At 32.0% G+C, this 230,686-nt stretch carries 211 protein-coding genes and 4 tRNA genes (1 of these 215 only partly in view); 121 read left to right on the forward strand and 94 right to left on the reverse strand.

The window, feature by feature from the left end:
• Positions 1-68: 68 nt before the first annotated feature.
• Both frr and pyrH read right to left on the reverse strand, forming a co-directional pair.
• A complete protein-coding gene (frr, locus tag Q1A15_RS09940; protein ID WP_299622703.1) occupies positions 69-623 on the reverse strand; it encodes a ribosome recycling factor in 555 nt (184 codons plus the stop codon).
• A gap of 33 nt (positions 624-656) precedes the next feature.
• Positions 657-1,367 carry a UMP kinase gene (gene pyrH, locus Q1A15_RS09945; protein WP_299622706.1) on the reverse strand — a complete coding sequence of 237 codons (711 nt, stop codon included), beginning with the start codon at positions 1,365-1,367 and terminating at the stop codon, positions 657-659.
• A gap of 459 nt (positions 1,368-1,826) precedes the next feature.
• On the opposite strand from pyrH, the gene Q1A15_RS09950 reads away from it, so the two are divergent.
• Positions 1,827-5,105 carry a T9SS type A sorting domain-containing protein gene (locus Q1A15_RS09950; protein WP_299622709.1) on the forward strand — a complete coding sequence of 1,093 codons (3,279 nt, stop codon included), beginning with the start codon at positions 1,827-1,829 and terminating at the stop codon, positions 5,103-5,105.
• Between the two features lie 91 nt (positions 5,106-5,196).
• Here Q1A15_RS09950 and tsf read toward each other — a convergent pair whose 3' ends face one another.
• The 4 genes from tsf to rplM all read right to left on the reverse strand — a co-directional run bounded on the left by tsf (position 5,197) and on the right by rplM (position 7,976).
• Entirely contained in the window at positions 5,197-6,165 is a 969-nt protein-coding gene (gene tsf, locus Q1A15_RS09955) for a translation elongation factor Ts (RefSeq protein ID WP_299622712.1), read from the reverse strand.
• Between the two features lie 83 nt (positions 6,166-6,248).
• On the reverse strand, positions 6,249-7,016 hold the full coding sequence (rpsB, locus tag Q1A15_RS09960; RefSeq protein WP_299622715.1) for a 30S ribosomal protein S2: 768 nt from the start codon (positions 7,014-7,016) through the stop codon (positions 6,249-6,251).
• 118 nt (positions 7,017-7,134) lie between these two features.
• Positions 7,135-7,521, reverse strand: a complete 387-nt coding sequence (rpsI, locus tag Q1A15_RS09965) for a 30S ribosomal protein S9 (RefSeq protein ID WP_299622718.1) — start codon at positions 7,519-7,521, stop codon at positions 7,135-7,137.
• On the reverse strand, positions 7,521-7,976 hold the full coding sequence (gene rplM / locus Q1A15_RS09970; protein WP_299622721.1) for a 50S ribosomal protein L13: 456 nt from the start codon (positions 7,974-7,976) through the stop codon (positions 7,521-7,523). The genes rpsI and rplM overlap by 1 nt, the downstream gene beginning before the upstream one ends.
• 241 nt (positions 7,977-8,217) lie before the next feature.
• Here rplM and Q1A15_RS09975 point away from each other — a divergent pair, with 241 nt between their 5' ends.
• Positions 8,218-10,779 carry a DUF5916 domain-containing protein gene (locus Q1A15_RS09975; RefSeq protein ID WP_299622724.1) on the forward strand — a complete coding sequence of 854 codons (2,562 nt, stop codon included), beginning with the start codon at positions 8,218-8,220 and terminating at the stop codon, positions 10,777-10,779.
• A 239-nt stretch (positions 10,780-11,018) separates the two neighbouring features.
• Here the strand turns inward: Q1A15_RS09975 and Q1A15_RS09980 are convergent, their stop codons facing one another.
• Positions 11,019-11,864, reverse strand: coding sequence for an OmpA family protein (locus Q1A15_RS09980; RefSeq protein ID WP_299622727.1), 846 nt, complete (start codon positions 11,862-11,864; stop codon positions 11,019-11,021).
• Between the two features lie 111 nt (positions 11,865-11,975).
• Here Q1A15_RS09980 and Q1A15_RS09985 point away from each other — a divergent pair, with 111 nt between their 5' ends.
• Both Q1A15_RS09985 and Q1A15_RS09990 read left to right on the forward strand, forming a co-directional pair.
• Complete coding sequence (locus Q1A15_RS09985; RefSeq protein WP_299622729.1) at positions 11,976-12,974, forward strand: FAD:protein FMN transferase; 999 nt, start codon at positions 11,976-11,978, stop codon at positions 12,972-12,974.
• Between the two features lie 92 nt (positions 12,975-13,066).
• Entirely contained in the window at positions 13,067-13,267 is a 201-nt protein-coding gene (locus tag Q1A15_RS09990) for a hypothetical protein (RefSeq protein WP_299622732.1), read from the forward strand.
• Between the two features lie 14 nt (positions 13,268-13,281).
• Here Q1A15_RS09990 and Q1A15_RS09995 read toward each other — a convergent pair whose 3' ends face one another.
• The 7 genes from Q1A15_RS09995 to Q1A15_RS10025 all read right to left on the reverse strand — a co-directional run bounded on the left by Q1A15_RS09995 (position 13,282) and on the right by Q1A15_RS10025 (position 18,601).
• Positions 13,282-14,052, reverse strand: coding sequence for a class I SAM-dependent methyltransferase (locus Q1A15_RS09995; protein ID WP_299622735.1), 771 nt, complete (start codon positions 14,050-14,052; stop codon positions 13,282-13,284).
• A 6-nt stretch (positions 14,053-14,058) separates the two neighbouring features.
• Positions 14,059-14,877 (reverse strand): type I methionyl aminopeptidase, encoded by an 819-nt coding sequence (map, locus tag Q1A15_RS10000; RefSeq protein WP_299622737.1) that lies wholly within the window; start codon positions 14,875-14,877, stop codon positions 14,059-14,061.
• A 95-nt stretch (positions 14,878-14,972) separates the two neighbouring features.
• Entirely contained in the window at positions 14,973-15,503 is a 531-nt protein-coding gene (locus tag Q1A15_RS10005; protein WP_299622740.1) for a DUF4442 domain-containing protein, read from the reverse strand.
• Between the two features lie 6 nt (positions 15,504-15,509).
• The gene (locus tag Q1A15_RS10010) at positions 15,510-15,926 is read right to left on the reverse strand and encodes a helix-turn-helix domain-containing protein (protein ID WP_299622743.1); all 417 of its coding nucleotides are present in this window, start codon (positions 15,924-15,926) and stop codon (positions 15,510-15,512) included.
• Between the two features lie 287 nt (positions 15,927-16,213).
• Positions 16,214-16,756 carry a thioredoxin family protein gene (locus tag Q1A15_RS10015; RefSeq protein ID WP_299622746.1) on the reverse strand — a complete coding sequence of 181 codons (543 nt, stop codon included), beginning with the start codon at positions 16,754-16,756 and terminating at the stop codon, positions 16,214-16,216.
• A gap of 12 nt (positions 16,757-16,768) precedes the next feature.
• Positions 16,769-18,286: a 2,3-bisphosphoglycerate-independent phosphoglycerate mutase gene (gene gpmI / locus Q1A15_RS10020; RefSeq protein WP_299622748.1), complete on the reverse strand. Its 1,518-nt coding sequence runs from the start codon at positions 18,284-18,286 to the stop codon at positions 16,769-16,771.
• 48 nt (positions 18,287-18,334) lie between these two features.
• Positions 18,335-18,601 carry a hypothetical protein gene (locus tag Q1A15_RS10025; protein ID WP_299622751.1) on the reverse strand — a complete coding sequence of 89 codons (267 nt, stop codon included), beginning with the start codon at positions 18,599-18,601 and terminating at the stop codon, positions 18,335-18,337.
• A 204-nt stretch (positions 18,602-18,805) separates the two neighbouring features.
• Between Q1A15_RS10025 and Q1A15_RS10030 the strand changes: the two genes are divergently transcribed.
• Complete coding sequence (locus Q1A15_RS10030; RefSeq protein WP_299622753.1) at positions 18,806-19,657, forward strand: hypothetical protein; 852 nt, start codon at positions 18,806-18,808, stop codon at positions 19,655-19,657.
• Positions 19,658-20,067: 410 nt separating this feature from the next.
• On the opposite strand, the gene Q1A15_RS10035 is transcribed toward Q1A15_RS10030, so the two are convergent.
• Positions 20,068-21,543: a hypothetical protein gene (locus Q1A15_RS10035; RefSeq protein ID WP_299622756.1), complete on the reverse strand. Its 1,476-nt coding sequence runs from the start codon at positions 21,541-21,543 to the stop codon at positions 20,068-20,070.
• A gap of 210 nt (positions 21,544-21,753) precedes the next feature.
• Positions 21,754-21,936 carry a hypothetical protein gene (locus tag Q1A15_RS10040; RefSeq protein WP_299622758.1) on the reverse strand — a complete coding sequence of 61 codons (183 nt, stop codon included), beginning with the start codon at positions 21,934-21,936 and terminating at the stop codon, positions 21,754-21,756.
• A gap of 212 nt (positions 21,937-22,148) precedes the next feature.
• Here Q1A15_RS10040 and Q1A15_RS10045 point away from each other — a divergent pair, with 212 nt between their 5' ends.
• The 4 genes from Q1A15_RS10045 to Q1A15_RS10060 all read left to right on the forward strand — a co-directional run bounded on the left by Q1A15_RS10045 (position 22,149) and on the right by Q1A15_RS10060 (position 25,502).
• Entirely contained in the window at positions 22,149-23,906 is a 1,758-nt protein-coding gene (locus Q1A15_RS10045) for an aromatic amino acid hydroxylase (RefSeq protein ID WP_299622761.1), read from the forward strand.
• A gap of 34 nt (positions 23,907-23,940) precedes the next feature.
• Positions 23,941-24,216, forward strand: a complete 276-nt coding sequence (locus Q1A15_RS10050) for a rhodanese-like domain-containing protein (protein WP_299622764.1) — start codon at positions 23,941-23,943, stop codon at positions 24,214-24,216.
• Positions 24,217-24,285: 69 nt separating this feature from the next.
• Entirely contained in the window at positions 24,286-24,810 is a 525-nt protein-coding gene (locus tag Q1A15_RS10055; protein ID WP_299622766.1) for a cysteine peptidase family C39 domain-containing protein, read from the forward strand.
• A gap of 53 nt (positions 24,811-24,863) precedes the next feature.
• Positions 24,864-25,502: a porin family protein gene (locus Q1A15_RS10060; RefSeq protein ID WP_299622769.1), complete on the forward strand. Its 639-nt coding sequence runs from the start codon at positions 24,864-24,866 to the stop codon at positions 25,500-25,502.
• Positions 25,503-25,506: 4 nt separating this feature from the next.
• Here Q1A15_RS10060 and Q1A15_RS10065 read toward each other — a convergent pair whose 3' ends face one another.
• The 3 genes from Q1A15_RS10065 to alaS form a co-directional block, all read right to left on the reverse strand.
• Positions 25,507-26,457 (reverse strand): GSCFA domain-containing protein, encoded by a 951-nt coding sequence (locus tag Q1A15_RS10065; protein ID WP_299622773.1) that lies wholly within the window; start codon positions 26,455-26,457, stop codon positions 25,507-25,509.
• A gap of 10 nt (positions 26,458-26,467) precedes the next feature.
• The gene (locus tag Q1A15_RS10070; protein ID WP_299622776.1) at positions 26,468-27,103 is read right to left on the reverse strand and encodes a hypothetical protein; all 636 of its coding nucleotides are present in this window, start codon (positions 27,101-27,103) and stop codon (positions 26,468-26,470) included.
• A gap of 114 nt (positions 27,104-27,217) precedes the next feature.
• Complete coding sequence (gene alaS, locus Q1A15_RS10075) at positions 27,218-29,833, reverse strand: alanine--tRNA ligase (RefSeq protein WP_299622780.1); 2,616 nt, start codon at positions 29,831-29,833, stop codon at positions 27,218-27,220.
• A 131-nt stretch (positions 29,834-29,964) separates the two neighbouring features.
• Here alaS and Q1A15_RS10080 point away from each other — a divergent pair, with 131 nt between their 5' ends.
• From Q1A15_RS10080 to Q1A15_RS10120, 9 genes are all read left to right on the forward strand, one after another.
• Positions 29,965-30,933, forward strand: coding sequence for a M23 family metallopeptidase (locus tag Q1A15_RS10080; RefSeq protein ID WP_299622783.1), 969 nt, complete (start codon positions 29,965-29,967; stop codon positions 30,931-30,933).
• Positions 30,934-30,951: 18 nt separating this feature from the next.
• Complete coding sequence (locus Q1A15_RS10085) at positions 30,952-32,019, forward strand: CapA family protein (protein ID WP_299622785.1); 1,068 nt, start codon at positions 30,952-30,954, stop codon at positions 32,017-32,019.
• 1 nt (position 32,020) lies between these two features.
• A complete protein-coding gene (locus Q1A15_RS10090; protein WP_299622789.1) occupies positions 32,021-32,353 on the forward strand; it encodes a MerR family transcriptional regulator in 333 nt (110 codons plus the stop codon).
• Between the two features lie 15 nt (positions 32,354-32,368).
• Positions 32,369-32,971 (forward strand): LemA family protein, encoded by a 603-nt coding sequence (locus Q1A15_RS10095; RefSeq protein WP_299622792.1) that lies wholly within the window; start codon positions 32,369-32,371, stop codon positions 32,969-32,971.
• A gap of 7 nt (positions 32,972-32,978) precedes the next feature.
• Complete coding sequence (locus Q1A15_RS10100; protein WP_299622795.1) at positions 32,979-33,416, forward strand: TPM domain-containing protein; 438 nt, start codon at positions 32,979-32,981, stop codon at positions 33,414-33,416.
• Position 33,417: 1 nt separating this feature from the next.
• The gene (locus Q1A15_RS10105; protein ID WP_299622799.1) at positions 33,418-34,218 is read left to right on the forward strand and encodes a TPM domain-containing protein; all 801 of its coding nucleotides are present in this window, start codon (positions 33,418-33,420) and stop codon (positions 34,216-34,218) included.
• An 80-nt stretch (positions 34,219-34,298) separates the two neighbouring features.
• On the forward strand, positions 34,299-35,957 hold the full coding sequence (locus Q1A15_RS10110) for an alkaline phosphatase D family protein (RefSeq protein WP_299622802.1): 1,659 nt from the start codon (positions 34,299-34,301) through the stop codon (positions 35,955-35,957).
• A 65-nt stretch (positions 35,958-36,022) separates the two neighbouring features.
• The gene (locus Q1A15_RS10115; RefSeq protein ID WP_299622806.1) at positions 36,023-36,880 is read left to right on the forward strand and encodes a hypothetical protein; all 858 of its coding nucleotides are present in this window, start codon (positions 36,023-36,025) and stop codon (positions 36,878-36,880) included.
• Between the two features lie 20 nt (positions 36,881-36,900).
• Complete coding sequence (locus Q1A15_RS10120) at positions 36,901-37,266, forward strand: DUF2237 domain-containing protein (RefSeq protein ID WP_299622809.1); 366 nt, start codon at positions 36,901-36,903, stop codon at positions 37,264-37,266.
• Positions 37,267-37,281: 15 nt separating this feature from the next.
• Here Q1A15_RS10120 and Q1A15_RS10125 read toward each other — a convergent pair whose 3' ends face one another.
• The 11 genes from Q1A15_RS10125 to msrB form a co-directional block, all read right to left on the reverse strand.
• Positions 37,282-37,650 (reverse strand): DUF423 domain-containing protein, encoded by a 369-nt coding sequence (locus tag Q1A15_RS10125; protein WP_299622812.1) that lies wholly within the window; start codon positions 37,648-37,650, stop codon positions 37,282-37,284.
• A 3-nt stretch (positions 37,651-37,653) separates the two neighbouring features.
• Entirely contained in the window at positions 37,654-41,304 is a 3,651-nt protein-coding gene (locus tag Q1A15_RS10130) for a metallophosphoesterase (protein WP_299622814.1), read from the reverse strand.
• A 52-nt stretch (positions 41,305-41,356) separates the two neighbouring features.
• A complete protein-coding gene (locus tag Q1A15_RS10135) occupies positions 41,357-41,545 on the reverse strand; it encodes a hypothetical protein (RefSeq protein ID WP_299622817.1) in 189 nt (62 codons plus the stop codon).
• A gap of 94 nt (positions 41,546-41,639) precedes the next feature.
• Positions 41,640-42,245 carry a MarR family winged helix-turn-helix transcriptional regulator gene (locus Q1A15_RS10140; RefSeq protein WP_299622820.1) on the reverse strand — a complete coding sequence of 202 codons (606 nt, stop codon included), beginning with the start codon at positions 42,243-42,245 and terminating at the stop codon, positions 41,640-41,642.
• Between the two features lie 54 nt (positions 42,246-42,299).
• A complete protein-coding gene (locus Q1A15_RS10145) occupies positions 42,300-42,563 on the reverse strand; it encodes a DUF2024 family protein (protein ID WP_299622823.1) in 264 nt (87 codons plus the stop codon).
• A gap of 1 nt (position 42,564) precedes the next feature.
• Positions 42,565-43,290, reverse strand: coding sequence for a hypothetical protein (locus Q1A15_RS10150; protein ID WP_299622826.1), 726 nt, complete (start codon positions 43,288-43,290; stop codon positions 42,565-42,567).
• A 68-nt stretch (positions 43,291-43,358) separates the two neighbouring features.
• Positions 43,359-43,592: a thioredoxin family protein gene (locus Q1A15_RS10155; protein WP_299622829.1), complete on the reverse strand. Its 234-nt coding sequence runs from the start codon at positions 43,590-43,592 to the stop codon at positions 43,359-43,361.
• A 239-nt stretch (positions 43,593-43,831) separates the two neighbouring features.
• On the reverse strand, positions 43,832-45,394 hold the full coding sequence (locus Q1A15_RS10160; RefSeq protein WP_299622831.1) for a protein adenylyltransferase SelO: 1,563 nt from the start codon (positions 45,392-45,394) through the stop codon (positions 43,832-43,834).
• 35 nt (positions 45,395-45,429) lie between these two features.
• Positions 45,430-46,650 (reverse strand): bifunctional alpha/beta hydrolase/OsmC family protein, encoded by a 1,221-nt coding sequence (locus Q1A15_RS10165; protein ID WP_299622834.1) that lies wholly within the window; start codon positions 46,648-46,650, stop codon positions 45,430-45,432.
• Between the two features lie 71 nt (positions 46,651-46,721).
• Positions 46,722-47,252, reverse strand: coding sequence for a peptide-methionine (S)-S-oxide reductase MsrA (gene msrA / locus Q1A15_RS10170; protein WP_299622837.1), 531 nt, complete (start codon positions 47,250-47,252; stop codon positions 46,722-46,724).
• Entirely contained in the window at positions 47,242-47,691 is a 450-nt protein-coding gene (msrB, locus tag Q1A15_RS10175) for a peptide-methionine (R)-S-oxide reductase MsrB (RefSeq protein WP_299622841.1), read from the reverse strand. The genes msrA and msrB overlap by 11 nt, the downstream gene beginning before the upstream one ends.
• A gap of 86 nt (positions 47,692-47,777) precedes the next feature.
• On the opposite strand from msrB, the gene Q1A15_RS10180 reads away from it, so the two are divergent.
• Together Q1A15_RS10180 and Q1A15_RS10185 are read left to right on the forward strand one after the other, a co-directional pair.
• Positions 47,778-48,995, forward strand: a complete 1,218-nt coding sequence (locus tag Q1A15_RS10180; protein ID WP_299622844.1) for a Pycsar system effector family protein — start codon at positions 47,778-47,780, stop codon at positions 48,993-48,995.
• Between the two features lie 148 nt (positions 48,996-49,143).
• Positions 49,144-49,632 (forward strand): hypothetical protein, encoded by a 489-nt coding sequence (locus Q1A15_RS10185; RefSeq protein ID WP_299622846.1) that lies wholly within the window; start codon positions 49,144-49,146, stop codon positions 49,630-49,632.
• A 69-nt stretch (positions 49,633-49,701) separates the two neighbouring features.
• On the opposite strand, the gene Q1A15_RS10190 is transcribed toward Q1A15_RS10185, so the two are convergent.
• Together Q1A15_RS10190 and Q1A15_RS10195 are read right to left on the reverse strand one after the other, a co-directional pair.
• Positions 49,702-52,086: a GAF domain-containing protein gene (locus tag Q1A15_RS10190; protein ID WP_299622849.1), complete on the reverse strand. Its 2,385-nt coding sequence runs from the start codon at positions 52,084-52,086 to the stop codon at positions 49,702-49,704.
• 123 nt (positions 52,087-52,209) lie between these two features.
• The gene (locus Q1A15_RS10195) at positions 52,210-55,011 is read right to left on the reverse strand and encodes a TonB-dependent receptor (RefSeq protein ID WP_299622853.1); all 2,802 of its coding nucleotides are present in this window, start codon (positions 55,009-55,011) and stop codon (positions 52,210-52,212) included.
• A gap of 419 nt (positions 55,012-55,430) precedes the next feature.
• Between Q1A15_RS10195 and Q1A15_RS10200 the strand changes: the two genes are divergently transcribed.
• The 3 genes from Q1A15_RS10200 to Q1A15_RS10210 all read left to right on the forward strand — a co-directional run bounded on the left by Q1A15_RS10200 (position 55,431) and on the right by Q1A15_RS10210 (position 57,439).
• Entirely contained in the window at positions 55,431-55,790 is a 360-nt protein-coding gene (locus Q1A15_RS10200; RefSeq protein ID WP_299622856.1) for a hypothetical protein, read from the forward strand.
• Between the two features lie 28 nt (positions 55,791-55,818).
• The gene (locus Q1A15_RS10205; protein ID WP_299622859.1) at positions 55,819-56,661 is read left to right on the forward strand and encodes a type IV pili methyl-accepting chemotaxis transducer N-terminal domain-containing protein; all 843 of its coding nucleotides are present in this window, start codon (positions 55,819-55,821) and stop codon (positions 56,659-56,661) included.
• 85 nt (positions 56,662-56,746) lie between these two features.
• On the forward strand, positions 56,747-57,439 hold the full coding sequence (locus Q1A15_RS10210; protein ID WP_299622861.1) for an energy transducer TonB: 693 nt from the start codon (positions 56,747-56,749) through the stop codon (positions 57,437-57,439).
• A gap of 26 nt (positions 57,440-57,465) precedes the next feature.
• On the opposite strand, the gene der is transcribed toward Q1A15_RS10210, so the two are convergent.
• The 3 genes from der to era form a co-directional block, all read right to left on the reverse strand.
• Positions 57,466-58,776 (reverse strand): ribosome biogenesis GTPase Der, encoded by a 1,311-nt coding sequence (der, locus tag Q1A15_RS10215; protein ID WP_299622864.1) that lies wholly within the window; start codon positions 58,774-58,776, stop codon positions 57,466-57,468.
• An 83-nt stretch (positions 58,777-58,859) separates the two neighbouring features.
• The gene (locus Q1A15_RS10220; RefSeq protein WP_299622867.1) at positions 58,860-60,416 is read right to left on the reverse strand and encodes a choice-of-anchor I family protein; all 1,557 of its coding nucleotides are present in this window, start codon (positions 60,414-60,416) and stop codon (positions 58,860-58,862) included.
• 92 nt (positions 60,417-60,508) lie between these two features.
• The gene (gene era / locus Q1A15_RS10225) at positions 60,509-61,390 is read right to left on the reverse strand and encodes a GTPase Era (protein ID WP_299622869.1); all 882 of its coding nucleotides are present in this window, start codon (positions 61,388-61,390) and stop codon (positions 60,509-60,511) included.
• 121 nt (positions 61,391-61,511) lie between these two features.
• Between era and Q1A15_RS10230 the strand changes: the two genes are divergently transcribed.
• A tRNA-Met gene (locus Q1A15_RS10230) sits at positions 61,512-61,584 on the forward strand.
• 112 nt (positions 61,585-61,696) lie between these two features.
• The gene (gene cysC / locus Q1A15_RS10235; protein ID WP_299622872.1) at positions 61,697-62,221 is read left to right on the forward strand and encodes an adenylyl-sulfate kinase; all 525 of its coding nucleotides are present in this window, start codon (positions 61,697-61,699) and stop codon (positions 62,219-62,221) included.
• Between the two features lie 3 nt (positions 62,222-62,224).
• Here cysC and Q1A15_RS10240 read toward each other — a convergent pair whose 3' ends face one another.
• From Q1A15_RS10240 to Q1A15_RS10265, 6 genes are read right to left on the reverse strand one after another with little or no spacing between them, the layout of a single operon-like run.
• A complete protein-coding gene (locus tag Q1A15_RS10240) occupies positions 62,225-63,295 on the reverse strand; it encodes an STM4014 family protein (RefSeq protein ID WP_299622875.1) in 1,071 nt (356 codons plus the stop codon).
• A 12-nt stretch (positions 63,296-63,307) separates the two neighbouring features.
• Positions 63,308-64,420, reverse strand: a complete 1,113-nt coding sequence (locus tag Q1A15_RS10245) for a WGR domain-containing protein (protein ID WP_299622877.1) — start codon at positions 64,418-64,420, stop codon at positions 63,308-63,310.
• A gap of 3 nt (positions 64,421-64,423) precedes the next feature.
• Positions 64,424-65,272, reverse strand: coding sequence for an STM4011 family radical SAM protein (locus Q1A15_RS10250; protein ID WP_299622880.1), 849 nt, complete (start codon positions 65,270-65,272; stop codon positions 64,424-64,426).
• Positions 65,263-66,567: an STM4012 family radical SAM protein gene (locus tag Q1A15_RS10255; RefSeq protein WP_299622883.1), complete on the reverse strand. Its 1,305-nt coding sequence runs from the start codon at positions 66,565-66,567 to the stop codon at positions 65,263-65,265. Before Q1A15_RS10255 ends, Q1A15_RS10250 begins: the two co-directional genes overlap by 10 nt.
• The gene (locus Q1A15_RS10260) at positions 66,561-67,352 is read right to left on the reverse strand and encodes an STM4013/SEN3800 family hydrolase (protein ID WP_299622885.1); all 792 of its coding nucleotides are present in this window, start codon (positions 67,350-67,352) and stop codon (positions 66,561-66,563) included. Before Q1A15_RS10260 ends, Q1A15_RS10255 begins: the two co-directional genes overlap by 7 nt.
• A 15-nt stretch (positions 67,353-67,367) precedes the next feature.
• The gene (locus tag Q1A15_RS10265; protein WP_299622887.1) at positions 67,368-67,988 is read right to left on the reverse strand and encodes an HAD family hydrolase; all 621 of its coding nucleotides are present in this window, start codon (positions 67,986-67,988) and stop codon (positions 67,368-67,370) included.
• A gap of 217 nt (positions 67,989-68,205) precedes the next feature.
• Here Q1A15_RS10265 and Q1A15_RS10270 point away from each other — a divergent pair.
• The 25 genes from Q1A15_RS10270 to Q1A15_RS10385 all read left to right on the forward strand — a co-directional run bounded on the left by Q1A15_RS10270 (position 68,206) and on the right by Q1A15_RS10385 (position 97,173).
• Positions 68,206-68,278 (forward strand) — tRNA-Met (locus Q1A15_RS10270).
• Between the two features lie 280 nt (positions 68,279-68,558).
• A complete protein-coding gene (locus Q1A15_RS10275) occupies positions 68,559-68,972 on the forward strand; it encodes a hypothetical protein (protein ID WP_299622889.1) in 414 nt (137 codons plus the stop codon).
• A 109-nt stretch (positions 68,973-69,081) separates the two neighbouring features.
• A complete protein-coding gene (locus tag Q1A15_RS10280) occupies positions 69,082-72,789 on the forward strand; it encodes an efflux RND transporter permease subunit (protein WP_299622891.1) in 3,708 nt (1,235 codons plus the stop codon).
• Positions 72,786-74,084, forward strand: coding sequence for a TolC family protein (locus Q1A15_RS10285; protein WP_299622893.1), 1,299 nt, complete (start codon positions 72,786-72,788; stop codon positions 74,082-74,084). Before Q1A15_RS10280 ends, Q1A15_RS10285 begins: the two co-directional genes overlap by 4 nt.
• A 3-nt stretch (positions 74,085-74,087) precedes the next feature.
• Entirely contained in the window at positions 74,088-74,813 is a 726-nt protein-coding gene (locus tag Q1A15_RS10290) for an acetolactate decarboxylase (protein WP_299622895.1), read from the forward strand.
• The gene (locus tag Q1A15_RS10295) at positions 74,810-77,311 is read left to right on the forward strand and encodes a heavy metal translocating P-type ATPase (RefSeq protein ID WP_299622897.1); all 2,502 of its coding nucleotides are present in this window, start codon (positions 74,810-74,812) and stop codon (positions 77,309-77,311) included. Before Q1A15_RS10290 ends, Q1A15_RS10295 begins: the two co-directional genes overlap by 4 nt.
• Before the next feature lie 4 nt (positions 77,312-77,315).
• Complete coding sequence (locus Q1A15_RS10300) at positions 77,316-79,088, forward strand: efflux RND transporter periplasmic adaptor subunit (RefSeq protein ID WP_299622899.1); 1,773 nt, start codon at positions 77,316-77,318, stop codon at positions 79,086-79,088.
• A 20-nt stretch (positions 79,089-79,108) separates the two neighbouring features.
• Positions 79,109-79,552 carry a heavy-metal-associated domain-containing protein gene (locus tag Q1A15_RS10305; protein ID WP_299622902.1) on the forward strand — a complete coding sequence of 148 codons (444 nt, stop codon included), beginning with the start codon at positions 79,109-79,111 and terminating at the stop codon, positions 79,550-79,552.
• Positions 79,553-79,656: 104 nt separating this feature from the next.
• Positions 79,657-79,971 carry a DUF6660 family protein gene (locus Q1A15_RS21030; protein ID WP_363322671.1) on the forward strand — a complete coding sequence of 105 codons (315 nt, stop codon included), beginning with the start codon at positions 79,657-79,659 and terminating at the stop codon, positions 79,969-79,971.
• 59 nt (positions 79,972-80,030) lie between these two features.
• Positions 80,031-82,211, forward strand: coding sequence for a TonB-dependent receptor (locus Q1A15_RS10310; protein ID WP_299622905.1), 2,181 nt, complete (start codon positions 80,031-80,033; stop codon positions 82,209-82,211).
• Positions 82,212-82,213: 2 nt separating this feature from the next.
• Positions 82,214-82,627, forward strand: a complete 414-nt coding sequence (locus tag Q1A15_RS10315; protein ID WP_299622906.1) for a transcriptional repressor — start codon at positions 82,214-82,216, stop codon at positions 82,625-82,627.
• A 56-nt stretch (positions 82,628-82,683) separates the two neighbouring features.
• Positions 82,684-83,046 carry a DUF3703 domain-containing protein gene (locus Q1A15_RS10320; RefSeq protein ID WP_299622909.1) on the forward strand — a complete coding sequence of 121 codons (363 nt, stop codon included), beginning with the start codon at positions 82,684-82,686 and terminating at the stop codon, positions 83,044-83,046.
• Entirely contained in the window at positions 83,043-84,992 is a 1,950-nt protein-coding gene (locus Q1A15_RS10325; protein ID WP_299622912.1) for a heavy metal translocating P-type ATPase, read from the forward strand. Before Q1A15_RS10320 ends, Q1A15_RS10325 begins: the two co-directional genes overlap by 4 nt.
• A gap of 154 nt (positions 84,993-85,146) precedes the next feature.
• A complete protein-coding gene (locus tag Q1A15_RS10330) occupies positions 85,147-85,518 on the forward strand; it encodes a metalloregulator ArsR/SmtB family transcription factor (RefSeq protein ID WP_299622915.1) in 372 nt (123 codons plus the stop codon).
• Position 85,519: 1 nt separating this feature from the next.
• Positions 85,520-86,122 carry a mercuric transport protein MerTP gene (merTP, locus tag Q1A15_RS10335; protein WP_299622918.1) on the forward strand — a complete coding sequence of 201 codons (603 nt, stop codon included), beginning with the start codon at positions 85,520-85,522 and terminating at the stop codon, positions 86,120-86,122.
• Positions 86,122-86,331: a GDCCVxC domain-containing (seleno)protein gene (locus tag Q1A15_RS10340; protein ID WP_299622921.1), complete on the forward strand. Its 210-nt coding sequence runs from the start codon at positions 86,122-86,124 to the stop codon at positions 86,329-86,331. The genes merTP and Q1A15_RS10340 overlap by 1 nt, the downstream gene beginning before the upstream one ends.
• On the forward strand, positions 86,331-86,696 hold the full coding sequence (locus Q1A15_RS10345; protein ID WP_299622924.1) for a glyoxalase: 366 nt from the start codon (positions 86,331-86,333) through the stop codon (positions 86,694-86,696). Before Q1A15_RS10340 ends, Q1A15_RS10345 begins: the two co-directional genes overlap by 1 nt.
• Before the next feature lie 745 nt (positions 86,697-87,441).
• The gene (ssb, locus tag Q1A15_RS10350) at positions 87,442-87,786 is read left to right on the forward strand and encodes a single-stranded DNA-binding protein (protein ID WP_299622926.1); all 345 of its coding nucleotides are present in this window, start codon (positions 87,442-87,444) and stop codon (positions 87,784-87,786) included.
• Between the two features lie 76 nt (positions 87,787-87,862).
• Entirely contained in the window at positions 87,863-88,312 is a 450-nt protein-coding gene (locus Q1A15_RS10355) for a JAB domain-containing protein (RefSeq protein WP_299622929.1), read from the forward strand.
• A 10-nt stretch (positions 88,313-88,322) separates the two neighbouring features.
• Positions 88,323-88,520, forward strand: coding sequence for a hypothetical protein (locus Q1A15_RS10360; RefSeq protein WP_299622932.1), 198 nt, complete (start codon positions 88,323-88,325; stop codon positions 88,518-88,520).
• 390 nt (positions 88,521-88,910) lie between these two features.
• Complete coding sequence (locus Q1A15_RS10365; RefSeq protein ID WP_299622934.1) at positions 88,911-89,321, forward strand: BfmA/BtgA family mobilization protein; 411 nt, start codon at positions 88,911-88,913, stop codon at positions 89,319-89,321.
• 11 nt (positions 89,322-89,332) lie between these two features.
• Positions 89,333-90,361: a MobB family relaxase gene (mobB, locus tag Q1A15_RS10370; protein ID WP_299622937.1), complete on the forward strand. Its 1,029-nt coding sequence runs from the start codon at positions 89,333-89,335 to the stop codon at positions 90,359-90,361.
• A 1-nt stretch (position 90,362) separates the two neighbouring features.
• On the forward strand, positions 90,363-91,958 hold the full coding sequence (locus Q1A15_RS10375; protein ID WP_299622940.1) for a type IV secretory system conjugative DNA transfer family protein: 1,596 nt from the start codon (positions 90,363-90,365) through the stop codon (positions 91,956-91,958).
• Between the two features lie 86 nt (positions 91,959-92,044).
• Positions 92,045-95,620 carry a hypothetical protein gene (locus Q1A15_RS10380; protein WP_299622942.1) on the forward strand — a complete coding sequence of 1,192 codons (3,576 nt, stop codon included), beginning with the start codon at positions 92,045-92,047 and terminating at the stop codon, positions 95,618-95,620.
• Between the two features lie 77 nt (positions 95,621-95,697).
• Positions 95,698-97,173, forward strand: a complete 1,476-nt coding sequence (locus Q1A15_RS10385; RefSeq protein ID WP_299622945.1) for a hypothetical protein — start codon at positions 95,698-95,700, stop codon at positions 97,171-97,173.
• On the opposite strand, the gene Q1A15_RS10390 is transcribed toward Q1A15_RS10385, so the two are convergent.
• The 8 genes from Q1A15_RS10390 to Q1A15_RS10430 form a co-directional block, all read right to left on the reverse strand.
• Entirely contained in the window at positions 97,170-97,538 is a 369-nt protein-coding gene (locus Q1A15_RS10390) for a hypothetical protein (RefSeq protein ID WP_299622948.1), read from the reverse strand. The two genes, Q1A15_RS10385 and Q1A15_RS10390, sit on opposite strands and share 4 nt — an antisense overlap.
• A 7-nt stretch (positions 97,539-97,545) precedes the next feature.
• A complete protein-coding gene (locus Q1A15_RS10395; protein ID WP_299622951.1) occupies positions 97,546-98,376 on the reverse strand; it encodes a DUF4138 domain-containing protein in 831 nt (276 codons plus the stop codon).
• The gene (gene traM / locus Q1A15_RS10400; RefSeq protein ID WP_299622953.1) at positions 98,373-99,302 is read right to left on the reverse strand and encodes a conjugative transposon protein TraM; all 930 of its coding nucleotides are present in this window, start codon (positions 99,300-99,302) and stop codon (positions 98,373-98,375) included. The genes Q1A15_RS10395 and traM overlap by 4 nt, the downstream gene beginning before the upstream one ends.
• Positions 99,292-99,906 carry a conjugal transfer protein TraK gene (locus Q1A15_RS10405; protein WP_299622956.1) on the reverse strand — a complete coding sequence of 205 codons (615 nt, stop codon included), beginning with the start codon at positions 99,904-99,906 and terminating at the stop codon, positions 99,292-99,294. The genes traM and Q1A15_RS10405 overlap by 11 nt, the downstream gene beginning before the upstream one ends.
• Positions 99,907-99,919: 13 nt before the next feature.
• Entirely contained in the window at positions 99,920-100,762 is an 843-nt protein-coding gene (locus Q1A15_RS10410; RefSeq protein ID WP_298310222.1) for a hypothetical protein, read from the reverse strand.
• Between the two features lie 2 nt (positions 100,763-100,764).
• Positions 100,765-101,340, reverse strand: a complete 576-nt coding sequence (locus Q1A15_RS10415) for a conjugal transfer protein (RefSeq protein WP_299622959.1) — start codon at positions 101,338-101,340, stop codon at positions 100,765-100,767.
• 25 nt (positions 101,341-101,365) lie between these two features.
• Positions 101,366-103,762, reverse strand: coding sequence for a TraG family conjugative transposon ATPase (locus tag Q1A15_RS10420; RefSeq protein ID WP_299622961.1), 2,397 nt, complete (start codon positions 103,760-103,762; stop codon positions 101,366-101,368).
• Positions 103,763-104,032: 270 nt separating this feature from the next.
• Positions 104,033-104,320, reverse strand: coding sequence for a hypothetical protein (locus tag Q1A15_RS10430; RefSeq protein WP_298310212.1), 288 nt, complete (start codon positions 104,318-104,320; stop codon positions 104,033-104,035).
• Positions 104,321-104,493: 173 nt separating this feature from the next.
• On the opposite strand from Q1A15_RS10430, the gene Q1A15_RS10435 reads away from it, so the two are divergent.
• Positions 104,494-105,147: an N-acetylmuramoyl-L-alanine amidase gene (locus Q1A15_RS10435; RefSeq protein ID WP_299622967.1), complete on the forward strand. Its 654-nt coding sequence runs from the start codon at positions 104,494-104,496 to the stop codon at positions 105,145-105,147.
• An 85-nt stretch (positions 105,148-105,232) separates the two neighbouring features.
• On the opposite strand, the gene Q1A15_RS10440 is transcribed toward Q1A15_RS10435, so the two are convergent.
• The 5 genes from Q1A15_RS10440 to Q1A15_RS10460 form a co-directional block, all read right to left on the reverse strand.
• Positions 105,233-105,694: a Mov34/MPN/PAD-1 family protein gene (locus Q1A15_RS10440; RefSeq protein ID WP_299622970.1), complete on the reverse strand. Its 462-nt coding sequence runs from the start codon at positions 105,692-105,694 to the stop codon at positions 105,233-105,235.
• Positions 105,691-107,487: a ThiF family adenylyltransferase gene (locus Q1A15_RS10445; RefSeq protein WP_299622972.1), complete on the reverse strand. Its 1,797-nt coding sequence runs from the start codon at positions 107,485-107,487 to the stop codon at positions 105,691-105,693. The genes Q1A15_RS10440 and Q1A15_RS10445 overlap by 4 nt, the downstream gene beginning before the upstream one ends.
• Positions 107,487-108,485 (reverse strand): CBASS cGAMP synthase, encoded by a 999-nt coding sequence (locus Q1A15_RS10450; protein ID WP_299622975.1) that lies wholly within the window; start codon positions 108,483-108,485, stop codon positions 107,487-107,489. The genes Q1A15_RS10445 and Q1A15_RS10450 overlap by 1 nt, the downstream gene beginning before the upstream one ends.
• Position 108,486: 1 nt before the next feature.
• Complete coding sequence (locus Q1A15_RS10455) at positions 108,487-109,140, reverse strand: hypothetical protein (RefSeq protein ID WP_299622978.1); 654 nt, start codon at positions 109,138-109,140, stop codon at positions 108,487-108,489.
• A gap of 351 nt (positions 109,141-109,491) precedes the next feature.
• Entirely contained in the window at positions 109,492-109,617 is a 126-nt protein-coding gene (locus Q1A15_RS10460) for a hypothetical protein (protein WP_298310198.1), read from the reverse strand.
• Positions 109,618-109,762: 145 nt separating this feature from the next.
• On the opposite strand from Q1A15_RS10460, the gene Q1A15_RS10465 reads away from it, so the two are divergent.
• Genes Q1A15_RS10465 through Q1A15_RS10475 form a run of 3 tightly spaced genes read left to right on the forward strand, consistent with a single transcriptional unit; the run spans position 109,763 to position 111,552 of the window.
• Positions 109,763-110,446, forward strand: a complete 684-nt coding sequence (locus Q1A15_RS10465) for an RNA polymerase subunit sigma (protein ID WP_299622982.1) — start codon at positions 109,763-109,765, stop codon at positions 110,444-110,446.
• Positions 110,433-110,777 (forward strand): hypothetical protein, encoded by a 345-nt coding sequence (locus Q1A15_RS10470; protein ID WP_299622984.1) that lies wholly within the window; start codon positions 110,433-110,435, stop codon positions 110,775-110,777. Before Q1A15_RS10465 ends, Q1A15_RS10470 begins: the two co-directional genes overlap by 14 nt.
• Positions 110,764-111,552 carry an ImmA/IrrE family metallo-endopeptidase gene (locus Q1A15_RS10475; RefSeq protein ID WP_299622987.1) on the forward strand — a complete coding sequence of 263 codons (789 nt, stop codon included), beginning with the start codon at positions 110,764-110,766 and terminating at the stop codon, positions 111,550-111,552. The genes Q1A15_RS10470 and Q1A15_RS10475 overlap by 14 nt, the downstream gene beginning before the upstream one ends.
• Here the strand turns inward: Q1A15_RS10475 and Q1A15_RS10480 are convergent.
• The 8 genes from Q1A15_RS10480 to Q1A15_RS10515 form a co-directional block, all read right to left on the reverse strand.
• Entirely contained in the window at positions 111,549-112,664 is a 1,116-nt protein-coding gene (locus Q1A15_RS10480; protein WP_299622990.1) for a hypothetical protein, read from the reverse strand. The genes Q1A15_RS10475 and Q1A15_RS10480 overlap by 4 nt on opposite strands.
• A 1-nt stretch (position 112,665) precedes the next feature.
• Positions 112,666-113,322 carry an ATPase gene (locus tag Q1A15_RS10485; protein WP_299622992.1) on the reverse strand — a complete coding sequence of 219 codons (657 nt, stop codon included), beginning with the start codon at positions 113,320-113,322 and terminating at the stop codon, positions 112,666-112,668.
• Entirely contained in the window at positions 113,306-113,968 is a 663-nt protein-coding gene (locus Q1A15_RS10490; protein ID WP_299622995.1) for a hypothetical protein, read from the reverse strand. The genes Q1A15_RS10485 and Q1A15_RS10490 overlap by 17 nt, the downstream gene beginning before the upstream one ends.
• A gap of 3 nt (positions 113,969-113,971) precedes the next feature.
• On the reverse strand, positions 113,972-114,256 hold the full coding sequence (locus Q1A15_RS10495) for a helix-turn-helix domain-containing protein (RefSeq protein WP_299622998.1): 285 nt from the start codon (positions 114,254-114,256) through the stop codon (positions 113,972-113,974).
• Positions 114,257-114,517: 261 nt separating this feature from the next.
• Positions 114,518-115,342: an RteC domain-containing protein gene (locus Q1A15_RS10500; protein ID WP_299623001.1), complete on the reverse strand. Its 825-nt coding sequence runs from the start codon at positions 115,340-115,342 to the stop codon at positions 114,518-114,520.
• A 233-nt stretch (positions 115,343-115,575) separates the two neighbouring features.
• The gene (locus Q1A15_RS10505; protein WP_299623003.1) at positions 115,576-116,379 is read right to left on the reverse strand and encodes a helix-turn-helix transcriptional regulator; all 804 of its coding nucleotides are present in this window, start codon (positions 116,377-116,379) and stop codon (positions 115,576-115,578) included.
• A 111-nt stretch (positions 116,380-116,490) separates the two neighbouring features.
• Positions 116,491-116,979 carry an asparaginase domain-containing protein gene (locus tag Q1A15_RS10510; RefSeq protein ID WP_299623006.1) on the reverse strand — a complete coding sequence of 163 codons (489 nt, stop codon included), beginning with the start codon at positions 116,977-116,979 and terminating at the stop codon, positions 116,491-116,493.
• Positions 116,980-117,017: 38 nt separating this feature from the next.
• On the reverse strand, positions 117,018-118,349 hold the full coding sequence (locus Q1A15_RS10515) for a tyrosine-type recombinase/integrase (RefSeq protein WP_299623009.1): 1,332 nt from the start codon (positions 118,347-118,349) through the stop codon (positions 117,018-117,020).
• 428 nt (positions 118,350-118,777) lie between these two features.
• Here Q1A15_RS10515 and Q1A15_RS10520 point away from each other — a divergent pair, with 428 nt between their 5' ends.
• Positions 118,778-119,878, forward strand: a complete 1,101-nt coding sequence (locus tag Q1A15_RS10520; RefSeq protein ID WP_299623012.1) for a hypothetical protein — start codon at positions 118,778-118,780, stop codon at positions 119,876-119,878.
• 20 nt (positions 119,879-119,898) lie between these two features.
• Complete coding sequence (locus Q1A15_RS10525) at positions 119,899-120,948, forward strand: hypothetical protein (RefSeq protein ID WP_299623014.1); 1,050 nt, start codon at positions 119,899-119,901, stop codon at positions 120,946-120,948.
• A gap of 1 nt (position 120,949) precedes the next feature.
• Here Q1A15_RS10525 and Q1A15_RS10530 read toward each other — a convergent pair whose 3' ends face one another.
• Positions 120,950-121,360: a hypothetical protein gene (locus tag Q1A15_RS10530; protein ID WP_299623017.1), complete on the reverse strand. Its 411-nt coding sequence runs from the start codon at positions 121,358-121,360 to the stop codon at positions 120,950-120,952.
• A 111-nt stretch (positions 121,361-121,471) separates the two neighbouring features.
• On the opposite strand from Q1A15_RS10530, the gene Q1A15_RS10535 reads away from it, so the two are divergent.
• The 19 genes from Q1A15_RS10535 (at position 121,472) to Q1A15_RS10625 (ending at position 146,852) form a co-directional block, all read left to right on the forward strand.
• Complete coding sequence (locus Q1A15_RS10535) at positions 121,472-122,719, forward strand: PAS domain-containing sensor histidine kinase (RefSeq protein WP_299623020.1); 1,248 nt, start codon at positions 121,472-121,474, stop codon at positions 122,717-122,719.
• On the forward strand, positions 122,716-123,765 hold the full coding sequence (locus tag Q1A15_RS10540) for a response regulator (RefSeq protein WP_299623024.1): 1,050 nt from the start codon (positions 122,716-122,718) through the stop codon (positions 123,763-123,765). The genes Q1A15_RS10535 and Q1A15_RS10540 overlap by 4 nt, the downstream gene beginning before the upstream one ends.
• Positions 123,766-123,826: 61 nt before the next feature.
• Positions 123,827-124,690: an RsiV family protein gene (locus Q1A15_RS10545; protein ID WP_299623027.1), complete on the forward strand. Its 864-nt coding sequence runs from the start codon at positions 123,827-123,829 to the stop codon at positions 124,688-124,690.
• Between the two features lie 71 nt (positions 124,691-124,761).
• The gene (locus Q1A15_RS10550; protein WP_299623029.1) at positions 124,762-127,131 is read left to right on the forward strand and encodes a heavy metal translocating P-type ATPase metal-binding domain-containing protein; all 2,370 of its coding nucleotides are present in this window, start codon (positions 124,762-124,764) and stop codon (positions 127,129-127,131) included.
• 1 nt (position 127,132) lies between these two features.
• The gene (gene hemN / locus Q1A15_RS10555) at positions 127,133-128,494 is read left to right on the forward strand and encodes an oxygen-independent coproporphyrinogen III oxidase (protein WP_299623032.1); all 1,362 of its coding nucleotides are present in this window, start codon (positions 127,133-127,135) and stop codon (positions 128,492-128,494) included.
• A gap of 127 nt (positions 128,495-128,621) precedes the next feature.
• Positions 128,622-128,789: a cbb3-type cytochrome oxidase assembly protein CcoS gene (gene ccoS / locus Q1A15_RS10560; RefSeq protein ID WP_095069516.1), complete on the forward strand. Its 168-nt coding sequence runs from the start codon at positions 128,622-128,624 to the stop codon at positions 128,787-128,789.
• Between the two features lie 21 nt (positions 128,790-128,810).
• Positions 128,811-131,009, forward strand: coding sequence for a cytochrome-c oxidase, cbb3-type subunit I (ccoN, locus tag Q1A15_RS10565; RefSeq protein WP_299623036.1), 2,199 nt, complete (start codon positions 128,811-128,813; stop codon positions 131,007-131,009).
• A gap of 4 nt (positions 131,010-131,013) precedes the next feature.
• Positions 131,014-131,181 carry a CcoQ/FixQ family Cbb3-type cytochrome c oxidase assembly chaperone gene (locus tag Q1A15_RS10570; protein ID WP_095069520.1) on the forward strand — a complete coding sequence of 56 codons (168 nt, stop codon included), beginning with the start codon at positions 131,014-131,016 and terminating at the stop codon, positions 131,179-131,181.
• An 11-nt stretch (positions 131,182-131,192) separates the two neighbouring features.
• Positions 131,193-132,062, forward strand: a complete 870-nt coding sequence (locus Q1A15_RS10575) for a cbb3-type cytochrome c oxidase N-terminal domain-containing protein (protein ID WP_299623045.1) — start codon at positions 131,193-131,195, stop codon at positions 132,060-132,062.
• Between the two features lie 26 nt (positions 132,063-132,088).
• Complete coding sequence (gene ccoG / locus Q1A15_RS10580; RefSeq protein WP_299623048.1) at positions 132,089-133,510, forward strand: cytochrome c oxidase accessory protein CcoG; 1,422 nt, start codon at positions 132,089-132,091, stop codon at positions 133,508-133,510.
• Between the two features lie 20 nt (positions 133,511-133,530).
• On the forward strand, positions 133,531-133,977 hold the full coding sequence (locus Q1A15_RS10585; protein ID WP_299623051.1) for a FixH family protein: 447 nt from the start codon (positions 133,531-133,533) through the stop codon (positions 133,975-133,977).
• Positions 133,977-134,678, forward strand: coding sequence for a sulfite exporter TauE/SafE family protein (locus Q1A15_RS10590; RefSeq protein ID WP_299623054.1), 702 nt, complete (start codon positions 133,977-133,979; stop codon positions 134,676-134,678). Before Q1A15_RS10585 ends, Q1A15_RS10590 begins: the two co-directional genes overlap by 1 nt.
• A gap of 113 nt (positions 134,679-134,791) precedes the next feature.
• Entirely contained in the window at positions 134,792-135,625 is an 834-nt protein-coding gene (locus Q1A15_RS10595) for a universal stress protein (protein WP_299623056.1), read from the forward strand.
• A gap of 46 nt (positions 135,626-135,671) precedes the next feature.
• Positions 135,672-136,091: a CBS domain-containing protein gene (locus Q1A15_RS10600; protein ID WP_299623059.1), complete on the forward strand. Its 420-nt coding sequence runs from the start codon at positions 135,672-135,674 to the stop codon at positions 136,089-136,091.
• A 222-nt stretch (positions 136,092-136,313) separates the two neighbouring features.
• The gene (locus tag Q1A15_RS10605; protein WP_299623062.1) at positions 136,314-139,262 is read left to right on the forward strand and encodes a histidine kinase; all 2,949 of its coding nucleotides are present in this window, start codon (positions 136,314-136,316) and stop codon (positions 139,260-139,262) included.
• A gap of 24 nt (positions 139,263-139,286) precedes the next feature.
• Positions 139,287-140,033, forward strand: coding sequence for a LytTR family DNA-binding domain-containing protein (locus Q1A15_RS10610; protein ID WP_299623065.1), 747 nt, complete (start codon positions 139,287-139,289; stop codon positions 140,031-140,033).
• A gap of 193 nt (positions 140,034-140,226) precedes the next feature.
• A complete protein-coding gene (locus tag Q1A15_RS10615) occupies positions 140,227-141,288 on the forward strand; it encodes a hypothetical protein (RefSeq protein WP_299623067.1) in 1,062 nt (353 codons plus the stop codon).
• A gap of 228 nt (positions 141,289-141,516) precedes the next feature.
• Positions 141,517-145,581, forward strand: a complete 4,065-nt coding sequence (locus Q1A15_RS10620) for an InlB B-repeat-containing protein (RefSeq protein WP_299623070.1) — start codon at positions 141,517-141,519, stop codon at positions 145,579-145,581.
• Positions 145,582-145,874: 293 nt separating this feature from the next.
• Entirely contained in the window at positions 145,875-146,852 is a 978-nt protein-coding gene (locus Q1A15_RS10625; RefSeq protein ID WP_299623074.1) for a type IX secretion system membrane protein PorP/SprF, read from the forward strand.
• Here the strand turns inward: Q1A15_RS10625 and murI are convergent.
• From murI to Q1A15_RS10665, 8 genes are all read right to left on the reverse strand, one after another.
• Positions 146,849-147,640, reverse strand: a complete 792-nt coding sequence (murI, locus tag Q1A15_RS10630) for a glutamate racemase (RefSeq protein WP_299623077.1) — start codon at positions 147,638-147,640, stop codon at positions 146,849-146,851. The genes Q1A15_RS10625 and murI overlap by 4 nt on opposite strands.
• Before the next feature lie 69 nt (positions 147,641-147,709).
• A complete protein-coding gene (locus tag Q1A15_RS10635) occupies positions 147,710-148,219 on the reverse strand; it encodes an OmpH family outer membrane protein (protein WP_299623080.1) in 510 nt (169 codons plus the stop codon).
• A gap of 45 nt (positions 148,220-148,264) precedes the next feature.
• Complete coding sequence (locus Q1A15_RS10640) at positions 148,265-149,071, reverse strand: OmpH family outer membrane protein (RefSeq protein ID WP_299623083.1); 807 nt, start codon at positions 149,069-149,071, stop codon at positions 148,265-148,267.
• A 61-nt stretch (positions 149,072-149,132) separates the two neighbouring features.
• Complete coding sequence (bamA, locus tag Q1A15_RS10645) at positions 149,133-151,691, reverse strand: outer membrane protein assembly factor BamA (protein WP_299623085.1); 2,559 nt, start codon at positions 151,689-151,691, stop codon at positions 149,133-149,135.
• Positions 151,684-152,436 (reverse strand): isoprenyl transferase, encoded by a 753-nt coding sequence (locus tag Q1A15_RS10650; RefSeq protein ID WP_299623088.1) that lies wholly within the window; start codon positions 152,434-152,436, stop codon positions 151,684-151,686. The genes bamA and Q1A15_RS10650 overlap by 8 nt, the downstream gene beginning before the upstream one ends.
• Positions 152,437-152,439: 3 nt before the next feature.
• On the reverse strand, positions 152,440-153,114 hold the full coding sequence (locus tag Q1A15_RS10655) for a DUF6089 family protein (RefSeq protein ID WP_299623091.1): 675 nt from the start codon (positions 153,112-153,114) through the stop codon (positions 152,440-152,442).
• Positions 153,115-153,228: 114 nt separating this feature from the next.
• Positions 153,229-154,119 carry an NAD kinase gene (locus tag Q1A15_RS10660; protein WP_299623093.1) on the reverse strand — a complete coding sequence of 297 codons (891 nt, stop codon included), beginning with the start codon at positions 154,117-154,119 and terminating at the stop codon, positions 153,229-153,231.
• A gap of 30 nt (positions 154,120-154,149) precedes the next feature.
• Positions 154,150-154,809, reverse strand: coding sequence for an acetoin utilization protein acuB (locus Q1A15_RS10665; RefSeq protein WP_299623096.1), 660 nt, complete (start codon positions 154,807-154,809; stop codon positions 154,150-154,152).
• Positions 154,810-154,869: 60 nt separating this feature from the next.
• Between Q1A15_RS10665 and Q1A15_RS10670 the strand changes: the two genes are divergently transcribed.
• Both Q1A15_RS10670 and Q1A15_RS10675 read left to right on the forward strand, forming a co-directional pair.
• Entirely contained in the window at positions 154,870-155,583 is a 714-nt protein-coding gene (locus Q1A15_RS10670) for a pyridoxine 5'-phosphate synthase (RefSeq protein WP_299623098.1), read from the forward strand.
• Complete coding sequence (locus Q1A15_RS10675) at positions 155,583-156,356, forward strand: alpha/beta fold hydrolase (protein WP_299623101.1); 774 nt, start codon at positions 155,583-155,585, stop codon at positions 156,354-156,356. Before Q1A15_RS10670 ends, Q1A15_RS10675 begins: the two co-directional genes overlap by 1 nt.
• Before the next feature lie 63 nt (positions 156,357-156,419).
• Here the strand turns inward: Q1A15_RS10675 and Q1A15_RS10680 are convergent, their stop codons facing one another.
• From Q1A15_RS10680 to Q1A15_RS10690, 3 genes are all read right to left on the reverse strand, one after another.
• Entirely contained in the window at positions 156,420-157,124 is a 705-nt protein-coding gene (locus Q1A15_RS10680) for a hypothetical protein (protein WP_299623104.1), read from the reverse strand.
• Positions 157,125-157,188: 64 nt separating this feature from the next.
• The gene (locus Q1A15_RS10685; protein WP_299623107.1) at positions 157,189-157,638 is read right to left on the reverse strand and encodes a hypothetical protein; all 450 of its coding nucleotides are present in this window, start codon (positions 157,636-157,638) and stop codon (positions 157,189-157,191) included.
• A gap of 57 nt (positions 157,639-157,695) precedes the next feature.
• Entirely contained in the window at positions 157,696-158,490 is a 795-nt protein-coding gene (locus Q1A15_RS10690) for a tellurium resistance protein TerC (protein ID WP_299623110.1), read from the reverse strand.
• Positions 158,491-158,756: 266 nt separating this feature from the next.
• Here Q1A15_RS10690 and tig point away from each other — a divergent pair, with 266 nt between their 5' ends.
• On the forward strand, positions 158,757-160,079 hold the full coding sequence (gene tig, locus Q1A15_RS10695) for a trigger factor (RefSeq protein ID WP_299623113.1): 1,323 nt from the start codon (positions 158,757-158,759) through the stop codon (positions 160,077-160,079).
• Positions 160,080-160,145: 66 nt separating this feature from the next.
• On the opposite strand, the gene Q1A15_RS10700 is transcribed toward tig, so the two are convergent.
• The 3 genes from Q1A15_RS10700 to Q1A15_RS10710 form a co-directional block, all read right to left on the reverse strand.
• Positions 160,146-160,808, reverse strand: a complete 663-nt coding sequence (locus Q1A15_RS10700) for a type II CAAX endopeptidase family protein (RefSeq protein WP_299623116.1) — start codon at positions 160,806-160,808, stop codon at positions 160,146-160,148.
• Positions 160,809-160,917: 109 nt separating this feature from the next.
• Positions 160,918-161,733 carry a LytTR family DNA-binding domain-containing protein gene (locus Q1A15_RS10705; protein WP_299623120.1) on the reverse strand — a complete coding sequence of 272 codons (816 nt, stop codon included), beginning with the start codon at positions 161,731-161,733 and terminating at the stop codon, positions 160,918-160,920.
• A gap of 60 nt (positions 161,734-161,793) precedes the next feature.
• Complete coding sequence (locus tag Q1A15_RS10710) at positions 161,794-162,255, reverse strand: Na(+)-translocating NADH-quinone reductase subunit F (protein WP_299623122.1); 462 nt, start codon at positions 162,253-162,255, stop codon at positions 161,794-161,796.
• A gap of 66 nt (positions 162,256-162,321) precedes the next feature.
• Here Q1A15_RS10710 and Q1A15_RS10715 point away from each other — a divergent pair, with 66 nt between their 5' ends.
• From Q1A15_RS10715 to Q1A15_RS10725, 3 genes are all read left to right on the forward strand, one after another.
• Positions 162,322-163,677: a DEAD/DEAH box helicase gene (locus Q1A15_RS10715; protein ID WP_299623126.1), complete on the forward strand. Its 1,356-nt coding sequence runs from the start codon at positions 162,322-162,324 to the stop codon at positions 163,675-163,677.
• The gene (locus Q1A15_RS10720) at positions 163,677-164,036 is read left to right on the forward strand and encodes a Na(+)-translocating NADH-quinone reductase subunit F (protein ID WP_299623129.1); all 360 of its coding nucleotides are present in this window, start codon (positions 163,677-163,679) and stop codon (positions 164,034-164,036) included. Before Q1A15_RS10715 ends, Q1A15_RS10720 begins: the two co-directional genes overlap by 1 nt.
• A gap of 321 nt (positions 164,037-164,357) precedes the next feature.
• Positions 164,358-164,924: a uracil-DNA glycosylase family protein gene (locus Q1A15_RS10725; protein WP_299623132.1), complete on the forward strand. Its 567-nt coding sequence runs from the start codon at positions 164,358-164,360 to the stop codon at positions 164,922-164,924.
• Here Q1A15_RS10725 and Q1A15_RS10730 read toward each other — a convergent pair.
• Together Q1A15_RS10730 and Q1A15_RS10735 are read right to left on the reverse strand one after the other, a co-directional pair.
• A complete protein-coding gene (locus tag Q1A15_RS10730; protein WP_299623135.1) occupies positions 164,892-166,217 on the reverse strand; it encodes a DUF6734 family protein in 1,326 nt (441 codons plus the stop codon). The genes Q1A15_RS10725 and Q1A15_RS10730 overlap by 33 nt on opposite strands.
• A gap of 69 nt (positions 166,218-166,286) precedes the next feature.
• A complete protein-coding gene (locus Q1A15_RS10735; protein ID WP_299623138.1) occupies positions 166,287-166,520 on the reverse strand; it encodes a hypothetical protein in 234 nt (77 codons plus the stop codon).
• Positions 166,521-166,941: 421 nt separating this feature from the next.
• Here Q1A15_RS10735 and Q1A15_RS10740 point away from each other — a divergent pair, with 421 nt between their 5' ends.
• Positions 166,942-168,387 carry a P-loop NTPase fold protein gene (locus Q1A15_RS10740; protein ID WP_299623141.1) on the forward strand — a complete coding sequence of 482 codons (1,446 nt, stop codon included), beginning with the start codon at positions 166,942-166,944 and terminating at the stop codon, positions 168,385-168,387.
• Positions 168,388-168,393: 6 nt separating this feature from the next.
• Here Q1A15_RS10740 and polA read toward each other — a convergent pair whose 3' ends face one another.
• Both polA and Q1A15_RS10750 read right to left on the reverse strand, forming a co-directional pair.
• Complete coding sequence (polA, locus tag Q1A15_RS10745) at positions 168,394-171,207, reverse strand: DNA polymerase I (RefSeq protein WP_299623143.1); 2,814 nt, start codon at positions 171,205-171,207, stop codon at positions 168,394-168,396.
• Between the two features lie 237 nt (positions 171,208-171,444).
• On the reverse strand, positions 171,445-171,810 hold the full coding sequence (locus Q1A15_RS10750; RefSeq protein ID WP_299623146.1) for a DUF983 domain-containing protein: 366 nt from the start codon (positions 171,808-171,810) through the stop codon (positions 171,445-171,447).
• Between the two features lie 89 nt (positions 171,811-171,899).
• On the opposite strand from Q1A15_RS10750, the gene Q1A15_RS10755 reads away from it, so the two are divergent.
• The 3 genes from Q1A15_RS10755 (at position 171,900) to Q1A15_RS10765 (ending at position 174,494) form a co-directional block, all read left to right on the forward strand.
• A complete protein-coding gene (locus Q1A15_RS10755; protein WP_299623149.1) occupies positions 171,900-172,763 on the forward strand; it encodes a helix-turn-helix transcriptional regulator in 864 nt (287 codons plus the stop codon).
• Positions 172,764-172,891: 128 nt separating this feature from the next.
• The gene (locus tag Q1A15_RS10760; RefSeq protein ID WP_299623152.1) at positions 172,892-174,115 is read left to right on the forward strand and encodes a metallophosphoesterase; all 1,224 of its coding nucleotides are present in this window, start codon (positions 172,892-172,894) and stop codon (positions 174,113-174,115) included.
• A gap of 85 nt (positions 174,116-174,200) precedes the next feature.
• Positions 174,201-174,494, forward strand: coding sequence for a thioredoxin family protein (locus tag Q1A15_RS10765; RefSeq protein ID WP_299623155.1), 294 nt, complete (start codon positions 174,201-174,203; stop codon positions 174,492-174,494).
• Between the two features lie 55 nt (positions 174,495-174,549).
• On the opposite strand, the gene Q1A15_RS10770 is transcribed toward Q1A15_RS10765, so the two are convergent.
• The 3 genes from Q1A15_RS10770 to Q1A15_RS10780 form a co-directional block, all read right to left on the reverse strand.
• Entirely contained in the window at positions 174,550-175,593 is a 1,044-nt protein-coding gene (locus Q1A15_RS10770) for an FAD-dependent monooxygenase (RefSeq protein WP_299623157.1), read from the reverse strand.
• Between the two features lie 9 nt (positions 175,594-175,602).
• Positions 175,603-178,029: a LodA/GoxA family CTQ-dependent oxidase gene (locus tag Q1A15_RS10775; protein WP_299623160.1), complete on the reverse strand. Its 2,427-nt coding sequence runs from the start codon at positions 178,027-178,029 to the stop codon at positions 175,603-175,605.
• Positions 178,030-178,214: 185 nt separating this feature from the next.
• The gene (locus Q1A15_RS10780; protein WP_299623163.1) at positions 178,215-181,391 is read right to left on the reverse strand and encodes a DUF2723 domain-containing protein; all 3,177 of its coding nucleotides are present in this window, start codon (positions 181,389-181,391) and stop codon (positions 178,215-178,217) included.
• Between the two features lie 187 nt (positions 181,392-181,578).
• On the opposite strand from Q1A15_RS10780, the gene Q1A15_RS10785 reads away from it, so the two are divergent.
• The 9 genes from Q1A15_RS10785 to infB all read left to right on the forward strand — a co-directional run bounded on the left by Q1A15_RS10785 (position 181,579) and on the right by infB (position 191,188).
• Positions 181,579-181,649: transfer RNA gene (locus Q1A15_RS10785), tRNA-Gln, on the forward strand.
• 172 nt (positions 181,650-181,821) lie between these two features.
• Positions 181,822-184,266 (forward strand): DUF4114 domain-containing protein, encoded by a 2,445-nt coding sequence (locus tag Q1A15_RS10790; protein WP_299623165.1) that lies wholly within the window; start codon positions 181,822-181,824, stop codon positions 184,264-184,266.
• Between the two features lie 85 nt (positions 184,267-184,351).
• Positions 184,352-184,422, forward strand: a tRNA-Gln gene (locus Q1A15_RS10795).
• A gap of 204 nt (positions 184,423-184,626) precedes the next feature.
• Entirely contained in the window at positions 184,627-185,262 is a 636-nt protein-coding gene (locus Q1A15_RS10800) for a response regulator transcription factor (protein WP_299623167.1), read from the forward strand.
• A 69-nt stretch (positions 185,263-185,331) separates the two neighbouring features.
• Positions 185,332-185,517, forward strand: a complete 186-nt coding sequence (locus Q1A15_RS10805; RefSeq protein ID WP_299623169.1) for a hypothetical protein — start codon at positions 185,332-185,334, stop codon at positions 185,515-185,517.
• Positions 185,501-186,178: a hypothetical protein gene (locus tag Q1A15_RS10810; RefSeq protein ID WP_299623172.1), complete on the forward strand. Its 678-nt coding sequence runs from the start codon at positions 185,501-185,503 to the stop codon at positions 186,176-186,178. Before Q1A15_RS10805 ends, Q1A15_RS10810 begins: the two co-directional genes overlap by 17 nt.
• Before the next feature lie 280 nt (positions 186,179-186,458).
• The gene (gene rimP, locus Q1A15_RS10815; protein WP_299623175.1) at positions 186,459-186,920 is read left to right on the forward strand and encodes a ribosome assembly cofactor RimP; all 462 of its coding nucleotides are present in this window, start codon (positions 186,459-186,461) and stop codon (positions 186,918-186,920) included.
• A gap of 10 nt (positions 186,921-186,930) precedes the next feature.
• Positions 186,931-188,187, forward strand: coding sequence for a transcription termination factor NusA (gene nusA, locus Q1A15_RS10820; protein ID WP_299623178.1), 1,257 nt, complete (start codon positions 186,931-186,933; stop codon positions 188,185-188,187).
• A 94-nt stretch (positions 188,188-188,281) separates the two neighbouring features.
• Positions 188,282-191,188, forward strand: coding sequence for a translation initiation factor IF-2 (infB, locus tag Q1A15_RS10825; RefSeq protein ID WP_299623181.1), 2,907 nt, complete (start codon positions 188,282-188,284; stop codon positions 191,186-191,188).
• 57 nt (positions 191,189-191,245) lie between these two features.
• On the opposite strand, the gene Q1A15_RS10830 is transcribed toward infB, so the two are convergent.
• The gene (locus tag Q1A15_RS10830) at positions 191,246-191,656 is read right to left on the reverse strand and encodes a hypothetical protein (RefSeq protein WP_299623184.1); all 411 of its coding nucleotides are present in this window, start codon (positions 191,654-191,656) and stop codon (positions 191,246-191,248) included.
• Between the two features lie 205 nt (positions 191,657-191,861).
• Here Q1A15_RS10830 and Q1A15_RS10835 point away from each other — a divergent pair, with 205 nt between their 5' ends.
• From Q1A15_RS10835 to Q1A15_RS10850, 4 genes are read left to right on the forward strand one after another with little or no spacing between them, the layout of a single operon-like run.
• Entirely contained in the window at positions 191,862-193,691 is a 1,830-nt protein-coding gene (locus tag Q1A15_RS10835; RefSeq protein WP_299623187.1) for a fatty acid desaturase, read from the forward strand.
• 3 nt (positions 193,692-193,694) lie between these two features.
• The gene (locus Q1A15_RS10840) at positions 193,695-195,287 is read left to right on the forward strand and encodes a GMC oxidoreductase (RefSeq protein ID WP_299623190.1); all 1,593 of its coding nucleotides are present in this window, start codon (positions 193,695-193,697) and stop codon (positions 195,285-195,287) included.
• A gap of 6 nt (positions 195,288-195,293) precedes the next feature.
• A complete protein-coding gene (locus Q1A15_RS10845) occupies positions 195,294-196,502 on the forward strand; it encodes an NADH:flavin oxidoreductase/NADH oxidase family protein (protein WP_299623193.1) in 1,209 nt (402 codons plus the stop codon).
• 3 nt (positions 196,503-196,505) lie between these two features.
• Positions 196,506-197,105, forward strand: a complete 600-nt coding sequence (locus Q1A15_RS10850; RefSeq protein WP_299623195.1) for a TetR/AcrR family transcriptional regulator — start codon at positions 196,506-196,508, stop codon at positions 197,103-197,105.
• Between the two features lie 50 nt (positions 197,106-197,155).
• Here Q1A15_RS10850 and Q1A15_RS10855 read toward each other — a convergent pair whose 3' ends face one another.
• Positions 197,156-197,518: an SPOR domain-containing protein gene (locus Q1A15_RS10855; protein WP_299623198.1), complete on the reverse strand. Its 363-nt coding sequence runs from the start codon at positions 197,516-197,518 to the stop codon at positions 197,156-197,158.
• A gap of 216 nt (positions 197,519-197,734) precedes the next feature.
• Here Q1A15_RS10855 and Q1A15_RS10860 point away from each other — a divergent pair, with 216 nt between their 5' ends.
• From Q1A15_RS10860 to Q1A15_RS10915, 12 genes are all read left to right on the forward strand, one after another.
• Entirely contained in the window at positions 197,735-199,033 is a 1,299-nt protein-coding gene (locus Q1A15_RS10860; RefSeq protein ID WP_299623201.1) for a cytochrome c3 family protein, read from the forward strand.
• Between the two features lie 68 nt (positions 199,034-199,101).
• On the forward strand, positions 199,102-202,338 hold the full coding sequence (locus tag Q1A15_RS10865; RefSeq protein WP_299623204.1) for a TAT-variant-translocated molybdopterin oxidoreductase: 3,237 nt from the start codon (positions 199,102-199,104) through the stop codon (positions 202,336-202,338).
• A 23-nt stretch (positions 202,339-202,361) separates the two neighbouring features.
• Positions 202,362-203,762 carry an NrfD/PsrC family molybdoenzyme membrane anchor subunit gene (nrfD, locus tag Q1A15_RS10870; protein ID WP_299623207.1) on the forward strand — a complete coding sequence of 467 codons (1,401 nt, stop codon included), beginning with the start codon at positions 202,362-202,364 and terminating at the stop codon, positions 203,760-203,762.
• Positions 203,752-204,279 carry a DUF3341 domain-containing protein gene (locus Q1A15_RS10875; RefSeq protein ID WP_299623211.1) on the forward strand — a complete coding sequence of 176 codons (528 nt, stop codon included), beginning with the start codon at positions 203,752-203,754 and terminating at the stop codon, positions 204,277-204,279. Before nrfD ends, Q1A15_RS10875 begins: the two co-directional genes overlap by 11 nt.
• Positions 204,280-204,288: 9 nt before the next feature.
• Positions 204,289-204,837, forward strand: coding sequence for a cytochrome c (locus Q1A15_RS10880; RefSeq protein ID WP_299623214.1), 549 nt, complete (start codon positions 204,289-204,291; stop codon positions 204,835-204,837).
• A gap of 22 nt (positions 204,838-204,859) precedes the next feature.
• Positions 204,860-206,515 (forward strand): quinol:cytochrome C oxidoreductase, encoded by a 1,656-nt coding sequence (locus Q1A15_RS10885; RefSeq protein ID WP_299623217.1) that lies wholly within the window; start codon positions 204,860-204,862, stop codon positions 206,513-206,515.
• A 30-nt stretch (positions 206,516-206,545) separates the two neighbouring features.
• Entirely contained in the window at positions 206,546-207,559 is a 1,014-nt protein-coding gene (locus Q1A15_RS10890) for a cytochrome c oxidase subunit II (protein WP_299623220.1), read from the forward strand.
• Between the two features lie 35 nt (positions 207,560-207,594).
• Positions 207,595-209,373, forward strand: a complete 1,779-nt coding sequence (locus Q1A15_RS10895) for a cbb3-type cytochrome c oxidase subunit I (RefSeq protein WP_299623223.1) — start codon at positions 207,595-207,597, stop codon at positions 209,371-209,373.
• Positions 209,374-209,480: 107 nt separating this feature from the next.
• Positions 209,481-210,503 (forward strand): Holliday junction branch migration DNA helicase RuvB, encoded by a 1,023-nt coding sequence (gene ruvB / locus Q1A15_RS10900; protein WP_299623227.1) that lies wholly within the window; start codon positions 209,481-209,483, stop codon positions 210,501-210,503.
• Positions 210,504-212,231, forward strand: a complete 1,728-nt coding sequence (locus Q1A15_RS10905) for a solute carrier family 26 protein (RefSeq protein WP_299623230.1) — start codon at positions 210,504-210,506, stop codon at positions 212,229-212,231.
• A gap of 12 nt (positions 212,232-212,243) precedes the next feature.
• Positions 212,244-213,644 (forward strand): MBL fold metallo-hydrolase, encoded by a 1,401-nt coding sequence (locus tag Q1A15_RS10910; RefSeq protein WP_299623233.1) that lies wholly within the window; start codon positions 212,244-212,246, stop codon positions 213,642-213,644.
• A gap of 6 nt (positions 213,645-213,650) precedes the next feature.
• Positions 213,651-214,043: a rhodanese-like domain-containing protein gene (locus Q1A15_RS10915; RefSeq protein WP_299623236.1), complete on the forward strand. Its 393-nt coding sequence runs from the start codon at positions 213,651-213,653 to the stop codon at positions 214,041-214,043.
• A 33-nt stretch (positions 214,044-214,076) separates the two neighbouring features.
• Here the strand turns inward: Q1A15_RS10915 and Q1A15_RS10920 are convergent, their stop codons facing one another.
• The 6 genes from Q1A15_RS10920 to Q1A15_RS10945 form a co-directional block, all read right to left on the reverse strand.
• The gene (locus Q1A15_RS10920; RefSeq protein ID WP_299623240.1) at positions 214,077-216,518 is read right to left on the reverse strand and encodes a TonB-dependent receptor; all 2,442 of its coding nucleotides are present in this window, start codon (positions 216,516-216,518) and stop codon (positions 214,077-214,079) included.
• Positions 216,519-216,777: 259 nt separating this feature from the next.
• The gene (gene arfB / locus Q1A15_RS10925) at positions 216,778-217,182 is read right to left on the reverse strand and encodes an alternative ribosome rescue aminoacyl-tRNA hydrolase ArfB (RefSeq protein ID WP_299623243.1); all 405 of its coding nucleotides are present in this window, start codon (positions 217,180-217,182) and stop codon (positions 216,778-216,780) included.
• Positions 217,172-217,828, reverse strand: coding sequence for an ATP-binding protein (locus Q1A15_RS10930; RefSeq protein WP_299623246.1), 657 nt, complete (start codon positions 217,826-217,828; stop codon positions 217,172-217,174). Before Q1A15_RS10930 ends, arfB begins: the two co-directional genes overlap by 11 nt.
• Positions 217,792-218,421: a nicotinamide riboside transporter PnuC gene (gene pnuC, locus Q1A15_RS10935; RefSeq protein ID WP_299623248.1), complete on the reverse strand. Its 630-nt coding sequence runs from the start codon at positions 218,419-218,421 to the stop codon at positions 217,792-217,794. The genes Q1A15_RS10930 and pnuC overlap by 37 nt, the downstream gene beginning before the upstream one ends.
• Positions 218,405-218,665: a hypothetical protein gene (locus Q1A15_RS10940; RefSeq protein WP_299623251.1), complete on the reverse strand. Its 261-nt coding sequence runs from the start codon at positions 218,663-218,665 to the stop codon at positions 218,405-218,407. Before Q1A15_RS10940 ends, pnuC begins: the two co-directional genes overlap by 17 nt.
• Before the next feature lie 31 nt (positions 218,666-218,696).
• Complete coding sequence (locus tag Q1A15_RS10945; protein ID WP_299623254.1) at positions 218,697-219,614, reverse strand: hypothetical protein; 918 nt, start codon at positions 219,612-219,614, stop codon at positions 218,697-218,699.
• A gap of 237 nt (positions 219,615-219,851) precedes the next feature.
• Here Q1A15_RS10945 and Q1A15_RS10950 point away from each other — a divergent pair, with 237 nt between their 5' ends.
• Positions 219,852-220,550, forward strand: coding sequence for a hypothetical protein (locus tag Q1A15_RS10950; RefSeq protein ID WP_299623257.1), 699 nt, complete (start codon positions 219,852-219,854; stop codon positions 220,548-220,550).
• Between the two features lie 256 nt (positions 220,551-220,806).
• On the opposite strand, the gene Q1A15_RS10955 is transcribed toward Q1A15_RS10950, so the two are convergent.
• A complete protein-coding gene (locus Q1A15_RS10955; protein ID WP_299623260.1) occupies positions 220,807-221,433 on the reverse strand; it encodes a 4'-phosphopantetheinyl transferase family protein in 627 nt (208 codons plus the stop codon).
• A 62-nt stretch (positions 221,434-221,495) separates the two neighbouring features.
• Here Q1A15_RS10955 and ahcY point away from each other — a divergent pair, with 62 nt between their 5' ends.
• The 9 genes from ahcY to Q1A15_RS11000 all read left to right on the forward strand — a co-directional run bounded on the left by ahcY (position 221,496) and on the right by Q1A15_RS11000 (position 229,244).
• The gene (gene ahcY / locus Q1A15_RS10960; protein WP_299623263.1) at positions 221,496-222,812 is read left to right on the forward strand and encodes an adenosylhomocysteinase; all 1,317 of its coding nucleotides are present in this window, start codon (positions 221,496-221,498) and stop codon (positions 222,810-222,812) included.
• A gap of 116 nt (positions 222,813-222,928) precedes the next feature.
• Entirely contained in the window at positions 222,929-223,351 is a 423-nt protein-coding gene (locus tag Q1A15_RS10965; protein WP_299623266.1) for a hypothetical protein, read from the forward strand.
• A gap of 93 nt (positions 223,352-223,444) precedes the next feature.
• On the forward strand, positions 223,445-224,305 hold the full coding sequence (locus tag Q1A15_RS10970) for a hypothetical protein (RefSeq protein WP_299623268.1): 861 nt from the start codon (positions 223,445-223,447) through the stop codon (positions 224,303-224,305).
• Positions 224,306-224,356: 51 nt separating this feature from the next.
• On the forward strand, positions 224,357-225,478 hold the full coding sequence (locus tag Q1A15_RS10975; protein WP_299623271.1) for a DUF2891 domain-containing protein: 1,122 nt from the start codon (positions 224,357-224,359) through the stop codon (positions 225,476-225,478).
• Positions 225,471-226,697 (forward strand): Nramp family divalent metal transporter, encoded by a 1,227-nt coding sequence (locus tag Q1A15_RS10980; protein WP_299623275.1) that lies wholly within the window; start codon positions 225,471-225,473, stop codon positions 226,695-226,697. The genes Q1A15_RS10975 and Q1A15_RS10980 overlap by 8 nt, the downstream gene beginning before the upstream one ends.
• Entirely contained in the window at positions 226,687-227,418 is a 732-nt protein-coding gene (gene pxpA, locus Q1A15_RS10985; RefSeq protein WP_299623278.1) for a 5-oxoprolinase subunit PxpA, read from the forward strand. The genes Q1A15_RS10980 and pxpA overlap by 11 nt, the downstream gene beginning before the upstream one ends.
• On the forward strand, positions 227,402-228,136 hold the full coding sequence (gene pxpB / locus Q1A15_RS10990; RefSeq protein WP_299623281.1) for a 5-oxoprolinase subunit PxpB: 735 nt from the start codon (positions 227,402-227,404) through the stop codon (positions 228,134-228,136). The genes pxpA and pxpB overlap by 17 nt, the downstream gene beginning before the upstream one ends.
• Positions 228,129-228,971: a biotin-dependent carboxyltransferase family protein gene (locus Q1A15_RS10995; RefSeq protein ID WP_299623284.1), complete on the forward strand. Its 843-nt coding sequence runs from the start codon at positions 228,129-228,131 to the stop codon at positions 228,969-228,971. Before pxpB ends, Q1A15_RS10995 begins: the two co-directional genes overlap by 8 nt.
• Before the next feature lie 33 nt (positions 228,972-229,004).
• Positions 229,005-229,244: a hypothetical protein gene (locus Q1A15_RS11000; RefSeq protein WP_299623286.1), complete on the forward strand. Its 240-nt coding sequence runs from the start codon at positions 229,005-229,007 to the stop codon at positions 229,242-229,244.
• Positions 229,245-229,307: 63 nt separating this feature from the next.
• Here the strand turns inward: Q1A15_RS11000 and Q1A15_RS11005 are convergent, their stop codons facing one another.
• Entirely contained in the window at positions 229,308-230,312 is a 1,005-nt protein-coding gene (locus Q1A15_RS11005; protein ID WP_299623291.1) for a TlpA disulfide reductase family protein, read from the reverse strand.
• 151 nt (positions 230,313-230,463) lie between these two features.
• Between Q1A15_RS11005 and dnaE the strand changes: the two genes are divergently transcribed.
• Positions 230,464-230,686, forward strand: the 5' end (the start) of a protein-coding gene (gene dnaE, locus Q1A15_RS11010) for a DNA polymerase III subunit alpha (protein ID WP_299623294.1). 4,112 nt of this gene lie beyond the right edge of the window; only the first 223 of its 4,335 coding nucleotides appear in the window; the start codon lies at positions 230,464-230,466; its stop codon lies off the right edge, out of view.

Below are 230,686 nucleotides of genomic sequence, written 5' to 3' on the forward strand. Positions count from 1 at the left end.
AAAAGATATAAAAAATAAAAAAGAGCGTTTTTAAAAACGCTCTTTTTGTTAAAATATCTTGAAAAAGATTAAACTGTCATTATTTCTTTCTCCTTAACTACTAATTTTTCGTCAATTTCTTTAACGAATTTGTCTGTTAAGGTTTGAACATCAGCTTCTGCATTTTTCTTCATGTCATCAGAAACGTCAAGTTTTTTGATTTCGTTATTAGCTTCTTTACGAGCATTTCTAACTCCAACTTTAGCACTTTCCGCTTCAGATTTTGCTTGTTTTGCTAGATCTTTACGACGTTCTTCAGTTAATGGTGGTACATTAATGATAATATTTTCACCATTATTCATTGGGTTGAAACCTAAGTTGGCAATCATAATAGCTTTTTCAATCTCTTGTAACATGTTCTTTTCCCATGGTTGGATTGAGATTGTTCGAGCATCTGGAGTATTTACATTTGCTACTTGACCTAATGGAGTTTGAGATCCATAATAATCAACTTGTACGTTAGCTAACATTGCTGGAGAAGCTTTACCTGCTCTAATACTTCTTAATTCTTTCTCTAAGTGAGAAATTGCATCAGTCATAGCTTCTTTCGTACTATCTATAATAAAATCAATTTCTTCAGTCATTTCTTTTATAATTTAATTAATCCAGAAAAGGATTTATTTGTAATCAACTATTGTTCCAATTTGCTCTCCAGAAACTAACTTCAGTAAGTTCCCATTTTTATTCATATCGAAAACAATAATTGGTAATTTGTTTTCTTCACTCAGGGTAAAAGCAGTCATATCCATTACTTTTAATCCCTTTTCTATTACGTCTTTAAATGTAATACTTTCAAATTTAATGGCATCTTTGTCTTTTTCTGGATCAGAAGTATAAATACCATCAACGCGAGTACCTTTTAAAATAGCGTCAGCATCAATTTCAATTGCTCTTAATACAGCTGCAGTATCAGTAGTGAAATATGGGTTTCCAGTTCCAGCTCCAAAAATTACTACACGTCCTTTTTCTAGGTGTCTAATAGCTTTTCGTTTAATGTAAGGTTCTGCAACTTCTTTAATTTCTAAAGCAGTTTGCATTCTAGTATACACACCTTCGTCTTCTAAAGCACTTTGTAAAGCTAAACCATTAATACAAGTAGCTAACATTCCCATGTGATCTCCTTGTACTCTGTCCATTCCGTTAGCAGCACCAGAAACTCCTCTAAAGATGTTGCCTCCTCCAATAACAATAGCAACTTCGATGCCTTTGTCTACTACTGTTTTAATTTCTTGTGCGTATTCTTTTAATCTTTTAGGATCAATTCCATAGTCGCGGTCTCCCATCAAAGCTTCTCCGCTTAATTTTAGAAGTATTCTTTTGTATTGCATAGTTCTGTTGAAAGTTGTGCAAATATACAAAGTATTCATAATAAAAAAAGAGGAGAATGATATGCTATATTTAATTCTTGATTGTAAATACTAGGTTTGATTTGTCTAGTAATTTTAGTATCAAAGAATTTTATAATAGGTTTAAATATAATGTGTTATGTTTTTTAGTTTTGAGGTTATAACCCCTAATTCTAAATAACTTATGAAAGTATTTCCTAAAACTTCTAAAAAACACTACTAACGCTATACAATTACATTTTAATAGCAATTTCAAAATTTTAATCTACATGCTTTCTTTTTTAAAGTAGGCATGAATACAAGTGTATCTATAACTCAAATTAAGGAATTATTACTTAGTGTTATACTATGTTAAGGATTGTCCGTTTTTTGAAGAATATGCAATAATGAGCCTTGTTTGATGTTATAGAATGCAAAATAATTTCCTAAATAAATCAAACGATGAAAAATTTTCAAAAATTTCAAAAACAATGTTTAAAGAGTTTGGTCTTGTCCATGCTTTTTATTGTTCAATTATCTCATGCAAGAGATATCTACGTTTCTAAGAATGGAAACGATGCTAATAATGGAAGTGCTACAGCTCCATTTTTAACGATTCAAAAAGCTTCTTCTATTGCACAACCAGGTGATGTTATCATTATTGGTGGAGGAACGTATGAAGAAACCATTAGACCAGCAAGATCTGGACGAGCAGGTTCTCCGATAGTCTACACAGCTAAGCAAGGTGAAAAAGTTATCGTATCTGCAATGCAAGCTTTACGAGGTTGGCAAAAAGACAATGGTGTAATTTATAAAACTAAAGTAGACTGGGATCTTGGTCAAGAAAATTTTGTAATGAATGGTAATGTTGCTATGGATTTAGCACGTTGGCCAAACAATACAGATGGAAAGCCTTTTACTTTAAATTCTTTGAGAAATGATGGCGGAAGTAACAAAAATGTATCTAATGGTGCGTTCTTAACTTCTTCTAAAATCCCAAATATTAACTGGAAAGGTGGAGCTATTTTCTTTTATGGTGATCGTCCTGGTTCTGGGTGGATTGCTTGGAAAGCTTTTATCACTTCAAGTTCTTCTGGAAGAGTAAATTTCAATTTAGATAAAAATCCAACTTGGATTAGAACTTTTCATGATCCTGCAAGTAAAGGCGATTTCTATTTAGAAGGAGTAAAAGGTGCTTTAGATTATCAAAATGAATGGTGGTTTAATAGTCAAACAAAAGAATTATTTGTACAAATGCCTAGTGGTGGTGCTCCAGTTAATGGAAAAGTACAAATGAGAAGACGTAAAGTTACTATTGATTTAAACCAGAGAAATTTTATTGAAATTAAAAACCTAGCTGTTTTCGGTGGAGCTATTCTAATGAAATCAAACTCTAATAACAATAGATTGTATAAGGTTTCTTCTTTCTATGGAAATCATACGCAAGGAATTTTCAAAGGTTTCAATGCTGGAAAACCAAGTGTAGAAGTTAATGGGAAAAACAATGTAGTAGAAAAATGTGAAATTGCTTTTAGTGCTGCTACTGGTGTTCGCTTAGGAGGAAACTCTAATAGATTAGTGAATAATTATATTCATGATTTTAATTATTTAGGTTCATATGATGCTCCGTTAGTTGCAAGAGGTGGAACCGATAATAAAATTTTACGAAACACAATTTTTAATGCAGGTAGAGATGGAATCAATTTTAATGGAAATCGTTGTGAAATTGGTTACAATGACGTATCAAGAAGTAATTTAATTAACGACGATTGTGCACTTTTTTACACAGTTGGTGGTCCGCAAAATACAGAAATTCATCACAATTGGTTTCACGATGCAGAGAGTAGAGGGAAGTTAAAAAAGGCAGCAGGAATTTATTTAGATAACGATGCTGAAGCTTTTTCTGTACATCATAATGTAGTTTGGAATGTTGAATGGACGAATGTTCAAATCAATTGGGATGGTAAAGATCTTGATATTTTCAATAATACATTAGTAAAAGCTAAAGGTGGAACCATGGGAGCTTGGCATAAAGCCGGGACTAAATTCACGAATGTTAAAGTTTGGAATAATATTACAGATAGAAAAGTAACAGATCAAGCAGGGAATCAAGAAACAGAAGTAACTTGGGAGCCTCAATCTGACAAACAAAATAATTTAATTGATAAGAATTCTTTTGTGAACCATGCTGGTAATAATTTCAAACTTAAAGCCAATGCCAAAGCTGTTGATTATGGTAGAGTAATTAACGGAATAACTAATGGATATAAAGGAAAAGCTCCTGATGTTGGTGCTTATGAACTTGGTGATAATTGGGTTCCTGGAATTAATTGGAATCCAGAATTCGGACCAACAGGTTTAGGTTGTTATGGTTTACCGGGGGAATCTTGTAATAATCCAGATACTGGTGGAGATACTTCTAGACCAGATGCGAACTTAGAGGATGGAATTTACTATATCGAAAACCCTTATGATAATAAGAAATTAAATAGTCCTAGCGGAAGAACAGTAGGTTTAGCAAATACTTCAGCAAATAGTGCAAAATGGGAAATTGTAAAATCAGGAAACTATTATACAATTAAGAACTTAAGAAATAATGAGTATTTCGAAGTGCCATATGCTGCGTGTGAGAAAAATGATACAACTCAAAATCCGAATCTTAATTTCGGAACTTGGACAGGAGCTACAGCAAATCATCAAAAATGGAGTATTACTAAAGTAGGCGAGGATTACTTCCTTGAGCCTTTACACTGTACTAAAGTTGTAGATAGAAACAATGGAAATACAATGCATTTGTGGACTTTTCAAAAAGGAAATAAAAATCAGAATTGGAAAATCGTAAGTGCAGAAGAAAAGTGTAATTTAAATTCTGAGTTAGTTAACTTAAAAATTTCTAATACTACTGAAACTTCTTTAACATTAGCTTTTGATGAAATTAAAAATGTTAGTACGTATGAATTACGTGCTTGGGTCAAAGGACAGTTTAACGGAAATATTAATACTCCAGCAGCTTTAGTTTATAAAGGTGGAAATTCTTCACCATTAACTATTGACGGACTTCAAGCTGGTACTCAATATACATTAGTTTTACGTGCAATTTGTGCTTCTGGAGGAACAACAAAGTTAGTTCAAATTGATGCGAATACATTACGAGGAAAAGAAGCTTGTGATGGACAAGTACTTATTGAAAATCTTAAAGTGAAAAGTAGTACAAATTCATCTATAACTGTATTGTTTAAAGATCTGCTAAATGTAAGAACTTATGAATTAAGAGCGTGGCCAAAAGGACAGTTTACAGGAAATATAAACAGTCCAAAAGCTACATCTTACAAAGGCTCTAGTACTCCAGAAATGACAATTGGAGGTTTACAACAAGGTAAAGAATATACTTTAGTGTTAAGAGCAATATGTAATGCAGGAGTAACTACAAAATTCGTAACACTTAATGCTTCTACAAAATCAGTATTTTCAAGAACTACAATTAGTGAGAAAAACGAGTTAAGAGTATATCCGAACCCTTTAAAGTTTGAAAAAATAACAATTGCTTTCAATAAGAGTAATAATAATAATGAGAGTTCGAAAGTGACGATCTTTGATATTACTGGTAAGTTGATTTTAGAAAGAAAAACTGAAATGAATACTGTAAACTTAAACCGTAGTGATTTTGGTAACACAGGAATTTACTTTATTAAAGTAGAACAGAACAATAAAATCATAACTAAGAAAGTTATTATTCAGTAAAAAATCTTCAAAAAACGGATATTTAAATATATCGAAACAAAAAAGCTGTCTACATTGTAGACAGCTTTTTAATTTTATAATGAAATAAGAATTATCCTAAAGTAACTCTTACGAAGTTTTTAACTTCTACATCACCGTAAGAAGAAACGTATTCTGCAACAGTTTTCTTCTCATCCTTGATGAATTTTTGATCTAATAAACACTGCTCTTGATCTAAAGTTGTGTTATCAGAAATAAATCTTTCCATTTTACCTGGTAAGATTTTGTCCCAGATTTTCTCTGGCTTACCTTCAGCTTTTAACTGCTCTTTAGCAGCTTCTTCAGCGTTAGCTAAAGCTTCGTCTGTTAATTGTAATCTAGATACGAATTGAGGAACGTTCTTTAAAGTTTTACCTAAACGTACTAATTCTTCGTTATCTTTTACGATAGCAGCGATTCTAGCTTCAGTCTCAGCAGCAACGTACTCAGGAGAGAAATCTTTATAAGATAAAGTAGTAGCTCCCATTGAAGCAGCTTGCATAGCTAAATCTTTAGTTAAGTCAGCAGCTTTGTCAACAGTTTGAGTTAAACCAACTAAAGCAGAAATCTTTCCAACGTGAGTATAAGAACCTACGTAAGGAGCTTCAACTCTTTCGAAAGAAGGGATCTCGATTTTTTCACCGATTACACCAGTTTGCTCAATTAATTTTTCAGCAACAGTAACTCCACTTTCGAATTCAGCAGCTAAGAAATCTTCTTTGTTAGAATAGTTGATAGCGATATCAACGAATTGCTGAGCTAATTCTTTATATGTGTCATTTTTAGCAACAAAATCAGTCTCACAAGCTAATACGATAGCAACACCGTAAGTATTGTCGTCACTGATTTTAGCGATAGCTACACCTTCAGAAGAATCACGATCTGCTCTTTTAGCAGCGATCTTTTGACCTTTTTTACGTAAGATTTCGATAGCTTTATCAAAGTTTCCTTCTGCTTCAACTAAAGCGTTCTTACAGTCCATCATTCCTGCACCTGTAGTCTCTCTTAATTTTTTTACGTCTGCAGCGCTAATTTTTGACATTTTGTTTGTTTTTTTAAGGTTGTATATAATTGTACAATGATAAAATAAATTAAAGGTTTCAATGTAATGAAACCTTTAAATATTTATTTTGCCTCTTCAGTTTTTGCTTCCTCTACTTTCTTGTTTCCAGTAGTAGATTCTTTTTCTGTTTTAGCTTTTTCTTTGTCAGCTTTTCTGTCAGCCAAACCTTCAGAAATAGCTTCAGTAACATAAGATAAAACTTTATCGATAGATTTAGAAGCATCATCGTTTGCAGGAATTACAAAATCGATCGGTCTTGGATCAGAGTTTGTATCAACCATTGCAAAGATTGGAATGTTTAATTTTTGAGCTTCTGCAATAGCAATGTGCTCTTTTTTAACGTCAATTACAAATAATGCACCAGGTAAACGAGTCATGTCTGCAATAGAACCTAAGTTCTTTTCTAACTTCTCACGTTGACGGTTAATTTGTAATTTTTCTCTCTTAGATAAAGCGTCGAAAGATCCATCTTGCTTCATTCTATCGATAGCAGTCATTTTCTTTACTGCTTTACGAATAGTAACGAAGTTTGTTAACATACCACCTGGCCATCTTTCAGTGATGTAAGGCATGTTTACTGACTTAGATTTTTCAGCAACGATATCTTTAGCTTGCTTTTTAGTTGCTACGAATAAGATCTTACGACCAGAGTTAGCAATCTTCTTTAAAGCTTCTTTAGCTTCATCAATCTTTGCAGAAGTCTTGTATAAGTCAATAATGTGAACACCATTACGCTCTGTGTAGATATAAGGTGCCATGTTTGGATTCCACTTTCTAGTTAAGTGACCGAAGTGTACTCCGCTTTCTAATAATTCTTGAATGTTTGCCATTTTAATAAATGTGTTTACGTTCTGTTTTCACAATAGTACAGTAGTTTTACGTCTGAACTATTTAGATACTAAACTGTTGATAAAAAAATATTTTTTGAAAAACAGTTCCAATAAACGATTAACGCTTAGAGAACTGGAATTTCTTACGTGCTTTCTTCTGACCGAATTTCTTACGCTCAACCATTCTTGGATCACGAGTTAATAATCCTTCTGGTTTTAATACTGCTTTGTGCTCTTCGTTGATAGCTACTAATGCTCTAGTAATTGCTAAACGGATAGCCTCAGCTTGTCCTGTTACACCACCACCGTAAACGTTTACTTTGATATCGTAAGCCTCTAAGTTTTCAGTTAACATTAAAGGTTGTCTTACTTTATACTGTAAAGTTGGAGTTGTAAAGTAATTAGTTAATTCTCTTTTGTTGATAGTAATGTCTCCTTTACCTTGAGAAACATATACACGAGCAACAGCTGTTTTTCTTCTACCTATTTTGTGAATTGTTTCCATTATTTAAGATCGTTAAGGTTAATAGATTTTGGTTTTTGAGCTTCTTGTCCGTGCTCAGTACCAACATATACATATAAATTTCTAAATAAAGCGCTACCTAATTTGTTTTTTGGTAACATTCCTTTAACTGCTTTCTCTACTAATCTAGCAGGGTCCTTATCGAACATTTCTTGAGCAGTTAACGATCTTTGTCCACCTGGGTAACCAGTGTGACGGATGTAAGTTTTGTTATTCCACTTACTTCCAGTTAAATTAACTTTTTCAGCATTGATAATAACAACATTATCACCACAGTCTACGTGAGGTGTATAATTTGGCTTGTGTTTACCTCTAATAAGTTTTGCAACTTTAGAAGCTAAACGACCTAATGATTGCCCGTCCGCATCAACAACAACCCACTCTTTGTTTACAGTTGCTTTGTTAGCCGATACTGTTTTGTAACTTAATGTGTTCATACACGATTTAGTTTTTGTCTATTAATAAATATTATAACTTTTCCTTAAAAAAGGAGTGCAAATTTACAATTATTTATTTTACTGACAAATAGCAAGTTGATTTAATTTTATTTAAGAACTTCAAAATGCGAATTAACATATTGTTAAGATATTTCTAGTATACTTTTGCGACAACGATTCAAAACTAAAAATGAGGGTAGGAACATTACTGTTTGTTTTTTCTATTTTTTGTTCTCTATGTATGTCTGGACAAAGTTTAGAGAAAAAGATATATACAACTAAAAAAACTGACAAAGAGATAGTTATCGACGGGAGGTTAGATGATGCTGCTTGGGATGCAGTTCCGTGGGGAGGAGATTTTATTCAGAAAAATCCAGAAGAAGGTGTACCTCCTGCTTTTCAAACTAAATTCAAAATAATTTACGATGCAAAGTATCTTTACGTTGCTATTAGAGCATTCGATGAATCTCCAGAAGAAATAGAAGCGCGTTTAACACGTCGTGATGGTTTTGCAGGAGATCGTGTAAATGTAATTATTGATAGTTACCACGATAAAAGAACTGCTTTTGTTTTTACAGTTACAGCTGCTGGCGTAAAGGGAGAAGAGTTTGTGACTCAAAACGGACAAAACTGGGATGAAAGTTGGAATCCTGTTTGGTATACTGATGCTGTTATAGATGATAAAGGTTGGACTGGTGAAATGAAAATTCCATTTAGTCAATTACGTTTCGGAAAGGCTAAAGAGCAAATCTGGGGATTGAATTTTAACCGTACTATTTTTAGAAAAAATGAAAGATCGTTATGGCAACGTATTCCAAACGATATTTCTGGATTTATCAGTGAAGCTGGAGAATTACATGGTTTGATCGATTTAAAATCTCAAAAACAATTAGAAATTCAACCTTTTACAGTGGTTTCTTATGAAACTTTTGAAAAAGAGCCAGGGAATCCATTTAGAGATGGTGATAATTTTAGAGTTAATGGAGGTTTAGATGCTAAGATTGGTGTAACTAACGACTTAACTTTAGATGTAACTATTAATCCTGATTTTGGACAGGTTGAAGCTGATCCAGGAAATATAGTATTAGATGGTTTTGATGATGTTTTCTTTCGTGAACAAAGACCATTCTTCGTAGAAAACAAAAACATTTTTGATTTTAGAGTTGGTGGACAGGACAATGTGTTTTACAGTAGACGTATAGGAAGAACTCCACAAACTTCTGCAGATTCTAACGATGGAGAATTTGTTGATGCTCCTATCAATAGTTCAATAATTGCTGCGGCTAAGTTTTCGGGAAAAACAAGAGATGGTTGGTCTATCGGTGTTTTAGAAACTGTAACAGATAATGAATATGCAGAGATTGATAATAATGGAGATAGAAGAGAGGTTTTGGTAGAACCATTAACAAATTATTTTGTAACAAGAGTTCAAAAAGATTTTAATGATAGAAAATCTTTTATCGGTGGAATTTTTACTGCAACTAACAGAGATTTACAATCAATTAATACACTTCATAAATCAGCGTATTCTGGTGGTTTAGATTTCAGACATGAATGGAAAAATAGAGATTATTTTATTCAAGGTAATTTCTCTATGAGTCATGTTTCAGGAAGTAAAGAAGCAATTCAGAGAACTCAAGAATCTATCCGTCACTTATTTCAACGAGTAGATGCTAGTCATTTAAGTGTTGATCCTAATAGAACTTCTTTAACAGGAACAGGTGGACGAGTTTTCGGTGGGAAAAGAGGAGGAGGAAACTGGCGTTTTTTCTTAGGAGCAAACTGGAAATCACCAGAGTTTGAATTAAATGATGTTGGTTTTTTACGTCAAACAGATCAAATATGGCAATTTGGTAACATAGAGTATTTATGGCAAAACCCAACAAAAATATACAGACGAGCTTCTGCAAGAGTAGTTTTAAGAAGTATGTATGATTTTGCAGGAAACTTCAATAGAATTGAATACGAAACAAGAGGAAATATTAACTGGGATAATAACTGGAATACAGAAGGAAGAATTGGATATCGACCAAGATCAATTATTAATTCTTTTTTGAGAGGTGGACCGCGTTGGAGAAATTCAGAAGAAGTGTATTACAATTTTGCAATTGGTTCTGACTTTAGTAAAAGGTTTAATTTTTCAGTTGGTTTTTCTAATAGCTACGGAACTGATGATAGTTTTGATGTGAAAAATTATGACATCAATTTTAATTATCAGCCTTTAGATGCTTTAAGTCTTTCGTTAAGTACAAGCTTTAGAGAAAATGTAAATAAAACACAATATGTTGCTGAAGAAACTATAAATGGAAATACACCAAGATATGTTTTAGGTGAAATCGATAATAAAAATTTATCGTTTACAATTAGAGCGAATTATAGTATTAATCCGAACTTGTCTATTCAGTATTACGGACAGCCATTTATTGCTAGAGGAAGATATAGTAACTTTAATTTCGTTTCGAATTCTTTAGCAGATAATATTAATAATAGAGTAGTTTTCTTAGATGAAAATCAAGTGAATTATGATGCTGTTGATGATTCATTTCAAATTGATGAAAATTTAGACGGAACTTCAGATTACGATTTTTCAAATCCAGATTTCTCGTTCGCTCAATTTAGGTCGAACTTAGTAATGCGTTGGGAATATATTCCAGGATCGGAGTTTTTCTTTGTGTGGTCTCAAGGAACAACAGGAAGTCAAGATCCAGATAGATCTTTGCTAGGAGGATTAAATAATCAAATTTTTGAAGAAGAATTAGAGAATATCTTCTTAATTAAATTCACTTACAGATTCTTAAAATAATTTATACAATTATAAATTAACAAAAGTCAGAGTATTTTACTCTGGCTTTTTTGTTTCTGAAGTTTAATTTGCTTTGATTTCTAGTTTTTTTTAGAAGAAGTTGTCATGTTGGATTAGAGAAATAAAAAAAGTCTTTAAAACAGGTTATTTCTAAATATACTTACATTGATATTCAGAAAAGGTTGAACAAAAAAACCACCTACATTTAGGTGGTTTCTAGATTTTATAAAGTAAAAAGATTACTCAACTTTTTGATCTAATAAATCAAAGAATTGGTTTAAACGAGGTAAGATAATAATCTTTGTACGTCTGTTTTTAGCTTTATTAGCTGGTGTATCATTAGGAGCTAATGGTAAGAAACTACTTCTACCAGCAGCGATTAATCTAGATGGTGATACGTTATACTTCGATTGTAATTCACGTACAATAGCTGTAGAACGCTTCACACTTAAATCCCAGTTATCTTTTACAGCAGCAGTATTAATTGGAGTGTCATCAGTATGACCTTCAATCATAACATCCATTTCTGGTTGCCCGTTTACAACAGTAGCAACTTTTTGTAACACCTTAGATGCTTTATCTGTAATAGTGTAGCTACCACTCTTAAATAATAACTTGTCAGAAATAGAAATAAATACAACGGTCTTCTCTACATTAACCTCGATATCTTGATCGTCAATTCCGTCTTGTAATTCTTTCTTTAAATGAAAAGCTACAACTAAATTTAAAGAGTCTTTCTTAGAAGCCGCAGCTCTAATTTTATTAATATACTTATCCTTTTTGCTTAACTGAGCTAAAGTCTCTTTGATGTTATCGTTAGCTCCTTTAGTTAATACTGTTAAGTTTTCAACTTGTTGAATAGTATTCTCTTTATCTTGTTTTAACTCAGAAATTCTACTTTCTAAATCTTTAGAGCGATCTTGATATTTTTCTTTTTCTACTAAACACTTCGTTAAATTAGTTTTAACAGTTAACAATTCTTCTTTAGTTTGTTCGTGTTTTTCTTTAAGGGCTTCTAGCTCTTTACTCGAGGCACAAGAAGCTAACAGAAAAGCAGCCGATAGAAATAATACTATTTTTTTCATCTTTTATGTAGTTAATGTAAGTAGCAAATTTAAAAAAATGATGAAACAAAAACTTACATTAACGGTAATTTAGTACAGATTGATTTATTTTTGTTAAAAAAATATAAATTAATGGCGCCGAAATACTACTCTTTACTGCTTTTTTTACTTGTTTTTACTCAGGCTTGTAAAGTTGAAAATAAAAAAGAAGACGAAAATTTAAAGAAAGAAGCATATACAAAACTTCAAGGAAAAGTTTTTGGAACAACATATAATATCATTTATAAGAGTACAGAAGATTTTCAAGCTCCAATAAATGTGATTTTTGAAGATTTCAATAATTCGCTGTCTACTTACATTCCAACATCATTAATTTCAAGAGTAAATCAAAATGATACAACAGTTGTTGTTGATGATTATTTTGAGGAAGCTTTTGATAAAGCAAAACGTTTATATGATGAAACAGATGGGTATTTCGATCCTACTATTGGGAAATTAATCAATGCTTATGGTTTTGGTTCAGGGAAAGAAAAAGATAATCTTACTGCTGAAGAAATTGAAACTTTAATGAAAATTACTGGATTTGATAAAATGGCCTTAGAAAGAAGAAAAGTAATTAAAGCACCAGAAATGGAATTTAATGTAAATGCTTATGCCAAAGGTTTAGGTATTGATGTAGTTGGTCGTTTTTTAGAAAGTAAAAGCATCAATGATTATTTAGTTGAAATTGGTGGAGAGATAAGAGCAAGAGGTAAAAGTCCTCGAAATACTTTATGGAAAGTTGCAATTGATGATCCAAATACCGACGGTTCACGTAGTCAGTCTAGATATATAAATTTAGATAATCAATCGATGGCAACTTCTGGTAATTACCGTAAGTTTAAAATCAACGAAAAAGGAGAGAAGATTGTGCATACTGTAAATCCTAAAACAGGTTTAGCACAAGAAAATAATTTGTTAAGCGCTTCTGTTTTAATGCAAGGAGATTGCGCTGATGTCGATGCTTATGCTACTGCTTTTATGGCTATGGGTTTAGAAAAAACAAAGCTTTTTTTAGAAAAACATCCAAAATTAAAAGTGGTATTAATCTATACAGATGAAAAAGGAACTATAGCTGAATTTGCGAATTAGTTAGCAGAATCACCCAAAAAGGGTGGTTTAAAAACTGAAACTTAAAAATATATTAGCGAAGTAATTTAAATTAAAATCAAATGAAATTAAGAATGGAAAATTTAAAACAGTTCGCAATTACTAAAAAGAAAGCGCAAGAAATTAAAGGAGGCGATCCATTAGATCGATATGCGTGTTCACACTCATCTTCTTCTGAGGTTTCTTTCCATAATGGATATGAAGCGGCTCAGTTAATGAATTTAGGTGTAAGTTGTATTAATCTTACAGTATTATCTAAATTAAGAATTTACTAAACAAATAGTTTTAATTAGATCTTATAACATAAAGGTAAAATTTCACCTTTAGCTAAAGCATATCGCTCCACTAATTCTGGGGCGATTTGTTTTGTGTAATCTACTTCTTTTACTTCAAAACCAATACTTCTTAGTTTATCAAAATAATCACGTCCATAAACTCTAACATGATCGTATTGGCCGAAGATCTTAGCTCTTTCTTTAGGGTCAGTAATTGAGTCATCTTCAAAAGTTGTCGATCTATTTAAATCTTGTGGAATCTGAAAAATACCAAAACCACCAGGTTTTAAAACTCGATACAATTCTTGCATGGCTTTTGTATCGTCAGGAATATGTTCTAACACATGATTACAAAAAATGATGTCAAAAGAAGCATCTTCAAAAGGTAAGTCACAAATATCTGCTTTAACATCAGCGATTGGTGATTCTAAATCCGAAGTTAAATAATCTAAATTATCCTGTTGTCTAAAGCGATCTAAAAAACATTGTTCCGGAGCAATATGTAATAACTTTCTTTTCTCTTTTGAAGAAAAAAAGTCTGTTTCTTGCTGAAGATATAACCAAAGTAATCGATGTCTTTCTAGCGATAGTGTTGAAGGTGATAATACATTTTCTCTTTGTACTTCATATCCATAAGGAAGCATTTTTTTAAATGATTTCCCGTCAATAGGATCTGTGAACCGATCACCCTTTAACCACCACGAAATAAATGGGCGAACTAAATAGCTAGCCTTTATCAAAATTGGTCTTGGAATTGTATTTAAAACTGTCTTAAAAAGCGACACTAGATATTATAAAACTAAAGGTTGTTGTCTAAATTCATCTTCTTCATTACTCTCAATTCCTAAAGCTTCATAGATGTATTGGAATGTCGAAAGTAATTCTGGTTTACCATCAATAAGCGCTACATCATGTTCGAAATGAGCAGATGGTTTGTTATCTAAAGTTGTTACAGTCCAACCATCTTTATGGAATTTAATTTTGTGCGTTCCCATATTTGTCATAGGTTCAATAGCAAGTGCCATTCCTTCAACAAATTTCTTTCCACGTCCTCTTCTTCCGTAGTTTGGCATTTCAGGATCTTCGTGCATTTTTCTACCAATTCCATGTCCAACTAATTCTCTTACTACACCATAACCGTGCTTTTCAGTAAATTGCTGGATAGCATAACCAACATCACCAACTCTATTTCCAGCTTTGAATTCACGAATTCCAACATATAAACTCTCTTTGGTTACATCAAGTAGTTTTTTAGTTTCAGGATCAATCTCACCTACAGCAAAGGTGTAAGCATGATCTCCGTAAAATTCATTTTTTAAAGCACCACAGTCGATAGAAATAATATCTCCTTCAACTAATGGAGTATTGTTAGGAATACCATGTACTACTTGAGTATTCGGACTCATACATAGTGTGTTCGGAAAATCATATAACCCTAAAAAAGCAGGAATTGCACCTTGCTCTCTAATAAATTCTTCAGCAAGCTTATCTAAATATAAAGTAGTAACTCCAGGTTTTACTTCTTTAGCTAACATTCCTAAAGTTCTAGAAACTACTAAAGCACTTTCGCGCATTAACTCTATTTCTTCTCTGTTTTTCGGTATAATCATTTCCTGTGGAATAAATAAAGTGCAAATATACTGGATTCATCGAAACATTTAGTGTTTAAATTCTGTATGATAGATTTACACTGAATTTGTCTGTTTTATTGTTTTTTACGAGCTAACTTTCTTTTTTGTTTGTAGAAGTTTTTATCGGCAACATAAATCTTTTTTATCACCTCACAATAGGTTGTGTCCTCTTTAGCATCGACTAACTTTGTAATCTTTGTGATTTCTATTTCATTTCCTTCAGAAACTCTCTTTTTTATGTTTTCAATTTCTTCTTCAGTATATGAAAAACTAGCGTATAAATTTTGTTTGGCAGGTTTCTTAAAAAATATTTCAGCAGATTTATCCCAAACAACATAATCATCACCAATAATATTAATCAATTGTACCATAGGAATTGGATCAACAGCAGAAAACATGCTACCTCCAAAAATTGAATTTACATAATTTCTATTCTTATAATTTAGAGGTAATTTTATTTTTACGTTCAATAAATCATCTGAAACTGAAACTACTCTACCTGTACTTCTTCGATACATTGGAGAAAGGTTAAAACCATATTTAAATAATGTTTTCTTTGAAAATATTTTACCTCCAATCTTTGCTACTTTTTGATAAACTGACATGATTCTTTATTGTGATTTAAATTGTTTTAAAACTTGTTCTGGATTTTTTTGATAGGCTTCAACGATTTTTTTTGTCTTATCTGAAAGATGTTCGTTGAAATAAGTATAAGACCAACTCATGCATTCTGCTATAATAGGGGCTAAGTCTAAACCTTTTTGAGTAAGTCGGTAAATGAAAACTTTTTTATTTGTTGGATGATTAGATTTTGTAATGATCTTCAAATCTTCCAATTTTGATAATCTATCTGAGAGCCTCGCGGAAGAAATTTTTTCCTTAGCTAACGAGAAATCTTTAAATGTTCGCTCTTTATAATAGAGTAAATCACGAACAATTAGTAAGCTCCATTTGTCTCCAAATAAATCTAAGCCTAAACTTAAAGGACAATTAGATCTAAAATTATGTGCTTCTTTTTTTACTTTCATTTGGAGATTTATTTTGCTTTCGATTTGAAAGTAAAAATAAAAAATATAATTGAAATAAATTGAGGCTAATCAAAGAGTAATTAAATTCTTTAAAGCCCTTAAAGAAATGAAGTACCTAGTTAATTTTTATATTGCAATTTTAGAGGTGTTCTGATTTCTAAATCAAGATTTTGGACGTTGTTATTACCTGGTGTTTTAATTATTTATCAGGAAAAAGAAAGCTATAATTAGATAAATAGAACTCAAAAAAAAATCGATGAATAAAAAAGTTATTCATCGATTATCTGTTATTTTTCGTATGCATGTTTGTATCCTTTTCCAGATACAATTTGCAGTATGTCTTGTTCTAAGAAAGCATCGTTAACGGTGTGTTCTACAAATCTTCCTATTTCTTTTCCGTTTCGATAAAAAATAAAAGTAGGAACTCGAATAATATCATAACCTTTTTCAGCTCCATTCGCTTTTTTATCTCTGTTTACAGTAACAAGATCTAACTTGCTTACATCGAAATTAGTTTCATTTAAAATTTTGTAAAAATTAGGAACTTCACGTCTACTATCATCGCACCAAGTTCCCATAAAAGCTTTAATCGTTATATCTTTTAAATAAGGAGTTAGTTCAGAAATAGTTTTTTTGTCTGTTTCGTAATACTCGTAATAATCATTAAACCATTCGCTTCCGTAAGGCTCTTGTTTTAAATCTTCTTTAGTAGCATATCCTACTAAATTACCATTAGCATTTTTAATAGCTTTATTTTTCTTATCTGACTTCGGGTGAGAAGCACAAGAAGCTACTAAAAAGATAATGGTAATATATAAAAGTTGTTTCATTTAAAAATTAATTTAGACTAATGACTCTTGTGTCATTTCTTTAGGTTTTTCTATACCTAACAAATGTAATATAGTTGGCGCCATATCTCCTAAAATTCCATTTTTAATTGATTTTAATTCGTTGTCTATCAAAATTAATGGAACTGGATTTGTTGTATGTGCTGTGTTTGGAGAACCATCTGGGTTAATCATTGTTTCACAGTTTCCATGATCTGCAATTAGTAAAGTTGTGTAGCCGTTAGCTAATGCGCTAGTTACAACTTCGTTTACACAAGTATCTACAGTTTCACAAGCTTTAACTGCTGCGTCGAAATCTCCAGTATGTCCCACCATGTCTCCATTGGCAAAATTTAAACACACAAAATCTACTTCTCCTTTTTCTAATTCAGGAACAATAGCATCTTTAATTTCAAAAGCACTCATTTCTGGTTTAAGATCATATGTCGCTACTTTTGGAGATGGACATAAAATTCTTTTTTCACCTTCAAATTCTTTCTCCCTTCCTCCAGAAAAGAAAAATGTAACATGAGGATACTTTTCTGTTTCTGCAATTCTGATTTGTTTCTTTCCTGCAGTTTCTAAAACCTCACCTAAAGTGTTTTCAATATTTTTATTGTCGTAAATCACGTGAACACCTTCAAAAGTACTATCGTAATTTGTCATCGTAACAAAATACAATGGTAATTTCTTAAGGTTTTGATCTGCAAAATCTTGCTGATTTAACGCTTGGGTTAATTGTCTTCCTCTATCTGTTCTAAAATTGAAGAAAATAACAACATCATCTTCTTTGATTGTAGCTTTAGGCTGATCGTTATCGTTAGTTAAAATGACTGGCTTAATAAATTCATCAGTAACATCATTACTATAACTTTCAGCAATACTTTCTGTAGCATTTTTAGATAAAGTACCTTCGCCGTTTACAAGAGCGTTATAAGCTAAAGCTACTCTTTCCCAACGATTATCTCGATCCATTGCGTAATAACGACCAGTAATAGAAGCTAAGCTTCCAGTAGTTTCAGACATATAGTTTTCTATGTCGCCAATAAAACCTTTTCCAGATTTAGGATCAGTATCTCTACCATCGGTAAAAGCATGTAAAAAAATGTTTTCAATTTCTTGATCTTTTGCCACTTTTAGTAATCCTTTTAAATGATTTATATGAGAATGAATTCCACCATCTGAAACTAATCCTAATAAGTGGATATTCTTATTGTTCTTTTTCGCATACTCAAAAGCATTCTGTAATTCTTCTTCTTTAGCAAGTGTATCATCTTTTATCGCCTTATTGATTTTGGCAAGATTTTGATAAACAATTCTTCCAGCTCCTAAATTAATATGCCCAACTTCAGAATTTCCCATTTGACCTTCAGGAAGTCCAACATATTCACCGTCTGTTCTTAATTCAGAATGAGGAAATTTTGTGTATAAAGAATCTATAAAAGATGTGTTTGCTTTATCTACTGCAGAAATTTCAGGGTTAGGTGAAATTCCCCAACCATCTAAAATCATTAAAATTACTTTCTTATCCATTTGGTATAATTTGATAAGTAAAAGTAGTAAAGATTTTAGGTTTTTTATTTAAAATTTCACGAAACCGATTGCGATTAAAGCGACAATAGAAATAGCACCAATTGGAATTAAATACATAAGAAGTTTTCTTCTGTTTTCTTTTTTAACCTCTAGTCTTATTTTTTCTAATTGTTCTTCAGTAGCTGTCTTGTTAAATGATAGTTCATTAACATCATCTTTTTGAAAAGACATATGTTTTTTTAATTTTTTAATAGCGCTCTTACGAGGACGTTTATTGTTCTTAATACTCGCTATCATAGCAGAGGTCGATCCCATAACAAATTTTTTAGCATTTCCTATATGTAGCTAAATGTTTGAAAACGTTACATTTTTACCTATGTTAATAGATTTTGTTAAAATGTTTTTTGTGTTCTTTTTATTTGTAAATTTGCACCCCGAAAAAAACGCCGGTTATTAGTGACTTTTTCAAAAAAAGTGTATCCAATATCAGTGTAAGTAAGATGCATAAATAAAATAAAAATGAAATTATTTAAAAGTTTAATCCCTGTATTAGTATTCGTATGTTTTGGTATACAAAATGTATTCTCTCAAGAAATTTCTAGAGAAGATAGAAAAACTATAAAGAGTAAAGAACAAGAGATACGAGTAAACGAAGAGATTTTATTAAGTGGTATCGAAGGTTTAGAAAGAATTAAATCTAGACTACAAAAAGATAAAAGCAGAAATAGAATCACTAAAGAAGAAGCTTTAAGAAAAGAAACAATCATCAGAAACGTTGAAGGTAGATTATCGAAATTAGATAAGAAAATTAAAAACCAGAAAAGTGACTTGGTAGCTTTTAAAAAATCTTTAAATGTAAAAGTTGAAGAAGTTGCTGAAGTTAAAACTACTGAAGTTGCTGAGGTTTCTGCTCCAACTACAGGTGGAAACTCAAATAGCGATCTTCAACAAAGAGAGCAAGAGTTAAAAGCGGCTAGATTAAAATTAGAGCAAGAAATTAAAGCTAGTGAAGAAGCTTATAAAAAGCAGTTAGAAGCTTTACGCCTTAAGAACGAGAAATTAGCAAAATTAGATAATCAATTACAAACTGAGAAGAAGGAGATTGAAGACAAAATATCTAAGGAGAAGAGAATGAAAATTATGGAGGTTGAAGATGATATTAGTGTAAATGAAGAAATGCTAATAAGTGGAAGACAAGGTTTAAAGAAGAAGAAAGATCAGTTAGAAACTGCTAAGAAAAATGGTGGTTTAACTGCAGAAGATATTCAAAGAAAAGAATCTATTATTAATAGAGTAGAAAGCAGACTAAACAAACTTGAGAGCGAAATCAAGGTGAAAAAAGCAGAATTAAGTAAGCTGAAAGCAGCTTAAATCTTAATTGTGAATAATTGAGTTTAACTATAAAAGGGTGAATTTTACAATTCACCCTTTTTTTTGTCGTAGTATTAAAAATAAGGTCTTTGTCAGACTATCCTTATTGTTGTAATAACCACTAAAGTTTTAGATTAATATAATTCCCCTCAATTAATCTATAAAAGTATATTTACAACAGTATTCCCCCGTTGTTCAAATAAATAAACTGAAAACATCAGTTCAATCAAAATCGGGTGCAATTTCTATCAAAAAACAGAATTCAGAAAATGATTTTTAAGAGTTAAGTTTTTGAAAAATTATAGTTAAATCAAAATAATTTTTCATTTAATTTGTTGGCTTTTAATCGTTTGAGTTGTGTTTTAAAAACTATTAAATTACTAGGATTACAGTTGTTAGTTTCCAAGTTTTTAAATCTTCGATTTCAGCCAATCTAAAATCCCTATTTTCTTATCTAAAATTGAATCTTCTGCTTTATTAACTTTTTCAAGAATTTCATTATACAACTCTTTAAAAAGTATCGATTTTTCTGATTCAGAATAATAAGGCTTTATCTTATGTAAACCGTTTAAAATGCTTCGTTCTAAATTAAATAATCGTTCATTATTCTTTAGGAAATATTTGCTAGTATGAACTAAATGAGAAATCAATTGATGATCACCTAAATCATGCTGAATCATAATACGAAGTATATTTCCGCAAGAGATAATTAATGATGCAGGATTAGATTTTTTCTCACTAATAGTAATACAGTATTGATTAGCTTCTTTTAAATCTCCATTCAAGAAATACATTCGAGCAATAGAAAGCAAAATTTCAATACTAAAATTAGGTCCTGTTAATCCGCTATGCAGATTATAGTTTTCTTTGACCTTTGGAACAATTTCTAAAAAGCGTTTCGTATCTTTTTTAATCCATAAATAATTTAAAACCAAACAATCATTAGCAACAGTACAAAAGCTTTTGATAATAGCGCTAAACTTATGTTCGTTGTTATCAATTAGTTTTAAAAGTTCTGGATGAATTTTTTCAAATGGTGTAGTTTCCATCAAATTCATACTAGCATCTAAATAATTGTTTAATGCTTTAAACTTGAATAGAAAGTCGTCTCTGTATTTAGAAGGATTGTTGTTCAGTTGCTCGTAAGCTAAAAAAGAATATCGTTTTCCTTCGTTAAAATCATTGTTTCCGATATGAATTAACGATTTGGCTCTGTAAAAAAAGTAAACAGATAAAACAGATTTTGCTTTGCTTACATCTTGTAATAATTCGTTGTTATTGTAATTTAAAAGTACATTTCTGTTTTTAATTCTTTTATCTAAAAAATGATAATGAAGTTCACAAATTTCTTCAGCAAGTAACTTATATGAATTCAAGTTTTTTGATAATTGAATATATCTGTCCAATTCAGCTACACCTTGTTCAAAGTTATTGTTGCCTTTATCGTAATTGAATAATCTAAACTCAACTGCTTTTTTCTGAATCATACAGCAGATATCAAAATCACATTTTTCAACAGCGATTTTTTTCAGTTTACTTAACTTTCTTTTCGCTTTTGTGTATAGTGCGTTTTTTAAAAGCACCTCTAATTCTATAAGCTCGTTAAAAAGATTAATATCAGAGTATTTTTCTTCGGAGGTTTTTAAATGATCAATTAACTCCTGAAATAAATCAAACTTAATTGTATTGAATTTTAAGGAAGATAATTTTTGTTTTCGTATAAAGTTTTCTTTGTCGAAATCTTTTTTTCTTCGAACAGTTTCTAAAAGTTTCAACTTAACATTTATTCCAGATTTGGTACTAAGATTTCTTTTGAAAGCATTGTAAACTTTCGGACTTAGTGAATCAATTAATAAATTTAAATCTGTTTCTTCAGATTTTGTCATAGGGCGATGCGTGGGTTAAAATATTGAACTCTATTTTATTACATCTTTTTCAACGTTAATATAACTTAAAATAAGAGTCAAATATTGTTTAGTTATAAAAGGAAGATACTGTGACATAGTCCCTTAAATAACTTATTTGATTTTTTATTCTGTTTTAATGAGACTGATTATGTGTTGTAATCAGTAAGCCGGATTTTAATTAGTTTTAGTTTAACTATCTTCTATAGGCTTAATTAAATAATGTGAATAATAACCAGCATCTGGTATTGGTTTTATACTAAATTGATCACTTTTTTTTCGTGATTTTTGTCGATAAGCAATATTTGCTTTGATTGGTATTTGTGGAGGGTTAATAGCAATCCTTTGACCTGTATTTAAACTAGTGGTTTGCATTTTTTTTATGAAAGGGTTTTTGTTTTGGTTAACTAGATTTTCTATAATCAAGCAAAAGTTGATATAGATAACTCAAGTAATTAAATGGAATTTAATTCACTTTCTTCTCGTTTTCTGTGTTGATTGTAAATATACAAAAATCGAAAATTATAAGGCTATTAATTTCGAAATGAGTATTTTTATGGTTACAAACAACACTAAGATTTTAACGTATGAAAACTCACTTTGAGTTAAATGAAGTAACGAGAAAATTACCTAAACACTTACACAAATTTGTAGTTAAACAACCTTATGATGAATATACAGCTCAAAACCAAGCTGTATGGCGATATGTAATGCGTATGAATGTAGATTATTTGAGTAAAGTTGCTCATGAATCTTACATTGAAGGTTTAGAAAAAACAGGAATTTCCGTTGATACAATTCCTAGAATGGAAGGAATGAACAGAATTTTAAAAGAAATTGGTTGGGCAGCCGTTTCTGTAGATGGTTTTATTCCACCAAATGCTTTTATGGAATTTCAAGCATATAACGTATTAGTTATAGCTTCAGATATGCGAACTATAGATCATATCAAATATACTCCTGCGCCAGATATTATTCATGAAGCAGCAGGTCATGCACCAATTATAGCAAACCCAGAATATGCTGAATATTTAAGAAGATTTGGAGAAATAGGAGCTAAAGCAATTTCATCTTCTAGAGATTATGAAATGTATGAAGCTATTCGTTTGCTGTCAATCTTAAAAGAAAATCCAAATTCAACAACCAAAGAGATTCAAGAAGCGCAAGAAAAAGTAGAATGGTTGCAAAATAATATGGGTGCATTATCTGAAATGGCTCAGATTAGAAATTTACATTGGTGGACTGTTGAGTATGGATTAATAGGTACTGTTGAAGATCCAAAAATTTATGGAGCCGGATTACTTTCTTCTATTGGTGAAAGTAAATGGTGTATGCAAGATGCTGTTAAGAAAATACCATACACTTTAGAAGCTTCTAACGTATCTTTTGATATTACAAAACCACAACCACAATTATTCGTAACTCCAGATTTTGCACATTTGAGTCTAGTTTTAGAACAATACGCAAATACCATGGGAATTCGTAAAGGAGGTTTAAGTGGAATTAATAAGTTAATCGATTCTAAAAATTTAGGTACGATTGAATTATCTACAGGAATTCAAGTTTCAGGAGTGTTTTCTAATGTAATTACTGATGAAACTAATAAACCGATTTATATTCAAACTACTGGTGGAACAGCGTTGTCGAATAGAGATAAAGAATTAATTGGTCACGGAACAAATTATCATGCAGAAGGTTTTGGTAGTCCAGTAGGAAAATTAAGAGGAATTAATATTCCTATTGAAAATATGAGTCCGAGAGACTTAGAGGCTTACGGTATTTATGAAGGTAAAACAGTAAGTTTAGAATTTGAAGGTGGTGTAAAAGTAGAAGGAGAAGTAATTACAGGAACTAGAGATTTACGCGGAAGAATTTTATTAATTTCGTTTAAGAATTGTACAGTAACACATTTCGATACGGTATTATTCCATCCAGATTGGGGAATTTACGATATGGCTGTTGGTGTAGAAATTGTTTCAGCATATGCAGGTCCAGCAGATGTGAGCTCTTTTGAAGATATCGGAAAAGTATCAGAAACCAAAACACATAAAATAAACTATTCTTCATCAGATAGAGCGTTGTATGACTTATATACTGAAGTACGACAAATGAGAGAAGAAAATACAGTTACAGAAGATAGAGTATTGGCTATTTTTAATACTGTTGAAGAAAGGTTTAACGAAGATTGGTTGTTAACTTTAGAGTTGTATGAAGTTTCAGTAGAGCATAATTATGAAGTTAAACATGCGATAAAAGAATACTTAAATACTTTAAAAACTAACGAAGAACTTACAAGTTTAATAGAGGACGGACTTTCTCTAGCGGCTAATGAACAAGTAATATAAAATGAATATATTTAATTTATTTAGAAGAAAAAATATGGCAAACGAAATTCAAGAATATTTAGAAAAAGGAGCAGTAGTTTTAGATGTAAGAACTTTAGCGGAATGGAATGACGGGCATAGTGAAGGAGCTAAACACATTGTATTAGATACTATTCCAGAACATGTAGAAGAGATTAAATCTTGGAATAAGCCTGTAATTGCAGTATGTAGAAGTGGAGCAAGAAGTGGAAGAGCTACAGAATTTTTACAAGGTCAAGGATTAGACGTTATTAACGGTGGTCCTTGGGGAGACGTAGATCAATACTTATAAGATAAAAAATATCAAAGTAGTAAAGAGATGTGCAAAAGCACATCTCTTTGCTTTTTTTAAAAATAAGCTATGAAAATTAAATTAATATCAACAATTGCGTTGTTGTGGTTAGTAATTATTGGGTGTAAGGTAAATAGAACAAGCCCTCCAATTCTCGCTAAAGAATTCCCTATTATACTTCAAGAAAATGCAAAAGATTGCGGTCCGATTTGCTTAGCAATGCTTTGTAAATATTATGACTTAAATATTGAGTTGGACAGTTTAAAGAAATTATCGTCATTCGATCCAGTAGAAGGAACAACACTTTTAGGATTAAGTGAAGCTTGTGATAGCATTGGAATCAAAAATTTAGGAATCCGAGTTACTTATGATAAAATATTAGAATACGATAATCCGTCCATTGCACACTGGGATAATAATCATTACGTAGTTGTATATAAAATGACTAAAGATAGTACTTGGGTAGCCGATCCTGCAGTTGGTAAAATCAGATATTCAAGAGAAGAGTTTTGTAAAAGTTGGTCAAAAGGAGAAGGGAATACTAGTCCAGAAGAAGGAGTGATGTTAATTACAGAATTAGATGCTAAAAAATAAAATAACTTGTAGAGAGAGAATATTTTAGTTTTTATCTTTACTGAAAAAATATTATGAAATTAATTAAATTGCTAACAACAGTATTGTTGTGTTTTTCAATTTTGTCAGTTTTTTCACAGAAAAGGTTTAGCCTTGGAATTCAAGCTGGTCCAAATTACTCTAATTTAAGGTTTGAAAATGAAAGTGTTATTGAGCATGATTATGAGTTTGGCTACTTTTTAGGTTTAAGTGCGAATTATCGTTTAAAAAAAAGATTGAGCATTAGAACCGAGTTAAATTATGATCGCAAAGTAGCTAGTGTTTCTTTTCCAGGTGTAGTAATTGGTAATGATGTGTTTCCTGCGGGTAAAATTGAAGATGTATATGAGTTTATAACTTTACCTGTATTATTAAAATATGAGTTTAGTGATAAAAATCCATTTTTTATTAATGGAGGTGTTTTTTTAGGTTATTTTTTAAGAGCTAGAGAAAGTACCAATGGAAGAGAATTGAGTGAAGATCTATCTTATTTTTTTGCGAATTATGATTTTGGATTTTCTATAGGTGTTGGTAAAACTTTTTCGATTAACGACAGTAATAATCTAACAGTAGAATTAAGGAACCATTTAGGAGTAGTAAATATTGAAGCTGATAGTGAGTATACTAAGACAAATTCTTTCAGCCTAATTCTAGGTTGGAATTTTACACTTTAAGAAATTAAAACTTCATAAAAGGAAATGCTTGAATTAGTGTTTCCTTTTTTTGTGTAAGTTTATTTAAGAACTTTTGATGTGCTTCAGAATTTGGATTAAAAGGTTTGTGTGCTAATCCTTTCTGAATTTCCTCAACTTTAGTCAATGTTTGTAGTGTGTTTTCACTAAACCAAGTTTCAGAAAACTTTTTCCAAATGTAATTTATGGCAGTCTCATTTGGGTGAATCATATCAGCTTTATAAAAACGATAATCACGTAATTCATCCATTAGAATTTCATAAGAAGGAAAATAATAGTGTTGTCTTCTTGGTTCAACAACTTCATGAATTCCTGCAAATAAATGCGATTTACTTCTCTGATTTTCTATAAAACCATCTTTTAAATGACGAATAGGAGAAACAGTAAAAATTATAGAAGCTCTAGGATTTACACTTTTAATTAAAGCACAAATATTCTCCAAACTAGCCGTTATCTCATCAACAGGTAATAATTCTTTTAAAAATTGCTTTTGAGGCACTTTATGACAATTTGCAACAATTGTATCCGAAGAAATAAAACGATACACCCAAGCTGTTCCTAAAGTGATTATAATATGACTTGCACCTAACAATTCTTTAGAGGTAATTTGAATCGCAGAATTTATGTTTTGAAGTATCTGTTCTTTATCAACGTCACTCAGGTTAGAATGTACATCAAAACAATGCCAACGTTCATTTAATTCGAAAATATCAGTTTCAGTATATGTTTTCTCATTAATCGCATTGGTGATTAATGTTTCAATAGCTTTTGGATGGAATAAAATTCCAAACGGATTTTGATTGACTTGAAACTTAAAATAGCTGAGTTTATTTCCAATGTTTTCTGAAAAACAAGAACCTAACAATAATAATTTAGAGTTGTAATCAATTAAGTTATGTGATTGTTGTTTTAAAGGTAATTTGGTTTGTAAATCCATACTATTTCACTTACTGAGTTACTGGTTGTGCTAAATTAATTGAAATTTCTGGTACTCTTTTATTAAAGTATGTTTTGATGTTTTGGAAATCTTCTTTTTCTAATTCAAGAAAAGAAATTAATTCCTGTGAATCTTCTTTAAAAAGAATAATCTGATTCGGGAATACTTCTAAATTAGTAATTTCTGAAACATTAAAAGTTCGTTCCTCTTTCCCATTTTTGAAGGTTATTAATCCTTTTTTAATTTGGAATGATGCTGTTTTTCTAAGAAAAATACCACTTATAAATGATACAAAGATCATTATGAAAACTATCATATAGTTAATTTGATAAACATTAACAATATAAGCATAAGCTAAAAATCCAGTTACTAAGAATATAGAAAAGCCTAAGCTAGCGTCTTTATGTGCATAGTCATTCTCACTAGGTATAAATACTGAATCTGGATCTTTTTTCTTTGGGATGAAAGATCTATAGGTAACAAATATTAATAATAGAATTAAAGCCGCTGTTATGTATGGTTTCGGTATTTTTTCATAATAAAAAGCAATTTCATCTCCATAGAAATGTTCTATAATCTTAATGATTACATAGAAGAAAACAGGACTTATTATATGTCTCCAATAATGCAATAGTTTCTCTTTCATGTTGTAAAAATAAAAAAATCTAAAATCATATTATGATTTTAGATTTTTTAAAAGTGTCATTCTAAACTCATCTCAGAATCTTAAACGAATTCAGATTGATGTTAATATTTTGTGTTATACGATGTAATCTTTAGCGCGCTCTAATGCTTTTGGAATTCCACCAGGATTTTTACCTCCAGCCGTAGCAAAGAAATTTTGTCCACCACCACCTCCGTGGATTAATTTTCCTAATTCTCTAACTACTTTACCAGCATCGTAACCTTTTTCGTTAGCTAAATCTTTAGAAATGTAGCAAGTTAACATTGCTTTTTCTTTTGTAGGAGCAGTAGCAAATAAGACAAATAAATTATCAATTTCACCACCTAACTCGAATAGTAGATTTCTGATACTAGTAGGATCTAAATCTACTTTTGTTGCTAAGAAGTTCACACCATTAACTTCAGTGATTTGATTTTTTAAATCACCTTTCATGTTCTTAGCTTTATCTTTTAATAACTGTTCTATTTGCTTCTTTAAAGCAGCATTTTCATTCTGTAAAGAAGTAACAGCTTTAGTTAAATCTTTAGGATTTTTCAACACATCTTTTACAGCATTAAATTTATCTTCAACGTCTTCGAAATATTCTCCAACAGCCATATTTGTAATTGCTTCAATACGACGAATACCAGCAGCTACAGCACCTTCAGATTTAATTTTGAAATACCAAACATCACCAGTTTGCTGAACATGTGTTCCTCCACATAATTCCATCGACTGACCAAATTTAATCGCTCTTACACTATCGCCATATTTTTCTCCAAATAAAGCAATTGCTCCTTCGTCGATTGCTTGTTGCATTGGAATATTACGTTTTTCTTCTAACGGAAGATTTTCACGAATACGTGCATTTACAAATTCTTCAATTTCTCTTAGTTGATCATTATCAACTTTAGAAAAATGAGAAAAATCGAAACGTAAATGTTTAGGACTAACTAAAGATCCTTTTTGTTCAACGTGAGTTCCTAAAATTGTTCGTAAAGCTTGGTGTAATAAATGCGTTGCTGTATGATTACTAGCAGATAATCTTCTATACTCTTCATTTACCACAGCTTTAAACGATTCATTCAAGTGTTTTGGTAAGTTTTTCGTGTAATGAATAATTACATTATTCTCTTTTTTAGTATCTAAAATATGAATCACGTCACCATGAACATCTTCTAAGAAACCTTTATCACCCACTTGTCCTCCTCCTTCAGGATAAAAAGGAGTCATATTAAATACTAATTGATATTGATCACCATCTTTTTTGGTAGTTACTTTTCTGTAGCGAGTTAATTTTACATCTACGCTTAACGTATCGTAACCAACAAATTCTTCAACATCATCTTCTACTAAAGTAACCCAATCACCAGTTTCACTTGCAGAAGCAGCACGAGAACGGTCTTTTTGTTCTTGCATACTTTGCTTAAATTCTTCCTCATTAATCTCGTACCCTTTTTCACGTGCGATTAATTGAGTTAAATCTAATGGGAAACCATAGGTGTCATATAATTCAAAAGCTTTTTTACCTGAAACAGTTTTGTCTTTCGCAGATTCAATCACTTTATCTAATAATAATAAACCTTGATCTAAAGTGCGTAAGAAAGACTGTTCTTCTTCTTTAATTACATTATGAACTAAAGCAGATTGCTTTTTAATTTCAGGAAAAGCTTCACCCATTTGATGTGCTAGGGTTTCTGATAATTTATAAATAAAAGCTTCTTTCTGATTTAAGAATGTAAATCCGTAACGAATAGCACGTCTTAAAATTCTACGAATTACATAACCAGCTCCATTATTACTTGGTAATTGTCCGTCTGCAATAGCAAAAGAAACAGCTCTTACGTGATCTGCAATTACACGAATAGCTACATCTATTTTCTCATCATTTCCATATTTTACACCAGTAATAGTTTCAATTTCTCTAATTAACGGAGTAAATACATCTGTATCGTAGTTCGATTGAACGTTTTGTAAAACCATACACAAACGCTCAAATCCCATACCTGTATCAATATGTTTAGCAGGCAATTCTTCTAAAGACTTATCTGCTTTTCTATTGTACTGCATGAAAACTAAATTCCATATTTCAACAACTTCAGGATGATCTTCATTAACTAAAGATTTTCCGTCTACTTTAGCTTTTTCTCCAGCAGAACGAATATCAACATGAATTTCAGAACAAGGTCCGCATGGTCCTTGATCTCCCATTTCCCAGAAGTTATCTTTTTTATTTCCCATTAAGATACGATCCTCAGAAATGTATTGTTTCCATAAATCGTAAGCTTCTTGATCCATTTTTGTTCCATCACCTTCATCACCTTCAAATACGGTAACATATAAAATGTCTTTAGGAATCTTGTAAACTTCAGTTAACAATTCCCAAGCCCAAGCGATTGCTTCTTTTTTAAAGTAATCACCAAAACTCCAGTTACCTAACATTTCAAACATGGTGTGATGATACGTATCGTAACCTACTTCTTCTAAATCGTTGTGTTTTCCAGAAACACGAAGACATTTTTGAGAATCAGAAATACGTAGATTTTTAGGCGTATTATTTCCCAAGAAAAATTCCTTAAATGGGGCCATCCCAGAGTTAGTAAACATAAGGGTTGGGTCATTTTTTAATACCATTGGGGCAGAAGGCACAATTTCGTGTTGTTTAGATTTAAAAAATTCTAAAAACTTGCTTCTAATTTCTTGAGATTTCATGGGTTATTTCGTTAAAAAAATTCTAATAAAAGAAAGGAAATCGTTGAGTTTTGAAACATTTCATAACTTTGCATGTCTAATCAACTAAATAAGTTCCTTTCAAAGGACACAAAAGTACTACATTTGGTCATATGGCAAAAGTAAAATATTATTACGATCCAGAAACGCTATCGTACCAGCAAATTGAGTTACGAAAGCGGGATAAGTTCAAAAATAGTATCATTATACTATTGGGGGTTGGACTTACCATGTTTCTTGGGTTTATGGTTTTAAGTCAGTTTATTGAATCGCCAAAACAAAAAGCGCAAAAAAGAGAATTAGAAAATTCTAAACTTCATATCGAATTATTAGGAAAGCGTATTGAAGAGGTTACAGAAGTTTTAGGAGATTTACAAGAACGAGACAACTATATCTACAGATCATATTTTGAAGCAAACCCAATTCCTGATGAACAACGAAAAGCAGGTTTTGGTGGGGTAAATCGTTATAAGAATCTAGAAGGTTTTAATAATAGTGAAATGATTATTGATGTGACCAAACGTTTAGATGTATTGTCTAAACAAATAGTGGTACAATCGAAATCATTAGATGAAATTGTAGATTTAGCAAAAGCTAAAGAGAAAATGTTAGCTTCGATACCTGCAATTCAACCTTTAAAAGCTGAAGATTTAACAAGAATGGCTTCGGGTTATGGAATGCGAATGCATCCGATTTTAAAAATTCGTAAAATGCATAAAGGAATGGATTTTACAGCACCTAAAGGAACACCAATTTATGCTTCAGGAAATGGAACAGTTTCTAGAGCAAACAGAAGTGCAACTTTTGGTAAAGTAGTTTATATCGAGCATGGTTATGGTTATAAAACTATTTATGCACACATGAGTAAAATCGGAGTTAAGAAAGGTCAAGTTGTGAAACGTGGAGATATTATAGGTTACGTAGGAAACACAGGAAGATCTGTATCTGCACATTTACATTATGAAGTTCATCGAAATGGTAGAGCTGTAAACCCGATTTACTATTATTATGGAGATTTAACTCCAGAAGAATTCTTAGCGATGCAAAAGGCTTCAGAAGACGAAGGCCAATCGTTTGATTAAAAAAGTGACCCCAAAATTATGAAAAAAGCAATTAGAAAGATATTAGTATCTGCTAGTATTGTAACGTTATCTGGAATCTCATACGCACAGCAAGCAGATTCAATTCAAGTAAAAGCGAAGGAAATTACATTTATGGCTGTCGGAGATATGATGTTAGGAACAACTTTTCCAAATGCATCGTATTTACCACCAAAAGGAACCTATCCTTTTAAAGATGTACAAAGTGTTTTTAAAAATGCAGATGTATTATTTGGGAATTTAGAAGGAACTTTAACAGATACAGGTAGAAATGCGAAACGATGTAAAGATCCATCGAAATGTTACTCTTTTAAAAGTCCAGAATCTTTCGGAAAGCATTTTGAAAAGGCTGGTTTTGATGTTGTAAGTATTGCAAATAATCATATCGGAGATTTTGGTGGAATAGGAATTAAAAACACATTAAAAACTTTAGATAATGCCGGAATTGCAAGTGCAGGGATTTTATCTAAACCGACTACTGTTTTTGAAAAAGATGGTATTAAATATGGATTAATTGCTTTTGCTCCGAACAAAGATTGTTTGAAGTTAAACTTTGTAACTAAAGGAACTCAAATGGTAAAGAACTTAGCTAAAAAAGTTGATATCGTTATTGTTTCTTTCCACGGAGGAGCTGAAGGAACCAAACATAAAAATGTACCTAGAAAAACAGAATATTTCTATGGAGAAAATAGAGGGAATGTGTATTCATTTGCACATAAAATGATCGATGCTGGAGCAGGAATCGTTTTAGGTCATGGTCCACATGTACCAAGAGCTATTGAAGTTTACAAAGGTAAATTTATAGCATACAGTATGGGGAATTTTGCTACTTACAAGCGTTTTAGTATGAGCGGGTCAAAAGCGTATTCTCCAATTTTTGAATTAAAATTAAAAGAGAATGGAGATTTTATTGAAGGAAAAATTCATTCAGCAATTCAAACAAAAATTAGATATCCATTTTTAGATACACAAGAGCGTGCATTTAACGAAATAAAAAAGTTGACTTTACAAGATTTTCCAGAAAATAAGATTAAGTTTGGAGAAGCAGGAAAGATAGAATTAGAATAATATGTATATCGATTTACCCAAAAAAAGATATTATAAAATCGGGGAAGTAGCCAAAGCTTTTGAAGTAAATACTTCTTTAATACGTTTTTGGGAGGGGGAGTTTGATATTATTAAACCAAAAAAGAATGCGAAAGGAAATCGTTTATTCACTCCTGAAGATATCGAAAATTTCAAACTGATTTATAATTTAGTGAAAGAACGTGGTTTTACTTTAGATGGAGCAAAGCAAAAACTAAAGCAAAACCCAGCTAAAATTGTTCAAAATCAGGAAATCATAAATAGATTGGAAGCTGTAAAAGCAGAGCTAATAAAAATCAAAAATCAAATAGAATAACAAAAAATAGAGATTATGAAAAAATGGTTAATACCTTTATTGGTAGTTGGAGCAATAGGATTTTACTTTTATAGTTCAATTGTAAGTTTTAATAATACTGCTGTTGAATATCAAGAAGATGCAAAAACAAAATGGTCTAATGTTGAAAGTTCATATCAAAGAAGAAATGATTTGATAGGTAATTTAGTAAAAACTGTACAAGGTGCTGCAGATTTTGAAAAGAGTACCTTAACAGATGTTATTAGTGCGAGAGCAAAAGCTACTTCTGTAAATATTAATGCAGGGGATTTAACACCTGAAACTATGGCTCAGTTTCAACAAGCTCAATCTGGTTTATCTGGAGCATTATCTAAATTATTAGTTTCTGTAGAACGTTATCCAGAATTAAAAGCAAATCGTAATTTCTTAGAATTACAGAGTCAGATCGAAGGGACAGAAAATAGAATTGAAGTAGCAAGAAAGCGATATAACGAAAATGTAAATGTTTATAATAAGCATATCAAAAAGTTTCCTGGTTCATTACTTGCTGGTAGTTTAGGATTTGATGAAATGACACGTTACAAATCAGACCCAGGTTCAGAAAAAGCACCAGATGTTAATTTCGATTTCGGAAAATAAAAAATAAATGTCGCAAGTAGAAGATTTTCTATTACAAGCAGAAGAACAGGAAATCGTTGAAGCAATTCGACAGGCAGAGCTCAATACTTCTGGTGAAATTCGAGTACATATTGAAGCAAGTACAACACTTGTTCATTACGATCGAGCACTAGAAGTATTTCAAGAGCTTAATATGAATGCTACTAAAGCTGCCAATGCAGTATTAATTTATGTAGCAGTTGAAGACCATAAATTTGTAATTTATGGCGATAAAGGTATAGATGCCGTAGTGCCAGATAACTTTTGGGAGAGCACAAAAAATAGTATCCAACAACATTTTAAGAACGGTAATTTTAAACAAGGTCTTGTAGAAGGAATTCTTACTGCTGGAGAAGAATTAAAAGCGCATTTTCCTTGGGATGAAGATGATGTCGATGAATTACCAAATGAAGTATCTAAAGGTTAAAATGAAAAAGAGTTTTTTCACCATAATTTTCTTTCTTGCAGCATTTCAGTTGAGTTTTGCTCAATTTGATATTCCTAAAAAACCAAAGAAAGAAACAAGTGTTTACGATTATATTAGTTTACTTTCTAAAAATCAAAAAACGGCTTTAGAAAATAAATTAATTCGTTATTCAGATACAACTTCAACACAAATAGTAGTTGCTATTATTGATAGCGCAAAAGGTGAAGAAATAGGTTATTTAGCAACCAATTGGGCCCACGAATGGGGAATTGGTCAGAAAGATAAAGACAATGGGATTTTTGTCTTACTAGCTAAAAACGACCGAAAAATTACTATTCGAACAGGTTACGGAACAGAACATTTACTTACCGATTTTACTTCCCGACAAATTATAGAGCGAGATATTCTTCCTTATTTTAAAAGAGGGCAATATTATATTGGTTTAGATCAAGGTGTAGAAGCTATTTTTAAAGTGATGAAAGGCGAGTACAAAGGAACTCGTAAACGTCGTTCAAAAAAAGGTAGTGATCCCGGTGTATTCATTTTCATATTTTTTGTCATCATTTTTATATTCATTATTTCTAGAGGAAGTCGAGGAGGTAGAGGAAACGGTCGAGGCAGAAATTACAGAAATAGAGATTCTAGAGGTATTTTAGAAACAATTATTTTAAGTAATGCTGGAAGAGGCGGAGGCTTCGGTGGAGGTTTTGGTTCTTCAGGAGGCGGATTTGATAGTGGTGGCTTTGGCGGAGGTTTCGGAGGCGGAGGCTTCGGTGGAGGTGGAGCTACAGGAGATTGGTAATTTTACACTTAAGTTAACTTCATATAACATTTAGGAAAAAGTAGGCATGTAACTATGTAAATACTTAATTCCTAAATATCATGGCAACCAATTTAAAACGTAGAAGTTTTCTAAAAAACTCATTATTAGTAACTAGTGGACTTATTTTTGCTCCTAATTTTATTAGTTGTGATTCTGATCCAGATGTAATTACAGATCCTATACCTTCAGATACTACTGAGAAGAATTTTGATCTTGGAGTAGCAAGTTTCGATCCAACAAATTCTCAAGTTATTATTTGGACACGTTATTCTACTACAAATCCAACAGCAAAATTAATTTGGCAATTGGCTAAAGACAAAGAGTTTACAGAGTTAGTTAGACAAGGTGAAGTAGAAACAGATGCTTCTAGAGATTTTACTGTAGCTATTGAAGTAAAAGATTTAGATGAGAACTTAAAGTTATATTATCGTTTTGTAAATGTAAATGATAAAGCGACTTCTCCAATAGGTGAAACGTTAACTTTTGGAGCTAACACAGCAGAGATAAAATTAGCTGTAGCTTCTTGTTCGAATCATGCATATGGATATTTTAATGTGTATGAAGCAATCAACCAATCTGATGCTGATGTTGTAGTACATTTAGGTGATTATATTTATGAATATGGAGAAGATACCTACGGTTCATTTAGAGATCCAGATCCAATAGGAGAAATTATTTCTTTAGATGATTATAGAAAGCGTTATCGTTTATATAGATCAGATGCGCAATTAAAAGAATTACATCAAAAGAAACCTTTTATTTGTGTTTGGGATGATCATGAAGTTACCAATGATGCTTATATCGATGGTGCAGAAAATCATCAAGATAATGAAGGAGATTATCAAGAGAGAAAAAAAAGTGCTTTACAAGCTTACAGCGAATATTTACCAAACACTACGAATCTAACAGATAATTCAATTATCTATAGAAAGTTACAATTAGGAAACTTGATAGATTTAGTAATGTTAGATACTAGAATTGTAGGTAGAGACAAGCAATTAGAATATGCAAATTATACGAATGCTAGTGGTTTTGATGCAGTAGCATTTCAACAAGCTTGGTTAGATCCGTCAAGAACTTTATTAGGAGCACAGCAAAAAGCTTGGTTTAAAAGTGAAATTGAAGCTTCAAGCAGTGCATGGCAAATTATAGGGCAACAAGTTTTAATGGGAAAGATGTTAATTCCAGCAGAATTAATCACACTTTTTGGTAGTCCACAATTTCAAGTGGCATTGGGTGAATTGGTTCAAATTAAAACAAGGTTATTACAAAATGACACTACTTTAACTGCGGAAGAAATTACCAGAGTAAAAACAGTGATTCCATATAATTTAGATGCTTGGGATGGTTATTATGCAGAAAGAGAAGAAATATTAGAAACGTTTAGAGATAAAAAGGTTGTAGTACTAGCTGGTGATACACACAATGCTTGGCAATCGAATTTAATGACTGCTACTGGAGAAAAAGTAGGAGATGAGTTAGCAACAAGTTCTGTTTCTTCACCAGGGTTTGAATCTTTTGTTGGTCCTCAAGGAGCTGTTCAATTAGGAGGAGCATTACAACTTTTAATTGATGATTTAAATTTTGCGAATTTAGTTGATCGCGGCTTTATGAAGTTAACTGTAACTTCTGGAGCTGTAAAAACAGATTGGACTTATGTAGATACAGTTACAGAAACTACCTTTTCCACTTCAGTAAAAAATACGTTAACATTATAATAAAACTAGTTATAAAACTCAAAAAGCTCCTGATTTCAGGAGCTTTTTTGTTTATCTTTAATTTTATGAAAAAAAGTTGTCTACTGGTAGTACTGTTTTTAAGTTTTGGATGTACAAATTATGGTCAGTTAAGAAAATTGGCTAGACTACCGAAACTATTAAATGAGGTATCTGGAATAGAAAAAATAAAAGGGAAAGATTTATTTTGGATGCATAACGATGGAGGAAATCTCAATGACATTTACTTAGTAGATACTTTAGGGAATATATTAAGAACTGTAACTATTAAAGCTAAAAATAAAGATTGGGAAGATATAACTTCTGATGATGAAGGGAATTTATATCTCGCTGATTTTGGGAATAATCAAAATACAAGACACGATTTAAAAATTCTAAAAATCAACTTTAATGCTATAATGAATAACAATATTGTTGATGTTGAAAAGATAAAGTTTAAATATCCAGAACAACATAAGTTTCCACCAAAAAAGAAAAAAAGATTTTTCGATGCAGAAAGTATTTTCTTCGCCAAAGGAAACCTATATATTTTTACGAAGAGTAGAGTCAAAGATGACTATGGTAAAACAAGCTTGTATAAAATTCCAGCAAAAAAAGGGAAACACGAAGCTCAATTATTAGGAACATTTGATAATTGCTCTAGAATGCGTTGTTGGATTACTTCTGCAAGTATTTCCAACGATGGAAAACAAGTAGCACTTTTAACTTCAGATTCGGTGTTGCTTTTTAGTGATTTTGATAGCGATAATTTTTTTAATGGGAAAAAACTTAAAGAATTTGATTTAGGATATGTATCGCAAAAAGAAGCAATAGATTTTAGCGATGATAATAAAACATTGTTCATTACAGATGAAAGAAATCACGGAAAAGGAGGAAACTTATATTCGTTTAATTTATCAAAATAATTATTAATACGTAAGATTTTATGGAGTTGAATGTTTTAGGAACAGCATTAGAAAGCTGTTGTGGAAATCCAGCGACAGGTTATATTAGAGATGGTTTCTGTAGAACTGCCGATCATGATTATGGAACACATGTCGTTTGTGCAGTAGTAACAGAAGAATTTCTTGAATTCACTAAAAAAAGAGGAAATGATTTATCAACTCCAATACCACATTGGAAATTTCCAGGATTAAAACCAGGATCTAAATGGTGTTTATGTATTTCGAGATGGTTAGAAGCAGAACAATATGGTAAGGCTCCTCATGTTATTTTAGAAGCTACACATCAAAAAGCATTACAATACACAACTTTAGAAAAGCTTAAATCGTATGAGTTTAAAGTAAAGTAATTTTTCGGTTTTATATTATAAAAATGAAATACCTAATAATAGCCATCCGGCAGCTAAACAAAGTCCGCCTAACGGAGTAATCGGACCTAAAAATTTCATTTTTTTTCCAAAAGCTCCAGATAATACTAAACCGTAAATACTAAAAGAAAATAAGAATACACCAACACTAAATAATAGAATTGTGTTGGTGTATTTTTCATTAAACTGTAGTCCTAAAGCCAATAAAGCAATAGCATGATACATTTGATATTTAACGCCAGTTTCAAAACTGTCTAATTGTTCAGATGATAATTTCTTTTTCAATAAATGTGCACCAAAGGCTCCAAAGATAATAGCTAAACAACCGAATAGTGATGCAATAAGTATGGTAATTTCCTGAGTCATTTCTTAAAAGTTAAATCCTAAACTAAATGTAAAACGACTTCCATCATCTCCATTAAATAAAGCTAAGTTGGCAGTAAACATATCTAAACCGCTCAGCCAAAAAGATCCTCCGTAACTTGAATTCCATGTGTTAGAAGTAGGAGCAAAAGGACTCCATACTTTTCCATAATCAAACGCACCAGTTACTCCAACACGCATTGGTATAAAAGTTTTAAAGCTTCCTAAACGTAAACGTAAATCATTAGAATGATAAAAACTCTCTGTACCTGTAAAACGTTGATTATTGTACCCTCTTAAATTTCTATTTCCACCTAAACTAGATGCATGGTAAATTTCAAATCGATTCTTAAAGTTAATATGACTTCCAACTTCTGTAGCATAAACTAAACTTCTGTTAGGAACTAAATTTTGATAAATAGCTAAAGATGTTTTTAAATATCCGAAATGGCGATCGGTATTTTCGGCATTCATCTTAGCTCCCATCGTTACATCGAAATTCATTCCTTTTGTAGGAAAGCTATTATTATCTGTTCTGTTATGGTTAAAACTAACTTCACCACCTACGAAGTAGTTTCTATCAAAAATATTAGTAATTCCATTTGTGAAGTTTGTAATGTTTCTTCCTGGAGTATTATCAACTTTAATTGCTTCAAAAGTTCCAGTTAACTTTACTGTGCTTCCCCAGTTAAAACGTCTTACTAAAGAAGGAAATACTAATAATTCTTCACGCTTTACTCTATAAAAATCTAAGTCATTGTTTTGATCAAATTCAGATTCATTTCCAAAACCAAAGAAGTTAAAAGAATAGTTACTACTTGTAGCTCTAGCTTTTAATTCTAAACTCCAATTACCAATAAACTCAGTAAACTCACCAGTATAATTAATATCAAAACCACTTGTGCTAGAGTAATAGTTTGCAGTTAAGTTATGCTGATTATCAAAAGGTCTTTTTTTGAAACCATAGCGAGTATGAGTAATATCAATTCCGAAGAAGAAACCATCATCAGGGTTAGCTCCTAAACTAGGAAATATTAATGTTGTATTATTTTCAATATCTCTATGATTGTAAGTGTTTTTAAAGTAATTGTCTTCTCTTAAATCTTGAAGTTCTTTTCCGCCTTTAACCGTATTCTTTTTAGAAGCATAATCGTAAACCTTTGTTTTCTTACTCCAACCAGAAACAGAAGAAGTATCTTCATAAACATCGTGATTTTGTCCACCAATCAAACGTAAAAGAATACTATCGTCTACATCACCAGAAATGTAAAATTCATCATCCCCATTTAATCCGTATAACTGAACTTCTTTAGTTTCTTTAGTTAAGAAAGTTCTACTATAAATTTTAGTTTCTTTTCTAAAGATTTCAATACTAGTTTCGTTATCATTTAAACGTTTAATAACAAACTTATCATCTTTATCTGTACCAACAACCTGAACCTTTTTAGCTTGTTTTGCGTAATATTTTTTAGCAAATGAAGCTAGTTTATCTCTTCTTGATTTTATTTTAGCAATCAGCTCTTTTCCGTCTATATCGTAAATACTTTTAGGAAACTGTTGAATTGATTTTTCGATAACCTCATCAGTAAGGTTTTCTTGAATATATTTCACTTCTTTTAACCAATCGTCAAGCGTTAACTGATTTAAGAATTCAGCATCAAAGAAACGCGGATAATTATTATACCATTTCATATCTCTAATGTCATAATCCATTGTTTGCATGTTTTTGATTAACGGCGTGTTTAATTTTAATACCGGAATCAAAATTCCATCGAACTTAGAAAATGGCTGATCTCTATCTCTTGGAATAGGTCTGTAATACTTCTTCCCATCTTTAGTTTCAAATCGAGCAAAACGCCATTGATCTTCATGACGATCCCAATCTCCAATTACCATATCGAACAAACGAGAACGAACCGTAAAGTTTTGATCAATATGATGTTTTCCATTTTTTCTGATCTTCTCTAAAACATCATAAGTACTAATAATTTTCTTTGAGTTCCCGAAAGAAGCAACATCTTCTCTGTTACCAGAAGGCCTTTCCTCCAATAAGTATAAACCTCCACCAAAAACATCGTTATACATACCTAGAGCTGGTTGTTTTGGCATGTAATATAATTTCGGATTTGTATGATAAATTCCTGCAGCTTCAGCCATATCAGGAATTACAAAAGCAGCATACGGATGTGACATGGTAAAAATGTCTTGAACAACATCAACTAAGAAAGTACCTTTTAAAACACCACCCATAATTCTACTTCCGTCTTTATACATAGAACGAAGTACATATTGTTTTCCTTCAGCGTTTTCTAATCGTAACGAATTGGTTTGATTTCCACCACCACGACGAATTGGTTTTAAACCTCCAAAAACGTTATCCAATTCTAAAACCGGAACAGTAATTTCCTTACCGTATTTTTCACGGTTTAAATCTCCCCACATGAATTTATGAAAGCCAGAAACATTTACTGCATCTTTGGTATATAACGAAGTTGTAACTTCTGTTTTATGTTTTTCAAACTCAGAAAAATCAAAGTTTGTTTCTCTTTTGATCGGATCAATAATTTGTTCGCTAAATAATAATTTGTTTTTGTCCTTTTCATTAGCAGCATAGTATTCCACAACAGCAGAACCATCTTCATAAAAGTTTAATCTAGCGTAACCAGAATTTCCATAAGTAAATTTAGCTCCATATCCAGCTAAAGCAGGAGATTGCTTAGAACCTGAACCACTAACGATTTGTTTAAATCCGTTGTTTTCTATGTATTGTAAATTATGTTCATGTCCGCTTACAAAAACAATATTGTTTTTAAAATCATTAGCGATAGTTTCTATTTGACGAACAAAATCACTGTATTGTTTGTGAAAATTATCAGTTTGAATTCCCGCATGTGAACGCAACATGTTTTTGAAAGTCCCTAAAACAGGAACAGGACTCATATGATCTTTAAAAGAAAAACTTCCTCCGTGTGGTCCATTAGAATACATCGGATGATGCATCGCTACAACCACGTTTTTGTATCTATTCTTTTTAAATAAACTCCAAAGTTCTTCAATAAAACGTTCTCTAGTTTTAATATCACAGTTGTCGTTTATTTTTGGTTCTTTATCCCAGTTTGTAATAAACCATTTACTGTCTATTGTGATTAATGTAAGATTATCATTAATGTTTACTTTATCTAAACCGCAACCATTTTCTGGTAAGAAAGTATTTTTGCCTAAAGCTTTCTCTACAAGTTTTTCTTGCCTTTTTAATCCGTCTACACCATTATACCAATCATGATTTCCAGGAATAAAAATTGTCTTTCCTTTATTTTTCTTTGCCGCTTCAGTTTGAACTTCTAAACGATATTTTGAAAGCTTATAATCTTTGTGTTTTTTAGGGTAAATTCCAACAGGATAAACATTATCACCTAAGAATATAGCTGTGCTATTTTTTTCTGCATTAACCAACTCTTTTTCAAAATATGTTAATGAAGGAAGCTTTTCTCCAAAATCTTTTACATTACCTGCATCTCCAATTAAGTAGAAAGAATAAGTAGGTTTTTTATCAGTGATTTTTTTAGGTACGTAGTCTTTAGCATCGTACTTTGCTTTATAGCTGGCACAACCATAGATGCTAAGTGCAGCTATGATAGAAAGAAAAAATTTCTTCATGTTGGTTAAATTGTTCAAAACAAAAATACAAATTAGTTCATAGATCGGTATTTTACTGGTGAAAAACCGGTTTGTTTTTTGAATAATTTGCTAAAATGTTGTGGGGTTCAAAAGCTAAATCGTAAGTAGTTTCATTTTTTACTATGATTTTACCTTTTTTAGAAGTTTGAATTTTCCAGTTTTTTTGTCCTAATATATTTGTAGAATAGATAATAAGTATTAGTGTTATAATTTTATTCATGATGTAATACTTTTAAATACACCACAAAATTACTTTTAAAGTCTTTTTAAAAAGTATACATTTTACTGAATGATATGTACAAATTTCTTATCGACTAGTTTTTTATTTCAAAATCAGAACAGTCAAGTCTGATTTCTGTAGTATGTAGTTGTGTATTTAATAAATTACAAAAATGAGAAGTATCGTTTTTTTGATAGAATTTACAACCGTAACAAGTTCTTTGTACTGAAAGAATTCCGTTTTTATTTAGTTTATGAATCAAAGTACTTAAAGTTTCAAATAAACTTTCTTTTTCTTGTTGTTCGAAATTGTCTACTTGATTTTTTAAAGGATTTGAAAATCCTTGAGTTTCGTTTACAATATCTTTTCCTTTTTCTGATAAAATGATCGTATAACTTCTATTATCTGAAGAAGAATAATCTTTTATAATCAACTCTTTTTTATGTAATACACGAATGGCATCACTTATAGTAGGTTTAGTAACATTAAATTCTTTAGCAAGATGACTTACATTACATAAATCTCGTTTATGAAAAGTAATAAAAATTAGAATTTGAATTTGAATGGGACTTAAACCTATAAGTTTTGCTTTTTCCCAAAGTAGCTTTTTAAAAACTTCAGAAACACGTTCTAAACCAGCAACTATTTTGCTAGAAATATCTTTTTCTTGTTGTTCTGGGTTAAAAGTACTTTCGTTCATAAAAAAAGCCTGTCTGAATTTAGTAGACAGGCAAAGTTAGTAATCCTAATTAAATTAATTACAGTTTTCCATTTCTATAATTGCAAATCCGTTTTTTTGAATCACAGTAACTACTTCTTCAGTAGCTTGTTCTATATGACAAAGGCGACATTCTTTAGCCGTTAATTGTAATGTTTTAAAAGTTTTACTTTGCAGATACGTTTTACCAAAGTCAAATACGGTATTTGAATCTGTAATATGATCTGGCACTAAAATATCGAAATGCATTAATTTACCATCTTCTCTGTTTACATAGGTGTCCCAAACTGATACTTTCATATTATTGAATTTTTACTTTATAGGGTAATGATAAATTTCCACTAGCTACACTAAATACATGATATACACCAAGCATCGGTAAATTACTGTTACTGGTATTAACTTTCATAAAAGCAGTTACACCATCGTAATTAAAATCAGATTTATTATTCATTCTATAATTGGGAACAATAACTTTTATGGTATGTTTTTTTGTAGTTACTGGAAAACCTGGTGAATCCATATACATTGGCATTCCTGGATTTGTAGTTGGCAATACTACTGTTTTATCTGCTTTTTTAAATTGCTTTACTGAAAGCCCACCTGAAACTCTATCATCTTTATGTAATACAACCCAGTGTGGATGCCATATAATTCCATCATTGTCGTATTTCTGATCATTATTTTCATCCCATAACGGCGTGTCATCAAAATCAGGATGAGAAGTTAAAGCTAGTGCAACAATACCTGAGGTTTGATTAAAACCAACATCAGTTGGTTGTAAAGATGTAGGGAACACATAACCTAAAACTGGTGCTCCATCTAATTGCCCCGCTTTTTTAGGAACAGTTTTACCTGCGAAACCTTTTACTTCAATTTCCCAAATTGTTATTCCTAAGTCTGTTTTATTTGTAACCTGTACGTTTTTAATACTAAAGTTATCACCTTCATATTCCTTTTGCTGAGAAAAAGCAACTGTTATTGAAAGTAATAGTAGTATCGTTAATTGTTTAATATTAGTTTTCATATTATTTGTTTTAATAGTTAGGATTCTTTCATGGGTAGGAATCCTAACTATATTGATTTAAAAAAAGATTATCCTTTTACATCTTCCATAGAAGCACCGAAGTTGATATGTAAAGCGTTACCATTTGGTGTTACCAAAGCTGGTACTGATTTTACTCCTGCTGATTCAGCTTCAGTAATTCTGTTGCGATCTTCACCAATGTGAACGATTTCTACATTGTCTGATCCAATTAAATTAACGATATCGTGTTCCGCACTTATACAAACTGGACAACCTGCGTGGTAAAAAATTGATTTACTCATAATAATATGTATTGATTTTAAATTTGTTTCTATTTTAATTACGATACAAATATAGTAAGGAATCCTAACTAAATAAAATTTTGATAGATTTTTTCTAATTTTAACTCTGAATATATCAAGAAACCCATGTATTATAAGGGAAATAGTATGTGTTTATTTTTCTCTTAGAATAAAGAAAAGTCTCTTAAATTATGTTATAAGAGACTTTTTAGTATATTATTTGTATTGAAATTATTCAGTTAGGAACTACATGATAGCATAGAACAACCTATTTTATGTCGAGCCCAATCTGGTCGCTTAGCAAACCATTTTTCATGTTCAGGTTGATCATCGTAAGGTTTCTTTAGCATTTGATATAGTTCGTCAATTAATTCATAATTTCCTTTATCAGCATCATCGATAGCTAATTGTGCCATGTAATTTCTTAGTACATATTTTGGATTTACTGAATTCATTTTAGTTTTTCTCTCATCATCTTCAATAGTTTCATTTTGTAATACTTCAATGTAACTATTCATCCAATCGTTCCACTGCGATAAAACTTCTCCTTGCAAAGCTTCTTCGTTATAAAATGCGTACGTTATTTTTTCGATAGCTTTAGCAGTTGAATCACTTTTTGAAATTGAAGCTAAATTTCTAAAGAAGATAGTATAATCCGTTTCTATAAGTTGTAAAGCTTTTTCCAAAGATGAAATAAGTTCAACATAATCTCCATTGATAGAAAGACCAAGTTTTAGCATCATCATTTTAGAATATTGTTCAATATATAATCCTTCAAAAGTATCTAGAACCTCTTGAAGTGGTTCTACTTCATTAATCAAAGGATACAATGCATTTGCCAATTTGAATAAATTCCACATACAAATGTAGGGTTGATTACCAAATTTATAACGTCGATGTTGTGCATCAGTAGTATTTGGAGTCCACTCATAATCAAAATCTTCTAACCAGCCATACGGACCATAATCAATAGTCAATCCTAAAATAGACATGTTATCAGTATTCATTACACCATGAACAAACCCAACACGCTGCCAATGTACTACCATTTCAATAGTTCGATCTCTAACTGCTGTTAGAAAATCTAGATATTTTTGTTTTCCTTCTGAAGTAATTTCAGGATAGAAATGTTTAATAGTATAATCTGTAAGTAATTGCAGTGTTTCATGATTCTGACGAGCTGCTAAAATCTCAAAATTTCCAAAACGAATAAAACTAGGCGCAACTCTACAGACTACAGCTCCTTTTTCGTAAGCTGGATTTCCATTATACATTACATCACGTAACACTTGATCTCCTGTTAAACTCAACGATAAAGATCGCGTAGTTGGAACGCCTAAATGATGCATAGCTTCGCTACACAAATGTTCACGAATAGAAGAACGAAGTACAGCCAATCCGTCTGCTGTTCTAGAATATGGAGTTTCACCGGCACCTTTTAATTGTAATGCCCAATGTTCATTATTATAATCAATTTCAAAAAGATTAATCGCTCTACCGTCACCTAATTGTCCAGCCCAATTCCCGAATTGATGTCCACCATAACACATGGCATACGGATGTGTGTTTTCTAAAACTTTATTTCCAGTAAAAATAGACAAAAACTCATCTGATGTTGTAGCTTCTTTGGTCAAACCTAAATGTTCGAGTAAAGTTTCCGATACATGCAAAAGTTCTGGTTTTGCTGTTTTTTTAGGTGTAACATAAGAAAAGCAAGCATCAACAACTTGCCTTCTTGTGTTTTCTAAAGTTTTATCTGCTGGAAGCGAATCGCTAAATGTATTGTTAATGTTAAAAATCATAGATTTTTATTGAAATAATACATAAAGATACTTCTTTAATCTATTAAACTAGATTCAAAATACGCTTTGTTTTCTAAAGTTTTATGAACCGGACATTTCGCAGCGATTTCTAATAAACGTGCTCTTTGTTTTTCATCTAAATCACCAACCAGTTTTATCTTTTTTGTAAAATGATCGTGTCTATTGATTCCTTCTGAAGTTATTCCTAATTCTTCACTAGATTTTTTTACACGAGTAACATATACAAATACCTCTTGTAAATCCCACTGCTTTCTATTGGCATACATTTTAAGTGTCATGGTAGTACAAGCAATTAAAGCAGCATTAAGATAATCGAAAGGAGAAGGACCAAAATCGTCTCCACCAACATTAGCAGGTTCATCAGCAATTAAACTGTGGTTGCTAGTTTGAATTTTTGTTGTGAAATTATCTTCAATTAAATTCAAATGCCCAACAGCTTGTTCTTGAGCTGAGTCTAAGTTTACTTTTGCTTTTTTAGGGAAATAACGTTGCACCCAAGCTCCAATAACATTACCCGCATATTTACTATCTTCTGGATTGGTTAATAAATGATCTGCATTATCTAACGTTACAAAACTTTTTGGATGATGTGCGTTATGATATATTTTCTCAGCATTTTTAATACCAACAACTGTGTCTATTGGAGAATGAAGAATCAAAATTGGTTTTCTTAATTCTTTTACAATGCTTGGTAAATCTGTTTTTGTGAAATTATCAACAAACTCTTTATTAATTTTAAAAGGTCTTCCTCCAATATTTACATTAACTTCTCCTTTTTCTTCTACTTCGTGAATTCCGTGAGAGAATAAATGTGTTACATGTTCTACATCTGCTGGTGCACCAATTGTTGCTATAGCTTTTACTGAAGTTAATTCTGCTGCTGCTGTAAGCACAGCCGCACCACCAAGAGAATGTCCAACTAATAAAGAAGGAGCTTCAAAAATAGTATTCATATATTCACTTACCGCAATAAGATCGGCAACATTTGCTGAAAAATGACTTTCATGAAACTCACCTTCACTTTTACCTAAACCTGTAAAATCGAAACGAACAACTCCAAAACCATAATTTGTAAGTGTTCTGCTGATATTTTTTACTGCACTTAAAGAACTAGTACACGTAAAACAATGTGCAAAAATGGCAAAAAAATCAGGTTTTTGATTTGCTGGTAATTCTAAAAAAGCATTTAAAATTTGTCCTTTATTATTAGGTATTTTCAGTTTAGATCTTTTCATGAAGTAATATTTTATTTACAAGTTTTATGTCGAGTTGAATAATGATTACTTACTAAAAAGAAAACTAGCATTTATTTCAACTTATCAGCATATAATTTTCTAAGCTTAGAAAGCTTTGGTGTAATCACAAAATTGCAATATCCTTGTTCCTTGTTGTTTTCGTAATAGTTTTGATGATAATCTTCTGCTGCATAGAAAATTGGTAATTCACTTACTTCAGTAACTATTGGATTATCAAAGTAAGGTTGTACTTGTTTTACCACTTCTTCGGTAATGCTTTTCTCTTCTTCATTCTGATAGTAAATAACAGAACGATATTGAGTACCAACATCTGCTCCTTGACGATTTAGCGTTGTAGGATCGTGAGTGGTCATAAAAATGATTAAAATTTCTTGAAAAGAAATTACATCAGGATTATAAGTAATCTGAATTACTTCAGCATGTCCTGTTAAACCAGAACAAATTTCTCTGTATGTAGGATGTCCAGGAGCGTTTCCGCCTGCGTAACCAGAAACTACTTTTTCAACACCTTTTATTTGATTAAAAATGGCTTCAGTACACCAAAAACATCCACCACCAACTGTTGCTATTTTAGTTTTCATCGTCTAATTGAATTGATAAAGAATTTACACAATAACGTAAACCACTAGGTTCTGGTCCGTCTGGAAAAACATGACCTAAGTGAGAATCGCAAGTATTACAAACAATCTCGACACGAATCATTCCATGTGAAGAATCTTTATGGTATTTAATAGCATTCTCTTGTATTGGCTGAGTAAAACTTGGCCAACCAGAACTAGAATCAAATTTTATTGAAGAATCGAATAATGGTGTGCCACAGCAAGCACAACTATATTTTCCTTCAGTAAAGGAAGTACAATGTTCACCACTAAAAGGTCTTTCAGTTCCTTTTAATCGAGTAATCATAAATTGTTCAGGAGAAAGAATTTCTTTCCATTCTTCATCGGTCTTTTCAACTCTTTTATCTGGAGTTGGATTACCATTTACTGTGTAGTGTATAATATTTTTCCAAGTAAGCATAATTGTATGTCGTAATAATTCAAGAAACCTTGCGTTATAAAAATTGCTAAAGTTTAGTTACTTTTACTAAACTAAATTACGGATTTATGAGCACTCTTCTAGAAAAAGCAGAAAGTTTTGTGATGAATACTTTAAATGAAAAACTAGATAAAAAACTAGTTTATCATAGTTTGTCGCATACACTTCGAGTAGTAGAAAAATCTTCTGAATTAGCAGAAGAAGCAAAGCTATCTGAAACAGATAAAGAGTGTTTGGTTATTGCTGCTTGGTTTCATGATACAGGTTTTACTGTAGATCCTAATAATCATGAAGCAGAAAGTGCAGTTATTGCATCTGAGTTTTTAATAAAAGAAGGAGTAGAAAAGGACAAAATAAAGGTAATTCAAGAAACTATTTTAGCAACCAAAATGGATATTGAGCCTGTTTCTGAGTTAGAAAAACTATTAAAAGATGCCGATTGTTCTCATTTAGGAAGTAAAAAATATAATGAGTTCTCTCAATTACTTCATAAAGAAATGGAGTTGTTATCTGATTCGAAAATTAAAGACACTGATTGGATAAAAAAGAACATTGATTTTTTAACCAACGGACATCGTTTTTATACTGATATTGCTGTTAAGAAATGGGAGAAACAAAAATCTAAGAATTTAGCTCAGCTTTTAAAAACAGAAAAGAAAGTTAAGCAAGAGCAAAAGAAATTATCACAAAAGAAAGAAGAACTTCAATTCAAAAAAGATAAAGTAGAATTACCAGAAAGAGGAATAGAAACAATGTTTCGTGTTGCTTTAAGAAATCATATTACCTTAAGTGATATTGCCGATACTAAAGCCAATATTTTACTTTCGGTAAATGCGATTATTATTTCAATGGCATTGTCTACTTTAATTCCGAAGCTAGATAATCCTTCAAATGGATATTTAATTACACCAACTATCATTTTTGTTGCATTCACAGTAGTGTCAATTATTTTATCAATTTTAGCAACTAGACCAAATGTTACACAAGGAAAATTCACAAAAGAAGATATTGCGAATAAAAAAGTGAATTTAATTTTCTTTGGTAATTTTCATAAAATGAGCTTGCAAGAATTTGAATGGGGAATGAGTGAAATGATGAAAGACCGAGATTATTTATACGGATCATTAACAAAGGATTTATATTTTCTTGGTTTAGTTTTAAATAGAAAGTACAGTTTACTTCGAACTACTTATACTGTATTTATGATTGGTATTATTGTTAGTGTAATAGCTTTTGCAGTTGCTTTTTATAACCAAAGTACTGGAGCTGCGCCAGTAGTAGCGTAGTTAAAAATCATAACTTTTTATTTTAGTGTTAAAATTTCAAGTTTAAATGCTTCGTTTTCTTTTTGTTAAGAAAAACGGGTAAAAAAACTGTAGGGTGAATATCATATAGATTGTATTACATCAGTAATAACATTTTAAAATTAATTTTATGAAATTCATTAAAAATCTACTTGTAATCAACTTAGCATTATTCTTATTCATTTCTTGTAACGATGACGATAATGATGTAGTAAATCCAGATAACGGTTCTGCTACCTGTAATGCTGTAGATTTTACTATTGCTGAGAATGTTGGATTAGATCTTAAATTCGAAGCAGAAAAGAAAGACGATTATACTTATACTTTTGAAGTGACTCAAAAAGATGCAGCCGGAGCTACAAATGTTTCTCAAAATGTAAGTAACGGAACAAATTCTTTTGTTTGGGGAGTTGGAGAAGGAGAATATAATGTATGTCTTAATGTGGCAATTGCAAATAGCTCTTGTACTCCAGAAAAAACATGTAAAACACTTATCGTGACTGCAAAAAATGTTGTAGACTTTAATAAACCTGAGACGGAAAAAACAGAAGTTTTTAAAGATAACGACGGAAAGTATAAATTAAGATTTTTAGATACCAACGGAAATGAGGTAAACTAAATGATAGAGGATTAGAAATAAAAAAAGAACCTCAATGTAGAGGTTCTTTTTATTTATGGTTCTAAGAAATTATAATTTCTTAATAAGTTCGTCGATAGATAATGTAGATTTCGAATTTTCTTCATTATTGTAAATTACTTCTACACGAATTGCTTTTAATCCTGAAACACCTTGTAAGTCTTCTAATTCTAGCAATTCTACTTTCCCAAGATAATTTCTAGATTGTAAATATTTAATATACTTTAAATATTCGTTGGCATCTTTATCTTGTGAATATACAATAGCGATCTTTCCTGGTGTTGTTAAACGCTCTGTAGTTCCTTTAATATGTGCTTTGTCAATTCGTTTTTTGATAATCTCGTAACGAATATTATAAGCTCCATCAACATCAAATTGTTTTTCATCCATTCTAAACTCTATAGCTAACGGATTACTATGGACTAATATTAATGAAGCGACACGTAAATCATGAGGTAACTTTTCTCTTAAGTTATACGCAACATTTTCCATTTCATAGGTAGTTTGTAGTTGCCATAATCTTAAGTTGTACAAGTACAGCGAATCGTATTTCTTTTCGTTTGTTATAGATTGACCAATGTACATGTTGTATTCAACACCATCAGTTTTATAACGTTCAAAATAATGTGGAAATATCTTTTGAGCTTCTTCCTGTTTCTTGTCTATAAACTTTGTAAGCTTATCGTTTAACTTAGTAACACTTAATTCATAATCTTTTCGTTTTTCATAAACTACTTGAAGATCATTGTCAAGCTGACCAAGATACTTATCTACCAATTGAGTTAATTCATCATTAATCTCTTTAATATGACTAAATACAGGATAAATTTCACGTTTTAAGAAATCTAAAATAGCAACTTCATCACCAGCTTTAATTCCTTGTTCTACTTCAATTAAATACTCTTGTACACGATACATTAATTCATCGTAAATAGGAAGTTTTTCCTTTTTACAAGCTTCTTTTAAAACATTAATTGCAGAACTTAATTGCTTTGTTAAATCATCTTTAATTGCTGTATTTCTAGCTAAAGAAGAACCTTTAATGTCTAACTGTCCGTATAACGGATAAACATCCTTAAATGCTATTTTTTCAATTTTAGCATCTTCATCTTTATCTAATAATGCATTTTGATAATTTTCAGCAGCTTCATAAAAACGCCATTTTACAGACGGATGTATAGAAGTATAATATTCTTGAATTGTAGCTTCTAATATATTTAAATATTCTTCTGAGTTTCTTTCAGCAGCAGCTTCAAAAACAGGGATAATATCTCTTAGTTTTTGTTTGTTAACTGAGTTTAACTCATAAGGTCTAGGAGAAGCCATTTCTAACAAAACTAAATCTTTACTCATATCTGTTTTGATAGGAATAAGGATGATACTTCCAATATCTTTATTTTTTAAAATGTTAGAAAATCTATTTCCGCCAGTTGAATCTTTGTATTTACTTACATCAGAAATTACAATGCTTTCAGTTTCTCTAAAAATTTTACTGATTAGATGATCGCAAAAATATTTTTCACAGGTAATTAGTGTTTCCTGTTCTAACATAATACTTTCAGATCGTTTTACTTTAACCTTACCATCAGTAATATTACTAATATCGAATACAGAATATCCAACTTTTAAATCTTTAATTAAGAAAAAGTCTCTAAGATTATCTCGTATTTTTTTAGTTAAACTATCATCTTCTCTTCTAACTAAATTATCTCGAATAGATGTTATGGTTTCATCAGCAGTTACATCAAAAAGATTCATAATTCCGAATCCTTTAAATATGTATGAATTTGGAGGGAATTTCTCTCTCCAGATATCAATGTTATCAAAATTATCTAGCAATAATTTGATGTCTTCTTCAGTAATTTTTGGAGCATTTTCAGTAGGAGTGATATCCATAAAATCTCCATTAAAAGCAACTCTATAATGCTTAACTAAATCAATTGTTTTATCAGGTATATCAAAATAGAAAGGACGTTTTAAATCTACATGATAATTATAAATTGAAGATAAAATTAATGTACAAGCATAAATATACATTGCATCTTGTTCGAAGTTACGAACAACAAATTCATAATCTTCACCAGCATTATTCAGAATGTTTTCAAATCGTTCAGTAAACTTAAAACAAGTAAAAGAAAATGGAACCGTAGCTGCTTTTATTTCATTAGTAGTTAGTATTTCAGGAAATAAAGGATCTAAAACTAAGTTTATAATGTCTTCATACTTCTGAAGTAAAGAGAAATCTGAAAATCCTTCAATTAGCTCAGGAACTTTATCGATTTCTTCAACCATATTTTTAGCAGCTACATGAAAAGGATGTGTTTCGTATTGATTATCAGTGTATTTTTTAAAAAGATCGTATACCTTTTTAAAACTGATATTAATATGTAGAGGTAATTCTAAATCGACATTATCATGGAAACTTCTTATGGTCATCTTCATTCTTTTTTGTAGCTACAAATTTACGAAATGTATTTTTTAGTCGAGTTGATCTAGGACAACTTGCAAAAAAGCATAAAAAAACCATCATTAATCATGATGGTTTTTTGAGTTATTTTCTTAAAAGTGAAATTCTCTGACTTCTCCTTTTTGTCCTAAACTATTAAACTTCCAGCTGAAACCTAGCATAAAATATCGTTGTAATACTGTACTTTCAGAATCTTCAATGTAGTTTCCAACAACATTTCTTCTTGCATTTGTGTTCTGATTTAGTAAATCATAACCTTTTAAAGTTATCGTTCCTTTATCTTTTAGAACTGAATATGCTAATGTTGCGTTCCAGAACCAAGCCGATCTGTTAAATCCAATTACATTCGGATTAAATGTATAGCGAATATCATTTCTCCATTCTAATTTCTTAGGAACGTTAGTTCTTGTTCTAATTCGTAAAGAATGTCTTGTGAAATTTTGATCTTCAATATTATCGATATTAAAAGCAGTATTTGTAAAAGCAACTTCGTAGTTTGGTTCAATTACAATTTTCTTATTCCAGTTATATTCAATACCAAGTCTAGGTGTAATAGAATTTGTGGTTGTCATATTTTCAATATCATTTAAAATATTGATACTTCTAGAACCATTAGCACGTAAACCAGTTCTAAATCTAAGTGTAGATAAAGAGTCTAATTTTATGCTTTTATTATAACTAGCACCTCCAAAATAACTGAAAGCTCCGTCTGCATTTTCGTAAGTAGTTGTTCTTACTAAATCGTCTCCAATGTTTGTTTTGTTTACAATAACATCGTTGTTAACATTTCCTCCAGCCCAAAGGAAAAAACCAGATCTTTTTTGCCAATCGTATTTGTTAAAACTAACATATACTCTGTGATCTTTACTAGGTCTTAAGTTAGGGTTACCGGTAACAATGTTTGAAGGATTAGTAACATCTGAAAAAGGTTGAAGTTGTCTAATACTAGGCGCATTATTTTCTAAATCATAACTAACATAAAGTCTAGCTTTTGAAGGAAATCTATATCGAATACGAGCATCGATAGTAACATTATTAAAATCTTTAACTAAACTTAAATTAGGTCTCAGCTGATCTTCATTTTCTAAAGTTCTCATGGTTTGCCCAATGTCGAAATCTAGATTAAAGCTTTTTGCGTTATAAGTAACACCAACCAAAGGAGTTTTTGTGATATCATTAAACGTAAAGTTTGTACTTAAATCTGTATTGAAATTTGTGAAATCTTGAGTTGTATTATCAAAATCGAAAGTACTCTCTATTCGAGTTCGTTCATCTGTACTGTAGCGATAATTTAAGTTTACAAATAATTTCTTGGCAATAATTGGTTGTCGGTATGATAAACGAGTTCTAAAACCAGTTAAATCACTATCTATATCAGTTCTTTGATCTCTTATTTCTGTACTAGCATTAGTTCCGAAGGTTTCGATAGTAGAGTTGTTGAAATTCTCTCCATCTGTTTGATCGAACTGATTTGTAATCGAAGCTTTAATAAAAGCTCCTTTTTTTCCAAATCGTTTTGTAATATCTATTGTGTTTTGGAAATTTTTTGCATCAGAAGATGAGATTGTAGAACTAGAAAAACTATTGGTAAGTGCTCTGTTTTCGTCAAGAGTTTCATTAGATTGATTGAAGTTACTAGTTCTATTATTTAATGTAAATCTAGGAGAAACATTAATTAAAAAAGTAGAATCAATCTCAATATCTAAATCAGTATCAAAACTATGATTATCGTTTTCAGTAGAACTATTAGAGTTAGAATTTGTAAAGTAAATTAACTCTCTAGTTTCAGTTGGGTTGTTTTCATCTCTAACCTGTACTGTGTATTCACGATTACTTCTATTTACATTTTCTGAACTACTTCCAGAATAAAAATAATTAGCATTTAAATCTACACCTTTACCATATTCATCAGCATATGTAGCACCAGCAGTTCTAGAGGTAATAATTCCATCACCACCACCAAAATTTCTTCCACCAATAGAGAAACTTCCGTTACTAGAAAAGCTTACTCCACCGCCATTACCAAACATTTTATTGATTTCTCCAAAACTAAACCCAGGAGAGTTAATGTTGTTAGTACCAGCAAGTACACTAAAACGAGTGTTATTATCAAATCGGTTAACAATTGTTGCTGCTTCGTATCGTTCATCTGTTCCACCACCAGCGGCAACTCTACCAAACCAACCTTTGTTGTTTTCTTTTTTTATGGTAAGGTTAATTGTTTTGTTATTAGCGTCTCCTTTTTCTCCAGAGAAAGCTTGAGATTTTGACTTTGTATCTGTAATCTGAATTTTTTCAATAATTTCTTTTGAAAGATTCTTAGTTGCTATGGTAGGATCATTTCCAAAGAAAGGTTTTCCGTTCACTAAGATTTTATTTACAGCTTTACCATTTACGGTAATTTGTCCTTCTTCATTAACTTCTACACCAGGTAGTTTTTTTAATAAATCTTCTACGTTAGCATCTTTTTTAGTCTTGAATGACTTTACATTAAATTCTAGAGTATCTTTTTTAATTGTAATTGGAGCTCTAGATTTTACAACAACTTCATTAAGTACATTAGTATCTTCTTTAAGTAGAATAGTTCCAAGATTAATATTCGAATCTTTTTCTAAAAGTATTGTTTTACTATATTCACCCATTCCTACAAATGAAACATAAAGCTTTACTTTATTATTGTATACTTTTCCTTCTAGAGAAAATCCTCCTTTTTCGTCAGAAATAGTGTAAGATAAAACAGTACTGTCTTTTGCTTTTTCTAAATGTATTGTAGCAGCTTCTATTGGTGTTTTCTCTTTTTCAGCTTTAATTGTACCCGTAATTCTAAATTTATAAGATTGAGCTTGTAGCCCAAACGATAGAATTAAAGCAATAATTGCAAATGTTTTTTTCATAAATACTCCCGTTGTTTTTAAAGTCGCCAAAAATATTAAGAGCAACTTACATATGAAAAAGAAATGTATTGAAGTGTTTGTATTAAGTATTGAGATGTTTTGGCTTTAATCTTCTCTCATTTTAACCCTATTAAAAATACTCGCTCACAACAATTTAACTTCCCTTCAAAAAAATCAAGACAAAAGAACAAAAAAAACTAACCAAATAAAGTTAATGTTAGTTAACAATGGTTAAGAAATGTTAATTTTTAAATTAAACGTATGGAAATATATTTATAATTGAATTTTGTGTTAAAAAAAAGGTGTTTTTATGAATTATTAGGGGTTTTTTACTGAATTCTTTGAGAATTTTTTGATTTATTGATAATAGCTCATATATTTGCTGCGTTGACATAAATAAAAATTAGATCCCCCCCAACATGAAAGTTCTACTAAGTTCTATACTAATGTTGTTTTTCTGTTTCACTGTTTTTTCACAATCGGAAGAAGACTACAAAAAAACATTAGAGCTCGTTAAAAAAGCATTTAACGAAAAAAAATCCACACTATTACACGCAAAATTTGACTCAAAACTACAAAATGAGTTAAAGGCTCAAGCGTTTGCAAAAAAGATAGATAGTTTACATGAAGATAAAGGTAAAATATCTACTTATGAGTTGATTATGGAAGAAGACAAAGAGAAAAACTATCTCGTTGAATTTGAAAACGGTTCAATGTTAATTATCCTTTATCTATCGCCAAATGGTGCGATATCGAAATTTCAGATCAAAGACTATTAATACTTAAAGTACATCAAATTATATTATTATGAGAAAAAGACTAAAAAATATAGTTCTTACTCTAATCCTGTTATTAACAATTCATATTGGTTACGGCCAATCTAGCAATAAGTACGGTGCATTAACTTACAATAAAGCTGTAAATATCTCTGGAAAGCAAAGAATGTTAACGCAAAGAATGGGTAAGATTTACTTGTATTTACTTAGTAATCCGAATGATTTTAAGGCAAAAAAAGATTTAAAAATCACTAAGATAATTTTCGAAAAGCAAAATAGTATTCTTGCTAAAAATACTGAAGCAAGTTTAACGAAAGAGCGTATTAAAGAAGTAACTGATACTTGGGAAAAGTATAAAAAGTTCTTAGCATCGCAACCTAATAAAGACGATGCCGTTAAAATTATCAACACCAATTCTACAATTTTAAAATACGCAAACAACGTAGTAAATGCAATTATTTTAGAGTCAAAAGGAAAAACAGATGGAGACGATTCTTTTGTGGAAGAAGAAGATTCTGAATTAAAAGCAATTATTAACAAATCTGGTAGACAACGTATGTTATCGCAACGATTAGCATTATACTATTATGCTAGTAAGCCAGAACTAAAGAATGCTAAAATTGAACGTAATTTAAAAAGTGTTTATACAGAAATTGATAATGCATTAAACGATCTTTTAATATCTAGTTTTAATAATGAAAGAATAGACGAGGCTTTAGGAGATGTTTCTGCCTTATGGGAAACTGTAAAAACAAATGAAGATCGATTATTTAAGCAAGGTTACGAGGATAAAGAAATGTATAACCTAAGTAATCAATTAACAAAGAGTTTTAATAAAATCACCAATTTATACGAAAAAGTAAGAATAGAATAATAGAGAATATTGTTGTGTAAACTTAAAAGAAAAACAAATACATATTATTAATCATAGTTTTAAAAAACATACCCCCCCCAATATTATGAAACTAAAGAACTATTTAACCATTTGTTTTCTGTGTGTCTGTTTTACCGCGATAGCGCAGAATGATGTATGTACTTCACCCAATCATGAAGTAGAAGATTTGAACAGTATTGGAAAATGTGCAATTGAAAATTTTAAGAAATCTAAACAAAAAGAATTTGTAGCAATTTCTACCAGAAGTAGAGTAGTACGAAGAAGAAATACTCGAAATATTCTTAAAATTAAAAAGGATTTAAATGCTATTTCTAAACAAAAAAAAGTAGTAGCTAAAAAGAAACAACTAGACTTTAAGAAAGAAGAGAAAGTTGCTGAAGAAAGGTTGTTAAAGAGCTATTTAAGATTCGATCAAGTAACAGATCAACCAGTTTTTATTACTTGTTCAAATAGTACAATAGCAGATAAAGATAATTGTATTAAAGCTACAATTTCTGAAAATATAGTAGACAATCTAATTTACCCTTTTGATGCTGCTTCTGAAGGAATAGAAGGAAGAGTTTGGGTAAGATTTATTGTTGATAAAGAAGGTTATGTGAAAAATGTTACAACTTCTGGTCCAGATAATGGTGAATTATTGGAGAAAGAAGCGGAAAGATTAATTTCATTATTACCGAAATTTATTCCAGGAAAAAAGAACGACGATTTTGTAAATGTCGAATATTTTATTCCAATAGACTTTGAATTAGATGAATAATCTAATTCAAAGTAACTAATGTTTTCTTATTTCTGTCTGAAATATATACTGATAGGAACACCATTAAAATTATAATGTTCGCGAAGTTTATTCTCAACAAACCTTCGGTACGGATCTCTTATGTACTGCGGAAGATTTGCAAAAAATGCAAATTGAGGTGTATGCGTTGGTAATTGCATACAATATTTGATTTTTATAAACTTACCTTTTGTTGCAGGTGGAGGTGTATGTTGCATAATCTCCAACATTGTTTCGTTAAGTTTACTCGTTTGTATCTTACGTTTTCTATTTTCATGAACTTCTACAGCAGTTTCTATAGCTTTAAATATTCTTTGCTTTGTTAAAGCAGAGATAAATACGATAGGCACATCTGTAAAAGGTTCTATTGTCTTACGTATTTTATTTTCGAAATCACGCATAGTATTGGTCTCCTTGTCAACCAAATCCCATTTGTTTACTAAAATAACAACACCTTTTCTGTTTTTTTCAGCAAGCCAAAATATCTTTTCATCTTGTCCTTCAAAGCCACGAGTTGCATCTACCATAACAATAGCAATGTCACAATATTCAATGGCTCTAACAGCTCTCATTACAGAGTAAAACTCTAAATCTTCTTTAACTTTCGATTTCTTTCGAATCCCTGCAGTATCTACAAGATTAAATTCAAATCCGAAACGATTGTATTTAGTATCAATAGAATCTCTTGTAGTTCCAGCAATATTGGTAACAATATTTCTGTCTTCTCCAATTAAAGCATTGATAAAAGAAGATTTACCTGCATTTGGTCTACCAACTACAGCAAAACGAGGTAGTTCATCGATCGCTTCTTCGTCTTCTGAAGGCGCTGGAATTTCTTCAGCAATCGCATCTAATAAATCACCAGTTCCACTTCCGTTAACAGAAGAAATGGTATGATAATCACCTAAGCCTAAGTTGTAGAATTCAACAGCATCGGCAGCACGCATAGCGTTATCTACTTTGTTTACTGCGATAAATAAAGATTTATCTACCTGACGTAGAATTTTGGCAACAGCATCATCCATTGGAGTAATACCTTGTTCAACATCTACAACAAACAAAATAATATCAGCCTCATCGATAGCTAACTGTACTTGTTTTCTAATCTCTCCTTCAAAAATATCATCTGATCCTACGATGTATCCACCAGTATCAATTACAGAGAATTCTTTTCCATTCCATTCAGATTTTCCATAATGACGATCTCTCGTTACACCGCTTACAGAATCTACAATGGCTTCTCTTCTTTTAATTAATCTGTTGAATAAAGTAGATTTACCTACATTAGGTCTTCCTACAATTGCTACAATACTATTCATGCTGCAAAGGTAGCGTTTCTATAAAATAAAACAACTATTGAAGCATATCAATAGTTGTTTTTTATGAATACGTAAATTAGTTCTTATTTTACATTCTGATAGATACTTACGGTTCCACTATCTTCATTAGAAACAAGTACTAAATCTTTCCCGTTAGGACTATCCTTTGCTGGGATCACTAACAGACCTTCTGGAGCTTCATCTCCATCATGTGATAAAATCGATAAGAAAGTTGGCGCAGTTGGTATTGTAATATCATATACTAATACTTGATCGGTACGTTCTAAACCTACAAAAAGAATATATCTTTCGTCTTCAATATTTAATACTTCTACCGCTTCTGGTTCAGCACCTTTATCATCACTTCTTTTATCTTCATCGTTAAATCTTGCTGGAGTTAATTCTAAAGTTTTACTAGCAATACTGTTACCACTATCGTAAACTAAAGTTCCGTTTTCAGACCAAATACTGAAAGAACGAGCTCCGTAAGAATATAATTTATCATAATCACCATCTCCATCAGTATCACCTAAATCTAATGCGATTTTTAATCTACCTAATTCTTCTTCTTTTTGTAAATCAGCAGCGTTAGGAAAAGCAGTTGGATCTAAATCAATTTTCTTGATTCTTTTTTCGTTTACAAAAATATCTTCGTCGTCATCTTCTGTATCTGTTCCTTTATCATCAATATATTCTCTTGCATCACCTTCATTTGCTGAAATAACATAACCAACTCCATTAATATTTACATAAGTAATAGCATCTGGTTGGTACATTCCATAAACTGGAACGTTTCTTAATTCTGTTTTTCCATCTTCATTACTAGGATCGATTTCATTACCTGCTTGGTTGTAATCTTTAAAACCTAAAGGATAAATAGCTTCAATAGTTTTAGTAGTTAAATTTACTTTAGCCATTCCGTTATTTTCTTGTAAAGACACCCAAGCCGTTTTAGAATCGTCTGAAATAGCGATATATTCTGGTTCTACATCTTGAGCAAGATTTGCATTAGGACCAAATACTCTAAAGCCATCTGCTTCTAAAGCAGCTTCTTGACCATTAAAAGCATTAAAATCTAAAGTCGTTACTTGTCCGTTTTCAATATCAATAATACTTATACTACCTTCAGGATCATTTGTATATAATGCGTTAGGTTCTCCTTCATTAGCACAAACTAATAATTTACCATCTTTAGAAAAAGTTACCATGTCTGGTAAAGCACCTACAGTGTAATTGCTAATTAAACTATTATTTTCTGCATTGTATAAAGCAATTTTCCCGTTATTTTGTTTTACTTCATCTTCTAAAGCGATTGCAATTTTTCCATCGTAAGCAGTAATACTATTAGGAGCGCCACTTGCTACTGGAATTGAAGAAAGTTGTTGAGGCGCAATTACGTTTTCAAGATTGTAAACTGAAATTTCTTTAGCTTCAGAATTTACAACGAATAATTTTTTTGTTTTTTTATCGAAAGCAGATATTTCAGCTGCACCTTCACCACCAACACTAATAGTACTTAAGTACTGAAAGTTAACAGTTGTGTCGACTGGAGTAGGAATTGGATCTGTAGTTGTGTCATTGTCGCAACTCACTAAATTTAAAGCAAGCATTAACAATAAAGTTTTAAATAAATTTGTCATGGTTGATAATTTTGACAAAACTTATTTTAAAACTTTACTTAAAAGTTATGCAAAGTAAAAGTGTTTGTTAGATTAAACTTAATAATGTTAAATTATTCTTTATAACCGAATCTTCTTAATTGCTTATCGTTTGAACGCCAGTTTTTATTAACCTTAACATATAGGTCTAAGAAAATCTTTTTATCGAAGAAATGTTGTAAACTTTTTCGAGCTTCTGTACCAACACGTTTAATTGCTGTTCCTCTATGACCTATAATAATTCCTTTCTGAGTTTCTCTTTCTACCATAATAACAGCTCTAATTTTTATAATATTAGGCTCTTCTACAAAACTTTCAGTTTCTACTTCTACAGCATAAGGAATTTCTTTCTTATAATGTTGTAAGATTTTTTCTCGAATAGTTTCGTTTACGAAAAAACGTTCAGGTTTATCTGTTAATTGATCTTTAGGATAAAAAGGAGGAGAGTCTGGTAATAACTCAATGATTTTATAAAAAACAGTTTCTACATTAAATTTTTCTAAAGCAGAAATTACGTATACAAATGAGTTTGGAACTTTCTTTTTCCAATACTCAATTTTTTCTTGTACTTGTTCCTGACTAGAAATATCAATTTTATTCAATAATAAAATCACTGGAATTTTACTATTTATGATTTTATTAAAGAAGGCTTCGTTTTTTAATTCCTTTTCACCAACTTCAACCATGTAAATTAATACATCGGCATCATCAAAAGCAGCTTTTACAAAATCCATCATAGAATCTTGTAATTCATAAGCAGGTTTAATGATTCCTGGAGTATCAGAAAAAACAATTTGATAATCGTCACCATTAACAATACCTAGAATACGATGTCTGGTAGTCTGAGCTTTAGAAGTTATTATGGAAAGTCTCTCACCAACCAATGCATTCATTAAGGTAGATTTACCAACATTTGGGTTTCCAATAATATTTACGAATCCTGCTTTATGTGTCATAGGGGCAAAGGTAAGTGTTTTTACGAGTGTTGATTATAAAATAATACTATAGTTTTTTGAAAAAAAGTTAAAATAAATTTGGTAAAGTGTTTTAAAAGTCTGTATATTTGCCGTCCAATATCGCGGGATAGAGCAGTAGGCAGCTCGTCGGGCTCATAACCCGAAGGTCACAGGTTCGAGTCCTGTTCCCGCTACTAGATTAAAAGCTTCACATTTTGTGAAGCTTTTTTGTTTTTGATAGTTTTAATAATTGATTGTTGTTATTTTTCCGAAAGCAAAAAGAGAAATGTATTAACTTCGATAACTATGAAATTAAAGAAAGAAACTGTTATTTGGTTTTTTGGATTATCTAGTTCTGGTAAAACAACATTAGCAAACACTCTTAATCAACAGCTTTTAGAAAAAGGTTTTCTAACTAGAAGGTTAGATGGAGATGTATTGCGTAAAGGACTGAATGTTGATTTAGGTTTTGAAGAAGAAGATCGAAAAGAGAATATTAGAAGAGCAGCTGAGGTTGCCAAGTTATTTTCTGAAACAGGAATAGTTACTATAGCTTCATTTATAACTCCTAAAGAAGAATTAAGGACTTTAGTTAAAGCAATAATAGGAAAAGAAAATGTAATAGATATTTATGTTGGTTGTTCTATTGAAACCTGTATTAAAAGAGATGTAAAGGGATTGTATAAAAAAGCTTTGAATAAAGAAATTCTAAACTTTACTGGAATCGATTCTGTTTTTGAATCATCAAAAAATCATTGTTTTACTGTCAATACAGAAGAAGAAACTGTAACACAAAGTGTTAACTCAATAGTTTCGTTTTTAGAAAGTTGAAAATTACCCTAAAAGTAAAGCGCACTGTTCGTGTGTAGTTAAATTTCGATCGTTTGTAATATTTAACAGCATATCTCCAAAAGCATTTATTTCTAAAACATAAACATCTTTCTTTGGTGTTAAAAGTACATCTACTCCGGCATAAAATAGTTTTGGATAACAACGCATAGCCTTTTCAGCGATTGATTTAATTTTTTCAACCGTTTTAGAGTCTAAATTTAATTGTTCTAATTGTAATTTTTCATTACCTAAATGTAAGTTTGTTATGGTGTGTTTACTTCCGCGAGGAACAATAAATTCGGCTTTACCATTTATTACCACAACTCTAAAATCAATATTTAAGTTTTCGTGTTTATATTTTGGTAACCATAATTCTACTTGTAAAGAATCAAATGGGATTTTGGACCAAATATTGTCAATACTGCTTTCAGTGTTGTAATGTTTAAGTTTTAAACTGTTGAATAATACTTCGTCTTTTGTAGTAATTGTAGTGTATAAATGTAGCTTTTTTTCATTTCTATATCTAAAAGCCATTACACCTGAAGCAGAAGAACCAGCTTTAGGTTTTAAAAATACTTGATGAATCTGTTTTTGTAACATCTTTTCTTTTAAATCGGAATAAGAAGTACAGTATAATGATGTTGGAACTGATATTCCTTTATTGTGAAGATGTTTTACGGTTTCTGATTTATTAAATACTGCTAGTATTTCTAGCGGATCATTAATGAAAGAAATTGAATAATCGTTTTCTAAATTCTTTATTTTTTGAAGTAAAATATTCCAGCCTTTATACCATAAATTAAAGTTTGAAACTTGACCAAAGTTGAAAGATGTACTTTTAATTTTATCTTTTTCGGAATCATTTTTACAGCCTAGAAGAAGAATTTCTTTGTAGGTTTCGATATCTTCTCCTGCTGATTCTAAGCGTATCTGATAAGAAATATCTTTAGAAAGTAAGAAATCGTTATGTATAATATCTATATAAGAAATGCAAATCAGCTCTTTTTGTAGAGCTGATTTCCAAAACTGTATTCGCCTTGAGTTTTTAGGCGCTATTATAATGTGTTTTTTCAAAAAAATGAATTATTATTCTCCGACTTCAACAAAATACCAATCGTCTTCAACAGCTTCTTCGTAATAATCTGAATATTCAAAACTTCCTTTAGTACCAAATCGTTTACGAAGCGCTTTTGTTTGTTCTTCACTCATGTAATGAAAATCGCAATTGATTTTTTCTAACTGATCTAAAGCTTCATTTCTTAATAAAGATTTACCACCTTCTTCTCTTAAAACTCCCATAGAAATATCTAAGGTTTTAATTCTGCTTAAGATTTCATGGTTTTCAAGAATAGCAACAATATCGTCTTGAATTTCAGCATTCATAAGTCCTAAATGCTGTAAGTTTGGAAAAGGATTGTCAGCAAGTAATTTCTTTACAGTATCTTTTGTTACTGTTGCTCCGTAATCTGATGTTCCGAACCAAATTTCTAATTTTTCTAAACTCGTTAGTGAGTTTTTAGATTTAGCAATATCTTCAATAAGTTCATCATCTAATCCACCCGATTCAATAGTCAATGTTTTTAAGTTTGGTAAATTAAAAGTTCCGAAAGTTAAGTTATTTCCACCACGAACTTTTAAGCTTTCAATATGATTGTAAGCTTTAAGGAAATTTTCAAAACCAGATTGTTGTATCCAAGAGATTTCATTTTCCTCAGACTCAATATCTCCAATAAAGAAGTGTTTTACATTAGAGAAATGATCTTTGTTTTCTACGAAAAAGTTTAAAATATGACTGCTACTTTTATCATATCCTTCTTCCCACATTCCTATAACAATTTCTTCAACTTTATCGCTATTTTCTTGTGCTTTAAAATTGTTTAAAAACTCTAAAATCTCAGGATCATTATCATATTCATAAGAAATAAATTTATAAGCAAGAGCTGAATCTACTTCACTATTTAGCTTGTAGGTTACAACTTTTCTAGAAGGTGAACTTATTGTTTTATATCCTTTCTTTTCTTTTGAAGCTATAAGTTTATTTGCATCTTTTAAGGCTTCTTCCTCAGAATTAAAAGTTTTATCTTTTTGCACACCTTGTGTACCAATTTTCCCATAAGTTACCGAATGGGTGTTACCTTCAACTAGTATTTTCCAAAATTTTTGAGAACTACCGTCTTTATACTCTAAATATTTTTCCATAGGTTATGATTTTATAATTCGGGTTAATAATTCGTTTCCGTAGATTTCTTTTAAGTTTAATGTATCAAGATTCATGTAACCAATATAACAACCGCATGTGTTATTCGGGCAAGTTTTTTTTTTGGTTAAATCTTTTAAATTGTTTGTGTAAATGTTACCTAATTTCTGTTTTACAAAATGACAAGGATATACATCTCCTTCTCCTGTTATCGAAAAACTAGAATAGCCAGCTTGACATGATTTATGTAATGAATCGTGATATGTATTATTGATGTTAAAGTATGGATCTATTGTTGCTAACCAAGCTTTTTCACTTTCTGAATAATAATCAGTTTCTCGTTTGTAAGCGTTAATCCAAATATATCTTTCTGTAAGTGTCGATTTCAATTTTTCTATAGCTTTATAATGTGCTTTCATTCCCACAATTCCAATACTAAATTGTATATCATTAGCTATTAAATATTGACATTTTTCAATGAATTTTTCAAAACTTACTTCATCTGGATGATATGTAACCCAAAGTCTAAATGTATCTGGATTTACGTCTTTTATCCAATCAAGTTGGCAAGATAAATTGGTTTGAATAGAAATTAATTTTACCTGTTCCATATGACTCAAACGAACCATTGCTTTTTGGTAATACGATCGAATTAAACCTTCTCCCCAAGGAGTTAATAAAATTCGTAGATTTTCTGTTCTTTCTTCAGCCCAATCTACAAACTTATTCAGGCATTTTTTATCGTACGCTAATTCTTCTCGAGTATTTTTCTTTTTTGCAAACGGACAATAATGGCAATCGTAATTACAACTGTCTAAACTTCCTCTGTAAAGTATGTTCCAGTTTACTTCCATTCAAAATCTTGCATTAGTTGTTTACTATTTTCTGAATATAAAGCCGGACCAATAACATCTTCATAACACATTCCTTCTTGATTTAAGCTGTAAAGTTCAGGATGCATTTCAGTTAGCCAATTTCTTTCAACCAATTCATTCAAAAGTTCAAATTCGTAGAATGGATTTACATCAAAAATATCTTTGTAAAGTTTTGTATTTAAATCTCCTCCATCAGTTAAAGATTTTATTAAAAATCGTCTTTTTTGTTCTTCTGTATTTAAAGCGACACCATAATTTATGTTTTTAAAATCTTTAGTGTCCATATAATCATTAATGATTGTTTTTATTTCCTTACGATTTACTGCATAATCAGTACTGTAATGTAAATTTTTGGTATAAGAACGCGCACCAGCTCCAACGCCGATCATATTATCAGTAATTGAAGAATAATTAGCTTTAGGTCGACAATCAAATGCTTCTTTTCTTCGAAAACATCGCATACTTGTCTGAATATAACCATTGCTCAGTAAAAAATCTCGACCAGTAATATAGAGTTGAAATTGATGCTGACTTTGTTTCTGATTTTTGATTCCGAGTCCAGTTAATTTTCTGATATACAAAGGGTATAGGAAAATCTCTGTTGGTTGATATGCAATTGTTTTTTCTAAAGAATATAAAAACGACGATTTAGTTTGATTATGAGCTCCATAAATCAAATCTAAGTTGAACTCTTCTACATTAGATTGAGCAATGTTTTCAACAGCTGTTAATGTTGTAGCTATTGTTTGAGGCCTCCCTAATACTTTCATTTCATCTTGTACCCAAGATTGAATCCCCATACTTAAACGAGCTATTTTATATTCTTTAATAAGCTCTATTTTTTCTGTGTTTATTGTTTTAGGTGAAGCTTCAATAGAACCAAAAAACTGTAGTGGATGTACTCCAAAGTCAACAATACTTTTAAATAAAGATTCAAGTTCATCAACAGTTAAGAACGTTGGAGTTCCACCACCAATAGCATAATTTTTCAGTTGTAAGTTTGGAATTACTTCTGAAATCTGTTGCAATTGTAATTGCACAGTTTCTATATATTTTGAAACTCGTTCTTTTGGATTTGAAATTGTAAAAAGATTACAAAAACCACAACGCATTTCACAAAACGGAATATGAACATAGAAAAAAGCAGCGTTTTGTTCTTGCCATACATCCTTTAAGTCAATCGGAGTTAATTCTCGGTAAGTAGATTTATGCGGATACGAATATGTATATCCTTGATAGGGTTGTGATATGTCTAAACTATTCGAAACTAACATTTGCTAAGGTATTGTAAATACGGAACTGTCATTACAGTTTCGTGTGCGTTTCTATGTCCCCAATGATCATGTTCGCCGTAAGCAGTTCCATGATCACTACAAACTATAATTAATTTATTAGTATTTCTTTCTGTTAAAGCTTGCTGTAATATTGGCAATTGAGAATCTACATATTGTAAAGCCGCAGCGTGAGATTCTATATCATCTTTTTCCTTATCATCTAAATAAAAATGAGTAGGTTGATGTGTTGCAGATATATTTATGAACAAACACAAAGGATCTATATTTTGCAAATATTTTTCAGCTGTCTTAAATTGAAAATATGTAGACTTTTTTTCAGTAACTCCAAGTTGATCTGTCCATTCACTGTGCTGAAACATTCCCGGTAAAACATTTCCAATTGCGTTTTTTTTATTAAAAAAACCTACACCACCGATACAAACAGTTTTATATCCTTTATTTGCTAAAGCTTCAATGAAATTTGATTCTTTAAAAACAAATGTATTTTGATTTGTAGATTCACTTCCTTCAAAACTACTAGCAAAAAGTCTAGGAGTGATTTGCTGACCAATTTTTGTTGGTAAAAAACCTGAAAAAAAAGCTAAATGTGCAGGATAAGTAAAACTAGCAGGAGTATACCTTTTTTCCCAACCAGAATTAGGTAGCCACTTGGAAAAATTAGGAAGTTTGTTTTCCAAAAACAATTCTTGACTAACATCGTATCGCAATGAATCTAACGTAATGAAGATAATATCGTAACCCGGTATTAAATTATTAAGGTTCATGAGCTGAAAAGCAATTTATTTTTCTCGAAGATACGGTATTAAATCTTTTAAAGCACAAATTTTATCATTAAGAATTAAGGTACGATTATGTGATAACCATACGCTCTTCCAACCCAATTTTTTAGGAGCTAAAAAATCTTGTTCATAATGATCACCAATCATGATAATTTCACTTGAAAGGCAATTCAAGTTGTCTTGTATGTGTTTGTAAAAGTTTGAGTCTGGTTTTTTATATCCAATGTTTTCTGAAATGTACACATGATCTACATATGCTAAAATTCCTGCAGCTTTTAGTTTATTAGTTTGATTATGAGTTCCTCCGTTGGTTCCAATAACTATTTTGTACTGTTCTTTTAAACATTTCAGAATAAGTAAGGTTTCTTTATTTTGAGAAATATATTGATACAATTCGTTTGCACATAGCATAATTAACTCATCAGAAGAAATTGATAACTCATATTTTTTAATTAACCAGTTATAAAAATGATGTCGAGATGTATATCCCCAATTATCATAATACAAAATCAAGGATTTGTCTATACTTTTACATTCGTGTAAAACTTTATTCTTTAGCCATAACCAGTAGGCTTCATTTCTATCAATTAATGTATTATCTAAATCAAAAACAAGTATCATAACTTACTTACGAGTATACGGTCATTTTTAGAGATCTAAAAATAGATAAGCTATTTTTCTCAAACTCTTTTTGATGAAATGAAGATTAATGTCATGTTAACAACGATTTAGAGAATTTATTAAGGAAGTATTTTTAGCGATTATTATTTTTTTGAAAATAAAGTTGACTTTTATTTGGATATAACTAAGAAAAAGACCTATTTTTGCCGTCCAATATCGCGGGATAGAGCAGTAGGCAGCTCGTCGGGCTCATAACCCGAAGGTCACTGGTTCGAGTCCAGTTCCCGCTACTAGATTTGACAAGGCTTCACAGAAATGTGGGGCCTTTCTTTTTTGCTATGGGTACAGAATAGGTACAGAATATTGATTATTTCATTCCGAGTCATAGCATTTAGTGTTATTTGAATTAAAACAAACTTAAAAGGCACTTTTGCATTCACTTCCCTCTTTTTATTTACGAAAAGAAGCATCGATTACTTAAGTCTTGGACAGAATAGTAGGTTTGGAGCGATTAAACTTCTGTTAAACAAAATAACGAATTGTTAAATTTTTATACCTTTGCAAATAGTTATGAAGCAATTTTTCCATAAAATAATGTCCTTTGTATTGGCATTTGTAGTGTTATTTTCTACAATGTCATTTACTGTGAATATGCATTATTGTGGAGATACTTTGGTAGAAACTGCCATATTTCATAAAGCCAAAGGTTGCGGAATGGAAATGGAAAAACCTTCAACTGAAGGGTGTTCTATTACTAAGAAAAACTGCTGTAATGATGAGCAATTAGCAATTGAAGGTCAAGACGAACTACAACTGCAAGTTGATAAAATAACGTTTGAGCAACAAGTATTCATAGCTTCATTTGTTTACACTTACATTAACCTTTTTGAAGGTTTAGACAATAACGTATCTACTTACGAAGAATACAAACCGCCGCTCGTCATAAGGCGTATCTACAAGATTGACGAGACATACTTAATTTGATTTTTAAACAATAGACTTTTTTATCCTATGACTGCAATGTCGTAAGGATAATTTGCTGTATTCGGTGTTTTCCAAACACCAATGTCTAATTGTTTAATTATCAAAGCTAATGCTAAATAAAAGCATCAAATTTTTAATAGAAAATAAACTCGTTGCGGTTCTGCTACTCGTTCTTTTTGTGGGTTGGGGAACAGTAAATGCACCTTTTAATTGGGACACAGGTTTATTACCAAGTAATCCTGTCGCTGTAGATGCCATACCAGATATTGGCGAAAATCAACAAATCGTATTTACTAAGTGGGATGGTCGCTCACCGCAAGATATAGAAGACCAAATTACCTACCCACTTACAACGTCGCTACTCGGTATTCCGGGAGTAAAAACCATCCGTAGTTCCTCTATGTTTGGCTTTTCAAGTATCTATATCATTTTTGAAGAAGATATAGAGTTTTACTGGAGTCGTAGTCGTATTCTCGAAAAGCTCAACTCACTACCAAGTGGTTTATTACCCGAAGGTGTTAATCCTGCTTTAGGTCCAGATGCCACAGGATTAGGACAAATATTCTGGTACACACTTGAAGGTCGTGATGAAAACGGAAACGTAACTGGTGGTTGGGATTTACAGGAATTACGTAGTATTCAAGATTACTACGTAAAATATGCCTTATCCTCTGCAAGTGGTGTTTCGGAAGTTGCTTCTATTGGTGGTTATGTTCAGGAATATCAAGTGGATGTAAATCCAGAATTGATGCGTCAATATAATATTGGATTGCATCACGTGGTAAAAGCTGTTAAAGAAAGCAACAAGGATATAGGTGCACAGACTTTGGAAATTAACCAAGCCGAATATTTAGTCCGTGGTTTAGGTTATGTAAAATCCATTTCCGACATCGAGAATGCAGTAGTCACTTCCGAAGATTATACAGCAATAAAAATCAAAGATATTGGAAAAGTCTCTTTAGGTCCTGCATCTCGACGTGGTTTATTGGATAAAGAAGGTGCTGAAGTTGTTGGTGCTGTTGTGGTGGCTCGTTATGGTGCAAACCCAATGGAAGTCATCAATAACGTAAAGGAAAAAATTAATGAATTAAGTGCAGGTTTACCTTCAAAAGTATTAACGGATGGCAGAACTTCCCAAGTTACCATAGTACCCTTTTATGACAGAACAGAACTAATACAAGAAACTTTAGGCACACTCAATGAGGCATTGACTTTAGAAATACTTATAACCATTCTGGTCATAATCATTATGGTGTTTAATCTTCGTGCTTCGGTACTAATTTCTGGACTATTACCTGTTGCGGTTTTAATGGTGTTTATTGCTATGAAACTCTTTGGTGTTGATGCTAATATTGTCGCATTATCTGGTATTGCTATTGCTATTGGAACGATGGTCGATGTTGGTGTCATACTTTCAGAAAATATCATTCGGCATTTAGATGAAGATGATGGAACACAATCTATTAACACGGTAGTTTACAATGCAACAGCTGAAGTATCTGGTGCAATCGTTACCGCAGTAATGACCACAATTATCAGTTTCATTCCAGTATTTACAATGATTGGAGCAGAAGGAAAACTATTTAGACCATTAGCATTCACAAAAACCTTTGCATTAACAGCATCCATTATTGTAGCGTTATTTTTGATTCCACCGTTTGCTGCATTCTTATTCCGAAAGAAAAGCATTAAAAACACTTTTAAATATGTTTTAAATGGTGTTTTAATAGCGTTAGGTATCGCTGCAATTATCTATGGGTATTGGTTAGGGTTGATATTAATAGCTTTTGGAATTACCGCACTTCTCAATCTTCAAAATAAGATAACAGACAAGCAAGCTAACCTTATTAATATTATTATTTCAGCATCAGCAATAGTACTCTTGTTAGCAGAATATTGGAGACCATTAGGTGTTGATAAAAGCATTTTCTGGAATCTCATTTTCGTTAGTGTTATTTGCTTTGGTTTATTAGGTGTTTTCTCATTATTCATCAAATATTACACACGCATTTTAAGGTGGTGTTTAGATAATAAGTTACTCTTTTTGTCTGTCCCAACAGCAATTGTAATTGCAGGTTTTTTCATTATGAAAAAAACAGGTAAAGAGTTTATGCCATCATTAAATGAAGGCTCATTTTTATTAATGCCAACCTCAATGCCTCATTCTGGCGTGGAAGAAAATAAAAGGGTTTTACAGCAATTGGATATGGCAGTAGCCAGTATTCCAGAGATTGAAACCGTAGTTGGTAAAGCAGGTAGAACGGAATCAGCTTTAGACCCAGCACCTTTATCAATGTATGAAAATGTCATTCAGTACAAACCAGAATATATGCTGAATGAAAATGGTCAACGACAACGCTATAAAGTAAATGATGATGGTTTATTTGAGTTGAAAGATGGGCGATTTATTGCAAATCCAAATAATTCTGAAAATGTCACTTTAAGCACAGTCAAAAGGTCTCAATTAATAGAAGATAACAATGGCGAGTTTTACCGTAATTGGCGACCAGAAATAGAATCACCAGACGATATTTGGAATGAAATAGTAAAAGTCACCAAACTACCTGGTGTCACTTCTGCACCAAAATTACAGCCTATTGAAACCCGATTAGTAATGCTGCAAACAGGAATGCGTGCACCAATGGGAATCAAAGTGAAAGGTCAAGATTTAAAACAGATTGAAGCGTTTGGCGTACAATTGGAAGACATTTTAAAACAAGCCGAAGGTGTAAAAGATGAAGCTGTTTTTGCAGATAGAATAGTAGGTAAACCCTATCTGCTCATTGATATTGACAGAGAAAAGATAGCACGTTATGGTATATCCATTGATGATGTGCAAAACGTACTAAAAGTTGCAGTTGGTGGAATGGTCTTAACCCAAACTGTTGAAGGTCGAGAACGCTATGGTGTACGCGTACGTTATCCAAGAGAATTACGAGCAAACCCAACCGATTTAAAACAAATTTACGTTCCAGTTGAAAAAGGAAGCCCTGTGCCTTTAAGCGAATTGGCAACTATAAGATACGAACAAGGTCCACAGGTCATTAAAAGTGAAGATACCTTTTTAGTTGGCTATGTATTGTTCGATAAAATGGATGGATATGCAGAAGTCAATGTGGTTGAAAGCGCACAAGCCTTAATTCAGCAAAAGATAGATAGTGGCGAATTAGTAGTTCCAAAAGGTATTAACTACCAATTTACAGGAACGTACGAAAATCAGTTACGAGCTGAAAAAACCTTATCGGTTGTTGTTCCTTTAGCATTGGCAATCATTTTCTTGATTTTGTATTTCCAGTTTCGTTCTGTTGGAACATCCTTAATGGTATTTACAGGCATTGCTGTAGCATTTGCAGGTGGTTTTGTAATGATATGGCTTTATGGTCAAGGATGGTTTTTAAACTTCAATTTCTTTGGTGAAAATCTACGTGATTTGTTCCAAATGCACCCAATTAATTTAAGTGTTGCAGTTTGGGTTGGGTTTATTGCACTCTTCGGTATTGCAACCGATGATGGTGTTGTAATGGCAACCTATTTAACTCAAACATTCGATAGAAACACACCGGAAAACAAAAAACAGGTGAGAGCATCAGTTGTTGAAGCAGGTGAAAAACGTATCAGACCGTGTTTAATGACTACAGCGACCACAATTTTAGCATTATTACCAATACTTACATCAACAGGACGAGGAAGCGACATTATGATACCTATGGCAATTCCAAGTTTTGGAGGAATGCTCATTGCTTTAATCACTTTGTTTGTTGTACCGGTATTGTACAGCTGGAAAGCAGAAGTTCAACTTAAAAGAACATCAAAATGAAAAATATAATTCTAATAATCAGCATTTTGTTTGTTTCCGCTGAAGTTCATACTGAGCGAAGACGAAGTGCGAAAGCCCGCCTGAACGCATTCGTATTTTTAGTGTTACTTCTGGTTGGAATTGGCGGGCAGGCACAAGAGCTTCAATCCTACATTCAAGAAGCAGAATCAAACAATCCAGAAATTCAAAAGTTTGAGTTGCAATATAAAAGAGTTTCGGAAAAAGTAAACGAGGTCAACACCATTCCTAATACTGAATTTGGTGTAGGATATTTTGTAAGTGAACCGGAAACCAGAACAGGTGCGCAACGCTTTAAAGTGTCGGCGAAGCAAATGTTACCGTGGTTCGGAACCATTACGTCGAGAGAAAATTATGTGAGTTCTTTGGCAGATGCCAAATATGAAGATATTGTTATCGCAAAGCGAAAGTTAAGGGCTTCGGTATCACAATCCTATTACAATTTGTATGCAAACAAGTCTAAACAAGAGGTGATAGCTGGTAATATCAAACTATTGGAGACCTATGAAACATTAGCCCTAACATCGGTAGAAGTAGGTAAAGCATCAGCAGTAGATGTATTACGATTGCAAATGCGTCAAAACGAATTGCAACAACTAAAAGATGTGTTACACCAACAATTTTTAGCGGAACAAACCAAATTCAATAACCTATTGAATCGAGAAAATGATATTACGGTCAATGTGATAGACAGTTTAATGATACCATCAGAAGACTTTGAAATCACTACTGAAAATTTAGCATTACATCCCGAATTGTTGAAATATGATAAACTTTATCAATCCATAGAACAATCAGAATTATTGAATCAAAAAGAAAGTAGTCCGATGATTGGTTTCGGCTTGGATTATATCAATGTTGCCGAAAGGCCAAATATGAATTTTAGTGATAACGGAAAGGATATTGTAATGCCAATGGTTTCGGTATCTATCCCAATTTTCAATAAGAAATATAAATCCCAAACCAAGCAGAATGAGTTGCAACAGCAGGAAATTACTGCTCAAAAACAAGAACGTTTAAACATCTTGGAAACTCTTTTAGACAAAGCGATTAACGAACGCATTTCTGCAAGAATAAGTTATGCTACCCAAACCAAAAACCTAAAGCAAGCCAAAGATGCAGAAGACATTTTAATCAAAAGCTATGAAACAGGAACGATTGATTTTAATGATGTTTTAGACATTCAAGAGTTACAGCTAAAGTTTCAAATGAACCAAATAGAATCTGTGAAGACCTACTATGTGCAGACAACAATAATTAATTATTTAACCAATTAAACAATGAATAAATCAACATATATAACCCTATTGACATTCTTATTAATCGCCTTTACTTCTTGTCGAGATAATAGCGAAAAAAGTGCTTCGATAGAAGTAAAACATTCGGGTGCTTTAAGAACTATAATGTCTGGTAACATTCAACCCGTAATTAGTTTAGATACACTTTCAGAAAAGAAACATCTATACGCTCTTGGTGCTGTAGATAATCTCAAAGGTGAAATACAAATATTTGATAGCAAACCGAGCAACAGCTTTATGGTTGATAGTAGTTTACAGATTAAAAACTCATATAGTCTAAAAGCGTCTTTATTAGTATATGCTGAAGTTGCAGCCTGGGATTCTTTTCAAGTTGAGAATAGTAAAACAAAAAGTGATTTAGAAGAACAAATTTTTGAACTTGCCACAAGTGGCGGAATCAATACTGAAGAACCATTTCCCTTCTTATTAGAGGGTACAATCGCCTCTCTAGATTGGCACGTTATAAATTGGAAAGATGGGGATACCATCCATAACCATAAAAAGCATAAGGAATCTGGTTTAAATGGAACTTTAACGAACAAAAAAGTTCAAATTATAGGTTTCTATTCCACAAAGCATAAAGCAGTTTTCACTCATCATACTACCAATATGCATATGCATTTTAAAACTGATTATAATGCTATGGCTGGCCATATTGATGATTTATCATTAAATCAAACAGTAACACTAAAGCTGCCAAAACAATGACACACACATATCACATACACGGAATGACCTGCAATGGTTGTCGCAGTCACGTTGAGGAAACGCTCACTAAAGTAGATGGTGTTTCAAAAGCAATAGTCAATTTAGATAAGGCGGAAGCTACTATAGAAATGGAATCCCACATTCCTATAGAAACTTTTCAAGAAGCCTTAAAAAAGGATGGTGATAGGTACAGTATTCATAAAAAAAGCGAGCAGCATCAGCATTCCGAACATAAAAAGGAAAAGCAACCTAAAGGTAAAGGTACAGGCACATTTTATTGTCCTATGCATTGCGAAGGCGATAAAATCTATAACAAACCAGGTGATTGTCCTGTTTGCGGAATGGATTTGGTCGAAGAACAAAATCTATCAGCAACTTCAAAGGAACAATGGACGTGCCCTATGCACCCAGAAATCGTGAAAGACGAAGCAGGTTCGTGTCCTATCTGCGGAATGGATTTAGTGCCAATGCAACCCGACCTTTCAGCAGAAGAAAAGACCTATAAAAAGCTATTAAAAAAGTTTTGGATTGCCACAGCATTCACCTTACCAATTTTCTTAATTGCTATGAGCGAAATGTTCAATAACAATCCATTATTCGATATAATGGAACAGAAATATTGGAATTGGATTCAGTTTGCATTGTCAATTCCAGTCGTGTTTTATGCCACTTGGATGTTCTTTGAACGTGCCTATAAAAGTATTAAGACTTGGAATCTCAATATGTTTACGCTCATTGGAATTGGTGCAGGCGTAGCGTGGTTGTTTAGTGTAATTGGAATGTTATTTCCCGATGTGTTTCCAAGTCAATTTAAAACAGAATCAGGTGCAGTCCACGTCTATTTTGAAGCAGCAACGGTAATTCTAACATTGGTGCTTTTAGGTCAATTATTAGAAGCTCGCGCACATAGTAAAACAAATTCAGCAGTAAAAGAACTGTTGAAATTAGCACCTAATAAGGCCATAAAAATTGTGGATGGTGAAGAAGTTGAAGTCAGTATTGACGAGATAGAACTCAACTATATTCTAAAAGTAAAACCGGGCGATAAAATTCCTGTAGATGGTGTCATTACGGAAGGCAATACAAGTATTGACGAATCAATGATTACTGGTGAACCCATTCCAGTAAATAAAGCTTTAGATGATAAAGTAAGTAGCGGAACAATAAATGGCAATCAATCCTTTTTAATGAAAGCTGAAAAGGTAGGTAGTGACACTTTATTATCACAAATCATTCATATGGTGAATGATGCCAGTAGAAGTCGTGCACCTATTCAAAATTTAGCTGATAAAGTTTCGGGTTATTTTGTACCAGTTGTAGTTATCATATCTGTAATCACATTTATTGTGTGGGCAATTTGGGGACCAGAACCTGCTTACGTCTATGCGTTGGTTAATGCAATTGCAGTTCTAATTATAGCCTGTCCGTGTGCATTAGGTCTAGCAACGCCAATGTCTGTGATGGTTGGTGTAGGTAAAGGTGCTCAAAATGGCGTATTGATTAAGAACGCCGAAGCACTTGAAAAAATGGATAAAGTAAATACGCTTATCGTTGACAAAACAGGAACAATTACAGAAGGTAAACCAACAGTTGAAACCGTAGGTGCTTTTAATGATGCCTTAAGTGAAAAAGAAGCGTTACAATACATCGTTTCACTCAACACAAATAGCGAGCATCCGTTAGCAGAAGCTACCGTGAAATACGGAAAAGAGCATAGTGCTGAAATACTAAAGTCCGTAGATTTTAGTGCTGTTACTGGAAAGGGTGTTGAAGCTAAAATTGATGGCAAAAATGTAGCATTGGGGAATCCTAAAATGATGGAATATGCCAAATCAGACATTACATCGACAATGAAAGATGAAGCCAAAACCTATCAAAAACAAGGTAAAACGGTTTCTTATTTAGCGATAGATAAAACCGTTGTAGGCTACGTGGTCATTGGCGATAAGATAAAAGAAACAAGTGCCAAAGCTATTAAAGCACTTCAAGGTAAAGGCATTGATGTAATAATGCTTACAGGCGATAATCACGATACCGCACAAGCAGTAGCATCAGAATTGAATCTGGCAGACTTTAAAGCCAGTATGTTACCAGAGGACAAACTCAAAGAAGTGGAAAAATTACAAGAAAACGGAAAAGTAGTTGCTATGGCAGGTGATGGTATTAACGATGCACCAGCATTGGCAAAAAGTGATGTGGGTATTGCTATGGGAACAGGAACAGACGTAGCTATTGAAAGTGCAATGATAACGCTCGTAAAAGGTGATTTAAACGGCATTGTAAAAGCAAGAAATCTAAGCGATTCAGTAATGAAGAACATCAAGCAAAACCTATTTTTTGCACTTATCTACAACACATTAGGTGTGCCTATTGCAGCAGGTGTTTTGTTCCCGTTTTTCGGAATATTACTCTCACCAATGATAGCCGCTTTAGCAATGAGTTTTAGTTCAGTTTCAGTAATAGTAAATGCATTACGATTAAGAAATATTAAAATATAGTAGTATGAAAAAATATATAGTTTATACGGGAATATTATTAGCGGGACTGCTATTAGGTTGGATACTATTCGGTAGCTCATCAAAACAAGAAGCAGAACACAATCACTCTGAAGTTGAAGAGAGTAATCAAATGTGGACGTGCTCTATGCATCCGCAGATTATGCAACCAGAATCAGGCGATTGTCCTATTTGTGGTATGGATTTAATTCCTGCTGAAAATAGTGCAGATGGCCTGTTAGCAGACCAATTCAAACTCACAGAAAACGCAATGGCTTTAGCAAATATCCAAACAACCGTTGTTGGTAAAGGCAATGCAGAAGGCAATACTATAAAACTATCTGGTAAAATTGCTGAAAACGAAGAAGCCAACGCAGTTCAGGTCAGTTACTTTTCGGGTAGAATTGAACGTTTGAATGTAAGTTTCACTGGTGAAGAAGTTCGTAAAGGTCAGCTTTTGGCAACAATCTATTCGCCAGAACTCTATGCAGCACAACAAGAATTGATTACAGCAGCATCCTTAAAAGAATCGCAACCTGCTTTGTACAAAGCGGTTCGTAATAAACTGAAATTATGGAAGCTCTCTGAAAATCAAATCAATCAGATTGAAGAAACTGGAAAAGTGAAAGAAAACTTTCCTGTGTACGCAACTGTTTCGGGAACAGTCACGGAAAAACTGGTAGAGCAAGGCGATTATATCAAACAAGGTCAACCCTTATTAAAAATCGCCAATCTCAACACGGTTTGGGGAAATTTTGATGTCTATGAAAATCAGATTGACCGCTTTAAAAAAGGGCAAGAAGTGATGGTAACAACCAATGCCTATCCTAATAAGGAATTTAAAGGTAAAGTTGATTTTATAGACCCGGTTTTAAACACGAGAACAAGAACAGTAACCTTGCGTGTGGTTCTAAACAACAAGGAAGATGTATTTAAACCAGGAATGTTTATAACCGCAAATATTGAAAGTAGTAAAGCTAACAATGACGAAGTATTAACAATTCCAGCATCTGCTGTGTTATGGACAGGTGAGCGTTCTGTGGTGTATTTAAAAGCAAATGCAGACCAACCTGTTTTTGAAATGCGTGAAATTAAATTAGGTAATCAAATTGGTAATGAATATGAAGTTTTAGAAGGCTTGTTTGCCGGAAATGAAATAGTAACTAACGGAACATTTACGGTTGATGCAGCAGCACAATTACAGGGTAAGAAATCAATGATGAATAAAGATGGTGGTAAAGTAATGACTGGTCACGAGGGTCATTTAGGTATGGATAACAATTCATCCAACAAAGAAACTGACCACACCAATATGAATGAACGTTTGGAAGTATCAGAGAAATTTCAACAACAGTTAAATAGTGTTTACAATGAGTATATCAATTTAAAAGATGCTTTAGTAAAAGAAGATTCAAAAAGTACTTCAACAAGCGCATCAACTTTACTAAACAATTTAACCAAAGTAGATATGAAATTGTTATCAGATAATAAGGCGCATAACCATTGGATGTCATTAGAAAAGGAAATAAAATCTTCAGCGACCTCAATTTCTGAAACGTCCGATATAAAAGTTCAAAGAGACCATTTCAAGCATTTGTCATCACATCTAATCAATGCTGTTCAACTATTTGGTGTAAATGAAAAAGTCTATTTAGAATTTTGTCCAATGGCAGATAATAACAAGGGTGCGTTTTGGTTGAGCAAAGAAGAAAAAGTAATCAATCCATATTTTGGTGATGCAATGCTAAGCTGTGGAGAAGTAAAACAAATAATAGAATAATAACAATTAAATTTTAAACAATGAAGAGAGTAATTTTAAGTATCGCTGTAATAGCAGCGTTAGGTTTAACAAGTTGTAAAAACGAAACCAAAAAAGAAACAGAAACTACAACAACTACTGAAATGTCTAAAGATATGGCAATGACAGAGCTGTCTTTTGGTGTAAGAGGAAATTGCGGAATGTGTAAAAACACCATCGAGAAAGCAGCAAATGGTGTAGAAGGTGTTGCAAGCGCCAATTGGGACGTTGATAAAAAGAAGATTGATGTCTCTTTTGATGACACAAAAACTGATGCAATGGCAATTCACAAAGCAATTGCAGCTTCAGGTTACGATACCGAAAAAGTGGCTGGTGATGAAGAAGCATATAATGGTTTGCCAGGGTGTTGTAAGTATGACCACGAAATGGCAATGAATCAATCAGGTGAAACAAAAAGCGATGACCATTCAAATCACGACCATTAAGCTAATAATGAAAGAGTCTTTGTAAAGAGGCTCTTTTTTATTAAAAAGGAATGCTATAAGTTCTTTGCACTACAGTTGCATCAAAATCTTTTTATCTTTGCATTGTGAAATTTTTTGCAATCATACTATCATTTTATTTCTTGGCACTTCAAGTAGTGCCCTGTAATGATGATGCAAATATTGTAGATGATTCTCAAACTATATCAGTAGTTGATTTTGACGGTGACCACGACCAAGATTGCGAAATGTGCTCACCTTTTTGTCATTGTCACTGCTGTCACGCCCACGGCATTTCCGCCCTTAATTTCTTCACCGATACGGAACACCAATTAATTGATGGAGAGATTACTTCAAAGGATATGGCTATTGTCCAAGATGTCTCGTTTCGCTTCTTTCAACCACCTCGTAGAATTGGCTAAAATTTTAAGCGATAAAGAATCGCCACTTACATTATTTAGTCAATTTATTAAAAATACATATGAATAAAAGTCTATTAAGCCTTTGGCTTATGCTACTATTTTGTGCTGTTGGTTACGCTCAAAATACGTTAGAAATAAAAATTTTTACAGATAAAGAGAAGGAACCTTTGCTTGGTGCAAGCGTGTATATTGAAACCCTAAATAAAGGTGCAATAACTAATTTTGATGGAGTTGCTTTTTTAGAGGATATCCCAAATGGCGAATATAAATTGCAAATTTCCTTTTTGGGCTTCGAAACTTTGGAAAAACTCATCACAATTCCCTCAAATGAAGAATTGATTTTCTATTTAAAAGAAAGCTCAAATGCTTTGGACGAAGTTGTACTACAATCTACACGAAGCACAAGGACAGTAAGAAAAATACCTACACGTATTGAGTTTATCGGTGCTGAAGAATTAGGAGAAAAGGCAATAATGAACCCAACCAATATTTCTATGGTGCTTCGTGAAAGTACGGGAATACAAATGCAACAAACCTCATTAAGTAGTGCAAATACCAACATTAGAATACAAGGTTTGGATGGGCGCTATACGCAACTATTGCGTGATGGTTTTCCGCTCTACGGCGGTTTTTCAAGTGGATTGAGCATTTTACAGATTCCACCATTGGATTTAAGGCAATTTGAAATCATCAAAGGTAGTTCGTCAACATTATATGGCGGTGGTGCTATTGCAGGATTGGTCAATATGGTTTCAAAAACGCCAAACGAAGAACCAGCTTTGGATATTATGCTAACCCAAACACAGGCCTTAGGTAGTACCGCCAATGTTTTCTATGGCGAACGAAGAGATAAATGGGGCTGGACACTTTACGGTTCAGGTCATTATCAAAAAGCATATGACCCAGAGGATGATGGTTTTAGTAATCTACCACAGACTCAATCTATAAGCTTTAATCCTAAATTGTTTTATTATCCCTCAGATAATACTACTTTCTGGTTTGGAATCAATGGAACTTATGATGATAGAAAAGGTGGTGATATTACAAAAATTGAAGATGGCGAAAATGGAATCCATCAATATACTGAAGAAAACCTATCCAAACGGGTAAGCACACAAGCCGTTTTTGAATCTCAATTTGATTCTGTTCAATCTATTTCCGTAAAGAACAGTATTGCTTTTTTTGATAGGAGTTTGGACATACCAGATTTATCTTTTAAAGGCAGTCAATGGAACACCTTTACAGAAGCTGCTTACCAAAAGCAAGGAGTAAAAGCAGATTGGGTTTTAGGAGCAAACTTATATTCTACAGTATTTAATGAACGGGGAAATCCTTTAGAACGTGACCAAAAGGACGTTACAGTTGGATTGTTTGCAAATAACATCTATGACCTTTCGGAACAATGGATTCTTGAAACAGGACTGCGCACCGATTATGCTATTGATTGGGGATTCTTTGCGCTGCCAAGAATTTCTCTTTTGTATAAATCCAACAACAACTTTTCTAGCAGACTTGGGGGTGGTTTGGGCTATAAAGTTCCAGATATTTTTACTGAGGAAGCGGAATTTATCAATTTTCGAAATGTCTTACAGATTGATAAGGATGCTTTGAAAGCGGAACGTTCTTATGGTCTTAACCTAGATTTTAACTATCAAACAAGATTGACCGATGAAATTGGTTTTTCCGTAAACCAATTATTTTATCTGACAGCTATTAGAAACGGATTACTACTTAATTCTGTTGATGGTGATTTATTTCAGTTTGAAAATGCTTCTGGAGAAATTCTAAGTAAAGGGGCTGAAACCAATATCAAGTTTACTTATAAAGATTTTAGGTGGTTTTTGAATTACGCATTTATAGACACGCGCCTAAATTATCTACCTGGCAATCCACAGAAACCACTTACTGCAAAGCACAATGCAGGGAGTGTTTTGATGTATGAATCTGAAAAATGGCGTATTGGTTATGAAACCTATTACACAGGAAAACAATTACTTTCAAATGGATTTGAAACAACAGATTTCTTTACAATGGGCTTACTTGTAATGCGTAATTTTAAATGGGGAAGCACATTTGTAAATTTTGAGAACTTTACAGACCGAAGACAAAGTAGGTTTTCGCCTTTGGTACTGCCGCCACACGAAAACCCTACCTTTCCAGAAATTTATGCGCCCACAGATGGTTTTATCTTTAGTGTAGGAATCATTTTAAAACCCTTTGGAAACGAAGACGACGATTAATTATGCAGACAATAGAAGAATTATTAGAATCAAAGGGAGTTCGGATAACGGCAATGCGCTTGCTGATATCCAAGTTCCTTGCAGGAAAAAAGGTGGCAGTTACTTTGAGTGATATAGAAAATGCTTTCGCGAAGGCAGATAGAACCACCCTCTATAGAACTCTTAAAACATTTGAGGAAAAAGCAATTGTACATCAAATAGATGATGGCACTGGCATCACCAAATATGCGATGTGTGAAGAAGGTTGCAATTGTGAAATGGAACAAGATTTACACCTTCATTTTCATTGTAACAATTGTGGAGAAACAGTGTGTTTAACGGAACATAAAATCCCACAAATAAAAGTCCCCGATGGTTTTGTTTCAGAAAATGTAAACTTGGTAGTAAAAGGTATTTGCGATAAATGCAGTGCCTAATAAATGCACTTCCGTTGCACAGACTATTAAGCTACTTTTATCCAAAATAGATGGATATGAAGTTTAATGTAAAAATACCGAGACATCTAAAAGAAGCTTATAGTTCAGAGTTAAAATATTATAGAGAATACCTCATAAAAAAGCAATATGCTAATGCTTGGTGTCACTTAGAGCGTAGTCATATTATAGGTCAATCTTACCCAATAGAGCATACTTATTCCCATTGGTTAATGCTAAGGTTTGGTTTAATGCAAAGAAGCACCAAAGAAGTCTTTGGGCAAATAATAAGGCTAGTTGTCGGAGGTTGGAAATCATTTATAAATCACGTTCCACTTGGTAATACAGGTGGTGCAAACGTACCACCATTAAAACGTATGCCTATTCCAAATGATATTGAAAAATTATTAGATATTAAATGAAAAAAAAGAAAGTCAATTTAAGAGATTTAAAATCAAATTCAGAGACGAAACATTCTCACGATGATGGTCACGACCACGGAGATGGAAGTGCATTCAAAACATATATTCCTGCAATCATAAGTTTTACAATGCTAATTGTTGGAATAGGATTAGATTTTTTTGATATTTCTTTTTTTAAGGATTGGGTTCGTATTGCTTGGTACAGTATCGCATATTTACCTGTAGGCTTTCCGGTAGTAAAAGAGGGTTGGAATAGTATTAAAAAAGGTGATGTATTTACCGAGTTCTTTTTAATGTCTATTGCCACAATTGGTGCATTTGTTATCGGTGAATATCCAGAAGGTGTTGCTGTAATGTTGTTCTATGCAGTAGGTGAATTATTTCAAAACGCAGCAGTTAACAGAGCAAAAGGAAATATAAAAGCGTTATTAGATGTTAGACCAAAAGAAGCCAATGTGTATCGTGATGGTGATTATAAAAGTGTGTCGCCAGAAGATGTAAATATTGGAGAGAAAATACAAATTCGCGTAGGCGAAAAAATACCGTTAGATGGTATTTTATTATCCGAAAAAGCATCTCTAAACACCGCAGCTTTAACGGGTGAAAGCAAACCAGATTCCATTCTGAAAGAAGCAAAGGTTTACGCAGGTAGTATTAATTTAGAAAGCGTTATCGAAGTTGAGGTAACCAACAAGTTTGAAGACAGTTCTATTGCGAGAATATTAGACTTGGTTCAAAATGCGACAGCACGTAAATCCAAAACGGAATTATTTATCAGACAGTTTGCACGAATCTATACGCCTATTGTAGTCTTCTTGGCTATTGGGGTTACTTTTCTGCCTTACTTTTTTGTGGAAGATTATGTCTTTAGAGATTGGCTGTACAGAGCCTTAATATTCTTGGTGATTTCTTGTCCTTGTGCGTTGGTGATTTCTATTCCGTTGGGTTATTTTGGTGGATTGGGCGCAGCCTCTAAAAATGGTATTTTGTTTAAAGGCGCTTCCTTTTTAGATGCAATAACCAAGATAAATACATTGGTAATGGACAAAACAGGAACCGTTACTAAAGGTGTTTTTAATATTAAAGACATAAAAACTACTGGTTGGGAAGAATCTGAATTTATGAAATACCTAATGGCTATGGAAGAGCAATCAACACATCCAATAGCAAAAGCCATAATGGAATATCAAGAAAATGAAGAAGATTTTGAAGCTAAAGAAGTTTCAGAAATTGCAGGTAAAGGCTTAAAAGGAATTGTAAACGGTAAAACCGTTTTAGTAGGAAATAAAGCCTTAATGACTGCCAATAATATTGGTGTTCCATCTGAAACGAAATCTATTGTAGAATCCATAGTATTAGTAGCAATCGATAATCAATTTGCAGGTTATGTCGTGATAGCAGACGAGTTAAAAGAGGACGCTAGAGAAACGATTACTACATTGCATAAAGTAGGTGTCAAAAATATTATGATGCTTTCAGGTGATAAAGATTCCATCACCCAACAAGTCGCTAAAGAGCTAAATATTGAAAATGCTAAAGGTGGACTACTACCAGAAGATAAATTAAACGAAGTAGAAGCTTTAAAACAGAATCCTAAAAATAAAGTAGCTTTTATTGGTGATGGTATTAATGATGCACCAGTTTTAGCAGCAAGTAATGTTGGTATTGCAATGGGTGGTCTAGGTAGTGATGTTGCAATAGAAACGGCAGACGTCATCATTCAAACCGACCAACCTTCAAAAGTGGTTAGAGCCATTAAAATAAGTCGTTCCACACGTAAAATTGTTTGGCAGAATATCATATTAGCATTTGGCGTTAAAGTTATCGTTTTGATTTTGGGAGCTGGAGGTTTAGCAACAATGTGGGAGGCGGTATTTGCAGATGTTGGTGTAGCATTATTAGCAATTTTAAATGCGGTTAGGTTACAAAGAATGAAATGGTCTTAGCTTGTAAATTAAGGGTTTTAAAAAGTTATTTTTATCATCAAGCAATCCCTTTTTTATTGTAAAATCTTCGGGTCAAGTTTATTTTAACTCAAATTTGTATTTAAGTATTTGCTTAAATAATTACATATTTATATTTTTGCTCAAAATAAGTTGTATGAAACTTGAAACTAGTTGTATTAGAGCAGAAGCAGACCAAGCTCAAATACTTCGTTGTAAAGAAGATTTAAATGAGGTATCAACTTCCATTGAAGGGATAAGTAAAATTATGGCACTGGCGGGTAATGAGGTTCGTTTTAAAATATTGTTTTTGTTGCAAAGGGAAACCGAATTGTGCCCTTGTGACTTTGCTGATATTTTAGAAATGAGTGTTCCCGCTATTTCCCAACATTTACGTAAGATGAAGGATATAAATGTTATTTCTGCCCGCAGAGATGGGCAAACCATCTTTTATAGTATTTCAAAGGAGAACGAAGCATTTTTGGCAGCTATTTTAAGTAATGTAGCATCTGGAAGAAAAATTGCATAATATGAAAAAAACAATGACATCTAATCGAACTGCTTTTGCTGGATTGTTTTCAGCTATTGTAGCTTCTTTATGTTGTATTACTCCTGTCTTGGCATTGCTTTCTGGTACTACAGGAATTGCTTCTACTTTTTCTTGGGTAGAACCCTACAGACCCATTTTAATAGGTATAACCGTTCTGATTCTTGGTTTTGCCTGGTATCAAAAATTAAAGCCACGTCCAAAGGATATTGATTGTGCCTGTGAAGACGAGAAACCTAAATTTATTCAATCGAAAAAGTTTTTGTTTTTGGTTACAATATTTGCAGGTACAATGTTGGCATTTCCGTATTATTCACATTTATTTTACTCCAATTCTAATGCTGAAAAGCAAGTTGTTTATGTATCTGAAAGTAACGTAAGTGAATTGACTTATTCTATTCAGGGAATGACGTGTGCAGGATGTGAAGCCCATATTAAAAACGAGGTAAATAAGCTAGAGGGCATTTTAGAAGTGGATGCAAATTATGAGACTTCCAAAGCTTTTGTAAAGTTTGATAATAGTAAGGTAACTGCTAGTGAAATTGCAACTGCCATTGGAAAAACAGGATATAAAATCATAGAATAATGGAAGCTATTTTAGAATCTACAATTACGTGTCCCAACTGTGGACATAAGAAAGAAGAAGAAATGCCAACAACAGCTTGTCAATTCTTTTATGATTGTGAAAATTGTAAAGAAGTATTACGCCCTAAAGAGGGCGATTGCTGTGTATTCTGTTCTTATGGCACCGTGGCTTGTCCACCTATTCAACAGGATAAAAGTTGTTGCAGTTAATGAATTATACTGCTAAAAACATTAGGACTTTTATTGGTGCTCGCCGTTTTAATGAGTCTCGCACTTTTTATAGAGAATTAGGTTTTGAAGAAGTAATACTCAATGAAAAGATGTCATTGTTCAAAGTGAATGAGAATCTCGCCTTTTACCTACAACGCTACTATGTGAAAAAATGGATTCATAATTCAATGATATTCTTAGAAGTAGATGATATTGAATCTTGTGAAAAAGACCTTAAATCAAGAGGTCTTCAAGACAAATATAAATATGTTCGTTTTACCGAAATTAAAACTTTTGATTGGGGACGGGAATTATTTATGCACGACCCTTCAGGGGTGCTTTGGCATTTTTGCCAGTTTAGTTGAACTCGTCAACTCGAAATATTAAATGCCAAAATATTGTTCTGGCATTTGGAATAAAAACGATAGTATCTATTCTGGGTACAGGTGGCTTGGTCACGATGTGGGCAACAGTATTCACCGATGTAGGCGTAGCACTATTGGCTATCTTGAATGCCATACGAATACAAAGAATGAGTTAGAAGTAAATCCCACTCAGCACATTCCCTTTCATTCCGTTACTCTCCATTTCAGGAAAAGAGCTTCACTCACAGATATCTTGGACCCAATCCACAATTTTGAGTTTCCATTACGTTAACCCTTTCCGCAGAGGCTGGAAAGGAACACTTCACTCCATCTAAAAATTGCGGATTACGTCCGCTTGATAGGAAAATTGTAGTTGCATTTTGTGCTACTTCCTATGATTTTATATTTCTCTAAAGCGGTTTTAACCCACTTCCCGAACCGCCACTATCGGCTTTTTTGACAGCAAAATAACAACATTCATTCTTGGACGACGGCATAAAGCCAGGCTCCTACGTCGCTCTTTTTTATACGTCTTACCAAGCCTGAATATTGAAAGGCACAAGCAACAAAAAAGGTAACAGCGACGGCTCTATGGGAAGTAAATCAAAACTGAATCTTATGAAATCTTACAAAATCATCAAAAAGGAAGCAGCACAAAAGTTAAAAAAACAACAAAAGGAAAACGCTTCAGATATAATAAGTAAATCAATTTTTAAAACAAATATTAATTCTTAAATCATTTATTATGAGTACTCTAAAAAACAAAGTGCAGTTAATCGGAAACGTGGGAAATGCTCCCGAAATCAAGACCCTAGAAAGTGGTAAAAAAGTTGCCAATTTTTCAATTGCTACCAATGAGTTTTACAAGAACTCTAACGGAGAAAAAGTACAGAACACCCAATGGCATAACATTGTCGCCTGGGGTAAGATTGCCGAAATCGTAGAGAAATACGTTGGCAAAGGAAAAGAAGTTGCCATAGAGGGCAAATTGACATCGAGAAGCTATGAAACCGAAGCAGGTGAAAAACGATATGTTACCGAGGTGGTAGCTAACGAAATTCTATTGCTTGGTGTAAAAGGCGAAGAATAGATAAAACATAAAAGAGGGCGTTCCTGTGGAAAGATGCGCCCTCTTTTTCATTTATAACCTCTTAAAGAAAATTACAATGAAGAACAAAGTTAATGAAATAAAAATAAGCTATATAGGTGGTGTCAAATCTCATCTATGGCGAAAAGTGTCGCATTCTAGCGATGCGGCAGAATTGCTATTTGAAAATTGGGATAAAGGCACGATTGGACTGTTTGAAACCTTTAAAATTCTGCTATTAAATAATAGCAATAAAGTAAAAGGAGAACATATAATTTCACAAGGTGGTATAACGGGAACATTGGTCGATATGCGCATCCTTTTTGCAACGGTATTAAAGTCGCTTTCGGTAGCGATAATTTTAGCCCATAATCATCCAAGTGGTAAGTTAGAACCGAGTGAAGCTGATAAACTTTTGACCGACAAAATAAAGAAAGCAGCTTCCTTTTTTGACATTAAGTTATTGGACCATTTAATCTTTGCACCCGATGGAGACTATTTCAGTTTTAAGGATAGTCATATTCTCTAAATTTTGAATTATGGTTTATCTCAACTACAGTAATCTCGATGCAGAAACGCAACAAAAGTTAATGTCAAATTCCAAAGAAGATGTAGCCCGTAAATTTGGAAATGACTTGAAAAAATACGCCAAAGAAAATCATATTAACTATGAAACCCTTTTGGAAGAAGAAGCAATGCGAAACCTCTATTCGTATGACTATATTTTTAATATCTAAATCACGAATTTTATGTAACCAGACCTTTGAGAAATCGGAGGTCTTTTTTTATACCTCATTTTGTAATTCGCAATGAAAATTCAATTCTCTTAGAAATACTTTTAAAATTGAGTTTTTCAACTCTTAAAAATTCGTGTTTAGTTTTCCAGCAGTATAAAAGCCATTACATTTTTGGATGTAATGGTACTTGTTTTTTGTCCCGCACACGGGACGAAAAGGAATAGCAAGAGGGTAACACGCTGGCGCGATGTTTCGATATTCAGTTTTTTCAAAACCCAAGTAAAATCGATGGTTAACAAGGATTACTTGTTTTGATTTTAAAATTTTAAGTAGTGTTTTTTCAGAAAAAACTCTTGAAGCCCAATAAAACCAACAAATTTTTTCAGAAAAATGGATAAAGGCTATGAAAAAGAACGATTTGAGAAGCTCGGAATTAAAGTATCCGTGGCAGAACGATTTCGTGTTTTCAGCAAGAAAATGAATAAATCTCAATCGATGACTTTGCTTTTAATGATTGAGTTTTTTGAAGAAAATGGTATCTCACCACACGAATCTATCGGACCAAATATGCAAACGTTAGAACATAAAATTTCGCTCCTTATCAAAAAGAGAATCAACGGTGTGATAGCGATTATGAAGGACATTGAAAAGAACCAAACCAAGCCTACAGCAGCTATGATACAATCGCTTTTTGTCGAGGCAGAACCACCAAAAAGAAAACGGATGGTTGAAAAGAATGACCCCTATAAAAAGAACGAAATGCGCTTTCGCGAAAAACTAGAACCGGATAACGAATTGTAAAAGTTGAAGAAATGTATATCACTATAACAGCGCAAAAATTGGGAGGGCAATATTCACAAAGTGTAGCCAATTTTGTGGACTATCTAGAGAAGGAAAATGAAGGTTTGCAGCAAGAGGAAATGGAACACTTTTTCAATCAATATGGTGATGAAATAAGTGCGTCTGAAGTGGTTAAAGATATTGACGGAAACACTGCAAAATTGAAAAAGAAAGAACCTAAATTTTATTCAATTACGGTTAGCCCTAGCAAATATGAATTACGAAAACTACAAAACAACCGAGAGGATTTAAAGACCTACACAAGAGCCATAATGAAAGATTATGCGGCATCTTTTAATCGGGAAATTAATGGTAAACCCATCACGGTAGATGATATAAAATATTATGCTAAAATCGAGCATCAACGCACGTACAAAGGAACGGATAAAAAGGTGCGCGAGAACCAAACTTTTGCTACCAAAATCCTCAAACTTAAAAATGAAGTTCGGAAAATTGAACGTGGTGAAGCCAATGGTAGTGTAAAGAAAATTCAAAGGAAAATAGCAAAACTAGAAGCCGAAGCGCCACACCAACAAAATGGAAAACGCATTGTCCAAGGAATGCTAAAGGAAGGTAACCAAAGTCATATTCATATCATCGTAAGTCGCAAGGATGTATCGAATTCTGTCAGTCTATCTCCAGGAAGTAAGTACAAAGCTTCTGAAGTGATGATGAATGGTAAATTGGTAAAGCGTGGTTTTGATAGGGATTCTTTTTTCGCGAAAGCGGAACAGACCTTTGACACCACTTTTAGGTATAGGCGCAACTATGCAGAATCTTACAAATCGAAGAAGGACTTTATCAAAAACCCGAAGCTCTATTTTTCTACATTACTAGGTTTGCCAGCAAGTGATAAAGCGATAGCCTTTAAAATTTTAGGGAAAGCAGGAGTGCCTATAGCGAGCATTCCAACCAATAAAGTTCAGTTGGCTCTAAAGACCATTCGCTATTTAAAGCGAGGTGTGGATATCGCCATAAAATCAGGCTCAATAGGCGTATGATATGGAACAAGAAACTATATTATTTATCGTCGGATTATTGTTTGGAATGGGATTAGTATTTTCTAGCCTATTCAAGCTCACTCGCTACGCTTATGGCATCAATCTTTTATTGAGTGTTTTCTGTTTAGGAGTGCTTTTTAAAACGAATCGATATCTACTACAATCAATTGAACAGCTTCTTTACATAGGTTGTCCATTATTACTTCTCAATACAGTTTTATACGTTTTTTTACACAAGGAAAACGAAACATATAATGCAGACGATAAGTATTTAGTTCGTTTCAAAGTACAGCGAGGTAGCTTTAAAATTGACAACATCAAGCGCGGAGCTTCTATTATCGGTTCTGCAGGAAGTGGAAAAACCGAGAGTGTTGTTTTTAATTTACTGACTCATTTTAGCCAATATGGATTTTGTGGCGTGATACACGACTACAAACATTTTGAAATTACGGAAATGGCATATCCACTTTTTGAAAAACGTGGTATTGATTTTAGAGTCATTTCCTTTGATGATATCTATGACCGTGTGAATCCAATTGCACCACGATATATGCAAAATGAGGAAAGCGTGAATGAAGTAGCGCGCGTACTTATTGAAAATCTTTTAGAGCAAAAGGAATCTGGAAGCACAGGTGCAAGTAAATTCTTTAACGATGCCGCAGAGGGATTGATTGGTGGTTTGATTTGGAAATTGCGCTGCTCATATCCAAAATACTGCACCTTACCACATCTTATAGCGATTTACCAAATACTGGAAACAGATGACCTAATCGATTTTTTAAGTTCAAATACAACCTCTAGAGCAATGGCAGATGCTTTTATAAGTGGCAAGGATTCTGACCGACAAACGGCTGGAGTTAAAAGCACCCTGGCCAATGCGCTTAAAAAGATTAGTACGCAACGGATTTTTATGGTGCTCTCTGCCGATGATATTTCGTTGGACATTAATAGCCAGGAAGAATCATCCATTATATCTGTGGTGAATAATCCAAAATACGAAACTGCTTACTCGCCGATTATCGCCACCATTATTCACACCATTACAAAACAAATGAGTGTAAGGAACTCAAAACATTCGTTTTTAATGATGGAAGAAGCGCCTACCATTCGATTACTAAATATGCATCGTATTCCGGCAACATTGCGTAGCTATGATATAGCCACCATTTACGTAATGCAGGATAAAATTCAGAATGATATGATGTATGGAGACAAAGCTAGTAAAGCAATATTGAGTAACTTATCTTATCAGTTTTTCGGGAAAGTAAATGACCCTGACACGGCTAAATACTATGAGCGTTTTTTTGAACTCATTAAGCGAGAAACTACGAGCGTAAATCGAGGGCATAATCTCAATTTTGACACTCGCATCACAACAGGCGAACGTGAAATCCCTAAAATTAGAGCAGACGTATTCTTTAGATTAAAGCAAGGTGAGTTTATCACATTTGCTGATGGTGAGGATAAGAAGGTACAGTTTAAGTTGGCTAAGATTGAGAAGCGGTTACCAAATAAAAAACAGGCATTTACTCAAGCTGATTTAGAGGCTAATTTTGAAAGAATTTATCGTGAGGTTAGGGGGATTTTTGACGAATAAACTATTGTTTTCTGAGGATAAAAGGACTCATATATCTATTATTAAAAATGATATGAATATCTTTAGAAAATAATATTTACAATAATTTGAGTTCAAAAAAACAAACTAATGTTGGTCCTAGAGATTATAAGATTTCAGATATCAAAAGGCTCTTTGCACTCTCTGGAAATCAATGTTCAAAACCAGAATGTACAAGAGCATTAATTGCCGAGGATGGATTGACGGTAATAGCTAAGATTTGTCATATTGAAGCGGCGAAAAAAGGTGGAGCTAGATATAGAGAAGATATGGACGATGATGAAAGAAGGTCTTATGAAAACCTTATTCTACTATGTGATGAGCATCATCAAACTATAGATAATAAGGCAAATAAAGATGAATTTACAACGCCTATCTTAAAAGATTGGAAAGAGAAGCATACTTCAAAAAATACCGCAACTTCTTATTCTCCTAGCGAACATATCATAGAGCATTTTATTGAAATCACGAAATTGCATTATGCAAAATTAGATAGTATTGATGGACCATATGCACCTGTAATCTCTTATGAGTATGTTTCAAGAGAAATAGAGACAACTTTCTTACCTATCTTAGAAGAAAAAAGTTGTTTGTTGCTAACAGGTATTTCTTTTTGTGGTAAGTCAGAAATGGCTCGTAATTTAGCGAACTACTATTATCAGAAAGGCTACATCTATAAGCGAGTTTCCAATGTTAGAGATGCAGGTTCATTTTTAGAATCAGTTGGTACGAATAGGGTTTGTTTCCTTGAAGACCCATTTGGTCATATGTTGGGCGATGAGAAGCCAAATGAGCTTAAGCGTTTACAAGACCTTCTTCAAAATATACAAGAGAATCATAAACTGATTATTACTTCCAGAAAAGAAATTGTACAATCCATATTTGGTACTTCTAGTCTTATGGAATGCCAAATAGAAAGCAACAGTTGGTACGATATAACCGTTAGTGATATTTCTTTTTTAAATAAAATATGGAGTAACATTGTCGCTAAGCGTGAACTCAAAGAAGAAAATGTAGTTAATGTAAGAACTCTACTTTCTTCAAATAAATTACTTCAACCTGGACAGTTAGTTTATTTGGCAAAACTTCCTGATTTAAAATCTAAAGTTTATGATACTAATAGGCTGTACCAAATAGCACAAATAGATGCGAGAGAGTTCAGACAAGCTATAATTAATATCGACGATTACACTTGGAAAATCTTTTTGTTGCTTGGTTTGGGATGTGATACTATTAATGGGTGTACTTATGAAGATTTGCGATATGCATTAGATTCTAACAAAAAAGAATGTTCATTAGAGCCTAAAAGAGAGGGATTAAGTTCTTTCTTGGGAAAAGAGCCTACAGATTTTGTATTTCCAGATTACCCCGATACCACAAATGATATAGACGGATATGAACGGGGAATTAACCTCTTGGAAGAACGTGGTTATGTACGTTTAGAGCATAATGAATATGTATTTACACATCCTCAGTATCGAGAAATAGCAAGAGGGTTTATAAGAAATATGAACGCTATTAAACAAAGGAAAATTCTTCCTTTTATTCATAATTTGCTTACTTGTCTTAACTCAGAAGTAGCATACAATACAGCTAAAAATTTAGAGCTCATATTTAAAAACTTTAATGTCACTTTTTCGACAGAGTTAACTAAAACGGTTTTCGATGTAAGTGAAAGTAGCTATTTCCCAAAAGTTTTAGACCAGTGTTACCTTTATTTATTGCAAAATTTCAGGGCGAATAATGTAGAAGAGTATCAACAAGGTTTATTGTTTAAACTGCAATCATCCACGGATAATTCCAATATTGTTTTTATTGAAGGAAAGCCAATAAAATATAGAGCTGTAAGTTCATTGTCACAGTTATTTATTTCCTCTGAATTGCCATATTCGAGAATACTTGAAAATATCAATAATGCAGAACCAGTTTCATCTGAAAATATTTGGAGTACGCTTTTATCAGTGAATAGACTTGAAGAAGAATTGAGCATAGAGTTTTTAGAATATGCTTTTAAGAACAATGAAGTTTTTATAAGAAACTTGGCTGCATACAATTACTTTTTAAATGTCAATAAGTTTCACGACTCTATACTTAAAGACAAAATATTGATTGATGAACAACCTTCAGTTCTTTTTTATGCACTTAAGGGTTTCTTACAAGGAATCCCAAATAATGGTAAGTATCTAAATAAGGAATTGATGGAAAGGTTTCTTTATTTTTTCAATAATGATGAAATATTCTGTATTCGTTCAAGTAATCTAATGACAAACTTTTCAACAGATTATGCATCAGATAGTATTGATTGGAAGGTAATAAATCACAATCGTAAATTTTGGGTTTGGCGCATTTGGGCTGATTTGTTTATTGCTTTTATGAAGACTTTTCCAAAGAATGCAAGGTTTTCACATACTCCTCGCTTTTCTGGAATGATGACCAGAGCTAAAGAGTTTGTTTATCCTGAACAAGCAGTAAAGATTTCTAAAGGTTTACTTGGTTATATAGAAGCAAATTTAAAGACAAGAGTTCCTGATAACTTTGAAATGCATTTAATGGATTTCTTAATAGATGCAACTCAAGAAAAACCACATTTAAGGCTAACTGTTTTTAAGAAACTCATTTCCAATCCATACACTACAACTTTTAATGGTTATAGTTTAAGTTGGGCAGTGAGTAGATGGGAATTATTGGAATTGAAGGAGAGACAGATTATTATGGATTTGATTACTTCATCAAGAGTGGATGTAGATTGGCTAAAGGCTATTTTGATTAATTCTTGTTTAGAAGCACCTCCTGAATTACAGGAAATTATTTTTGGGCAAAGCGATTTATTATCTCAACCAATAGAGAATATTATTGCAAACATCCCAAAACCTTTTTTAGAAAAGTTAATCATTGTTTACTCTGGAAGAGATGGCGCACTTGATGAAATTGGTCTGAGTCATCGTAACATATTATTGAAAAGTATCACACTACATATTGCCAAAAATAGTATTGAAATAGAATATGAAAATTGTGTTTTACTATTCCTTACAGATATTCTAAATGGAATTAGGGAAGAAGAATGGGAAAATGTCAAAAGCGATTGGCTTCAAACAGTGCAGAGCAGTTCAAACATTGATAAGCTCGTTGAATTGGTTATAAATCAAGTGTCGCGTACTAGCTTTATCGTAAAGGAAACAAAGTATGTATTCAAATCAATAATTGATAAGTACACAGAGTCTGGTAGAATTGATTATTTGGCTAATCTCATTGCAAATAATATTGAAAATTTGACATACACTTCTGGTGACCGAGATGTATTCTATGTGTTAGGTTCAAATAAGTTCTTATCAAAATTGGTTTTTCCGTTAATACCTAGAAATAATCTTCTGTTAAATCTATTAATCGGTTTGGAAAAGGATAAAGTTACCAATGACGATTTTAGAAAGTATCTTAAACCTATTATTGATGAGAAAAATGAGCCAATCCATTTTAGGTTGATATTTGATAAACTCAAAAAACTCTACAGCAAAAAACTACTTGAAGAAGATATTTTTGAACAGTTAAATACGATTCCGAATAATATAACTGAAAGGCAAAAAGAATATTTTGAAACTGAAGAAAGGACTGAAAAACTCAAAGACTTTATCTATTTCTTGAATTAGAGATTAGGTCTTTATATTAATTGTCGTTATAGTGTTCATTTCACTAACTAGTTGGTTTTTTACCAACTGAATTCAAAGTGTCTAAAAAGAAATTAATATTGTTAATCGCACTTAATAAAGAAGGAAATAGAATAAAAGCATTTAAAGGCGGGCTTGGCAAATGTCAAGTATGCAAAAATGATGTAAGGGCATACTGTGGTGAAATCAATATACACCATTGGAGGCACATTGATTTGGAAAAATGTGATTTCTGGAAAGAAAACGAAACTGAGTGGCATCGTAAATGGAAAGAAGAATTTCCTGAAAATTGGCAAGAAGTTATTGTAAAAGACGGAGAGCAAATTCATAGAGCAGATATAAAGACCCCTTCTGGTTTAGTGGTAGAATTTCAAAATTCCTCTATTTCATCAGCAGATGTGAAAAAACGAGAGCGATTTTATGGTGATATGATTTGGCTCATTAATGCCGAAGAATTTAAAGAGAATTTTAATTTGTGGAGTGAAGTAAAAGCTCAACTTAGGTATTTAGAACAAACTAACTCTAGTTTTGATTATGACTATTATTACTCAAAAGACAGTCACGAAGTAAGTTCCCTGAAAGAAGATATCTCAGAAACCGACAGTGACATTACATCGAATGAATATGAGGTGTCCAAGACTAAAAGAATTATTCAGGAATTAAAAGAGCTAGAAGGAGATTTAAAACAGACTACTAATAGATTTTTCGAAGAATATTATGGATACTATAATCCAATGAAAAATTTCAAGTCTGATATAAAAGAAAGTTACCCTAAACTCTCTGATTTTCTGAAAGAACTGTCCAATTCATTTAAACACAAAAACGAGCTATTAGAAAAAATTGAATCTTTTGAAAAGTGCAAGATTGGCGAACTTGAAAATTTTTCTATTGTGGAATACAAGTTCATTAACTCAAAGCACTATAAAATCTGTAAAATGATTAAGAAAGAGACTATGAATTCTTTCTTTCCAGACGTAATAAATTTTACTTCTACTCAGGATTTTGAAAGGATGGCTCGAAATGAAAATTATATACTAATCATTGACTTTAGAACTATTAGAGAGAAGCTTGAATTGGAGTCTTTGAAGATAAAAGATGAAATTTCTAAGACTAAGAATGAATTGAAGAATCAAAAAAAAACTTTAAAAAATCAGATTAAGAAATACCTGAAAGCTGAGAAGTCTAATGCCAAAAATAGTTTAAAGAAACTGAAGGAGATGGAATTAGATTTACAAAATAAATTATATCACCAAAAGGAAGAATTAAAAGAAATAAAGCGGCAAGAAAAAGAGGAAGAAATAGCCAGTAACGCTAGAGCAGCAAAAGAGGAGGAACTGCGCAGATATAGTATTATGAAAGATTACAAAGGCCTTTATGGTTATCATTGGAAGTATAAAAGAAAAACTTGGGACTTCTCTGAAAAACCGATTTATTTAGATTTTGGAAACGCTATTTTTCATATTCAAAATAATTCTACACTTAAGAAAATGACACATCAAGAGTTTATTGATGGCGTTAAGTTTGATTTTAATTAAAAAGGACTCTTCTCCTTCAATCCCTTTTCGGTAACCAACCATTTACCATCCTTCATAACTAGCTTAAACGTTTCAGGCTTTTCCGCATATGCCGAAGAAAATTGTACCCAAGCGGTTTCACCATCTGATGTTTCGTTTAGGACTTTGAAATTTGAATTGCTTACTTCTGGGTCTCCAGGTGCCATAACATTCTGTATGGACATAAAAGAGGCGTAGCTATCGTCTGTGGTATGTTTCTTTAGAGTAGTATTTTTCTTTTCATAAAAGCTCTCGACTACAATCTTTGCAGTATCTGTATGTGATACTTGGGTCTGGCTGCAGGCCATTAGGACCAGCAGCATAACAAATAAGGGGATATGTTTCATCTTCATTCTAATTTGGATTATTGATATGTTCATTGGAGATTTTCAATTTTATATTGCGTTCCCCATTGGTTTCATTAAGCTCTAATACTACCGAACGTTCATTGCTTATGGAAAACTTAGGTAGTACATACACTAAGGTTTTGCTTTCGTTTTCTTTAATCTTTTCAGGTAGCTTGTATGTAAAATTTGGCTCTTGATATAGGCTTTGTAACGATTTTTTCTTTCCTTTTTTTCTGGTTTCAATTGAAAAGTTCAAGAAGTTCAAATCATAGTCTAAAGAAGACCTGTTTTCAATCTTGATAACGAAGTACAATTCCTCTTTATCAAAAACGATATTCTCAACGGTTAATATGATACCGCTGTTTCGCTTTTTAAGTCTTCCAATACGCTCTTTTCGCTGTAATAAATACGAACAAAAACGCTCATAATATTTCGACTTATCGAAGCGAGGCTCTTGTTTTTTAGTTGTAGTTAGTTGGTCGTCCATTGGTTTTTCATTGCCAATGGAACTTGTTAAAGGAATAAAATAATTGAGCTTAGACAGCTCTTCCTTATACTTTACAATATACGAAAAAATTGACCCATTATTATTGATTATCAGTAAATTACTTTCGTTTCCCGGCTGCGCCTGAAGCAAGCCAAAGTATTGTTCTTGCTCTCTATTATAGGTGAATACAAAGTTCTCTGAACCCGTAATACCTTGTCGTATCGGATTAGGAAAAAACAGGGCAACATTGTTTTGGTCATTGGCATAAATGGTATCGAGAATTTCTCTTTGTTGCGCTTTCGCGAAAGCGGAAACAAAAACAAACGCTATGAGAATGATATACTTTTTCATAATTGTGGTTTTAAAATAAGTTTGTAATTATTGACGATGGTAACTTTTACGTTCCGGTTACTACGCTGAAAGAGTTGTTTTACACCAGTTACTTGTGGTACTCCCGAGATATTAATATCGTTCACGATGTCTTCAACAACTTCACGTTTAGCATCAGCTCTAAAGCTGTTTTCTACATAGATGCCTTCGCTACCATCTTGTAAATCGAAGGCTTTAAGACTGACAGGCTCGTGTATAATGTTTGTAATTTCAATCATTGCCCGATTGGGTTGAAAACTTAAGAAGCCAAAAACAGGGGTGTTCTTCGGAACGATTTTATTATTAATGAGTGCATCTTTGGCAAGTCGCATACGTAAGCGAAAATCTGCCTTGACCGTTTGGTTACCATCCACAACAACCTGAATGGTTGCATCGGTTTTGGTATTAAGTATTTTCGGATTTTTCTGCGGGTTCGAAGCAAAGAATAATTGATGCTCCAAGCCTAATTCCTTGGCTGCAATTTCTTTTTCAATTGGGGCAATGATTGTATCTATTGGTTTCGACTCTACTACTTTTGGTTGTGCAGTTGATTGATTGCGATAGGTCATTGCTTTATAGTCAATCTTACCAGAACTATAGATGCTATCTACAATGCGTTGCTTCTCTTTAATAAGATTATCTGGGTCGTAGAAGCCGAGGGAATCCAAATACTTTTCATCGTAAATGCTAGGCGCATTCGTTTCTCGTACCTCTTTGAGGTCATCAATAGCTTCTAATTTAGACGTATAATCTTCCTGCTCTTGCTGAAGCTCCGGTACTAATGTCTGTTTGAGATTTTCGGTTTCTGCTTCGTCATTACCTAGCATTAAAATGCTATATGAAACAATGAATAAAACAACAACACCGAGTATAGCCCCAAAGACAATTTTGTTTTTTTTAATCTTCATAACTTATTTTTTTTAAAGTGTTTTCAAAGTAATTTGTGATGAGTAGTCCGTGTGTGTTTTTGGGATAGTTGCGGTCTACTACAATGAGATTTCCAGTAGAGATAAGTTCATACGTATCGACTACAGTTCCTCTATTAATTTCAAAGACGGTTCTTGTTTTAAAGCCATAAATGTCTCCGTCAATATCTAGTTGTGATTCAATGCTCAACACTTTTTGAACCAGGGAAAATTGAAGTAATCTGTTATACACACCATCTGCTTTTTTCTGCCGGTATAGATTATCTATAGAGCTATTTCCTAGCCATAAGGCTTTCTCTAAATTCTTTTCATAATTACTAGCGTCAATGTCGTAGAAATAGCTGTGGAAAAGTTCTAAGTGGGCTAAAGCCTCTACTTGAAAATTCTCTTTCTGCGCTACCCATTTTAGGGGGATTACTGTACCATCGGTATTAATAGCAAAGGCGCTGTTTAATGCTTTGTTATGGATGTCATAAACAATCCATCCACAAAAGGCACTAGAACCGAGGGCGCATAGAATCACAGCCAATACAATAAAGCGATTGATATTGAGTACTGCATAGATATTTTTATATGATGTTTTCATAGTTGTATTTGCTTTAGCCTGTGAAAAGTTTTAGTGTGAATGTTGTGGCTCGCTTGTAGAGCTTGAATTTCAGGAAGACAATAAAGACCACAGAACCCAATTGAACCACGGGAGCGAAAAAACGACTGCCTACATCGGTTCCAAACAGATTGACCCAAAAGTTGGTGTTGATTTCCGTATAAATGGCATTGATAAATACATTAACCAAAAAGAAAGCTGGCACGAGCATATAGACTGCTGCATATAATTTGAAGAAATTGTACGCCATAGACCTAAACTTTTCAAACACCGCAAGGCTTAATACCAGAGGGAAAAAGGCTTGCATTATGCCCAAAAGAAAATAGCGTTCTGCTAGAAATAAAGGGTAAATGAATAAGTCTAATATCCAAAGCCCTAGACTGATGATGAAGGCAATAATTTTCCAACCAAATAGTGGAGTAACGAGCGCATCATATAATAGTGCCATAGCCTTTTTGGCGGCTTCCAATGCGCCCACATCTTCTTCAATAGGAATGTCCTGCATTTGAAGCGGAAGGAGCGCAGGAGCCGTGTTACGGTACTGACCTTCGATGGCGACCAAAATACCGTCAAAAAAACCTAGAATTTGAGTCGAGAAAATGACCAGGAGAACAATTGCAAAATTCTTTGCCAGTTCTCCCGGGCTCAATCCCCACGTATAACCATCTTTGTTGGCAACGCCTTCATTGTACTTTTTTAGGATATTGATTAAAAAGAACAGTACCGCAAGTGTTTTCATCCCAGCAATGGTGTATTGAGAGAAGTCACTAGCCTTTATCGTTTGAAAAACGGCATCGATATACTCTAAACCAATTCCTAAAAAAATCATTGCTGTCATCGCTAATAGTTTGTTTCTCTATTATTGATTTTATCTTGCATTTTTCTGAAAGAAATAATGTCTTTATAGCGTTCTACTTTTGAATTGATTTCGGCAACCATTTCTGCAGATTCTCGCTCTTTTTCCTTTAGGACTTTGGCACGCTCTCCGTCAGTCATTTTTAGGTAGTCACTTGATAGGACTTCATCCACAAAATCAACCGCATTTATGGAGTTTTCGATGATGGCATTAAATGAATTTGTAATAGCATCAATCTCTCCAACTTTGATATAAGGGGAATTGAGGATGTCATTCAAATCATTCTGTAGGACATTGAATAGCGCTTGATTATTGCTGGCAATTTCTTGCACAGCTTTGAGTTGTTGTATTGCGCTATTTACTTTCTCGATGCTTTCTTTGGCATCTTTTAAGAATTGTACCGTCTTTAAAAGTTGTGAGGTCTGTTTTGCAGATTCTATAAGCGATTTTGCAAGGCTTATAAAATTGGTGTTGTCATAAACTGGCATTCCCTGACTCGTAGCACGGGCAGGCAATAAGAGGGTTACGGCTAGCGTAAGTCCAATAAGTATCGTTTTCATTTTTGTCTTCATTGTTTCTGTATTTTTAAGATGAATATTCAGTGATTGCTTTTTCCATATCGTGATGCTTCTCGTAGAGTTGCATTATGGCTTCGTTTTCTGAACCGTCCGTTAAATAGGCAGCAAATACTTTCTTCGGTACTTCCAGACGAAAGATGTTACTCTCCTTGCCAATTTTGATAAACATTTCAGTGTACTTCCGTGGTCCAGTCAAATTGTTTTTGATGGATTTTAGTTGGTTCAGGTCGTGGCTGGAAAGGCTCAATCGTTTTACCAATTCGTCATAACCTTTTTCATTGTTCAAACTGTAAATGACCTGGGTGTTTTCCAAGATGCTTGCCGATGTAGAATTGTTAGGAAGCTGATTGATGGACTGTAAAATGATGCCGATAGCGCCATTCTGTTTTCTAATTGCCTGGTAATAGAATTCGACGCTTTCGAGTACGTTATCGAACTTCAATTGTTTGGCAAACTCATCGAATAAGATGATACCTTTTTCGGCTCTGTTTTTCCAAATGGTTCTTTGAATGGCAGACTTGATGAGTTTGAGCATTACAGACAAAATCTCTTTGTTATCCTTTACTTCATCAAGTTCAAAAACAATTAATCGTTTGTCTTCAATTTTATAGGTTTGGTCTTCGCTCACTTCAAAGAGAAAGCTGTACAAACCATCACCTACATACTCTGACATAATGTGCAAGAAGTTAGTAATGTTGAAGTAATCTGAATGGATTTTAAGGCGTTCCAGTAAGTTATCTGCATTCGTTTCTATAAAAGCATAAAAGCTATTTAAAGAATGTTGAATTGTTACTTCCTTGTAATAATGTCGCAGTATCTTTTTTACGGAAACCGATTGTGCTTTGGTCACTTTCATATCTGAAGCAAACAGCTCAAACAGAAAAACCGATAAGTCTTCTAGTCGCTCTGGAGTAAGGTCATTGGCATCACTTATAAAAAAAGGATTGATACCAAGATTCTTTCCACTCTCATAGCGCAGTACAGTGTATTTTTCGGGATAGAGTTTGGCAAACTTGGTGTATGAGCCACCTAAATCGATAATAACCAGGCGTACACCACTTTCAAAATATTGGCGCAAGATGTTATTGGCCAAAAAGGACTTGCCCTCACCTGTAGGTGCGAAAATGGCAAAGTTTCTAGCCTTAATACGTTTCTTTTGTTCGTCCCAAACATCTTTTAAAACAGGAATGTTATGCTCCCGGTCATTGAAAATAATTCCGGTAGCATCAGACTTGTAATTGCTGTTATTAATAAGTAAACACAAGGCGTGTTTTAAATCGGTGACATATAAATCCTCGTTTGAGAAATTAGAAGAAAAACAGCAGTAGCTATTCAAAATATAGTTCTTACGTTCTTCACCTCTTGGGTAGTACGGAATGATATCGACTTCCTTGAATTCGGTTTTAATCTTCGAGCCAATGCGTTCAAGGTTTTCAGCTTTCTTATCCCAAAATACAATGTTCAGATGCCCACGAATTACACGAGCTTGGTCGTCTGCATTTATTTGGTCAAGAATATGCTGTATTTTCTGTAGAACCACTTTGTTCTGTGAACCAAAATTGGAACTCTTGTTAAGCTCTTCGACTTTCTTATCGAGTTGTTTGCGCCATTTTTGCTTATCATCTAGATAGATAATTTGATTTACGATATGATTCTCATTAAGCGTAAGTCCCAGACCATCAATAAAGCCTTGATGAAAAACAAAATCATCTGATGTAAAGTGTTCATTGGTTTTACTAGTTTGTACGCTTTCGCCAAAGCATAATTCGCTGTTTATGGCAAGTGCGTCAAAGTAATGTTCACCAATATTCGCATTCTTTTTATCCAACAGAATATCTGTATCAAAACCAGAATTAAAGCCATTGAAATAGCTATTGGTCAGGGCGTGTATTTCTTTCGCTTCAAGTGGAACAAATTCTATTTTTCGGCTGTTATTGATAAAAGACACCGAATCACTCACCGAACCTATAAAGCTGTTGAGCGTTTCATCAGCTTCACGTACAATACTCTTTGAGACTTTGCGAAATGGGTTGATGAACTTTTTGTTGTTAAGAGCGTTGTTCTTGGTCAAAATGAAGAACAGATAGCTTTGATGTTCCATAAACTCACGACCTTTAAAGTGCTCGTGTGTGGCTTTTTCTAGGAAGGTATTATTAGGTAGTTGGCTCGATGTATATTTTTGTTTTAAGTAGATATCCTGTTTATGGACGACACATCCTGTAGGTAGCGATTTGATTGCCTGAAACCAGGCACCGTGCATATCTTCAAAGTCCTTTTCTGAAAGAGAATATATTTCAGGAAGCATCCCTTTAAAACACAATACGACATTGCCATTATTGGCAAAAACCACGTTTTCTTGAATATCCACGATGGGATAGTGCGATGCTAGATTAATCTTATTCATAGTTGAGTGATGAGGATTTCTTATTACTAATGTTCTTGGGAAATACCTTGGCGAACTGAAGCAATTGTGGGTTGTGTGCAAACCTTGTCAGTGCTATGTAAAGTGTAGCATTAAACGCTAGTACACCAATGATAACCCCAAAACTGAAGGAGAAAATGATGACCAATAATGAAGCTATAATGGCAATCATCATAAGGGCAAACAACGACACGGGCAATCCAAAAATCATTGCCCGTTTTCGTATGTTTTTATAGACCTCAAATCGTTTCATTAGACTACGATTGAGATTAGGTACGTGAAAATGCCCACGACTGCGCCTGCGATAAGTACAAAGACCAGTACGCGAGTGATTCCTTTTTTAAGGTCGGCATTCTCACCGAAGAAATGTCCTGCGTTAAACAAGAACCCAATTAGGAAGATAACCCCCAAGAGTATGGGAAAGATGGCTCTAATGGTATCTCCCACATCGTTTACGGAGTCTTCAATACCTCCAATTTGTGCAAAACTTGGTGATGTGACCAAGAGCAACGCCAATAGTAATAGAATTGATTTTTTCATTGTAATAGATTTTGCTTTTACTGCGATTCGTAAAAATGTTTTGCGAAATCTATTGTGGTAAGTCCTGTATGCTCGAAATCTTCTAAAATTTAACGTGATGTGCTGTTAAATTTTGGAAGATTCTTATGGAAAGAAGGTAATCGTTGCATTTTGTGTAAACTAAAACTGTAAGTATGAGAGCACCACACAAATTAATTGGAGCGTTATTTTTAATTGGGATGTTAAGCACTTTAAATGCCCAACGAGATGTTGCAAGTGACCAAAACCCAATTGTAATTATTGACCCAGGACACGGTGGTGCAGATGCGGGAGCGATATCAAGAACTGGAAGTAAAGAAAAAGACATTACACTAAGTGTTGCCTATAAAATGCTTGTATTGAATAATAGGCTTAACAAGAAGCCTGTAGAACTATATTTGACGAGATATATTGATACCCTAATTTCTTTGAATGATAGAACACAGCTCGCTAAAAAGCTGAAAGCGGATGTGTTTATCTCCATTCACTGTAATCAAGCTATTAACCAAACTGCTGCAGGAACAGAGGTTTATATCCATCCTAAAAGTGAAGTACAAGCGGAGGAATCTGCCTATTTCGGCTTTATCATTCAAAAAGGGTTGTCTGATATATTAGGTATTAAAAGTCGAGGTATTAAATATGGGAACTTTCAGGTACTGCGGGATAGTGAAGCTGATTGCGCTACTGTCCTGTTAGAGCTTGGTTTTTTATCCCAAAACGATGAAGCGGTCTATCTTACAAAAGAAGAATCACATCGAGCTATTGCGTTTTTGTTATTGCAGTCTATTACTAAATTTTTGGAGTTATGATGGAGTTGTATTTGGAAGTAGTTAAGTGTTTGAAAGAGGTAATGATATGCTTTTTAAAAACTATTGTATCAATTTTAAATGAATATCAATGTTGATTTGCCTTCAATTGAGTTAGTTTTTTTCCATTGAAATATCCGACGTAGAAATCTTTGCGACCAACTATTACCATCAAAAGAAAATTCTCATTAATTAAGTTTTTCTTAAACTGATTCTTTATCATTTTAATATCCGTTGCGGATGGTGTGGGATAATCTTCGGGATGTGTGTGCCATTCACCAATGTAGATGGTTGTGCCAAGACTGTTCAAAAATTCATAATTGATAAATAATTGCGCGGACTTTTTATTTCTATGAAAGCCATATCGCTTGCTTTTATCAAATAATGTGGGTGTAGTCGCCTTGGTAATAACAATTTCATTTTGTTTTAAACATTGCCCTAAAAGTATACCTCCTTTTTCATATTTGTTACCAGTTTGCTTAAAGTGACTAAACACATTCAAAACTCCTTCATTAAAGGATAAATTTATTTTTCCATCAGAATAGGTCATAAAGTGTTTTCAATTAGAGAATACTTCTCATAAGAATCAATTGCTAGGTTCACATTTAGTTTTTTTGCTATTTCTATATCGCCAACCCAAGAATAAAACAAGCTTTGGTTATCCCCATTTTCGATGACTTCTACTATTTTGATATAAGCTGCCGACAAAAAGAGTGATAAATGAGCGGATGAATATGGGGAATAAGTAGTTTGGCAACCACTTTCTTTAAGGGTGAATAAATCTCTTTTTTTCTCAAACTCTTCGGGTGAAATTATTGAGAACTTGTATTTGTAGACATCGGTGAACAAATCATCTAAATTTGCAAGATTATCTGGATGGAAGTATAGCAATTGAGCACCTATCAAGTAAGGTTCTACCCAAAGGATGAAAGTGGGTTTTTTTAGGTTGCCGTTAGATAGCTCTTTGATAAACCACTTTTCCAAATTCAATTTCCCTAAACATAGGAATATATAATCCTGTTCATTAAATTTTTGTTTGTTGTGGTTGTAAAAATCAAACATTGAAGATTCGCTGATTTGAATCTTTTGACTTGGAAGTTTATGTTTTAAATAGGTTTTTACTGCAAGTGCTTTATTCTGATTTAAGTAATGAAATCCTAGTAAATGGCGCTTAATATTTTCCGAACTTAGTTTATCGTTATCAATTAGGGTAAATTCAGGATTATTAAGATTATTTAAAAGACCTACTAGATTTGAACCAACACTTCCAATACCTGCTATGAGAAATTTGTAGTTATTTGGTGCTAGAATTTCTGAAGCTGTTCTTTTAATTAATCTCTGTTCAGTAAGACTATCCGAAGAGAAGCGCTTAACATTCTTCCTATGACCAGGCAAACCTTTTTTGAAAGTAATATTATAAGGCGTAAGCTGACTTGGGCGAAACCCTTTTATCTTAGAATTAATATCTGGATAGCTCCACCCAAAATACTTTTTTTCACCATTTATCGTCTTTCCAAAGACTAAAATTCTAATTGAACTTTTGTTGAAATAATTTCTAAAGTTTTTTTGATTCTCTTCCTTGATAAATTTTAGACTCTCAAAACAACTGATGGAGAACGGCGGTCTAGTTAGCTGTATTTCATTCTTAACCAAAAACACTTCATATTCTTTTGGCGAGTAATCTAGACTCTCAAAATACTGTTTATAGGGTTGAATTAAATCCTCTTCTTTATTATAAAGAATACCAGCCGATATCGTGTCTTTTTCTGATGATTTAATGCTATAAGTAAGTAAAGACAGAGAGTTGTAATTTTCTGGTTCTTTATCTATAACGGAGTAAATAGATTCACTTAGTAATTTATCTTTATAATTTCCTGATGTATTCCAATAGGCAACGAATTCATCTTCAAAATCTTCTAGGTTATCTCCTTTCAAACCTTCGATTAGGGTTTTTTTTGCCTTTCCAAGTTGGTCCAGTAGGATGCCCGTTGGATTTGATTCATCCACAATAACAAATTCATCATACACACATACATCATTTCTTAAAAATGAAGAATGAGGAATATATCCCAATTTCTCAAAATCATTTTTATCGTAATATATTTTGGCGGGCTCTAGGGGAAATACCGAACCAAGAGCTATATACATAGTAAGTTCATCAACAAGCCAAACCGATTTTACGCTATCATATAATCCTGTTTTTACCTCCCAGACTTCAAGATAATCATCGGATTCTAAAAAGTTCGCATCTTTCGGATTAGTAAGTACAGTTATTTCATCGTCGCTGATACTTTTTAGCTCAGTATAAGTATCATTTCTTATTTGCTCAAAGTAGTCTGACATTAAGCACTAGTAGCGTTAACATTAATGACTGCTGGTGCGGCATAAGACTTCGACTCGTTTTTAGATGAATCTTCTACATTCGAGCAAGCAAACCTGTCACCTAGATATTTTTGCCATTTTTTACATCCTTCTTTTGGATTACTATGAGCAATAGCAGCATCACCTGCACTTATAAGCTTGGACAATCTATCCATAAAATGAGTTTCACTATATTTTTGAAATAAATCTTCGCCTTCCTTTGTCGTTGGGCGTTCACATTTAAAATCATCTTCTAGTTCCGACTCGATTGCTTTCAAAGTATCTCTGAAAGAAATATCATCACGGTCATTGGCAACATAGTGATTCGTTGCAAGAATAGTTAATATTAAACCACTTGGCATTTTAGTACTATAAGATTTGTTTTGCTTGTCTCTCCAGGCCTTCAAATAGCGAACCAATCTCTTTAACTGGTCATTTGCCTCTCCATTGAACCATTTGTAAAACTCTCTAGGGTCACTATCCGTATAACCCTCAGATTTATGGGCAAGCTGTGGAATGGTTTTTTCGTCGTCTGATTCTATTTCTTTGAAGTAGATAGGCAGGTCAATATTGTGACCGTCAGAATATAAAACACGAATACAGGTGTTCTTTTTAAGCGCTCCTTTTGAAGTATGGTCTTTGACAGCATTATAAATCCAATTGTGATAGGTTGTCACTGATTTTCTATTGTCCAATTCATCAATAAAGTAAACGCCATCATCTAAGTCATAAGGATATAAAGTCTTTTCATTACCATCGTCATCAGTCTCGTAGTTTGGAAGAGGGTTTACAATTGTGTGCATCATAAAAGACCCTTGTGCTGAATATTTTGGTTTTGTCTCATTCTCCTTATTGTTATTGAAATAGTCTGTTATTTTCTTTCTTAAAGCATCTCTGTTTTTCCTTAGTTCGTTCTTTTTTGAGGAATCCAAGGAAACAGTTGTATTAAATTCTATGAATTGTTCGTGATTGTTTGCCATCTTATATATGTTTTAATTCTTTTGTTTGAAAATCTACGCTAATAGTTCCGCCGTTACCTTTTGAAAGGCTATTCTTGGAGAAATAGCCTCCTTCTAATCTTTTTAGCTTACCATCTTCTTTAAGGGTTAAAGTGTTAAACCCATCTCTTATTGGAATAGAACTGTCATTACTGCCCTTTTGTTGATAGTAAAAAAGTAACTGATATAGACCGTTATCTTTTCGGATTAAATCTTCAACAATACTTTCAGATTTAGTTTGAGTACTAGATATCTTTTTTCCATTCTTGTCTTCATCCCAGAAATAACAATCTACCTTAATATCTGAAGTAGTTTGATAAATTATTAGCTTACAATGCTTATCGCCTTCAACACCTTGGTAGTTGTATTTTACGTTTCCTTTATACGTCCCTCTAATCAGGGGTACTTTAATGAGAAGCTTCCATAAGAAAGGAATTTTATGTAATTTTTTATTTATTAGCCAGAAAATGATACCAAGTAAAATTGTCGCAGGATAAAATCTATGATATTCTATGTTGTATGCCTTTAATAAATTAATTATTAGGTTTATCAATGCTTCAGAGCCTACGTAAAGAAGTATTACGAGTAATATCAGCTTTGATTCGTCGTAATATTTAAAGTTAAAATCCGGTTTCATATATTTTTATTGTAAAGAGTTCATTATCAAAAAGTAATCCATTTTTAGAAAAAATTAACAAGTATTTTGTTATAATCAATATTAAGACATAATGTCATTTAATTATGACGACACCTTTAAGAAGCCGCCATAATTAAGCTTCTAATTAGACTGTTCTAACATTGAAGCAATGCCACTAATAACAACGATGGTTGCAAGACCAAAAACAATTGCTCTAGCAACGTCGCCACGAACACTCACGCAACTATTTTTGTGACATACACTAAGCTCTCCTTTGGAGAATATTATAGTATTCATAAAATGAATTTTTAAGTTATACAATCTCCATTCAGAGCTGTGGAGTTCCGCTCATTACTTTCCTTTACTATCCTTTCTGTTGCTTCTTATATGTTCTTTTACAGTAATTGTTTTGCCACCAATTTTTCTTTTGTGTTCTGGTATTCTATTGAACTTTTTACCTGATGAATCTTTTGCCATAATTTCATTTTTTGTTTTAAGGGAATTTTCTATATTTGGATACTCCCTATAGTTATTAGCACCTAATTTTTATTATTTAATCACAAAGGTTTGTGAGCATCTTTCACTCATATACCATAATAGATATATCCGTTTTGGTATATAGATGAATACAAACACGAAACAGGACATAGAATTCGCAAAAACACCTAGTATTGAACTGCTAGAGTACATATCTTTTAAAGATGAATTCCCTGCCGAAGCACAGAATGCTTTTGTAGAATTCTGTTATCGTTTTGAGAAAGATTTGAAACGTAAATCAGAGATTTATTGTAACAAGTATGGATATAATGAAGTGGTAGCCTTGGAAATTGCAAATTGTACCTTTTCAAGAGTATGGAAGTATCCCACTTTTAAAAAGGAGAAATCCAAATCTAAAAATTTGGATAAAGGCATACTTATTTGGATGTGTCGTATCCTATACACACAGTTAATAAAATACGGCGAGCTCAATACCTGTGCAGAGCCTACTAAAGAAGAGGACTTAAGCCTAGTCAATGATGCTGATGAACTTTTAGAAAGATTTGATGCTCCAGATATTGAGGCAAAGAGAGAGGTTAGAGCTAAGCTTCAAACTATAGAAAAGGCTTTGACGCAATTATCGGAAAAACACAAGATTATTTATTTTACCTATCGTGCTTATCAGAAAGAAGGTAAAAAAGTACCCCGTACTATCACTAAACTGCTAAGAGAAAAACTGGGATTAACACAAAAATCAGTTAACACCTACTATGGTGATGCACATAGACACGTTACTAACTATTTAAACATTATGAATGGCCAAGCCTAAAAAAATAGAACTGATTGAAGTTGGAGTTTTGGACAGTTGGTTAGGTTCAACAGGTTTCCTGTTTCCTAGTAATGAACTTGAACTTGATAGGTTTAATAAGTTATATGAAGATTACGATTATAAGTTAGATGACTTATCAATTGACCCTCTTGCTATTATCAATAATACATTTCATAGAGAGCCTAAAGTTCTTATGATGTTTGAAAACGATATCACTGAAGAAATGGAAGGCTTAAGAATGGTGGCACGAAAGGGCAACAAAGATTTGGCACAACATATTATTGATAAAATGAGGAGAAAGCACAATCAAGGTTCAAGTGAGGAGGAATAGAAATAGTATAAAAAAGTTAGCTGAAGCAATAGCTTTAGAATATGAGGAAAAAATTACTCCTTTAGATAAGATTGTTGGGGATGAGGGTTTATCAGTATTTTACGATAGTTATGGGAGAGATACTTTCGATGGAATGACTATTTATGAGAATGGACAGTTTTATATTCATATAAATACGGACTTAGGTAATAAGAAAGATTCACCAAGAGGGCGATTTACGTTGGCTCACGAGCTTGGCCATTACTATATTGACTCCCATCGTTTAGGACTTAAAAAAGGACTGCTAGAGCCACACCCTTCGAGAACAAACCGAAAGCAATTTAATCAAATAGAAAGAGAAGCAGATTTTTTTGCTTCTTGCCTTTTAATGCCTGAAGCAAGGTTTACCAAAGATTTTCATAGAAAGAGCTTTGATATAACTGTAATTGATTTTTTAAAGGAAGAATATAATGTTAGCAGAACTGCTTGTGCGTTTCGGTTTGCTGATATAGGTAATCATTCAATTATGATTATTTATGCAGAGGGCGGTAAGTTAAAGTGGTATCATTGCAGCGAGCATTTTCCTTATCAATATCTTCTTTACGATAAGGTTGTAGCTCCTAATACAGTAATGGGAGAATTCTTCAAAGGTATATCTGATGATATATTTAAAACTGAAGAAATTTGGGCTGTAGATATGTTTAAATATGTCAAAGATGACGACATTAACAGTAAATTCTTTGAGCATTGTATAACATACCGCGACAAAGCATTAAGTATAATTTGGGGAGATTAAACCTCAATCTTCCCCCAAACCACAGGATGCCTACTAGCAGCATTGTGTTTGCTTGTAACCGATTTGTAAATAGACCATTGTGGACGCTTTTCCGGCCATACCGCCTTACGGTTAATGCCACTATCTATTAATTGTTTGAAGAGGTCTGGTGACAATAGCATATAGTCCTTTTGCTTGATATTTACACCCAATCGGTATGCACCCAATCGGAAATAGGAAGCGTCTTCTCCTTCATCTATATCGACCTCAAAAGAAAGATGCTTGGTTATGTCTTTAACATTAGTTTTTTGAAGTAATGGCGATAGAGAATCGCAATACGAGGGAGCATTGAATGTTCCATTAATAATCACATTTTTCTTTCCTTCAGAAATAAGCTTTTCATAGATTTTTGAAATGTTCCGGACTTGACTTTTACGAATCACATCGGCTGTTTTTTCATCTACATCTTGTTTGGCGAGATAAATGGATAGCAACCATATCTTTTGTGACGATGGTGTCGTAATTTCATATTCTACAAGGTGTTGAAATTGGTCGCTGTAACCCCCAATAAGATGCGTTTTTATCGTATTGAGCCTATACCCATCACGTAATAGAATAGCCGTTTCTAACCCTTTCATTTCGTTGCTCTGGATAACAAAGGAATGTGCATAGGGTTTACAATCAAATTTAGGCAATACTTCTTGGTTAAATTCTTCGACAGAGCCTCGGTCTTCAACTTCGTGTAAGAGCAAAATATCCGCATTTACATCTGCAATGACTAATGCTTTATTATCAGTTGCCGTAGGTCTTATAGGGAGTGTTTGTAATTCTATCCAACCATTCCAGTCGGTAAGATGATTGGCTTTGGTTTCGATAGAATGGTGGATGCCTTTCATATATAAAAAGCCCGCTTTTCTTCGCATTATAGCATACGGCCTAGGGCTTGTTTTTTCGAAACCTATTAAGAATGAAAGTTCTCGTATGCGGTCGTGTTCTGGGATGGACTTAACGGTTTTTCGCATAAGCGAGTCGAGTTCGGTAATCCAATCGGTAATCATCTTACTTATGGATTTCTCAATAAGGCTTTTATCCCGGTGAAACAGGTTCTGGATATTAAATGTTGCTATTTTCATACTATTTGCGTTTGTCACTGGCATTCTTATCGAAGGCAATGAGGTTGAACAATTCACGCATACGACTGCGCACTCGATTGCCATAGAGGTCTTCTAGTTCCTGGGCGTTCAAATTGGTAGTAGCGTGTGTCTTTATTTTGGTTTTTAAGAAGAGTTCGTGCCGAGAGAGTAGTATTTCACCCATTACATTGCAATCCTTTCCGTAATGTCTTCCTATAGGTTCTACACCTAAATCATCAAAGCAGAAGAATTGCCCATTGCCGTAATCTTCAATGGTTTTAAACCCGATATGGTTAAACCCGAACACTATATTTCTCGATGGAGTCATTATGTAGGGTCTTTGATGGGGTACAAGGTTTTTGAGCAAGCGCATTAAACTGGTTTTGCCACAGCCCACAGGACCAGAAAGCAAAATCCCTTTGTTAGGGTCAATTTCATTGCGCTCGCAGTTAGCTTTATCCTTTACGATATAGTTGCAGAGTTTCAAGATGATTTCGTGGTCTTCTTCATAGATTTTGAAGTCTTTCCCGAAGAGTAGTTTTCCTTTAGCATCGAGGTATATCAAGATTTTTGGAAAATCATAGACTACAGATTTCCCATCGAACTTTCCTATTGAATATTCGATACCACCTTCCACTATTTTAGAGGGGTTGACCATAGTCTTTGTGTTTACTAGTTCGCAAGTTGTCCTTGTTTTGAGACAGCTCGTTTTTTGTTTCTATTTCTTCTGCTTTCAACATCCAGTTGCTTGCGGTGGCTTGCCAGTCCACAATTTTTATTTTGCCACCTACTTTCCAACCGATGGACTGATAGTGGTTGTAAAACTTCAAAGCTTCAGTAGCTGGCCATTTTTCATTTTTAAAGAATTCAATGACTTCAATTTCATTTTTTGGTAGCTTACGTTTATTACTGTTTTCTATTTGTTTGTTATTCTTTGTATTAGGTACCAGTGCTTGTTTCACATCTTGTTCACTGCTTGTTCCAGTAGTAGGTGCAGTACTTGTACCAGAGGTTGTATCAAAAATGAGCATCTTGACTTGGCTACCTTTATAAGGGTTATGGGAAGGGAAATAATCGAGATAATTCCAGTCTTCGAGTTGTTTCAGACAGCGATGATAGGTCGCTTTTGAACCTACCTTTCCTAACTTCATTATCTCTTGTCTGTCTAGGTAGAATATTTCTGGAAAACGACTCAAATTCCAAACTTGAAACAAAGCCATATAGAGGCTTATATGTGCGGGGTTTAACCGAGAGTCTTCCCAGAATTTCTGAAACACAGCGTTGAGATGTTTTATATAGTTCATACATCATTTTTCCAGATTATGGTTTACTCGATTTGTGGTCATTAGTTTTTGTATTTCTTCAGCTTCATAGAAGATAATGCCGCCTACTTTGGTGTAAGGAAGTGTGCCGTTTACTCTTAAGTTTTGAAGTGTTCCTGGACTAATCTTTAGCAGCTCCATTAATTCGGAAGATTTGAGATATTTTTTTAGTCCCGTGTTGCTTTGTTGTAGTAACAACTGCTTGATACTATCTAGCAATTCTAGTTTAAAATCTATAAGGTCGTCTGTAGTAACAATACTTGCTGGCATAGTCGAATTATTTAGTAAATAAGCAGCTCATTGTAAATGTTGATGCTTATCTAGGTTTGCTAATCTTTCGACAAAATTGCTATGGATTGTTCGGTTTTAATCACAAGTTCCACCGGAGTACGGTGAAAATTTAACATCTTGAAATTTGATGCTATTTAAGATGATATGGTGGTTATGAGTGCGCTTTCGCGAAAGCGTAACAAGTTCGAATCGATAAGAAAACGGAAAACAGGAGGTCAACCGAGTACGGTGTTTAGTTTTTCAAATTTCTGACTTATCCATTTGAGAGAGTAAGCCGGCAGATAGGTCGTCTAGAAACTTGGTTCGGCTAATTTTACGCGCCTTAATTTCGGAGTAGGTTTTATAGAAGTCTCCGATATCAAAATGAAATAACTCTCCCAAGGCATCGGCAATATCTTTAATATCTGTGTTTCCGTTATTTATGATGCGGTTGGAATGTAGTGCGTAAACCAATTCTGTTAGCGCTGTTTTTGAAGATGTCCATTTTAAATTATACTTGCTTCCATTTAGCGGAACACCTTCCGATGGGGGTGATATCAGTCTGTTTTGCAAGTAATTTATTAAAGAGTCATACGCTTTTACCTTACCTAAGAGCATATCTCTGGGCGTTGAAAAATCGGGGTCTTGAAAGTAGAATTTAGAAGATACTATATGGAAGGAGTCTAGAAAAGCTCTTGTATAATATTGAACGTCAAAATGACTAAAACCGCGTTCTGTATATTGTATAAAGTCTAAGTTATTTGTAAAGAATCGATTTAGTTTTGCAAGCTTTCTTTTTATGAATTTCTTCTGAGAATGAAAATCTCCTTTAGGGAGTTGTAGTTCGAAAGAGCGAATTTCTGAATAGTAAATGAGGGGTTGTAAAGCTATTTGTTTGGTCTTCTTGAAAAAGCTAATTTCATCTTTAGTGCTTACTTCTTTTTCTAGTAGTCGTTTCTTGAATTGATATAGGGTGTTTCTACATATCCTAATCATCTTATCTGAACACTCTAACATATTTGGGGTGTCAGATTTAATGATGTCAAAATCTGATAAAAATTGATTTGATATTTCTTTAAACTCCAAAACCATTCGACTAATAGGTTGTGTCAACTGCCTTGGAAGTCAATTAAAATTCATTAAAGAAAGGGATATTCACTTGGGTCCAAATACAGAGGTTTGGAAAAATTTTCTTTTCCATCATAGCTAACAATATCTACTTTAGATATTGTTACTAAAAGTAGTCGATAAATAAAGAATTGTGCAGAAAATACAACGTATTTATGTACGGATTGAGCTATTACGATGCTTAACGAGTTCTATTTAGAAATAAATCTTTTATAAAACTCGGTTCGATTTTTTACTCCGGTCTTTTTAAAAATATTTGAGGCGTGTTTGGAAACGGTACTTTCTGCAATAAATAAATCTTCCGCAATGCGTTTATAACTCAACTTGGATAAAATAGAAATAGCGATTTCAATTTCACGCCGAGTTAGATTTCCATTGATGACTTGTGATTCATTGATAGTGTCTGTATTGCCCCTGTTGAATAGAAATACTTCGTATAATTTGTTCTTGTTTTCTAGGAAGAATAGATGCCTATCCACCTCAATAATACTTATGGCGTAAAAGGCCATATTCATTACGGTAAAGGTCATCCATTGATAATCGCCTATTACAGTACAGATTGGAAGTAATGCAATAGCGGTAACACTTATTATAGACAACTTATTTCTTCTCAAAATAAAACGATTAGGGTTTCTTGGATGTGAAATCCTCTTATAGAAAATGATAAGAAAGACAAACGCAATTGCCGACATCGGAATGGTGTATAGCAACCGAGCTGTGTTGAGTGAGTTTGTAAATATATACGTCAAAAGATAGAGTAGCACAAAACCGCCTAATGCAACTAAAGCCAGATTTCGTATAGATGAGCGGTATGCCAATACGACAATATCATATTCCTTATACAAGTAGTAGACTATATAAACACAAAGAGCAATTGCTACACTGTAAGTGATAATATATTGAAAGATTAGTGGTCCTGGAAATCTATCTGAAGGTAAAAAACCACCAGAGGCATTGTAGACAATAAAAAGTAACCCTAAATATAAAAACCTCACAAGGCTATTCCTGTTTAGTTTTCGAGATTGATAAAAAGTAAACAATACAATGACTGTATCTATTAAAAGATAGAAGAATGTTGTCCAATGTATTGAGGTGCCAAACACGTGCTATTCATCTTTGTGCTCAAATTTGTTGGTTTCTAAATTTTTGTAAACGTTGTTCCAATCAAAAATTTGACCGTTCATTGCCACATAAACACCTTGTTTTAGAAATTGTAAAGAGCTAATTGCATAACCTAAATTAAATGGGGCATCTGTATTGGCAGATGAACCTAAAAGAAATGACCCAACCAGAACAATCGTTTTATTCAGGTTAAGTTTTCCTATATATCTTGCGGTTTCTTCCATCGTGAAAGTACCGTGTGTAATCAATATTTTTGTCGCAGGAGACGACGTAATCTTACTAACTAATATGTTGCGGTCATTATCATCTATTGCTCTACTGTCTTTTTTAAATGCGGTTTCTATGGAGTAATCTATGGAAACATTGGCAGCTTCAAGAAAGTCTGATATAGAAACATTAGAGTTTGTGATGCCACTTTCATCAACATAATCTAATCCCTCTATTGTACCTCCTGTGGTTAAAATTTTAATCATTGAAAATCGTTTAATGCCTCTTTCTAAAGAGGTAAAATCTAGAAATTGACCACACTGTCAAGCGCTTCATCTGCATCTTTATGGATGAAATTTGCTTGATAATTTAAGGTTGTCTTTAAGTCGCTATGTCTATATAGTTTTTGGAGCATTAAGGGATGGATTTTATCTCCCGCAATATTGCCAAAAGTGTGTCTTGCAATATGATTTGATAAGTTCTTTTCTATATCGCACATTACAGCGATACGCTTTAAATACTTATTAAATAGTTTTGTGGCGTTACGTAGTTTTTTAAAGACCTCTTCATCGTTTCGAGGGTTGGTGTCTTTAAGAAAAGGAAAAACGTAACCATTGTTTTCTTCACGGTGTTTTCTATACTCTTTTAGAATTTTCAATGCCTTATCTGGAATTTTAAGACTAACCGGCTTTTCATTCTTATCCATCGTGTAAAGAAGTCTGTTATCCTTAAAATCTTCCCACCTTAACTTAACACTATCAGAAATTCGAATGCCAGCAAAATAAAAAGCAATGAGCCATACGTTTTTAGTATGCCACATTGATGAGCCTGCATTTGTATTTAGGTTCTCAATTTTTTCAACCTCCTCGATGGTCAACCCTATTTTATGACCAGAACCAATTCGTATCTTTTCTTTCTCACCACCAAACGGGTAATACTTTGAATCTACCATACCTTGCTTTATGGCTTTATTAAATAGAGTGCGAATAAAAATTAACTGGTTAGTAATAGTCCGGGATTTTTGCTGTAGGTATACGGTGCAAAAATCTTTGTACTTACTCAAAAATGCTTCATTAATGTCTTGAAATTTTAGCTTCCTATTCTTTTTAAAATATTGAACAGAATCCATAAAAGTTTGTTCGCCTTTTCGTCCTTTGCTAATCCGTATTTTTCTACGGTTCTTGATTTCTAGAATTACATCTTCCTTATCTTCAGATTTATTAAGATTCAGAAATTCTTCCAAATTGTAAAGAATTGATAATTCAGCTTTAGCTACAGAAAACACGCCTTTCTCATATTTGTTTTTAACTCTGTCCGAAGCTACACCAAAGAAAGATTTAGTGCCACCAGCTCCTTTCAATTTTAGTTTGACTTCTTTTGGAGTAAGGTTCTTCTTGGAGTCAAAGTAAACATCATTTGCTTCGGTCAGTTTTTTGCGAAGATGGTTATTTAATTTCTTCGCATTAGGATGAGACCTTTTAACTTTGCCTGCATCTTTATCCCAATCTTTTTCGAGAACATATTGTCCCAAAAACTTGTAATTTGTTGTGTAATTATGGCTAATTCTTAAGGCGAGTGGAGCAGTACCGTCTTTGCGTTCCTTGTTTTTTCGTCGTACTATTTTAATGCTAGCCATAACAACAATTTGTGTTTTATAAAGATAATTAAAAGAAATTAAAAAGGGTACAGAATAGGTACAGAATAATCTGATATTTGATGAGTTTAAATAACATCAAAGTTTATTTAAGAGGTTGTAAATCATAGGTTTTGAAGGGAATTGCGATATATTTGGCTTTGTTACCTTTAAGCTCATAACCCGAAGGTCACAGGTTCGAGTCCTGTTCCCGCTACTAAAGAAAGCTTCAGAGTTTAATCTGAAGCTTTTTTATTTCCACACATTTTTCCTTCATGAATTTCAAATTGTTTTATAATTAACAAAAAAGTTTGATTGTGTAAATTTTTGTTTTTAAACGATTTATATGTGTTGAAGTACGCAAACGTTAACATTTCTTTCACGATTATCAGCTTTTGTAATGTTTAACTTTGGTAGAAATAAATCAAACAATGAAAAAATTAATACTCACACTAATTATTGGATTGTTATGCATGCCTACCTATGCAGTTGATTCATTAACAGAAGATTTTGTAACTGGAAATCCAGAAATTGGTTCAATTAATGCCATGACTTTTGGTCCAGAAGGAATATTGTTTTTAGGAGATAGTAAGAATTCTCAAGTTGTAGCTGTAGATATGAGTTCAGCAAAAAAGGCAACAAATCAAAAATTATACTTAAAAGATATTGAAGCACTTTTAGATCAGCTTTTAGGATCAGATAGTGATCAATTACAAATTATCGATATGGTTGTAAATCCTGTAAATCAAAATATTTATTTAGGAGCACAACACAGTTCAGGAAAATCGTTTTTATTTTTAGTAAACAACAATACATTAGAAAATGTTCCATTAAAATCAGTGTCATTTTCAAAAGTAAATGTTTCTAATGTAGTGAACGCAGATGCAAAAGATAGAAGAGGCAGACCGTTACGTAGTTTAGCAATTACCGATATTCAATTTGCAAACGGACAAATTATGGTTTCTGGTTTAAGTAATGCTGAATTTGCTTCAACTTTTAGAGCAATTCCTTTTCCTTTCACAAACAAGCAAAGTGATAGTTCTTTAGAAATTTATCATGCAGCCCACGGAAAATATGAAACTCATGCACCAATAAAAACGTTCATGACTACAACTATTAATAATCAGCCACACATTATTGCTAGTTATACATGTACACCATTGGTTGTTTTTCCTATGGAAAGTTTGACTCCAGGTTCTCATACAAAAGGAAGAACTGTTGCTGAATTAGGAAATTGGAACACACCTTTAGATATTATTGAAATGACGAATAATAAAGGAAAACGTTTTATTCTAATGGCGAATTCAAATAGAGCGTTAATGAAATTTAAGGTTTCAGATATCGAATCTTTTGGAAACTCACTAACAACAAAAGTTAAAGAACGTGCAGGAACAGATGGTGTTGATTTTATTAATTTGCCATTTGTAAACGTGCAACAATTAGATAAGCTTAACGAAAAAGAGTTTGTTTTTATACAAAGAGAATCTAATGGGAAATTAGCTTTAAAAACAAGTTCTAATCGTTGGTTATAACCATATAATTAGAATTCAATTTGATACGATTAGGAATTTTCACAATAGTATTATTGATGACTTTGGAGGTGTTTTCTCAATCTCCAAAGTTTTCTTTTTCACAAGAGTTTATTGAAGTAAAAACAAGTGAAAATATACAAGTAATAAAAGTGTATAAAGGTTCATTTACTTCACACGAACAATTAGCAAATAAGGAAGCTATTTTAGGAGATCTTTTTAAAGACGAGTCTAGTTTATCTTTTACTCCGGTGTTACCTTTTCAATTAAACACAACATATACAGCTATTGTAAACGATTCTTTTTTCGAGTTTTTAATTCCGTTAAAAACAGATTATAAAAAATTAAGTATAGCAGCAATTTATCCGAATACATTAAAATTACCTTCCAATTTTTTGAAATGGTATGTTGCCTTTTCAAAACCAGTAAATCCGGCTAATATTTATAATCATATTATGCTGATAAATACTAAAACAAAAGAAAAAGTAGATCGTGCTTTACTGCCTTTAGAAAACGCTTTGTTATCTAACGACGGAAAATTATTAACCTTATGGATTGAACCTGGAAGACAAAAAAGAGATTTAGGTCCAAATAAACATTTAGGAGAAGTTTTAAATGAAGGAGCATCGTACACTTTACTAATTGATGAAAAATTAAAAGATACAGATGGTGTTGCTATGGGAAAAACATTTGAACATAGTTTTCGTGTTGTTGGTTCAGATAGAATTCAGCCAAGTATAAAAAAATGGGAATTTGTTTTACCAAAATCAAATACAAATGAGTCTTTAGTAATTCAATTAAATGACAATTTAGATTTCGGAAGTCTACATAATAGCCTAGAAATTATCAATAAAAAAGGACAAGTAATTTTAGGGAGTTTTAACATTAAAACTAATGAAAGCACAATAGCATTTACTCCAAATACTTCTTGGAAAAAAGGTGATTACATTTTGAAATGTGATAAGATAATCGAAGATGTTTCAGGAAATAATCTAGAACGTTTATTCGATAGAGATATCACAAAAAAGAAAACAAAACCAATTTTAGAACGTAAATTTTCTATATCAAAATAATTTAAGAAACTAATCGAGTTAATTCATGTTCTAGTTTTTCTAAAATCAAAAGTTCAGCTTTATTTTTTCCTTTAAAAGCTTCAGCAATACGATACGAAGTTTCTATAATCAACTGCTTAATTTCTCGAGTAAAGAAATAAGAATAGTTGTTGTAGTATTCTAGAAAGTCGGTAAAACAATCTTCAGTAGTTGCATTTTTACTGTATAACCAATCAAACACAACTTCTATTTGATAAGCCGTATCTGTACCAAACATATCAAAAGTTTCATCAATCATTAGCCATTTGTCTTTTACAACTTGTTTTAATGCTTTTATTTCATGCACATTAATACTGTTGTCAGACTTCGCAACTGCATAAAAAACTTTGGCAATATTCTGATAAAACTTGATGTTCAGCTTTTGTGTTTTCATTATAAAATACTATTCAAAACAAAAATAAGATCGATATGTGAGGCAAGAAATGATAAATATCAGCTATAGTCTTTTTAATAAAATATATCTTTATATCAAATTTCTAATTGAATGTTCGACAAGGAAGAAAGAATAATTTTTGATACTCTTTTTGAAGCTGTTTCAGAAGGGATTATTGTTGTAGATGAGAATCAAAAAATCATGGTTGTAAACTCATCAGCAGAAGCAATGTTTGGTTACAATAAAGGTGAGTTGTTAAATCAACAATTAAAAACATTAATACCTCAAAAATATAAAGGAACTCACGATGCACATTTTAATTCATTTTTAAAAGTGCAACAGAAAAGACAAATGGGCCACGGAAGAGATTTGTATGCCGCACATAAAAACGGAAGTGTATTTCCTATAGAAGTAGGTTTAAATCCGTTTGAAATGCAAGGAAAAATGTATACAATGGCATTAGTTGTAGATATTTCTTTGAGAAAACACCAAGAATTAGAAATCTTAGAATTAAATACCAAACTAGAAAATAAGGTAAGAGAAAGAACAAGAAGTTTAAGTGAAACTGTAGATGAATTAGAAAAAATGAATCAGCAGTTAGATGAAGAAAATAAGAAAAGAATTGTTGCAGAGAAAAAAGCGAAAGTAGCATTAAAGAAAGAGCGAGAATTAAATGAATTAAAAACAAAGTTTTTATCATTAGTATCGCATGAATTTAAAACGCCGTTAAGCGGAATTTTAACGTCTACAATGTTGTTGTCGAAATACAAATTAACCGAACAACAAGAAAAAAGAGAAAAGCATTTATCGATTATAAAGAACAAGGTTCATTATTTAAATAATATCCTAAACGATTTTTTATCTGTTGAAAAACTTGAAAAAGGAGAGATTAAATACAATTTGACTTCTTTTCAGATTAAAAGAACGATAAAAGAAGCGATTAGTGGAGCAAGTTTACTATTAAAAAAAGGTCAGGAAATTGTGTGTAATTCAGATATGGAAGACATTACAATTCACCAAGATGAAAAGATTATGGAACTTACTTTTCTTAATCTTTTAAGTAATGCTGTAAAATATTCTCATGAAAATACAACCATAACAATTTCGGTCCGACAAAACCATTCAGAAACTACAGTACAAGTAGAAGATCAAGGATTTGGAATTCCAGAGAAAGATCAAAAAAATATATTCCAACGTTATTTTAGAGCCGAAAATGTATTGCTTAATGAAGGAACAGGAATTGGTTTAAATATTGTAAAAAGTCATTTAGAAAACTTAGGCGGAACCATTACTTTTACGAGTAAAGAAAATGTAGGTTCAACATTTATAGTCACGATACCAAACAAAGCTGAATTATGAGAAAAATTCTATTAATTGAAGACGATATTACATTAAGAGAAAACACAGCAGAATTACTAGAGTTAACCGATTACTATGAAGTAATTATGGCTGAAAATGGTAAAGTTGGTATAGAAAAAGCGTTAAGCGAATTACCAGATTTAATCGTTTGTGATATTATGATGCCTGAAGTTGATGGCTATGGAGTGTTAGAAATTTTATCTAAAAATCCTAAAACACAGTTTACTCCTTTTATCTTTTTATCAGCAAAAACAGAACGAAGTGATGTGCGAAAAGGAATGAATCTTGGTGCCGACGATTATATCACAAAACCTTTTACTGAAGAAGAATTAATAAGCGCAATTGAAAGTAGATTGGCAAAGTCTTCAATTTTAAAAGAACAGAAAACAGTTGTTGAAGAAATTCCGAATGAAAATGAACTTAGAGATTTAAATGATCTAAAAAATTTCTTTGATGATAACGGAACTGTTTTTTCATTTCAAGGAGAAGAAAAAGTTTATGAAGAAGGCGATAACTCTAATTATATTTATTTGGTAACGAAAGGCGGAGTGAAATGTTCTAAGCTCAATGAACAAGGTAAAGTGTTAACGACTTCGTTATATAAAGAGGACGATTTATTCGGGTATACTTCTTTCTCTCAAAATATTCCGTATCAAGAAACTGCTGTAGCAATGGAAGCAACAGAACTTGTCGGAATTCACAAATCGGAGTTGATTTCAGTTTTACATAAAAATCATAAAGTTGTATTAGATTTAGTTGATCTTTTAGCTGATAATTTAAAAGACGTAAAAGAACAATTATTAGATATGGCCTATAATTCTGTTCATAAAAAAACAGCAGCAACACTACTAAAATTTGCTGAACGCATGAATAGAAATCCAGATGATGTTATTAGAATAGCACGACACGATTTAGCTAGTGTTGCTGGTATTGCTACCGAGACTTTAATCCGAAGTATTTCTAAACTTAAAAAGAGCGGGATTATAGAAATTGAAGGCAGAAATATTAAAATTGTTGATATGGAAGCCTTAAAATTGGTAGAATGATTTTTATCATTTTTTAGGAGTACTACGATACATATTTTTATCATAATTAAACATGTCGATTATGAGAATTGTATCTTTTTTAATAGTGGTATTAGCAATTACTAGTTGCAAGTTAGACAAAGAACCATCTCATAACGCTGCTGAAGTTAGGAGTGAAGATTCATTAATCATTAATGATACTGTTACCATTCAACTTAATACTGAAGAGTTACAGCAAAATGTAAAAATTAATCCTATAAAATCAGATGAAGATGATAGTAACTTCATCAAAGATTATGTGGTGCATAAACAGCTGTATAAAGAAACTGACAATTATATAATTGATTTCTGTTATCCACAGTTAGATGAAAATTACAATCCGAAATTTGAACTTTTTAACGATTTTGTTGAAAACGAATTAATACAACTTTCTAGAATAGAACAAGATGTTTTAGAAAGTCAAGAACTCTTATGTGATACACTACAGAAAAATCCAATTCGAGAACACAGAATAGGAGAATACAAGATTTATCAGCAAAAAGAAACGCACATAAGTGTACTCTTTTATTTAGAGAATCATTACGCACAAACTAAAACAGCTTACTACACTTTTAAAACAGTAAACTTTGATAAGATAAAAGGAAAATTACTTCATTTTGAAGATTACTTTTTACCTGAAAGTTTATCAGAAGTTCATCAAATTTTAAATTCAGAAATTAGAACACAAATCGCTAAAGGAGATTTATTTTACGAATGTTTTGAAGTAAGTTTAGATGATTTTGAAGTGGCTAAAAACGATTTTGTAGTTAACGATAATCATATTATTTTTTACTTCAACGATTGTATTATGTGTCCTTCATTTGTGGGAACATATTCTATCGAAATTCCTTTAGAAAAATTAAAGCCAGTATTACAACAAAACTGGTCAGATCGCTTCATTTTATAAGATAAGAACTGATTAATATCATAGTTTATTTTTCTTTTCATGCAGAAATTTGCTTTACGTAAATCGTGTATATGAAAACAACATGTTATCACTGTGGAGACGAATGTAACGAGCATCAAAAAATAGAATTTGATGATAAATCGTTTTGTTGCAATGGATGTAAAACAGTATACGAGATTTTTTCGCTAAACGATTTAACATGCTATTACGATCTACAAGAAAGTCCGGGAGCAACCCCGCTAGATATTCAAGGAAAATACGATTATTTAGATGATGAAAGTATCATTCAAAAATTACTTTCGTTTAACGATGAAAATGTTCAGATTGTAGATTTATATATTCCGCATATTCATTGTAGTTCATGTATTTGGGTGTTAGAAAATCTTCAGAAACTTCAAAAAGGAATCGTAACTACACAAGTTAATTTTCCTAAAAAGAGTGTACGTATTACATACAAAGTTGATCAAATTAGTCTCAAGGAAATAGTGGTATTGCTGAGTTCCATTGGTTACGAACCTTATATTTCTTTAGAAGATTATGAATCAGGAAGTAAAAATGTTGATCGTAGTTTAATTTATAAATTAGGTTTGGCAGGTTTAGCTTTCGGGAACGTAATGTTACTTTCTTTTCCAGAATACTTTGAAGTAAATGAATTTTGGTTAGAAAAGTATAAACACACATTTCGTTGGTTGATGTTTGCTTTTTCTATTCCTGTAGTTGTGTATGCAGCTAAAGATTATCTGATCTCTGCGTATAAAGGATTACGATCTAAATTATTGAATATCGATGTTCCTATCGCATTAGGAATTTTAGTACTTTTTATCAGAAGTATTGTTGAGGTGTTGTTTGATTTAGGAAGTGGTTTTTTCGATAGCTTAACGGGGTTGGTTTTCTTTTTATTATTAGGGAAGTTTTTTCAGCAAAAAACATACAATTACTTATCGTTTGAGCGTGATTATAAATCTTATTTTCCAATTGCTGTCACGAAAGTGAATAAAAACGGAAATGAAGAAACCATTCAGATTTACAAGATTGAAAAAGGAGATCGTATTTTAATTCGTAATCAAGAATTAATTCCAGTAGATGGAATTCTAATCAATGGAAATGCACAAATCGATTACAGTTTTGTCACTGGTGAAGCAAATCCGGTTCAGAAAAAATCAGGAGATAAATTATTTGCAGGAGGAAAACAATTGTCAGGAGCTATAGAAATTGAGGCAATCAATTCTGTAGAACAAAGTTATTTAACGCAATTGTGGAGTAACGCCGTTTTTGAAAAAGATAAAACCAGCAGATTTACAACCATTACAAATAAAATAAGTAAAAATTTCACCATTGCTATTCTTTCCATCGCTGCTCTAGCAAGTATGTTTTGGTTTCTCACAGATGCAACTAAAGTTTTAAATGTTTTTACAGCTGTACTTATTATCGCTTGTCCATGTGCAATTGCGTTAGCAGCTCCATTTACTTTAGGTAATATGTTACGAATTTTTGGTAAGCAAAAGTTCTATTTAAAAAACGCTACAGTTATAGAACAGTTAGCGAAAGTAGATGCGTTGGTTTTTGATAAAACAGGAACCTTAACAACTAGAACAAATAGTGAAATAAAATATACAGGTTCTGTCTTAAGTTTTAATGAAGAAAAAGCGTTAAAAGCAACATTACGAGCTTCTAATCATCCTTTAAGTAGAACAATTTATGAAACTATGACGAACATTCCTTTGGAGAAAGAGAATCAGGTTTTTGAACATGCAGGAAAAGGATTACAAGCAACTGTAGCTACTGTTGATGTTAAAGTTGGATCTGCTTCTTTTGTGAAAAATGAAAAGGAACAATTTAGTTCAGATACTTCTGTGCATGTAAGCATTCAAAACGATTATAAAGGAAAGTTCACATTAAAAAATACTTATCGTAAACATGTAGATGAAGTATTTCAGACGTTTTCAGCATATGATCTTTCTGTTGTATCAGGAGATAATGAAGGAGAAAAAGCGTATTTGAAAAAAAGATTGCCAGAGAACACGACATTATTATTCAATCAAAAGCCAGAAGACAAATTGACTTATGTTTCTCAACTTCAAAAGAAGCATAAAAATGTCGCCATGATTGGAGACGGATTAAATGATGCCGGAGCTTTAATGCAAAGTGAAGTTGGTATTGCAGTATCTGAAGATATTAATGTGTTTTCACCTGCATGCGATGCAATTTTAGATGCAAATCAGTTTGAAAAACTACCAAAATTTATAAAAGCTACAAAACAAACGATGCGTGTTATCCAATACTGTTTTATCATTTCTCTGATATATAATAGTGTCGGATTGTATTTCGCTGTAACCGGACAATTATCTCCTGTAATTGCTGCGATTCTAATGCCTTTAAGTTCAATAAGTATTGTGGTGTTTACCACTATAGCAACTAATATTTTAGGAAAAAAACTATAATATGAAATCACTAATTCAAAAATATAACATTCCCGGTCCAAGATATACGAGTTATCCAACTGTTCCATATTGGGATGCAACTACGTTTTCAAAAGAAAAATGGCTTAAAAGTTTTAAAAAATCATTTGAAGAAAGTAATCAAGAAGAAGGAATAAGTTTATACATACATCTACCTTTTTGCGAAAGTTTATGCACATTTTGTGCTTGTCATAAACACATTACAAAACGTCATGAAGTTGAAATTCCATATATCAAAACTTTAATTAAAGAATGGGAATTATATAAAGAAAAAATGACTCAAGTTCCTGTGATCAAAGAAATTCATTTAGGTGGAGGAACACCGACTTTTTTTGCTTCGAAACAATTAAAAGAACTGATTGATTCAATTTTAGAAGGAAGTCAAAAACACCCTGATTTTGAGTTTAGTTTTGAAGGTCATCCGAATAATACAACAAAAGAACAATTGGAAACTTTATATAATCTCGGATTTACACGTGTAAGTTTTGGTATTCAAGATTATGATAGTATTGTTCAAAAAGCAATTCATAGAATTCAATCTTTTGAAAACGTAAAAAAAGTCACAAAATGGGCTCGTGAAATTGGATATACATCTGTGAGTCACGATTTAATTTTTGGATTACCATTTCAAACTAAAGAAAGTATTACCGATACAATTTTAAAGACAAAAGAATTGCTTCCAGATCGAATTTCTTTTTACAGTTATGCGCATGTGCCTTGGGTAAAAGGAGTTGGTCAACGTGGTTTTAGTGAAGAACATTTACCTAAGTCAGATGAGAAAAGAGCTTTGTATGAATTAGGAAAAGAAATGCTAACCAACATCGGATATCATGAAATAGGAATGGATCATTTTGCGTTGCCTTCCGACAGTTTGTTTAAAGCGACAACTTCACAAAAACTCCATAGAAATTTTATGGGATACACATCGAGTAAAACCAAACTCATGATCGGTTTAGGAATGTCGGCAATTAGTGATTCTTGGTACGGATTTGCACAAAATGTAAAAACCGTAAAAGAATATCAAATGTTAGTCAATAATGGTGAGATTCCAATATTTAGAGGTCATATTTTAACTGATGAAGATTTAGTGATTCGAAAACATATTCTAAATATCATGTGTCATTTTTCTACGAATTGGAAAGCAAAAGAAATGCATTTTGAAACTTTACCTAAATCAATAGGATTATTAGAAGAAATCGCTTCAGATAATTTAATTGCAATTGATCGTAATTCATTAAATGTAGCTCAAGAAGCTCGACCATTTATTCGAAATATTTGTATGGCTTTCGATGTACGATTACAACAAAAGAAACCTGAAACAAAGTTGTTCTCAATGACGATATAATTCGATAGAAGAAATTACGTCAAATAAATATGATTTTTTCTAAGAATAAACCCCCGAACATGACCAATATCATAGTATAAAAATCTTTCCAAAACTACTTTTGAAATATAATTAATAAACTAACAAGATGGGGGTAATTTATGTATTGCTGGCAGTAAGTGTTTCAGTAGCAATAGTCTTTTTTATTGCATTTATAATTTCCGTTAAAAAGGGACAATATGACGATACCTACACTCCTTCAGTTAGAATGTTATTTGACGACGAGTTAGTAACCAAGAATACAAATAAAGAATAGATTTTTAATTCAATTTAAATTATGGAAATGCAACAATTTTATTACGATAATAAAATCGTAAAAAAATTTATTTACGCTACCTTATTATGGGGAATCGTAGGTTTTTCAGTAGGGCTTCTCTTAGCTTTTATGTTTTTATTCCCAAATATAACTGATGGGATTTCATGGCTTAGTTTTGGTCGTTTAAGACCGTTACATACTAATGCTGTGATTTTTGCTTTCGTAGGAAATGCAATTTATGCAGGTGTATATTATTCTCTTCAACGTTTGTTAAAAACGAGAATGGCAAGTGATCTGTTGAGTAACATTAATTTCTGGGGATGGCAGTTGATTATTGTAGCAGCAGCAATTACACTTCCTTTAGGATATACAACGTCTAAAGAATATGCCGAATTAGAATGGCCAATAGATATTGCAATTGCTGTAGTATGGGTCGTATTTGGTATAAACATGATTTGGACGATCTTAAAACGTCGTCAACGTCACTTGTATGTTGCTATTTGGTTTTACCTAGCAACTTTTGTTACTGTAGCTGTTTTACACATTTTTAATAGTTTAGAATTACCAGTAAGTGGATTGAAAAGTTATTCTGTTTATGCTGGAGTTCAAGATGCTTTAGTACAATGGTGGTACGGGCATAATGCTGTGGCATTTTTCTTAACTACTCCTTTTTTAGGATTGATGTATTACTTTATTCCTAAGGCGGCAAACAGACCGGTGTATTCTTATCGATTATCGATTATTCACTTTTGGTCTTTAATTTTCATTTATATCTGGGCAGGTCCGCATCACTTATTATATTCTGCTTTACCAAACTGGGCTCAGAATTTAGGAGTAGTTTTTTCAATTATGTTAATTGCTCCATCTTGGGGAGGAATGATCAACGGATTATTAACCTTAAGAGGTAGTTGGGATAAAGTTCGTGAAGATCCAGTTTTAAAATTCATGGTCGTTGCAATTACAGGTTATGGTATGGCAACTTTTGAAGGACCAATGTTGTCACTAAAAAATGTAAATGCAATTGCACACTTTACCGACTGGATTATTGCTCACGTTCACGTAGGAGCTTTAGCGTGGAATGGATTTATGACTTTCGGTATGATTTATTGGTTAGTTCCTAAATTATTTAAAACAAAATTATATTCTAGAGCTTTAGCGAATTTCCATTTCTGGATAGGAACTTTAGGAATCATTATCTACACATTACCAATGTATGTTGCTGGTTTTGTTCAAGCTTTTATGTGGAAACAATTTAATCCAGATGGAACATTAACTTATGCAAACTTCTTAGAAACAGTTCAAGAGATTTTACCAATGTATTGGCTACGTGCTATCGGAGGTAGTTTATACATCATCGGAGCAATTGTAATGGTTTACGTTATTGTGCAAACGATTAGACAAGGTGAAAAAGTAACTGATGATTTAGCTGAAGCAGCTCCATTAACTAAAGTTTCAAAATATAGAACAAAAGGAGAAACATGGCATACTTGGTTAGAGCGTAAGCCAGTGAAATTAACATTGTATGCAACCATAGCAATTTTAATTGGTGGAGTAGTACAAATTGTACCAACATTAATGGTTGAGTCTAACATTCCGTATATCGAAGCTGTAAAACCATATTCTCCATTAGAATTAGAAGGTAGAGATATTTATATCTCAAATGGTTGTGTTTCGTGTCACTCACAAATGATTCGTCCATTTAGAAGTGAAGTAGAACGTTATGGAGAATATTCTAAAGCAGGAGAATTTGTGTACGATCATCCTTTCTTATGGGGAAGTAAACGTACTGGTCCAGATTTACATCGTGTAGGAGGAAAGTATAACGACAGTTGGCACTTTAATCATATGTACGATCCACAAAGTACTTCACCAGGATCTATTATGCCAGCTTACCAATGGATTATCAAAAATAAACTGGATAAATCGGAAACAGAGAAGAAAATGCGAGCCATGATCACTTTAGGGGTTCCTTATACAGAAGAAGATGTGAAAAATGCTCAAAAGAGTATGGATGAACAAGGAATGAAAATTCAAGAAAACTTATATGAAGATCCAGATTTTGCTAGTAACTACGATGCAAGTAAAAAGTATGCAAAAGCAAATGATATTCCTTTTGTGGAAATGAAAGACAGAGAAATTGTAGCACTTATTGCGTATTTACAACGATTAGGAGTTGATATTAAAGTAAACGATGTAAAAGACAAATTATCAAAAAAATAGAACCATGTTAAAGTTTGTAAAAAATCATTTAGAGAGTATCACAGGAATAGAAATCTATCCATTGATTTCATTAAGCATATTCTTCACCTTTTTTCTATTGCTTTTTTGGTGGGTCTTTACAGCAAAGAAATCATACATAAAAAAAGTAAGTCATATACCATTAGATAATTAAACAGAAAAATCATGAAAAGAGTTTTTCAATCGATCATATACCTACTATTTGTTTTTGTAAGTTTTTGGGCTTTAATTAAAGCAATTACTTCATATGAAAATCCATTTAGTTTATACGAAAACCCATTAGTTTGGATACTGTTAGTCTTCTTAATATTAGTCATTTTAGTCAAAGAATACTTTAGTTACACTGTGTACAAAATGACTGAGGAATTAAAACTAGAAAAAGAAGGTTTTAATCCAGAAGAAATAGAAGATGAATGGGAAGTATGGTTCAAAAAGATCCTGAAGAAATTTACAAGATCTAAAGCAATAGAAGAGGAAGAAGAAATTGTATTAGATCATAACTACGACGGCATAAAAGAATTAGATAATGTGCTTCCGCCATGGTGGGTGTATTTATTCTATGCAACAATTGTTTTCGGAGTAATTTACTTGATACGTTTTCATATTGCAGGAGGAGATACTCAAGAAATGGAATATGAAAAAGCAATGGCAAAAGCCAAATATGAAATTGAACAGTATAAATCTACGACACCAAATTTATTTGATATTACCAAGGTAGAGTTGTTAACAGAAGATTCAGATTTAGCAAGAGGTAAAGCAGTGTTTAATTTGAATTGTGCATCGTGTCACGCTCCTGATGGAGGTGGAGGGGTAGGACCAAATCTTACAGATGAATATTGGATTTTAGGTGGTGGATTTAAGAATGTTTTCAATACAGTTTATAACGGAGGTAGAGCAGGAAAAGGAATGGTGCCTTGGAAAGGAGTTCTAAAACCTCAAGACATTCAAAAAGTGGCGAGTTATATTATTTCTCTTGAAGGAAATACAACAGCCAAACCAAAGAAACCACAAGGAGAAATCTGGAAAAAAGAATAGTTAGTAATTAGTTTTGATAGTTGACAATGGGAACACCTAAAAACGAAAAGTTTAGAGATAGTATTGGTACCATAGACTCCGAAGGAAAACGTGCTTGGGTGTTTCCTAAACAACCTAAAGGAAAACTATACAATTATCGTAGTTATGTGAGCTACGCATTGTTACTTTTTCTATTGTCTGCACCATTTATAAAAATTAAAGGAAATCAATTTTTATTATTTAATGTTCTAGAACGTAAATTCAATGTGTTCGGATTTCCATTTTGGCCGCAAGATTTTCATTTGGTAGTAATATCAATGATTATCGGGGTTGTGTTTGTAACTCTGTTTACGGTTGTTTTCGGAAGAGTTTTCTGTGGATGGATTTGTCCGCAAACTATTTTCCTAGAAATGGTTTTCAGAAAAATAGAATACTGGATTGAAGGAGATCGAGGAAAACAAATACGCTTGGCTAAACAACCTTGGAATGCTGAAAAGATCAGAAAAAAGGTATTAAAATGGTTTGTATTCTTTTTAATTTCATTTGGTATTGCGAATGTGTTTTTAGCATACATTATCGGAAGTGATGAACTTTTACTATACATAAGTAACGGACCAGCAAATCATGTTTCAACATTTATAGCGCTGTTAATTTTTACTGGTGTTTTTTACTTTGTTTTTGCATGGTTTAGAGAGCAAGTATGCATTATCGCTTGTCCGTACGGACGATTACAAGGTGTTTTATTAGATAATCAATCTGTTGTTGTTGCTTACGATTACAAACGAGGAGAAAAAGAAAAAGGAAGAGCAAAATTTAATAAAAAAGAAGATAGAGTTGCTTCTGGTAAAGGAGATTGTATCGATTGTAAACAATGTGTTCATGTTTGTCCTACAGGAATAGATATTCGTAACGGAACTCAATTAGAATGTGTGAATTGTACGGCTTGTATAGATGAGTGTGACACCATGATGGAAAACATCGGGTATCCAAAAGGATTAATTCGTTTTGCAAGTATTGAAAATATAGAAAAAAAGAGCCCGTTTAAGTTTACTGCTAGAATGAAAGGTTATGTTGCAGTGCTTGTCATCTTATTTGGAGTTTTAACAGGAATGTTGTTCTTAAGAAATGATGTTGAAGCCAAAGTATTTCGATTACCAGGTCAGTTATATGAACGAAAAGCAGACGGAATAATCAGTAACGTGTATTCTTTTAAAATTGTAAATAAAACTACTGAAGAAATTAACAATATACATTACGAATTATTATCTCATAAAGGGAAAATAGAAATTGTAACACATCAAGACTTTACAATTCCTAAACAAGGTATGGCAGAAGGTTCTCTTTTTATTGAGTTACATCAAAGTCAGTTAAAAAAAGATAGAGTGAAACTCAAAATAGGAGTATACAGTAAAGACAAACTTATAGAAACTACCACAACAAATTTTTTAGGACCTAGAAAATTTTGGTAACACTTTAAATTAAAATCAATATGAAACTAAATTGGGGTACAGGTATAGTAATAGCAATCATAGCTTTTATTGGATTTATCATGTTTATGGTTACAACAATGATAACAGACCACAAATACAATCACGATTTGGTAACCGACAGATATTATCAAAAAGAATTAAAATATCAAGATAATATCAATGCAGAACAAAATGTATTAGCAATAAAAGATGCTATAGTTATTCAATCAAATCAAAAAGGTTTAGAGCTTCTATTCTCAGAAGAATTTCAATCAGAATTTATAAAAGGAAAAGTATTCTTATACAGACCTTCAGACAAAACTTTAGATAGTGAGTTCCCTATAGTTTTGAAAAATCGTACGCTTCATATTCCTGAAAAGTTTTTAGTTGGGGGACGTTGGAATATTACAGTTGATTTTACTTACAAGGGAACTCCTTTTTTATATCATAAAGAACTTACACTTTAATGCTATATACTGCTTTCATATTGGGTTTATTGGGAAGTCTACACTGTTTAGGTATGTGCGGACCAATAGCTTTTATGTTGCCATTAAATAGGCAAAATCAAGTAACGCAGTTTTTTCAGCTAATGAGTTATCATTTAGGAAGACTATCAACTTATGCTTTGTTAGGTTTGGTATTCGGATTATTAGGTAGAGGTTTTGAATTATTTACATTTCAACAACATTTATCTATTTTCACAGGAGTTCTAATGATTGTAATCATTTTATTCCCCAAAATTGTTCACCGATTAAAAATTACCAATTCATTAAACAGGTTTGTTATCAAAGTAAAATCTGAATTAGGTAAAGAACTCAAAGAGAAAAAAAGAAATACATTTTTCCTTATTGGTTTTTTAAATGGATTTCTTCCTTGCGGATTGGTTTATATGGCTGTATTGGGAGCTATAGCAACTCACAATGTCGTTTACGGAAGTTTATATATGTTTTTATTCGGTGTAGGAACAATTCCGTTAATGAGTTCAATAGTTTATCTAGGAAAATTTACTCACTTCAGTTTCTATAAATGTTTCCGAAAAATAGTTCCGTTTGCTGTTATCATTATTGGCGTATTATTTATTCTTCGAGGTTTAGCTTTAGATATTCCTTATATCTCACCAGCAAATTCTGTGAGTAATTTAGTTGAACACAAAGCCGTGTGTAGATAATTTGCTGGAACATGATTTTACTCATGTTTTTGAATAAGGTAACTGATTGATATCATAGTTTTTATTTGAGAGTTGAAGTAGTTTTACACTATTAATTATTAAGTCTCTCTATTATGAAAAAAATTATTGTACCAGTAGATTTCTCGTTACATTCTGAGAATGCTTTAAGAACAGCAGCTTCATTAGCAAAACAATTCAAATCAGAAATAGTTGCAGTTCATATGTTAGAATTGTCTAACGCATTAATTTCAGTTTCGTCATCATATATTAACGAGCAGGCAGTGTATCAAATTAAGTTGGCAAGACAAAAGTTTGAAGAGTTTTTAGATAAACCATACTTATCAGACGTTACAGTTTCAACATTAGTTCAGCCGTATAAAGACTTTAGTAGTTTTCACGATCTAAAAGGTCAAGAAGATGCAGATTTAATTATTATGTCTTCACAAGGAACCACAGGTTTTAAAGAAATGTTTTTAGGATCGAATTCAGAAGTAGTAGTAAGAAACTCAACGATTCCGGTATTGGTTATTAAAGGATTACCAATTTCAGAACCATTTAAAAAAGCTGTCTTTGCTTGTGATTTTTCAAAAGTCTTTGTTGAACCGTATAAACAAGCTAAAGAACTTTTAGATGCATTTAAATGCAAAATAGAATTAGTTCATGTAAATACTCCAGGAGCTAAGTTTAAAACTACAAAAGAAAAGAAAGAGCGTATCGATAGTTTCTTATACAGTGTCGGAGCAGATTTCGATAACAAACCAAAAATTGTAGAAGTTTCAGATTATAAAATCGAAGACGGAATTTTAGAATACGCACAATTGAATGAAAGTGATTTAATCATTATGCCAACGCATGGTAAAGTAGGAATAGAACATTTCTTAGATGGCAGTATCGCAGAAGATGTTGTGAATCATGCTACGTTACCCGTATTAACTTTAAAAATATAACAGTAGACTTAGGCTACAATTTTAATATCCAATTAATCTATTTATTATGAAAAAAAGAACACCTGTATCAAAAATAATGAGTACTAATTTAGTAACATTAAGTTCAATAGATGATTTAACAACTGCAGAAGAGTTATTCAAAACTCATGAAATACGACATATACCAGTTGTGCAAGGTGAAGAAATAATAGGAATGTTGAGTCACACCGATTTACTAAGAGTAAGTTATGCCGAGACAGTTCAAGAATATGAAACAGAAGTAGATATTGTACTGAATAGCATTTTTACAATTGAGCAAGTAATGACAAAAAATGTAGTTACAGTGAATGCGAGCGATACGATTAAAGAAGTAGCAGAAGTATTGTCGACTCGAGAATTTCATGCACTACCAGTTATAGAAAATAATGTGTTAGTTGGAATCGTAACTACTACCGATTTAATTAAATATTTATTAGAGCAATACTAGAAATACTTTTATAAAGTTTTCTAGAACTTTCCCCCGATGAATAAGGTTGTAAATCTATACAGATTTTCAACCTTTTTTAATTTTTATATAGGAACATGATCGCAGTTTAGAAGTTCAAAAGTTCATTTTGGAAACTTATTTATGTAATTTAAGTCAACTTCGTTGTATTTTTATACATAAAAGCGAATTATAAGCTTAATTTTAGAAGTGATCCCGAAGTACATGAGAATTTTAATAACTCTTTTCTGTTTTTTATTAGTTGAGGTAGTTGTTGCACAGCAACCTATGGCAATAAATTTAACTGAAAAAGAAGGGTTGCCAGATAAAGAATTTTATAGATTATTAGAAGATGATAAAGGTTTTGTTTGGTTAGCTGCAGATAAAGGATTGTACAGGTATGATGGATTCAAATTCAAACAATATATACATCCAGATCAAGTAGGATTATCTGTGTTTTCAGTAGTAAAAGATAGAGATAATATAATTTGGTACACAAATTTATCAAATCAAATATTCTACATTAAAAACGGAAAAGTTCATTTGTTTAAAGAATTAAAAGAATTCTTTAGAGGTAATGTAGTTCAAATTTTCACACACAATAACGCTGTAATATTTCTAGGATCATCAAGGCTAATGATTTTTGATAAGAACACTGGAAAATTATTGTTTAAAAACAATACAGACAGAACTCGATTTTACAGTGAGATTATTTCTAGAGATAATAATATCTATGCTTTCACTTTAGAAGGACATTTAGTAAGAATAGATAGCACTTTTACACTTACTGATTTAGGGAAAAAAATGACTTTTGCCAAAACAAGAGTTAGAGGAGCTACATTAAGACAAATAGGAGATGCTTATTTAGTTTCGACCTTACACAGAGATAAAAGTAGCAAGTTTTACATTTTAGATACCGATTTTGATAAGAGGTTTAGTTTTTCAAAATCAAGCATAGATGAGAAATTTATAGTCAATAGTCTTAGAATTTTTGACGATGAAATATATCTGCTAACAAGCAGAGGAGTATATGTTTATACATTAGTGAATCAAAAATTAAAGCTGCAGCGAAAGATTTTCGAAGGAACAGTAGTAAGTGATGCTTTAAAAGACAGCAAGGGTAATTTATGGCTAACTACATTAAACAATGGTGTGTATGTAGTACCGAATCCAGATTTAAAATCAAATTTCAATACTCCTGAATCGTATCGGATTCGAAAAATGTTTAGAGGAAAAGAAAATGAAATCTTTCTAATTGGTACGGGAAATGAATTCTACATATTAAATACAGATACGAATAAAGTAACTACTATTGAGTTCAAAAACTCTTCGGAAATTGAGTATTTATTTTACGAGAAATCAAGAGACTTATATTATTTACAAAGCGTAGAATCATTCAACGCTGTTAGGTTCAAGAATAATAAAGTAAATATTATTAAACAACATCAGAGTCACGTTATTAAAGACCACTTCTTTGTCAATAAAGATACCTTGTTGATAGCTACAGGTATAACATCAAAGTTAGTTAACTTACAAGATGTTTCTAAACCTAGGTTTGATGCAAAAACTTCATATGGTAGATCGTATAGTTGTTATGGAGATAAAGATAACAAGCAGTATTATTTTGGAACCGTAAAAGGATTACATGTTTACAATGATAACTTTATAAGAGAAGAAATTAAAAAAGAAGATAAATCTATTTATATAAAAGATATTACTTCTTCAAAAGATACTGTTTGGGCTTTATCCTTTAAAAAAGGAATATATAAAATAGAGAATAGAGCAATCTCAGCGCAACTGACTTGTAAAAACGGATTATTATCTAATATAAATTCGTTTATAAAATACGATAGCATTAATAATTCAATTTGGTTAGCAGGAGATAGAGGGATACAAAAACTTGATTTAACAACTAATAAGTTTAATAATCTTACCAAGAATAATGGAGTTTCATCTTACGAGTTTCTGGGGATAGAAATTATAAATGGAAGAGTTTATGTAGGAACAACAACCGAATTATTTTCATTTAATGCTCAAAAGGTTTTTAATAAAACTAACAAAGAAAATAAACCGTTACCTTATTTCAAGGAAATAAAGATTGACAATGTTGCTCAAGAGTTTGCTAATACTTATACAATTTCTAGCGATGTAGAGAAGATAGAAATAGCATTTAATACCAACGGTTTTTTATCAAAAGAACATACTTCTTATCAATATAGGTTACTGCAAAATCGAAAAGAAGATATTCCTTGGCAAGAAGAAACATCGCAAAGTAATACGGTTGTTTATAATAAACTGGCTCAAGGGAATTATATATTTCAGCTCAAAGCTAAAGAAGGTGAAAATACGTCAGATGTTCAAGAATTACGATTTACAGTAAAAGGTGTTTTTTATACACAATGGTGGTTCTTTTTATTAATTACAATCTCAGTTTCTTCTTTTCTTTGGTATTATTTTAATAGAAAAAACAAGCAGTTAAAAGAGAAACAAAAGTTAATTCTAGACAAACAAAATAAAGAGTTAGAAAATATATTCTTGAAGTTAGAAAGCTTACGAAGTCAAATGAATCCACATTTTATTTTCAATGCATTAAATTCCATTCAAGATTATATTCTAAATAATGAGAAAAAACTAGCAAGAACATATTTAGTAAAGTTTTCACGATTAATTAGAATGTATCTAGAGCATAGTCAGAAAAATAGAATTACAGTTAGAGACGAGTTAAGTGCATTGAACTTTTATTTGGAGTTAGAAAAAGATCGATTTGAAGATTCATTTTCTTTTACCATAAATGTAGATGAAAACTTAGATCAAGATGCAGTTGAAATTCCAACGTTTTTAATTCAGCCATATGTAGAAAATGCCATAAAACATGGATTATTACATCGAAAGGAGAACAGAAAATTACAGCTTAATTTTAGAATAAATGAAAAACAAAAAGTGTTAGAATGTTTAATTGAAGACAATGGAGTAGGTAGAGTATTTTCAAGAGAAATTAATAATAGAAAAGCTTTTAAACCAAAATCTTTTTCTTCAGAAGCTAATGCAAAAAGAATTAGTTTATTGAATAAAACGAGAAAAACCCCGATAAAATTAGAAATTATAGACCAATACGATAATGCTGAAAATCCAACAGGAACTCTAGTGAAATTAGAAATTCCAATAGACTTTTAGTGCTATCTAAAAAAATAAGGAAGTATGAAAGCAATAATAATAGATGACGAAGCTAAAGCAAGAAGTGTATTAAAAACACTTATTAAAGAAGAGTGTCATAAAATTAAAGAGATAGATGAGGCTGAAGACTTATTAACTGGGATAGAAAAAATTAAACAAAATCAACCAGATATTGTTTTTCTAGATATTGAAATGCCAGAATATTCAGGATTAGAAATCTTAAACTTCTTTTCAGAAGAAGAAATTACATTTCAAATCATATTTACAACAGCATATAGTCATTATGCAATTGAGGCATTTAAATTGAATGCTATCGATTATTTATTAAAGCCAATCGATGGAGAAGAATTGAGAGAAGCTGTAGAAAAAGTAATTACATTTATAGGGAATTCTCAAATCAATCAGCGATTAAAAGAATTAAAATCAAGTTTAGAAGAAGCAAACTTTAAAAAGATTGGCTTGCCAAATGGTAACGGAATTAAATTTGTAGATTTTAATGATATCATTATGTTAGAAGCAGACGGGATGTACACGAAAGTTTCAACAACAAAAGAAAATATCCTAGTAAGTAAACCACTCAAGTTTTTTGTAGAAACATTACAGAAGATAAGTACATTTTATCGTCCGCACAGATCGTATTTAATTAACCTGAGGTTTTTAAGAGAATACGTTAAAAAAGATGGTGGATATGTAATCATGGAAAATGATAAAGCAGTGTCTATCTCAAAAGACAAAAAAGAAGAATTTTTAACTATAGTTCAAAGTATATAATTTTAACTAACCAAACTTTTAAAAGACTCTATTTTTAGAGTCTTTTTTATTTGCATTTAGTTTTTTACGAGATAATTGAGAAGTTCAAAACGAACTTTGAGAAGTTTTAAAGGGTTTACTTCGTGATAATTAAAGAATTTTAAATCATTAACAGCAAGTAAAAGCAGTAGCTTTTCTATCAAAAACAAAAGAAATGATTAAAATTAGTAAAAGAGGTTTATTCCATATTGCATTGTTTAGTGCAATATTATTTTCAGTACCGACTGCAAATGCTCAATTTTTTAAAAAAGTATTAAACAAGAGTAAATCATCCAAAAAAAATAAATCATCGAATAAGGCTTCAGCAACTGCAGCTAAAGGAGGGAAACAGTTCGTGTCTAAAAACCAAATGAGTTCAAGATTTGCTAGTGGTTTTACAAACTTAGAAATGCGAACAGCAAAAGAAAAAAGAAAAGGGAATGAGTTTAATGTATATCATTTTGGTTCTGGAAATAAATTAGCCTTTAAATTATATCCAAGGTTTGCTAAAGACGATTATAGTAGAGATATAGACGGTGTTTATTGTAGTAATTTCGTAAAAAAAGGAGAAGAGGTTTTTCATATAGACGAATTAAAAGATGTAACAGATACAAATGGAACCAAGCACTCGTTTACTCCAGTTCCTTCTCCATCAAAAAGAGTAATTAAAACTCCAGATAATGTGTACTTAATTTATGCCTTCGACGGAGGAAAAAAGATTGGTGGAAAGTATCCATATTTTATGTCATCAAAATCAAAAATCACAGGACCGTTTGTTATCGCAGCACCAAGTGCAGAAAAGTTTGATGAGTGGAGTGGAGAAAAAGCTTTGACTTATGTAAAAGATTTTGAAAAAAGAGTAAAAATAGGATCGTTCAAGTTTATGCCTAAAGAAGGAAAATTACATTCACCTGAATTAGCTAAGCTATGTGAACAAGCAATTTATAAAAAGCTAAAGCAATATAGAAATAATGCTAATCTTAAAATAAGAAAATTAGTTGTGTACTCAGATGAATGGAAAGAGAAAACAGATCGTGTAACTGATGAGGTAACAGATAGACAATTAATTGCTTATTATTTGTATGTTAATGGAGATGATACAGATATTAATGCAGCAAAAATAAATCAGAAGAGTACAGAAAATGGTTTTTCTAAAGAATTAGTAATAGAGAAAAATTATTCAGATAAATTTTCAAAAGATATACCAGTAAGTCTTGTTAATAAGTACTTTAAATAAATTAGTTCTTATACCCGTTATTTAAATAACTTAGCTAACTAAAACCGCACAGAACTCTTGATCTGTGCGGTTTTTTCTATGTTGTAGAATAATATAAATAGATAATAGTTAGCTGTTTATATATAAAACTTCAATTCAGCAATTCAAATAGAGATTTCAGAAAGTGTTTCACAAAAAATTAACACAATTGGTGGAGTTTTGTGCATATAAGGACTTTAAAACACGATTATGAGACTAAAATTACTTTATCTATTATTTTTTATAAGTAATATAACTTTTGCCCAGTGGCAAATTGAAGGAACAGCAAGATTTTCAAACGATGCTACAGATTTAGCTATTGCATCAGATAATAATGATGTTCCTTATGTAGCTTATGCTGATAATACAAACGGAGAAGTACACGTTCAAAAGTTTGACGGTACTAATTGGGTTGATGTTGGAAGCAATGCAACAGGACTTGTAACACCAAGTTTGATGGCAATTGCAATTAATCCAGTAACTAACCAGCCTTGGGTTGCTTTTCGTAACAATACAACAAACAGACTTGATGTGATTAGATTTGATGGAACTAATTGGATTACAGAAAGAACATCGCTAACTGGTTTCGCGCCACATAGTAAAACGATTTTGAAGTTTTCGGCTACAGGACAAGCTTTTATTGGAACTTCAAGAGCAGGATCAAGTATCACAAATTCAGTTTTCTACTTATATTCAAATAGAAATGGTTCTTGGACAAATGAATTCAATAGAACTATTTTCGAAAATTGTTATGACTTAATTTCTGAAGATAATTTAGTAGTTGGTTGGGGATATAGATTTGGAAATTGGAGACCAAGAGCTACAAGATATGCATACGATGGTAGTGCTTGGAATATAGATGTAAATACTTCGTATACACCACCAGGTGGAGCAAATGCTTACATGTATACAATGGCTGGAGTAAGTAATAGAATTATTCACCATTATAATTATCAAGGTACTGTTCCAACTAATAGAATTGAGATGATTTCAGGAACAAGACCATCTGGAGCAGATTCTCCAAAAAAGAGAACTTTGTTCATGGAGTATAATAACTTAGATAATAATTCTTATGCTTTATATTACAACAGCAGTGATAATTTAATTATTAATCAATTCAATCAGTATTTAAACTCTTGGAGTGATTTAAATATTGGTTTAAATTTTACAGGAGTAGATCCAAAAGCAAAAATTACTGTTAATAATACAGGAAATAAAGTTTATGTTGCTTATTTAGATAATAACAGGGTTACAGTTCAGTATTATGGAGTTACTGCTCCAGCAGCACAAGTTTATGTAGATGTTGATGCAACAGGAAACAATGATGGTACTTCTTGGACAGATGCTTATACAAACCTACAGGATGCAATTGACAATACTAATTTGCCAACTCAAATTTGGGTAGCTGAAGGTACTTATTTACCAACTGCAGGAACTGGAAATGGTAAAACTTTTAAGTTAGAAAATAAAGTTGCTGAAATCTATGGAGGTTTTAATGGAACTGAAACTGCTTTAAATCAAAGAGATTTTAGAAACAATGTTACCATTTTATCTGGAGATTTAAATGGAGATGATAACGCTAATATTAGCAATACTGAAGCAACAAGAGCAGATAATTCATATCACGTAGTTTCTTTAAAAGGAACAGGAATTGGAACTATCATTGATGGATTTACAATTTCTGATGGAAATGCAAATGGCTCAAATAGTACTAGTTGTACAACTTCAGCTACAAATCAAGATGTTGGAGGAAGAGGTGCAGCTATAATCGTTCAGCCATATAATACTGGTAGAATTTACAGTACAATTCAAAATTGTATTTTAGAAAATAATTCGGGTTCGGAATATGCAGTATATGCTCAGTTTAACCCATGTGGACAAACCAATATTATAGGAGATACTGATTTCAAAAGTTGTATCATAAGAAATAACTATTCAGATACGCAATCTGCTTTCTTATTTGTTGGATCACAAAATTTCTCTCAATTTGGTAGAGGATCGGTTGTAAATAGTCTTTTTTATAATAATGTGTCGCGAACTAGTGCTTCATGTATGCGTTTGGTAACTGGTTCTGGAGGAAATATAACTGGTATTGATGTAGATATCATCAATTCTACTTTTGCGAAAAATACAGGTAATTTAGGAAATGTTATAAAAATGGAGAGAGCAGCAAATAGTACTATTAAAAACAGTATTATTTTTGATAATGGTTCAATATCTCCTTTCGATGCAACAGGAACTCCTTCTTCAGTAAGTAATTCTATTGTTCAAGGTGGTCAAGCTGGAGGAATGGCTTCTGACCCATTATTCACTGATGCTGGAAATAATGATTTCACTTTACAAGCAGGTTCAAATGCTATCGACGGAGGTTTAAGTGCAGACTTGCCTTCTGATATTACTGAAGATTTAGCAGGAAATACTAGAGTTTCAGGTGGAGCTGTAGACATGGGAGCTTATGAAACTACAGTTACACAATATACGTTAACGTTAAATACAACTGATGGAACAGTTACACCAAACCCAGCTGGAGGAACTTATGATGATGGAACTTCTGTTACTTTAACAGCAACACCAGATGCAGGATACGAGTTTACTGGTTGGAGTGGAGATGCTTCAGGAACGACTAATCCATTAACTATTACCATGGATGCTGATAAAACAGTTACTGCAATATTCACAGTAATTCAAAGAACATTAACATTAAATGCAACTAACGGAAGTGCTACTGCAGCACCAAATCCAAGTACAGGAACTTATGACGATGGTACTGTTGTTACGTTAACAGCTACACCAGACGCAGGATATGTGTTTACTGGTTGGAGTGGCGATGCATCAGGAACTACAAATCCATTAAATATTACTATGGATGCTGATAAAACAGTTACAGCAAACTTTGGTCCTATTCAAAGAACACTAACTGTAAACGCTACGAATGGTTCAGTTGCTACAAATCCAAACCCAACCGGTGGAACTTACGATGATGGAACTTCAGTTACTTTAACAGCTACACCAAATGCAGGATATGAATTTACTGGTTGGAGTGGCGATGCATCAGGAACTACAAATCCGTTAACGATTACTATGGATGCTGATAAAACAATAACAGCTATGTTTAGTAGAATTCAACGTACGGTTACTATCAACGCAACAAATGGTAGTGTTACAACTAATCCAAATCCAGTAAGTGGAACATACGATGATGGAACTTCAGTTACGTTTACAGCAGTTCCAGACGCAGGATTTAAATTTGATGGATGGAGTGGTGATCTTACAGGATCAACAAATCCAAGAACAATTTCAATTGTTTCAGATTTAAACATAACGGCAAACTTCAGTCCAATTCAAAGAACATTAACATTAGGTACATCAACGAACGGATCTATAACAGCAAATCCTGGTCCAGTAAATGGAACTTACGATAATAATAGTGTTGTTACTTTAACGGCAGTACCAGATGCTGGTTACGAATTTTCAGGTTGGAATGGTGTAGCTGGAGGAACTACAAATCCAATAAATATTACAATGGATGCTGATAAAACTGTTTCAGCAAACTTTACACCAATACAAAGAACATTAACATTAAATGCTACAAATGGATCTGTTACTCAAAGTCCAAATCCAAGTACAGGAACTTATGATGATGGTAGTGTTGTAACTTTAACAGCTACTCCAGATGCAGGTTATGAATTTACAGGATGGAGTGGTGACGCTTCAGGAACTACAAATCCATTGAATATTACTATGGATGCAGACAAGACTGTTACAGCAATGTTTAGTTTAATTCAATATAGATTGGTACTTGGTTCAACTAATGGAAATATCTCTGTAGATACTACACCTGATAGTGTAGATCCAGCGACTGGTGTTGGTTCGTACAATGCAGGTACAGTAGTTCAATTAACTGCAACACCTATTACAGGATATCAGTTTGACGGTTGGGCAGGTGATGCTTCTGGAACTAACAACCCTATAAGTATAACAATAGATGGAGATAAAACTATTACTGCTAACTTTTCAGTAAATACTTTAAGTGTAAATGAAGAGGAGTTCCCAGTGGCATTTAAAGTTTATCCAAATCCTGTTAAGAATTATCTAAATATTGAAACTAAAGAAGAGATAAGAGCAGTAAAAATGTATTCAATGTTAGGAAAAGAAATTAAGGTAAATGATTTTTCATCAGGAAGTATAGAGGTTGCTAACTTAAGTAACGGAATTTACTTTGTAATGATAAAAACAGATTCAGGAAAAGGTATACGAAGGTTTATCAAGAAATAATAAATGAAGAGGAGTAAAGATAAATACCGATTTGAAATAACTTTGGTCGTGTTGTACAGTTTCATTCTGTATGTTTTGACAAAGTTATAATCAAAGGGGATTAATTCTTAAAGAGCTTATATTTTTATAAGCTCTTTTTCTTTTTTCTGATTAAAAATTTGTGTTGATTCTCATTATGATATTATGCTTTTTTGTATCGAATTTTTAAAATAATGAAGAAGTTACAGGTTTAATGTTAATTTTTAGTATGTTGAATTGAAATCTAATATATTTGCGCACTGTTAATATTGCAAATGAAGCTATTGAATAAAATAACTACTCTTACTTTTTTGTTTTTCGGATTACTTTCTTTTTCACAAGAAACACTTCCTATTTATCAAGATTATCTTTCTGATAATGTGTACTTAGTACATCCAGCAGCTGCCGGAATAGGAGAGTGCGGAAAAATAAGATTAACAGCCAGAAGTCAATGGTTAGGTATTAACAATGCACCACAATTACAAACTTTAAGTTTTCACGCAAAATTTAAAGAAGATTCAAAAGCAGCTTTTGGTGCTATTTTATTTAACGATAAAAATGGTTTTCATTCGCAAAGAGCAGTTCAAGGAACTTATGCATATCACTTAAGTATGAGTAAAGGTAATGTCTTTAATCAATTATCATTTGGTTTATCATTATCAGCAGTCCAAAATGAAGTAGATCAAAGTACATTTAGTGGCGATCCTCAAGTTCGTCAAATTATTGAGAGTGATTTTTATTTTAATTCAGATTTCGGATTAGCGTATCATTACGGAGGATTTTCAAGTTATTTAACAATAAAGAATATTTTTTTAACAGCTAAAAGCAATTTAAATTCTGAGTTTGATGCCTTAAATCTTAGAAATTATATTTTAGGAGCTGGTTATTATTTTGGAAAGAATTCTAAACTAAAATATGAACCTTCTTTCATGGTTCAATACAAAGAACAAACAGGAGAGAAAATTGTTGATTTAAACGTTAAAGTTTATAAGCAATTAAAAGGATCTTTGTTGTGGGCTGGTTTATCATATCGTTCTTCTTTTGGTGGTAATACATTTGAAGATGCAACGTATTTTTCACCAATCTTAGGAGTTAATTTCAAGAGGTATATGTTCTCTTATACTTTTACTAAACAATCTGGAGACGTAGTTTTTTCAGAAGGAGGTTTTCACCAAATATCTTTGGGGATGAACTTATTTTGTGCTAAAAGAAGATTGGCTGCTTGTCCTAACATTAACGGACAGTTATTTTAGAAATTTTTTTCTTCTACTTTAGTATAATCTGAGCCATTTAAAATATCTTCGAGTACCTTTTTGTCTTTATTGATATAAAAGAGCTTAGAAGGGATATTTTTACTTTCATTTAGTAAGTTCTGTTGTTCCAAAATTCTTTTAGTTTGTCGAGCAACAGCTTCACCGGAATCAATAATACTAATCGAATTATTGGTTATCTTTTTTATAGCATTAATCAAATATGGATAATGTGTACATCCTAAAACTAAACAATCAATATTTTGATCTAACATTGGTTGTAGATATGAATTCAGAAGTGAATCCATAGCCTGAGTTTCTATTTTACCAGCTTCAATAAGTTCTACCAAACCTTCACCAATCTGTTCAATGATTCTAATGTTATTGTCAATAAGAGAAGAGGTTTTCTCGAATAATTCACTATTCAGTGTTCCTTTGGTTGCCAAAATACCAATGGTATTTGTTTTTGTTTGTAAAGAAGCGGGTTTAATAGCTGGTTCTATTCCAATGAAAGGAACAGAGTAATTTTCACGAAGGTATTTTATTGCATTTGTTGTAGCAGTATTACAAGCTACAATTATAAGTTTACAACCTTGCTGAATTAGAAATTCTGTGTTCTTTATTGAAAGTTCTAAAATCTCTTGTTTTGTTTTATGACCATATGGTGCATTAAAACTATCTGATAAATAAATAGTGCTCTCATTAGGTAAAAGTCGAGTTACTTCTTTCCAAATAGAAGTCCCACCAATACCTGAGTCGAAAATACCTATAGGGCGATTTGAGTCTTTCATTATTATTACAAAAATAAAAATCCTGCTTTATTAAAGCAGGATTTTTATAATATGGTTAACTAAGATAGATTAGAATCCTAATTTTGCTTTTACAGCATTGTAGATATCTTCTCCTTTATCGAAAACGATTAAACCTTTTCCTGGAGCAGCATCTAAAACATAAACAATACCTTTCTCAGAAGCTACAGCTTTAATAGCATCTTCTGCTTTCTTTAAGATTGGCGCAGTTTTTTCTTTATATTTCTTAGCCATCTCTTGGTTCATTGTTTGCTCAGCTTGAGCAATCTTTTGTCTATCTTGTTGAATTTCTTGAGCTCTTTGTGCGTTTACTTCTGGAGTTTGAGATTTTCCTTCAGCGTCGTATTTTTTAAACTTAGCTTCTAAAGTTTTAAACATTCCTTCAATATCAGCTCTGTAAGTTTTTTGTAATTTTTCTAACTCTGCCTTTAAAGCTTTAGTTTCAGGCATTTCAGCTAATAATTTATCGGTATTAATATGTGCAGTTTTTTGTGCATTCACCGCTCCACCTAATCCAATCGTAAAAATCGCAACTAATAATAACGTTTTTAAATGTTTCATGTTTGTTTTAATTTAAAATTTTTGTTCTCTTTTCTGTTCTATAAATTAGTTTTTATCTTTTTGCTCGTCTTGCTCTTGTTTTTTCTTTTCTTCTTTAGCTTTACGTAAAGCTTCCTTCTTTTCTTTCAGCAATCGTCTCTTTTCTTCTCTAGCTTTTAATCTCGCTTGTCTCTTTTCTTCTATTGCTTTTAACTTCGCTTCACGATCAGATAATTTCTTTTGTCTTAAAGCTTCTTTTTTAGCATCTCTTTGCTTAGCTGCTTCAGACTTACCTTCGGTATCTAATAGCTTTTTTCTAGCTGCTATCTTATCCCTTTTAGCTTGTTTTTTAACGTCAATTTTGATCAGTTTTAAAACCGTCGAGCTAATATCGTGTTTTTTGTTAGAATATAGCATTACTAGTTCACTAGATTTGTCAAAAACGAAATCATATTTCTTTCTAGATGCTATAGTCTGAACTGCATTGTAAACTTGATCTTGTATTGGTTGAATTAATTTCTTCCTTAAAATATACATGTCCCCATCAGGTCCAAAATATAAAGATTCAAGTCTTCTTAATGCTTCTTGCTTAACTTGTATGTCTTCTTCACGTTCCTCAATTAAATCTTGAGTTAAAATTGCTTTTTCATTAGCTAAGTCCGTTTTCAATACTTCAATCTGTCTGGCCTCTTTATCTAGATTAGCTCTCCATTTTGCAACTTTATCATCTAAGGAATTTTGTGCTTCTATATATTGAGGAATATTCTGAAGAATATAGTCCATATCAATATAGGCTATCCTTTGATTTTTTTGTGCAACGCTTACACCTACTGCAATAAGTAAAAGAACGAACGTTAGATTTATTTTTTTCATTGTTTATAATGTATTTAGAAAAAACCGTGCCAAAAACCCAAAACGTTACAAATGTAGTATTTTAGAACTGTCTTCCAATAATAAAATGTGTTTGCCAACCAGATTTTTCTGTGAACCCAGGTAAAGGGTCGAATCCATGTGCGAAATCTATACCTAATAATCCGAAAGCAGGCATGAATATACGAACACCTAATCCAGCTGAACGCTTTAATTCAAACGGGTTAAATGTACTAAAATTGTCGTAAGCATTACCAGCTTCTAAAAATCCTAATGTATAAATAGATGCAGAAGGCTTATCTGTAATAGAATATCTTAATTCTAATTGGAATTTATTATAAATAGATCCTCCATCAATTGAAGATAAACTATTGTTTTCATATCCACGTAAACCTACAATTTCTCTACCATCTAACTGTCCTTGAGCAATTCCATCTCCACCAACAAAATAACGCTCTACAGGAGTTAATCCTAAATCATCATTGTATGAACCTAAGAAACCAATTTCAAAATTAGACATTAAAACTAATTTCTTTGCTAATGCTGTATACCATTTACCTTTTGCAGATAACTTATAATATTCTAACCATTTGAATCGATCTGCTAAGAAATCTTGTTGCTCTTCAGGAGTTAATCCGTCTGGTTCATCAGATAAATCTTTTCCGTTTATTAAAGAGTAAGGTAAAGTTGCTTTAGCTCTAATCGAGAATTCAGAACCATACGTTGGGAAAATTAAACTTGGTCCAGCAGAATTTCTACTTAAAACAGCTGTATATGATAAGTTGTTTAAGTTTCCGTTACTTAATACTGCGTTAGACGATCCTACTCTATATGGGAAATCATTTAATCCAATTCTTTGGTAACTGATACTTTGTGATAAAGAGAAGAAATCATCTGGCCATGTTAAACGCTTTCCTAATCCGATAGTTGCTCCAAAAATATCTAAACTCTGACTTCTATCTACATCTCTAGTTTGGAAATTGAATCTAAACTGATTCGAATAGAAAATAGAGAATGATAACGATTGCGGTCTTTTTCCACCTAACCAAGGTTCAGTAAAAGAGAAACTATATGTACTGTTAGTTCTACTTGCTTGTAAACGTAAAGATAAACTCTGACCGTCACCCATTGGTAATGGTTGATAAGCATCTTTATTAAAAATATTTCTAAGTGAGAAGTTGTTAAAAGATAAACCTAAAGTACCAATGAAAGATCCACCACCGAATCCACCTTGAAGTTCAATTTGGCTTCCTCCTTTTTCAACAACAGAGAATTCGATATCTGCAGTTTTGTTTTGGTAATCTGGTTTTACATCTGGAGTAACATTCGTATCGAAGAAACCTAATTGACCAATCTCACGAATAGAACGAATAATATTTTGTCTACTAAATAAATCACCTGGTTTAACCCTAAGTTCTCTGTAGATTACATGATCGTTAGTTTTATCATTACCTACTACAGTTACTTTACCAATAGTTGCAGGTTCATCTTCTCTAATTCTAATTTCTACTGTGATAGAGTCATTTTTAACTCTAGTTTCTACAGCATTTACAGAAGAGAATAAATATCCGTTGTTGTGATACAATGTTTGAATATCTTGAGAATCTGGAGTTCCATCACCAGAAATTCTTTCTTTTAATACCTTTCCGTTGTAAACATCTCCTTTTTCAATTCTTAAAAATTGATTTAAGAACTCATCGTTGTATTTTTTATTTCCAACAAAAAGAATATCTCCAAATCTATATTGTCTTCCTTCTTCAAGTTCAATTTCTAAGTTGATCGTATTATCATCATTCCAAGTTAATCTATCACTTAAAATTCTAGCATCACGATATCCTAATTCACTATAAGTTTCAAGAACACTTTCTAAATCTTCTTTAAAATCATCTTCAATATATTTTGAAGATTTCCAAAAACGACCTAAGAACTTTCTCTTTGTATTCTTCATAACTCCTCTTAATTTCCCATCAGATAGAGCTTTGTTCCCTACAAAATCAATGTTTTTAATTTTAATACGATCTCCTTTGTCAATATGAATAAACATATCTACAATATTCGTATCACTAGTATCTTTTTTAGTTGTTAAAGATACTTTAGTTTTAAGATAACCTTTATCTGTATATTTCTTTTTGAAGTAGTTTCTCGTAGTAACAATTAAGTTGTCTGTTACTTGAACTCCTTTTCTAAGTTCTGCTTCTTTTTGTAAATCTTTAGCTTTAGATTTACTAACTCCAGTAATTTTAATATTACTAAGTTTAGGTAACTCAACAACGTCGAATTGTAAGTAAACAGTTTCACCATCTATTTTAGCTAAGTAAACATCAACTTCACTAAATTGTTTACTGTCGTAAAGCTTTTTAATAGCACTTGTTAATTTATCTCCAGGTAATTTAACTGGCTGTCCAATTAAAAGTCCGGTATAAACTTTTACAGTTTCTTCGCTAAACTTTTGTAATCCGGTAACTGTTATTCCTCCAAGAATATATTCTCTACCTCTCTCGTAATTTATCTTGCCAGTTTTTTCCTTTGTGTTAGGAGTAATACTGTCTTTTGGTGATTCTTGAGCATTTAAAATTGCGGTAAAAGCAATAAAAAAAACTGTAAAAAATAAATTCTTATACATTGGTATCAATCTGTTCACTTGTCTTTCCAAATCTTCGTTCTCTGTTTTGATAGTCTATTATGGCGTCAAATAAATGATCTTTTCTGAAGTCGGGCCACAAAACATCTGTAAAATAAAGCTCGGCATAAGCCATTTGCCATAGTAGAAAGTTACTGATTCTTTGTTCCCCACTTGTACGTATCATTAAATCAACGTCGGGCAAATTAAATGTATATAAATGACTATTTATAATTTTTTCGTCAATTTTTTTTATATCAATTTCGTTATTAACAACTTTTTTAGATATGTTTTTGATAGCATTAACAATTTCTTCACGACTACCGTAACTTAGTGCAAACGTTAGTGTTATTTTAGAATTCTGACTTGTTTCTGCTATTACTTCTTGTAGTACTTTTTGCGCTCTTTTAGGTAGTTGTTCTGTAGAACCTATACTATTAACTTTTATTCCATTTTTATGAAAATCTGGAACTTCTTTCTTTAAAGAGGTTACTAATAAGTTCATTAAAGCGTCTACTTCTAACTTTGGTCTATTCCAATTTTCAGTAGAAAAAGCATAAAGTGTGATGAATTTTGAACCAATTTCGCTGGCTCCAGCGACTGCTTCTCTAACAGCAGTTAATGCGTTTCTGTGACCAAAAACTCGTTGCATACCCTTTTTTTTAGCCCAACGACCGTTACCATCCATAATAACAGCGATATGATTTGGGATTTTATGTAAGTTTATACGTTGTAGTTTTTCGCTCATAAATTATTCTGTATCTGCATAACATGCAGGTCTTCCAAAAGTATAAACTATTGAGAAACCTGTAAATGTGTAAAAATCGTTACCATTACCTCCAAAGTCAAGTATTGGTATTTCACTAGTCGTGTAATCAATATCATCATCAAAAGTTAAACGAACAGCAACTTCTAGTCCGTAAGCTAAATGATCTGATATTCTACCTTTTATTCCTACTCCTAACGGAATAGCAAGAGAGAACTTGTTCGTAAAAAGAATATCAGCTCCTTCTTGTCTTTTTGGTGTTTGGTAATTATTACCAGCTACCTGAGCTAATATATAAGGTGTAAAAGATTGTTCTCTAACTCTAATGTTATAATCAAAGAAATTAAATTCTAAACCTACTGCTAATTCGTGTATAGTATTAGAAGCGGTAAAGTCTCTTTGTTGTCTGAATAAATTATCTGAATCTGCGTCTACTGCATTGATAGAGATGTGATTGTAATTTCCGCGTAAGGCAATTCTTGGGTTTAAATTGTATTTGTAAACCAAGCCACCAGATAGTTGATTTGGGTATACATAGTTAGTGCTCCCGATATCTCCAATTAAATTAGAACCACCCAGAAAAACACCAATTTCGTGAATTTGCGAAAATGAAATGCTTGAAACACAAGCCAATAATAATGTAAAAATATACCTCTTCATCTCTTGAAAGCGTGCAAATATATGGAATTGAATTTGCTTTAAAAAGTTAATAATCTGTCTTTTTTGATTAACTTTATTTTTAGAGATTTATTGTAGTAAGTTTCGTTAAGTGTACTACTTATTTCGAGTGTCTTCACCCCAAAGTAATTTTTTTCGTAATGTTTTTAAATACGATTGATTTTCTAATAAGATTGTTTTTACTGAAAATGGAGCTTTTTGTATTTGAACTACAGTCTCTTGCGGTACAGTCGTAATTCTAGAGTCTAAAGAAATTAAAAAATCTTTCTCTCTAGCGCTTACTTCTAATTGAATATTTGTTGTTTCAGGAATAACTATTGGTCTTGCATTTAAATTATGCGGAGCAATTGGTGTTATTACTAAACTTGTTGAATCTGGTAAAATTACAGGTCCGCCACAACTTAAAGAATAACCAGTAGATCCTGTAGGTGTTGAAATAATTAAACCATCTGCCCAATAATTTGTCAAGTATTCTTCATCTAAATAAGTCTTAACACCAATCATAGAAGTTGTATTTCTTCTGGCAATTGTAACTTCGTTTAAAGCAAAGTTTAAATCACTAAATTTAGATGTTTCAGGAGTTGTTTTAATTTGTAGTAAAGAACGTTCTTGTAAACTGTATTTACCTTCCATTATAGAAGTCACGGCTTCTTTAATTTCTTTTTTCTGAACTGTAGCTAAAAAACCTAAACGGCCTGTATTAATTCCTAAGATAGGAATGTTTAAATCTCTGATGTAAGTTACGGCTCTTAATATAGTCCCGTCTCCACCAACGGTGAATAACATGTCGAAAGAATCTGATAAATCATTGAAGTGAGAAAATACTGGATACTTCCTATCTAATACTTCATGTTTAGTAAGAAGATTGTAATATTCTTCTTCAATGAAAATTACAATATTATGTTTTTCAAGAGATTTTATTAGTGTTTTAATCTCTTTCTCTGCATTCAACGAATAAGATTGCGCGTATATAGCTACTTTTTTCAATTGTTCTTTTGTTAAAAGTTTGGTGGGGATTTACATATCTAAGTATTTCCTTAGATAATTAGCTCTATCTTTTAATTCTTCTAAGTACGAATCATCTTTATGTTGTGAAATTACAGCATAATCGTACCTTCTGAAAGTTTGTATTACTTCATTTATTTCTTCTGTAGATAATTTAATTGTGATTTCTACATTATCTGCATTTTCTTTGGAAACATATAGACCTAATAATTTTGCTTTATTACTTTCTACAATTTGTGAAACCTGACTCATTGAAAAATCTGATTTAGATTTAGCAACGATCAACGTTTCATTGTCTTGATGCATAAACGGACTATCAGCAAAAACGTCTAATATGTATCTCAACTCGTAATACCCTACATAATTTAGTTTTTCATCTAATACAGGAATAATATTACAATCATTTTCTGCAAATAATGTAATAAGCTCTAAAAGAGTTGTTTTTGTATTACAATGAAATTGATGAAGTAGGTAAGTATATTCACTAAGGTTAGCTACTTTATTTTCAATAGTTTGAATATCGTCCTCGGCAAAACATCCAATTAACTTATTTTTCTCTACAATAGGAATATGAGTTATTGGTAATTCTTTACATAAATCGTCGGCTACAAGCACTGAATTATCTAATGTAAGTGCCTTTATTTCTTTAAGGATATAATCGTTTATATTCATTACTACGAATATAGTTTAAAAACTTTTAATACGTTATTTTTGTACTCTTAAAATACAATAATGACAAAGTTAAGCGTAAATATTAATAAAATTGCTACGTTACGTAATTCTAGAGGGGGTAATATTCCTAATTTGTTAAAAGTAGCATCAGATATTCAAGATTTTGGAGCTGATGGAATTACGATTCATCCAAGACCAGATGAACGTCATATTCGATACCAAGATGCATACGATTTAAAACCTATTGTAACTACCGAATATAATATTGAGGGAAATCCAATTCAACAATTCAAAGATTTAGTTTTAGCTGTAAAACCTACTCAGGTTACTTTTGTGCCAGATGGGGAAGATGTTTTAACTTCTAATGCAGGATGGGATACAATTAACCATCAGTCGTATTTAAAAGATGTAATAGCAGAATTTAAAGAAGCTGGAATTAGAACTTCTATTTTTATTGAAACAGACTTGGCTCTAATTGAAGCTGCTGCAACTACAGGAACAGATAGGATAGAGTTGTATACCGAGAATTTTGCTGCTGAGTTTGCAAAAGGAAATAAAGAAGCTGTTAAACCTTATACAGAAGCTGCTAAGTTAGCTCATGAGTTAGGTTTAGGTATAAATGCTGGTCACGATTTGAATTTAGAGAACATCAAATTCTTTAAAGAAAACATTCCGAATTTAGCTGAAGTTTCTATTGGACATGCTTTAATCGCTGAAAGTATTTATTTAGGGTTAGAAAATGTAGTAAATTTATATTTAGATAAACTTAAATAATGAGTTCAGTATTACATAGTAAAATTGTTGGAGAAGGAAAGCCATTAGTTATTTTACATGGTTTTTTTGGAATGGGAGATAATTGGAAAAGTCATGCGAATAAATTTGCTGAAGATGGTTATCAGGTCCATTTAGTAGATCAAAGAAACCATGGAAGGAGTTTCCACTCAGATGATTTTAGTTATGAATTATTAGTTGAAGATTTATCAAATTATATTGAAGAGCATAATCTTGAAGATATTTATTTACTGGGCCATTCTATGGGTGGAAAAACAGCAATGTTGTTTGCAACAGAATATCCAGATGTGGTTAAGAAACTAATTGTTGCAGATATTGCTCCGAAAGAATATCCGCCGCATCATCAAGATATTATTAAAGCTCTAGAATCTGTAGACTTTGAAGTGCAAAATTCGAGAAAATTGATAGATGAAAAGTTATCTGAATTAATATCAGAAGTAGGAGTTCGTCAATTTATATTGAAAAATACTTACCGTAAAACAAAAGATACTCTAGCTTTTCGTTTTAATTTAAAATCATTGTCGAAAAACTATCCTGAAGTCGTAAAACCTTTACCTTCGTTTACAGTTTTTGACGGTGAAACTGTTTTTTTAAGAGGAGAAAAATCTGGGTATATTTTAGATGAAGACGGTTTTTTAATTAAAGCTCATTTCCCAAAAGGAGAAATAAAAACAGTACCAAGAGCAGGGCATTGGTTACATGCAGAAAATCCTGTTGATTTTTACAAAGAAGCAATTACTTTTTTAAATAAATAAAATAACCTTGGCGAAAGCCAAGGTTATTCCTGAAAAGTGCCTAAGAAGGCTGAACAAGGAAATTTAACTTCTTCTGTCTTCGATTCTTTCTCTTCTATCTTCATTAATTTCCTTAAAATCTTCTTTTAATTCTAGTTTAGTTGCTTTAATATCAGCTTTCATAGTTTTTGCAAACTCGTTTAATAATCTAGAATTTGTCATCAATTTACGTTTGCCATTAGCTTTTTTAGCTAAGAAATTGAAGTTTCTAATTGATTGATAAATTTCTTTTTGTCTTTCTGTACGAGCGATTTGATTTTTTAGATCTCTTTGATCATCTTTTAAATCTCTTCGATCGTCTCTTTTGTCACGTCTATCATCACGTAACTCTCTTCTGTTTTTCGAAGTATTTCGCCTTATAGCATCATTTCTAGAATTTCTAAGTTCTCTTTTCGAACCTCTAAGCTCAGCTTTACTTTGCTTAATTTCTAGTTGATCTTGTTTGATTTTACGTTTACTTTGTCTGATTTCTCTCTTCATATCAGAAAGAATATCAGCTTTTAAAACTTTAACGCGTTTTGAATTATGACTAATAAATGCGTCTTCAAAAGCATTAATTTTTTGTTCAAAAGAACGTAATTGATTTATGTCTTTTTGTAGTTGTTGTTTTCCAGTAACAACAGCAATAAGATTATCTAAATTCTCTTTTGCGTTTCTATTATGTTGTGCATTAGTTAAACCGAAACTAAAAGCAAAAACCGCAATCATTATAGTTTTTAATGTCTTCATAATCTATTGTTTTGTTAGTAAGACTTGAGAACTATAAAAAGGTTTAAAATAGCTATAAAATAATTTAGATAAATACTTTGTAAGTGTCTGTGTTATCAATTTCTGTAACAACTCCTTCTAGTTTAATATTAGTAATGTTTATTACAGTATCACAGCATCCACTTGTTGTTTCTTTAGTAGCTTCCGCAGTTATATCAAATATTTTATCTGAAGATAATAGTACAGAGTAATTTATGTCTTGAGAATCTGGAATAAAATTAGAAAACGCAAAACTATCGTTTGAATCAACACGGAATAATTCTATTTCTGAATTATCTGCGTTATTAATAATTTTTAAATCATCTAAACTAATTGTTCCATTAGTTAAAAGATTTTCATCTGTGTCTTTATCTAGTAAAGCAAAGCTTAATTGAAAGGAATTAGGACAGTAAATGACTATAGAGTCATCACAATCGTCAGTAATATTACAAGAGTTCAAAAAAACTAAGACTGTTAAAAAAATAAACTTTTTCATATGTGTTGTTTTATATCTACTGAATAGATATAAAATACATAGAAAGGTTGCGTGATTTTAATGTTTTTCTTTAGATAATTTCTTCTGATAACGACCTTGAACAATGTCGGTAACGATAAGTACAGCTATTACAAAGTAGAATGTAGTTTTGCTCATTGGTTCAACAGGATTACCAAATAATTTAATGTGAGCTAAGTGTCCACCTTCAGTAACTAACATGATTCCAACAATTAATAAAATAAAAAGTCCAAGTACTTCATACATTCTGTTTTTTGCTAAGAATTTAGATATTCTATCAGCTAAAACTAACATTAATAAACCACTAATTACAATAGCTATTGCCATTACAATAAAAGCTGTAGTTGGATTTTCTATACTACTAGTTAAACCTATTGCAGCTAAAATAGAATCGAAAGAGAAAACTAGGTTCATTATTACGATACTTACGATAGCAGCATTAGCAGTCTTTTTTCCATTATCTTCTGCTTCTGGATCATGACTTAAATCTTTGATGGAAATCATGTGCCATATTTCTTTTATTGCAGTGTAAATAATAAAACCACCACCAATTAAAACGATTATACTGTGTCCGTTAAAAGCAAACTCTACAACGTCTTTTGCTCCACCAGTTAACCAAGAAAATGGCTTTTGAAAAAACTCAATAACAGAAATTAAAACAAAAAGAAGTGCAATTCTAAGTCCGATTGCAATTAAAATTCCGGTTTTACGAACTCTTTTTCTGTCTGCTTCTGGCGCTTTTTTAGATTCTAAAGAAATGTATAATAAGTTATCGAATCCTAAAACTGCTTGTAAAAATACTAGCATTAAAAGCGTGAAAATAATTCCTAACATAATAAGAAAATCTTTTTTTAAGTTTTTTGGCTAATTTATGGTAAATAAGAAAAGTGATCAAATTTAATTTCTATACGACTAGATTATTTGCTTGTTGATTTTTTAAGATGTTGAAACTTTAGTTTTGATTTTGAGGTTTTTAAATGTTTTTTTTGTGTTTTAATATAAAATATGCTTTTAAGAGAAGTTGAAAGTTATAAAACTCTTGGTTCTCAATCAGAAAAGTATTAATTTTGCACCCAATTTTTTAAGAAGATAGTCATAACATGAATATTACAAAAGAAAATATAGATGCGTTAAACGCAGTTGTAAAAGTTGATATCGTAGCTGAAGATTACAAAGAAAAGGTTGCTGAAGTTCTAAATGATTATAGAAAGAAAGCAAACATTCCTGGTTTTAGAAAAGGTCATGTGCCAATGGGAATGGTAAAGAAGCAATATGGTAAATCCGTAATGATTGATGAAGTAAATAAGCTTTTACAAGAGAGTTTAAACAAATTCTTAGTTGAAGAAAAGCTAGATATTCTTGGTAATCCATTACCAGTTGTTAAAGATGACTTCTCTTGGGATACTGATCAATTCACTTTTGAATTCGAATTAGGATTAGCTCCTGAATTTAGTGTTGATTTAGAAGGTAAAAACAAAATCAAAGAATATAAGATTGTAGCTACTGACGAATTAATTGAAAAAGAGGTTGAAAATATTCAAACTCGTTATGGTAAATTAATTTCTCAAGAAGTTGCTGAAGAGCATTCTAATGTTACTGGAACTTTTGTTAACGAAGAAAAAGGAATTAACAAAAAGTCGACTTTCTTAGTAAATGATTTAAAAGGAAAGAAAAACGAAAAGAAATTAATCGGAGCAAAAGCTGGTGATGTAATTGAGTTAGATACTAAGAAACTTTTCGAAGAAGACTTTAAATTACAACAAGTTTTAGGTGTTTCTAACGAAGATGCTAAAGACTTAGACGTTACAGTTACTTTCACAGTAGAAGAAGTTAATAAAACTGAATTAGCAGAATTAGATCAAGAATTATTTGATAAGTTATTTGCTGATGGTAGCGTTAAAACTGTTACTGAGTTAAAAGATAAAATTAAGGAAGATGCTGAGAAGCAATTCCAACAACAAGCAGATCAACAATTATTAAATGCAGTTACAGAGCATTTAATCGAGAATACTAAGTTTGATTTACCTGAAACTTTCTTACAAAAGTGGTTACAAACTGCTGGAGAGAAAGAATTAACTTTAGAAGAAGCTAAAGAAGAGTATACAAAATCTGAAAAAGGTTTACGTTACCAATTAATCGAAGGAAAGATTATGAAAGATAACGGAATCAATTTAGAGTATGCTGAGTTATTAGACTATGCTAAAGGATTTATTAAAGCTCAAATGGCTCAATTTGGAAACATGAATCCAGAAGAGGAAGAGTTAAATAACATCGCAGGTAGAGTTTTAGCTAACCAAGAAGAAGCACAACGTTTACAAACGCAATTACTTTCTCAAAAACTTTTAGGTTTCTTTAAAGAGAACATGAAGTTTAAGAGTAAAGAAGTTTCTTACGAAGACTTTATTAAAGAAGTTTACAAATAAGATTGTAACTAAGATAAAATCAAAAGCGAGATGTTTTCATCTCGCTTTTTTTATGAGTAAATTTTACTATAACAATTCAAAATAGAATAGTAATATGGCTATAGAATCAAAGAAACCATGTATGGCTATATTTAACCATAAATTGTATTTGTGCTTGTAGAATATAAAAGATAAAGTCGCGCCTAAAATTCCTGTTACGATTTGACCTGTAATTCCTTGATAGGAGTGTAACATTCCGAAAAGTATTCCGAATAAAATAATATTGAGAGATATACTTAATTTCCCTTCTCCGAAAAGTTTTACAAATTGCTTCATAAAATATCCTCTCCAAACAATTTCTTCCCCAAAAGCAGCAGAAATCCAAATGAAGACCAATGAAACAATTAAAAGTGTTGGGTTGTTTTTAATGGTGTCGAAAGTAGAGAAATCTATAGGTTGTTTCGTTAAATAAGTTGTTCCAGGAACTAATACAAAATAATACAATGCAAATAGTCCAACTGCATATAATGGAGCTTTAATTAATAAAGTGTTTAATGCGAAATCTTTTTTCTGAAAACCTAATGATTTTAAAAATTTAGATTTGAATTCAATGTAACTAACAAGAAGTACAAATAATGTTGCTAAAATAATTTCGAAATAATCAACATCTAATGGGAGTTTCCAAAAAATAAAAAGGAAAAGAATTGAAAAAACAGGTAGTAATTTTGATTTAAATAGTGAAATGTTCATGATTTGTATTTGTTGTTTTCGATGGCGAAGAAAAATCAAAAACAGCTACTTTTCCCAGCTTTTCAGAGGGTTTTTACTGAATGGTAGTAAAATAATTACTGAATAAACACTAGTTAGCAACCTTATTTTCAAACCAAATCATAAACTCTTTCTTTTTATACCTGCTAATTATTAATTCTGATAAGTTTTTATCTGAAGGATTTGGTGCTAAGGACAAAATTAACTTTCCGTTTTGTCCGGAAATAATTTCTTCAACAGCATTTATATGAACAATAACTTGTCGATTCGCTCTAAAGAATAATTGATCATTTAATAGTTCTTCTAATTTTTGAAGTGTAAATTCAGTTACAACAGATTCATTATTTTTCTTAACTAAATAAACAACCTTTTCTTGACTGTAGAAATAAGCTATGTCATCAAAAGGAATTATAGAAGTTTTTCCGTTTTTCTTTATTGTTAACTGACCTTGGATTACACCAAACTTATGAAGTTTGTATATTTTTTCACCATAAAGTAAAGCAATGGCAATTATACTTAATAGTAAAGTCAATAATAAACCTATAAAGAAATAGTAGAAAAGAAATTCAACATCAGCAAACCAAATGGCTAAGAAATAAAAAGGGAGATAGGCTAAAATAATGAATCCTAAAGTTGAAAACACATAATAAGAAATGGTTGTCCAGTTTACGTTTTTGAACAACTGTTTTCTTTCAAAATATTTAAAGTTTTGATCTGCTATAATACCAATTACAGTTCCTATTATTATAGAACTTATTGTAGATATTAAAGGAAAACTGTAGCCTTCATCAGGATCGTAATCTGTTAAGTGGCTTGTGAATAATGAAAGGAGTGTTAATATCAGTAAATTTCGAATTAAACTTCCTTTTTTGTTAATGAAAGCCAGTGCACTGTTTTTTAAACTCATGAAAAAGTGAAAGTAGCTATAATATTATTATAACCAAACTTTAAAAATGAATAAAAATGTTTAGTTGTAAATTACATCAAATTGATAAACAGGATCTTCATTTTCAAATTCAAAAATTCTTGAATAGTCCATCACATTCGAAATGTTTTCTAATTGACATAAGTAATCAACAACAGCACATAATCCGTTAAATAAAGTGTCTTTGCTAGTTGGGTTTAAAGGTTTTTCATTGTAGTGACAAAGTGGTACTGTAAAACCACAAGCTTCTAAAAAAACTTTTTCAGTATGTAAAAGTTCTAAAGGACTATAACCGTTAAATTTTCTACCTAATTTTTGATGAACTCTTCCTACATAACTTAATTCAGTAGAACCGTGTTCATCAGATAAATGTTTCCAACTATCATGATTATCTAGAATATTTCCTACAGCACAAGCCGAACAACATTCAGGATTCAATTCATTATTATGGAATGCATTATACAATTTAATTAAAGCCTGTTCTAAACGTTTTGGTGTATTCATCTACATTACTATTTATCAACATAAATATACGAAATATTGGTTGTACCTTTGCGGAAATTAAGTTAAATGACAGCTTTCGAAGATTTAGATTTATCAAATCCATTACGAAACTCAATTGAAGATTTAGGGTTTTCGCATCCTACACCTATTCAGGTTCAGGCATTTCCTGTAGTAAGATCAGGAAAAGATGTGGTTGGAATAGCACAAACAGGTACAGGAAAAACATTCGCATACATTTTACCAATTTTACGCGATTTAAAATTCTCTAAGCAGTTAAATCCAAGAGTGCTTATTTTAGTTCCTACACGAGAACTTGTAATACAGGTTGTTGATGAAATAGAAAAATTAGCAAAGTATATGACACTTCGAGTTTTAGGAGTGTATGGAGGTGTAAATTTAAATAGGCATAAACAAGCTGTTGCTGAAGGTTGCGATATTATAGTTGCAACTCCAGGTAGACTTTACGATTTAGCATTAAGTAGAGTGTTAAAGATGAAATCAATTCAGAAATTAGTAATTGATGAAGTTGATGTAATGCTAGATTTAGGATTCCGTTTTCAATTATTAAACATTTTTGATTTATTACCAGGGAGAAGACAAAACATAATGTTTTCTGCTACCATGACTGAAGATGTTGAAGCTTTAATTGATGATTTCTTTGTTGCGCCACAAAAAATTGCAATTGCAGTTAGTGGAACACCATTAGATAATATTGAACAAACGACATACGATATTCCTAACTTTTACACGAAAATTAATTTAATTAACTATTTACTTTTCGATAAAAATGAATATCATAAAGTATTAATATTTGCTCCTAATAAAAGAAATGCCGATCGCATTTTTAACTTATTAGAAGAAGAATTTCCTGGGCATAACTGTGTAATTCATTCGAATAAAACTCAGAATTATAGGATTAAATCTATTGAAAACTTCAATGAAGGAAAACATAGAATTTTAATTGCTACAGATGTTATTGCACGTGGATTAGATTTACAAGAGATTTCTCATGTTATCAACTTTAATCCGACGCATTATCCAGAAAACTACATGCACAGAATTGGTAGAACGGGTAGGGCAGAACATAAAGGAAAATCTATTTTATTAGCAACCGAAAAAGAGCAAGAAGCAAAAGCTAGAATTGAAGAGCTAATGGATTATACCATTCCAAAGCTAGAGATTCCTGAACAAGTTGTTATTTCAAAAGAACTTACAGAAGAAGAAAGACCTAAAGAAGATAAATCACAATCTAGAAATAGAACTTCACAAGAATATGTTCCGGGTCCTGCTTTTCATGAGAAGAAAGAAAAAAATAAGAAAGTAAACTTAGGTGGAAGTTATCGTCGTGAGATCGCGAAAAAGTATAAGAAACCTAAAACAAGAGGAGATAAGAATTACAATAAGAAAAATAGAAAGAAGTAATGAAAGCACTTACAAAACAAGAGTTGCATAATTTGGCAATGAATATTGTAGGGAAAAAATTACAAGAGATGGGGTATGAGTTTGTAGCTGTAAATAGCGAACTTAAAAAACATCCACAGTTTGTTCTTTTTAAAAAAGGCGAGCCAACTATTTTTGTAATTGTTAAAGCAACGAATAATCTTCAAAACCCAAATGAGTACGATACCATTTGGATGGAAACCTTTTTAGCTCATGCCAAAAAATTGAATGCAAAAGTTTGGTATGCCGGTGTTGGTATAGCAAATGCAGAAAGTGTTGATTTACCGATGTTTAAAGATCAGCCATACTATTTTGCGTTCGATAATTTCTTGAAATTATAGTGTTGATAATCAGAGTGGTGCAAAATATGTTAAATTTTTGTCCATTTATAAGTATTTCTAAACATTTAATACAAAATAGGAAAAAACCTTAAAAAAAACGCAACCTTCTGTGTATCTTTGTATTGGGATTATTTTAAATTATTAACTATCATGGGGAAATTATTACTTAAGAGAGTTAGTGGTTTTTTTAGAAGTTTATTCGGACTATTAGCAGACTTCGGGAGTGGAGCGAGCTACGCTTTAAGAAATTAAAAGAAAAACCGTTAACGGAAACACTTATTACCGACTAAGTAATAAGTGTTTTTTTATGTTAATAATCCAATGAAACAATTACTTCAAGAAATTAAAGGCTGCACAATCTGTGAAAACTACTTAGAACCTAGACCAGTAGTGGAGGCAAGTGCAAATTCTAAAATCATTATTATAGGTCAAGCTCCAGGAACAAGAGTACATAATACAGGTATTCCTTGGAACGATCCGAGTGGAAGACAATTACGTAAATGGTTAAATGTTACCGATGAACAGTTTTATGATACATCTCTTTTTGGAATAGTGCCTATGGGATTTTGTTATCCAGGAAAAGGAAAATCAGGAGATTTACCACCAAGAAAAGAATGTGCTCCGCAATGGCATCAATTATTATGGGATAAAATGCCTAATGTAGAGCTGATCTTGTTGATTGGAATGTATGCTCAAAATTATTATCTGAAAGATAAAGCAAAACGCACTTTAACGGAAACGGTAAATAATTACGAGACCTATTTACCGAAGTATTTTACGTTACCACATCCTTCACCAAGAAATAGATTTTGGTTAACTAAAAATCCGTGGTTTGAAAAATTTGTAATTCCTGAGTTACAAAACAGAGTTCACAAAATTCTGACTTAAAAAAAGTGTTTTATAATCGTTTTCTTGAAATATTTCAGGAATTAGAATTTCTTGTAAAATACACTTATCAAGAATGAAAGAGAATACCTTTTCATGCAATTGACTTGGAGTGTACGTTTGTTTGATGTCGTCGTCTGCTAACAATTGATTACATAAATCTACGGTTGAAATTTCTTCTTCAAAGTAGAAAACTAGATTTTCCCAATCAACAAGTTCAAGTATTTCAACTTTGTTCATTTGCGGACTTATAAATTCTAACACAGAAGTAGTTTCTCTTTCCGTGAATTTTACCGTTGGGTTTAATTTGAATTTAGTTTTATATAAAGTTTCTATTTCGTTAGATCTTAGATAATCGTATACGTTAAATAGATATTTTTTTCTTCGTTCAGATATTTCAAAACGATTTTCCCAAAGTGAATTTTCAATTCCCTTTTTGGTAATGTTTTCATAGGCTTCAGGATATTCATACATCAATAAAGCCTCGATTTGTTCACAAGCATGCAACGACTTTTTGGCGTAACCAATAGCGTGTACATAATTTGTTTGAAAACCAGCAAGATGAAAATTGGTCAGTTTTGAGAAATTAGGATCTACATTTTCTAGTAATGAATGAATTTCAATTTCATTCTTACTCGCAATAGCATGACCTAAGAATTGCTCAAATATCATATTAAACATTCCAACATCTATTTTTGGGAATAAATGCTCGTTTTTATGAATCATTTCTAAAGCTTTTGCATGGAGTTTTTTATAAAAATCAGTGTTGTTTCCACCAATAACTCCAGCATTAAAAGCCAAGATTCTTTTGTTGTTATACAAAGAGTTTATAATTTCTGTTGGAACGAAATCAAATATTTTTAAAATAGCATCTAATGTTTCTTGATAAACAGGGTAATTGTCTTCTATATTCTGACAAAAAATAGCTCCATTTATTTTAGCTTCAGGAAACTTCTCCCAAATAAAAACATCAGTATCTACATGAATGAAAGGTTTGTCTTGTAAACTATAAGTATAAAGTTTTGGTAATGCCCAAAGATTGGCATCAAATTCATTTAATTCATCTAGTGTAGTATGAATTTCTGTGTAAGGTAAGTCTAGAATATCACCAAGTATTTTCTTTCCGTATTCGTCAGTATACAATGTAATTTCACCATAATGTTCTTTAAATTTTAAACAGCTTAAAGCAATACTATAGTAGAAGTATTTTTCGTCTAACCAACCTCCTTTAAATCGAGCGTTCGGATGGTTAGAGTTTTTTAAAAAAGGTTTAGACCAAAAACTTTGTACAATCATAATAGGTAAGGTTTTACAAGATGAAGAAGAGATGAGTAAAACTCATCTCTATATAATTGAATTGTTTGCTTAACAGCTTACACAGTAATTAGAAGCAAATTGTGGTGCGTAATATTTATAACGTCTGTCGTTAGTACATCCGTTTACATTAATAACTCCATGACTTTGAGACACGCTACTTGGACAACAAACGAAGAAACAGCTGTAATCGTAGTTATAATCGTATCCTCCAGAGATTGTTTTAGACTCTTCCTTAGATAAAAGAATTGCTCCTTTTACTTTGTTTAAAAAATCATTTTTCATTTTTATTTGATTTAATTTATTACCTACTCGTAAGCTTTTCGGTTTCCGCTATATAAGATAAAAGTGAAGTTTAAAGACGTTTACTTTTTATTGGTCTGGATTGCGCAATCTATTTTTAATAGATGTTTTCAAATGCTGAAATCATCGATTTGAGTGTATAATAGGAAAGAGTGAAAAATGAAATTTCTAGCAATTCATATGAAATTAAAACTTCATAAATCTTTCATAACTCTTTTGGGTTTTATTTAATAAAACCTGTTGAATTTTAAATTTACAAGAAAAAAACAGTGAAAAATAAATGGAAATCTTAAAGTTTAGCACTATCACGTTTTCGTGTTGATAACTTTTGGTGTAAATATTAGAAAAACGACTTTATGCTTTAGTAACATAAATGAATTCTTATTTTTAAGAAAAAAAAAGAATGGCTAAAATACTCCCGAACTTACCAATAGATAAATTAACCAAAGAAAACGATTATATAGGAATATTAACCAAAGGAGATATCATCAAAAATTTTTTTCTAACTCATAAACATGATTTTAATAGAGTTAAATTTTTTGCATTATATGGAGAATGGGGAAGTGGAAAAAGTACCTTAATGAAATATTTAGAAGAAGAATTAAAAGATTCCTTCAATACTTTTTTCTTTGAAGCGTGGGAATATGAAAGTGATCACAACTTACCAAAATCTTTATTAGAGTTTTTGAATTATAAATCAGATACTAAAGTCGATACCTTTTTTAAGAATGGAGCTAAACTTTTAGAAGGTTTTGCAAGATCAATTACATTTAAAACTCCTGTTTTTAATATTAATTCAGATAAAATTATAGAAAGTGTTGAAGAGAATTCGTTTTTTGAATTGAAGCAGAGATTCAAAGAAGATTTTGAATCATGGGAGAATAAGATAACAGAGTGTGATAAATGTCCAAAATATAATATTGTCTTTATAGATGACTTAGATCGTTGTGAACCAGAAAATGTTTTGAATTTATTATCGGCAATTAAATTATTTTTTACTTACGGAAAGAAAACTATTTTCTTGTGTGGAATAGATAAAAAAGCAGTAGATGAAGCAGTGAAAACTAAATATAAAGATGTTGTGAAAGCAAATGAGTATTTAGAAAAGGTGTTTGATATATCTTTTTCAATGCCTAAGGAAAATGATATAAGTAAGCTTATTAAAACATATTTTAATAAAGAGGAGTATTTTGATGTCAATGGTGAAAAAATAGATTTACCTAATGAAATAACAATATTTTTAAAAGCTTTAAAGTTTGAAAACCCTAGAAGAATAAAGAAAATTTTAAATAAATATTCATTAATTACATCTTTAAAAGAGCAAAATAACGAAACTTATAATTTGCCTAATATCATTACTGAAAACTCAGGAACTTTATTTGAAACATTATTAACATTGTATTTACTAATAATTAAAGAATTTGAATTACAGATTTTCGATAGTTTTTTAGATTTAATTTTTAAAAAACAAAGTATAAAAATGGCCTTAGAAAATTATTTTAACAAAAGTTCTAATTCGAATGAATTTTTTCGAGAATATGCTAAAATAATAGATGTGATAAATAAGGCAGTAGATAAAAATATTATCAATCAAAAAATTTCAACTTTTGGTTTTACGGATTTTGCTACCATTTTTTTACCATTTAATTTAAATAGCATTACGCCTAATAGTTTAGACAAATTAGATTTATTTAATACTGGAGTATCTATTAAGGAGAAAAAAATAGACTTTTATTTTTGTGTTTTTTTTATAAATAGTAATAGAATATCAAACATTATAAATAAAGATCGCAAAAACTACAATTATTCTTTAATGGATTATAAAAGAATGATTGTGAATCTATCGTAATTTAATTTAATGCGCTTCTAACCAATTTTCTCCTAAACCAATTTCAACATCTAAAGGAACAGCTAGTTTAAAAGCATTTTCCATTTCATGTTTAATAATTGGTTTAATCGTTTCTAATTCGTCTTTATGAGCATCAAAAACCAATTCATCATGTACCTGTAATAACATTTTTGATTTAAATCCTTCTTTCTTAAATCGTTCATGAATATTAATCATGGCTAATTTAATGATGTCTGCTGCACTTCCTTGAATAGGAGCATTTACGGCATTTCGTTCTGCTGCACCACGTACAATTGCGTTTCTAGAATTAATATCTTTCAAATAACGTTTTCTTCCAAGAACAGTTTCCACATAACCATTATCACGAGCAAAATCTACTTGTTTTGCCATGTAAGCTTTTAGTTTTGGATATGTTTTATAATAAGCTTCAATTAATTCTTTAGATTCTGAACGCGTTAAATTTGTTTGATTACTTAATCCGAAGGCAGAAACACCATAAATAATTCCGAAGTTTACAGTTTTTGCATTACTACGTTGTTCACGAGTAACTTCATCTAGTGCTACATTAAATACTTTTCCGGCTGTAGAAGCATGAATATCTTCTCCGTCTTGGAAAGCTTTAATCATAGTTTCTTCTTCACTTAACGCAGCAATAATTCGAAGTTCTATCTGACTGTAATCGGCAGCTAATAAGGTATAATTTTCGTCTTTCGGAATAAAAGCCTTACGAACTTCTTGTCCGCGTTTTGTGCGAATAGGAATATTCTGTAAGTTCGGATTATTAGAACTCAATCTTCCTGTTGCAGCTACAGCTTGTGCGTATACAGTATGAACTCTATTCGTTTTCGGATTTAATTCATTTGGTAACGCATCAACATAAGTACTTTGTAGTTTTTTACATTGTCTGTATTCTAAAATATCAGCAACAATTTTATGTTCTTTTAAAGCTGATAAAATATCTTCTGCAGTAGAATATTGTCCCGTTTTTGTTTTCTTAGGTTTGTCTACTAATTTTAATTTTTCAAATAAAATCGGACCTAATTGTTTTGGTGAAGCAATATTAAATTCTTCACCAGCTTGTTCGTAAACAGATTTCTCTAAGCTTTCAATTTCACTAGAAAGTTCTTTAGAGAATGAACCTAAATATTCAGTATTTAAGTTAATTCCTTCAATTTCCATAGCGGTAAGTACAGAAACTAAAGGTAATTCTACAGTATTAAAAAGTTTAGTAAGTTTTCCTTCTGCTAATTCTTTAACAAAGTGTTCTTTTAATTGTAACGTAATATCTGCGTCTTCTACAGCGTATTCTGTTTGTTTTTCTAATTCAACAACACGCATAGAAAGCTGGTTTTTCCCTTTTTTACCAATTAAATCAGTAATAGGAACAGCTTGATAATTTAAGTATGTTTCTGCAAGAATATCCATACCATGACGCATATCTGGATTAATCAGATAATGAGCAATCATAGTATCAAACAATTTCCCTTCTACAGGAATATTATAATTAGATAATACTTTAATGTCGTATTTTATATTATGACCAATCTTTTCAATCTTTTCATTTTCAAAGAATGGTAAGAACTCATTTAAAATAGTTAGAGTTTCTTCTTGATCTTCAGGAAAAGCTACATAATAACCTTTGCCAGCTTCCCAAGAAAAAGCAATACCAATTAATTCTACTTCTAAAGCTTTTAAACCTGTAGTTTCAGTATCAAAACAAACCGAAGTTTGTTGTAATAATTTAGAAAGTAATAATTTTCTAGAAAGTGGTGTGTTCACCAATTGATAGAAATGAGATGTATTGTTTATGGTTCTGAAACCATTAATTTCTTCAGTTTTATTTCCTCCTCCTGGAGTAGCAAACAAATCAAACTGAGCTGGGTTAGAAGCTTTTGATACAGTCTTTGTAGCTGTAGTAGTATCTGCTGCAGGTGTTGCTCCAAAAGTTTTTAAGAAATTATCTGTTAATCTTCTAAACTCAAGTTCAGTAAAAATCGCTTTTGTCTTTTCTATATCTGGTTGCTCAAAAATTAGTTTATCCTGTTCTAATTCAACAGGAACATCGAGCATAATTGTTGCTAGTTTTTTAGAAAGTAAACCTAATTCTTGATTCGCTTCTACTTTCTCTTTCATTTTACCTTTTAGCTCATGAATGTTTTCAAACAAGCCTTCCATACTTCCATAAGCGGCAAGGAATTTTTTAGCTGTTTTTTCTCCAACACCAGGCAAACCAGGAATGTTGTCGACAGAATCTCCCATCATTCCTAAAAAGTCAATTACTTGCTCTGGTCGTTCAACTTCAAACTTTTTTTGAACTTCTTCAACTCCCCATTTTTCATAACCATTCCCCATTCTTGGTGGTTTGTACATGAAAATGTTTTCAGAAACTAACTGTGCATAATCCTTATCAGGAGTTACCATATAAGTAACCAAATCTTCCTTTTCAGCTTTTTTGGCTAGTGTTCCAATAATGTCATCAGCTTCATAACCTTCCTTTACAATTGCAGGAATGTTCATGGCTTCTAAAATTTGTTCTATATACGGAACAGCAATACGAATTGCTTCTGGAGTTTCTTGTCGGTTCGCTTTATATTCAGGGAACATTTCATTTCTATCTACACTTCCTCCACGATCAAAACATACAGCTAAATAGTCTGGCTTTTCTCTTTTGATAACATCTAATAAAGAATTCATAAAACCTAAAATAGCCGAAGTGTCTAGTCCTTTAGAGTTTATTCTTGGATTTTTAATAAAGGCATAATAACCTCTAAAAATAAGTGCGTATGCATCTAATAAAAAAAGTCGTTTTTTAGTATCCATTAGTTATATAGAATTGAAGATTGTAAAACTACAAAATAGTTAGTTGCTCTGCGAGAGAATTACATGAAAATTGGAAACAATACAAGCGTACTGTAAATTATGAATCGATAGAATTGTTAAGAATTAGAACTTAAACAATAGTTGTTTCTAATTGAAGTAAGCTGATTTTTCTGCTGAAATTAACAAAGAATGAATAAAGAAGCCTTAACTTTTATGTAGTAAGTACGTGTTGAATTTTTAAGAGTTCTTCTTGTCTTTTTCGGAATGAAAAATATAAATCCAAATGACACGAGATAGTTTAAAATTTACAGCAAATAAAAATAAAGATAGAGCAACAATACCACCAAAACTAACAAACCAATTTAAGTTTAGTAATAATCGTAGTATAACAAATGTAGCTACACTTTCTGCAACAATTAAAGCATAACTTACATACATTGCACCAAAAAAGAAACCAGGTTCTTTTTCGTAGGTAAATCCACAATGACTACAATTTTGGTCCATTTTTCCAATACTAAACGGATTGAAAATAGAAGTCTTAAAAACATGACCTTTTTTGCAATTAGGACATTTGTTTGAGAGTATATTAATTAAAGACTTCATGTAAATTATTTTGAGGCAAAATTATAAGTACCGTCTTAAAATAGACTTATACGAAAGTTGTTTATTTTTGTATTATCGAGACATTTTCTATGATTCCTATTCTGAATATTAATAATTTTAAACAGCAGTCATCAGCTAAAGATTACTTTTATAGCAATCATTTAGACGTACATTTAAAAAAGAATGTGCATCATTTTGAAAAGCCTCATAAACACGACTTCTATTTATGTGTTTTTATAGTTGAAGGAGAAGGAATTCATGAAATAGATTTTCATAATTACAATATAAAACCAGGTAGAGTTTTCTTTTTAAAACCTGGTCAGACTCATTTTTGGAGTTTCTCTTCTACGGTTAAAGGATATATCTTTTTTCATACGTTTGAATTCTTTAGTTTAAGTATGAGTGAATTACATTTAAATGAATTTCCTTTTTACACATTGAATAAATCTTACTTAGATCTTTCGGAAGATAAAGCTGTTCATTTTACATCTGTATTCAAAAATATCTACGAAGAATATAGTAATGATTTAGCTTTTAAAAGAGCTCGTTTATTAAGTTTAGTGAATTTGCTGTACATCGATTTCTTAAGAATTTTTAATGAAAATACAATTCCAGATCAAAGTCAGTCGGCAAATGATTTACTGGTTGTTGAGAAATTGAATGTGTTAATAGAAGAGTATTACAAAACTGAAAGGAGAGCTTTGTTTTATGCTGAAGAATTAAATATTACAGTACGTCATTTAAACAGAATAACAAAAAAAGTATTAGGAAAGACTTTTACTCATTTGTTACACGAGAGAATTGTGCTAGAAATCAAACGTTTTTTAGTGCATAGTAAATTATCACTTGCAGAAATTGCTTATGAATTAGGTTTTGAAGATTATGCTAACTTTTCTAAGTTTTTCAAACAGAAAACAGATGAAAGTCCAACAAAATTTAGAAAGCGATATTAACCAATTGATTAGAAATATTGAATAGATTCTAAAATCTCGTTATGTTTTTTATGTAAATATTCACAATTACTTCAAAAATTAATACAGCTAATCACCGTATCTTTGCGAGGTTTTTAAAATTATAACATATGCCTAGGTGGTTGATTTTTATTGTATTGGTGTCATTAGTTATTGCAGTGTTCGAAATTTATACATTTCAAGCTGTAAAAATGGTCACTAAAAATAGATTGTTAAGATATTTATGGTTTGGCTTAAGTTTAGTGGCTTACATTAATTTCTTCTATACAATTATATCTTCAGATAGAAGTTCTGGGCAAACAAGACAATTTCAATGGGCAGCTGGGTTTATGTTATTAGCATTACTACCAAAAGTTGTAATTGTACTTATAATGTTTGGTGAAGACATTGTACGACTTTTTCAAAAAGGAATTTCAATGGTATCTAGCGAAGCAACAAAACCTCTTGCAGGAAGAAGAAAGTTTGTAGCTCAGTTAGCTTTAGGTTTAGCAGCAATTCCTTTTGCAAGTATGTTGTATGGAATTTTTAGAGGGAAGTATAACTATAAAGTTTTAAAATATCAGTTAGCTTTTAAAGATTTACCAGAAGCATTCGATGGTTTTACAATAACTCAAATTACCGATATTCATTCGGGAAGTTTTGATAATAAAGAAAAGATTCAGTACGGAGTTGATTTAATCAATCAACAACAATCGGATATGATTTTATTTACTGGTGATATTGTAAATAATTTCGCTCATGAAATGGATGATTGGATTGATGTGTTTAAGCAATTGAAAGCACCTCGAGGAAAATATTCAATTTTAGGAAATCATGATTATGGAGATTATTCTTCGTGGAAAACTGATGCTGATAAAGAAGCTAATTTTCAAGCGATAAAAGATATTCATCCAAAGATTGGTTTTGAATTACTACTAAATGAAAACAGATATATAGAGAAAGATGGAGAGCGAATTGCTTTAGTGGGAGTTGAAAACTGGGGAAAAGGATTTAAAAAAGAAGGTGATTTACAAAAGGCTTCTGAAGGAATTAAAAAAGAAGATTTTAAAGTATTGATGAGTCACGATCCAACACATTGGGAGTTAAAAGTAAAGGAAGACGATTTTAATTACCAATTAACTCTAAGTGGTCATACGCATGGATTACAATTTGGAATCGAAATTCCAGGTTTTCTACGTTGGAGTCCATCTCAATATGTATACAAACAATGGGCAGGATTGTACGAAGAATTTGGTCGTTATATTAACGTAAACAGAGGCTTTGGGTATCATGCTTTCCCTGGAAGAGTAGGTATTTGGCCAGAAATCACAGTTATTGAGTTAAAAAAAGCTTGATTTTCAGCTTTTTTCCAGTGTTTTTATGGGTTCTTAATAAAAAAATAGTAATTTTAGACACTGTATAGTTAAAATTTTTTAACAAATGACAAAGTTTGGAGAAATCATTAATATTAAAAAACCGGTATTGATAGATTTTTATTTCGACTGGGACGATTCTGAAAATAATATCGATACACTTCGAGATGTTGCTGCTGCTTTAGGAGATAAAGCTAAGGTGATAAAAATTGATATTAAAAAGAACGAAATTTTAGCATCTGCATTAAAAGTAAAAGGAAATCCTACATTCATTATCTATAAAAATGGAGAAATGATGTGGAGAAAAACAGGAGAGCAAGATGCAAATACCTTAATTGGTTTAGTACAGAAATACATATAAATTCACTATATAGAATAACAAGAGTTGCCTTATGGTGACTCTTTTGTTTTATGGTCTAGTGTAGCTGAAATAATTTTTCTTTGTGTCTGATATATTCGTTAAATATCGCATACATTTTTTCTTCGTAGTCTTTCAGACTTTTGTCATTACCGTTTAAATGTTTTTCAATAGTTGTAGCTGCTTCTTTCGCGGTGTAAATAGCATTTGAAATTCCGTGAGAAGAAATAGGATTAAAAGCCATGGCAGCATCGCCTATACTTAATACATTTTGAAATACAATTTGTGATGGAATAGAAGAGTTAGCTTGTTTACCAAAAACTTTAAAATTCCCTTTTGTAGGCATACAGTATTTTAAAAAAGATGTTTCGTTAAGTAAAGTATTCCATTTTTTATAATCTTTAAAATCCTTATAAAGTTTATTTTCTTTTGTGGTGTATAAAGAAACAATTCTCGTTGTTTCATTTAAATCCGAAATTGTTCCCCAAGCATTACTGAAAGATTCAGTGAAAAAGCCGTATTTTAATTCTGGTCCTGTTTTAGGTAAATAACATAAATAAGCCAAGTTATTATCATATTCAATATTTTCGATATTGGCTTGTTTTAAGATATACCTTTTTCGTCCAGTTGCATCGATAATTAAATTGCAATTGATAGTTGCAAGTTTATTATTAAGTCCTTTTACAGATAAACTATTATTGCTGTCTTTTATTGATATCTCCGAAATATCTTTGATTTGAATAATGTGTTTGCTTTTTTCTGCTAAAGCAGTACTGATTTTCTGTTTATTGATTTTTAGACCATTGCTAAATTTTCCTTTTAAGAAGAAATTTTCATCGCTAATTTGTGGGCTGTTCCATTTTGATTGATAACCATATGTTTTTGTTGAATAAGCCTCAAAAACTGATAAGAGATCAATTTCATCTAAGATTTCTAAAGTACTAGGAGGAATAGTTTCTGCTAAAGGTAAATTTTGTTTTGAATTAACTTTATCAATAAGAATACTATGGATTCCTTTCTTTTCTAATAGTAATTGTAAAATGAGTCCTGAGACTCCTTTTCCAACAATTAAAACATCGGTGTTTAAAAGTTCAGGACTCATTATGGTGTATTATTTAAAGATTAAAAAGAATTCAGAAGAACCTTCAGATCCACCACATTTATCGATATAATTTATTTCTATCGTAACAAATGAATTGGCAGCTTCTTGTAAGTTAGATGTAATATCAATTGGAGCTTCAGGAGTAATTTTTCCACTACAATTATTGCTGAAATCGTGAGTAAAAACAGTATTACCGTTAATTTTCATTTCAAAAACATCGTCAACATAAACATTACCTGTTCCTTCAAGATTAGACGATAAGAATGCAGATGCGTTTTCTGGAATCCACACCATTTCTCTTGTGTTTGAATAAAATACACTTGGAGGAGCTAATCTCACAGGTTTAGCAGGAATAGCTTTTCCTAAAAATACAGAAGTTATATCTTTTACATTTTTACTTTCAGAAGCTACATAAACAAGTTCTGGAATTCCGTTTACATTAGATTTTCTACCAGCAACAACACCAACATTTTTCCATTTGTATACCATGTTAATTAGGCCGTTCATGTAACCACCTTCTGCATGATAACCAACATAACCAGTGTCAGTAGTCATCAGCCAAGGAAGTCTGTTCGCATAAACATATTGAATAGTTTCAGGTTTTAATTCAGAATTACGCATGGCAACTAAACTTTCTTCAGTAAGCACATCTACAGGTAAATTTGCAGCCCACCAAGCAGGAATTGGATATTGACTATCTAAGAATACTTTTTGGCAACTACCAGCATCCGATTGCCAAGGAATTCCCATCCATTTAGTTAAATCACCTGGCGTACTTTTCCATAACCAACCTTTGTCACTATTTCCGCTGATAGATTCTTTTACATCATCAGAATTCATTTGAAATCCAAAATCATTATAAAATATTTGACTTTGTTCTTCTGGAGTAGCTGCACCAATTCTTACTTCACGTAATCCGAAGAAAGAATTTCCAGGAGTAACGTTTGCATACGCTAAAGAGTTTTCAGCATACATTTGTGCATGTCGCATTGGCCATGTTAATTCTACACCAGGATGGAATCCTCCACCATATAACGTTTCTAAAACGGAGCGAGTCATTAATAAAGCTGTTTTAGCTGGATCTTTAGCTGCTTCTAAATATTGATTTTGATAATGCTTTCCAAGCTCGTCCATGGTAGTATAATCTCCTTCTAGTGAAGTAAAGTTACCATCTCTCCATTTTCTCAATTCATCATATAAAACTGGAGGAATAGCAAACCATTGTGCTGGACTCCCAGGGTAATTAATTCCATCTCCAGGATAAAATGGATATTGTAATTCTTGAGTTCCACTACCAATATTTGTGATGTCTGTTTTACTCTTACTAGGAATTATTGGTTCGTTGTTATAGTTGTATAATGGATCTCTAAATAATTGGAAGATCTTATTACGAACAGGTTGTGCAGCTTCAGAATTACTATATAAAGCTTTAAATTCTTCAGTTGTCAATTCATCTATAGTTTCTCTAAAAGAAGGCGCAAGGAAATCACTTAAGTTAACCCATTGCATTCTATATAATCTGTAAAGAACAGGGAATATTAAACTAAAATCTGTAGTGAAACTTTCGTTAGCTATACCACAAATAAGATCGTACATTGTCGCTAAAGGTTGAATTTGTGGAGCATAATCTGGTGGAGCAGAAGCAACCCAAGCAGCAGAATCAGCATCATTAAGTTCATAAGTTGTTCCATTCATGGTTACTTTAGCAGTTACTTTTCCATCACAAATATCATCGTACCAATTTGAATTATCAGCAAAATCAGTGTTTAAATCAGAAGGATTTAATGCTGCTGAAATTCCATCACCCGGATAAAAAATAAGCGATCCTTCATCGTATTCAATAGCTCCTAAGTTTACGTCTCTAGCATTTAAGTTCATTGCGTTTGCAATAAAACTATTGTTTTGTCCTTCTAAAGGAAAAGGAAATTTACCGCCTAATGCTACTGGTGATGTGTTTTTAGAAGTAATAGTTGTAGGAGCTGGACTGTTGACCAATTCCTTTCTGTAATCATAATCTTTACCGTTAATTAATTGTTCGTTAAGCACATTCGGATTTCTTCTAGAAGTACTTATTCCTGGAGCGATTTTTTCAGTGAAAAAATTAGGGCTTAAATTATGATTATCTGTATTTACAGACAAATCTAAACTATTATTAAAATCGTACCAGAAAGGTTTTTTGTTGGCAACTTCAACAGTCCATTCAATATCACAAGAAGCTGGATCTATTTTTCGAATTGGTTTTCCGTTATCGTCACATTCATAAATATAAAAACGTTGTGCTTGTTTTTTAAGAGCTCCGTCTTTGGTGTGAAATTCTAAGTTTTCTTCATATAAGTTTGCCCATGGAACTTCTGGTGTAAATACTACATCAGCTTTATTGGTTGGACCATTTCCAAGTCTGGCAATTCCTATTGATGGATAAATTCGTAGTTTCATTTTTATCTGATTTAAGGTTCATAATCAAATTTAGTTTTAGAAACGACGGCTTTAGAAATAAATGCAATGAGGCCTCGAAATAGAGGAATAAGAAAGGTGTTTTTTGGGATAAATGTATTTGGTGATTTTTATCAAAAAAATGTAGAATAAAAAAAGAGTGCCTGTTTTAGACACTCTTTGGTAATTTATTTAGCAGGAATTGAATCTGCGAGTTTCTTTTGAAGCATTTCTATGGAATCTAATAATTGAAGCTCTTCTTCGTTTAATTCCGGTAAGTTTGGTGCCTCTTCAGGCATTTGAATCAAATGATTGAGTAATTTGATCTTACTTTCAAACATTTGATCAACTGCATTTTGATAAGCTTCATCTTTATCAAATCGATTGATTTGAGATAAAATATTTTGATACATAAAGATTGTAGTCTCTAAATCATCTGCGATGTAAGCGATATCATCGTAAGTGCTGTAATGCTCTAATTGTTGATTGAAAATATCTAATAATGTTTCTGCAGTTTGCCTTGCTTTATCTTTATCACCAATTCTATAATATAACTCTGGATAACCTAAAGAAATGCTATAGTGACCGAAATCTTTAATCGGCATTTTGTGAACAGATAAATCTAGAACTTCTTTAGCTGTAGCTGTATCTCCTTTGATTAAGAATTCTTCTGATAAACGCATTAAGTTATTTCGTAAAGAAATTACATTACGTTTTGCTTGTTCGTCTAAATATATTTCTCCGTTATTAATAGTTTTCCAATCCCATTTTTTAACGTTGTTATACATTTTTTCAGGATCTATTCTACCCATGTCAAACATAGATCGACCAGCAATTGGAGTTCTAATAGGAACCAATTTATAAGCCATTCCGTCTAATTGTAAATAATCTTTTAACCAAATGTATTCTTCATCTGCACCAGCTCCACCTGTAAAATAAATAGGTCTTTTCCAGTCAAAATTATTTAAGATATCAAGCATCAAAATTCTATTCTTAGTGATAACATCATCAATTTCAATATCAATGTAATCCACAATTTTATCAGCATCTTTTGGAGATACAATTCCAGATTTTAAAGCATTCTCTTTGTTTACTGGAATCCTTATTCCTTTTGTTGGGAATAATTTCTCTTTTAATCCGTTTTGAGTTTCAAAATATGTAGCTTCATGATCTGTAGCAATCCAATCCATAAAAGATTTCAAAGGAATTACTGAATCTTTTAATTTAGGATGCTCAAAATAATAAGCAACATCTAATGTTCCATATTTATACTGATGATGTTGTAGTTTTGAAGGTATTGGATCTGCATCATATGTTTTCTTCTTCATTTGATCGATATACCAATCCGTAGCGAATAAACTAGTGTTGATTATTTTAATATCTCTACGTACTCCTTCAATTTGTTGCATGTACCAAAGCGGGAACGTATCGTTATCACCAATAGTAAATATAATAGCGTTTGGATCACAACTTTCTAAATACGTTTGAGCGTTTAATTGTGCTATATAACGATCTGCTCTATCATGATCATCCCAGTTTTGGAATCCCATTAAAGCAGGTACACTCAATAAAGAAACTATAGATATGGCTAAAGCGATAATAGGTTTTTTGCCATACATTTTTAAAGCTTCGTAAATTGCTAAAACTCCAAAACCAATCCAAATAGCAAATACATAGAAAGAACCAACTACAGCATAATCACGTTCTCTTGGTTCAAAAGGTTTAGGATTGGTATAGAAAATAATGGCAAAACCAGTGAAAACGAAGAATAAACCTAGTGTATACCATCTTTTCTTGTCTTCTTTTACATGATATAATAAACCAATAATACCTAATAGTAGAGGTAGGAAGAAATACGTGTTTCTACCTTTATTGTTTTTTACATCGTCAGGTAGTTTTTCTTGAGGAATTCCAAAGAATTCATCTATAGGTTTAATACCACTTAACCAATTTCCGTTATTGTCTAAATGTCCTTGAATATCGTTTTGTCTACCTACAAAGTTCCACATAAAGTAACGACCGTACATATAACCAAACTGATAATTAAACATAAACTTTAAGTTCTCGGTAAAAGTTGGTCGTCTTCTACTACGTGCAGGAATACCGGCAATTTGCTTATAGTATTGCTCTGCGTTTGGATCAACCATTCTAGGGATGAAACCTTTATGTTTACCAGACCATTTTGGAACAGCATTTTTGTATTGGTTTACAATTTCATACTTTCCTTTAATCTTTTCGTATTTAGGTTTATCATCTACATAAATTTCATCTCCAGAAGCATCTCTTTCTTGTTCTTTTTTATAAGCAAAAGAATAGTACTTGTCGTAAAATACATTTGCATCACCATATTGTTCACGGTTATAGTACGCTAATAGTTCTCTTGCACTAGAAGGATTGTTTTCATTAATAATAGTATCAGCATTAGCTCTAATTGGTAACATTAACCAAGAAGAGAATCCGATCATGATAAATAAGATCGATAAAATTGCAGTGTTAGCTAATACTAGTTGTTTTTTTCTTGTGTAATGTAATCCGTAAACAAATAATCCGATTAAAACTAATCCTGCGATTATTGTTCCAGAATTATAAGGAAGTCCTACAGAATTAATAAAGAATAACTCTGAAGCACTAAAGAATTTTAATGTAAAAGGAAATAAAAACTTAAATACAAAAGCTAAAACTAAAATTGAAACAACAGTTGCAATTGAAGTAGTTTTGATATTGATTTCTTTGTAATTCTTAAAGAAATAAAGCATTACAATCGATGGTATCACTAATAAAGATAAAATGTGAACTCCAAAAGATAAACCAACCACATAACTAATAAGAATTAACCATTTGTTACCTCGAGGTAAATTCATTTCGCTTTCCCACTTTAAACCTAGCCAAAATAAAACAGCCATTAAGAAAGAAGACATAGCATATACTTCACCTTCTACAGCACTAAACCAAAAACTATCCGAGAACGTATAAGCTAAAGACCCTACTAATCCACTACCCAAAACAGCAATTTTTTCACCAGTAGTAAATTGTCCATTTTTATCTACTAATCTTTTTGCAAGATTAGTGATTGTCCAGAACATAAAAAGAATAGTGAATGCACTGGCTAATCCAGACATGAAGTTTACCATAAATGCCCAGTTACTAGGATCGCTACTAAACATTGCAAAAAATGCACCTAACATTTGAAATAACGGAGCACCAGGTGGGTGACCTACTTCTAAGTTAACTGCGGTGGAAATATACTCTCCACAATCCCAGAAGCTAACAGTAGGTTCTAAAGTTAAGGTGTACGTTATAAGTGCAATACCAAATGAAACCCATCCTAAGATTATGTTCCATTTTTTGAAACTAAAGTCTTTCATAATTTGAATAAAAAATCAATGCGAATGTACTAAATATTTTATGTTAAAAAATATAGTAGTTGCCTCTTGTAATCAATAGGTAGCAAAAATAACAGAAAGGTAGTGTTTGGGTGGTAAAGTTCTGTTAAAAGAAAAAAAAGTTTGCAGAATAAATAAATAGTTTTAAATTTGCAGCCGCATTAGTAATTGGCCTATGGTGTAATGGCAACACACCGGTTTTTGGTACCGATATTCTAGGTTCGAGTCCTAGTAGGCCAACTTTTAAAAAAGCTTCTACAGTTCGTAGAAGCTTTTTTGCATTTCATATTTTTCGAAAAACGGGTTAAGCTTTCAGTGTTTCTTTTTATCTATAGTTAAAAACGGTTAAACGAATCTTTAAAGAATAAGGCTTTGTATGGTGGTAATTTAGCAAGTGTAAAACCCCGTTATCATGAAAAAATTATTACTATTATTCGTCTTTTTAACGCAATTAACGATTGCTCAAAATTATAACTATTTAGGAACGTATACATCTAATGGAACGCCAAATTATCTTGTGAATCCTGGTGATGAAGTTTCAGTAGAAACTTTAGAGAAAATAAGTAACGCTCTTCCAGAGTCTTATCCAGTTCCAGATTATAACCCACAATACATCACAGCTGGTTACGACACAAATGTAGAATTAGTGCAGGCAGCTGATGTTTTTATCACTTTTGTTGCTGAAGGAGCAGGATATAGAAATGTATTAGGTTTTTATACTTATGATTTAGACAATCCGCCAACATCAGCACCTTCAGAAGAAGATATCACAATTATATTCCCAAATGCATCAGCTTTAGGTAGTGGTGGTGGACTACAGGTTGGAGATAAAGTGAAGATTGGAAGCTTTCCAGCAAATACAGGTATTGGTTGGGTATTAATAGCAAATGCGTGGAGTTCATCTCAGCAAAAAGTTGGTTATGGTCACTGGACTTTATTTTCAGATCCAGATTTTAATCCAGAAGCAAATGAAGAGTTAAGACATCATAATGTATTATTATCTGATGCAGAAAATGAAAGAATTATTTTAGGTTTTGAAGATATAAGAAGAGATTATAGAAGTTGTGACAATGACTTTAATGATGCAATCTTTTACATAACAGCTACGCCTTTTTCGGCTATGAGAATAAATAATGTAGCAGATGTTGATTCAGCAAGTAATGTTACATCTTCTTACGATGGAGGTTTAGAGAGTAACGGAAAATTAGCTCAATTAATAGCAAAAAGAAATTTAAATAGAAGTAAGAATAAAACTTTTAAAGGGTTAAAAGAATTTCAAGCAAGATTTGATAAGCAATTATTAAGAAGTAGAGGAGGAAGTGGTGTAATGAATTATTTACCAGAGACAGGTATGTATGGTGTAGAAACAGCTTCGGTATCTAGTCCAAATGATTTATTAGGCATTACTAATGCTTCTGAAGTATTTGCAGCAGATTATTACAATGGAAACGATAGGGTTTCAGCAATTTTAGCAACAAAAACAGAAGGTTCTGTATATGATCATTCAAAAGCAATTTGCGATCGTTTAAATAATTCTTCTATTGAAGATGTAAGAACAGTGATTTCTAGAGGTCATAAAATGGTAAGTTCAAAAATTAGAAGAGCAAACGGATTAGTTGAGTATACAGTTGGTTTCTCTGTGAAGATTGGAAGTGCTCAAAACGAACTACACAGTTACTGGAATATTGAACAATATCCAGAAGGAGATTATTACAACTTCCAGGTTTGGGGAACTACATATTCACAAGTGTTTTCTAATGTGAATTTCATCTTAGATACTTTCTCAAATGAAAAAGACTTAGTGAGTGACGGAACAAATACTGAAATTCCATCTGTGTTTGTAAGTTCAGGGAAATATGCTAACGGAAAATTATACTTAAACATTATTAATAAAAATCAATCTACAGAGGTAATGTTTAACGGAAATATTCAAGAAACTGAGGTTTCAGATTCTTCAAATCACTCAGAAATGTTGAGCTTATCAGGAGCTTGGAACGAGTCTATCGTAGTTGATACAGGAGTTTTGTTTGATATAGGTTTCTCTTTAACAACTTCAACTTCTAGTGCTACAGATGGGTTATATTTAGCAGATGGTCCATGGGGAACTGATTATTTAGAAGATTATGCTTCAGTGACTAGACTAAATATTTCTAATGAAGATATTAATGATGAAGAAGGAGCTCATGAGATTAATAGAAATATCGAAGTACAAGGTGAAGTAAAAGGTAATATGAATGTGTTCAGACATGTTTTACCAGGAGATCAAACATTAAATGTAACAGATTACAATTTCATCACATTTAAAATGCAGACAACTAATCCAATTGAATTAGTATTAATGACAGAAGGTTTAGAAAACTGGGATAATAGATTAAGGTATTCAATTCCTGCAAACAGTGAAGAAACGTATTATGAAATCTCTTTCGAAGATTTTAAAGACGGTGAAGGTAATAGTGTAGATATTGAAGATGTAAAAACAATTGTGTTCTCTGTGTTAGGAGATTATACGAACAGTGTTGCATACGATTTAAGTATAAGTAATGTTGCATTTAGAGCAGATAATTCAACGCTTTCAACAGACGATGTTTTTGTGAGTAACGATAACAAAAAGATAATGAACTATCCTAATCCATTCCAAGGTTCTACTACAATAAGATTACCTAGAGAAACAAATGAAGTAAGTATAAAAGTATTTGATTTATTAGGTAGACAAGTATACACAGCAACATTAGAAACAAAAGGTTTAGACAGAAGAGAAGTAATTTGTAATCCTAGAATAAATAATAGAGGAATATATAAGTATATCGCAACAGACGGGGAAGGAAATATGTATAAAGGTAGTTTTATGCATAGGTAAGAAACAAATAGTAATATTTTTTCAAAAAAAACAAAGTTTGTATTTGGTGATACAAACTTTGTTTGTATATTTGCACCCACAAAATTGGCCTATGGTGTAATGGCAACACACCGGTTTTTGGTACCGATATTCTAGGTTCGAGTCCTAGTAGGCCAACTTAAAGTCTTTAAGAGTAATCTTAAAGACTTTTTTGTTTGTTGTAATTTTAAGTAGCGAGCTTGGTTTTTAGTTTTTTTAAGAAAAATTTATCAATCTAAGGGTTTTGTCTACAAATAAATTAATCTTACCTTTCTATATTTGTAAATGATTTAAATTAATTAACCTCCGACTGCAAATATTGCAGTAATAAATTTAAAGAAAATGAAAATATTTATAACTGATGATCACGGATTGATCATTGATGGTATTGAAGCCATTCTGAAAACATCCGTTCATCAAGTAGTAGGTTCGGCTAAAACTGGAGCTGAACTAATTCAATGGTTAGATTTTAACGAATGTGATGTTGTAATTCTCGATTTAAAACTTCCCGACATGAGTGGTGTTGAAGTTTTAAAACAAGTCTTCGGAAAAGAAAATGCGCCTAAATTTTTAATAGTATCCGGTTCCTATGATATAAAACAGATTCAAGAAACGATTTTGTTAGGAGCTTCAGGTTATATTTCAAAAGTAAGTCTTAGTAAAGAGTTAGATGAAGCTTTGCTGAAGTTAAGTCAAGGTAGAAGATTTTATTCAGATTGTGTTATTGATGCTATTATATCAAGGCAGTTAGAAGAAGATTCTATGGTTACTTTAAAAAGCATGTTGTCACCAAGAGAAGCACAAGCACTTCAAATGTTAACAGATAATATGGAAACTTGTGATATCTGTGATGAAATGAGAATCACAAAAAGTTCTTTTAATACATTAATATCTAGAATGACCAAGAAACTTCGGGTGAAGAAGAAAATAGGATTAGTTGTATTAGCAATAAAACACAAATTCAATAATTCAATGTAGAATTAACAAAGCGACTAGGGTTTTAAAATTTTTAATTTTAGTGGTTTATTAAAATTAAATCACAATATCATGAAAAATTTATTTAAAATCTTAGTAGTAGTTTTAGTAGTAAGCTTTGTTTCTTGTACAGAAAACCAAGAAATAGTTACAAACAATGGGAACATCATTGACGCAGAACAATTCGGTGTCGAAAAAGAAGAAACCGGAACTAATGACGGAGGAACCTCTAATTCAGATGATGAAGAAGAAGAGTAGTTCTATAATTGCCTATTTATTTTTAGGGGTGTTAACCGCATCTTTTCTTTTTGCTTTTGAGTTTTTAGAAAAAGAAAGTAATAGAACTGTAGTGTCTAAAAAAGAGACTGCAGAAGCAAGAAAAGTTAATTCAAAAGAATTGAGTGAGTTAAAAGAATATGTGAAGAAAAATAATCCTAAGCTTTATGCTGAATATGCCGAGGCTAATGATAAATTGAATAAGTCTAAAAAAGAGTATAAAGCAGCGTTAGAAGATGATAAGTTTTTAGGTTTTCCTAATTTTAGGATATTCGCATATAATTTTTTTCCTACTTTATTGTTGTTTTTCTATGTCGTTTATCATTTGTATTTAACAACAAAGAGTCAAAAGAAGAATATAGGGATAAAGTTGATTCATCTTGTGTTTTTACTGTATTTAACTACTCGAATATATTGGGTTTTTCAACCTTCAGCAGATTTAAGTAAAGGTGAGTATTATATTTTAGCAATAATTACCACCGTTTTAGTTTCGCTTTCAGTTTGGTTATTTCATAAGAAAGAACTTACCTGGAATCGAAAAGTAAAAAAGAAATTAATGAAAGTCTCTTATTATGCAATGGTTAATTGCGAAGAAGACAAGGTTGAAGATATGGCAAAAATTATAGAGCAGCCTTTGAAATAAAATTATGAACCGATCTTTAAAAGGTCGGTTTTTCGTTTTATTTAGTTCTCGTAAAAGATGTAATTTGTCTCGTTTTTTTCTGGCGAAAGCGTTTGATTTGATTGTTTTATTGAAAAAATAATGAAATCTAAAACGTTTTTTTAGCAAATTCCTAGAAAATTCAACTTGAACAGTAAAGTTTTCTTTATTTGTTTGGTATGTTATAAGTTATTATATTTGCACAGAAATTCTCGATAAGATAATTGCAGGGGACCAAAAGTCCCCTCTTTTTATACCTAAAATGAATCAAGATAAAGTAAAAGAATTATTACAAGAAGCCTTAGATGAGAACCCAACATTGTTTCTTATCGATTTACAGTTTCTTGCTAATAATAAGATAAAAGTGATTGTAGATGGAGATTCTGGTGTTCCTTTAAGCGAATGTGTAAGAATTAGCAGGAATATTGAACATAACTTAGATAGAGAAGAAGAAGATTTTTCTTTAGAAGTTACGACTCCAGATATATCACACCCTTTAAAAGTTAAAAGACAATACAATAAAAATATAAATAGAACTTTAAAGGTTAAAACAGAAGATAAAGAAATAGAAGGAGTATTATCTGAAGTTACTGAAGATAAAATCGTTCTAAAATGGAAAACGAGAGAACCTAAGCCAGTAGGTAAAGGAAAACATACAGTAGAGAAGGAAGCTGAAATATTGTATGGAGATATTAAAGAAGCAAAAGTGAAGATTATATTTTAACAGCAAGAAAATGGAGAACATTGCATTAATTGAGTCATTTTCAGATTTTAAAGACAACAAAAGTATAGACAGGGTAACCTTAATGTCTATCTTAGAAGAAGTATTTCGTTCGGCTTTAAAACGTAAGTACGGTTCAGACGATAATTTTGATATTATTATCAATCCAGATAAAGGAGATTTAGAAATCTGGAGAAACAGAATCGTTGTTGCCGATGGTATGTCTGAAGATGATAATGAAGAGATTGAACTTTCAGAAGCAAGGAAAATTGAGCCTGATTTTGAAATTGGAGAAGATGTTTCTGAAGAAGTTAAGTTAATAGACTTAGGTAGAAGAGCAATTCTTGCGTTACGTCAAAATTTAATTTCAAAAATACACGAACACGATAGTACAAACGTGTTCAAGCAGTTTAAAGATCTTGAAGGAGAGATTTATAGTGCAGAAGTTCACCACATTCGTCACAATGCAGTGATTTTATTAGACGACGAAGGAAACGAAATAGTTCTACCAAAAACAGAACAAATCAGATCAGATTTCTTTAGAAAAGGAGATGCTGTAAGAGGTGTAATCAAAAAAGTAGAATTAAAAGGAAATAAACCATCAATAGTATTATCAAGAACATCACCAAATTTCTTAGTGAAGTTATTTGAACAAGAAATTCCTGAGGTTTTTGATGGATTAATTACTATTGAAGGAGTAGCAAGAATTCCTGGAGATAAAGCAAAGATTGCTGTAGATTCTTATGATGATAGAATCGACCCAGTTGGAGCTTGTGTCGGAGTTAAAGGTTCTCGTATTCATGGAATCGTTCGTGAGTTAGGTAACGAAAATATCGACGTTATTAACTATACTAAAAACGAACAATTATTCATTTCAAGAGCTTTAAGTCCTGCTAAAGTTACTTCAGTAGAGATTCTTAAGTTTGATGAAGAGAAAAATGGTAAAAAAGGACGTGTAAATGTACTTTTAAAACCAGAAGAAGTATCGAAAGCAATTGGTAGATCAGGAGTTAATATCCGTTTAGCAAGCCAATTAACAGGGTACGAGATAGACGTTCAAAGAGAAGGTATCGAAGAGGAAGATGTAGAGTTAACAGAATTCTCTGACGAAATAGAAGCTTGGGTAATTGAAGAATTCAAAAAGATAGGTTTAGATACAGCGAAAAGCGTGTTAGAGAAAGACGTTGTAGAGCTTGTTAAAAGAACAGATCTTGAAGAAGAAACTATTATTGAAGTTCAAAGAATTCTAAGAGAAGAATTCGAAGAGTAATAATAAAACAAAAGGTTAATCGATTCCTTAAAAATCGAAAACATATTGCACTAATTGAATAGCAATATGTTCATTTAAAGTATAATAATAATTTATGGCTGAAGCTAAAACATTAAGACTAAACAGAGTTTTAAGAGAATTAAATATCTCTTTAGATAGAGCGGTGGAGCACTTGTCTAAAAACGGACATGATATCGAAGCACGCCCTACTACTAAGATTTCTGATGCTGAATACCGAATTCTTTTGGACGGTTTTCAGACAGATAAATCTAAAAGAGTAGCTTCTCAAGAGGTAAGCGAAGAAAAGCGAAAAGAGAAGGAAGAAATTCGTAAAAGACTTGAGGCAGAACAAGAAGCTAAGCGTTTACAAGAAGAAGCAAAAAAACAAGAAGTTTTAAAAGCTAAAGCCGAAAAGCCTCAACTTAAAACTGTTGGTAAAATTGATATCAATAAACCAAAGCAAGAAGTTAAAAAAGAAGAGGTGAAAAAAGAAGAGGTAGTTGAAAAACCAAAAGCGGTGGAACCAGCTAAACCTGAAGTAAAGAAAACCCAAGAGGTAAAAAAGGAAGTTGAAAAGCAGGTAGAGAAACCAAAACCAGCACCAAAAAAATCAATTCCTCAAAAGCCAATCGATAAAGCTTCTGAAATCTCTAGAAGGCCAGAGAAAAAGGATTTTGCTAAAAAGCAAGAGCCTAAGAAAGAAGCTGCAAAAGAGGTTACACCAGAAAACGCTGAGAAAATTAAAACAAAGTATCAGAAGTTAGATGGTCCTAAAATGACAGGTCAAAAAATTGATTTAAAACAATTTGAAAGACCTAAGAAGAAAAAACCAGAAAACAAGGATAATAATTCTAATAATGATAAGAGAAAGCGTAGAAGAATTACGAAACCTGGTGCAGGAAATAATAACCAACAAGGGAACAACAATAACCGAGGAGGTCAAGGTAATAACAACCGTGGCGGACAAGGAAATAATAATAACCGAGGTGGACAAGGAAATAACCGAGGAGGTCAAGGAAATAACAACCGTGGCGGACAAGGAAATAGAAGAGGTGGAAACCAACGTAGAGGGAGAAGACCTGAGGTTAAAAAAGAAGAATTAACAGAAGCTCAAATCCAAAAACAAGTTAGAGAAACTCTTGAAAAGCTTCAAGGTAAATCTAACAAAGGAAAAGGAGCTAAGTATCGTAGAGAGAAAAGAGATCAACACCGTCAGCAAGCTGAGGCAGAAATGCAAGCAGCACAAGAAAACATCCTTAAAGTTACAGAGTTTGTAACTGTAAGTGAAGTTGCTACGATGATGGATAAACCAGTTACAGATATCATTTCAGCATGTATGATGTTAGGAATGATGGTAACAATGAATCAACGTTTAGATGCTGAGACTCTTCAAATAGTTGCAGAAGAATTTAATTATAAAGTAGAATTCGTTGGAGCAGAAGTAGAAGAATCTATTGAAGAGGTTGAAGATAAACCAGAAGATTTAGAATCTAGAGCGCCAATTATTACGGTAATGGGTCACGTAGATCACGGTAAAACTTCGTTATTAGATTACGTACGTAAAGCAAATGTAATTGCAGGTGAGAGTGGAGGAATTACACAGCACATTGGAGCTTACAGTGTAACTTTAGATGGCGGGCAAAAAATCGCTTTCTTAGATACACCAGGTCACGAGGCCTTTACAGCGATGCGTGCACGTGGTGCTCAAGTAACAGATTTAGTAATTATTGTTATTGCAGCGGATGATGATGTAATGCCACAAACAAAAGAAGCAATCTCTCACGCACAAGCAGCAGATGTGCCAATTGTTTTCGCAATTAACAAAGTAGATAAGCCAAACGCTAATCCAGATAATATTAAGACTCAACTTTCATCTATGAATTTATTAGTAGAGGATTGGGGAGGAAATATTCAGTCTCAAGAAATCTCTGCTAAAACTGGTCAAGGTATTGATGAGCTTTTAGAAAAAGTATTATTAGAAGCAGAAGTATTAGAATTAAAAGCTAATCCTAATAAGAATGCTTTAGGTACTGTAGTAGAAGCACAATTAGATAAAGGTAGAGGATATGTTTCTACAATTTTAGTTCAAGCAGGAACATTAAAGATTGGAGATTACTTATTAGCTGGTAAGCACAGTGGTAAGGTTAGAGCAATGTTTGATGAGCGTGGAAACAAAGTTAAAGTTGCAGGTCCATCAACTCCAGTATCTATTTTAGGTTTAGATGGAGCTCCACAGGCAGGTGATAAGTTCAATGTATTTGAAGACGAAAGAGAAGCTAAGCAAATCGCTGCTAAACGTTCTCAATTACAACGTGAGCAATCTGTAAGAACTCAGAAAACTTTAACATTAGACGAGATTGGTCGTCGTATTGCTTTAGGAGACTTCAAAGAGTTAAACATTATCTTAAAAGGAGATGTGGATGGTTCAGTAGAAGCATTAACAGATTCTTTCCAGAAGTTATCTACTGAAGAAATTCAAGTAAATATCTTACACAAAGGAGTTGGAGCAATTACTGAATCAGATGTATTATTAGCATCGGCTTCTGATGCAATTATTATTGGATTTAATGTACGTCCTCAATCTAATGCACGTGTAGTAGCGGATAGAGAAGAAGTAGATATTAGAACATACTCGATTATCTATGACGCTATCAATGATCTTAAAGATGCCATGGAAGGAATGTTATCTCCTGAAATGAAAGAAGAGGTTATTGGTAATGTAGAAATCAGAGAAGTTTATAAAATTTCTAAGGTTGGAAATATTGCTGGATGTATGGTAATGAACGGTAAGATTACAAGAGATGCTAAGGTTCGTATTATACGTGAAGGTATTGTGGTGCACGATGGTGAATTAACTTCATTAAAACGTTTCAAAGACGATGTTAAAGAAGTAACTAAAGGATACGATTGTGGATTACAAATTAAGAACTATAATGATATTAAAGAGAATGACGTTATTGAAGCTTATATTGAAGTAGCAGTTAAGAAAAAGCTGAAATAATTAATTCCTTATAAATAATAAAAAAGCCTGTTAAGTTAATTAACAGGTTTTTTTATTTTATGACTTCGGGTTTAAATTAAAATCTTTTTCAATATCTCTAAGATGTAATATTTTTAATATGATTAAACTTGAAAGTAAAGCAACAGCATAATAACATTTTGGTGTGCCTTTAATTAAAGTCTTTGGGCATACAAAATCTCCTTTTATATGCATTATAGTAGCAGTTGTGGCTACTAGTAAAGCAAATCCAATACTAATAAAATAGAGATAGTTTCTCTTTTTAGTTACATGTGAAATTAAGGCTATTATAAAACAAGCAAAAACCACATAACATACAGGTATTTCTTGAACTTTCGGACAAGTAGTTCCTGTTTTTATTTGCAGAATAACAGCTCTAAGAATACCTAAAAACCCAACAGTAAAAAATAGATAAATAGTTATGGAGATTATACTTTTAAACCCTTTCATGAATTAAAAAAGCTTTATTGTTGTGCATAATACTTTTAAGATTTTGTCTTTTTGAAATTGTTATTTTTCTAAAGTATTAAAGCTATGAATTTATTTTAAAAATTAAAATTTCTAACTGTACTTCTTGATGCTGTATGTAGTTGATTATTAAGATAATTTGATTCTATTAAAAAATCAAACTATATTTGATAAAATAGTTTGATTTATGATTTCAACTTCCAAAGCTAAAATTGCATATCCTACAGTATTCCTTTTTTTAGGATTATTACTAGCATACGCCTTATTGTATTATTTATTTAGCGCTAGTATGCTAAATGAAGTTATAGTAATTCTAATTGGAGCTTTTCTGGCTTATAGCATGTTTACAGTGGTTCATGAATCTAGTCATGGAAATATTTCTAGAGGTAATGCAAAATTTTTCACTTTAGAAAAAAGGATAGGCTGGGTTTCCGCTAGTTTTCTTTTTTTTCCATTCAGTGCTTTTAAGGTAATTCATCTTAAACATCATGCACACACTAATGATTCGGAAGAAGATCCGGATGGTTATGTTAGAGGAAAAAACTTTATGATAGTTTTCTTTAGATGTCTGACTTTAATAGGCCATTATTACACGACTTCTTTAGGAGCTGAGAGTAGAAAGAATGAAGCTATGAGAAAAACTAGAAATCAAACTCTGACTTTTATTTTGTTCATTTCAACTATCATTATTGCAATGGTTGTATTCAAATTTTGGTACGAATTTATAATCGTATTCTTATTGCCGGCTTTAGTTGCTGCACCAATTTTAGGTTTTACTTTCGATTGGCTTCCTCATTATCCACATCATAATATGGATAAACATCATAACACAAGAATTGTAACAATACCTGGTTTAGAGTTTTTATCATTTTTCCAGAGTTATCATTTAATTCATCATTTGTATCCTCGTGTTCCTTTTTACTTATACAAGAAAAAATATCAATTAGTAGAGCAAGAGTTAAGAAATGAAAAATCTCCAATTGAAGGATTTGGAGTTAATGAATTAAAAGTTCTAAAGCCAAGAAATACATACGCAGATATCATACAAGATAAAACTTGGAAATACTCCTTAGAAGTAGCTCAAGTGCGAAAATTAACGCATGATAGTGCAGAGATTCAGTTTGAAAATTTAAATGATATTCCATACAAATTTGAAGCAGGACAATATGTGGTGATTTCAATGTTAGTTGACGGAGAGAAAGTAAGTCGATGTTATTCGATTTGTTCTAATCCAAATTCTGGAATACTAAAAGTTGGAGTTAAACGAGTTTCTGGAGGGAAGTTATCAAATAGGATATTAGATCATTTATCGGAAGGTAAATATGTAAATGTTGCGGGTCCGTTTGGAACTTTTAAATTCAAAGATGAAACAGATGTAGAGCATCATGTTTTTATTGCTGGCGGAAGTGGAATAACACCAATTATTTCAATGCTTCAAAAAATACTTCAAGATGAAATAACTAATGTGAGTTTGATTTATGGATGTAAATCAGAAAAAGATGTAATGTTTCATAAAGAATTAATTGATCTTCAAAACAAGTACCCTAATCAATTTTCATTGAAGATTACTTATGATTTGTTAACTCATACGTATCAAACAGAATTATTGAGTCATTTTGAAAAAGCAAATTATTATATCTGTGGACCAACTCCAATGATGGAAGCATCAAAAGAGGTTTTGTCTAAAAAAGGAGTTGCTTCTGATCATATTATTATTGAAGAATTCTCATATCAAGAAGTTAAACCTTTTGGTAATTTATATAATGTTTCCATAAACAATAAGAACTTTTCTGTTTACCAGTCTGAAACAATTTTAGAAGGAGCAAAAAGAAATAAAGTTGCAATTCCTTATGCCTGTAGTATGGGACAATGTGGAACTTGCAAGTGTGAATTAGAAAAAGGAAAAGTAGTTTGGAAAACAGATGAACAATCTGTGTTGTTAGAAAACGAAAAGAAAGAAGGTTTCATATTAACGTGTATGTGTAAACCTAAATCTGATATTAAACTCAACTCATAACATATGACGAAAGATAAATACGATTACGTAATCATTGGAAGTGGTTTTGGCGGTTCGGTGAGTGCCTTACGATTAGCTCAAAAAGGATATTCTGTTTTGGTAATCGAAAAAGGAAAATGGTTAAAGCCTAAAGATTTTCCGAAAACAAACTGGAATCTAAAAAAATGGCTTTGGGAACCTCGATTAAGATTGTTTGGCTTTTTTAAAATGACATATTTAAATCATGTAAGTATACTTTCTGGAGTTGGAGTTGGAGGTGGTTCTTTAACTTACGCAAATACATTGCCTATTCCTAAAAAGGAGTTTTTTACTTCTGGAAGTTGGAACGGACTTAAAGATTGGGAAACCGAACTTGCTCCACATTATAAAGAAGCATATCGAATGCTAGGGGCAGAAGAGAATCCTTATTTCGGACCAGCTGATCATTTGATTAAAGATTTGTCGAAAGACTTAGATAGAGAAGAACATTTTTCAACGACTAAAGTTGCAGTTCATTTTGGTAAACCTGGAGAAAAAGTAAAAGATCCATATTTTAATGGTGAAGGTCCAGATCGAGCTGCGTGTAATTATTGCGGTGCTTGTATGACGGGTTGTAGATTCAATGCTAAAAATACATTGGATAAAAACTATCTCTATTTTGCTCAGAAGCTAGGCGTAGAAATTATAGCGGAACATGAAGTGTTAGATGTGTTGCCTAAAAATAATGTGAATGGAAAGTCTGGATATGAGATTCATTTCAAAAAAAGTACATCAACATTTTCTAAAACAAAGAAAGTTGAAGCAAACGGAGTAGTGTTTTCAGGTGGAGTTTTAGGAACTGTACCATTACTTTTAAAATTGAAACAAAAGAAATCATTACCTAATTTATCCGAAATGGTTGGTGGAAATATTAGAACAAATAATGAATCGTTATTGTTACTAACATCAACAGAGAAGAAATCAAAAGATTATTCAAAAGGAATAGCAATAGGTTCTATTCTACATATCGATAAAAATAGTCATCTTGAACCTGTTCGTTATGGAAAAGGTTCTGGGTTTTTTAGAACACTAACAATTCCTTCAGTGCAACATAAATATGCAATAGTTCGAATTTTAGGAGTTTTTGGTGTGTTATTTAAATCACCTGTTCAGTTATTTCAAACAATATTCACAAAAGCTTATAGCAAACGAACAACAGTATTGCTATTTATGCAGACTTTAGATAGCACATTACGATTGAAGTTAGGAAAAGTAACACAGTTGAAAACTGAAAAAGAATCTAACGAAGCACCAAGTGGTTTTATTCCTGAAGCATCTAAACTGGCAAAAATATTAGGTCAAAAAGTAAAAGCGATTCCATTTTCGAATTTTGCAGATGTATTATTAGGAACTCCAACTACAGCTCATATTTTGGGTGGAGCAGTAATGGGAGAAACTAAAGAAGAAGGAGTTATTGATAAAAACAATAAAGTCTTTGGTTACGAGAATATGTTTGTATGTGATGGATCGATGATTTCTGCAAACCCTGGAGTAAATCCTTCGTTATCGATTACAGCAATTTCAGAACTAGCCATGTCTAAAATTCCAAATAAAATTGAAACTCAAATAACAAAATAAATAGTATTGAAAGCAAAACCAATTTTAGAAGAGTTTGAACTTCCTTGTGGAGTTACGATTAAAAATAGAATTGCGAAAGCAGCAATGACTGAGCGTTTAGCAAATAAGAAACAGCATGCGACCAAACCAATAGTTGATTTATATAAGCATTGGTCTTCTAATGGAACAGGTTTATTAATTTCAGGAAATATTCTAGTAGATAAACATTACAAAGAAGCTTCAGCAAATATTGTTTTAGAAGATGAAAGTGGTATTGCAGCTTTACAAGAAGTAACAAAAGTTGCAACGCAAAATGACACACAGTTTTGGGCTCAAATTAATCATGCAGGTCGTCAATCGTCTATCTTTTCAACGTTTAAACCGATAGCTCCATCAGCAATTCAGCTTAAAAAATTAATGCTGTTTGCTAAACCTAAAGCGATGTCTTTAGATGAGATTAAAGATGTTGAAAATCGTTTTGTAACCACTGCTGTTTTAGCAAAAAAAGCAGGTTTTACAGGAGTCCAAATTCATGCCGCTCATGGATATTTACTAAGTCAGTTTTTATCTCCAAAAACAAATAAAAGACAAGACAATTATGGCGGTATTATTGAAAACAGAGCCAGGTTACTTTTCGATATTGTTAACCGAATTCGTAAGGTTTTAGGCAATGATTTTCCAATATCTGTTAAGTTAAATAGTGCCGATTTTCAACGAGGTGGATTTAACGAAGAAGATGCAATGTTTGTGATTAAACATTTAGAAAAATTAAAGATAGATTTACTTGAAATTTCAGGTGGAACGTATGAAAATATTGTTTTTTTAACAGAACGATACGAACGTGAATCAACACGTAAAAGAGAAGCTTATTTTCTAGATTTTGCAAAAAAGATAAAAGCAGAAACCTCACTGCCTATAATGGTTACAGGTGGTTTTCGATCTCAACAGTTTTGTGATGAAGTTTTAGAAAATAATGAATTAGAAATGATAGGATTTGCGCGTCCGTTTATAACAGATCAAAACTTCCCAAAAACGTTTTTAGAAGATGAAAGTTATAGGGTAAGTGATGCTACTTTTGATTTTAAAATTAAGAAAATGAAAGATTTTGCAGAAGCTGGTTTCTACGATTATCAAATTCATCAATTGGCGAAAGGAAAACCATTAAAGCCAAAGTATAATCCCTATCTTGCTGTGCTTAGATTAACAATAAACGAATTGAGAAAAGGCTGGTTTTAATTTATGGGAAGAAAGGCATTAGACAGAGAGCGAAAACAGTTATCTAAAAAAGCGGAAGCTTGGGTTAAAGAATTGTTCTATAAAGTTCAATACGAGAAGTTAGATAAATTAACTTTAGACGAACTAGCAGTATTAGTACAAAAAAGTAAAAGTACAATTTATACCTATTTTAAAACCAAAGAAGAGATTTACGCAACAATGGTAGGTATGGTTTTGCAAGACTTAGAAGAAGTAGTTTTTGATGAGCTAGAAGATGGTGCTGATGTAATTAATATTTACGAAACTATATTGTTAAAAATCAGTGATAGCATAGAAGGTATTTCAATTCATTTTCTAGATGAAATTCAAACCAATTTTCCTCAGATTTGGAATGAAATCAAACAAGTAACAGATCGCGTATTATCTACATTTTCTTTGATTTACAAGCGTGGTATGAAAACTGGTGTTTTTGCTGACTTTAATATAAATTTATTGCTAGCGATGGACAATACTTTTATCATGAATATTATGACAGATCACGATAGTTTTAAAGACGAAGATTTGAGTTTGAAAGATATTGTAAATCAGTATTTAAAACTCAGAATAAATGCTTTAACAAAATAAAAAAGGTTCAAACATTGTTTGAACCTTTTTTTGTAAGTATGTTTAATTTTCTAGTAAGGAATAACAATTGCTCCTGAAAATTTCTCTTTTATTTTATTTAAGGCTCTGTCAGCTTCCAATTTTGTGTTAAAACGACCAACTCTAACTTTCCATTCAGGTAATTCATAACTCATCTTTGGTTTTCCATATTCAGAAAACTTCAAAATGAAGTTTTGTCTAACGTTTTTTGCACGTTGTTCAGTACCATTATACAACTGAATTCTGTAACCGCTTCCGTTCTTTTTATTGTACTTTCTTTTTTTAGCTAAAAGTGAATTAATGTTTTGATCACTAGTGTAATTAGATTGTGCATAACTCATGCAAAATCCTAAAAATAAAAACAATATAAATGCTAAATTTTTACCCTTTATCATATTTCGTTTATAGTTTCAACAAAAGTAACGACTTGTGATCGAATAGATTGCTAGAAATATTTATTTAGAATCGATATAAATTACAAATTAGGAATCTCTTAACATTTCACATTTTATAGAGAAGTAGTAATTTTGTCGGAGTTTAAGCACCCGGTAATTTTTTACCACAAGTGTAAACGTTATACAAAATAGATACGAAATATATATTTTTATAGTATGAAAAGTGTGAATTATCACAGTAAACTTAGTCGAGTACTACTTAACAGCCTTACTTTCTTATTCATTTTTTTAGTAAGTATTTCTGCAAATGCTCAAGATGTCGATATGGATCGACAAAAAGCGGGTAGAAAATTATTTAATGCCAATTGTGCTTCTTGTCACAAATTGGATAAAAACATGACAGGTCCAATGCTTGGTGGTGTTGAATCTAGAAGAGAGAATGCTTGGTTAAAGAAATGGATACGTAACAATGCAGCATTAAGAGCTTCTGGTGATGCAGATGCAAATGCATTGTATGAAGAGTGGAACCAGGCAAACATGACTGCTTTTCCACAGTTATCTGATGAGCAAATCGATAATATTTTATACTACACAACAGTAGGTGAAATCAAACCAGTTGTTACAGGTGGTCCTAATGGTGGTGGTGATGTTGTAGTTGCTGGTCCTCCAAAATGGGTGTTATGGATTTTAGCTGCGGCTATTATCGTTGCTTTCCTAATTATTGCTAGTTTACTTAAAACTGTAAGTGAATTAAAAGGTGCGCCTAAGACTCCAGGTTTAATGGGACAAGCTGCTGAGTTGTGGGAAGGAATTAAGAAGAATACATTCTTACATGTGTTATTCGTAATCTTCGGAGCATTAATTACAGCATATGTGTTATTTGGTACTTTATTTAAAGTTGGTGTAGATCAAGGTTATCAACCGGTACAACCAATTTTATTCTCGCATAAAATTCACGCAGGAGATAATAAAATAGAATGTCAATACTGTCACTCTGCTGCCAAGCATAGTAAGCACTCTGGTATTCCTTCTTTAAATGTTTGTATGAACTGTCATAAAAACATCGCTGAAGTAGCTGAAGGTACTAAAGTAGTTTTAGAAGATGGAGGAAGAGTTGTTGGTAAGGCAGAATTAGATAAAGAGATCGCTAAGATTTACGATCACGTAGGTTGGGATCCTGAAAAATTAGAATATACTGGTGAGCAAAAGCCTATCGATTGGGTTAGAATTCACAATTTACCAGATTTTGCATATTTTAACCACTCACAACACGTAACAGTTGCTGGTGTTAAATGTCAAAAATGTCACGGTCCAGTAGAAGAAATGGAAGAGTTATATCAGTATTCTCCATTAACTATGGGATGGTGTATCGATTGTCACAAGGAAACAAATGTTGACTTGAAGGGTAATGAATACTATGCTAAGATCCATGCGGAGTTAGCTAAGAAGTATGGTGTAGATAAAGTTACCATCGCTCAGTTAGGTGGTAAAGAATGTGGTAAGTGTCATTACTAAAATTAATTAATTAAGAATTCTATAATTGAGAGTGTAAAAGCTCTCAATCATTTAATAAAAACAAATAAATGGCTTCAAACAAAAAATACTGGCAAAGTGTTGAAGAACTTAAAGAAAGTTCAGTTGTTGAAACGTTACGTGGTAAAGAGTTTGTGCAAGAACTTCCTACAGATGAGTTTTTAGGAGATCAAGAAACTCTTGAAAATACTTCAACGTCTCGTAGAGATTTCTTGAAATATGTAGGTTTCACAACAGCAGCAGCTTCTTTAGCAGCATGTGAAGGTCCAGTTAGACAATCGATTCCTTATGTAGTTCAACCTAATGACATTATTGTTGGTGTAGCAGATTGGTACGCGACAACGATTTCTGATGGTTTCGATTTTGCCAACGTATTAGTTAAAACTCGTGAAGGACGTCCAATCCAAATCATGCCTAACAAAGAGGCAGGAGGAACTACTACAGCGAGAGTTCAAGCATCTGTATTATCATTATACGATGAGAAATTAAGAGTTAAAGAACCTAGAAAAGGTGAAACTCAAGTTTCTTGGGAAGATGCAGATAAAGAAATTATGGCTAAGTTAGAAAGTTTAAAAGCTTCTAACGGATTAGTATATTTAATGACAGGAACTTTAGCGAGTCCTTCAACTGAGAAAATTATCTCAGATTTTATCGCTAAGTATCCTAATGTAAAACACGTTGTATACGATGCAGTTTCAGAAAGTGCAACTGCTGATGCTTTTGAAGCAATGTATGGAAAGCGCGCTTTACCAAACTACGATTTAAGTAAAGCAGAAGTAATTGCTTCTTTCGGTGCAGATTTTTTAGGAGACTGGCAAGGAGGATACGAAAAGTCGTATATAGAAGGAAGACAAGTTGATACTGGTAAAATGTCTTACCATGTTCAAATAGAGAGTAACATGTCTTTAGCAGGAGCGAATGCTGATAAGCGTTTAGTAGCTAAGCCATCTGCTCAAATGCATGCTTTAGTAACTTTATATAATGCAATTACTGGAGGAAGCTTACCAACTCAAGCTACACCAATTGATGCAGAAATTAAAAAGTTAGCTAAAGAATTAAAGAAAGCAGGAAAGAAAGCTGTTGTTCTTGCAGGTATCAATGATGTAAATGCACAAACGATTGCTTTAGCTATCAATAAAGCTTTAGGAAGTGTAGTTATAGATACTGAATCTGTGAATTTATTACGTCAAGGTAGTGATGCAAAAGTTGCTACTTTAGTAAAAGATATTACTTCAGGTAAAGCAAAAGGTTTAATTACTTATAATGTAAATCCAGCATATTCAATCGCTGGTTTTGGAGATGCTGTTAAGAAATTAGGTTTCTCTGTTGCATTATCTACTCAAAATGATGAAACTGCTGTAACTACTCAATATACTTTACCAGCACCTCATAACTTAGAAAGTTGGGGAGATGTAATGGCTACTGAAGGAAAGTACAGTTTAATGCAGCCTACAATTGCTCCTTTATTTAAATCACGTCAAGTACAAGATGTATTATTGAAGTGGAGTGGAGCAACAAAAAATTATTATGATACATTAAAAGAATTCTGGAGTACAAACGTACTTAATGGAGCTTCTTGGAATCAAGCATTACATGATGGTTTCTTTAAGGCACCAGCACCAGTAGTTGAAGCTGTTGAAACGACAGAAGAAACAACTTCTGAAGAAGGTGCAGAAGAATTTAGCGGAGTAGCTTTAGGAGTTTCTGTTTTAGAAGCTGGAAAAGCGATTGCTAAAGTTCAAGGTTCAGAATTCGAATTAAACTTATATACATCTGTAGCATTAGGTGATGGTAATCAAGCAAACAATCCATGGTTGCAAGAATTCCCTGATCCAATCACACGTGCTTCCTGGGATAACTATTTAACAGTTTCTCCAACAGATGCTAAAACTTTAGGTTTTGATAATCCAGTTAAAGATAACGGAGCAATTGATGGAAACTTTGCTGAAATTACTTTAGATGGTCAAACATTAAAGGTTCCAGTTATCATCCAGCCTGGTCAAGCACAAGGTTCTATTGGTTTAGCTTTAGGGTATGGTAGAACTCAGAACTTAAAAGAAGAAATGCAAGTTGGGGTAAATGCTTACCCATTATATAAAGATAGAAAAAACGTTCAGTTAGGTGTTACTGTTAAGAATGTAGGAGGTTGGCATAAGTTTGCTTGCTTACAAGTTCAAAGTACTTTAGCTGGTCGTCACGATATCTTAAGAGAAGCATCTTTAAAAGATGTAAACGATACTTCTTTAAATCCAAAACATACTTGGAACAAGCCTTTCATGGTATCTTATGATCACCAAGAAACTGAAGGAAGTAAAATTGACTTATGGGATGATCATGATAGAAGTTTAGGTCACCACTTTAACTTATCTATTGATTTATCTTCATGTACAGGATGTGGAGCTTGTGTTGTAGCTTGTCATGCAGAAAACAACGTTCCAGTTGTTGGTAAAGATGAAGTTCGTGTAGGTAGAGATATGCACTGGTTACGTATCGATCGTTATTATTCTTCAAAAGTTCAAGGAGATATGACTATCGATGAATTCAAGGCAGAGTTTAAATCTAAGTTAGTTGAGAAGTATACTGCTCTTGGAAACAATCCAGAAGAGGCTAAGAAAAATGCTGAAACTGAATTCCATAAATTCGCAGATCAAGAGTTAGAAAGAAGATATGCTACTGAAGCTTTAGGATTAAGTAAAGGTAAATTATTTGATGCTTTAGAGAATCCTGCAGATAATCCTCAGGTTACTTTCCAACCAATGATGTGTCAGCACTGTAATCACGCACCTTGTGAAACAGTATGTCCGGTAGCTGCAACTTCTCACGGTCGTCAAGGTCAAAATCAAATGGCTTATAACCGTTGTGTAGGTACTCGTTATTGTGCAAACAACTGTCCTTACCGTGTACGTCGTTTCAACTGGTTTAACTATTCAAACAATGAAGAGTTTGACTTTAACATGAATAACGAATACGGAAAAATGGTATTAAACCCAGATGTGGTTGTTCGTTCTCGTGGAGTTATGGAGAAATGTTCTATGTGTATCCAAATGACTCAAGCGACTATATTAAAAGCGAAGAGAGAAGGAAGAGCAGTGAAGAAGGATGAATTCCAAACTGCATGTTCTCAAGCTTGTTCTACAGGAGCTATGACTTTCGGAGATTTAAATAACTCTGAAGATACAGTGAGCAAATTAAAAGAAGATAAGAGAGCTTTCTACGTGTTAGATTACATTGGTACAAAACCAAACGTAGTTTACCAAGTAAAAGTTAGAAATACAAACGAAGCTTAATAATTAATATAAGTAAATAGATTATGTCGGGTCATTACGAATCGTCTTATAGAGAACCTTTAATATTAGGAGATAAAAGCTATCACGATATTACAGAGGATATAGCAAGACCAATTGAAGGTAAAGCCAACAAAAATTGGTACATCGCATTCTACATTTCTTTAGCAGCAATGTTATGGGGATTTGGATGTATTTTCTACACAGTAGGAACAGGTATTGGAGTATGGGGGCTTAGCAAAAACATTGGTTGGGCTTGGGATATCACCAACTTCGTATGGTGGGTAGGTATCGGTCACGCGGGTACATTAATCTCTGCTGTACTTTTATTATTCCGTCAGAAATGGAGAATGGCAATTAACCGTTCTGCAGAGGCAATGACAATCTTTGCCGTATTCCAAGCGGGACTTTTCCCAATTATTCACATGGGGCGTCCTTGGAACGGTTACTGGGTATTACCTATCCCTAACCAATTCGGTTCATTATGGGTAAACTTTAACTCACCACTTTTATGGGACGTATTTGCGATCTCTACATATTTATCGGTATCATTAGTATTCTGGTGGACTGGTTTATTACCTGATTTCGCTACTATACGTGATAGAGCTGTAAAGCCTTTCCAAAAGAAAATTTACGCTCTATTATCTTTCGGATGGTCTGGTAGAGCAAAAGATTGGCAACGTTTTGAAGAAGTATCTTTAGTATTAGCTGGTTTAGCTACTCCTTTAGTACTTTCTGTACACACGATTGTATCTTTTGACTTCGCAACTTCTGTTAACCCAGGATGGCACTCGACAATTTTCCCTCCTTACTTCGTTGCTGGGGCGATCTTCTCAGGATTCGCAATGGTACAGACTTTATTAGGAGTGATGCGTAAGGTAACAAACTTAGAAGCTTACATTACTCGTTTACATATCGAGTATATGAATATCGTAATTATTTTAACAGGAGGTATCGTAGCTGTAGCTTATGCAACTGAATTCTTCATTGCTTGGTATACAGGATCACCTTATGAGAATTACACATATTTATCATTTGGAGCAGAAGCTGGAGCTTATGGTTGGGCATTCTGGTCATTAATGATTTTCAATATCATTATTCCACAAATTTTATGGATTAAGAAATTAAGGAGAAGTTTTGTTGTTTCTTTCTTAGTTTCTATTGCAATTAACATTGGTATGTGGTTCGAGCGTTTTGATATTATCGCAATTGTATTAAGTAAAGGTCAGTTACCATCTACATGGTGGCGTTTTGAACCAACGTTTGTTGATGTTGGTATATTCATTGGAACTATCGGATTCTTCTTTGTATTATTCTTATTGTATGCAAGAACATTTCCAGTAATTCCAACGGCTGAGGTTAAAACAATATTAAAGTCATCTGGAGAGAACTACAAAAAATTAAGAGAGGAGAACAATGAGCACTAATAAAGTAATTCACGCATTATACAATGATGATGATATCTTAATGGATGCCGTTAAGAAAGTAAAAGGAGAGCATCATCATATTGAGGAGGTTTACACACCTTTCCCAGTTCACGGTTTAGATAAAGCATTAGGGTTAGCTCCTACTCGTTTAGCGATTACAGCATTTTTATATGGTATTACAGGAACATCTGTTGCTGCATGGTTAACATGGTATACTATGATTGCTGATTGGCCACAAGATATTGGTGGTAAGCCAAGTTTTTCTTGGGCAGAAAACATGCCAGCATTCGTGCCAATTTTATTCGAATTAACTGTGTTCTTCGCAGCTCACTTAATGGTAATTACATTTTACATGCGTAGTAGAATTTGGCCATTTAAAGAAGCTGAAAATCCAGATCCAAGAACAACTGATGATCATTTCTTAATGGAAATTCCAGTTCATAATAACGAAGAAGAATTAACAGCATTATTAGAGTCTACAGGTGCTGTAGAAATTAAAGTTGTAGATAAGCATTAATATTAGATTATGAAGAGTTTAAAAATAATTATTGCTTTATTAGTAGTTACAGTATTTGTCTCTTGTAACAATAAGCGCAAGCCTCAAGTTCAGTACATGCCAGATATGTATGTTTCTGTACCTTACGATGCAAACGGTGCTTCATCTGCAGGTGATATTCCTGTAAATAGATTACCTGTAGCAGGTACAGTGAGTAGAAATGGAGTTGTAGCATACGATATCCCAGATACAAATGATGGATATGAAAAAGCTAAATTAGAACTTAAAAACCCATTAAAGAGTACTAAAGAGAATTTAGAAAATGGTAAGAAAATGTATGGTATCTACTGTGCAGTCTGTCATGGAACTAAAGGAGATGGAAATGGTATTTTAATGGAGAGAGAAAAGTTCTTAGGTATTCCTAATTACAAAGACAGAGACATTACTGAAGGAAGTATTTACCATGTGTTAATGTATGGTAAAAACATGATGGGATCTCATTCTTCACAGCTTACTTACAAAGAACGTTGGCAAGTTGTTCAGTATGTTCAGAAATTAAGAAGTGAATTAAAAAAATAAGTCTATAATAGATAGTTAAGATATGTACCAGTTTTCAGGAAAATTAAAAATGCTTGCTATTGGATTAATGGTGATAGGACTTATTGGAACTGCTATCAGTTTCATGAGTGCCCCTAAATCATTACAAGAAGCAAAAGACATTTTAGCGAAACAAGAAGCATCACATCATGGTGGACATGGTGGAGGTCATGGAGAAGTAAAAGATCACCATGCAGATGCAGAACATAAGACTGTTGAGCATAAAAAAGAAGATGCTCATAAAGAAGATCACAAAGAAGCTAAAGCTGTAGATACAACAGCTCATACTAATGATCATAAAGAAGTTAAAACTGATTCTACAGCTCACAGTACTGAACACAAAACTGAAGAGCATAAAGAAGAAGCACACGGAGAAGAAGCTGCTAACCATGCAGAAGATACTCGTTTAACGGATAGTTTAAATGGTCATGTAACTGAAAAAGCTCACGTAAATCCAGCACATGATTCTGGTGCACACCACGCAGAAGAAGGTCATCACGATGATCACCATGCAGAGCATGCATTTCACCAAATGCAAAACAAGCCCTGGTCTGCTGTTTACGTATCTCTAATTTTCTTTTTAGGAATCTCTCTTTTAGTAATGGCTTTTTATGCTGCGCAAAGAGTTGCTCATGCAGGTTGGTCTATTGCTTTATTTAGAGTTATGGAAGCTATTACGGCTAACTTACATTATGTAAGTGTAATCATGTTAATATTCATCATCATCACTGCGATGCACATGAATCATTTATTTCCATGGATGGTTGAAGGTACTTTCGATCCATTAAGTGATAATTATGATCCTATTGTAGACGGTAAGAAATGGTTCATGAATTTACCAGGTTGGGTAATTAGAAGTATTTTCTATTTATTAGTTTGGAATGGATTCCGTTATTTCATAAGAAAGAAATCTATTGAGCAAGATAATGGTGATTTAAAATTACACAAGAAAATATACAATACATCAGTAGTATTCATATTATTATTCATGATTACTGAAAGTATGATGTCTTGGGATTGGATTATGGGTATTGATCCTCACTGGTTCTCTACATTATTCGGATGGTATGTTTTAGCAACTTTATTAGTATCTGCTTTAACAGTAATTTGTTTAGTAACTCTTTACTTAAGAGCTAAAGGGCACTTACCATTTGTAAATGATAGTCATATTCATGATTTAGCTAAATTTATGTTTGGTTTCTCTGTATTCTGGACTTATTTATGGTTTGCTCAATTCATGTTAATATGGTATGCAGATATGCCAGAAGAAACTACATATTACGCTTTAAGATTTAAAGAGTATGTTGTTCCTTTCATCGGTATGATCGCTTTAAACTTTATTTTCCCAATCTTATTATTAATTAATAGTGAGTTTAAAACAATTCCTTGGATATTAGTAATTGCAGGTGTATTTATTTTAGTTGGACACTATGTAGATTTATTTGTAATGATTATGCCAGGTACTGTTGGAGCTCATTGGGGATTCGGAATAGGTGAAATAAGTGCTTTCTTATTCTTCTTAGGATTATTCATCTTTGCAACATTTAATGCTTTTTCTAAAGCTAATCCAATTGCAAAAGGAAATCCATTTTTACATGAAAGTGAGACGCACCACTATTATATTATAGAACATAGAGGAGAAGATAACGCTCATCATTAATAAACAGAATTAAAAAATAAGTATATAAGTATGCTAGCTTTATTTTATATTTTCATTGCAGTAGCAGTAGGAGTAAGTTTTTGGCAAATCACTCGCGTAATGAACTTACGTAGTGTAATTGCTAATGATGACGATAATAACAAACAAGGAAAGATTGCTCTAGGGTTTATGGTGTTTCTATACGCTATGATGATCTATTGCTTATTAGCAATGAATGTGATCATGTTACCTGAGAGTGCATCTATTGAAGGTGAACACGATGATAGACTTTTTAATATCACATTTATTTTAATAGGTGTTGTTCAGTTTATCATGCAATTCTTAATCTTCTTCTTTACTTACAAGTATAGAGGTAATAAAGATAAGAAGGCTTTATTCTTTGCAGATAGCCACAAGTTAGAGTTAATTTGGACCGTAATTCCAGCAGTAACAATTGTATTGTTAATTGGATATGGTTTATGGCAATGGAATAACGTAATGTATGTTGGTGACGATGAGAACCCAATCGTAATTGAAGTTTATTCTCAACAATTCCGTTGGGATGCACGTTATGCAGGGGCTGATAACGAATTAGGTTTAGGTAACGTTAACTTTATCGATATCAACAAAACCAACACAATGGGAGTTGATATGTCTGATCCAAAAGCTCAAGATGATAAACAAGTAACTGAACTTTACCTTCCAAAAGGGAAAAAGATATTATTCAAGTTCCGTTCACAAGATGTTTTACACTCTGCTTACATGCCTCACTTTAGAGCTCAAATGAACTGTGTGCCTGGTATGGTAACTCAATTCTCTTTTACGCCTAAATTCACTACTGAAGAAATGCGTAAAAACCCTGAGGTTATCGCAAAAGCAAAAGGAATTAATAAGATCAGACAAGCAAAAGGAGAAGATCCTTATGTGTTCGATTATTTATTATTATGTAACAAGATTTGTGGAGCTTCTCACTACAACATGCAAATGAAAATTACAGTTGTAGAAGAAGATGACTACAAAAAGTGGTTAGGAGAGCAAAAAACATTAGCTCAAAGAATTCAATAAGATTTTAAGTAAAATTTATTAAGAAAAAATAAATTATGTCAGGAGAACATCACCATCACAAAGAAACATTTGTAACAAAGTACATTTTTAGTACTGATCACAAGATGATTTCGAAGCAATTCTTGATCACAGGGATGTTTATGGGTATCATTGGAGTATTTATGTCAATGTTATTCCGTTTACAAATTGCATGGCCAGAAAAATCGTTTTCTATAATTACAGCATTTTTAGGAGATCACCAACAAACTGACGGTGTAATGAACCCAGATACATATTTGGCATTAGTTACAATACATGGTACTATCATGGTATTCTTCGTATTAACTGCAGGTTTAAGTGGTACATTCTCTAATTTATTAATTCCATTACAAATTGGTGCAAGAGATATGGCGTCAGGTTTCTTAAACATGGTGTCGTATTGGTTATTCTTTATTTCATCAGTAGTAATGGTAGTGTCTTTATTTGTTGAAGCTGGACCAGCATCAGCAGGTTGGACTATTTATCCGCCGTTATCAGCTTTAAAACAAGCGATTCCAGGTTCAGGTTTAGGTATGACTTTATGGTTAGTATCTATGGCGATTTTCATTGCATCATCGTTAATAGGTTCACTTAACTATATTGTTACTGTATTAAACTTAAGAACAAAAGGAATGAAGATGACAAGATTACCATTAACAATGTGGGCGTTCTTTGTAACAGCTATCATTGGTGTAATCTCTTTCCCAGTTCTTTTATCTGCGGCATTATTATTAATATTCGATAGAAGTTTCGGAACTTCTTTCTACTTATCAGATATATTCATTTCAGGTGAAGTATTACACTACCAAGGAGGTTCTCCAGTATTATTCGAGCACTTATTCTGGTTCTTAGGTCACCCTGAAGTTTATATCATTTTATTACCAGCATTAGGTATTTCATCTGAGGTAATTTCTACAAATGCTAGAAAACCTATCTTCGGATATCGTGCAATGATTGGTTCTATCTTAGGTATCGCATTCTTATCAACAATCGTATGGGGTCACCATATGTTTATTTCAGGAATGAACCCGTTCTTAGGATCTGTATTTACATTCACAACAGTATTAATTGCAATTCCATCAGCAGTAAAAGCATTTAACTATGTAACTACTTTATGGAAAGGTAACTTACAATTAAATCCAGCAATGTTATTCTCTATCGGATTAGTTTCTACATTCGTAACAGGAGGTTTAACTGGATTAGTATTAGGAGATTCTGCTTTAGATATTAACGTACACGATACATATTTCGTAGTAGCTCACTTCCACTTAGTAATGGGTGTATCTGCTTTATTCGGAATGTTTGCTGGTGTTTACCACTGGTATCCAAAAATGTATGGTAGAATGATGAATAAAGTAATGGGATACTGGCACTTCTGGTTAACTATTATATCTGCATATGGAGTATTCTTCCCAATGCACTTTATAGGGTTAGCTGGTTTACCAAGGCGTTACTATACAAATACAAACTTCCCAATGTTCGACGATTTAGCAGACATTAACGTATTTATGACTGTTATGGCAATCATCGGAGGTGTGGCTCAGTTAATTTTCTTAGCAAACTTCTTTATCTCTATGTATAGAGGACAAAAAGCTTCGCAAAACCCATGGAAATCTAATACTTTAGAATGGACTACTCCAGTAGAACATATCCACGGTAACTGGCCAGGTAAAATTCCAGAAGTTCACAGATGGGCTTACGATTATAGTAAAGTTGATGACAACGGAAACTATGTACACGGACAAGATTTTGTTTTACAAACAGTACCTTTAAAAGACGGTGAAGAGCCATCTTAAAAAGTGAAAAATATAAAAACAAAAAGCCTTTCTATTAAAGAAAGGCTTTTTTATTATCCATATTAATACTTATAAGTATATTAGCACTACCGAATTTGATTTGATGTATGAACGAGCATTTAAACCCTGAAAATACCAATTATTCTAATGAAGAAATGGACGTTGAAAAAAAATTACGTCCCTTATCTTTTAGTGATTTTACAGGACAAGATCAAGCTATTGAAAACCTACAAATATTTGTTGAAGCAGCAAATCAAAGAGGTGAAGCTTTAGATCATACATTATTTCATGGACCTCCAGGTTTAGGGAAAACTACTTTAGCCCACATTTTGGCAAATGAATTAGGAGTTGGTATTAAAGTTACTTCAGGTCCTGTTTTAGACAAACCAGGAGATTTAGCCGGATTATTGACCAATCTTGATGAAAGAGATGTTTTATTTATAGATGAAATTCATCGTTTAAGTCCGATTGTAGAAGAGTATTTGTACTCTGCTATGGAAGACTATAAAATTGACATCATGATTGAATCTGGACCAAATGCTAGAACAGTTCAAATCAATTTAGAACCATTTACTCTAGTTGGTGCAACAACAAGATCAGGTTTACTAACAGCTCCAATGAGAGCTCGTTTTGGAATCAGTAGTCGTTTACATTACTATTCTACGGAATTATTAACTACTATTATTCAACGTAGTTCAGCAATCTTAGGAGTTCCAATTTCTATGGAAGCTGCTATCGAGATTGCAGGAAGAAGTAGAGGAACACCTCGTATTGCTAATGCGCTTTTAAGAAGAGTTAGAGATTTTGCTCAAATCAAAGGTGATGGAAATATTACTATTGAGATTGCAAAATTTGCATTAAAAGCATTAAATGTAGATGCACATGGTTTAGATGAAATGGATAATAAAATTTTATCTACAATCATCGATAAATTTAAAGGTGGTCCGGTAGGAATAACAACATTAGCGACAGCAGTTGCTGAAAATGCAGAAACTATTGAAGAAGTTTATGAGCCTTTTCTAATTCAACAAGGGTTTATCATGAGAACACCGAGAGGAAGAGAAGTAACAGATTTAGCTTATAAACACTTAGGAAGAATTAAAGGAAGTAATCAAGGAGAATTATTTTAAGTGAGAATACAAAAAATCATCCCGCTTTTAGATTGGTTGCCAAATTACAAGAAATCCCAATTTAAAGGAGATGTTGTTGCAGGTTTAACTGTAGCAACTGTACTTATTCCGCAAGGTATTGCTTATGCTTTAATCGCGGGTTTACCTCCAATTTATGGATTGTATTCTGCATTAATTCCTCAAATTATATATGCTATTTTCGGATCTTCTAGACAAGTAGCTATTGGTCCGGTAGCTACAGATTCTTTAATTGTAGCGGCAAGTGTATCTACAATAGCTTTAATGGGATCTGAAAGTTATATCGCTATAGCAATTTTCTTAGCACTACTAGTTGGAACGATTCAGTTTTTAATGGGAGTTTTCAGGCTAGGTTTTATAGTAAACTTCTTATCAAGACCCGTAATTACAGGTTTCACTTCAGCAGTAGCCATAACAATCGGTTTAAATCAATTTAAAAACTTTTTTGGAGTAGATTTTCTACAAAGCGATCAAATACATATTCTACTTGAAGATATATTGAGTAGAGTTACAGAAGTAAACTTAAAAACAACAATAATTGGATTAATTACTAGTGTAATAATTATTGTTTTAAGAAGTATTAATAAGAAAATTCCAAATGCTCTAATAGTTGTTGTTTTAGGTATTGTGCTAATGGCATCATTTAGTAGTTTCTTTTCTGAAGTTGCTATTGTAGACAGTATTCCTTCAGGTTTGCCAAGTTTTGCTTTTCCAGAGTTAAATTTTGGTTTAGTTAGAGAATTGCTACCAATGGCTTTTACTTTAGTAATGGTAGGATATCTAGAAACAATTTCTATTGGTAAATATTTAGAGGCTCAACAAGATGAATATAAAATAGATCCTAACCAAGAATTAATTGCATTAGGATTAAGTAACATTTTTGGTTCATTTTTTAAATCTTACCCTTCAACATCTAGCTTTTCTAGATCGGCAATTAATTTTGACGCTGGAGCTAGAACAGGTGTAGCTGCTTTTATTTCTGCTGGCTTAGTAGTACTTACATTATTGTATTTAACACCTGTGTTTTACTTTTTACCAAAAACAGTATTAGCAGCAATTATTATTGTGGCAGTATTTAGACTGGTAAATATTAAAGAGGCTAAATTTCTTTGGAAAGCTAACATTCTTGATTTTTGGTTATTAATGTCCACCTTCTTTTCAACATTATTTTTCGGAATCGAATATGGTATTTTAATCGGAGTAAGTTTATCATTAATTGTATTAATTTATAGAACATCTCGACCAAATGTAGTAGAATTAGGAAAAGTACCTGATTCAGATTTTTACAGAAACAAGAATAGATTTAAAGAAGTAATTTTAGATAACGAAGTTTTAGTTTTTCGTTTCGATGCTCAAGTTTTTTATGCTAACGCAAGTTATTTTAGAGAACGTTTAGAGTATATGGTGAAGAAAAAAGGAAACGAATTAAAACTAATCGTTTTAGATGCAGAAAGCATTAATAGAGTAGATAGTACAGGAATTGAAATGTTAAAACAGCAAGTTCAATTCTATAAAAATAAAGGAATAACATTTTATCTTGCTGGAGTTAAAGGTCCGGTAAGAGACGATTTATTTAGAGGTGGTTTATTAGATATTATAGATTTAGATCACTTTTTTATGCGTGCCAATGGTGCCGTAACATTTTTCAAAACAGGAGATAATACAAATCAGAAAAAATACGCTCAGTATATACATCAAGCCTATAAATAAAGAAACTGAATTATGAAGATTGAACAAATTTATACCAATTGCCTATCGCAAGGAACTTATTATATAGAAAGTAATGGAGAAGTAGCCATTATAGATCCTTTGCGAGAAGTACAACCATATATTGATAAAGCAAAAGAAAGCGGAGCAACAATCAAATATATTTTCGAAACTCATTTTCATGCTGATTTTGTAAGTGGCCATATCACTTTAGCAGAAAAAACAGGAGCAACGATAGTTTATGGTCCAACTGCGGAAACAAACTTTACATCTCATATCGCAAAAGATTTAGAAGTATTTAAGTTAGGAGATATTGAAATTATAGCATTGCACACTCCTGGTCATACTTTGGAAAGTACTACGTATTTAGTAAAAGATGAATCAGGTAAGAACCATGCTGTTTTTAGTGGAGATACTTTATTCATTGGAGACGTAGGAAGACCAGATTTAGCTCAAAAAGGAGATATTACTCAAGATGATTTAGCTGGATTGTTATTTGATAGCTTACGAACGAAGCTGATGACATTAGAAGATGAAGTGATTGTGTATCCTGCACATGGAGCTGGTTCTGCTTGCGGAAAACATTTAAGCAAAGAAACTGTAAGCACAATCGGAAATCAGAAACAAACAAACTACGCTTTAAGAGCGGATATGACAAAGGAGGAATTTATTAAAGAAGTGACTACTGGTTTACTTCCGCCACCTGAATATTTTCCTTTAAATGTAAAACTGAATAAAGAAGGTTATAAATCTATTGATGATATTATAGCGAAAGGATCGAAGTCTCTTTCTGTAGATGAGTTTGAATATGTAGCAAATAAATACGAAGCTCTAATCTTAGATGTAAGACATCAAGCAGACTTTATTCAAGGATTTGTACCACAATCTATTTTTATTGGTTTAAATGGCTCTTTTGCGCCTTGGGTTGGAGCATTAATTAGAGATACAGAACAATCAATAGTTTTAATAGCTCCAGAAGGCAAAGAAGAAGAAACAATAACAAGATTAGCAAGAGTTGGTTTCGATAATGTTTTAGGTTATTTAGAAGGAAGTTTTGAAAGCTGGAAAACTGCAAATAAAGAATTTGATACATTATCATCGGTTTCTGCAAATCATTTAGAAAAAGCAATCTCTGAACAGGCAACTGTTTTTGATGTTAGAAAACCTGGAGAGTATGAAGCAAATCACATAAAAAATGTAGATAACACTCCATTAGATTATTTAAATGATTATATTAGTGTATTCCCTAAAACTAAAGATTTCTATATCCACTGTGCAGGTGGCTATCGTTCTGTAATTGCAGCATCAATTTTAAAATCTAGAGGATTTCACAATGTAATAGATGTGGCAGGAGGATACAAAGCCATTAAAGATACTACTATAGAAAGAGTAGCTTCTGCTTGTGCATCTAAATAATTTGAGATGAAAAAAGTCATTCTATGGTTTATGTGTATTAGTATTTTTATTTCTTGCTCTAGTAGTAGTGATGAAATACAAACTATAACTGTAGATAAACTTCAAGAGATAATTATTAAAGACAGAAATATTCAAATTTTAGACGTAAGAACATCAACAGAAGCTTCCGATGGAGTAATTTTTAATGCCATTCAAGTAAATTTAGTTTCTGGTAGTTTTAAGTCTAAAGCAATTGATCTTCTAGATAAAGAAAAGCCTGTATATGTATATTGTAAATCGGGTAGAAGAAGTAAAATAGCCGCAGGGATTTTATATAAAAACGGTTACGACGTGTTTAATGTAAGAGGTGGTTATGTTGCTTGGGAGAAAAAAATGATAAAAAATATAAATAAGGAATAAAAAAAACCGAGTGAATTCACTCGGTTTTTTTGTTTAGAACTTTAATGTTGCTCCAATTAAAAAGTTTCTAGTTGCTTGTGGATAAAATCCTGCACCATCAACCGTAGTTGTAACTCCTGGATTCGACCAAGTATCATCAAAGAAGAAATAATAACCTCTGTCAACATATTCTCTATCAAAAATATTATTTACTAATCCTGTTAATACTATAGAATCAAAGATCTTATTAGTTTTGATTTCATAAATAACATTTAAGTCACTCGTAAAGTAACTATCTAGTCGTTCATTATCAGAAATTCTTCCGCTTAAATTCCCCATAAATTGTTCACCTACAAATTTTGATAAAAATGAAATCTGTAAATTTTCAATAGGCTTATAGTTTAAAGCATTACCAACGATTACGTTTGGAGAAAAAGAAATATCTGTGTTTCCTAAGTTTTCTATAGCACCATCGATTGGAACTCTAAAATCACGATTTTTATTAGCACTAAAAGCCACATTTGGTTGTATTGATAAAAAGTCAGTTAAAATTACACTGGCATCTATTTCTAAACCTAATCTATAGCTACTTCCACTAGTTTCTCTAAGTGGCTCACCAACATTGTTAATCGCTCCTGATAATACCAATTGATTTTTATAATCCATGTAGTATACATTCGTGTTAACTTTAATACTACCTGTATTTAATCTCCAACCTAACTCAAAATCATCTAAAGTTTCATGTTGAGAATTACCACCTTCAAAATCGTTTCTGTTTGGTTCTCTATTAGCTCTTGCATAAGATGCATAAAGACTATTATTATCGTTTACTTGATATGTTAAACCTAATTTCGGATTGAAAAAGTTAAAATCTTTATCAACATCTAACGGATCACGATCTGAAGTTAATCCGTTTGTTCTGTAGCTAACAAATCTTCCTTGTAAATCTACATACGCATTAAGTTTATCATTAATACTAATGTTTGCTTTTACAAAAGAACTTAAGTCGTGCTTTTTTGCATCACTAAAATAATAGCGATCACGAATATTTGTACCCGGAGCTAAATCACTTCCCCAGATTACTTCTCCGTAATGATCATTGCTATAATTACTATAAGATCCTCCAGCAATAATTTCTAATCCTTTTAACGTGTAAGTTGCAGAAGCATTAACTACATAAAAATGATTATCTAACCATCTACGAACAATTACATCACTATTATCAGCAATAAGATTATTAAAATCAGCAGCATCTTCATTTTCTTTAAACTGTTCAAAATATCCTTTACCACGTGTATAGTTTAAACCAATATTAGTTGAAATTTTATCACTGAATTTTTGATTCCAATGTAGTTGATAATGATCTTGCCAATAATTATCAGTTTCGTTATCGTATAAATAATGATTGTATCTACGATCTGAATTTCTAAGATTATCTGCTTGTTCTGGAGTTAATCCGTTATTCACAATAAAATCTTCAATTCCTTGTTGATCTCCAGTAAGACGAGCTTCAGGAGTTCCGAACCAAGCTTGGTAAGTTTGTTCAGTTCCACCAAAAACAATAGCTTTAATTAAAGTATTATCATCAATATAACTTCCTTGTAAAAAGTAAGATTTTAAATCTGTAAAAGCTCTGTCGATATATCCGTCAGAATAAATATTAGACAAACGACCAGAAAGTTCGAAATGATTATTTAATAAACCAGTAGTAAACTTTACAGTATGTTTTCTAGTACCAAAAGAACCAAACGAATTTGATACTTCACCACCAGCTTCTTCAGAAACAGCATCAGTTAAAATATTTAAACTAGCTCCGAATGCTCCAGAACCATTTGTTGATGTTCCAACACCTCTTTGTAACTGTAAACTTTGTGTTGAAGAAGCAAAGTCTCCTAAGTTTACCCAAAATGTACCTTGGCTTTCAGCATCGTTGTACGGAATTCCGTTAATTGTAACATTAATTCGAGAAGCATCAGAACCTCTAACTCGCATATAGGTGTATCCAACTCCAGCTCCAGCATCAGAAGAAGAAATTACTGAAGGTAAATAGTTTAATAAAACAGGAATATCCTGACCTAAATTACGTTTAGCGATTTCTTTTTTACTAACGTTAGAATATGTCATAGGGGTTCCTGCTTTAGCTCTAATGGAAGAAACTAAAACTTCTTCTAAAACATTTTCTTCTGAAGTAAGTTGAATAACTAAATCTTTTGAGTTAGTAGAGATTTTCTTTTTAATAGTTCTGTATCCTAAATAAGAAACTTCAAATAAATACTTTCCTTCAGGTAATTTAATTTTAAAATTTCCATCAGCATCTGTGGTAGATCCTTTCTTAAGTTCACGAACAATTACTGTAGCACCAATTAATGGTTTTTTTGCATCGTTTACTACTTTACCTGATAACACAACAGATTGAGCTTGAACTGATAATGAGATTGAAAAAAATAAAAGAGGTACTAATATCTTCACTCTTTTACAAATGGTTAAAAATTTCATTTTAAATGAAGAATAAAAAGAGGTAATTATTCTATTGTATAATTTTGAATAATTAATTCATAGACACCGTTGTAAAAAGGCATAATTTTCTTGCCTTAATGCTCTAGTGTGTTTTCCCTAAACAGCATTACCTGTTCTAGGTTCAATGGGTATGATCTCAGCCAGATTTTTAAAAATAAAAGTTCAAAAATAAGGCACCCCTTTACGAGAACGTTGCAAAGTTAAGTTGGAATTTTTAAATAGCGAACAATAATTAGAACTAATCTATTTTAGGTTTCTTACGAAGTTGTTTTTTTACTGAATGAAACTGTTTGTTTTTAGCTTTTTTAATTACTGAAGCACGAGTTGGTTTAGTATTTCTTCGCTTTTTTTCTTGAATAAGATTTTGTGATAGCAATTGAAATAATCGAGTAATTACAAGTTCTTTGTTTTTGTGTTGCGATCTACTTTCTTGACAAGTTAAAATCAGAATACCTTCTTTTGTTAGTTTCTTATCAAGTTTACGTAATAACAATTCTTTTTCTCGAATCGAAAGTCCGTTTGAATCTTGTAAAGAAAAGCTAAGTTCTATTTTAGAAGATACTTTGTTTACATGTTGTCCGCCAGCACCAGAACTTCTAACAGCTTTAAATAAGAGTTCTTTTTTAATAACCTCAAAAATCATTATACATATGATTTTCCATGTTGGTAGTATGATGTAAGAAATGAAGATCTAAATCAATTAGAGTATCAGAAGTAGTAGATTCTCTCTTTTGAAGTAATTCATCGATAAGTTTTACAGCTTTTTTGAAACGAGTTTCTTTATCTCCTTTTAGTAAAATATACGGACGATCATATTTTTCTAAAGCATTTTTAAAAGCTTTAAACATTTCTTCACGTTGTTCTGGTCGATCTCTTAAATCATCAGCTTCCCAAGGAGTGTCGATATAAGTTAGGAAATATAAATCATATGAATTTTCAACAGCAGCTTTATCAAGTAAATCATCAACAAAACCTCCATAATACTCTTCAGAATATACTTTAGTTTCTAATAGATCGGTATCGCAAATTAAAATGTTATTAGCTTTTTTCGCAAGATTGTTTTCTAAAGTTATTTGTCCTTCAGCAATAGGAATGATATCTTCTTGCTCACAAATTTTTTGTTCTCTGTTCCATTTATCCTGTAAGTATTCTCTAGCATATTCAGGAACCCATTTGGTATTGTAATGTTTTGCCAATTGACGCGATAAAGTTGTTTTACCTGTACTTTCAGGTCCAAATAAAACGACTTTAATTATGCTGTTTTCCTGTTGTCTAAGTCTTTTTTCCATGCTAAATATCCTAATACAGCTATAATTGTAAAAATTAAATATTGAAAACTAGTAAATGTAAAACCTTTATAAAGATACAAAGGAACGGAGATAATATCACCAATAATCCAATAAATCCAGTTCTCGATTTTTCTTCTGGCCATAAGCCACATTCCTACAAAAAATATGGCAGTAGTAACAGTATCTATATAAGCTGTCCAGTTATTCCATTTGTCGAAAATTGCATATACAACATACACGAAAATTAATGTAACAAAGAAAATAACAACGCTAATTTTCTTTTCATAAGGCGTGGTTCTAGAAATCGGAGTAACATTTGTATCAGAAACTTTACGAGTCCAAATATACCAACCATAAACACTCATGATAAAGTAATACCCGTTAATCATCATATCTCCTAAAAGTTCCCATTTTAATAAAAGATATACGAAAATGGCAGTACTAATCATTCCGGTAGGAAAAACCCAGATTTTATTTTGTTTAGAATACCAAACAGATAAAAAACCGAAAATAACAGCGATAATTTCTAAATAAATATCTAGTGTACTGTACGAATAATATTGACCGAAAAGAAAATCAAAAATTTGGTTCATAATTACTACGATCAGATTTAACAATTTTCATTTGAAGTAAACCATTATCGATAAGCTCAAAAGCTTCTTTAATCTCTTTGGTTAATAACTCCATTACGGTATCATATTCTCCATAAACTTGAGTGCTTAAAGGATTTTCTAGAACTATGATTCCAGAAGCTCTTAATTTTTTGATGAAATTAATAATAGGTTCCTCAAAGTTATCTTGTAGTGGAGTGAGTGTTAGCTCTACTGATATTTTCATTGAATAGTATTTCCGACAAAAATAAAGACTATTATTCAAATAGTCTTTTTAGATCTTCTTTAGTAGTTTTTTTAAGATTCGGATTAAGTAATTTATTATTTAGATTTTGATTAAGTTTTATTTTATCTGAATAATAAACGCTTTTCTTTCTGTCAATAATATAATCTTCTTTTATAACAATTAAGAAGGTTTTTTCGAAAACAGGAATGTCTTTAAAGTTTAGAGGATCATTAGGGAATTTTGTGATTTCACTATACATTTTAAGATTTTCATAGTAGATAAAAAACCTTGGTTGAAAATATTTATTTCCTTTCTTTTTAAAATTGAAACTTATAGATTTTTTAACCTTAATAAAATTAGGAATAAAGACCGATTTAAGGTTTTTTGGAATAAAAAAGTTATAGCTATCAGTTGTTAACCGAGGATATTTTTTATTGTATTCTTCTTTGGTAAGGAATTTTCTATTACCTGATTTTACTTTTTTTGCAATCGAGTCTTTGTGAAGCGAAATCTTTGTGTAAATACCACCTCCTAATAGAATTATGACTTCATCATATAAATGACTTGCAACAATCCATTTTACGTTTTTTGACTCTTTTTCCGAATGAAATATTTTGTGTTCTTGATATTTCAAATTATTATTTGGAAGAAAAACCTCTAATTTTTTACCTTTTTTCAACATTATCTGTTTTCCTTTATCTGATTTAAATGAAAATTTTAATGATTCAATTGTATTTTTCTTTCCGTTATAATTTTCTCGTAGTTCTAGAGTTAATTTTGAATTTGGACTAACGTTTAAGTCATCTTTTAAAAAGTAAATTACTGTGCCTTTTTTACCAGTTATTTCTTTTTCTACAATTGTATCTAAATTAAAATATTGTACCTCTTGACTTAATAATGACAAAGAATGCCAGAGCGAGATAAAAATGATAAGATACCTTTTTTTCATAGTAATTCAGTTTTTAATAATGAGTAACGTGTAAACAAAACACATACCAAACTTTGACTACGCTGTAACTCTATGTTTAAAATTAAATTAAGCAGAAAAAAATATCGATATGAAACTAGACTTGAAGTGTGTATGTTATGATTTATATGTGGTTCATGAAAAGGTGTTTAAATTTTTAAATGACTTTTTCTTTATATCAGAAAAAACATAGTAATTTATCCCCAAAAATTATTTAAAATGAAAGATCAAAGATATATGTTGGATTTTGAAACCACCATAGATATTGATAGTAGAAAAATGATTATTCCTAGTTTAGATGGAGAGTATGTTAAGAATAGAGAAGAGTTTTTTGATATTCCTGGTCATGCTAACAAGGTATTTGAAGAAAATAAGGAATTTGATTATTTAATTCCTAGATATTCAGATGAGTATATTGAGGTTGAGTTTTTATGTGATTTTCATAGTTGGATAGGAGAAAAGCCTAGCTTTTTTTCAGGGATACCGATTTCAAAACGAATGAAAGAAATTGTAGAAAAATTCAATTTATATCCAAATAAGTTTTACGGAGCTAAAGTGATGTTTAAAGGTGAGTATCATGAATATTACATATGGCAATTTTTTTTAGACGGATTTAATAAATTCGTGGATTTAGAGAATAGTACTTTTTGTGAATGGAAAAGGAGAAAGAGAATAGGTGATGATATTATAACAGTTTCAAATTTGGATGAGTTGTTAGATTATGAAGACGATCATGAATGGTGGAATTGGGGTTTTGAACGTGCAGTTATGAAAAAAGAGTATAAAGATATTGATGCAGCCAAATTAGCTTATCCTTATGGTATACTAATAAGTGAACGTTTAAAAAATGCATTAGAAAGAGCTGAATTAACTGGTTTTAAGATTACTTCATTTCCTATGAAATTTGAATATTTATAAATAAGAGAATTTAGATGTTATCAGGTGTATAAAAAAAATAAACTAAAAGAGATATTAATCTATTTTGTAAAGGAAGTAAATCAAAAAAGATATTATCGAAAATATTACTAGTTCAGCCCAATAAATTTGTTATTCATTTTAACAGATAAAAACTTATTGCCAAGTCACCAGAATATTAACTTTGATTACTGATTACTGATTACTGATTACTGATTACTGATTACTGATTACTGATTACTGATTACTGATTACTGAATCACAACGCATAAACACAAGTAAAATCTTCAATCTCTAAGAAGTTAATATCAAAATTAGAAGTAGTTCCTTCGTAAAGAATTTTTCCAGTAGTAGTATCATTTTCAAAAGAGAAATCTTCCACATAAATATGGTCTAGAAAAAGTAATTTTTTCTTTCCATAAATTTTATACAAACTCTCTTTTGCTCCCCAAACAACAGTTAATTTACTAACTAAAGCGTCGTGGTTTGCAATAGATTTATATTCTTCTATTGGAGTAAACTTATGGGCAATTTTTACAATCTTATCACGCCTTTTTTCTATATCAATTCCCACTTTTTTTTGCTTAGAAACGATTAATGCAGAAAAAGTAAAAGAATGCGTAATAGAAATATGAGTTCCGTCTTTTAAATGCGGTTTACCAAACTCATCATAAAATAAATCATGATCATCATAACCTACTTCTCTAAGTAAATGACGCACACTTAAGAAACCTCTTTGATGTAATTCAGATTTCATATTAGAAACACGCTGAAGGCTTTGAGGAGTAAGATTGATGTCTCGAAATAAGTCGTCATAAGACTCTTCAATCTTCCAAATCAAAACTTTAGCAGTATTATTAACAGTTATTGTTTTGTATAGAGGCATGTTTTAGAAAGTTATTTTGTAATTTTGCGACTCAAATTCAAGAAAAATAAAGATACAAAAATATGAGCACAAAAACCGCTGCGTATGTTCCTTACAAAGTTAAAGATATTTCTTTAGCAGATTGGGGAAGAAAAGAAATCGAATTAGCTGAAGCAGAAATGCCAGGTTTAATGAGTTTACGTGAGGAGTATAAAGATGAGCAACCTTTAAAAGGAGCAAGAATTGCAGGATGTTTACACATGACGATTCAAACTGCGGTTTTAATTGAAACTTTACAAGCTTTAGGAGCTGAGGTTACTTGGAGTTCTTGTAACATTTTCTCTACTCAAGATCAAGCTGCTGCTGCAATCGCTGCTGCTGGTACTCCAGTTTATGCTTGGAAAGGAATGAACGAAGAGGAATTCGATTGGTGTATCGAACAAACTTTATTCTTCGGAGAAGATAAGAAGCCATTAAACATGATCTTAGATGATGGTGGTGATTTAACAAACATGGTATTAGATAAATATCCAGAGTTAGCTGAAGGAATCAACGGATTATCTGAAGAAACTACTACTGGAGTTCACCGTTTATATGAAAGAGTAAAGAACGGAACTTTACCAATGCCAGCAATCAACGTAAACGATTCTGTAACTAAATCTAAGTTTGATAACAAATACGGATGTAAAGAATCTGCTGTTGATGCAATTCGTCGTGCTACAGATGTAATGTTAGCAGGAAAAAGAGTTGTTGTTTGTGGATATGGAGATGTAGGTAAAGGTACTGCTGCTTCTTTCCGTGGAGCTGGTTCTATCGTTACTGTTACTGAAATTGATCCAATTTGTGCTTTACAAGCTGCAATGGACGGTTTTGAAGTAAAGAGATTAGAGTCTGTTGTAGGAAACGCAGATATCGTAATTACTACTACTGGAAACAAAGATATCGTTCAAGGTAAACATTTCGAAGCTTTAAAAGACAAAGCAATCGTTTGTAACATTGGACACTTCGATAATGAAATCGATATGGCTTGGTTAAACGAAAAGTATGGAAATACTAAAGTTGAAATCAAACCTCAAGTTGATAAATATACAATCAACGGAAACGACGTAATCATTTTAGCTGAAGGACGTTTAGTAAACTTAGGATGTGCTACAGGTCACCCAAGTTTCGTAATGTCGAATTCATTCACAAACCAAACATTAGCACAAATCGAATTATGGAATAATGCTGATGCTTACAAGAATGATGTATATATGTTACCAAAACACTTAGATGAAAAAGTAGCAAAATTACACTTAGCTAAGATCGGAGTAGAATTAACAGAATTACGTCAAGATCAAGCAGAGTATATTGGTGTAACTGTTGAAGGACCATTCAAACCAGAACATTACAGATACTAAGATTAGTAGCTCGTTATATATTTAAAACCTCGTCATTAATTGACGAGGTTTTTTTATTTATGATTTTGTTAGTAAAATTCTAACAAACATGTATTTATATTCGCCTCGTTATAAACATGAAGAGCTATATGTTGTTGGTGAAAAAACTATTTGTTAAGATTTCAGTAAGTTTCTTTCTTTCAGGGTTTTTATTTGCACAGAAAAATCCTAATGTAACTTCAAGAAAAGGATTTGTTAGTCAAATTGGAAATATAAAAATGAAGCTTAACTCAAAAGATAAAGACGACAAAACGAATTTAATATTTAATTCAACCATCTTCTTTGATTCAAAACTTTTAATAGAAGAGAGTTTGTTTGATAGCTTTAAGAACTGGGAGAAAAAGAAAAAAGGTTTAGAAGGTTTGTTAGGAGACGATGGAAGAGATGAATATGATGGAGTTGCGCATCAAATTGTAAAAGATATAGATAAAGAAATTCGTTGGACAAGAGAGCTTTTCAAAAAGAGTGATTTTAATATTAATCTTGTTTTTGGATTTTAACATAAAAATTAAACCTCGTCAATGGCGAGGTTTAATTTTTTTAGGAAGAATTAAAGAGCTATTTATTAAGTTTGCGAAAACTCAATAAATGCTATGTTATACCTATTAAATGCTATTATAATCTTTATGTTATTCGATGTGATAAGTGTATCAATAACATACCTTTTATCCTCGTATTATAATATTAATGTTGAAGAAATAAGACTTTGGTGTAATTCAGAAAAAAGAGCTTTGGTAAACTTTAAATTAAAATACCCAATTTATATTGGGTTGAATCCTATTGCTACAGGAGTTAAGTATAAAAGCAAACCAGATGAGTTTGATGAAAATTTTGAAGAAGAAAAATCTGATTTCATTTATTTTGAAGACTTAAGATTTAGAGATCGTTCATTTATTGCTTTAACTAACAGTCTTATTTATTTGGTAGTATTCTTTATCTATTTTTCATATCGCATAGATATGCCAAGAGAAGGTTTAGGTTCTATTTTAGAATTATCTTTAATTATAGCAGTTGTAACAATTTTAGCTTTAAAATTCTCTCTTTGGCTCAAAAAAATCAAACTATCAGTTATTGAATCTTATGTAGTAAGTAAAATATTGTACATATTTCTACTCTTAGGAGTTTTAGTGATAATTGACAAAAATTACATACCGTTTTATACACAGATTGAAAATTTATTTGCCTGGAAATATTATATTAAAGATTTTATAAATAACCCAAGTTTAGCTAAATCTGTAGAGGTTGCTTTTTGGGCAAGATTTCTTATTTATTTGCCATCATTATTTCCAACTCCTTTTGGTATAGGAAAGTATTTTGCTATGATAATTTATCTGTTATTCACTGGGAAATATTACAAAGAGAAAAAGGATTATGGCTTTGAGATTTTAATATATCCAATTATTATCTACGGAGCTTATATATGGATACTATTAGGTTTATTTTTTACACTATAAAAACAAACTCCACAGATTTCATTACATTTATATCAATCAAATAAACTACAAATGAGATCTATACTATTTTTGAGTGTTTTATTAGTCTTAGGTGCTTGTAATTCTAAAAGCGAAACAAAAAAGGAGGAAATGAAAAAAGAAGCAGTAATACAACAGCAGGTTGAGTTGCCAAAATTGAATCTAGCGCAAGCGAATAAATTAGCGTCACTTCCAATTCATTGTATTAATGTAGAATATCCTAATAAGTTAAATCAGACTATAGGAAGTGCAAAAGATTTACAATCACCAAAAGAATTGCATCCTGCATTTTATGGTTGTTTTGATTGGCATTCTTCGGTTCATGGACATTGGAGTTTAGTGGCTTTACTAAAACAATTTCCGAATTTAGATAATGCAGAAAGTATAAAACAACAGTTACTTCAGAACATTTCAAAAAAGAATATAGAAAAAGAAGTCGCTTATTTTGACGGGAAGTTTAATAAAAGTTACGAGCGAACTTATGGCTGGGCTTGGTTATTAAAACTATCAGAAGAATTATATACTTGGAATGATCCTGTAGCAAAACAATTAGAACAAAATTTACAGCCATTAACCAATTTAATGGTTAGAAAATATATAGAGTTTTTACCAAAATTAAAATATCCAATTCGTGTTGGAGAACACACGAATACGGCATTCGGACTAACATTTGCTTGGGATTATGCAAATACAGTTAATAATGTTGAACTAAAATTATTGATAGAAACTAGGGCAAAAGAGTTTTATTTAAAAGATCAAGATTGTCCTTTATCATGGGAACCGAGTGGTTTCGATTTTTTATCGCCTTGTTTACAAGAAGCGGCTATTATGAAAAGGGTATTACCTAAAGAAATGTTTAAAGACTGGTTACAAAAGTTTTTGCCGAAATTAAGTAGTACCGATTTTCAATTGGCTGTTGGTGAAGTTTCAGATCGTAAAGATGGAAAATTAGTGCATTTAGATGGAGTAAACTTTTCTAGAGCTTGGGCTTTATCTAGAGTTATCAAAGACATGCCAGAGTACAATCATTTAAAAACTTCAATTAAAGAACATATAGAGTATTCATTACCAAATTTAGTTGGAGATAGTTATGAAGGCGGACATTGGCTTGGTAGTTTTGCTATTTACGCTTTAAATGCAGCTGATAATGATTAAAAAATGGTTCAAAAATATTGGTCCGGGTACACTTGTCGCGGCAGCTTTTATAGGTCCAGGAACAGTTACATTATGTAGTATTGCGGGAGCAAACTTTGGTTTTAGTCTTTTATGGGCTATGTTAATTTCTATTTTAGCAACCATTTTTTTGCAAGAAATGGCAGCTCGTTTAGGAATTGTAACACAAAAAGGATTGTCTGAAGTTATTAGAAATGAAATTCAAAATCCGTTACTAAAAAAGATTATGATCATTTTAATTTTAGTGGCGATTGTAATTGGAAATTCATTATACGAAGCCGGAAATATAAGTGGAGGAGTTTTAGGACTTGAAACAATAATCGGGAAATGGGAATTCTCTTCAGGTTCGTTTAATGTAAACTTCATTAGTATTACCATAGGAATAATTGCTTTCTTTTTATTGTACATCGGGAACTACAAATTTTTAGAAAGAGCTTTAGTAAGTCTAGTAATCTTAATGAGTATTTCTTTTGTAACTACGGCTATTATTACAAAACCTAATTTACTAGATATTTTCAAAGGATTATTTGCATTTAAAGTACCAGAAAATGGATTGTTAACTGTTATTGGTTTAATAGGAACCACAGTTGTTCCGTATAATATTTTCTTACATGCTTCTTTAGTGAAAGAAAGATGGAATAAAAAAGAAGACTTATCTGCAGCAAAAAAAGATACTATAGTGTCAATTTTTTTAGGCGGATTAGTTTCAATAGCAATTATTATTTCTGCAGCAGCTGTACAATCAAGTACAATAACTAACGCATCAGATTTAGCTCAAGGCTTAGAACCTTTATACGGAAGTTTAGCAAAGTATTTCTTAGCAATAGGTTTATTTGCAGCTGGTATAACTTCAGCAATTACGGCTCCTTTAGCAGCAGCTTATGTAACTAAAGGATGTTTAGGTTGGAATGTAGATTTAAAATCGAAACAATTTAGAAGTGTTTGGATTTTTATTCTTGTGCTTGGAATTTTGTTTTCATCATTAGGAGTAAAGCCAATTCAAATTATAAAAGTTGCGCAAGTTGCAAACGGATTATTATTACCATTAATTGCAGGAATTCTACTTTGGGTAATGAACAAAGAAACTATTTTAGGAAGATTCAAAAACACCAAGTTTCAGAATTTTATTGGATTGTGTATAGTAACGTTTACCATTTTCTTAGGATTAAAAAGTATTTTGAAAGTATTCCATGTATTTTAAAAATGTAGATATCAATTCTGATGTAGGTGAAGGTGTAAATAACGAAGCGATTTTAATGCCTTTAATTTCTTCATGTAATATTGCATGTAATGCACATGCTGGAAGTGTAGAAATTATAGATAAGGTTATTGATTTAGCAGTACAGCATAATGTGAAAATTGGAGCACATCCATCGTTTCCTGATCGAGAAAATTTTGGTAGAAAAGTTATCGAAATTTCAAATGAAGAATTAGAGCAAAGCCTGAAAGATCAAATCCAATTATTAATTGATAGATCAACAAATCAAAATGCTAAAATTCATCATGTAAAACCTCACGGAGCTTTATATAATATAGCTGCTATAGATAAAAACTACGCAACTATAGTTTTAAATGCTATTGAAGAAACAATCACTGATGCGTATTTATATGCACCATACAATTCAGTAATTGAAACTTTAGCAAGAGAGAGAAATATCAAAGTGAAATTTGAAGCGTTTGTAGATAGAACTTACAATAATGATTTATCGTTGGTATCTAGAAGTTCGCCAAAGGCTCTAATTACAGATAAAGAAGAAGCTTGGCAACAACTTAAAGAAATGGTACAACATCAAAAAGTAAAGACACTTCATAATAATATTATCACTATTGAAGCCGATACTTTTTGTGTACATGGAGACAATGCACATGCTATTGATATGTTGAAATATATTAATCTAAAACTTAATGAGTTTAACAAGTGATTTAAGTTATAAACGCTACGGAGAAAACAGTATTCTAATTAATTGGAATATGGAAGTTTCGCCTTCTTTGGTTGATAAAATCGTAAGTTTTAAAAATCAAATTCTTCAAGAACAACAAAAACGAGTTCAAGATTTTATTGTCGGTTATAATTCGTTACTAATTGTTTTCAAAGAACATGATTTAAAATTTTCTGAAGAGGTTTCCTACTTAAATACATTATATTCTAAACTAGAAGTAAAACTAAAGTCAAAATATATTTGGGAAATTCCCGTATGTTACGACGAGGTTTTTGGTTTTGATCTAGAACAATTGTCTAAACAATTACATATTTCTTCAGAAGATTTGATAAAGCTACATAAGAAACAATTGTATACTGTTCATTTTATTGGTTTTTTACCTGGCTTTTTATACTTAGGAGGTTTAGATAAACAATTACACGCACAGCGAAAATCTACACCGCTTTTAAAAGTTCCTAAAGGAGCTGTTGCAATAGGAGGAGAACAAACAGGAATTTATCCAAATGAAAGTGCTGGAGGTTGGCATATCATAGGAAGAACACCAATTAATTTCTTTAATGTAAATCAAGATATTCCTTGTTTTGCTAAAGCAGGAGATAAAATTCAGTTTAAAGAAATTAATCAAGATGAGTTTACTGTTGTAGAAAGAAAAGTAGCAGAAGGGAGCTATGTTTTACAAAAAACAGAAATGCATGATTAAGGTTTTACATTCAGGTTTTTTTACTACAATTCAAGATAGAGGTCGGTTTGGTTATGCACATTATGGAGTTCCAGTTTCTGGAGCAATGGATTTGTATGCTCATGAATTGGCTAATGCAATTTTAGATAATAAAAATAATGAAGCTACTGTTGAAATTACTTTTGGTGGAGCGAAGTTTGAGTTTTTAGAAGATTGTACAATTTGTGTTACTGGAGCTGATTATGAAGCTAAAATAAATGGAATAACCTTGGTTCTAAATAAAATGTTGTCAGCAAAAAAAGGAGATGTATTGACTTTTGGTAAACGAAAATTCGGAGTTAGAACTTATTTAGGAATCAAAGGAGGAATAGAAGTAAAAGAAGTACTACAAAGTAAGAGTTTTTACAAAGGAATTACAGAACAACAAGTCTTAAATAAAGGAGAGGTATTAACTACAAACAAGCAGAAGAATTCAATAAGCAATACCAATACTAAAATTAGTGTAGATGTTAATCGTTTTATTACACCAGAAATAGAATGTTTACCAGGACCAGAGTTTGGTAGTTTATCCAAAAATCAGAAGAAACAGTTACAAGACAATATCTTCACTATTTCAGGAAATAATAGCAGAATGGGATATTTTCTTGAAGAAACCATAGAGAATTCTCTTCCATCAATGTTGTCATCTGGTGTTTTACCAGGAACGATTCAATTGACACCTTCAGGTAAACTAATTATTCTAATGCGAGATTGCCAAGTAACAGGTGGTTATCCAAGAATTTTACAATTAACATCAGCATCAGTAAGTAAACTGGCACAAAAGACGACAAACGATACAATCAGCTTTGTTTTATAAGTTGTATATTTAGAATCTAAAAAATAAATTATTATGAGAAAATCAATTTTAGCATTAGGTAAGGTACTTAATGCAAAAGAACAAAAAGAAATCAAGGGAGGCGATGAAGTAAAATTAAAAGGCCCGCCGTTAACTGGTTGTGATCCTAAAGACTGTGGAGGTAGACCTTGTAGTTATAATGAAAATGGAGATATTATTTGTTCTGTTGTAGATCAAGTAGCTTATGTTTACCAAGGAGGTAAATTAACCAGTATTCATCCTTCATATAAATAGAAATTGTCATTAAACACAGCATAAAAAAAGCTTCCAGAAATGGAAGCTTTTTTATTTAACTATTTAAACGCCATTTTCAGCAAACATTGCTTTCAAGGCAGGATCAGATGGTCTAGGAGCATCTGCACTTATAATATTTCCATCAGGATCAATAAAAATGAAACGAGGAATATCTTGTATGTTATAAGCTTTAGTAAAACTTAAGTCTTCATTAGCAAATAATTGAATACCACCAAGGTTTTTCTCATCTACCATATCATTCCAAGTAAAATAATCGTCTCTTTTATCAATAGATATACTTATAAACTCAATGTTTTTACCCTTATATTCTTCTTCAAGTTTTTGTAAATAAGGAATTTGAGCTAAACAAGGAGGACACCAAGTTGCCCAAACATCAATAAATACATATTTACCTTTAAAATCATCTAAAGAATAAGGAGTTCTATCCGGAGTCTCATATTTTGAAAACTTTGGTGCAGGTTTACCCTTAGCTAAAACTGTTTTAAAATATATTTTATCACCATGAATTCTAGTAACCTGCTCTTCTAGATTATCTATACTCTTAGTTTGAATAGAAACAAAAGCTGTATCTAAAATTTTATTAGACAATCTAGATCTAAAACCAGAAACATAAGCGCCAAGCTTCGTGTCAAATTCAGCTTTAGGTAACTCGATCAGTTCTTTTATTCCAGCATTAAATTCAATTTGATTTATAGCAGTAGTTGCGATAAAATTACTTTCCGCAGCTCCTTTACCAGCAAATAAAATTGTTTTTCTAGGATCAGCAGCATTAATAGTCATTACTATTTCGTCTCCATTTCTTAAATAAGTAGTCGCATAATTTTTTCCATCAAATAAAGAGAAAAAACCGTTATCAACTTTTAAAGTATCTTTAAAAGTACCATCTTCATTTATTTTTATTGTTTTTGAGTATGCCTTTTGTGGATTAGCAACAACTAAAGAATCAGAATTCTTGTTTTCTATTTTTCCAGAAAAAGTAACAAAATCGTTGTTTTTACAAGAGAAAAAGAATGCCGTTGCACAAAATAGATAAAAAACTTTTTTCATGTTTGTGGGCTATAAGTATTTATGGATAAGTAAAAATAAGAGAAAAACTCGAATAACAACTTTTCTTAACAATAATAGTGAATAAAAATAAAAACCTATTGCTAAAATAAATCGTAAATTTACACTCTAAAAATCACATCAATTTTACGGAATGTATTTAATCTTTGATACAGAAACAACTGGTTTACCTAAGAGTTGGAATGCACCAATTACAGATACTGATAACTGGCCTAGAGCAATACAAATTGCTTGGCAGTTGCATGATGAAATGGGAAGACTAATCGAGCATAACGATTTCTTAATTAAAGCTGATGGATTTAACATTCCGTTTGATGCCGAACGTATACATGGTATTTCGACAGAGTTAGCCAATG

Source organism: uncultured Tenacibaculum sp., from assembly GCF_947495995.1.
Classification (GTDB): domain Bacteria; phylum Bacteroidota; class Bacteroidia; order Flavobacteriales; family Flavobacteriaceae; genus Polaribacter.

Bases quoted from the DNA above. Each gene is read 5' to 3' on its own strand.
- frr (WP_299622703.1), bottom strand. From the start codon at position 623: ATGACTGAAGAAATTGATTTTATTATAGATAGTACGAAAGAAGCTATG.
- pyrH (WP_299622706.1), bottom strand. From the start codon at position 1,367: ATGCAATACAAAAGAATACTTCTAAAATTAAGCGGAGAAGCTTTGATG.
- Q1A15_RS09950 (WP_299622709.1), top strand. From the start codon at position 1,827: ATGAAAAATTTTCAAAAATTTCAAAAACAATGTTTAAAGAGTTTGGTC.
- tsf (WP_299622712.1), bottom strand. From the start codon at position 6,165: ATGTCAAAAATTAGCGCTGCAGACGTAAAAAAATTAAGAGAGACTACA.
- rpsB (WP_299622715.1), bottom strand. From the start codon at position 7,016: ATGGCAAACATTCAAGAATTATTAGAAAGCGGAGTACACTTCGGTCAC.
- rpsI (WP_299622718.1), bottom strand. From the start codon at position 7,521: ATGGAAACAATTCACAAAATAGGTAGAAGAAAAACAGCTGTTGCTCGT.
- rplM (WP_299622721.1), bottom strand. From the start codon at position 7,976: ATGAACACATTAAGTTACAAAACAGTATCGGCTAACAAAGCAACTGTA.
- Q1A15_RS09975 (WP_299622724.1), top strand. From the start codon at position 8,218: ATGTCTGGACAAAGTTTAGAGAAAAAGATATATACAACTAAAAAAACT.
- Q1A15_RS09980 (WP_299622727.1), bottom strand. From the start codon at position 11,864: ATGAAAAAAATAGTATTATTTCTATCGGCTGCTTTTCTGTTAGCTTCT.
- Q1A15_RS09985 (WP_299622729.1), top strand. From the start codon at position 11,976: ATGGCGCCGAAATACTACTCTTTACTGCTTTTTTTACTTGTTTTTACT.
- Q1A15_RS09990 (WP_299622732.1), top strand. From the start codon at position 13,067: ATGGAAAATTTAAAACAGTTCGCAATTACTAAAAAGAAAGCGCAAGAA.
- map (WP_299622737.1), bottom strand. From the start codon at position 14,877: ATGATTATACCGAAAAACAGAGAAGAAATAGAGTTAATGCGCGAAAGT.
- Q1A15_RS10005 (WP_299622740.1), bottom strand. From the start codon at position 15,503: ATGTCAGTTTATCAAAAAGTAGCAAAGATTGGAGGTAAAATATTTTCA.
- Q1A15_RS10010 (WP_299622743.1), bottom strand. From the start codon at position 15,926: ATGAAAGTAAAAAAAGAAGCACATAATTTTAGATCTAATTGTCCTTTA.
- Q1A15_RS10015 (WP_299622746.1), bottom strand. From the start codon at position 16,756: ATGAAACAACTTTTATATATTACCATTATCTTTTTAGTAGCTTCTTGT.
- gpmI (WP_299622748.1), bottom strand. From the start codon at position 18,286: ATGGATAAGAAAGTAATTTTAATGATTTTAGATGGTTGGGGAATTTCA.
- Q1A15_RS10025 (WP_299622751.1), bottom strand. From the start codon at position 18,601: ATGGGATCGACCTCTGCTATGATAGCGAGTATTAAGAACAATAAACGT.
- Q1A15_RS10030 (WP_299622753.1), top strand. From the start codon at position 18,806: ATGAAATTATTTAAAAGTTTAATCCCTGTATTAGTATTCGTATGTTTT.
- Q1A15_RS10035 (WP_299622756.1), bottom strand. From the start codon at position 21,543: ATGACAAAATCTGAAGAAACAGATTTAAATTTATTAATTGATTCACTA.
- Q1A15_RS10040 (WP_299622758.1), bottom strand. From the start codon at position 21,936: ATGCAAACCACTAGTTTAAATACAGGTCAAAGGATTGCTATTAACCCT.
- Q1A15_RS10045 (WP_299622761.1), top strand. From the start codon at position 22,149: ATGAAAACTCACTTTGAGTTAAATGAAGTAACGAGAAAATTACCTAAA.
- Q1A15_RS10050 (WP_299622764.1), top strand. From the start codon at position 23,941: ATGGCAAACGAAATTCAAGAATATTTAGAAAAAGGAGCAGTAGTTTTA.
- Q1A15_RS10055 (WP_299622766.1), top strand. From the start codon at position 24,286: ATGAAAATTAAATTAATATCAACAATTGCGTTGTTGTGGTTAGTAATT.
- Q1A15_RS10060 (WP_299622769.1), top strand. From the start codon at position 24,864: ATGAAATTAATTAAATTGCTAACAACAGTATTGTTGTGTTTTTCAATT.
- Q1A15_RS10065 (WP_299622773.1), bottom strand. From the start codon at position 26,457: ATGGATTTACAAACCAAATTACCTTTAAAACAACAATCACATAACTTA.
- Q1A15_RS10070 (WP_299622776.1), bottom strand. From the start codon at position 27,103: ATGAAAGAGAAACTATTGCATTATTGGAGACATATAATAAGTCCTGTT.
- alaS (WP_299622780.1), bottom strand. From the start codon at position 29,833: ATGAAATCTCAAGAAATTAGAAGCAAGTTTTTAGAATTTTTTAAATCT.
- Q1A15_RS10080 (WP_299622783.1), top strand. From the start codon at position 29,965: ATGGCAAAAGTAAAATATTATTACGATCCAGAAACGCTATCGTACCAG.
- Q1A15_RS10085 (WP_299622785.1), top strand. From the start codon at position 30,952: ATGAAAAAAGCAATTAGAAAGATATTAGTATCTGCTAGTATTGTAACG.
- Q1A15_RS10090 (WP_299622789.1), top strand. From the start codon at position 32,021: ATGTATATCGATTTACCCAAAAAAAGATATTATAAAATCGGGGAAGTA.
- Q1A15_RS10095 (WP_299622792.1), top strand. From the start codon at position 32,369: ATGAAAAAATGGTTAATACCTTTATTGGTAGTTGGAGCAATAGGATTT.
- Q1A15_RS10100 (WP_299622795.1), top strand. From the start codon at position 32,979: ATGTCGCAAGTAGAAGATTTTCTATTACAAGCAGAAGAACAGGAAATC.
- Q1A15_RS10105 (WP_299622799.1), top strand. From the start codon at position 33,418: ATGAAAAAGAGTTTTTTCACCATAATTTTCTTTCTTGCAGCATTTCAG.
- Q1A15_RS10110 (WP_299622802.1), top strand. From the start codon at position 34,299: ATGGCAACCAATTTAAAACGTAGAAGTTTTCTAAAAAACTCATTATTA.
- Q1A15_RS10115 (WP_299622806.1), top strand. From the start codon at position 36,023: ATGAAAAAAAGTTGTCTACTGGTAGTACTGTTTTTAAGTTTTGGATGT.
- Q1A15_RS10120 (WP_299622809.1), top strand. From the start codon at position 36,901: ATGGAGTTGAATGTTTTAGGAACAGCATTAGAAAGCTGTTGTGGAAAT.
- Q1A15_RS10125 (WP_299622812.1), bottom strand. From the start codon at position 37,650: ATGACTCAGGAAATTACCATACTTATTGCATCACTATTCGGTTGTTTA.
- Q1A15_RS10130 (WP_299622814.1), bottom strand. From the start codon at position 41,304: ATGAAGAAATTTTTTCTTTCTATCATAGCTGCACTTAGCATCTATGGT.
- Q1A15_RS10135 (WP_299622817.1), bottom strand. From the start codon at position 41,545: ATGAATAAAATTATAACACTAATACTTATTATCTATTCTACAAATATA.
- Q1A15_RS10140 (WP_299622820.1), bottom strand. From the start codon at position 42,245: ATGAACGAAAGTACTTTTAACCCAGAACAACAAGAAAAAGATATTTCT.
- Q1A15_RS10145 (WP_299622823.1), bottom strand. From the start codon at position 42,563: ATGAAAGTATCAGTTTGGGACACCTATGTAAACAGAGAAGATGGTAAA.
- Q1A15_RS10150 (WP_299622826.1), bottom strand. From the start codon at position 43,290: ATGAAAACTAATATTAAACAATTAACGATACTACTATTACTTTCAATA.
- Q1A15_RS10155 (WP_299622829.1), bottom strand. From the start codon at position 43,592: ATGAGTAAATCAATTTTTTACCACGCAGGTTGTCCAGTTTGTATAAGT.
- Q1A15_RS10160 (WP_299622831.1), bottom strand. From the start codon at position 45,394: ATGATTTTTAACATTAACAATACATTTAGCGATTCGCTTCCAGCAGAT.
- Q1A15_RS10165 (WP_299622834.1), bottom strand. From the start codon at position 46,650: ATGAAAAGATCTAAACTGAAAATACCTAATAATAAAGGACAAATTTTA.
- msrA (WP_299622837.1), bottom strand. From the start codon at position 47,252: ATGAAAACTAAAATAGCAACAGTTGGTGGTGGATGTTTTTGGTGTACT.
- msrB (WP_299622841.1), bottom strand. From the start codon at position 47,691: ATGCTTACTTGGAAAAATATTATACACTACACAGTAAATGGTAATCCA.
- Q1A15_RS10180 (WP_299622844.1), top strand. From the start codon at position 47,778: ATGAGCACTCTTCTAGAAAAAGCAGAAAGTTTTGTGATGAATACTTTA.
- Q1A15_RS10185 (WP_299622846.1), top strand. From the start codon at position 49,144: ATGAAATTCATTAAAAATCTACTTGTAATCAACTTAGCATTATTCTTA.
- Q1A15_RS10190 (WP_299622849.1), bottom strand. From the start codon at position 52,086: ATGACCATAAGAAGTTTCCATGATAATGTCGATTTAGAATTACCTCTA.
- Q1A15_RS10195 (WP_299622853.1), bottom strand. From the start codon at position 55,011: ATGAAAAAAACATTTGCAATTATTGCTTTAATTCTATCGTTTGGGCTA.
- Q1A15_RS10200 (WP_299622856.1), top strand. From the start codon at position 55,431: ATGAAAGTTCTACTAAGTTCTATACTAATGTTGTTTTTCTGTTTCACT.
- Q1A15_RS10205 (WP_299622859.1), top strand. From the start codon at position 55,819: ATGAGAAAAAGACTAAAAAATATAGTTCTTACTCTAATCCTGTTATTA.
- Q1A15_RS10210 (WP_299622861.1), top strand. From the start codon at position 56,747: ATGAAACTAAAGAACTATTTAACCATTTGTTTTCTGTGTGTCTGTTTT.
- der (WP_299622864.1), bottom strand. From the start codon at position 58,776: ATGAATAGTATTGTAGCAATTGTAGGAAGACCTAATGTAGGTAAATCT.
- Q1A15_RS10220 (WP_299622867.1), bottom strand. From the start codon at position 60,416: ATGACAAATTTATTTAAAACTTTATTGTTAATGCTTGCTTTAAATTTA.
- era (WP_299622869.1), bottom strand. From the start codon at position 61,390: ATGACACATAAAGCAGGATTCGTAAATATTATTGGAAACCCAAATGTT.
- cysC (WP_299622872.1), top strand. From the start codon at position 61,697: ATGAAATTAAAGAAAGAAACTGTTATTTGGTTTTTTGGATTATCTAGT.
- Q1A15_RS10245 (WP_299622877.1), bottom strand. From the start codon at position 64,420: ATGGAAAAATATTTAGAGTATAAAGACGGTAGTTCTCAAAAATTTTGG.
- Q1A15_RS10250 (WP_299622880.1), bottom strand. From the start codon at position 65,272: ATGGAAGTAAACTGGAACATACTTTACAGAGGAAGTTTAGACAGTTGT.
- Q1A15_RS10255 (WP_299622883.1), bottom strand. From the start codon at position 66,567: ATGTTAGTTTCGAATAGTTTAGACATATCACAACCCTATCAAGGATAT.
- Q1A15_RS10260 (WP_299622885.1), bottom strand. From the start codon at position 67,352: ATGAACCTTAATAATTTAATACCGGGTTACGATATTATCTTCATTACG.
- Q1A15_RS10265 (WP_299622887.1), bottom strand. From the start codon at position 67,988: ATGATACTTGTTTTTGATTTAGATAATACATTAATTGATAGAAATGAA.
- Q1A15_RS10275 (WP_299622889.1), top strand. From the start codon at position 68,559: ATGAAGCAATTTTTCCATAAAATAATGTCCTTTGTATTGGCATTTGTA.
- Q1A15_RS10280 (WP_299622891.1), top strand. From the start codon at position 69,082: ATGCTAAATAAAAGCATCAAATTTTTAATAGAAAATAAACTCGTTGCG.
- Q1A15_RS10285 (WP_299622893.1), top strand. From the start codon at position 72,786: ATGAAAAATATAATTCTAATAATCAGCATTTTGTTTGTTTCCGCTGAA.
- Q1A15_RS10290 (WP_299622895.1), top strand. From the start codon at position 74,088: ATGAATAAATCAACATATATAACCCTATTGACATTCTTATTAATCGCC.
- Q1A15_RS10295 (WP_299622897.1), top strand. From the start codon at position 74,810: ATGACACACACATATCACATACACGGAATGACCTGCAATGGTTGTCGC.
- Q1A15_RS10300 (WP_299622899.1), top strand. From the start codon at position 77,316: ATGAAAAAATATATAGTTTATACGGGAATATTATTAGCGGGACTGCTA.
- Q1A15_RS10305 (WP_299622902.1), top strand. From the start codon at position 79,109: ATGAAGAGAGTAATTTTAAGTATCGCTGTAATAGCAGCGTTAGGTTTA.
- Q1A15_RS10310 (WP_299622905.1), top strand. From the start codon at position 80,031: ATGAATAAAAGTCTATTAAGCCTTTGGCTTATGCTACTATTTTGTGCT.
- Q1A15_RS10315 (WP_299622906.1), top strand. From the start codon at position 82,214: ATGCAGACAATAGAAGAATTATTAGAATCAAAGGGAGTTCGGATAACG.
- Q1A15_RS10320 (WP_299622909.1), top strand. From the start codon at position 82,684: ATGAAGTTTAATGTAAAAATACCGAGACATCTAAAAGAAGCTTATAGT.
- Q1A15_RS10325 (WP_299622912.1), top strand. From the start codon at position 83,043: ATGAAAAAAAAGAAAGTCAATTTAAGAGATTTAAAATCAAATTCAGAG.
- Q1A15_RS10330 (WP_299622915.1), top strand. From the start codon at position 85,147: ATGAAACTTGAAACTAGTTGTATTAGAGCAGAAGCAGACCAAGCTCAA.
- merTP (WP_299622918.1), top strand. From the start codon at position 85,520: ATGAAAAAAACAATGACATCTAATCGAACTGCTTTTGCTGGATTGTTT.
- Q1A15_RS10340 (WP_299622921.1), top strand. From the start codon at position 86,122: ATGGAAGCTATTTTAGAATCTACAATTACGTGTCCCAACTGTGGACAT.
- Q1A15_RS10345 (WP_299622924.1), top strand. From the start codon at position 86,331: ATGAATTATACTGCTAAAAACATTAGGACTTTTATTGGTGCTCGCCGT.
- ssb (WP_299622926.1), top strand. From the start codon at position 87,442: ATGAGTACTCTAAAAAACAAAGTGCAGTTAATCGGAAACGTGGGAAAT.
- Q1A15_RS10355 (WP_299622929.1), top strand. From the start codon at position 87,863: ATGAAGAACAAAGTTAATGAAATAAAAATAAGCTATATAGGTGGTGTC.
- Q1A15_RS10360 (WP_299622932.1), top strand. From the start codon at position 88,323: ATGGTTTATCTCAACTACAGTAATCTCGATGCAGAAACGCAACAAAAG.
- Q1A15_RS10365 (WP_299622934.1), top strand. From the start codon at position 88,911: ATGGATAAAGGCTATGAAAAAGAACGATTTGAGAAGCTCGGAATTAAA.
- mobB (WP_299622937.1), top strand. From the start codon at position 89,333: ATGTATATCACTATAACAGCGCAAAAATTGGGAGGGCAATATTCACAA.
- Q1A15_RS10375 (WP_299622940.1), top strand. From the start codon at position 90,363: ATGGAACAAGAAACTATATTATTTATCGTCGGATTATTGTTTGGAATG.
- Q1A15_RS10390 (WP_299622948.1), bottom strand. From the start codon at position 97,538: ATGAAACATATCCCCTTATTTGTTATGCTGCTGGTCCTAATGGCCTGC.
- Q1A15_RS10395 (WP_299622951.1), bottom strand. From the start codon at position 98,376: ATGAAAAAGTATATCATTCTCATAGCGTTTGTTTTTGTTTCCGCTTTC.
- traM (WP_299622953.1), bottom strand. From the start codon at position 99,302: ATGAAGATTAAAAAAAACAAAATTGTCTTTGGGGCTATACTCGGTGTT.
- Q1A15_RS10405 (WP_299622956.1), bottom strand. From the start codon at position 99,906: ATGAAAACATCATATAAAAATATCTATGCAGTACTCAATATCAATCGC.
- Q1A15_RS10410 (WP_298310222.1), bottom strand. From the start codon at position 100,762: ATGACAGCAATGATTTTTTTAGGAATTGGTTTAGAGTATATCGATGCC.
- Q1A15_RS10415 (WP_299622959.1), bottom strand. From the start codon at position 101,340: ATGAAAACGATACTTATTGGACTTACGCTAGCCGTAACCCTCTTATTG.
- Q1A15_RS10420 (WP_299622961.1), bottom strand. From the start codon at position 103,762: ATGAATAAGATTAATCTAGCATCGCACTATCCCATCGTGGATATTCAA.
- Q1A15_RS10430 (WP_298310212.1), bottom strand. From the start codon at position 104,320: ATGAAAAAATCAATTCTATTACTATTGGCGTTGCTCTTGGTCACATCA.
- Q1A15_RS10435 (WP_299622967.1), top strand. From the start codon at position 104,494: ATGAGAGCACCACACAAATTAATTGGAGCGTTATTTTTAATTGGGATG.
- Q1A15_RS10440 (WP_299622970.1), bottom strand. From the start codon at position 105,694: ATGACCTATTCTGATGGAAAAATAAATTTATCCTTTAATGAAGGAGTT.
- Q1A15_RS10445 (WP_299622972.1), bottom strand. From the start codon at position 107,487: ATGTCAGACTACTTTGAGCAAATAAGAAATGATACTTATACTGAGCTA.
- Q1A15_RS10450 (WP_299622975.1), bottom strand. From the start codon at position 108,485: ATGGCAAACAATCACGAACAATTCATAGAATTTAATACAACTGTTTCC.
- Q1A15_RS10455 (WP_299622978.1), bottom strand. From the start codon at position 109,140: ATGAAACCGGATTTTAACTTTAAATATTACGACGAATCAAAGCTGATA.
- Q1A15_RS10460 (WP_298310198.1), bottom strand. From the start codon at position 109,617: ATGGCAAAAGATTCATCAGGTAAAAAGTTCAATAGAATACCAGAACAC.
- Q1A15_RS10465 (WP_299622982.1), top strand. From the start codon at position 109,763: ATGAATACAAACACGAAACAGGACATAGAATTCGCAAAAACACCTAGT.
- Q1A15_RS10470 (WP_299622984.1), top strand. From the start codon at position 110,433: ATGGCCAAGCCTAAAAAAATAGAACTGATTGAAGTTGGAGTTTTGGAC.
- Q1A15_RS10480 (WP_299622990.1), bottom strand. From the start codon at position 112,664: ATGAAAATAGCAACATTTAATATCCAGAACCTGTTTCACCGGGATAAA.
- Q1A15_RS10485 (WP_299622992.1), bottom strand. From the start codon at position 113,322: ATGGTCAACCCCTCTAAAATAGTGGAAGGTGGTATCGAATATTCAATA.
- Q1A15_RS10490 (WP_299622995.1), bottom strand. From the start codon at position 113,968: ATGAACTATATAAAACATCTCAACGCTGTGTTTCAGAAATTCTGGGAA.
- Q1A15_RS10495 (WP_299622998.1), bottom strand. From the start codon at position 114,256: ATGCCAGCAAGTATTGTTACTACAGACGACCTTATAGATTTTAAACTA.
- Q1A15_RS10510 (WP_299623006.1), bottom strand. From the start codon at position 116,979: ATGATTAAAATTTTAACCACAGGAGGTACAATAGAGGGATTAGATTAT.
- Q1A15_RS10515 (WP_299623009.1), bottom strand. From the start codon at position 118,349: ATGGCTAGCATTAAAATAGTACGACGAAAAAACAAGGAACGCAAAGAC.
- Q1A15_RS10520 (WP_299623012.1), top strand. From the start codon at position 118,778: ATGAAAAAATTAATACTCACACTAATTATTGGATTGTTATGCATGCCT.
- Q1A15_RS10530 (WP_299623017.1), bottom strand. From the start codon at position 121,360: ATGAAAACACAAAAGCTGAACATCAAGTTTTATCAGAATATTGCCAAA.
- Q1A15_RS10535 (WP_299623020.1), top strand. From the start codon at position 121,472: ATGTTCGACAAGGAAGAAAGAATAATTTTTGATACTCTTTTTGAAGCT.
- Q1A15_RS10540 (WP_299623024.1), top strand. From the start codon at position 122,716: ATGAGAAAAATTCTATTAATTGAAGACGATATTACATTAAGAGAAAAC.
- Q1A15_RS10545 (WP_299623027.1), top strand. From the start codon at position 123,827: ATGAGAATTGTATCTTTTTTAATAGTGGTATTAGCAATTACTAGTTGC.
- Q1A15_RS10550 (WP_299623029.1), top strand. From the start codon at position 124,762: ATGAAAACAACATGTTATCACTGTGGAGACGAATGTAACGAGCATCAA.
- hemN (WP_299623032.1), top strand. From the start codon at position 127,133: ATGAAATCACTAATTCAAAAATATAACATTCCCGGTCCAAGATATACG.
- ccoS (WP_095069516.1), top strand. From the start codon at position 128,622: ATGGGGGTAATTTATGTATTGCTGGCAGTAAGTGTTTCAGTAGCAATA.
- ccoN (WP_299623036.1), top strand. From the start codon at position 128,811: ATGGAAATGCAACAATTTTATTACGATAATAAAATCGTAAAAAAATTT.
- Q1A15_RS10570 (WP_095069520.1), top strand. From the start codon at position 131,014: ATGTTAAAGTTTGTAAAAAATCATTTAGAGAGTATCACAGGAATAGAA.
- Q1A15_RS10575 (WP_299623045.1), top strand. From the start codon at position 131,193: ATGAAAAGAGTTTTTCAATCGATCATATACCTACTATTTGTTTTTGTA.
- ccoG (WP_299623048.1), top strand. From the start codon at position 132,089: ATGGGAACACCTAAAAACGAAAAGTTTAGAGATAGTATTGGTACCATA.
- Q1A15_RS10585 (WP_299623051.1), top strand. From the start codon at position 133,531: ATGAAACTAAATTGGGGTACAGGTATAGTAATAGCAATCATAGCTTTT.
- Q1A15_RS10590 (WP_299623054.1), top strand. From the start codon at position 133,977: ATGCTATATACTGCTTTCATATTGGGTTTATTGGGAAGTCTACACTGT.
- Q1A15_RS10595 (WP_299623056.1), top strand. From the start codon at position 134,792: ATGAAAAAAATTATTGTACCAGTAGATTTCTCGTTACATTCTGAGAAT.
- Q1A15_RS10600 (WP_299623059.1), top strand. From the start codon at position 135,672: ATGAAAAAAAGAACACCTGTATCAAAAATAATGAGTACTAATTTAGTA.
- Q1A15_RS10605 (WP_299623062.1), top strand. From the start codon at position 136,314: ATGAGAATTTTAATAACTCTTTTCTGTTTTTTATTAGTTGAGGTAGTT.
- Q1A15_RS10610 (WP_299623065.1), top strand. From the start codon at position 139,287: ATGAAAGCAATAATAATAGATGACGAAGCTAAAGCAAGAAGTGTATTA.
- Q1A15_RS10615 (WP_299623067.1), top strand. From the start codon at position 140,227: ATGATTAAAATTAGTAAAAGAGGTTTATTCCATATTGCATTGTTTAGT.
- Q1A15_RS10620 (WP_299623070.1), top strand. From the start codon at position 141,517: ATGAGACTAAAATTACTTTATCTATTATTTTTTATAAGTAATATAACT.
- Q1A15_RS10625 (WP_299623074.1), top strand. From the start codon at position 145,875: ATGAAGCTATTGAATAAAATAACTACTCTTACTTTTTTGTTTTTCGGA.
- murI (WP_299623077.1), bottom strand. From the start codon at position 147,640: ATGAAAGACTCAAATCGCCCTATAGGTATTTTCGACTCAGGTATTGGT.
- Q1A15_RS10635 (WP_299623080.1), bottom strand. From the start codon at position 148,219: ATGAAACATTTAAAAACGTTATTATTAGTTGCGATTTTTACGATTGGA.
- Q1A15_RS10640 (WP_299623083.1), bottom strand. From the start codon at position 149,071: ATGAAAAAAATAAATCTAACGTTCGTTCTTTTACTTATTGCAGTAGGT.
- bamA (WP_299623085.1), bottom strand. From the start codon at position 151,691: ATGTATAAGAATTTATTTTTTACAGTTTTTTTTATTGCTTTTACCGCA.
- Q1A15_RS10650 (WP_299623088.1), bottom strand. From the start codon at position 152,436: ATGAGCGAAAAACTACAACGTATAAACTTACATAAAATCCCAAATCAT.
- Q1A15_RS10655 (WP_299623091.1), bottom strand. From the start codon at position 153,114: ATGAAGAGGTATATTTTTACATTATTATTGGCTTGTGTTTCAAGCATT.
- Q1A15_RS10665 (WP_299623096.1), bottom strand. From the start codon at position 154,809: ATGAATATAAACGATTATATCCTTAAAGAAATAAAGGCACTTACATTA.
- Q1A15_RS10670 (WP_299623098.1), top strand. From the start codon at position 154,870: ATGACAAAGTTAAGCGTAAATATTAATAAAATTGCTACGTTACGTAAT.
- Q1A15_RS10675 (WP_299623101.1), top strand. From the start codon at position 155,583: ATGAGTTCAGTATTACATAGTAAAATTGTTGGAGAAGGAAAGCCATTA.
- Q1A15_RS10680 (WP_299623104.1), bottom strand. From the start codon at position 157,124: ATGAAGACATTAAAAACTATAATGATTGCGGTTTTTGCTTTTAGTTTC.
- Q1A15_RS10685 (WP_299623107.1), bottom strand. From the start codon at position 157,638: ATGAAAAAGTTTATTTTTTTAACAGTCTTAGTTTTTTTGAACTCTTGT.
- Q1A15_RS10690 (WP_299623110.1), bottom strand. From the start codon at position 158,490: ATGTTAGGAATTATTTTCACGCTTTTAATGCTAGTATTTTTACAAGCA.
- tig (WP_299623113.1), top strand. From the start codon at position 158,757: ATGAATATTACAAAAGAAAATATAGATGCGTTAAACGCAGTTGTAAAA.
- Q1A15_RS10700 (WP_299623116.1), bottom strand. From the start codon at position 160,808: ATGAACATTTCACTATTTAAATCAAAATTACTACCTGTTTTTTCAATT.
- Q1A15_RS10705 (WP_299623120.1), bottom strand. From the start codon at position 161,733: ATGAGTTTAAAAAACAGTGCACTGGCTTTCATTAACAAAAAAGGAAGT.
- Q1A15_RS10710 (WP_299623122.1), bottom strand. From the start codon at position 162,255: ATGAATACACCAAAACGTTTAGAACAGGCTTTAATTAAATTGTATAAT.
- Q1A15_RS10715 (WP_299623126.1), top strand. From the start codon at position 162,322: ATGACAGCTTTCGAAGATTTAGATTTATCAAATCCATTACGAAACTCA.
- Q1A15_RS10720 (WP_299623129.1), top strand. From the start codon at position 163,677: ATGAAAGCACTTACAAAACAAGAGTTGCATAATTTGGCAATGAATATT.
- Q1A15_RS10725 (WP_299623132.1), top strand. From the start codon at position 164,358: ATGAAACAATTACTTCAAGAAATTAAAGGCTGCACAATCTGTGAAAAC.
- Q1A15_RS10730 (WP_299623135.1), bottom strand. From the start codon at position 166,217: ATGATTGTACAAAGTTTTTGGTCTAAACCTTTTTTAAAAAACTCTAAC.
- Q1A15_RS10735 (WP_299623138.1), bottom strand. From the start codon at position 166,520: ATGAAAAATGATTTTTTAAACAAAGTAAAAGGAGCAATTCTTTTATCT.
- Q1A15_RS10740 (WP_299623141.1), top strand. From the start codon at position 166,942: ATGGCTAAAATACTCCCGAACTTACCAATAGATAAATTAACCAAAGAA.
- polA (WP_299623143.1), bottom strand. From the start codon at position 171,207: ATGGATACTAAAAAACGACTTTTTTTATTAGATGCATACGCACTTATT.
- Q1A15_RS10750 (WP_299623146.1), bottom strand. From the start codon at position 171,810: ATGAAGTCTTTAATTAATATACTCTCAAACAAATGTCCTAATTGCAAA.
- Q1A15_RS10755 (WP_299623149.1), top strand. From the start codon at position 171,900: ATGATTCCTATTCTGAATATTAATAATTTTAAACAGCAGTCATCAGCT.
- Q1A15_RS10760 (WP_299623152.1), top strand. From the start codon at position 172,892: ATGCCTAGGTGGTTGATTTTTATTGTATTGGTGTCATTAGTTATTGCA.
- Q1A15_RS10765 (WP_299623155.1), top strand. From the start codon at position 174,201: ATGACAAAGTTTGGAGAAATCATTAATATTAAAAAACCGGTATTGATA.
- Q1A15_RS10770 (WP_299623157.1), bottom strand. From the start codon at position 175,593: ATGAGTCCTGAACTTTTAAACACCGATGTTTTAATTGTTGGAAAAGGA.
- Q1A15_RS10775 (WP_299623160.1), bottom strand. From the start codon at position 178,029: ATGAAACTACGAATTTATCCATCAATAGGAATTGCCAGACTTGGAAAT.
- Q1A15_RS10780 (WP_299623163.1), bottom strand. From the start codon at position 181,391: ATGAAAGACTTTAGTTTCAAAAAATGGAACATAATCTTAGGATGGGTT.
- Q1A15_RS10790 (WP_299623165.1), top strand. From the start codon at position 181,822: ATGAAAAAATTATTACTATTATTCGTCTTTTTAACGCAATTAACGATT.
- Q1A15_RS10800 (WP_299623167.1), top strand. From the start codon at position 184,627: ATGAAAATATTTATAACTGATGATCACGGATTGATCATTGATGGTATT.
- Q1A15_RS10805 (WP_299623169.1), top strand. From the start codon at position 185,332: ATGAAAAATTTATTTAAAATCTTAGTAGTAGTTTTAGTAGTAAGCTTT.
- Q1A15_RS10810 (WP_299623172.1), top strand. From the start codon at position 185,501: ATGAAGAAGAAGAGTAGTTCTATAATTGCCTATTTATTTTTAGGGGTG.
- rimP (WP_299623175.1), top strand. From the start codon at position 186,459: ATGAATCAAGATAAAGTAAAAGAATTATTACAAGAAGCCTTAGATGAG.
- nusA (WP_299623178.1), top strand. From the start codon at position 186,931: ATGGAGAACATTGCATTAATTGAGTCATTTTCAGATTTTAAAGACAAC.
- infB (WP_299623181.1), top strand. From the start codon at position 188,282: ATGGCTGAAGCTAAAACATTAAGACTAAACAGAGTTTTAAGAGAATTA.
- Q1A15_RS10830 (WP_299623184.1), bottom strand. From the start codon at position 191,656: ATGAAAGGGTTTAAAAGTATAATCTCCATAACTATTTATCTATTTTTT.
- Q1A15_RS10835 (WP_299623187.1), top strand. From the start codon at position 191,862: ATGATTTCAACTTCCAAAGCTAAAATTGCATATCCTACAGTATTCCTT.
- Q1A15_RS10840 (WP_299623190.1), top strand. From the start codon at position 193,695: ATGACGAAAGATAAATACGATTACGTAATCATTGGAAGTGGTTTTGGC.
- Q1A15_RS10850 (WP_299623195.1), top strand. From the start codon at position 196,506: ATGGGAAGAAAGGCATTAGACAGAGAGCGAAAACAGTTATCTAAAAAA.
- Q1A15_RS10855 (WP_299623198.1), bottom strand. From the start codon at position 197,518: ATGATAAAGGGTAAAAATTTAGCATTTATATTGTTTTTATTTTTAGGA.
- Q1A15_RS10860 (WP_299623201.1), top strand. From the start codon at position 197,735: ATGAAAAGTGTGAATTATCACAGTAAACTTAGTCGAGTACTACTTAAC.
- Q1A15_RS10865 (WP_299623204.1), top strand. From the start codon at position 199,102: ATGGCTTCAAACAAAAAATACTGGCAAAGTGTTGAAGAACTTAAAGAA.
- nrfD (WP_299623207.1), top strand. From the start codon at position 202,362: ATGTCGGGTCATTACGAATCGTCTTATAGAGAACCTTTAATATTAGGA.
- Q1A15_RS10875 (WP_299623211.1), top strand. From the start codon at position 203,752: ATGAGCACTAATAAAGTAATTCACGCATTATACAATGATGATGATATC.
- Q1A15_RS10880 (WP_299623214.1), top strand. From the start codon at position 204,289: ATGAAGAGTTTAAAAATAATTATTGCTTTATTAGTAGTTACAGTATTT.
- Q1A15_RS10885 (WP_299623217.1), top strand. From the start codon at position 204,860: ATGTACCAGTTTTCAGGAAAATTAAAAATGCTTGCTATTGGATTAATG.
- Q1A15_RS10890 (WP_299623220.1), top strand. From the start codon at position 206,546: ATGCTAGCTTTATTTTATATTTTCATTGCAGTAGCAGTAGGAGTAAGT.
- Q1A15_RS10895 (WP_299623223.1), top strand. From the start codon at position 207,595: ATGTCAGGAGAACATCACCATCACAAAGAAACATTTGTAACAAAGTAC.
- ruvB (WP_299623227.1), top strand. From the start codon at position 209,481: ATGAACGAGCATTTAAACCCTGAAAATACCAATTATTCTAATGAAGAA.
- Q1A15_RS10910 (WP_299623233.1), top strand. From the start codon at position 212,244: ATGAAGATTGAACAAATTTATACCAATTGCCTATCGCAAGGAACTTAT.
- Q1A15_RS10915 (WP_299623236.1), top strand. From the start codon at position 213,651: ATGAAAAAAGTCATTCTATGGTTTATGTGTATTAGTATTTTTATTTCT.
- Q1A15_RS10920 (WP_299623240.1), bottom strand. From the start codon at position 216,518: ATGAAATTTTTAACCATTTGTAAAAGAGTGAAGATATTAGTACCTCTT.
- arfB (WP_299623243.1), bottom strand. From the start codon at position 217,182: ATGATTTTTGAGGTTATTAAAAAAGAACTCTTATTTAAAGCTGTTAGA.
- Q1A15_RS10930 (WP_299623246.1), bottom strand. From the start codon at position 217,828: ATGGAAAAAAGACTTAGACAACAGGAAAACAGCATAATTAAAGTCGTT.
- pnuC (WP_299623248.1), bottom strand. From the start codon at position 218,421: ATGAACCAAATTTTTGATTTTCTTTTCGGTCAATATTATTCGTACAGT.
- Q1A15_RS10940 (WP_299623251.1), bottom strand. From the start codon at position 218,665: ATGAAAATATCAGTAGAGCTAACACTCACTCCACTACAAGATAACTTT.
- Q1A15_RS10945 (WP_299623254.1), bottom strand. From the start codon at position 219,614: ATGAAAAAAAGGTATCTTATCATTTTTATCTCGCTCTGGCATTCTTTG.
- Q1A15_RS10950 (WP_299623257.1), top strand. From the start codon at position 219,852: ATGAAAGATCAAAGATATATGTTGGATTTTGAAACCACCATAGATATT.
- Q1A15_RS10955 (WP_299623260.1), bottom strand. From the start codon at position 221,433: ATGCCTCTATACAAAACAATAACTGTTAATAATACTGCTAAAGTTTTG.
- ahcY (WP_299623263.1), top strand. From the start codon at position 221,496: ATGAGCACAAAAACCGCTGCGTATGTTCCTTACAAAGTTAAAGATATT.
- Q1A15_RS10965 (WP_299623266.1), top strand. From the start codon at position 222,929: ATGAAGAGCTATATGTTGTTGGTGAAAAAACTATTTGTTAAGATTTCA.
- Q1A15_RS10970 (WP_299623268.1), top strand. From the start codon at position 223,445: ATGTTATACCTATTAAATGCTATTATAATCTTTATGTTATTCGATGTG.
- Q1A15_RS10975 (WP_299623271.1), top strand. From the start codon at position 224,357: ATGAGATCTATACTATTTTTGAGTGTTTTATTAGTCTTAGGTGCTTGT.
- Q1A15_RS10980 (WP_299623275.1), top strand. From the start codon at position 225,471: ATGATTAAAAAATGGTTCAAAAATATTGGTCCGGGTACACTTGTCGCG.
- pxpA (WP_299623278.1), top strand. From the start codon at position 226,687: ATGTATTTTAAAAATGTAGATATCAATTCTGATGTAGGTGAAGGTGTA.
- pxpB (WP_299623281.1), top strand. From the start codon at position 227,402: ATGAGTTTAACAAGTGATTTAAGTTATAAACGCTACGGAGAAAACAGT.
- Q1A15_RS10995 (WP_299623284.1), top strand. From the start codon at position 228,129: ATGATTAAGGTTTTACATTCAGGTTTTTTTACTACAATTCAAGATAGA.
- Q1A15_RS11000 (WP_299623286.1), top strand. From the start codon at position 229,005: ATGAGAAAATCAATTTTAGCATTAGGTAAGGTACTTAATGCAAAAGAA.
- Q1A15_RS11005 (WP_299623291.1), bottom strand. From the start codon at position 230,312: ATGAAAAAAGTTTTTTATCTATTTTGTGCAACGGCATTCTTTTTCTCT.